Below are 225868 nucleotides of genomic sequence, written 5' to 3'. Positions count from 1 at the left end.
TCATGGACCGCGGCATCGTTCTCACGGGTGGCGGCGCCCTGCTGCGCGGGCTCGACGAGCGCCTCCGCCGCGAGACCGGAATGCCGATCCACATCGCCGAGGACCCGCTGGACTCGGTGGCCCTCGGCTCCGGCAAGTGCGTGGAGGAGTTCGAGGCCCTCCAGCAGGTCCTGGACGCCCAGCCGCGCCGCTAGCACCACCCGTACGGCCCACGCGAGCACCACCGCACGGCCGTACCACCGCACAGCCGAACAACCGAACCACGAGGAAAGGCACGGCCGCCGCACGTGAGGGACACACGAGAGAGCCGGCTGCTCCTGGTGCTGCTGATCGCCATCGCGTTCGCATTGATCACGGTGGACATCCGCGGCGGCCAGGAGTCACCCGTCGACGGTGCCCGGCAGGCCGCAGCGGCGGTCTTCGGGCCGGTCGAGAACGGTGTGGCGGCCGCCGTCGATCCCATCGGCAACGCCATAGGCGCAGTCAGGGACTCCGGCGAGCGGCACACCCGGATCGCCGCCCTGGAGAAGGAGAACGCCGAGCTCAAGGCGGAGCTCGGCAGCGACGACCGCAACCGCAACCGGCTGCGCGAGCTCGACTCCATCCTGAAGACCGCCGGCGCCGGGCAGTACGGCATCAAGGGCGCGCAGGTCATCGCCATAGGAGCGGCCCAGGGCTTCTCCTGGACCGTCACCGTCGACGTGGGCGCCCGCGACGGCATCAAGCGGGACATGACCGTCCTGAACGGCTCCGGGCTCGTCGGCCGCGTCACCACCGTCGGCCCGTCGACGTCCACGGTGCTGCTCGCCAACGACCCCGACTTCACCGTCGGTACGCGCATGGAGAAGTCGGACGAGCTCGGCTTCGCCACCGGCCAGGGCGACCGCCCGCTGCTCGTGCAGCTCCTCAACGGCAAGGCCAAGGTGAAGCCCGGCGACCGGCTCGTCACCTTCGGCTCGCGCGCCGACAAGCCGTTCGTGCCGGGCGTCCCGGTCGGCGAGGTCGTCCGTGTCGACCCCGCGGGCGGCGGCCTGACCCGCAACATCTACGTCCGCCCGTACGTCGGCTTCACCAAGCTCGACATCGTCGGCGTCGTCGTCCAGGCCCCCCGGGCCGACCCGCGCGACATGGTCCTGCCGCAGAAGCCCAAGCCCGCGCCGACCGTCACCGTCACGGTGACGCCGACGCCGGCGGACGGGCAGCAGGCCGCCGACGGACAGCGGAACCAGCAGGGCCAGAACCAGCAGAACCAGCAGGGCCGGGACCAGGGGGACGCGACACCGTGAAGTTCAACCGGATCCTCCTCTCCGCCACCCTGATCGTGGTGGCCCTGGTCGTGCAGGTCTCCGTGCTCGCCCGGCTCCAGCTCCCCGGCGCCGTGCCCGACCTGGTCCTCCTCACCGTGGTCGGCCTGGCCCTGGTGTACGGGCCGGTCAGCGGCTCGCTCATCGGCTTCAGCGCCGGCCTCCTCGCCGACCTGGCCCCGCCCGCCGACCACGCCGCCGGCCGCTACGCCCTCGTGCTCTGCGTCATCGGCTACCTCGTCGGCCTGGCCCGCCCGGAGAACGGCCGGCTGACCTCCGCGACCGGCCCGATGGCCGTCGTCGTCGCGGCCGCCGTCGGCTCCACCCTGCTGTACGCGGGGGTGGGCGCCCTCGTCGGTGACACCGCCGCCCGCCATGTCGGCCTGGGGTTCCTGCTGTTCACCGCGGCCGTGTACGACCTGCTCCTCGCGCCCTTCACGGTGCCGCTCATCATGGCGCTGGCCCGCCGCGCGGAGAACGACCCGCTCGCCGACGCCGGCGGGGGCAACGGCGCCGACGTCGCCTCCGGCTGGCTCTCCTCCGGCACCGGCCTGAGGATCGGGAACCAGCGAGGCGGCCTGCGGGTGAAGACCGCCCGGAGCCGCGCCTCACGGGCCGGACGCATCAAGGGAGTCAAGCGACTGTGACCGAGGGGGCCCCGGCCGTATGAGCAACATCCCCGAGACAGGGCGGACCCCTCGGGTCCAGATCCGGCTCGTCGTCATCCAGATCCTCGTCTTCTCGCTGCTGCTGACCCTGGGGGGCCGGCTCTGGTACCTCCAGATCCGCAACGGCAAGGAGTACACGGACGAGGCGAAGAACAACCACGTCCAGCAGGTCGTGCAGCCCGCCGTGCGCGGCTCCGTCCTCGACGCCCGCGGCGTCCCGCTGGCAGACAACGAGACCCGGCTCGTGGTCTCCGCGTCCCGCACCGAGATGATGAAGATGAAGGACCGCGGCAAGGCGGTCCTGACCCGGCTGGCCGACGTCCTCGACATGAAGCCCGACGACGTCATCAACAAGATCAGGCTCTGCGACTCCAAGACGCCGAAGCCCTGCTGGAACGGTTCGCCCTACCAGCCGATCCCGGTCACGGACGAGGCCACCACCCAGCAGGCCCTCCAGATCCGCGAGCGCGCCGAGGACTTCCCCGGCATCACCGCCGAACCCACCGCCGTACGCCGCTACCCGGCGCCCGGCAAGGCCCGCACCTCGCAGGTCCTCGGCTACCTCTCGCCCGTCACCGACAGCGAGATCGAGAAGGCCAAGGACACCGACTCGCCGTTCCTCCGCTCCGACCAGATCGGCCGCTCCGGCCTGGAGCGCACGTACGACAAGGAACTGCGCGGCAAGGCCGGCGTCACCCGCTACGAGGTCGACAACCTCGGCCGGGTCATCGGCCAGGCCAAGAACGACCCCGCGGTCCCCGGCTCCAACGTCGTCACCTCCATCGACGCCCGCGTGCAGGCGGTCGCCGAGTGGGAGCTGCACAACGCGATGGTCGAGGCCCGCAAGGTGCACGACAAGAACACCAGCGAGAACTACAAGGCCGACTCCGGCGCCGTCGTCGTCATGGAGAACAAGACCGGCCGGATCGTCGCCATGGCCTCCCAGCCCGACTACGACCCCAACGCCTGGGTCGGCGGCATCTCCGCCAAGGACTACGCGGCCCTCACCGGCAAGGACTCCAACTTCCCGCTCCTCAACCGGGCCATCCAGGGCCAGGCGGCCCCCGGCTCGATCTTCAAGGTCATCCCGACGACCGCCGCCGTGAACGCCGGATACGACTTCAACGGGCGCTACCCGTGTCCCTCCTCGTACTCCATCGGCAACCAGGTCTTCAAGAACTTCGAGTCCCAGGGCCACGGCTCCATCACCCTCGGCCAGGCTCTTGAGGTCTCCTGCGACACCGTCTACTACGCCCTCTCCCACCAGCAGTGGCAGAAGGACGGCGGGATGAAGCCGAAGAAGGACGCCAAGGACTGGTTCTACAAGACGGCCCATCAGTTCGGCCTCGGCGCCGAGACCGGCATCGACCTCCCCAACGAGGTCACCGGCCGTGTCCCCGACCGGAAGTGGAAGCAGGACTTCTGGGCGGACAACAAGGACTACTGGTGCCGCATCGGCAAGAAGGGCGGCACGTACGTCCAGCAGCTCTCGTACGAGAACTGCCTCGAAGGCAACCTGATGCGCGCCGGTGACTCCGTCAACTACTCCATCGGGCAGGGCGACACCCTCGTCACCCCCATCCAGATGGCCACCATCTACGCGGCCATCGCCAACGGCGGCACCCTCTGGAACCCCACCGTCGGCAAGGCGATCGTCAGCCCCGACGGCAAGAAGGTCACCGAGATCAAGCCCAAGGCGCACGGCAGGCTCCCCATGGACACCAAGACGCAGGCCTTGATAGAGGAAGCCCTCGCGGGAGTCGCCACCCGCGGTACGGCCGCCTGGCGATTCGGCGGCTGGCCGCAGGACAAGATCCCGATGCACGCCAAGACGGGTACCGCCGAGGTCTACGGCAAGCAGACGACCTCCTGGTTCGCCACGTACACCAAGGACTACGCGATCGTCATGACGATCGCCCAGGGTGGTACGGGCTCCGGCGCCTCCGGCCCCGCCGTCCGCAACATCTACGACGCGCTCTACGGGCTCGACGACGCCGGCAAGCAGGACCTCAGGCGGGCCCTGCTGCCGCAGCCGCAGAAGACCCTCCCGAAGATCGAGGCCGACGGCTCCATCGACGCCCCGAAGATCAAGCCGTACGACCCGGAGGTCGGGAAGATCGACCCCGACGCGCCCCTGAACACGCCGGACGGCACCCAGCAGCCCGACCCGGCCGACCCGGCCGACCCGGGCCAGGCCGACCCCGACAAGCCCGACCAGCAGGAACTCGCGGGCCCGCCCGCCGCCTGGCGGAGGGACTGAACCGATGACCGCACCCCACGGCTTCTCCATCTCCCGGTACGCCCCCGAGCGCGGCACGCTCGCCAAGCTGGCCGCCCGCGACTCGGTGGTCCGCCGGCTCGACTGGCCGATCCTGCTCTCCTCGCTCGCGCTCTCCTTCATCGGGGCGCTGCTCGTCTGGTCCGCCACCCGCGGCCGCACCGAGCTCAACAACGGCGACCCGTACTACTTCCTGTTCCGGCACCTGCTCAACACCGGCATCGGCGTCGCCCTGATGATCGGCACGATCTGGCTCGGCCACCGCACCCTGCGGGGCGCGGTCCCGGTCCTCTACGGCCTCTCGATCGTGCTGATCCTCGCCGTCCTCACCCCGCTCGGCGCCACCATCAACGGCGCCCACGCGTGGATCGTCATCGGCGGCGGCTTCTCGCTCCAGCCCAGTGAGTTCGTGAAGATCACGATCATCCTGGTGATGGCGATGCTGCTGGCCGCGAAGGTCGACGCGGGCGACCAGATCCACCCCGACCACCGCACCGTCGCCAAGGCCCTCACCCTGGCCGCGCTCCCCATGGGCATCGTCATGCTGATGCCGGACCTCGGCTCGGTCATGGTCATGGCGGTCATCGTGCTCGGCGTGCTGCTCGCCTCCGGTGCCTCCAACCGCTGGGTCCTCGGACTGATCGGCGCCGGCGTCGGCGGCGCGGTGCTCGTCACCGCGCTCGGCATGCTCGACGAGTACCAGATCAACCGCTTCGCGGCCTTCGCCAACCCCGACCTCGACCCGGCCGGCGTCGGCTACAACACCAACCAGGCCCGGATCGCGATCGGCTCCGGCGGCCTCCTCGGCTCCGGACTCTTCAAGGGCTCCCAGACCACCGGCCAGTTCGTGCCCGAGCAGCAGACCGACTTCGTCTTCACGGTGGCGGGGGAGGAGCTCGGCTTCGTCGGCGCCGGCCTGATCCTGCTGCTCCTCGGCGTCGTCCTCTGGCGGGCCTGCCGGATCGCCCGCGAGACCACCGAGCTCTACGGCACGGTCGTCGCGGCCGGGATCATCGCCTGGTTCGCCTTCCAGTCCTTCGAGAACATCGGCATGACGCTCGGCATCATGCCGGTCGCCGGCCTGCCACTGCCGTTCGTCTCGTACGGCGGCTCGTCGATGTTCGCGGTGTGGGTGGCGATCGGACTGCTCCAGTCGATCAGGGTCCAGCGGCCCATGACGGCCTAGAGGACGTCCGGCGCATCCCCCAGGGGATTTCCGGACAGGCTGACAGGCGTACTCCCGCGGAGTTCACTTCCCGTCTAGATTCGATTCATGGCGGAGACGAAGCGAGAGATCGAGCGGAAGTACGAAGCCACCTCCCGGACCGGCCTCCCGGACCTGACCCGGGCGGCCGGGGTGGCCTCGGTCACCGACGAGGGCGTCACCGAACTCGACGCCGTCTACTACGACACACCCGACCTGCGGCTCGCCGCCGACGCACTCACCCTGCGCCGTCGCACCGGCGGCGCGGACGCCGGCTGGCACCTCAAGTTCCCCGTCGCTTCCGGCATCCGCGACGAGATCAGAGCCCCGCTCTCGGACACGCTCCCGCGGTCCCTGGCGGGGCTCCTGCGCTCCCGCGTCCGGGACGCCGAGATCGTCCCCGTCGTCCGCCTCCGCTCCTCCCGTGACGTCCGCCACCTCCACGACGGCGACGGCACCCTCCTCGCCGAACTCTCCGTGGACACCGTCCACGCCGAGGGCCTCACGAGCGGGGGAGAGGCCGCCTGGACCGAGATCGAGGTCGAACTCGCCGACGACACCGACCCCGCCGTCCTCGACGCCGTCGAGAAACGCCTCAGGAAGGCCGGCATCCGGCCCTCGGACTCCCCGTCGAAACTGTCCCGCGCGCTCGCCGAGACGGGCGTCGAGCCCGAGGCGCCCGCGGCCGCGCCGGAGCCGCCCGCCGAGCCCGGCACCGCCGGAGCCGCCGTCCTCGCCTACGTACGGGACCAGGTCGAGGCGATCGTCGCGTACGACCCCGCCGTGCGGCGCGACCTGCCCGACGCCGTCCACCAGTTGCGGGTCGCCTGCCGCCGGCTGCGCAGCGCCTTCAAGACGTACAAGAAGGTCCTCGACCGGGAGGTCACCGACCCGATCGGCGAGGAACTGAAATGGCTCGCGGGAGAACTCGGCGTCGCCCGCGACCAGGAGGTCCTCGACGAACGGCTCCGCGCCCGCCTCGGTGAGCTGCCCCGCCCCCTGGTCCTCGGCCCGGTCAAGGCCCGGCTGCGGCGCCGTGACGCCGCCCACGGCAGGAACGCCCGCCGCCAAGCCCTCGCCGCCCTCGACTCCGCCCGCCACCTCACCCTCCTCGGCGCCCTCGACGCGCTCCTCGCCGACCCGCCGCTGCGGAAGGACGCCGCCGGCGACGCCCGGACGGTCCTCGCCCGCGCCGTCCGCAAGGACCACGCCCGCCTCGCCGGCCGGATCGGACACGCCCTCTCCCTCGAACCCCAGCACGAACGCGACCTCGCCCTCCACGAGGCCCGCAAGGCGGCCAAACGCGCCCGCTACGCGGCCGAGGCCGCCCGCCCCACCCTCGGGAAGCCCGCGAAGCGGCTCGCGAAACGAGTGAAAGCCGTCCAGAGCCTGCTCGGCGAGCACCAGGACGCCGTCGTCGCCAGGGGCGCCCTGCGCGAGCTCGCGATCGTGGCCCACGGGGCCGGCGAATCGGCCTTCACCTGGGGACTTCTGTACGGACACGAGGAGGCCGCCGCGGCGGACGCCGAGCGGGCGCTCCCCGGGGTCTGGGCCAGGGCCTCGGCCCCGGACCTCACGGCGTCCCTGACCCACTGAGCACCGGGGTACGCTTGAGAGTCGCCCCCCTGCCAGCTCACGAAGGTTCGAGATGTCTGCTGCCGAGTCTGTCTTCCCGCAGCTCGAAGCTCTGCTCCCGCACGTGCAGAAGCCGATTCAGTACGTCGGTGGAGAGCTGAACTCCACGGTCAAGCCGTGGGAGTCCGCCGACGTCCGCTGGGCGCTGATGTACCCGGACGCGTACGAGGTCGGTCTGCCCAACCAGGGCGTCATGATCCTTTACGAGGTGCTCAACGAGCGCGAGGGCGTCCTCGCCGAGCGCACCTACAGCGTCTGGCCGGACCTCGAAGAGCTGATGCGGGAGCACAAGGTCCCGCAGTTCACGGTCGACAGCCACCGCCCCGTCGGCGCGTTCGACGTCTTCGGCCTGAGCTTCTCCACCGAGCTCGGCTACACGAACATGCTCACCGCCCTCGACCTGGCCGGCATCCCGCTGGAGTCGAAGGACCGGACCGTCGACCACCCGATCGTGCTCGCGGGCGGCCACGCGGCCTTCAACCCCGAGCCGATCGCGGACTTCATCGACGCGGCGATCATCGGCGACGGCGAGCAGGCCGTCCTCGACATGACCGAGATCATCCGCTCCTGGAAGGCCGAGGGCCGGCCGGGCGGCCGCGAGGAGGTCCTCTTCCGCCTCGCGAGGACCGGCTCGGTGTACGTCCCGCGGTTCTACGACGTGGAGTACCTGCCGGACGGCCGCATCGGCCGTGTCGTGCCCAACAAGTCCGGTGTGCCGTGGCGCGTCTCCAAGCACACCGTCATGGACCTCGACGAGTGGCCGTACCCCAAGCAGCCCCTCGTGCCGCTCGCGGAGACCGTCCACGAGCGCATGTCCGTCGAGATCTTCCGCGGCTGCACCCGCGGCTGCCGCTTCTGCCAGGCCGGCATGATCACGCGCCCCGTGCGGGAGCGAAGCATCACCGGCATCGGCGAGATGGTCGAGAAGGGTCTCAAGGCGACGGGCTTCGAGGAGGTCGGCCTCCTCTCGCTGTCCTCCGCGGACCACTCCGAGATCGGTGAGATCGCCAAGGGCCTCGCCGACCGGTACACGGAGGACAAGGTGGGCCTGTCCCTGCCGTCCACCCGTGTCGACGCCTTCAACGTGGACCTGGCCAACGAGCTGACTAGGAACGGGCGCCGCTCCGGCCTCACCTTCGCCCCCGAGGGCGGCTCCGAGCGCATGCGCAAGGTCATCAACAAGATGGTCTCGGAGGAGGACCTCATCCGGACCGTCTCCACCGCCTACGGCAACGGCTGGCGCCAGGTGAAGCTGTACTTCATGTGCGGCCTGCCGACGGAGACCGACGAGGACGTCCTCCAGATCGCCGACATGGCGATGAACGTGATCGCCGAGGGCCGCAAGGTCTCCGGCCAGAACGACATCCGCTGCACCGTCTCCATCGGCGGGTTCGTCCCCAAGCCGCACACCCCGTTCCAGTGGGCCCCGCAGCTGTCGGCCGAGGAGACGGACGAGCGGCTGCGCAAGCTCCGCGACAAGATCCGCGGCGACAAGAAGTACGGCCGCTCGATCGGCTTCCGCTACCACGACGGCAAGCCGGGCATCGTCGAGGGCCTCCTGTCCCGCGGCGACCGCCGCATCGGCGCGGTCATCCGCGCGGTGTACGAGGACGGCGGCCGCTTCGACGGCTGGCGCGAGCACTTCTCGTACGACCGCTGGATGGCCTGCGCCGAGAAGACGCTCCCGGAGATGGGCGTCGACGTCGCCTGGTACACGACCCGCGAGCGCACCTACGAGGAGGTCCTGCCCTGGGACCACCTGGACTCCGGTCTCGACAAGGACTGGCTCTGGGAGGACTGGCAGGACTCGCTCGACGAGACCGAGGTCGAGGACTGCCGCTGGACCCCGTGCTTCGACTGCGGCGTCTGCCCGCAGATGGACACCCACATCCAGATCGGCCCCACCGGCAAGAAGCTGCTGCCGCTGTCGGTCGTGAAGTAGCTCCGACCGGAGAGAAATCCGGCGAACGGCCCGGCGTGAGGGAGAACCCTCCGCCGGGCCTTCGCGTCATCTCGGGCATGACCATGGAGAGCCCGCCGCCGCCCGCGCTGATCCGCATCCCCGTCCGGATCGTCGTGCTGGTCGCCGTCCTGCCGGTCCGCATGGTCTGGGACGCCCTCGTGGCCGCGGCCCACGTCCTCGACCGCGCGGTCCTGCGCCCGGCGGGCCGGGGACTCGCGCATGCGCTCACCGGGCTGCACCAGGGCCTCGTCCGGGTGCTCACCGGCGTGGGGAGGGGGCTCGGGTGGCTCGTCCACCACCTGGCGGCCCGTCCGGTGCGGTGGCTGGACCGGACGGTGCTCGCCCCGGTGGGCCGGGGACTCGCGGTCGGCGGCCGCGTCCTGGGGAAGCTGCTCCTCGTGTGGCCGTGGGTGGGGCTCTGGCGGTATCTGCTCGTGCCCGTCGCCCGGTACGGGATCGCCGCGCCGGCCCGATGGCTCCACCGCACGCTGCTGCGCCCGACCGGCCGCGGCCTGGCCCGGGCCCTCGCGGCGGTCGCTGCGGGACTCGGGTGGTTCCTCCCCCGGCTCGGGCGGGTCCTGGGGACCGGGGCCGGGTGGCTGGCCAGGGCCGTGTTCGTCTGGCCGTGGACCGGCCTCTGGCGGTACGTGGTCGTGCCCGTCTGCCGCCACGGGATCGCCGTACCCAGCGTCTGGCTGTACCGGCGGGTCCTCGTCCCGCTCGGCGCCGGGCTCTCCTTCCTCCTGGAGAAGGGCGTGTTCGTCCCGGTCGCCGCGCTCTTCACGCACGTCCTGGTGCCGCTGCTCCGGTACGGCGTCGTCGTGCCCGTCCTCTGGTTCGACCGGTACGTGCTGACCCCCGTCGGGAAGGGCCTCGGGTGGCTCTTCCCCCGGCTCGGCCGGGGCATCGCCGTCGCCATCGTCCTGCTGGCCAAGGCCGTGTTCGTGTGGCCCTGGGCGGGCCTCTGGCGGTGCGTCCTCGTCCCGCTCGTCCGGTACGGGATCGTCGTCCCCCTCGGGTGGCTCTGGAACCGGGTCCTGGTGCCCGTCGCGCGCGAGGTCCGGGACGCGCTCGCCCTGTGCTGGCGCGTCGCCGGGTACGTGTCGCGGGCCGTCGGGCGTGCGGTGGGGTGGATGGTACGAACCCTGGTGGGTCTGCCCCTGGTCTGGTTCTGGCGGAGCGTCTGCACCCCCGTCGGACACTGGATCCGCGACCACGTCTGGGCCCCGGCCCGCCGTGGCGCCGCAGCGGCCGGCCGCCTCGCCGCCACGGCCGGCCGCGTCGCGAAGGAGACGCTCACCGGAGCCGGACGCGCGGCCCGCGAAGCGCTCGCCTCGGCCCGCGCCGCCGTGCGGGAGGCCCGCCGGGACACCTGGCGTGCCCTGGTCGGCTCAGTCCGGTCGTCCGGGTCCGGGGAACCGGAGGCGGCCCGGGCGCGTACTCTGGGTAGTACAACGAACGTCCCCGGCGCGGCGCCCGCCCCCGAGATCTCCCCGCGAAAGCGGGGGTGAACCGGGCGGGACCCCCAGGGCGACCCGTACATCTCGTGGACGGCGCCACCCGCGCCGCCCCGCACCGAGGAGAAGAACCACTGGGCAAGCGACAGCCCGAAGGCCCGCCGCCCGCACCGGCGGTGCAGCGCATCCGACTGCGCTACACCAAGCGCGGCCGCCTCCGGTTCACCAGCCACCGTGACTTCCAGCGCGCTTTCGAGCGTGCGCTGCGCCGTGCCGAGGTGCCCATGGCGTACTCGGCCGGCTTCACCCCGCACCCCAAGGTGTCGTACGCCAACGCCGCCCCCACGGGCACGGGCTCCGAGGCCGAATACCTGGAGATCGCCCTCACCGAGGCACGCGACCCGGAGACCCTGCGGGTCCTGCTCGACGAGTCCCTCCCGGCCGGCCTCGACATCACCGACGCCGTCGAGGCCCGGACCTCGGGCCTCGCCGACCGGCTCACCGCCTCCATCTGGGAGCTGCGCCTCGAAGGCGTCACCGTCGAGGACGTGGAGAAGGCCGCCGAGGCGTTTCTCGCGGCCGAGACCGTGGAAGTACAGCGCAAGACCAAGAACGGCGTCCGCACCTTCGACGCGCGTTCCGCGGTCACCGAGCTGACGGCAGCCGCTCCCCAGGGCGATCCCCAGGGTGATAGGCCGCTGGACAGCGCCTGTGCGATACTGCGGCTGGTTGTTCGGCACGTGACACCTGCCGTACGACCCGACGACGTCCTGTCCGGTCTCCGAGCTGTGGCCGACCTGGCGCCGCCGGTCCCCGCTGCGGTGACCAGGCTGGCGCAGGGGCTCTTCGACGAGGAGTCCGGCACGGTGACCGACCCGCTCGCGCCCGACCGCGAGGCAGTCACGGCCGCATCTACCACGGCCGCCGCGACCGCCTCTGCGACGGCGCCGGGTACCGGCATCGCGTAGGGAGCGGTCGTCGTAGCGCCGCCCTGGTACTCGGGAGCCACCTGGGTCGGGCAGCGCACTGACCAGGAGACTTTCGCCAGGCCGTACGCACAGTGCGTACGGAACCGGCGAGCCAGACACAGAGCTCCCGTGCGGCGCCCGCGCCCCGGACGGCGGCACCGCGCCTCAGGCGCGACCGTGCCGCCGGACCGGACCAAGACGCGGCGCCCGGGAGCGTGACGGGAGAACCCCGCATGCTCGAGTCCAACGAAGACACCAACGCCCCCGGTGACAAGCTGCCGCCGCGCCGCAGGCGCCGCGCCGCTTCCCGCCCCGCCGGTCCGCCGGTGACGGGTGCGAACGCCGAGACCACAGCGGCCACCACGGCCCCCGAGACCGCGGCCGCGGAGGCCGCCCCGGCCGAGACCGAGGCCGCACCCGCGCCGCGTGCCCGCCGCCGGGCCACCCGCAAGGCCACCGCGCCGGCCGCGGAGAACGCGGCACCCGCCGCGGAGACCCCGGAGCCGGTCGTGGAGACCCCCGCCGCCGAGGCCGTCGCCGCCGAGGCCGTCGAGGAGGCCCCCGAGGCCGCCCCGGCCCGCACGCGCCGCCGCGCCACCCGTAAGGCCACCTCGCCGGTGACCTCCCCGGTCGTCGCCGAGGCCCCCGAGGAGACCACCGAGGTCACGCCGGCCGAGCCGGTCGCCGAGGAGGCCCCCGAGGCCGCCCCGCCGGCCCGCACCCGCCGCCGCGCCACCCGCAAGGCCACCGCCCCGGCCGGCGCGCCCGCGGCCGCCGAGGAGACCGCGGTCGTGACGCCCGCCGCCGCGCCCGCCGAGCCGGTCGTCGAGACCGCCCCGGCCGCCGAGGTCGCGGAGGAGGCCGCCGCGCCCGCCCCGCGTACCCGCCGCCGTGCCACCCGTAAGGTCACCTCGCCCGAGGTGACCGCCGAGGCCGCCGCCACCGGCGAGTCGCTGCCGACGGCCGCCGTCGCGCAGATCGCCGCCGACGAGGCCGAGGTCACCGCCGCCGAGACCGCCGCCACCCGTGGCCGCGGCCGCCGCCGCGCGACCTCCCCGCAGTTCACCTCCGAGCCCGCCCCGGCCCGCGAGTCGCGCCGTGCCGCGCGCCCCTCCGTCGCCGTCTTCCAGGCGCCGGTCTTCACCGAGCCGATGTTCCAGACCCCGGAGACCGCCGCCGCGGCCGCTGCCGCCGCGCCGGTGGAGCCGGAGGAGGACGAGACGGTCGAGGAGATCGAGCTCGTCGAGGCCGAGGTCGAGGCCGAGGTCGAGGAGACCCCCGAGCCCGTCGAGCGCCCCGAGGGCTCCCGCCGTCGCCGTCGCCGCCGTGGCGAGCCCGTCGCCGTCGAGCCCGTCCCCGCCACCGTCGCCGACGAGCCCGAGGTCGAGGCCGTCGCCGACGAGGTCGAGGAGGCCGAGGAGGCCGAGGAGAGCGACGAGTACGAGGACCGCCCGTCCCGTCGTCGCCGCCGTGGCGGCCGTCGCCGTCGTCGTGGTGAGCTCACCGAGGTCGAGGACTCCGAGGACGGCGAGGAGCCGCACGCGGAGGACGAGTCCGAGGAGTCCGAGGACGGCGAGGAGGAGCACGACGAGGCCGAGGCCTTCGGCGGCTCCAGCAGCTCCCGTCGCCGTCGTCGCCGCCGCCGTCGCAGCGGGGACGCCTCCGCCGACGTCGAGGGCACCGACGAGGAGGGCGTCCGTACGGTCGTCAAGGTCCGCGAGCCCCGCCCGGCCCGCGAGAAGGCCGAGCCTGGTACCGGCGCCGACGAGGTCCAGTCCATCAAGGGCTCGACCCGCCTGGAGGCCAAGAAGCAGCGTCGCCGCGAGGGCCGCGAGCAGGGCCGCCGCCGCGTCCCGATCATCACCGAGGCCGAGTTCCTGGCACGCCGCGAGGCCGTCGAGCGCGTCATGGTCGTCCGCCAGAGCGGCGAGCGCACCCAGATCGGCGTCCTCGAGGACAACGTGCTCGTCGAGCACTACGTCAACAAGGAGCAGGCCACCTCGTACGTCGGCAACGTCTACCTGGGCAAGGTCCAGAACGTCCTGCCGTCCATGGAGGCCGCCTTCGTCGACATCGGCAAGGGCCGCAACGCCGTCCTGTACGCCGGTGAGGTCAACTTCGAGGCGCTCGGCATGGGCAACGGCCCGCGCCGCATCGAGACCGCCCTCAAGTCCGGCCAGTCGGTCCTCGTCCAGGTGACGAAGGACCCGATCGGCCACAAGGGCGCCCGTCTCACCAGCCAGGTCTCGCTGCCCGGCCGCTACCTCGTGTACGTGCCCGAGGGCTCGATGACCGGCATCAGCCGCAAGCTCCCGGACACCGAGCGCGCCCGCCTCAAGACCATCCTCAAGAAGATCGTCCCCGAGGACGCGGGCGTCATCGTGCGCACCGCCGCCGAGGGCGCGAGCGAGGACGAGCTGCGCCGCGACGTCGAGCGACTGCAGGCGCAGTGGGAGGACATCCAGAAGAAGGCGAAGAGCGGCAACGCCCCGACGCTGCTCTACGGCGAGCCGGACATGACCGTCCGGGTCGTCCGCGACATCTTCAACGAGGACTTCTCCAAGGTCATCGTCAGCGGTGACGAGGCGTGGGAGACCATCCACGGCTACGTGCACCACGTCGCCCCGGACCTGACCGACCGCCTGTCCAAGTGGACGAGCGAGGTCGACGTCTTCGCGACGTACCGGATCGACGAGCAGCTCATGAAGGCGCTCGACCGCAAGGTCTGGCTGCCCAGCGGCGGCTCGCTGGTGATCGACAAGACCGAGGCGATGATCGTCGTCGACGTCAACACCGGCAAGTTCACCGGCCAGGGCGGCAACCTCGAAGAGACCGTCACGAGGAACAACCTCGAAGCGGCCGAGGAGATCGTGCGTCAGCTCCGGCTGCGCGACCTCGGCGGCATCGTCGTCATCGACTTCATCGACATGGTCCTGGAGTCCAACCGCGACCTGGTGCTGCGCCGCCTCCTGGAGTGCCTGGGCCGGGACCGGACCAAGCACCAGGTGGCCGAGGTCACCTCGCTCGGCCTGGTGCAGATGACCCGCAAGCGGGTCGGCCAGGGCCTCCTGGAGTCCTTCTCCGAGACCTGCGTCCACTGCAACGGCCGCGGTGTCATCGTGCACATGGAGCAGCCGACCACCGCCGGTGGCGGTGGTGGCGGCAAGCGCTCGAAGAAGCGCGGCCGCGGCGGCGCCGAGCACGCCCACGAGCACGAGCACGCCGAGGTCACCGAGGCCACCGAGACGGACGGCGAGACCGCCGAGACCGAGGCCGAGGTCGCCGCCGAGCTGGCCGCCCCGGTGGCCCTGCCCGAGCCGATCGCCGCGGACGAGGAGCTGTACGGCTCCATCGCCGAGGCGGAGGCCGCCGCGACCCGTGGCCGTGGCCGTCGTCGGGCGACCCGCCGGGTGTCGGCTCCGGCCGCCGCGCGGTCGGTCGTGGAGACCGAGGCCGTCGAGTTCGAGGCGAAGCCGAAGGCCGAGCCGAAGCCGGAGCCCGTGGCGGCGCCGGAGCCGGTCGTCGAGCCGGAGCCCGTCGTGGCCCCGGTCGCCGAGGCCGTCGCCGAGCCGGCGGTCGAGGAGACCGCCGCCCCGGCCCCCCGCGGCCGTCGCCGTGCCACCCGCCGGGTGACCTCCCCGGTCGTCTCGACCACGGAGCCGGCCGCCGCGCCGACCGTCGTCGAGCCGGTCGCCGAGACCGCCCCGGAGCCGGAGCCCGTCGTGGCGCCGGTCGCCGAGCCCGTCGCGGAGCCGGTCGCCGAGCCCGTCGTCGAGGAGGCCCCCGTGGCCGCCCCGCCGCGGGCACGCCGCCGGGTGGTCCGCAAGGCCACCGCTCCCGCCGGCTCGCCCTCGGGCGCCGAGGAGGCGGCCGTCGTCGTGGTGACCACGGCCCCGGCCGAGGCCACCGAGACGGCTCCGCAGGCCGCCGAGGCCGAGGCCGAGCCCGCCCCCGTCAAGAAGACGGCGGCGCGCAAGACCGCGGCGAAGAAGACCACGGCCAAGAAGGCCGCCACCAAGAAGACGGCGGCGACCAAGAAGACCGCGGCGAAGAAGACCACCACCAAGAAGGCCCCGGCCAAGAAGGCGGCGGAGAAGACCGCCGCCCCGGCCCAGGACTGACCGGTGGGTACGGGCCGCCCCCCTCACCGGGGGCGGCCCGTACCGAACGGGCGAATTTGACCCTCCGAGGCAGCCGCCCGTAACCTAGACCGTCGGCGTGTCTATCGATGCGCCGCGCCTCTGAGCACCTCCCTCCCGCTCGTCGGGAGAGGCCGCTCGTCCGATTCCGGAACGCCGCGGGCCCTCGGGTCCGTGTGAGTGGCTGGCTTCAGAGGTTTCGATCCCGAGTGAGAGAGAGATCCGCGTGTACGCCATCGTGCGCAGCGGTGGTCGCCAGCACAAGGTTGCTGTCGGCGACATCGTTGAGGTTGACAAGATTTCCACTGCCAAGGTTGGCGACACGGTCGAGCTCTCGACCCTGCTCGTTGTCGACGGCGACGCCGTGACCAGCGACCCGTGGGTCCTGGCCGGCATCAAGGTCACGGCCGAGGTCGTGGACCACCACAAGGGCGCCAAGATCGACATCCTGCGCTACAAGAACAAGACCGGCTACCGCCGTCGCCAGGGTCACCGTCAGCAGTACACGGCGATCAAGGTCACCGGTATCCCCGCGGCTGCGAAGTAAGAGGGACTGAGACATGGCACACAAGAAGGGCGCATCGTCCACCCGGAACGGGCGCGACTCCAATGCCCAGCGGCTCGGCGTGAAGCGCTTCGGCGGTCAGGTCGTCAACGCGGGTGAGATCCTGATCCGCCAGCGTGGCACCCACTTCCACCCGGGCTCCGGCGTCGGCCGTGGCGGCGACGACACGCTGTTCGCCCTGCAGGCCGGTTCGGTGCAGTTCGGCACCCACCGTGGCCGCAAGGTCGTGAACATCGTTCCGGTCGCCTGATCGGTTCATTTTGCGGAGGCGGACCTCACTTCCCGGTCGGGAAGCGGGTCCGCCTTTCGCGTGTTACTAGATAGACATTCCGCACGTATTCAGATGGAGGCACAACCATGACCACCTTCGTGGACCGCGTCGAGCTGCATGTCGCCGCGGGTAACGGAGGCCACGGCTGCGCCTCCGTTCACCGGGAGAAGTTCAAGCCGCTCGGCGGCCCCGACGGCGGCAACGGCGGCCGTGGCGGCGATGTGATCCTGGTCGTCGACCAGGCGATCACCACGCTCCTCGACTACCACCACTCGCCGCACCGCAAGGCGACCAACGGTCAGCCCGGCGCCGGCGACAACCGCTCCGGCAAGGACGGCCAGGACCTCGTCCTGAACGTGCCCGACGGCACCGTCGTCCTCGACAAGGAGGGCAACGTCCTCGCCGACCTCGTCGGCCAGGGCACCACCTTCGTCGCGGGCCAGGGCGGCCGCGGCGGCCTCGGCAACGCGGCGCTGTCCTCCGCGCGCCGCAAGGCCCCCGGCTTCGCGCTCCTCGGCGAGCCCGGCGAGGCCCGGGACATCGTCCTGGAGCTGAAGACCGTCGCCGACGTGGCGCTCGTCGGCTACCCGAGCGCCGGCAAGTCCTCGCTCATCTCGGTCCTCTCGGCCGCCAAGCCGAAGATCGCGGACTACCCCTTCACCACGCTCGTCCCGAACCTGGGCGTCGTCACGGCCGGCTCGACCGTCTACACGATCGCCGACGTGCCGGGTCTGATCCCGGGCGCCAGCCAGGGCCGCGGCCTGGGCCTGGAGTTCCTGCGCCACGTCGAGCGCTGCTCGGTCCTGGTGCACGTGCTGGACACCGCGACCCTCGAATCGGACCGTGACCCGGTCACCGACCTCGACATCATCGAGGAGGAGCTGCGGCAGTACGGCGGTCTTGAGGACCGGCCCCGCATCGTCGTCCTCAACAAGGTCGACATCCCCGACGGCCAGGACCTCGCGGACATGATCCGCCCGGACCTGGAGGCCCGCGGCTACCAGGTGTTCGAGGCCTCCGCCGTGGCCCGCCTCGGCCTCAAGGAGCTCTCCTTCGCCCTCGCCGGCATCGTCGCCGAGGCGCGCGCGTCGAAGCCGCAGGAGGAGGCGACCCGTATCGTCATCCGCCCGAAGGCCGTCGACGACGCGGGCTTCACGGTCACGTACGACGAGGCCGAGGACGTGTACCGGGTGCGCGGCGAGAAGCCGGAGCGCTGGGTCCGCCAGACCGACTTCAACAACGACGAGGCCGTGGGCTACCTGGCCGACCGCCTCAACCGCCTCGGCGTCGAGGACCAGCTGATGAAGGCGGGCGCCCGCGCGGGCGACGGCGTCGCGATCGGCTCCCTGGAGAACGCGGTCGTCTTCGACTGGGAGCCCACGATGATGGCGGGCGCCGAAATGCTCGGCCGCCGAGGCGAGGACCACCGTCTCGAAGCCCCGCGCCCGGCGGCCCAGCGCCGCCGTGACCGCGAGGCGGAGCGCGACGACGCGCAGCGCGCGTTCGACGAGTTCGACCCCTTCTAGCAGGACCGGGCGGGAAGCTCGCCGCAGTGGGCCCTCGTACCCCCCGGACCGGGGGGTGCGGGGGCCCTCGTACGTCCACGCCGGGGGGTGCGGGGGCCCACGTACGTCCACGCCGGGGGCACCAGGGGCTCCCGTAGGATCCTGGTGTGAGTACAGCGCCCCCGTCCGAGACCGCAGGCCGGCTCAGTGTCGTCGTCATCGCCTACAACGACGAGGAGCTGGTGGGAGAGGCGATCAGGTCCGCGCTCGACCAGGGTCCCGTCGTGGCGGAGGTCGTGGCGGTCGACGACTGCTCCCGCGACGGCACGGCCCGGGTGCTCGACGAGCTCGCCGCCCAGCACCCCCGGCTGCGCGTGGTGCACCGAACGGAGAACAGCGGCGGCTGCGGCTCCCCCCGCAACGACGGCATCAGGGCCGCCACGGCCCCGTACGTCATGTTCCTGGACAGCGACGACATCCTGCCGAGCGGCGCCGCCGAGGCCCTGGTCGCCGCCGCGGACCTGCACGGCACCCAGGTGGCCGTCGGCGTCTGCGTACGACGTGAGCTTCCCGAGGGCCGGGACGTCCGCTGGCAGCCCTCGCTCTACCGCGAGCCCGCCGTCCTGGAGACGCCCGCCGAGCTCCGCCCCCTGGTCCACGACACCCTCTGCGTCAACAAGGTCTACGACCGGGCCTTCCTCGTCGAGCACGGCATCCTCTTCCCCGAGGGACGCTTCGTCTACGAGGACTTCCTCTTCACCGCCCGGGTGTACGCCGCCGCCCCCCGCGTCGCCGTGATCCCCGAGACCGTGTACGTCTGGCACGTCCGCCGCGCCGCCGCCCAGCTGTCGATCTCGCTGGACCGGGAGGGCGTCTCCAACTGGCAGGCCCGGATCGCCGCCCACCGCGCGGCCGTCGAGACCTTCGTCCGGGCCGGTCGCGCGGAGCTCGCGGCGGCCTGCCGCACCAAGTTCCTCGAACACGACCTGCGCATGTACGCCCGGGACCTGCGGCTGCGCGACGCCACCCACCGGGCCGAGTGGTGGGAGCTCACCCGGGAGCACCTGGCCGGCTTCGCGGAGCCGGAGATCGCCGCCGCGGTCGCCCCCGCCCGCTGGATCGCCCGCTTCCTGCTGGCCGCGAAGGAGCCGCGCGATCTGCTCCGGCTCTCCCGGCTGGCCGCGAACCCGGCCCGCCTGCTCCCTCCGTACGCGGGCGGCCGCTCCGCCGCCGTCTGGGCCGACGACCTGCCGGAGGCCCGGCTGGACGGCATCGAAGGGCTGCCGCTGGACGAGCTGCCGCTCGTCGTGGACGCGCGGCTGCGCACCGGGGGCGGTGGCGAGCTGCTGTTCACGGTCCGGGACCTGTACGGACGGCTGACCGAGGCCGGCCCCCGTACCGCCGAACTCGCCTTCCTGCCGCGCGGCGACACCGAGCCCGCGCGGACGGAACACGCCGAGCTGCGCCCCGTCCCCGCGACGGACGGCGCGGACGGTCAGGACGGCGCCGTCGGGGCGGAGGGCGGCTGGTCCGCCCGCGTCCCGGTCCGGTTCACCGGGCTCGCCGGCAGCGGCCGGACGCGCGGCCGTGAGGGCGTCCAGCTGTGGGACATCGGAGTCACGGTGACGTGCGCGAACGGAGAGACGTTCACCACCTCGCTGCGCCCGCCGGACGGCTCCCAGCGTCGCTCGGTGCTTCCGAGCAGCCGGTACGGTGTACTTCTGGTGCAGCAGTACGCCACGGCGAACGGGTCGCTGGCCGTACGGATCGCACCCGGAGCCCGGGACGGTTTTCGGGCGGTCAGGGCCAGGCTCCGTCGGCTTGCCCGCAGTTCACAGTGAAAGGGTTTGGGGCACTATGACTTATCTGATCACCGGTGGCGCCGGATACATCGGCTCTCACGTGGTGCGCGCCATGACGCTGGCGGGCGAGCGGGTCGTCGTCCTGGACGACCTGTCCACGGGGTACGAGGAGCGGGTGCCGGAAGGCGTCCCCCTGGTGGTCGGCTCCACGCTCGACCGCGAGGTCCTGGACCGCACGATCACCGAGCACGGCGTGACCGGCGTCGTCCACCTCGCCGCGAAGAAGCAGGTCGGCGAGTCCGTCGAGCTGCCGCTGCACTACTACCGCGAGAACGTCATCGGTCTCACGGTCCTCCTGGAGGCCGTCGCCGCCGCCGGCGTGCGCAACTTCCTCTTCTCCTCCTCCGCCGCCGTCTACGGCATGCCGGACGTCGACCTCGTCACCGAGGAGACCCCCTGCCTGCCGCTGAGCCCGTACGGCGAGACCAAGCTGGCCGGCGAGTGGCTGGTGCGCGCCGCGGGCGCGGCGCACGGCATCTCCACGGCCTGCCTGCGCTACTTCAACGTGGCCGGAGCTGCGACCCCCGAGCTGGCCGACACCGGGGTCTTCAACCTGGTCCCGATGGTCTTCGAGCGCCTGGACGCGGGGGAGGCCCCGCGGATCTTCGGCGACGACTACGCGACGCCCGACGGCACCTGCATCCGTGACTACATCCACGTCGAGGACCTGGCCGATGCGCACCTCGTCGCCGCGCGCAAGCTCGCGGAGTGGGCCGAGGCGGGCGAGCCGCGCGACCTGACGGTCAACATCGGCCGTGGCGAGGGCGTCTCCGTCACCGAGATGGTCGAGCTGATCAACGAGATCACCGGCCACACCACCGAGCCGCTCGTCACCCCGCGCCGCGCCGGCGACCCCGCCCGGGTCGTCGCCGCCGCCGACCGCATCGCGTCGGAGCTGGGCTGGAAGGCCCGTCACGACGTGCGCGACATGATCTCCTCGGCCTGGGCCGGCTGGGTCGCGCGCCGCGGCGCGGCGGTCTGACCCCGCGATCGGGCGAACACAGCGGAAGGGCCGGGGAGTTCGACTCCCCGGCCCTTCCGCTTCTCTGCCGTTCTCCGTAGGACCGTCAGCGCTCCAGGAAGGCGAAGAGGGCCTCCCAGCGGTCGGTGATCTCGTCGGCGGCATACCGCTTCACGTTCTCGAAGGCCGCGTCGCCCATCCGGTCCCGCAGTTCCTTGTCGGTGATCAGCGTGCTGATGTGACCGCCGAGCTCCATCGTGTTGCCGAGGCGGGCGAGCAGACCGTCCTCGCCGTCACGGATGATCTCCCGGACACCCGGCGCGCAGTCGAACGCCGCACAGGGCACGCCCGCCGCCATCGCCTCGAGCAGGGTGATCGGGAAGCCCTCGGCCCGGGACGCCTGGGCGAACACCGAGGCCTGGGAGAGCGCCCCGAGGACGTCGTTGGTGCGCCCCATCCACTCCACGGACTCGTCGAGCCCGAGGAAGGCGGTCCGCTCCCGCAGCGCGTCCTCCTCGTCGCCGGCGCCGTAGATCCGCAGCTTCCAGTCGGGGTGGTGGGACGCGATCTCGGCCCAGCTGTCGAGCAGCATGTCCACCCCCTTCTCATGCGAGAGACGACCGATGCAGGCGACGACCTTCTCGGTGCGCGGCGCCGGGGTGTCGGGCATGAAGGGCAGCGCGTTGGGCATGTGCCCGACGTTGTCCATGCCTGCCCGGATCCACTGGTCCGCGTCGCCCGGGGTGAGCACGAGGAGCCGGTCGACGTCCTTGTAGTACCGCTTCACCCGGCCGAGCCGGGAGGAGCCGGCGCTGGCGGCGTACGACTCGTGGCTCATACCGATGACGACGAGGTTCTTCGTGTCGGCGAGGGCCACCCACTCCATCGCCCAGACCTGGGTCACGATCACGACGGCCCCGGGCCGGGCGGCGGCGAAGAGTGCCGTCATCCGGTCGGCGCGCTCGCGCATGCCGGCGGCACGCGCCGCGTGGCGCCGGCGCTCGGCCGCGTTGAGCTTGCCCTTGAGTCCGCGCAGCGGGCGGACCTGCGGCGGGTGCCCGTCGTACAGCGTGGTGGTGTCGTACGGCAGCGCGTCGGGGAACTCGTGCCGGCGTCCCTCGGGGGCCGGGGTGATGCCGATGACGTGGACCCGGTGGCCGCGGTCGGTGAACTCCCTGGCCATCTGGTGGGTCCAGGTCGTGACACCGCCCATCTCGTCCACGCTGTTGGAGACGATGAAGATGTCGCGGCCTGACACGGTGGTCTGGTGGGTCACTTCCCGCTCCTGGTGAAGAACTTGGCGACGATCTGACGGGCCGCGTCGCCTCGGTCGTACTCGCTGAACTCCGTGTTGAACCGCTGGCGGGCCGCCGCGTACTTGGTGTCGGCCTCGTCCTTGAAGTTGGCGATCACCCCGAAGAGTTCCTCCGCCGTGGCCACGACAGGACCGGGAGCGCGCTCCTTCAGGTCGAAGTAGGTGCCGCGGTTCTCCTTGGCGTACTCGTCGTAGTCGTACGTGAAGAAGATCATCGGGCGGTCGAGCAGCCCGTAGTCGAACATCACGGACGAGTAGTCGGTGATCAGCCCGTCCGCGAGGGCGAGCAGCGGGGTGATGTCGTGGTGGCGCGAGACGTCGATGACCCGTCCCCGGACCGACGGCGGCAGCGTCACGCTGTTCAGGTAGTGCGTCCTGATCAGCAGCTGGTGGGTGTCGCCGAACCGCTCCGCGAACTCCTCGACGTCGAAGGGAGCCTGGAAGGCACGCACCTTGCCACCGGGGGCGGCGCGGAAGGTCGGCGCGTAGAGCAGGACCTTCTTCTCCGGGTCGATGCCCAGTTCGGCCGCGAGCGGACCACGGTCCCGGTGACCCGTCTCGGTCTCCTTGCGGCGCGCCTCGGCGAGGTCGTCGTTGCGCGGGTAGCCGACGGGCAGCAGCACCTCGTCGCGGAGGCGGAAGCCCCGGGCGAGGGTGCGGCGGTCGTGCTCACCACGGATCAGGAAGTGGTCGAAGCGGTCCAGGGCCTGCTGGAAGGAGGCCGCCGCGGCCAGGCCGCGGGCCTTCGTGGTGGGCTCGTCGAAGCCCATCCGCTTGAGGGCGGTGCCGTGCCACGTCTGGATGTACGTGGTCCCCGGGCGCTTGGTGAGGCGCAGCGGGAAGCCCTGGTTGTCGATCCAGAACTCGGCCTGGGCGAGCGCGCGCAGGTACTGCCAGCTCCAGCGCTGCACCAGGGTGGCGTCCTCGGGGAAGCCCGTCGGCTTGGCCCCGGCGTACGACCAGACGGCCTCGAACGGGATGCCCTGGCGGCGCATCTCCTCGTAGATCGCCTTGGGGCTGTCGCTGTACTGCTTGCCGAGGTGGCTCTCGAAGACCACCAGGCCCTTGCGGATCGGCAGCTTGCTGTAGAACTCGTGGTAGACGCGCAGCTTGGTCTCGCCCGAGCGCAGGTCCTTCTTCGCCTTGAGCAGGCGCTTCAGACTGGTCTTCGCGAGTCCGGCGGCGCGCCCGTGCATGGCGCCCTCGATCATCGCCGAGGTGTGCACGGCCGCCTTGCCCTCGGCACCGAGGACGTAGGACAGATTGCCCTTCTTGGTGACCTCGGGCACGAAGCGGTCGGAGACCAGCTGGGTGAGCCGCGGGCGGATCCGCAGGGCGCCGGCCTCGTCGATGGGCGTCCCGCCGACGGACACCCGGGTCCTGAGCCGCTGGCCGTCGACCGTGAGGATCAGACGGACGTCCCAGACGGCGTCGATGATGCCGAGGGGGCGGACGGTGCGGGCGATGTCGGCCCGGCCCTCCCACTCGATGCGGTCGCCGGCGTGGCGGATCGTGGTGACGGGGATGTGGGCGGTCTTGCCGCCGACGCTGCGGCGGGCCGAGACCTCGAGCACCGCGCTGATCTCCGCGTCGGGGCTGATCCGGCCCAGCGGGTTGACCACGCGGCCCGCGAGGCTGACGACGCCGTCGGCGCTGGAGTACGAGGTCAGCCGGTTGCCCAGGACGATCGAGGTCAGCGGCCGGCTGTGGAAGTTGGACGCGGTGACGTCCAGGATCTGACGGCCCTGCTCGGTGTCCAGGTGCTCGGCGCACCAGTACACCTGCCCGTCCTTCTCGGCGAGCGGGGAGGTGAGGCGGCCGGGGTTGGTGAGCGCGTCGGTGGCGGGGAGGAGGTTGTTCCAGTCCTCCTTGCTCAGCAGGTAGGCGCAGATGGCGTGCATGCGCTGCACCTCGTCGTACGCCTGCGGGTCGATCTCGGCCAGGTAGCCGTTGGCGACCGCGGCGAACTCGCGCCGGTAGTCCTCGTCGAGCAGCGCCAGGTCGCGGAAGTGGAGGACCAGGTCGTGCTTGAGGAACTTGATGTCCTTGCGGTACTTGAGCTCGTCGTAGCCCTTGCTCTCCAGCAGGGCGTCCACGCGCCGGTGGATCTCCATGCGGTGCACGAAGTTGGCGATCTCGTGGCGCCTGTTGCTGATCGACTTGGCGGCGGCGCTCTCCTGCACGTTCCAGTAGTAGACCGTGTTCGGGATGAGCGTGATCCGGCGCGCGGCGACGTAGGCCTGGGCCGAGAAGAGCAGGTCCTCGTAGTGGATCCCGACCGGGAACTCCAGCCCGGACTCCAGGAGGAACTCGCGCCGGTAGCACTTGTTCGTCGACAGGGTGTCGAAGGTCAGCAGGTCCGGCAGCTCGGTGATCGACTCGATGGTCCGGGTCGTCGAGTAGAGCCACGGGTACCAGGAGGTCCGCTTCTGGTTGCGGCTGTCGAGGTGCACGCGGACGCAGAGGCCGGAGACGATGTCGGAGCCGGTGCCCTCGGCGGCCTCCAGCATGTTGCGGCAGGCGTTGCGCTCGAGCACGTCGTCGCTGTCGAGGAACATGACGTAGTCGCCGGCGCACTGCTGGATGCCGTAGTTCCGGGGCGCGCCGCAGCCGCCACTGTTCTTCGGCAGCTGGAACGCCCTGACCCGGTCAGGGTTCCTGGCGGCGAGCGCCTGGGCGACGGCGAAGGTGTCGTCCTTGCTGCAGTCGTCGACGATCACGACCTCGACGCCGTGCAGGGTCTGTTCCAGCACCGACTGTACGGCCGTCGGCAGACGCTCTGCGTCGTTGTATGCGATGACGACCACGGAGACGTCAGGCACTTCCACCTCGATCCACTTGTCTTTCCTCCAGACACACCCAAGCTACCTGGTGTTCCCCACCCGGTTTGTCGCGCCTTCCGGCGGTTACGGCATGTGCCGTGTCCTGATCGTGATGGGCGGGCCGCGTTCGCGGGGGCAACTATTCTCACGCGTCAGGAGTCGCCCGTACGGGCGTTGACTGATCAGCGGCGTCCACACGGGGCCGTGAGTCCCGGGACGGTACCTCAGGTCCTCTCGCGGGCGCTTCCCCGAAGTGACGGGGAACACACCTCTCCCCCGGGTTCCGGAAGCCGGAAGCGGGGGAGAGGGGTTCGGCGTGGCGCCGGATGTGTCCGACGCGACACGCCGGACGAGGCCGCCGCGCGGACGTCCGCCGGGCGCCAGGGCGCCGGGAGTGTCTACCGGGCGCCAGGGCGCCGGGAGTGTCCGTCGGGCGTCGAGGCGCCGGGAGTGTCCGTCGGGCGTCAGGGGCGGTTGAGGCGGTCCACCTCGTAGTAGCGGGCCGCGCACTGGGCCGCCCAGTCGCGCGCGTACACCTTGGTGAAGAAGGGTTCCGCGAGCCAGCCGATGTGCATGGGGCGGTACGTCACCTCCGTGGCGCCGTTCGCGATGTCCGCGCGGATCTGCGCGTTCTGCCGGTCCCAGGCGACGCCCCGCGCCACCGTGCCCGTGGTCGTCGAGTACACCGGCCGCACCAGGGCGATCGCGCTCGCCACGGCGAGTCCTCCCACCGCGAGCAGCGTGACCGCCCGCGCGACGCGGACGCCGGGCCGGGGGGCCAGGAGCACCCGGCCGAGCCGGTAGCCGGCCCACGTGCCGTACGCGCAGAGGATGAGCAGCATCGGGACGAGGAAGTTCGTCCAGGTGCGGGCGTACGTCCAGCCGGTGACGCCGTACCCGCTGCGCAGGCCGTACGCGACGCCCAGGCTCGCGAGGGCGAGCAGCGGCAGCGGCAGGAGCGCCGCCACGATCATCAGGCCCCGCGGGCGGCGGCGCCCGGCGGGGGCGGCGGCGCGGTCACGGGACGGGCCGGCGAAGACGAGGCCCAGACCCAGCAGGACGCCGACGGCGAGGGCTCCCGCGTACGCCCACTGGTCGGTGATCGTCTGCCACATCCGCCACCAGTCGTGGACGATCTCGCCCACCTCCGAGAGCGTCAGCGGCTCCTTCGGCACCTGGGCACGCCGCCACTTCGCACCGGGAGAGGTGTACAGAAGGGCGAGGCCGCCCGCGAGGCCGACGCAGGCCGCGGCGCACCAGCGGGAGACGTACCAGTCCTTCGCCCAGCCCAGGCGGGGCAGGCAGAGGACACCGACGGCGGCCGCGGAGATGCCGGCCACCATGGTGAACGGCTCGCTGAGCGTTCCTATCGCCATACCGATGAGGACCGCCGTCACCACGGCGGCGATCCGGGCGCGCGGGCTCCGGGCCGCGAGGACGGCGACGACCACGGCCCAGAGGCCGATGACGCTCGGCAGCGTGTGGGAGATGGTGGCCGGGGCCCACAGCAGCACCTGGTAGGCCCGCGTACCGGCGAAGAACAGCAGCGCCTCGATGAGCCCCACGGCGGCCACGAGCAGCACCGCGGGGGGCTGCGGACGGCCGAGGGCGCGCAGCGCGGCGCGGGCGAGCAGGAAGAGCGCGCCGCCGAGCGCCACCACGAGGAAGGCGGGCAGCAGCTTCGGGCCCAGCATGTCGTCGGCGTAGATCACGCCGCTGAGGAAGGCGTTGGTGACGCGGCCGTTCTGGGTGTTGTAGAAGTCGGAGACCAGCCCGAACGGGCCCATGTCCCGGGCCTTCCAGAGGGCGCACCAGTCGTCGGACGTGGGGCGCACGTAGAGGCCGAGGAAGGCGCCGACCGCGAGGAGCGCGCCCGATCCGACGGCGACGAGGAGTCCGACGCCGCTCAGGGCCCGCCGGAACCTGTTCCCGCTGAGGGTGTCGGTCTCCGCTTCGTCCCCCGGGAGCGGTGTCTCGCCGCGCTCTGAGGTGGTGGTTCTGCTCACCGGTGCTAGCTCCCCTGGCCCCTGGCCGTTCATAAAGTGGCAATTGTGTGGAAATGCCACGTATGTCAAGGTCTTCTGCGATGCTTTATTGTATGGACGGCATGCCGACCGGGGCGGCCACGGCGGGCATGCCCGTCGGCCTTCACCCGCCTTGTACCGCACCGTGCTGTCCAAGGAAGAGTCTGCTGGTCGCCACTCAGGGCGCGCCCTCGCTCATCCCGATGGAGTGAACGTTCCATGACCAAACTTTCCGTCGTCGTTCCCTGCTTCAACGAGGAGGACGTCGTCGAGCTGTTCGACGCGCGGATGCGGCAGGTGCTCGACGCCCTCCCGGTCGACTACGAGATCTGCTACGTGGACGACGGCAGCTCCGACGGGACGCTGGGCAAGCTGCGGGAAATAGCGGCTCTGCACCCGAGCCGGACCCAGTATGCCTCGTTCAGCCGAAACTTCGGCAAGGAAGCCGCCATGCTGGCCGGCCTCCGCAAGTCCACCGGCGACGCCGTCGTCATCATGGACGCCGACCTGCAGCACCCGCCGGAGCTCCTCGCACGCATGCTGGACCTGCACCACCAGGGCCACGACCAGGTCATCGCGCGCCGGACCCGCGAGGGCGACAAGAAGCTCCGCTCCGCGCTGAGCCGCATGTACTACCGGGCCGTCAACCGCTGGGTCGACGTGGAGCTCACCGACGGCGTCGGCGACTTCCGTCTCCTCTCCCGCCCCGCCGTCGACGCGCTGCTCTCGCTCCCCGAGTACAACCGCTTCTCCAAGGGCCTGTTCTCCTGGATCGGCTTCGACACCGTCACCTTCGACTACCAGAACGCCGCACGCGAGGGCGGTGAGACGAAGTGGAAGTTCAGCTCCCTGGTCAACTACGGCATGGACGGGTTGATCTCCTTCAACAACCGTCCGCTGCGCATCGCCCTCTGGCTCGGGATGATGCTGAGCGGCTTCGCGGCCCTCTACGTGGTCTGGGTGGCCGTCGCCGCCATCGCCCACGGCGTCACCGCCCCCGGTTACGTCACCCTGGTCGCGATCATCGTGGGCCTCGGCGGCGTACAGATGGTGATGCTGGGTCTGATCGGTGAGTACATCGGCCGCATCTACTACGAGACCAAGCGCCGTCCGCACTTCCTCGTGAAGGAGACCCACCGCTCCTTCGGCCGCGGCACCGCGGCGCACACCGCCGCCGAGCGCGTCCGGGTCGCGGCGTCCGACGGAGAGCACTGATGGGGGACGGCTCTCCCACGGCGAGGCGCGCACGCCTCGCCGAGATCTTCCGCTTCGGACTCGTCGGCGGCGTCAACACGGGTACCTTCTTCGGCTGTTACCTGCTGCTCCATCCGTGGATGCCGTACTTCGCCGCGTACTCCCTCGCCTTCGTCCTCAGCATGATCGGCTCCTTCTTCCTCAACACGTACTTCACCTACCGCACCCGGCCGACCTGGAAGAAGTTCGCCCTCTTCCCGCTCACCAACGTCACCAACTACCTGGTGCAGAGCGTCGGTCTGTACGCGCTCGTCACCTGGGCCGGAATGGACGACAGGATCGCGCCACTCGTCGCGGCCGTCGTCGCCATCCCGTTCACCTACCTGATCTCCCAGCGGATCCTCGTCCCCCGGAACAACGGACAGGACAGCGACGACTCCGGTCCAGGGAGCGAAACGGAAGAGCGGCAGCCCTCCCGGCTCGCGTAGATTGCCTGGCAGTCGCGGCGGGGAAACACGCGGCGCGTGGGACAGCCGAGTGAGGACGACGCAGGTGGCGGCACAGGTGACGACGCAGATGACCGGAGAGACGGGCGACGCGAGGCGGTATGTGACGGAGGCCCGCAGGATCGTCATCAAGGTCGGCTCCTCCTCCCTCACCACCGCCTCCGGAGGACTCGACGCCGATCGCGTCGACGCCCTCGTCGACGTGCTCGCCAAGGTCCGCAGCGGCGGCGAGAAGGAGATCGTCCTCGTCTCCTCCGGCGCGATCGCCGCGGGCCTCGCGCCGCTCGGCCTCACCCGCCGCCCCAAGGACCTCGCCCGGCAGCAGGCCGCCGCCAGCGTCGGCCAGGGCCTCCTCGTCGCCCGGTACACCGCCTCCTTCGCCCGCTACGGCGTCCGCGTCGGACAGGTCCTCCTCACCACCGACGACACCAGCCGGCGCGCGCACTACCGCAACGCCTACCGGACCCTCGACCAGCTCCTCGCGATGGGCGCGCTGCCGGTCGTCAACGAGAACGACACCGTCGCCACCGACGAGATCCGCTTCGGCGACAACGACCGGCTCGCCGCCCTCGTCGCCCATCTCGTCCGCGCCGACCTGCTCGTCCTGCTCTCCGACGTCGACGGCCTCTACGACGGGGACCCGTCCAAGCCCGGCACGTCGAGGATCGCCCAGGTCGCCGGCCCCGACGACATCGCCCATGTGGAGATCGGCTCCGCCGGGAAGGCGGGCGTCGGCACCGGCGGCATGGTCACCAAGGTCGAGGCGGCCCGGATCGCCGCCGCCGCCGGCATCCCCGTGGTCCTCACCTCCGCGAGCCGCGCCGCCGACGCCCTCGCCGGGCGCGACACCGGTACGTACTTCCACCGCACCGGCCGCCGCTCCGCCGACCGGCTCCTGTGGCTGGCGCACGCCTCCACCCCCCAGGGCTCCCTCACCCTGGACGACGGAGCCGTACGAGCCGTCGTCGAGGGCAAGAAGTCCCTGCTCGCGGCCGGTGTCGCGGGCATCGAGGGCGACTTCGTGGCGGGCGACCCGGTCGAACTGCGCGACACCGACGGCCGCGCCGTCGCCCGCGGCCTCGTCAACTTCGACGCCAAGGAGATGCCCCGGATGCTCGGGCGCTCCACCCCCGAGCTCGCCAAGGAGCTCGGCCCCGAGTACGAGCGCGAGGTCGTCCACCGCGACGACCTGGTCGTCATCCGCTGACCCTCGCACCCCTCCCGAAACGGCTGAAAGTGCGGCCATCCGGAAGGGACGTTTACCAAAACCGCCCCAAGTGCCGCCTCGGGCTGGTCAACTTTGTCTCGGGGGTAAGAGAGCAGGGGCGGGGTACAGCACCACACGCATCACACAGGAGGCCGCCGGTGAGACGAGCGCGCCCAGGGGCACCGCCCCGAGGGACTGCCGAACGCGCCCTGACCAGTGTCGAGGCCGGAGCCGACTTCGACGAGGCACGGGACAGGTCCACGGACACCAAGACCGAGACCACCACCGAGACACGCGAGGTTCGCGAGGCACGTGAGGCACGTGCCAAGGAACAGCCCGTGTCCAAACTCTGGCACATCACGCTCAGCGTGTCGGGTGTGGAGTCACCGCTGAAGGAGGTGCGCCGCGGGCTCGAACAGCTGGCCCACGACCACCCCTTCCTGCTGACCAGCAGGTATGCCAACGACCACGCCGAGATCCGGTACTGGGAGGAGGCCCGCGACCTGCACGACGCCGCGGCCGTCGCCCTGCGCCTGTGGGGCGAGCACCGGCAGACCGCCAAGCTGCCGCCGTGGGAGATCGTCGGCCTCGAGGTCATCGACCGCGAGACCTACCACCAGCGGATCGCGGAGGGCTACGGCCCGCCGCCGGCCGCCCCGGTCGGCGTCCACCCGTACTGAACGGGGGCGTGTTCCGGACGCCTCCCCGTGCGGGCCGTCTCGGAACGGCCGGGGCACGTCTCGGAGTGCGGGATACGTGAGGGATGTCCGCAGGGGTGCCAGTACCCTGCGGGCATGACCTCGCTCACGCCCCTCGACAACCTCTCCCCGGTCACCCGGGCCGCCTACCGGGCCCGTGGCGCCGCCGCCGAAATCGCGCCACTCCCGCGTGCGACCAAGGACGACGCCCTGCTGGCGATCGCGGACGCCCTCGAAGTGCGCACCGCCGAAATCGTCGAGGCCAACGCCGAGGACATCGCCAAGGCCCGCGAAGCCGGGACCAGCGAGGCGATCATCGACCGGCTCACCCTCACCCCCGAGCGCGTCCGCGCCATCGCCGCCGACGTCCGCGACGTGGCCGCCCTGCCCGACCCCGTCGGCGAGGTCGTCCGCGGCTCGACCCTGCCCAACGGCATCGACCTGCGCCAGGTCCGCGTCCCGCTCGGCGTCGTCGGCATCATCTACGAGGCCCGCCCCAACGTCACCGTCGACGCCGCCGCCCTCTGCCTCAAGTCCGGCAACGCCGTCCTGCTCCGCGGCTCGTCCTCCGCCTACGCCTCCAACAGCGCCCTGGTGAAGGTCCTGCGCGACGCCGTCGGCGGCGCCGGACTGCCCGCGGACGCCATCCAGCTCGTCCCCGGCGAGTCCCGCGACTCGGTCCGCGAGCTGATGCGCGCCCGCGGCCTCGTCGACGTCCTCATCCCGCGCGGCGGAGCCTCCCTGATCCGGACGGTCGTCGAGGAGTCCACCGTCCCGGTCATCGAGACCGGCACCGGCAACTGCCACGTCTACGTCGACGCCCAGACCGACCTCGACATGGCCGTCGACATCCTGATCAACTCCAAGGCCCACCGGGTCAGCGTCTGCAACGCGGCCGAGACCCTCCTCGTCCACCAGGACATCGCCGCGGCCTTCCTGCCCCGCGCCCTCGACGCCCTCGCCGAGGCCGGTGTCACCGTCCACGCCGACGAGCGCGTCATCGCCTTCGCCGAGGGCTCCAAGGCCACCGTCGTACCGGCCACGCCGGAGGACTGGGAGACCGAGTACCTCTCGTACGACATCGCCGCCGCCGTCGTCGACTCCCTCGACAGGGCCGTCGAGCACATCCGGACCTGGTCCTCCGGTCACACCGAGGCGATCGTGACCACCTCGCAGGCCGCGGCCCGCCGTTTCACCCAGCTGGTCGACTCCACCACGGTCGCCGTGAACGCCTCCACCCGGTTCACGGACGGCGGACAGTTCGGCTTCGGCGCGGAGATCGGCATCTCCACCCAGAAGCTGCACGCCCGGGGCCCCATGGGCCTCCCGGAGCTCACCTCGACCAAGTACATCGTCACCGGCGACGGTCACGTGCGGTAACCACTCCTTTCGGTACGGGCGGGGAGGCTTCGCACTCTCCCTGCCCAAAACCACCTCGCGGGTCTACTCTGAATCCGTGCCGGACGACGTGGGGGGCACGCCGTTCCAGGACGGCGGGGACCCTGAGGACTCTGTCGACCGCGGAGGCGCCGACGAGGTCTACGCCGACGTGGTGTTCGACGAGGACTTCGTGCGGGCCGCGACCGTTCACGAACCCACCGCCGTCGAGCGGCTCCTCGCCGCCGCCCAGGCCCGCGCGGAGGCCGAGTCGGCCCGCGCCCGCGCCGGAGGCGGATCGGGCGACGACGACCTCTACGAGGACTTCCACGACGCCTCCGGCCTCACCTACGAGCCGGACGACGTCGGCGACGACGCCAGCCCCTACGGCCGCCACGGCGGCGCTCTGCGCCCCTACCGGGGCAGCGCCCGCTGGCACCGGCCCGTCGCCTGGGTCCTCGCCCTCGTCATGGGGATCGGCATGGTCGCCCTGGCGTTCAGCGCCGTCTACCGGGGCGCGGCCGCCAACCGCCAGGACCAGGTCCCGCCGCCGGCCACGACCGGCGTCGACACGCCCAACCCGAACCCGGCCCCGCCCGCCGCGTACGCCCCCGCGGCACGCTCCGCCTCCCCCAAGTAGGCACGCTCCGCGCCCCCCGCGTCGCGGTCCGCCGCCCTCCCGTCGCGGTCCGCGTCTCCCGGCCGGCCGAGCCGCACGGACCCACGGCGGCGCACACACACCCTGACGGCGGAATTCTTCCGAACTTGTCCCGCACCTGGGCGTTTACCGAAGCCCCCGCGGACCTACCCTGAAGGTATGGCAGGGCGTGGCGACCCGCCTGAGGGGACACCTGAGGGTCTCCCCGGTGGTGAGGACGAGTACAGGTCCGTCGTCTTCGACGAGGCGTTCGTCCGTGCTGCCCACCTCCAGGAGTTCTCGGCCCGGGAGCGGATGGGCGAGCACACCGAGGCCGTGCGAAGTCGCCCCTCGTCCTGGGAGGGCCGGAGCGGCTCCCGCCAAGCCCTCATGCTGGTCCTGCTGATCCTCCTCGCCTTCGGTACGGCCATCTATCTGGGCGTCCGCAACCCCTACCAGCCGCCCGCCGACCAGCGGGCCGAGCCACTGCGGACCACCGTGGTCCCGCTCGCCCCGCAGGGCCCCGTCGTCGGCGGGGTGCCCGACCGGCTCTTCGAGCACAGCCCGGTCGCCGAGTACCGCACGGGAGCCGCCGGCATCAATCTCCCCGTGGCCGGCCGCACCACCCACTTCGCCGAGAGCCAGGTCGTCAGCGCCCTGAGCATCGCCAAGGACTATCTGGTGGCCTCGTCCCTGGACCCCGACGTCCTGTCCGGGGTCACCGTGCGGCCCCCGCGCCTGCTGCTCGACCCCGACCAGCTGGAACAGTTCGACCGGAGCGTGGAGACACCGTCCGACGACGGCCGGCACGCCCTCGCCGCCTGGCTGGTCCGCTTCGACCCGCGCCAGGCCGTCCTCGCGGACCCCGCGACCCGTGTCCAGGGCACTCTCCGCTTCGAGGAGACCGGCCCCGACACGCTGGACGTCACCGCGGACCACACGTACACCTACGCCCTCCGCCCGGCCGCCCAGGGCGCGGGACCGGTCGGGCAGGCCTCGCTCTTCACCGTCCACCGCGAGGTGCACTTCCGCTTCGACCGCGAGGACCTGCGCATGCACCGGGCCGAGCTGGTGACGAGCACCGCCGAGGCGGGCCCCCAGGCGTGCGGTGCGGACACCACCGGCTCCCTGAAGCCGCTCCTGGCCGGAGCGCGGGCTCCCGAGGCGGGCGGCGGACCGCCGGTCACCGACCCGTACGCCACGGGCCGGCCCGCCGCCCCCTCACTGTGCGGAGCACTGGCGCCGAGCGCTCAGCCGTCGCTCTGAGCCCCCTGAGGACCCCGAGCGCTCCGCTCTCGCTACGGGGCGTCCCCGGTGGCGCTGTCCGGGCCGCTCCTGCCGTCCCCGGCGGTCCCGGTGGTTCCGTCGGTCCCCGCGGCGCCCGGCTTCTTCGGGCCCTGAGCGCCGCCGCCGAAGGCGTTGCGCAGCTTCCCGCCCAGGTCGCCCGCCAGGTCACCGGCGCCACCGGCTATGTCACCGACCAGCTTGATCAGCGGATCCTTGCTGGTCCGCACGGTGTCGGCGTAGTGCCCCGCCGACTCGCGGAAGGAGTCCGTGACCGAGGCGTCCTTGTCCTCCGAGCGCTTCGGGTAGTGGCCGTCCATGATCCGCTGGAAGTCGCGGCTCTCCGACCACTTCCGCAGCTCCGCCGCCCGGACGGTGGTGAAGGGATGCGTGCGCGGCAGCACGTTGAGGATCTTGAGAACCGAGTCCCGCAGGTCCCCGGCCTTCTCGTACTCGTCGGCCTGGGCGAGGAACGCGTCCACGTTCATCTCGTGGAGGTGGTTGCCGCCGGCGATCTTCATCAGACCGCGCATCGAGGCCTGCACGTCCTGCCCGACGAGGAGCCCGGCCCGGTCGGCGGAGAGCTCCGACTTGCGGAACCACTCGCGCAGCGCCGTGACGATGGCCATGATCGCGACGTTCCCCAGCGGGATCCAGGCGATCTTGAGCGCCAGGCCGGTGAGGAACAGCAGCACCGTGCGGTAGACGGAGTGCCCGGACAGCGCGTGGCCGACCTCGTGGCCGACGACCGCTCGCATCTCCTCCTCGTCGAGAAGCTCCACCAGGCCGGTCGTGACGACGATGATCGGCTCGTCCAGGCCGATGCACATCGCGTTGGGCTTCGGGTCCTGCGTCACGTACATCGGCGGGACCTTCTCCAGGTCCAGGATGTAACAGGCGTCCCGCAGCATGTCGTTGAGATGGCTGAACTGCGCGTCGCTCACCCGGACGGAGTCCGAGAGGAAGAGCAGTCGCAGACTGCGCTCCGGCAGCAGTCCGCTGAGCGCCTTGAAGACCGTGTCGAAGCCGCTGAGCTTGCGCAGCGCCACCAGCGCCGAGCGGTCGGCCGGATGCTCGTAGGCCCGCGAGGAGATGCCGGGGAACCGCTTCCGCTGCCTGCTCGGCACGTTCCCCTGGTCGTTCTCGGTCATGGATGCCCCCTGTTCGTACGAGTCGGTGCTCGTCCCCCTGACGAACCCCAGCCTAGGCGCTGGGGCTACCGTGTGCCGGAGCCTGTGGATAACTCGGGCACCGAGGACGACAGAGGAGCACGACCGACATGCCGGACACCGTCGACACCGCCGCCACCCTGCTCGCGGCCGCCGCGCAGGCGGGGCCGGGTGACACGCTCCGTATCGTGCTGCTGGTCTCGATCGTGGGCGGCGCGCTGCTCGCCTGGTTCCTGCTGCGCGGCTACCGCACCGACGACTCGGGCGACGCCGGCACCGGCGACGGCACCGACGGCGGCCGGGGCGGCAACACGGACCGTGACGCGAGTGCCTGAGTCGGCGTGAGCCCTTCCGGACCGCCCGCATACGATGTGCGCGAAGTCTCCGCTCCCATCCCCGATCGATAGGTCTGCCGAAGATGAGCCTCCACAGCACCGCCGCCAACCTGGTCTCTCTCGCCGAGGGCGCCGAGCACGGCGGCAACCACGACAGCCTCAGCCCCTACCTCACCGGCTTCGGTGCCTTCGGCGCCCTCCTCCTGCTGCTGTGGATCACCACTCGCTTCAACCGCGACCGCTGAACCGGCGACCCTGATCAGGCGTCCGCTGCCGTGCCAGTAGGCTCTGCACGCATGGGAGAGCAGGAAATGCCTACTGGCGGGCGCGGGAAGCGCCGACTCGGCGTGATGGGCGGAACCTTCGACCCGATCCACCACGGACACCTGGTGGCGGCCAGCGAGGTCGCCGCCCTGTTCCACCTGGACGAGGTCGTGTTCGTACCGACCGGGCAGCCGTGGCAGAAGAGCGACAAGACCGTCTCGGCGGCCGAGGACCGCTATCTGATGACGGTCATCGCGACGGCCTCCAACCCGCAGTTCTCGGTCAGCCGGATCGACATCGACCGCGGCGGCAAGACCTACACCATCGACACCCTGCGGGACCTGCGCTCCCTCAACAGCGACGCGGACCTCTTCTTCATCACCGGGGCCGACGCGCTGTCGCAGATCCTCACCTGGCGCGACGCCGAGGAACTCTTCTCGCTCGCGCACTTCATCGGCGTCACCCGGCCGGGCCACGACCTCACCGACGACGGACTGCCCAAGGGCGGCGTCTCGCTGGTCGAGGTTCCCGCGCTCGCCATCTCCTCCACCGACTGCCGGGCGAGGGTCGCGCAGGGCGATCCCGTCTGGTACCTGGTCCCGGACGGCGTGGTGCGCTACATCGACAAGCGCCAGTTGTACCGCGGCGAGTGAGCTTCGGGGAGGGCCACCGGTGAACGATCAGCAGCATCCGTACGACCCGTACTATCCGCAGCCGCAGATCATCGGCTACGACGAGTACGGGCAGCCGGTGTACCAGCAGCCGCAGCAGGGATACGGCTACGACCCGTACGCCCAACAGTCGTATCCGGAGCAGCAGCAGTACCAGGAGCAGCAGCCCTCGCAGTATCAGGGGCAGCCTCAGCAGCACCAGCCGTCCCACGAGCCGCAGTACGACCCGTACGGACAGCAGGGCTACAGCTACCCCTCCTACGACACGGGGCAGCAGTGGGCCGCCCAGCCCGAAGCCGCCGCGCCCGTCGCCCCGGCCGCACCCCCCGTGGCGCAGGCCGCGCCCGTCGCGGCGCCCGCCGGGGTCCCCGGCCAGCGTCCCGCCTCCGAGCGTTCCGCGCCGTCCCGGCCCGCCCCCGACGACGACCGTGAGTACCGCACCGAGCAGTTCTCGTTCATCGAGGAGCCGGACGAGGACTCCGAGGACGTCATCGACTGGCTGAAGTTCACCGAGAGCCGCTCCGAGCGGCGCGAGGAGGCCAGGCGCCGGGGCCGCAACCGGATCATCGCCCTCGTCGTCGTGCTCGTCCTCGCGGCCGTGGGCGGCGTCGGCTACCTCTGGTCCGCCGGCAAGCTCCCCGGAGCCTCCGAGGAGCAGCAGAAGGGGAGCACCGCGACCGGTCCGCAGAAGCGCGACACGATCGTCGTCCACCTCCACAACACCACCGGAGGCGGTACCTCCACCGTCCTGCTGGTCAACAACACCACCACCCGCCAGGGCACCTCGGTCCTGATCCCCAACTCCGTCGTCGTCGCCGACGGCGAGGGCGCCGCGACCACCCTCGGCAAGTCGGTCGAGGACGACGGGTCCAGCGGGACCCGCGAGGCGATCGGCAACCTCCTCGGCGCCCCGATCACCGGCACCTGGCGCCTGGACACGCCGTACCTGGACACCCTCGTCGACCTCGTCAGCGGTATCGAGACGGACACCGACACCGACGTGCCCGACCCGAAGAAGGGCGCCGAGCCGTTGGTCAGGAAGGGTGAGAAGCAGTCCCTGAACGGCCGCGCGGCCGTCGCGTACGCGACCTACCGTGCCCCCGGCGAGGCCGAGACCAAGCAGCTCCAGCGCTTCGGCCAGGTCATGTTCGCGGTGCTGCGCAAGATCTCGGACAATCCCGAGTCCGCCACGATGACCGTCGAGAGCCTCACCCAGATCTTCGACCCCTCGCTCTCCGAGAAGGACCTGGGCGCCGCCCTGGCCAAGCTCGCCGAGCACGCCAAGGTCGGCGACTACAAGACGGCGCTGCTCCCGGTGGGCCAGGACGGCACGCTGACCGAGGGCGCGAGCGACAGTGTGGTGAAGGACATCCTGGGCGGAAAGGTCACCGCCCCCGCGGCGGGCGACGTGCCCCGGGTCTCGCTGCGGGACGGTTCCGGCAAGAAGGCGACCGAGGCGGCCAGGATCGTCCTGATCAACGGCGGCTACGCCTTCGTGGGCGGCGGCGACGCGGACATCCAGGAGAAGTCGCAGGTCGTCTACGGTGACGACCTCCAGAAGGCGACGGCGGCCGAGGTGGCCAAGACCCTGGGTCTGCCGACCGGCTCGGTCACCAAGGGCAAGCCCTCGGGAGCGGCCGCGGTGACCGTGATCCTGGGCCAGGACTACAAGGTGCCGGAGGCCCGGTAGAGGCGCTCCGGAAAACGTTGGCGGGGCCGTCGGCGGTCCGTGAGACCCTGGAGGGGTACTGGACCGCCGACGAAAGCCTGCTTGTGACCGCCACGGATCGTTCCATCGAGCTCGTCAACGCCGCCGCTCAGGCGGCCGCCGACCGGCTCGCGCACGACATCATCGCGTACGACGTCAGCGATGTGCTGTCGATCACCGACGCCTTCCTGCTCGCCTCCGCGCCCAACGACCGCCAGGTCAAGTCGATCGTCGACGAGATCGAGGAGCGCCTGAACAAGGACCTCGGCGCCAAGCCGGTCCGCCGTGAGGGCGACCGCGACGCGCGCTGGATCCTCCTGGACTACGTCGACATCGTCGTCCACGTCCAGCACAGCGAGGAGCGTGTCTTCTACGCGCTCGAGCGCCTGTGGAAGGACTGCCCCGAGCTCGAGCTCCCCGAGGACGCGGCGAAGACCCGCGGCAAGGGCGCCGAGCACGCCGCCCTGACCGGTGTCGACCTCTCCGAGCACGCCGCAGGGCTGCCGGACGGGCCGGACGGTGAGCTGAGCTGAGCACCACCAAGGGCGGCACTGGCCGCCGCATCGTTCTCTGGCGTCACGGCCAGACCTCCTGGAACCTGGAGCGCCGCTTCCAGGGCTCGACCGACATCGAGCTGACGGAGACCGGTGTCGCCCAGGCGCGCCGGGCCGCCCGGCTGCTCGCCGCGCTGAAGCCGGACGCCATAGTGGCCTCCGACCTGAAGCGGGCGGCGGCCACCGCCGCCGAGCTGGCCGTGCTCACCGGCCACGCCGTCGCCCACGACTCCGCGCTGCGCGAGACGTACGCGGGGGAGTGGCAGGGACTGACCCACGACGAGATCGTGGGGCGGTACGGCGAGCAGTACGCCGCGTGGAAGCGCGGCGAGCCCGTGCGCCGGGGCGGCGGCGAACTGGAGACCGAGGTGGCCGACCGGGCCGCCCCGGTGGTCCTGGAGCACGCCGACAAGCTTCCCCAGGACGGCACGCTCGTCGTGGTCAGCCACGGCGGCACGATCCGCACCACCATCGGCCGGCTCCTCGGTCTGGAGTCCCAGCACTGGGAGAGCCTCGGTGGCCTCTCGAACTGCTGCTGGTCGGTCCTCGGCGAGGGCGCGCGCGGCTGGCGCTTGATGGAGCACAACGCGGGCACGCTGCCCGAGCCGGTCCTCGGCGACGACGACTGAGCCCCACGACCGGCCTGCCGGACCCGGATTTCACTTTCCGGCAGGTCACAGGCTAAAGTTCTTCTTGTTCGCAGCGCAGAGCGCGAAGAACACGAGGGGCTATAGCTCAGTTGGTAGAGCGCCTGCATGGCATGCAGGAGGTCAGGAGTTCAATTCTCCTTAGCTCCACAATCACCGGATCCCGTCCCCAGCAGGGGGCGGGATTCGTCGTTCCCGGGGTCCGTCGCTCGACGAGCTCCGTCGGTCGGTGGGACCGGCCGTCCTACGGGGCCCGTCGTTCCGTCACCTCCCGCAGGGACGTGAGTCCGTGGCGGCTCTCCTCGTCGTTCGGCGTGTAGGCCACGATCCGGCACTCCGGCATCCCGTTCACCGAGAGGGAGACCGAGGTCAGCCGCACCTCGCCGGTCCGCGGGTTACGGAAGATCTTCACCCGCGTCCCCGGCGGGACCACGTCGCCGCTGCGCCACAGCCGGGCGAACTCCGGGCTGGCCTCCGCCAGGGCCCGTACGAACTCCTCCCAGGCCGGCTCGCCGACATGGCGGCCGTACGCGCCCCGCAGCTGGGCCACCATCAGCGGCAGCTCCCGCTTACGGTCGACCACCGGGCAGGTGGGTCCGGTGTCGCTGAACAGCGTCCACAGCACGTTGCGTATGCCGAACGGGCCGGTGTCCAGGTCGCCCCGGCCCTCCTGGAAGAAGAGCTGCTCGTACATGGCGTTGGTCGCGAGCACGTCGTACCGCGCGTTGTAGAGCACCGCCGGGTGCGGGTCCAGGGCGTCGAGGATGCCCTGGATCTCCGGGCTGACCACCGCCACGTCCGAGCCCGACCGCTCCGGCGCGTACGGCACCTCGGCCAGGTGGTAGAGGTGCTCACGTTCGGGCCGGTCGAGCCGGAGCGTCCTGGCCACCGCGTCGAGCACCTGCGCCGAGGCGTTGATCGGGCGCCCCTGTTCCAGCCACGTGTACCAGGTGACGCCGACGCCGGAGAGCTGGGCGACCTCCTCGCGGCGCAGGCCCGGCGTGCGGCGGCGGAGTCCCGGGGGCATCCCCACGTCCTCCGGTGTCACCCTGGCCCGGCGGCTGCGCAGGAACGCCGCCAGCTCCGGTCGTCGGCGTCGCTGTGTCGGTACCACTGCCACGATCGTCACACCCCCATGGTCGAGTCCCCGTGCCGCCGCTGCCAGGTGGTGTCAGTACCAGCATCAGCGGGCTCTCGTTACCCGTATCCGATCGAGGTCACGCTCGGCGTATGACCTCGACCACGACACGTCCCGTACTCAGTAAAGACGGTGGCACCGACAACCGCCCCGGACTGCTGCTCGGCGTGGTCCTCGCCGCGCAGTTCATGGCGCTCCTCGACGTCTTCATCGTCAACGTCGCCGCGCCCACGATCCGTGTCGAGCTCTCCGCCTCCGGAGCCGCGCTCCAGCTCGTCGTCGCCGGATACACCATCGCCTACGCGGTGTTGCTGATCACCGGTGCCCGCCTGGGCGCCCTCCTCGGGCACCGCCGGATGTACCTCGGCGGCCTCGCCGTCTTCACGGCGGCCTCCCTCGCCTGCGGACTCGCCGCCGGCACCGGCCAGTTGATCGCCTTCCGGATCGCGCAGGGCGCGGGCGCCGCCCTGATGATCCCTCAGGTCCTGAGTCTCATCCAGCGCGAGTTCGCCGGCGAGCGCCGCGTGAAGGCGCTCAGCGCCTACTCCGCGGTCCTGGCCACCGGCGCCGCCGCCGGGCAGGTCGTCGGCGGGGTCCTGGTGAGCGCCGACCTCTTCGGCACCGGCTGGCGGCCCGTCTTCCTCGTCAACGTCCCCCTCGGCATCGCCCTGCTCGTCCTCGGCGCCCGGCTGCTGCCCCGTGACGCCCGGACCGAGGCCACGCGTACGCGTGCCCTCGACCTTCCGGGCCTCGTCCTGCTCGCCGGCGCCGTGTCCCTGCTGACCGTCCCCCTGGTCCTCGGCCAGGGACAGGACTGGCCCCTCTGGTCCTGGCTCTCGCTCGGCGGCTCCCTGGTGCTTCTCGCCCTCTTCGGCGCGTACGAGTCGCGGCTCGCCCGGCGCGGCGGCGCCCCGCTCATCGCCCCGCGCGTGCTGCGGCTCCCGGGCATGGGACGGGCCGTCCTCTGGATCGCGGTGTCGATGGGAGTCAACGCCGGCTTCCTGTTCACCCTCACCCTGCATCTGCAGGGCGGACTCGGCCACAGCGCGCTGCGCGCCGGACTCACCTTCGGTCCCGCCGCCGTGGTCTTCGGCACCGTCGGGCTGACCTGGCGGCGCTGGCCGGCCCGGCTCCACCGTGGGCTGATCCCGGGCGGATTCCTGCTCGCCGCCGCGGGAGCCCTCGGCGTCGGCGGGCTGCTCGCGGACGGTGGTGAGGGCGGCTGGGGTCTCTACCCGGCCCTGGGCGCGCTCGGTGCCGGGATCTCGCTGGCCTTCAGCCCCGCCCTGACCGGCGCGCTGGCCGCCGTACGACCGGAGGACGCGGCCGACGCGAGCGGGCTGCTCGCCACCGTCACCCAGCTCGGCCAGCTGATCGGGGTCGCCGCGTTCGGGACCCTGTTCCTCGCCGCGGCGGATGGATCCGGAGCACAGAACTCCGCCGACGCGCTGTGGACGACCATGATCGCCCTGGCCGTCGCCGCCCTCGCCGGCGCGGTGGCCGGGCCGTGGCGTCGAGCACGCTGACCCCCTTGCGGTGCCATGGCAGAATCGGACGGCCGGAGGGGGACGAGGATCCGGACGGGAGGGTGGCCCAAGTGCTCGGCGACAACGGCGGGGTGTCCTATGGGTGCACGGCCTGCGGCCACAGCTGGAGCTGACTGATGGGTGCACACAGGCGGAAATGCGACTGGTGCGGCAGCGGCACGCCCATCGTGCGCGACATGGACCCCGTCAACCCGGGGTTCCAGTACTGGTGCGAGGAGTGCGCGCGGGCGCTGATCATAAAAGGCGACCCCATCGAGACGTACCGCGAGCTGGAGGGGGAGCCGATCTACGGCCGGCTCCTCGACGAGCACTGCACCCTCAAGCGGTTCTACTCCTTCGCCACGGCCTGACGCCGCAGCGTCAGCACGTACCCCACGAGCAGGGCCGTGGTCGTCAGCGGATAGATCGCGGACAGCACCATCTGACCCGCGTTCTGGTCCAGTTCCGGCCGGCCCGGGTCGTGCGGAACCCACCACAGCGCGAACGAGGCGAAGGCCAGGGCCACCGCCCCCGTCACCGGCCACGTGCGCGTGGCGCGGTCCGCGAGCAGGATCAGCAGGGGCACGCACCAGACCCAGTGGTGGGACCAGGAGATCGGGCTGATCATCAGCGCCGTGAACGCGCAGACGATCACCGCCACCGCCTTGTCCCCGCGCACCGCGGCCCGCACCGCGAGGACCATCGCCACGCCGCCCAGGACGGCCGCCGTCACCGCCCACCACATGCCCGGGTCGTCGGTGTGCATCATCCGGGCCAGGACCCCGCGGATCGACTGGTTGGCGGTCTCCTCGGCGAAGCCCACCCGGCCGGTCTCGAACAGCGTCTCCGTCCAGAACCGCTTCGAATCCGCCGGCAGCACGAGCGCCACGGCCAGCGTCGTTCCCAGGAACACCCCGGTCGCCGTCACGGCCGTGCGCAGCCAGGTGTTCCAGCCCCGGTCCCGGCGCCACAGCAGCACGCCCGCGACGAGCAGCAGGACCACGAAGAGCCCCGGTGTGAGCTTCACCGCGGTCGCCAGGCCGATGCCCAGGCCGGCCCAGCGGCTGCCGTGGCGCCGGGTGAGGTCCCAGAGCACCGCCACCGCTATGAGCAGGTTGATCTGGCCGTACCGCAGGGTCGTCCACACCGGCTCGCACCAGACCACCACCGCGGCGACCCACAGTGTCGTACGCCACAGATCCGTACGCGACAGCGACGGGCGGACCAGCTGGAGCGACAGCTGCACCAGCGCGACCACCAGGAGCAGGTTCCCCGCGGTGGCGAGCGTCCGCATCACGGGCACGCTCACCAGGGTCAGCGGGACGAACAGCAGGGCCGCGAAGGGCGGGTAGGTCATGCCGAGGTTCGCCGAGGTCGCGCGCATCGCGTACAGATCACCGCCCGCCCGGACCGTCTCGCCCTCGGCCCGGTAGACCATCACGTCGAGCATGTTCACGTGGGCGAGGCGTTGCGCCACCCAGAAGGCCACGAACGAGAGCAGGCAGATCGCCGCGGCGGTGGCCAGGGGCCAGGGCCGGGCGCGGGTCTTGGAGAGCACGGAGACGGACACAGTCGGCGACCCTACCCGGCAGGTCAGGAGGGCCCGGAGAATCGATTTGGAGATCTGCCGGGAAGCCGGTTAATGTTCTGTCTGTCGCCGCGAGGGAAACCGAAACGGAGACGGAAAGCAAGGGGCTATAGCTCAGTTGGTAGAGCGCCTGCATGGCATGCAGGAGGTCAGGAGTTCAATTCTCCTTAGCTCCACAGAAAAGAAGCGGGCCACCCGATCCGGGTGGCCCGCTTCTTCGTGTCGGCTTGTTCGTTGTCGGCTTCGTCGTCCAGCTTCTTGGTCCGGCTTCGTCGTCCGGCTTCTGCCTCCCGCCTCACTCGCCGCGACTCCGCTCCGTGGAACGTCGGTGCGGCCCGCTCGGGCCCTGCGGTACCCTGGCGCCATGCGTGCCGTACGCCTTCTGCTTACCGAGCCGCGCTGATCAGTCCCGGCGGATGACAGACATCCGCCGGAGTCGGCGCGGCGTCCCCTCCTGTGCGAGGGGTTTTTTCATTTCACGGCAGTCCGTGGCAGTGGGCAGAGACGATCGATGGAGCTTCAAGGACCATGACCGAGATCAATACGGCCGCCGAGACGGCGGCCCCGCATCGCTACACGGCGGCCATGGCCGCCGACATCGAGGCACGCTGGCAGGACTTCTGGGACGCCGAGGGCACGTACGAGGCCCCGAACCCCACCGGTGACCTGGCGGGCGACCCCGCGGTCGCCTCCCGGCCCAAGAAGTTCATCATGGACATGTTCCCGTACCCCTCGGGTGCGGGCCTGCACGTCGGCCACCCGCTCGGCTACATCGCCACGGACGTCTTCGCCCGCCACGCGCGCATGACCGGCCACAACGTGCTGCACACCCTGGGCTTCGACGCCTTCGGCCTGCCGGCCGAGCAGTACGCCGTGCAGACGGGCACGCACCCGCGTGTGTCCACCGAGGCCAACATGGAGAACATGAAGGTCCAGCTGCGCCGGCTGGGCCTGGGCCACGACAAGCGCCGGTCGTTCGCCACGATCGACCCCGAGTACTACAAGTGGACCCAGTGGATCTTCCTGCAGATCTTCAACTCCTGGTACGACGACGAGGCCGGCAAGGCCCGTCCGATCGCCGAGCTGATCGCGCAGTTCGAGAACGGCACGCGTGAGGTTCCCGGCACCACGCGCGCGTGGAGCGAGCTGACCGCCGCCGAGCGCTCCGACGTCCTGGGCGAGTACCGCCTGGCCTACGCCTCCGACGCGCCCGTCAACTGGTGCCCCGGCCTGGGCACGGTCCTGGCCAACGAGGAGGTCACCGCCGACGGCCGCTCCGAGCGCGGCAACTTCCCCGTCTTCAAGTCCAAACTGCGCCAGTGGAACATGCGGATCACCGCCTACGCGGACCGCCTGCTCGACGACCTGGACGCGCTGGACTGGCCCGAGGCCATCAAGCTGCAGCAGCGGAACTGGATCGGCCGCTCCGAGGGCGCCCGCGTCGACTTCCAGGTCGGCGACACCGGTGCCATCACCGTCTTCACCACCCGCCAGGACACGCTCTTCGGCGCCACCTACATGGTCCTGGCGCCCGAGCACGACCTGGTCGAGAAGATCGTCCCGGCCACCTGGCCCGAGGGCACCCACGACGTGTGGACCGGCGGACACGCCACCCCGTCCGAGGCCGTCGACGCCTACCGCAAGCAGGCCGCCTCCAAGTCCGACGTCGAGCGGCAGGCCGACGCCAAGGAGAAGACCGGCGTCTTCACCGGCGCGTACGCGACCAACCCGGTCAGCGGCGAGCAGGTCCCGGTCTTCATCGCCGACTACGTCCTGATGGGCTACGGCACCGGGGCCATCATGGCCGTCCCCGCGCACGACAGCCGCGACTTCGCCTTCGCGCGCGCCTTCGAGCTGCCGATGCGCTGCGTCGTCGAGCCGAGCGACGAGCGCGGCACCGACCCCTCGACCTGGGACGACGCCTTCTCCTCGTACGAGGCCAAGCTGGTCAACTCCTCCAACGAGGACGTGGCGCTCGACGGCCTGGGCGTCGTCGAGGCCAAGGAGAGGATCACCGCCTGGCTGGCCGACCGCGGCATCGGCGAGGGCACCGTCAACTTCCGGCTGCGCGACTGGCTGTTCAGCCGTCAGCGCTACTGGGGCGAGCCCTTCCCGATCGTCTACGACGAGGACGGCGTCGCCCACTCGCTGCCCGAGTCGATGCTGCCGCTGGAGCTGCCGGAGGTCGAGGACTACTCGCCGCGCACCTTCGACCCGAACGACGCGGACACCCAGCCGGAGACCCCGCTGTCCCGCAACGAGGACTGGGTCAACGTCACCCTGGACCTCGGTGACGGCTCCGGCCCGCGCCGGTACCGCCGCGAGACCAACACCATGCCCAACTGGGCCGGTTCCTGCTGGTACGAGCTGCGCTACCTGGACCCGCACAACTCCGAGCGGCTGGTCGACCCCACCGTCGAGCAGTACTGGATGGGCCCGCGCGACGGCATGCCCACCGGTGGCGTCGACCTGTACGTCGGCGGCGCCGAGCACGCCGTGCTGCACCTGCTGTACGCGCGCTTCTGGTCCAAGATGCTGTTCGACCTGGGCCACATCTCCTCGGCCGAGCCGTTCCACAAGCTCTACAACCAGGGCATGATCCAGGCCTTCGTCTACCGCGACGCGCGCGGCATCGCCGTGCCGGCGGCCGAGGTCGAGGAGCGCGACGGCGGCTTCTGGTACCAGGGCGAGAAGGTCAGCCGCGTCCTGGGCAAGATGGGCAAGTCCCTGAAGAACGCCGTGACGCCGGACGAGATCTGCTCCGAGTACGGCGCCGACACCCTGCGCCTGTACGAGATGGCGATGGGCCCGCTGGACGTGTCGCGTCCCTGGGACACGCGCGCGGTGATCGGCCAGTACCGGCTGCTGCAGCGGCTGTGGCGCAACATCGTCGACGAGTCGACCGGTGAGGTCACCGTCGTCGACACCGAGGCCGACGAGGACACGCTGCGCGCCCTGCACAAGGCGATCGACGGCGTCGCCCAGGACATGGTCGCGATGCGCTTCAACACCGCCATCGCCAAGATCACCGAGCTGAACAACCACCTGACGAAGTCCGGTGGCGCGCTCTCCCGGCCGGTCGCCGAGCAGCTGGTCCTGCTGGTCGCCCCGCTGGCCCCGCACATCGCGGAGGAGCTGTGGCGCAGGCTGGGCCACAGCGACTCGGTGGTCCACCAGGGCTTCCCGGTCGCCGACCCGGCGTACGTCGTCGACGAGACCGTGACCTGCGTCGTACAGATCAAGGGCAAGGTCAAGGCCCGCCTGGAGGTCCCCCCGTCGATCACCGACGCGGACCTCGAGACGCTGGCGCTGGCCGACCCGCACGTGGTCGCCGCGCTGGGCGGCGCCGAGATCCGCAAGGTGATCGTGCGGGCGCCGAAGCTGGTCAACATCGTCGCCGGCTGACCCACATAGGGATTTCCCCTACGGGCAGGTTGGGGGTTCCGATGGAACCCCTGGCCTGCCCGTTCCGTTTACCGTGGAGGAACCACATCCGTGGGGACCGGACGGACGCCGGAGGGGCACACATGGAAGCCGCGATTATCACGATCATGGCGCTGCTCTTCTTGTCCTTCGTGGCGCTGGGTGTCTATGTCACGGTGAAGGCGGTCAAGGCCGCCAAGCGCGGCGTGGACCGCACGATCGACCAGGCCCGGCGCACCGTCGAGGACACCACGCTGCGGGCCAAGAGCTTCGGCCAGGCCGGGACGGCGGGTGAGCTGGCCCGACTGCGCCTCTCGCTGCGCACCTCGATGCGGGCCACCCAGGAGGCCCTGCAGGCCGGGGTCGGCGAGGACGCCTCGCTGAAGGAGTCGCTCCAGCTGTTCCACCGGCTCAGCGCGCACGGGCTCGAACTGGACGAGGACCTCAAGCGGATCGAGCGGGAGCCCGACCGGGCCTGGGTGGCCGGGCAGCTCCCCGAACTCACCGCGCGGACCGAGCGGATCACCAGCTCGGCCGACGCACTGCGCCGCGCCGCCCGGGAGCGGGCCCTCAGGTTCGCCGAGGACGACCTGTCGTCGCTCAGCGAACAGATCGACGTCGAGGCGGGTGCGCTGCGGCACTGGACGACGGGTCCGGAGACCACCTCCGGGACGACCGGGACATCGGGGACCGCCGGTACGTCGGGGGCGGCTTCGGGGAGCTCGGTGCCGGGTGGCCAGGGCGCCGCCTCCGGGAGTTCACGGCCGGGAGCCGGGGGTGAGCCGTCCGCGATCACGGCGCCCGACCCCCGACGGACCTCCTACCCCTGGGAGAAGTCGGCCCGCCCGGAGACCACCACCTGACGGAACCGCGGACGCGGAAGCCCGCCCGGGCGCCGGGCGGGGACGGGTGCTCGGCGGAGCCGGAGCGTTCACGACGGGGGCCGGGCTGCCGCGCGCCGCTCTCGGCGGGTAACCTCCCGCTCATGTCCCGGCATGTCGCGATCGTCACCGATTCCACGGCCTACCTGCCACACCAGACCAGGGAGCGGCACGCCATCACCACGGTCCCGCTGACCGTCGTCATCGGCGACCGCGCCCTCGAGGAGGGCACCGAGGTCTCGGCCAAGGCGCTCGTCGAGGCCCTGCAGAAGAAGCGGGCCGTCACCACCTCGCGGCCAAGCCCCGAGATCTTCGCCGAGGCCTACCGCGAGGCCGCGGAGGCCGGCGCGCAGGGTGTCGTCTCCCTCCATCTCTCCGCCGAGGTCTCCGGGACCTACGACGCCGCCGTGCTCGCCGCGAAGGACGCTCCCGTGCCCGTACGGGTCGTGGACACCCGCATGATGGGCATGGCCCTGGGCTTCTGCGCCCTCGCGGCGGCCGGGGTCGCCGAGGCCGGCGGATCGCTCGACGAGGCCGTCGCGGCCGCCGAGAAGCGCGCCGCGGGCACCTCCGCCTACTTCTACGTCGACACCCTGGACTATCTGCGCCGCGGCGGGCGCATCGGGGCGGCGCAGGCGCTGCTCGGCTCCGCGCTCGCGGTGAAGCCGCTCCTCGAACTCGACGGCGGACGGATCGAGCTGCGCGAGAAGGTGCGGACGGCCTCGAAGGCCATCGCCCGGCTCGAGGAGATCGCCGTGGAGCGCGCCGGCTCCGGCCCCGTCGACATCGCCGTCCACCATCTCTCCGCGCCCGAGCGGGCTGCCGCGCTCGCCGACCGGCTCAAGGAGCGGGTGCCGGGGCTGGCGGAGCTGCACGTCAGCGAGGTGGGAGCGGTCATCGGCGCCCACACGGGGCCCGGGCTGCTCGCGGTCGTCGTCTCGCCGCGCTGAGTCCGTACGTGGGTCCATCCCCCGGGAGAGTGACGGAGTTGTCCACAGCGGGGGCCCTGTCCACGGAACGTGGGTGAGTCCCGCACAGCACGGCGGTGATTCCTACCGTCATCCGCATGACTCTTCGTACACGTATCTCATCGACGACCTCCGGCGTTCTCGGCCCGACAGGCGCTCCGACCGGCGGTCCCGGCAGGATGCCGGGCTCCGACGGGAGGAGCCGCCCGGGAGCGCGTGGCGCGCCTCCTGGGCGGGCCAGGAGGCGGACCCGGGTGAGGAGGGCCGGGGCGGTTCCCGAGGCTGTCGTACGGCGGCGGGGGGACGAGCTGTTCCCGGCGGCGTCGGGGGAGGAGGCGGCTGGGGCGGGCGGCGCGGTTGTGGACCCTGAGGCGGAGGAGCCGGGATCTTCGTCGGGGGTACGAGATCGGGGATCGCCGCCCGGGGCGGGGGCGCGCCTCGCGGCGGTGCTGCGTGACCGGACCCCGGTGTGGGTGCAGACGAGGATCGGGCTCGAACCGAGGGCGCTGGCCGCGCTGACGGTGGTGCTGGTCGTGGCCGCGGGTCTCGCGGGCGGTTACTTCTGGACGGGGCGGCCGGAGCCGGTGCGGGCTCCGGAGCTCGTTCGGGCCGCGCCGGTCGCCGCCGTACCCGCCGTACCTGCGGCGCCCGCGATGCGGGCCGGGCCGGGGCCCGGTGCGGGTGGGGCGCGGGTGATCGTGGATGTCGGGGGCAAGGTGCGCAGGCCCGGGGTGCTGACGCTGCCGGCCGGCTCGCGGGTGGCGGACGCCCTGCGGGCCGCGGGCGGGGCGAAGCCCGACGCCGATCTCACCGGTCTCAACCGGGCCCGGGTGCTGTTCGACGGCGAGCAGGTTCTCGTCGGGCTGCCGGGGACGCCGGTCGGGAGCTCAGGCTCCGGCGGCGGCTCGGGTCCCGGTGGGGGCGCCGGTGGGGGTGGGCCGGGGGTGCCGTTGAGCCTCAACACCGCCACGGTCGAGCAGCTCGACACGCTGCCGGGCGTCGGTCCGGTGCTCGCCCGGCACATCGTCGACCACCGTGCGGAGCACGGCGGCTTCCGGTCGGTCGGGGAGCTGCGGGAGGTCAACGGCATCGGCGAGCGACGGTTCGCCGAACTCGAACGGCTGGTGCGGCCGTGAAGCCGGACGAGATGACGGCGGACGAGGAGACGGCGGACGAGCGGGGCGCCCGGGGGCCCTTCTGGGAGGAGGGGCCGACCGATCTCCGGCTGGTCCCGCTCGCGGTGGCCGCGTGGGTGGCGGCGGCGATCGCGGTGGGGGTCGCCGGGTGGTGGACCGTGACGGGAGTCGTGGTCTGTCTGGTGGGAGGCGGTCTCCTCCTGATGCCTGTGGCGGCACGCTGGTTCGGCGGGACCGCCTGGCCCGGTGAGGGGATCGTGGCGGCGGACGCGCCGGCGCGGCGGGGCACCCCCGGGTGGCGGTTGCGGGCGACGGCGTTCGCCGGGGTCCTGCTCTGTGCCGCCGCCGGGGCCGCTTCGGCCGGGCTGCACACGGCGGATCTGCGGCGCGGGCCCGTACCGGCCATGGCGCTGGAGTACGCGCGGGCACAGCTGGAGGTGACGGTGACCTCGGATCCGCGGCTGACCCGGCCTCGGGTGCGGGGCAGCGAGACGGTGCCGGTCTCCGTCGTCCTGGACGGCGAGGTGACCCGCGCCGAGCGGTCGGACGGGACGGTCCACCGGACGAGGGCGCCGGTGCTGCTGATCGTGCCGCCCGGGGAGGGGCGGGCGGAGTGGCTGCGCCTGCTGCCGTCCACGCGGCTGAGGGTCGGTGCCCGGCTCGCGCCGCCCTCGCACCCCGGCGATCCCTTCGCGGCCGTGCTCAAGGTCGGCGGTGGGGGACCGCCCCGGATCGTCGGCCCGCCGAGCGCGCTGCAGCGGACGGCGGGGGATCTGCGCGCCGGGCTGCGGCGGGCGACGGACGGCCTCGACCCGGACGCGCGGGCCCTGTTGCCCGGTCTGGTCGTCGGGGACACCTCGCGGATCGGGACCGAGCTGCGTGACGCCTTCGTGGCCACCGATCTCACCCACCTGCTCGCTGTCTCCGGCAGCAATCTGTCTGTCGTCCTGCTCCTGCTGGTCGGCAGTCCCGGGCGGGCCCATCAGGTGGAGCGCGGTGGGCTCGCGCCCCGGCTGGGGATGTCGCTGCGGGTCACGGCGGTGGCCGGGGGAGCGCTGACGCTCGCCTTCGTGGTGGTCTGCCGGCCCGAGCCGAGTGTGCTGCGCGCCGCCGCCTGCGGGCTCGTGGTGCTGCTCGCGATCGGCACCGGACGGCGGAGATCGCTGATCCCCGCGCTGGCCGCCGCCGTACTGCTGCTGGTGCTCTACGACCCGTGGCTCGCGCGGAGTTACGGATTCCTGCTCTCGGTCCTCGCCACCGGGGCCCTGCTGACAGTGGCGCCACGCTGGAGCGAGGGGTTGCGGCGGCGTGGAGTGCCCGACCGGCTGGCGGAGGCGTTGGCGGCGTCGCTGGCGGCGCAGGCGGTGTGCGCTCCCGTCGTGGTGGTCTTCGCCGCCCGGGTGAGTCTGGTGGCGATCCCGGCGAACCTGTTCGCCGAGCTGGCGGTGGCGCCGGCGACGGTGTTCGGCTTCGCCACGCTCGCCGTGGCCGCGGTCTGGATGCCGGCCGCGGAGGGGCTGGCGTGGGTGGCGGGATGGCCGGCCGGGTGGATCGCGCGGGTGGCCCGCACGGGCGCGGCGCTGCCGGGGGCGGAGCTGAGCTGGCCCGGTGGGTGGTGGGGTGGGCTCGCGCTGGCCCTGGTGACCGCGGTGGTGGTCCTCGCGGCGCGCAGGCTGCCGTACCGGGGGCCGGTCGCGGGGCTGGTGGCCGTCCTGCTGCTGCTCGTGGTGGTGCGGCCGGCGCCGCTGACGCGGTGGGTTACCGGATGGCCGCCCCCGGGCTGGGTGTTCGCGATGTGTCAGGTGGGGCAGGGGGATGCGACGGTCCTCGCGGCGGGCGGGGACGCGGCCGTTGTGGTGGACGCGGGGCCCGACCCCGTACCGGTGGACCGATGTCTGCGGGAACTCGGGGTGCGCAGGGTGCCGTTGCTGGTGCTGACCCACTTCCACGCGGACCATGTGGCCGGGCTGCCGGGGGTGTTGCGGGGACGGTCGGTGGGGGCGATCCAGACGACGGGTCTTGAGGAGCCGCCGGCCCAGGCGGCGTTCGTACGGCGGACGGCGGCGGCCGCGCGGGTGCCGCTGATCCGTGCGGGGCCGGGGGAGCGGCGCAGGATCGGCGGGCTGGAGTGGACCGTGCTCTGGCCGACGACAGGTGGTGGGGCGGCCGGTGTCGGTGCGGCCGGGGGAGGGCGAGCGGCCGGGGGTTCCGGTGGGGCGAACGACGCCAGTGTCGCGCTGTTCGTCAGGGCCGCCGGTGGGCTGACGCTGCTGCTGCTCGGCGATCTGGAGCCGCCGGCCCAGCGGGGGCTGTTGCGGGCCCATCCGGGGCTCGCGCCGGTGGACGTGCTCAAGGTCGCCCACCATGGTTCCGCGCATCAGGACCCGGGGCTGATACGGGCCGTACGGCCGAGGCTCGCGTTGGTGTCGACAGGGCGCGACAACCCGTACGGGCATCCCTCGCCCCGGACGGTGGAGGCGTTGCGGGCCGGTGGGGCGCGGGTGCTGCGGACGGACCGCGACGGGGCGATCGCGGTCGTCGGGGCGGGGCCGGGGCTGGTCGCCGTACCGGGGGGAGGGTGACGTGCCGAGAGCCCTTGTAAAGAAGTCTTTCTAAAGATATCTTTTCATCATGCCGGAGGAGATCATCGACCCGCAGCCCGAGGGCGAGCAGCCCCGCAGTATCCGACTCACCGACCCGCGAGCCCTGCGCGCCTACGCCCACCCCCTGCGGATGTCGCTGGTGGGGCTGCTGCGCAGCAGCGGCCCCTTCACCGCCACCCGGGCCGCCGAACTGACCGGGGAGTCCGTCGCCAGCTGCTCCTACCACCTGCGGATACTCGCCAAGTACGGGCTCGTGGAGGAGGCGCCGGGCGGCCGGGGGCGGGAGAAGCCCTGGCAGGCCACGGCCCGGTACACGGAGTGGCCGGAGTACAGCGAGGACCCGTCGATCGCCCAGGCGGCCGACGCCCTGAGCGCCGCCGTCGCCGAGCAGTACTTCGAGCGGGTCACCCGGGCCATGGAGAACCGGCACCGGCTGCCGAGGGAGTGGCAGGAGGCCGAGCAGTTCGGCGACTCGCTGCTCCACCTCACCCACGAGGAGCTGGCCGACCTCGGAGCACGCATCGACGCGCTGCTCCGGCCCTACGAGGCGCGGGCCTCCGACCCGTCCCTCCGCCCGGAGGGCGCCAGGCCCGTCAGTGTCCTGCGGATCGCCTACCTGGATCCCGACGTCCCCGACAGCGAGAAGGAGTGAGCGGGATGGCTCTCGTCGAACGCGTACCGGCGCTGCTGCGCGAGCGGACCTTCCGCCGCTACTGGACCGGGCAGACCATCTCCCTCGCGGGGGACCAGATATCCCTCATGGCGATCCCGCTCGCGGCCGTCCTCGTCCTCGGCGCCGACGCCGCGGCGATGGGCTGGCTCAAGGCCGCCGAACTCCTGCCCGCCCTCCTGCTCAACCTCCCGTTCGGCGCCTGGGCCGACCGGCAGACCAGTCGCAGACGGGCGATGATCGCGGCCGACATCGGACGGGCGGCGCTGGTCCTGACCCTTCCCGTGGCCTATCTGCTCGACGTGCTGACGCTCACCCAGCTGTACGTGGTGGCCTTCGGGATCGGCGCGCTCACCGTGCTCTTCGAGGTCTGCAACACCACGCTCTTCGTGGCGCTCGTGCCCACCGAGCGCTATGTGCAGGCGAACTCGCTCGTGAACGGCAGCCGTTCGACGGCCTGGCTGGCGGGACCCGGGATCGGCGGACTGCTCGTGCAGTTCCTCACCGCCCCCTTCGCCCTGGTCGCGGACGCCCTGACCTATCTCGTGTCGGCCGGGTACCTGGCCCGGATCGAGCCGGTCGAGCCCCCGCCGGCCCCCGTGGCCAAGGGGCACTTCACCGAGGGGTTGCGCTGGGTGGTCCGGGAGCGCTCGATGCGGGCGCTGTTCGCCGCCTCCGGCACGGTCCAGTTCTTCAACTACATGTTCCACACCCTCTTCGTGCTCTACGTGACCACCGAACTCGGCCTCGGTGCAGGGCTGCTCGGCCTGATCCTCGGAGCGGGAGCCGTGGGCGGACTCCTCGGGGCGGTCGTCAGCGGGGCGGTCGTCCGACGGATCGGCATCGGGGGCTCGCTCGTCGCCGGCTTCCTCGGATTCACCCTGCCCCTGGTCCTGATACCCCTGGCCGACGGTCCTCTGCCGCTCGTGGTGTTCGTGCTGTTCGTGGCCGAGTTCCTCTCCTGCGTCGGCGTGATGATCGTCGACATCGCCGCGGGATCGTTCCAGATGGCGCTGATACCCGACGCCGTGCGAGCCCGGGTCATGGGCGCCTTCCGGACGCTCAACCACGGCTTCCGTCCGCTCGGCGCGCTCGTCGGCGGTTTCCTCGGCACCGCGGTCGGGCTGCGCCCGACGTTGTGGATCGCCACCGTCGGGGCCGTCTTCGCCGTGCTGTGGGTGCTGCCCTCGCCGCTGCCGCGGATGCGTGAACTGCCCTCTCCGAAAGGGGAGTCGGAGCCGGTCGGACTGCCGGGGGGAGGGAAGGGCTGACCAGGCAGACTGGCGACATGACTACGCGACCGACGGCTCCCGTCCCCTCCGAGCCCCCCGTTTCCTCCGAGCCCCCTGTTCCTTCCGGGTCTCCCGTTCCCGCCGAGCCCTTCGCTCCCACGCCGGACGACGTCCGGGCCTATCTGCGGCGTATCGGCGCGGAGCGGCCGGACCGTGCGGATGCCGAGGCGCTGCGCGATCTGCAGCTGCGTCATCTGCGCACCGTGCCGTTCGAGAACCTCTCGATCCACCTCGGCGAGGACATCGTCCTGGAGGAGAAGGCGCTGCTCGACAAGGTGGTCGGCGCGCACCGGGGAGGGTTCTGCTACGAGGTCAACACGGCGTTCGCCGTTCTGCTGCTTGGGCTCGGCTATCGGGTGGCGCTGCTCCAGGCGCGGGTCTTCGGGCCGGAGGGGAAGCCGGGCATCCCGTACGACCACATGGCGCTGCTCGTGGAGACGGCGGACGGGGAGCGGTGGATCGCCGACGTCGGCTTCGGTGACCACAGCCACTTCCCGCTCCGCTACGAGGACCGCGCCGACCAGATGGACCCGGGTGGTGTCTTCCGGCTCGTGGACACCGACGAGGGCGACGTGGACGTGCTGCGGGACGGGAAGCCGCAGTACCGCGTGGAGCTCCGGCCGCGCAGGCTCGCCGACTTCACGGCCGGCGCCTGGTACCACCGGACCTCGCCCGACTCGCACTTCCCGCGCAGTCTCATCTGCTCCCTGCTCACCGAGGAGGGTCGGGTCACCCTCAGCGACCGGAAGCTGATCACGCGGGCCAAGGGTGAGCGCGACGAGCGGATCCTCGACGGTGAGGACGAGGTGCGGAGCGCGTACCTGGATCTGTTCGGGATCGAGCTCGACGTGCTGCCGGTCGTTCGCGGTGGAATTTCCGATTCGAACCCTCGGTAACGCTTGCGCACCTCGTGACCGGTTTGCGTCGAACGCCCCGACGGTGATCGAATGCGACTTCGTTGCATAGTGAACGAGTCGCACGGGGGTGCGTGAAGAATGTTCGATCGTCTCTTCGGGAAGCGTGCGGCGGGCGCCGCGAGAGGCGGCCCGCTCGCCGGTCTCACTGTCCCCGCCTCGGCGGGGATGCTGAGCTGCCGGGTGCTCGACCCCGTGCACGAACCCGTCCGGCAGGCCGGGTTCGTCCTCAGCGACGCCGCCGGGCGCAAGGTGATCGCCGGCGAGACCGACCCGTACGGCACGGCGCTCGCGACCGTGTCGGCGGGCGAGTACCGGCTCGCGGTCACCGCCGAGGGCTACACGCCGCACCACGGCCGGGCCGTCGTCACCGAGGGCGGCCACACCGGCCTCGACGACGTGCTGCTCCAGATCGCCCCGCAGCCCCAGCTCCCCGAGCCCGGCGACTGGGAGATCGACCCGACGCACTCCCAGATCGGCTTCACCGCACGCCACATCGGGCTCGCGCGGATCCACGGACGGTTCAACAGCTTCGCCGGCGCGGTACGGATCGGTGACCGCGTGGAGCGCTCCGCGATGCACGTCGTCATCGACGCGGCCTCCATCGACACCGGGGTGCAGATGCGCGACGACCATCTGCGGTCCGGCGACTTCCTCGATGTCGGCGCGTACCCGACGCTGGAGTTCTTCAGCGAGCGCTTCACGCACAAGGGCGGCAGCCGTTGGGCCGTCACCGGGGCGCTCACCCTCCATGGGGTGAGCCGCACGGTCACCCTCGACACCCAGTACCTGGGCCTCGGGAGCGGCCTGGAGGGCGAGACCCGGTGCGCCTGCCGGGCCACGACCGAGCTGCACCGGGAGGACTTCACGCTCACCTGGCAGACGCTGCTCGCGCGGGGGATCGCGGCGGTGGGGTCGAGCATCAGCATCGATCTGGATGTGCAGATCGTGCCCAAGGCGGGGCGGGGCTGAGGGTTCGCCCCGGGGTGCGCCGTGCGGCGGGCCGGGCCTACGGGGCCTCCAGCCAGCCCTCGTACTCCGCCGCCAGGGAGTCCAGTGCCGTCGGGTCGAGCCGGCCGTCCGGGTCCTCGACGACCACCAGCCACTGGGCGTCCTCGGCGTCGTCCTCCCCGGCCAGGGAGTCCCGTACGAGCTGCGGTTCCTCGGCCACGCCGAAACGGTCGGGGAGTTCCCCTGCGACCTCCTCGGCGGCGTCGCGGTCGGGGAGTACCAGTACGTGTCGTTCACTCACCCCGTCATTCTCGGGCATCGCCGTCCTGTCAGTGGTCCGTGGGATGCTGGACCGCGATGGCCACCAGAAAGACTTCCCCCGACGACCTCCTCGGCCCCGTGACGCTCGCCGTGGGGCAGGAGGACCTGCTCCTCGACCGTGTCGTCCATGCGGTGGTGGCGGCCGCGCGTGCCGCCGACGCCGACACGGACGTGCGCGACCTCACGCCCGACCAGCTCCAGCCCGGCTCGCTGGTGGAGCTCACCAGCCCCTCGCTCTTCGCCGAGCGCAAGGTGCTGGTCGTGCGGAACGCCCAGGATCTGTCCGCCGACACGATCAAGGACGTCAAGGCGTATCTCGACGACCCGATCGAGGACATCTCGCTCGTCCTGCTCCACGCCGGCGGCGCCAAGGGCAAGGGGCTGCTCGACGCGGCGCGCAAGGCGGGGGCGCGGGAGGTGGCCTGCCCGAAGACGACGAAGCCGGCGGAACGGCTGACGTTCGTGCGGCAGGAGTTCCGGACGCTGGGGCGTTCGGCCACGCCCGAGGCCTGCCAGGCGCTCGTCGACTCCATCGGCAGCGATCTGCGGGAGCTCGCGTCCGCGGTCGCGCAGCTCACGTCCGACGTGGACGGGACGATCGACGAGGCCGTCGTCGGGCGCTACTACACCGGCCGCGCCGAGGCCTCCTCCTTCAACATCGCGGACCGCGCGGTGGAGGGGCGTGCGGCGGAGGCCCTTGAGGCCCTGCGGTGGTCGCTCTCGACCGGGGTCGCGCCGGTGCTCGTCACGAGCGCGTTGGCGCAGGGCGTACGGGCGATCGGCAAGCTGTCGTCGGCGCGGGGTGGACGGCCGGCGGATCTGGCGCGGGAGCTGGGTATGCCGCCGTGGAAGATCGACCGCGTGCGGCAGCAGATGCGGGGCTGGACCCCCGACGGGGTGTCGCTCGCGCTGCGGGCGATCGCGGAGGCGGACGCGGGGGTGAAGGGCGGCGGGGACGACCCGGAGTACGCCCTGGAGAAGGCGGTGGTCGCGGTGGCTCGGGCGGCGAGGATGCGGCGGGGCGGGTAGGGGTCGCGGCCTTGTGCCGGTGCCGGTGCCGGTGCCGGTGCCGGTGCGTGCCGTGCCGTGCCTGTGCCGGGTGCCTGCGCAGGTGCGTTGCCGTGCCTGTGCCGGGGTGGGCCGCGCTGGGCCTGGGGGCGGTTGTGCGTGTGGGTGCGGGGCGGTCGGTGGCCGGTGCCAGGGCGATTCCCCCACCCCGCCCCTTCCCGAAACCCTGCCGGGGGCTGGTGGTGGGTGAGGGAGAGAGTCCGGGGGCTGCGCCCCCGAACCCCCGCTCGGGGCTGCCGCCCCGGGCCCTGCTGGGGGCTGCGCCCCCGAATCCCCGCTCGGGGCTGCCGTCCCGGGACACTGCTGGGGCTGGGCCCCTGACCTCCTCGGGGCCTGGGCCCCTGCCCCCCCGGGGGGCTGCGCCCCCTCCTCGGGGCCTGGGCCCCTGCCCCCCCGGGGGGCTGCGCCCCTGACCCCCCCGGGGGGCTGCGCCCCTGACCCCCCCGGGGGGCTGCGCCCCTGACCCCCCCCCGGGGGCTGTGCCCCCGAATCCCGGCTCGGGGCTGCCGTCCCGGGACACTGCTGGGGCTGGGCCCCTGCCCCCCCGGGGGCTGCGCCCCCGAACCCCTCGGCGCCGCGCCGCAGACCCCCTCAGGGCTGCGCCGCGCCCCTGCCCCCCTCGGGGCTGCCCCCCTGCCCCTCAGGGCTGCGTCCCCACCTGGGTTCCCCGGGTCCCGTGCCGTGTGTACGCCAAAGGCCCCGCACCTCCTGGGGAAGGAGGGGCGGGGCCTTTGGTGTTCGAGCTGGTGGGCTCGCACCCGCGTGGCGAACGCGTCCGCGTGCGAGTCCTGGGTGGCCGTGGGAGCGGGAGAGAGGGCCCGCTGGGTCCCGTGCGGCCGGTTACATCAGAGCTCAGCCCTGGAGAGCGGCAACCTTGGTGGCCAGCGCCGACTTCTTGTTGGCGGCGGCGTTCTTGTGGATGACGCCCTTCGAGACAGCCTTGTCGAGCGCGCGGGAGGCGGCGCGGGAAGCCACGGTGGCCTTCTCGACGTCACCCGCGGCGACGGCCTCGCGGGCCTTGCGGATCGCGGTCTTGAGCGAGGACTTGACGGCCTTGTTGCGCAGGCGCGCCTTCTCGTTCGTCTTGTTCCGCTTGATCTGGGACTTGATGTTCGCCACGAAAAGAGCCTTTACAGGTTCGATGTTCCTTCTGGATGCGTCTCGCAGGCTGAGAGGGCACACGAGACACAGCTGTCCACAGTATCAGCCACTCTCGTGCCCGCCCAAACCGGGCGCAGGGCGACGGGCATGGGACCATGGAGCCTACGTATCGATCCGACATCGCCCCGAGACGAGACCCTGCGTGCCCGCGACTCCTACCAACGTGCCCGAGCCGAGCCGTACCGACCCGGCTCTGATCCGCAACTTCTGCATCATCGCGCACATCGACCACGGCAAGTCCACGCTCGCCGACCGGATGCTCCAGCTGACCGGTGTGGTCGACCAGCGGCAGATGCGTGCCCAGTACCTCGACCGCATGGACATCGAGCGGGAGCGCGGCATCACGATCAAGTCCCAGGCCGTCCGGCTGCCGTGGGCGCCGACCGAGGGGCCGGGTCAGGGCAACACGCACATCCTGAACATGATCGACACTCCTGGGCACGTCGACTTCACCTATGAGGTGTCCCGGTCGCTCGCCGCCTGTGAGGGCACGATCCTGCTGGTCGACGCGGCGCAGGGCATCGAGGCGCAGACCCTCGCCAATCTGTATCTGGCGATGGAGAACGACCTCACCATCGTTCCCGTCCTGAACAAGATCGACCTGCCGGCCGCCCAGCCGGAGAAGTTCTCCGAGGAGCTGGCCAACCTCATCGGCTGCCAGCCGGAGGACGTCCTCAAGGTCTCCGCGAAGACCGGTGTCGGTGTCGACGCGCTGCTCGACCGGGTCGTCCGGGACGTTCCGGCCCCGGTCGGTGTCGCCGACGCGCCCGCCCGCGCGATGATCTTCGACTCCGTGTACGACTCGTACCGGGGTGTCGTGACCTATGTGCGAGTGGTCGACGGGCAGCTCAACAAGCGCGAGCGCATCAAGATGATGTCGACCGGCGCCACCCACGAACTGCTGGAGATCGGTGTCTCGTCTCCGGAGATGACGCCGTCCGACGGTCTCGGCGTCGGTGAGGTGGGCTACCTCATCACCGGTGTGAAGGACGTCCGCCAGTCCAAGGTCGGTGACACGATCACCTCCCTGAACAAGGGCGCCACCGAGGCCCTCGGCGGTTACAAGGACCCGAAGCCGATGGTCTTCTCGGGCCTCTACCCGCTGGACGGCTCGGAGTACCCGGACCTCCGCGAGGCCCTCGACAAGCTGCAGCTCAACGACGCCGCGCTGGTCTACGAGCCGGAGACCTCCGCCGCGCTGGGCTTCGGCTTCCGCGTCGGCTTCCTGGGCCTGCTCCACCTCGACGTGATCCGTGAGCGGCTCGAGCGCGAGTTCGGGCTCGACCTGATCGCCACCGCGCCCAACGTGGTCTACCGCGTGGTCATGGAGGACGGCAGCGAGCACACGGTCACCAACCCGAGCGAGTTCCCCGAGGGCAAGATCGACGACGTGTACGAGCCCGTCGTACGCGCCACGATCCTCGCCCCCAGTGAGTTCATCGGCGCGATCATGGAGCTGTGCCAGACCCGTCGCGGCACGCTGATCGGCATGGACTACCTCTCCGAGGACCGGGTCGAGATCCGCTACACCCTGCCCCTCGCCGAGATCGTCTTCGACTTCTTCGACCAGCTGAAGTCCAAGACGCGCGGTTACGCCTCCCTCGACTACGAGCCCACCGGCGAGCAGGCCTCCAGCCTGGTCAAGGTCGACATCCTGCTGCACGGCGACAAGGTCGACGCCTTCTCCGCCGTCACCCACAAGGACGCCGCGTACGCCTACGGTGTGCGGCTCGTCGCCAAGCTGCGCGAGCTCATCCCGAGGCAGGCCTTCGAGGTGCCGATCCAGGCCGCGATCGGCTCCCGCGTGATCGCCCGCGAGACCATTCGCGCCATCCGCAAGGACGTCCTCGCCAAGTGCTACGGCGGTGACATCTCCCGTAAGCGGAAGCTGCTGGAGAAGCAGAAGGAAGGCAAGAAGCGCATGAAGATGGTCGGCTCGGTGGAGGTGCCGCAGGAGGCCTTCATCGCCGTTCTGTCGAGCGACGAGTCCTCCGGCAAGAAGAAGTAGGCCAGGGCGCCCCACGTAGCTGTCCTGTGCATGCAACGGGCCCACGCGCCACGCGCGCGTGGGCCCGTTCGTTATGAAGCGGCGCCCCGTAGGCCCTTACGCGCCGGACCTCGGGCCTTTACTCTGATCCCGGCTCGAAGGTTACTCGCCAGTTAGTTACGAACCACCAGAAGGCACCGCCGCCGCCCGGAGGACGTCGTGAGCGACACACAGACCCAGATCGAGAACCGGCCGCCCTCCGTGGCGACCCTCTTCCTTGAGCGCGTCGAGCGGACTCCGGATGCGGAGGCCTACCGCTACCCGGTGCCCGCCGCCTCCGGTGCCGGCCCGGACGACTGGAAGTCGCTCAGCTGGGGGCAGGCCGCCGAGCGGGTCTACGCGATCGCCGCCGGCCTCGTCGACCTCGGGGTCGAGTCCGAGGAGCGGGTCGCCCTCGCCTCCTCCACCCGGGTCGAGTGGATCCTCGCCGACCTCGGTGTGATGTGCGCGGGCGCCGCGACCACCACGGTCTACCCGCAGACCAACGCCGAGGAGTCGGCGTTCATCCTCTCCGACTCAGAGTCGCGGGTCCTCATCGCCGAGGACGCGGCCCAGCTCGCGAAGGCCGTCGAGCGCCGCGCCGACCTGCCGAACCTCCGCCATGTCGTCGTCATCGACGCCACCGGGGTGGAGAGCGACGGCGAGTTCGTCCTCACGCTCGCCGAGCTGGAGGCGCGCGGCAAGGGCTATCTGGAGAAGCACCCCGAGGCCGTCAAGGAGCGGGTCGCGGCGATCACCGCCACGCAGCTCGCCACCCTCATCTACACCTCGGGCACCACGGGCCGCCCCAAGGGCGTCCGCCTCCCGCACGACAACTGGTCGTACATGGCCAAGGCCATCGCCGCCACCGGCCTCGTCACCCAGGCCGACGTCCAGTACCTGTGGCTGCCGCTCGCCCACGTCTTCGGCAAGGTCCTCACCTCGGGCCAGATCGAGGTCGGGCACGTCACCGCCGTCGACGGACGCGTCGACAAGATCATCGAGAACCTGCCGGTCGTCCAGCCGACCTACATGGCGGCCGTGCCCCGCATCTTCGAGAAGGTCTACAACGGCGTCGCCGCCAAGGCCCGCGCCGCCGGCGGAGCCAAGTACAAGATCTTCCAGTGGGCGGCCGGCGTCTCCCGCGAGTACGCCAAGGCCAGCCAGGACAACTTCCGCCGCACCGGGACCGCCTCCGCGCCCTTCGGCCTCACCGCCAAGCACAAGGTCGCCGACGCCCTCGTCTACGCCAAGATCCGTGAGGCCTTCGGCGGCAACCTGCGCGCGTGCATCTCCGGATCCGCCGCGCTCGCCCCCGAGATCGGCTACTTCTTCTCCGGCGCCGGCATCCACATCCTGGAGGGCTACGGACTCACCGAGACGTCCGCCGCCTCCTTCGTCAACCCGGGCGAGGCCTACCGCACCGGCACCGTCGGCAAGCCGCTCCCCGGCACCGAGGTCCGGATCGCCGACGACGGCGAGATCCTGCTGCGCGGCCCCGGCGTCATGGAGGGCTACCACGGCCTGCCCGAGAAGACGAACGAGGTCCTGGAGTCCGACGGCTGGTTCCACACCGGTGACATCGGCGAGCTGTCCGCCGACGGCTACCTGCGGATCACCGACCGCAAGAAGGACCTGATCAAGACCTCCGGCGGCAAGTACATCGCGCCGGCCGAGGTCGAGGGCCAGTTCAAGGCCGTCTGCCCGTTCGTCTCGAACATCCTCGTCCACGGCGCCGACCGGAACTTCTGCACCGCGCTGATCGCCCTCGACGAGCCCACCCTCCTCGGCTGGGCCGCCGAGCACGACCTCGCGGGCAAGTCGTACGCCGAGGTCGTCGCCGCCCCGCAGACCGTCGCGATGGTCCAGGGCTACGTTGACCGCCTCAACGAGGGGCTCCAGCGCTGGCAGACGATCAAGAAGTTCCGTCTGCTGCCGCGCGACCTCGACATCGAGCACGGCGAGCTGACCCCGTCCCTGAAGCTGAAGCGGCCGGTGGTGGAGCGCGAGTACAAGGGGCTCATCGAGGAGATGTACGCGGGGTCGCGGGAGTCCTGACCCCCGCCGCTGCGGACCTGAGCCTCGCCCCTGTGGAGAGGTTGTCCACAGGCCGGGCGTTCACCTCGGGCAGTACGGGACAATGGGGCTCATGCCTTCCGTACTGCCCGATGGTGAGTCCGTTCCCGACGACGGGGCGCTGCCCCCGCACGCCCTCGAAGGGGCGGGGGAGCGGCCGCTCGGGTTCTATCTGCACGTGCCGTACTGCGCGACGCGCTGCGGCTACTGCGACTTCAACACCTACACGGCCAGTGAGCTGCGGGGCACCGGCGGCGTGCTCGCCTCCCGGGACAACTACGCCGAACAGGTCGTCGAGGAGATCCGGCTCGCCCGCAAGGTGCTCGGGGACGACCCTCGGCCGGTCCGGACCGTCTTCGTGGGCGGCGGTACGCCCACGCTGCTCGCCGCCGGTGATCTCGTACGGATGCTGGGGGCCGTCCGCGAGGAGTTCGGGCTCGCCGACGACGCCGAGGTGACGACCGAGGCCAACCCCGACTCCGTGAACCCGGCCTATCTGGCGGAGCTGCGGGCCGGGGGCTTCAACCGGATCTCCTTCGGCATGCAGAGCGCCAAGCAGCACGTCCTGAAGATCCTCGACCGGACGCACACCCCGGGCCGCCCCGAGGCCTGCGTCGGGGAGGCGCGGGCCGCCGGGTTCGAGCACGTCAACCTCGACCTGATCTACGGCACCCCCGGCGAGACCGACGACGACTGGCGGGCCTCGCTCGACGCGGCCATCGGCGCCGGACCCGACCACATCAGCGCCTACGCGCTGATCGTCGAGGAGGGCACGCAGCTGGCGCGGCGGATTCGGCGCGGCGAGGTCCCCATGACCGACGACGACGTCCACGCCGACCGGTACCTGATCGCCGAGGACGTCCTCTCCGGGGCCGGCTTCGACTGGTACGAGGTCTCCAACTGGGCCACCTCCGAGGCCGGGCGCTGCCTCCACAACGAGCTCTACTGGCGCGGTGCCGACTGGTGGGGCGCGGGCCCCGGCGCCCACAGCCACGTCGGCGGCGTCCGCTGGTGGAACGTGAAGCATCCCGGTGCGTACGCCGCCGCGCTGGCCGCCGGGACGTCTCCGGGGGCCGGACGTGAGCTGCTCTCCGAGGAGGACCGCAGGGTCGAGCGCGTACTCCTGGAGCTGCGGCTCAAGGAGGGCGTCGAGCTGTCCCTCCTCAAGCCGGCGGGCCTCGCCGCCTCCCGCAGGGCCCTCGCCGACGGACTGCTCGACGCCGGGCCGTACGCGGCGGGCCGGGCGGTCCTGACCCTGCGCGGACGGCTGCTCGCGGACGCGGTGGTGCGGGACCTCGTGGACTAGGGGGTGTCGTGCCGTTCAGGGCCGGACAGGCCCCGGTCCGGCGCGCTCGCGCCGGGCTCGCGGCAGGACATCCCCTGGGCGGCCGCGAGGACCCTGCGGGACGGCAGGGCGATGAGCAGGGCGCCCAGGACGAGGAGTCCGCTCGCCCACAGCGGGCCGAGCGTCCCCGCCCCGGCCCGCAGGGTGAGGGCGGCGACGAGCGGTCCGGTGGCGGCCCCGACGTTGAGCGCGGCGGTCGCGTAGGAGCCGGCCATGGTGGGGGCTCCCGCGGCCTCGTAGAGGACCCGTGCGATCAGCGTGCCGCCCAGCGCGAACGACCCCATGCCCTGCAGGAACACGAGGGCGAGCAGCGCGGCCGGTTCCTCGGCCAGCACGGCCAGGGCCGGCCAGCCGACGAGCAGCAGCGGACCGCCGACCGCGACGACCAGGCCCGGGTACCGGTCGGACCACCGTCCCGCGAGGGTGATCCCGGCGAAGGAGCCGACCCCGAAGAGGACCAGGGCGACCGGAACCCACAGCTCGCCCAGACCGGCGGAACCGGTCACGACGGGCGCCAGGAAGGTGAAGCTCGCGAAGGTCGCCGCGTTCACCAGGGCGCCGAGCAGCATCACCAGGAGCAGCCGCGGACGCCCGAGCCGCGCCAGCTCCGCGCGCAGTTCCGGCCCCCCGGCCGCGCCCTCCCGCGCGGGCCGCGCCGGGACTCCCCGGAGCACGCCGAGGGCCGCGGGCAGGCAGAGGGCGGCGACGGCCCAGAACGTGGCCCGCCAGTCGAGCAGCGTGCCGAGCAGCGATCCCGCGGGGACTCCGGCGATCGTGGCCAGCGTCGTGCCGGACAGCAGGACGGCCAGCGCGCGCCCCTTCCGGTCCGGCGGCACGAGCCGGGTGGCGGTGGTCAGGGCCACGGCGAGGAAGCCGGCGTTCGCGAGGGCCGCGACCACCCGGGTGGCGAACAGGACGGTGAAGCTGGTGCTGACGGCGCCCAGGACGTGCGCCGTCGAGAACACGAGGACGAACCCGAGCAGGCTCGCCCGTACCGGCCAGGAGCGGGCGAGCGCGGCCAGGAGCGGCGCGCCGACGATCATTCCGACGGCGAAGGCCGAGGTGAGCAGACCAGCGCTCCCGACCGTGACGCCGAGGTCGGAGGCGATGTCCGGCACGAGGCCGGCGAGCATGAATTCCGAGGTGCCCATGGCGAAGGCCGCCAGGGCGAGCAGAAAGAGCGGGAGGGGCATCGAGCGGCTCCGGGGTGAGGAAATGACGACAGAGGCATCTCGTCACCGCGGTCAGCACCCACGGGCCCACGCGTCCGGCCGCGGAGGGCGGCGGGAGGGAGGGTGGCAGGACTTCGAACCCGGTGCCGTACGACCGCGGGGGCCGTACGGAGCGGGCTCAGTGGTCCGTGAGAACTCGGGGGTCCAGGGGGCTGACGGCGTGACCGAAAGCCCCCGACGTGTCCGACTCGGGGCTCGACATGCCGCGCACGCTACCCGACCGCGCCCTGCCGAGGCACCCCCGATTCCACGGGGGAACAGCCCTGGAAAGCCCCCGGGGAGTGTCTTGCCGAATCAGGCCGGGCTCGTCGACAGGACGCCCCCTACGGCGCCGTCACGAAGTCGATCAGTTCCTCCACCCGGCCCAGCAGCTCCGGCTCCAGGTCCTTGTACGTCGTCACCCTCGACAGGATGTGCTGCCAGGCCGCGCCCGTGTTCGGCGGCCAGCCCAGGGCCTCGCACACGCCCGTCTTCCAGTCCTGGCCCCTGGGGACCCGCGGCCAGGCCCGGATGCCCACCGACGCCGGTTTCACCGCCTCCCAGACGTCGATGTACGGGTGGCCGACGACCAGCACGTCGGGCGAGGTCACCTGGGCGGCGATCCTCGACTCCTTCGAACCCGGGACCAGGTGGTCCACCAGGACGCCCAGCCGGGCGTCCGGCGCGGGGGCGAACTCCGCGACGATCGACGGAAGGTCGTCGACGCCCTCCAGGTACTCCACGACCACGCCCTCGATGCGGAGGTCGTCGCCCCAGACCCGCTCCACCAGCTCCGCGTCGTGGCGGCCCTCCACGTAGATCCGGCCCGCGCGCGCCACGCGGGCCCGCGCCCCCGGGACCGCCACCGAGCCCGACGCCGTACGGGTGGGGCGGGCGGGACCGGCCGACGGGCGGATCAGCGTCACCACCCGGCCCTCCAGGAGGAAGCCGCGCGGATCCAGCGGGAACACGCGGTGCTTGCCGAAGCGGTCCTCCAGGGTCACCGTGCCCGCCTCGCAGCGGATCACCGCCCCGCAGAAGCCCGTCGTGACCTCCTCGACGACCAGATCACGGTCGGCCGGAACCTCGGGAACGGGCGCCGAGCGCTTCCAAGGGGGCGTCAGGTCGGGGTTGTAGCTGCGCATTCGGGCGACGTTATGCGACGGAGAAGCGCGTTGCCAGTTCCTCCCGTTGGAGTCGTACGAACGTGGCGTCCACCACCGCCCCGTGCCCCGGCACGTACACCGCGTCCTCGCCGCCGAGCCGCAGCAGCCGGTCGAGCGCGTCCGGCCAGCGGGAGGGGATCGCGTCCGGGCCCGCCTGCGGTTCGCCCGACTCCTCGACCAGGTCGCCGCAGAAGACCACCTCGCGCTCACCCGGCACCAGGAGCACCAGGTCGTGGCCCGTGTGGCCGGGGCCGACGTTCGCCAGGAGGACCTGCCGGCCGCCCAGGTCGAGCGTCCACTCGCCGGAGACCACGTGCCGCGGGGCCACCAGGACGTCCACCGCCTCCGCCGCCGCCGTCTCGTCGAGCCCGTGCCGTACCGCGTCCGCGCGCAGCGCCTCCCGGTCCCGCACCCGGCCGAGGAGCTCGTCCGAGCCCACCGCGCCGAAGACCTCCGCGCCCGAGAACGCCGCCGTGCCGAGAACGTGGTCGAAATGGGGGTGGCTCAATGCGATGTGCGTCACTCTGCGGCCGCCCGTGAGGTCCGCGATCCGGGTCCGCAGCTCGGCGCCCTCCGCGAGCGAGGAGCCCGTGTCGTACAGCAGCACCGCCCGTTCACCCAGTACCAGTCCGACCGTGGCGTCCCACCCGGGCAGCCGTCGCCGGCCCACCCCGTCCGCGAGCCGCTCCCATCCGTACGCTTCCCAATCCACGTCCATGCGGCGACGCTAACCGGTGGAGGCGTCGCCACCTTGCCAGGAGCGACGCCCGCCGCCGTACACTGGCCGGGGGATCGCTGGCACTCGAACAGGGCGAGTGCCAAAAGCGGAGCAACCGGAACGACGACGACAGCTGGAGGTGCGCACGATGCTCAGCGAACGCAGACTCGAGGTCCTGCGCGCCATCGTCCAGGACTACGTCGGGACGGAGGAGCCCGTCGGCTCCAAGGCGCTCACCGAGCGCCACAAGCTCGGCGTATCGCCCGCCACCGTGCGCAACGACATGGCCGTCCTGGAGGAGGAGGGCTTCATCGCCCAGCCCCACACCAGCGCCGGCCGCATCCCGACCGACAAGGGCTACCGCCTCTTCGTCGACCGGCTCGCCGGCGTCAAGCCGCTGTCGACGCCCGAGCGCCGGGCCATCCACAACTTCCTCGACGGCGCGGTCGACCTGGACGACGTCGTCGGCCGTACGGTCCGGCTGCTCGCCCAGCTGACCCGTCAGGTCGCCGTCGTCCAGTACCCCTCGCTGACCCGCTCGACCGTCCGGCACGTGGAGCTGCTCTCGCTGGCCCCCGCCCGCCTGATGCTGGTGCTCATCACGGACACCGGCCGCGTCGAGCAGCGGGTCATCGACTGCCCCGCGCCGTTCGGCGAGACCTCGCTCGCCGACCTGCGGGCCCGGCTCAACAGCCGGGTCGTCGGCCGCCGGTTCGCCGACGTGCCGCAGCTGGTGCAGGACCTCCCCGAGTCGTTCGAGGAGCCCGAGGACCGCGCCACGGTCTCGACCGTGCTCGCGACCCTCCTCGAAACCCTCGTCGAGGAGCACGAGGAGCGGCTGATGATCGGCGGCACCGCCAATCTCACCCGCTTCGGACACGACTTCCCCCTGATGATCAGGCCCGTCCTCGAGGCTCTGGAGGAGCAGGTCGTGCTCCTCAAGCTGCTCGGCGAGGCCAAGGAATCGGGCATGACCGTACGCATCGGGCACGAGAACGCCCACGAGGGGCTGAGCTCCACGTCCGTCGTCTCGGTCGGCTACGGTTCGGGCGGCGAGGCAGTCGCCAAACTCGGCGTGGTCGGACCGACCCGCATGGACTACCCCGGAACGATGGGAGCGGTACGCGCAGTGGCACGTTACGTCGGACAGATCCTGGCGGAGTCGTAAGTGGCCACGGACTACTACGCCGTACTCGGCGTGCGCCGCGACGCTTCCCAGGACGAGATCAAGAAGGCCTTCCGGAGGCTCGCGCGCGAGCTGCACCCGGACGTGAATCCCGATCCGAAGACGCAGGAGCGCTTCAAGGAGATCAACGCCGCCTACGAGGTCCTCTCGGACCCGCAGAAGAAGCAGGTCTACGACCTGGGTGGCGACCCGCTCTCGGCCTCCGGCGGAGGCGGCGCGGGCGGCTTCGGGGCCGGTGGCTTCGGCAACTTCTCCGACATCATGGACGCCTTCTTCGGCACGTCCCAGCAGCGCGGCCCGCGCTCGCGGACCCGCCGCGGCCAGGACGCCATGATCCGTCTGGAGATCGACCTCAACGAGGCGGCCTTCGGCACCACCAAGGACATCCAGGTCGACACGGCCGTCGTCTGTACGACCTGCTCGGGCGAGGGCGCCGCACCCGGCACCTCCGCGCAGACCTGTGACATGTGCCGCGGCCGCGGTGAGGTCTCGCAGGTCACCCGGTCCTTCCTGGGCCAGGTCATGACCTCGCGCCCCTGCCCGCAGTGCCAGGGCTTCGGCACCGTCGTCCCGACCCCGTGCCCCGAGTGCGCGGGCGACGGCCGGGTCCGGTCCCGCCGCACCCTCACGGTGAAGATCCCGGCCGGTGTCGACAACGGCACCCGGATCCAGCTCGCGGGCGAGGGCGAGGTCGGCCCCGGCGGCGGCCCCGCCGGCGACCTGTACGTCGAGATCCACGAGACCCCGCACGAGACCTTCCAGCGGCGCGGCGACGACCTGCACTGCACGGTCACCCTCCCGATGACGGCGGCGGCCCTCGGCACCAAGGTGCAGCTGCAGACCCTCGACGGCCTGGAGGAGATCGACGTAAGGCCGGGCACCCAGTCCGGCCAGTCGATCCCGCTGCACGGCCGGGGCGTCACGCATCTGCGCGGCAACGGCCGGGGCGACCTGATCGTGCACGTCGAGGTGCAGACCCCGGGCAAGCTCGACGCGGAGCAGGAACGCCTCCTGCGCGAACTGGCCAAGCTGCGCGGCGAGGAGCGGCCCACGGGGCAGTTCCAGCCGGGACAGCAGGGGCTGTTCTCGCGGCTGAAGGACGCGTTCAACGGGCGGTAGGCAGCGCCGGTATCTGTTGTACGGAAAGGGCGGCACACGCGCATGGGCGTGTGCCGCCCTTTCCGTACCGTACGTGCGCCGTCCAGTGCCTCCTCCGTACCTGACGTACGGATTCGGCCCGGAAGCAGGGGCATGGCACGATGCCCATATGTCCACCACCGCACTGAACGATCTCTCTCGGTTTCCGATCGTGCAGGCCCCCATGGCGGGTGGCGCCTCCTCTCCCGAGCTGGTCGGAGCCGTGTGCGCGGCCGGGGCGCTCGGCTTCCTGGCCGGCGGGTACAAGACGGCCGGAGGCCTCTACCAGGAGATCAAGCAGGTACGCGGGCTCACCGCACGCCCCTTCGGCGTCAACCTCTTCCTGCCGGACTCCGGACGGCCCGCCGACCCCGCCTCCGTCGAGGTCTACCGGCATCAGCTCGCGGGCGAGGCGACCTGGTACGAGACCCCGCTCGGCGAGACCGACGACTGCCGCGACGACGCGTACGACGCCAAGCTGGCGATCCTCCTGGAGGACCCGGTCCGAGTCGTCTCCTTCACCTTCGGCTGCCCCGCGCCCGAGGTCCTCGCCTCCTTCGCGCGTGTGGGAACGTTCACGATCGTCACCGTCACCTCCGCGGAGGAGGCCCTCGCCGCCCAGCAGGCCGGGGCCAACGCCGTCTGTGTGCAGGGCGCCGAGGCGGGTGGACACCAGGGCACGTTCCGCGACGACCCCGCCGACGACGCCCCGGGCACCGGACTGCTCGCCCTGCTCGGCCTGGTCCGCGAGAGCGTCGCCCTGCCGGTCGTCGCGGCCGGCGGCATCATGCGCGGCGCGCAGATCGCCGCCGCCCTGGCCGCCGGGGCGGACGCCGCCCAGCTCGGCACGGCCTTCCTCTGCTGCCCCGAGTCGGGCGCCCACCCGCTGCACAAGCGGGCCCTGACCGACCCGCTGTACACCCGGACCGCCCTCACCCGGGCCTTCACCGGGCGTCCGGCGCGCGGCCTCGTCAACCGCTTCATGCGCGAGCACGGGCCGTACGCCCCCGCCGCGTACCCCGAGATCCACCACCTCACCGCCCCGATCCGCAAGGCCGCCGCCACCGCGGGCGACGCGCAGGGCATGGCCCTGTGGGCCGGGCAGGGCCACCGGCTCGCCCGCGAACTCCCCGCCGGGCAGCTGGTCGAGGTGCTGGCCGCCGAACTCGACACCGCTCTCTCCGAGCTGCCCCACAGGAGCGCCTCATGACCGCACCCGTCTTCGTCGTCGACGCCGTTCCCGGCCCCGGGAGCTTCCTCCTGGACGGCCCCGAGGGCCGGCACGCCGTCTCCGTGAAGCGGCTGCGGGAGGGCGAGGAGCTCGTCCTCGCCGACGGCCGGGGCCGCTGGGCCGCGTGCGTGGTGCTGGCCGCCGAGGGCAAGGACCAGCTCACCGTGCGGGTCGACGAGGTCCACGAGGATCCCGAGGAGGAGCCCCGTATCACCGTCGTCCAGGCGCTGCCCAAGGGCGACCGGGGCGAACTCGCCGTCGAGACCATGACGGAGACCGGGGTGGACGCGATCGTGCCGTGGGCCGCCTCCCGCTGCATCACGCAGTGGAAGGGCGACCGGGGCCTCAAGGCGCTCGCCAAGTGGCGGTCCACCGCGCGGGAGGCCGGGAAGCAGTCGCGCCGCTCCCGGTTCCCCGAGGTCGCGGAGCCGATGACGACCAAGCAGGTCGCCGTGCTGCTCGCCGGAGCCGACTTCGCGGCCGTGCTGCACGAGGACCGCGACCACCCGAGCGGGGCGCTCGCCACCGCCGAACTCCCGGAGAAGGGCTCGATCGTGCTGGTCGTCGGCCCCGAGGGCGGGGTCTCCCCGGAGGAGCTCGCCGCGTTCGAGGCGGCCGGGGCGAAGCCGTACCGGCTCGGCCGGAGCGTGCTGCGGACGTCGACTGCGGGCACGGCGGCGACGGCGCTCGTCCTGGGACGCACGGGCCGCTGGAGCTGACCGCCCCGGGCTCCAGACCCGTCCGGCCACAGGGCTTCCGGCCTCAGGCGTTCCGGCCTCTCGCGCTTCCGGCCTCAGGCGTTCCCCGCCTCAGGGATCCCGGCCGCGGGCGCTCCCGGGCCACAGGGCTTCCGGCCTCAGGCGCTCCGGCTTCTCGCGCTTCCGGCCTCAGGCGTTCCCCGCCTCAGGGATCCCGGGGGCCTCGGCGCTCGTCGGCCCGTCCCCTGTCGTCAGGGTGTCGTAGAGGGGCCAGCCGTCCTCGTCCTGGATGCCGTGGGCGGTCGGGAGCAGGCCGCGGGCCGCGGCCTCGTCGAGGAAGCGGCGTACGACGCCCGGTTCGTTCAGGTTGAGGATGGCGCCGGCGCCGGTCGCGGCGATGTCGCCGGCGCCGAAGGGGTAGCCGGCCACGATGCGGCCCGGACCGTCCCGGAAGACCAGACGGAGCTGGCTGTGGCGGTTCTCGGCGCGGCGCAGGGTGAGGAACGTCAGGCAGTCCGGGGTGTGGTCGTGCCCGACCGTCCACAGCCACACCGTGGACTCCACCGTCAGCCTGCGTGGTACGCGGTCCCGTCTCATCCGGCGAAGTGTACGGAGTCCGCGACGGACCGAACCCGGTGGACAGCCGCCCCCGCACGCTCCTTAGGCTGGCCGCATGGCCGACGAGTCCCCCCTGATCCGCAGTCTGCGCGCCGCCGTGGCCGCCGCCCCCGGTGACGTACCCCTGCGTCTTCACTTCGCCGAACTCCTCCTCTCCGAGGGGCGGAACGACGAGGCCGTCGCGGAGGCGGCCGTCGCGCTCCAGCACGCGCCGGGGGACGCGGACGCGCGGGCGCTGATGGTGCGGGCCATGGGGATGCCGCCGGCCCCTGCCACCGCTCCGACGGAGAACGCCCCCGGGCCGACCGGGCCGACCGGGCTGCCCACGTCGCCCACGTCGTCCGAACCGCCCGCGTCGCCCGTGGGCAAGGCCCCCGCCTTCGACTGGGACGCCGCCGAGCAGCAGGTGCAGGACGTCGTCGGGCCCCGTTTCCTGGAGGACCCGCAGGCCGCCGACGGCGACGGGCCCGCCGGGGACGCCGACGCCTGGGACGTCGACGCGCCCGGCGCCGTGCGCCTCGCGGACGTCGGCGGCATGGACGAGGTCAAGGAGCGCCTGGAGGCCGCCTTCCTCGCCCCCATGCGCAACCCCGAACTGCGCAGGCTGTACGGCAAGTCGCTGCGCGGCGGGCTGCTCCTCTACGGGCCTCCCGGCTGCGGCAAGACCTTCATCGCGCGGGCCGTCGCCGGCGAGCTGGGCGCGAACTTCCTCACCGTCTCGCTCTCCGACGTCCTCGACATGTGGATCGGGGCCTCCGAGAAGAACATCCACGACATCTTCGAGACCGCCCGCCGCCAGGCCCCCTGCGTCGTCTTCCTCGACGAGCTGGACGCCCTCGGCGCCAAGCGTTCCCGCACCCACCACAGCGGACTGCGCAACGTCGTCAACCAGCTCCTCACCGAGCTCGACGGCATCGCGAGCGGCGCCGGCAACGAGGGCGTGTTCGTGCTCGCCGCCACCAACGTGCCCTGGGACGTGGACATCGCGCTGCGCCGCCCCGGCCGCCTCGACCGCACGCTCCTCGTGCTGCCGCCGGACGCCACCGCGCGCGAGGCGATCCTCCGCTACCACCTGCGCGAGCGGCCCATCGAGGCCGTCGACCTCGGCAAGCTCGTCAAGGCCACCGAGGACTTCTCCGGCGCCGACCTCGCCCATGTCTGCGAGTCGGCCGCCGAGGCCGCGCTGCTCGACTCCGCCCGCAGCGGCTCCGTGCGGCTGATCACCACCAAGGACCTGCTGGGCGCGGCCAAGCAGATCAAGCCGTCCACCGAGCCGTGGTTCGCGGCCGCCCGGAACGTCGCCATGTTCGCCAACGAGGGCGGCCTGTACGACGACCTCCTCGCCCACCTCAAGCGGAAGCGCAAGCTGTGACCACCCCGACCACGCTCCTGCGCGCCGAGGCCCTGTACGACACCGGGCGGTTCGCGCAGGCCGGGGAACTGGTCGCCCAGCACCTGGCGAGCGAACCGGAGGACGCCGAGGCGCTCGTCCTGCTCGCCCGCTGCCACCACCGCGCCGAGAAGCACCAGGACGCCCTGGAAGCCGTGGACGGCGCGCTGCGTGCCGAACCCGAGCTGCTGATGGCCTGGCTGATGCGCGTCCAGATCCTGCTCGAACTGCGGCGGTTCCAGGAGGCCGAGACCGCCGCCCGGTACTCCGTGCGGCTCGCCCCGCAGTACTGGGGCACCCACTACGCCCTCGGCACCGCCCTCGCGCAGTTCGCGGAGCACGCGCGGACGCCCGCTCGTACCGTCGAGGCGTACGAGGCGGCCCGGGCCGCCGTCAGCCTCGCCCCCGAAGAGGACGCGGCCCACTTCCTGGTGGGGCTCACCGCCCAGCGCCGGGGCGACCACGCCACCGCGCAGCGGGCGTACGAGGCCGCCCTGCGGCTCAACCCGCAGAGCAGCGAGGCCCACAACAACCTGTCGCTGCTCCGGCTGCGCCGCCGCTGGTTCCGGCGCGGGGCCTGGACGCAGGCCGCCGAGGGTTTCGTCGCCTCCGCCGCGCTCGACCTCCAGGACCGCAAGGCCCGCTACAACCTGGAGGCCATGGCCTGGAACACCGTCGCCGGGGCGCGCTGGGTGGCCCTGCTCGGCTTCGTCGCCTCGACGTTCGGCGCCGCCCCGGTCCGGAGCGGTGACACCGGCGCGGACGCGATCGTGCCGTTCCTGATCGGCGCGGCCGTGATCGTCGGAGCCTGGGGCGGCTGGGTGCTGTGGATGAGCCGCCGGGTGCCGCCCCGGCTGCGCCGCCCGATGTTCCTGGTGGCGCGCTCCTGCCGGCCGGTGATCGCGATGGCCGCCGCCGTGGGGCTGCTCGGGCTCTACTCGGTGGTGTCGATGGCCCTCTGGTCCTTCGACGCCGGGGTGGTCGGCGGGCTGGGGACGCCGCTGTTCTGGGCCGTGATCATCACGTACTGGGTGAGCCGCTCGGCCCTCAACCGGCGCGCGCCCAAGGACTGACCTGGGACACGGCGGCGACCGTGGCGGCGGATAGCATGCGCGTGTAGTGACCGACGAGGCGAGGAGGCCCGGGCCATGGCCGGAGAGCCGCAGAGCGACTGCCTGTTCTGCAAGATCGTGGCGGGGGAGGTGCCCGCGACGATCGTGCGCGAGACGGAGACCACGCTCGCGTTCCGCGACATCAACCCGCAGGCGCCCAGCCACGTCCTCGTGATCCCGCGCCTCCACTACCCGGACGCCGCGTCCCTGGCCACCGCCGCCCCGACCGTCGCCGCCGACATACTGCGCGAGGCCGGAGAGGTCGCCGCCCAGGAGAAGGTCGAGGGCAGCGGCTTCAGGATCGTCTTCAACACCGGCGCCGGCGCGGGCCAGACCGTCTTCCACGCCCACGCGCACGTGCTCGGCGGCCGCGGCCTCAACTGGCCCCCCGGCTAGACCGGCGGCACGCGTGTCCGTACGGGAACTCGTCGTGCTCGGGACCGCAAGCCAGGTCCCGACCCGGCACCGCAACCACAACGGCTACCTGCTGCGCTGGGACGGACAGGGCATCCTCTTCGACCCCGGTGAGGGCACCCAGCGCCAGATGCTGCGGGCCGGGGTCGCCGCGCACGACATCGACCGGATCTGCGTCACGCACTTCCACGGCGACCACTCGCTCGGCCTCGCCGGGGTGATCCAGCGGATCAACCTCGACCAGGTCCCGCACCCCGTCACCGCGCACTACCCGGCGAGCGGGCAGCGCTTCTTCGAGCGGCTGCGGTACGCCACGGCCTACCGCGAGACCGTGCGGCTGGCCGAGGCACCGGTGGCCGCCGACGGGCCGCTCGCCGTCACCGACGCGTACACCCTCGACGCGCGCCTGCTCTCGCACCCGGTCGAGTCGTACGGCTACCGGCTCACCGAGCCCGACGGGCGCCGCGTCCTGCCCGAACGGCTCGCCGCGCACGGCATCAAGGGCCCCGACGTCGGCCGCCTCCAGCGCGAGGGCGTCCTCGGCGGCGTGACCCTCGACGACGTCAGCGAGGTCCGGCGCGGGCAGCGGTTCGCCTTCGTCATGGACACCCGGCTCTGCGACGGCGTGCACGCGCTCGCCGAAGGCGCCGACATGCTCGTCATCGAGTCGACCTTCCTCGACGAGGACGTCCGCCTCGCCACCGACCACGGTCATCTGACGGCCGGACAGGCCGCGGCGGTCGCCCGGGACGCGGGTGTACGGCACCTGGTCCTGACCCACTTCTCGCAGCGCTACTCCGACCCGGCCGAGTTCGAGCGGCAGGCGCGGGCGGCCGGGTTCGACGGCGAACTGAGCATTGCCCAGGACCTCATGAGGGTCCCCGTACCGAAGAGATAGAGCACCACCCATGCCCCTCCCCGCGGCTCTCCCCAAGGCCGAACTGCACCTCCACATCGAAGGCACCCTCGAACCCGAGCTGGCCTTCGCGCTCGCCGCGCGCAACGGCGTCACCCTGCCGTACGCGGACACCGAGGCCCTGCGCGAGGCGTACCGCTTCAGCGACCTCCAGTCCTTCCTGGACCTCTACTACGGCCTGATGGCCGTCCTGCGCACCGCCGAGGACTTCACCGAACTCACCGACGCCTATCTGGAGCGGGCCGCCGCCCAGGGCGTCCGGCACGCCGAGATCTTCTTCGACCCGCAGGCGCACACCGCCCGCGGCGTCCCCATCGGCACGGTCATCGAGGGCCTGAGCGCCTCGCTCGAACGCTCCGAGGAGCGGTACGGGATCTCCACCCGGCTCATCATGTGCTTCCTGCGCGACGAGTCGGCGGAGTCGGCGCTCGCGACCCTCGACGCCGCCAAGCCCTACCTGGACCGGATCACCGGTGTCGGCCTGGACTCGGCGGAGGTCGGCCACCCGCCGGCCAAGTTCCGCGAGGTGTACGCGGCCGCCGCGGCGCTCGGACTGCGCCGCGTCGCCCACGCGGGCGAGGAGGGTCCGGCGGCGTACGTCCGCGAGGCGCTCGACGTCCTCGGCGTGGAGCGGATCGACCACGGGCTGCGGTGCATGGAGGACCCCGAGCTCGTCGAACGGCTCGTGCGCGAGCGGGTGCCGCTGACGCTCTGTCCGCTGTCGAACGTACGGCTGCGGGCGATCGACGTGCTGGGTGACCATCCGCTGCCGGCGATGATGGCGGCGGGGCTGCTCGTCACCGTGAACTCCGACGACCCGGCGTACTTCGGCGGGTACGTGGGGGACAACTTCGACGGGGTGCGGGAGGCGTTGGGGCTGTCGTCGGAGCGGTTGCGGGAGTTGGCGCGGAACTCGTTCGAGGCGTCGTTCCTGGAGGATGACGAGCCTCGTCGGGCGCGGTACCTGGCCGAGGTCGAGGCGTACGAGTTCGGCGGGGAGTAGGCGGGCGGGGGCAGGTGGGTGCGGGGGGCGCCCGCGGCCGTGCCCTCAGACGCCGGGCGGGCTGGGTTCTCAGCCCCGGTCGCTCGGCCTCGCCAGGCGGAAGGTCGACTTCACGAGGCGGCGGCCCGCCGGGACACGGACCGGGGTGATCTCCTGTTCCGGTGCGCCCATCTGCGGGACCGTCGGCGGGGTCGCCGCCGCCGTGCCCGCCAGGACCGCGCCCGCCGCGCCGCCCCGCCGTCGTACCGAGCCCGGGACCAGGGGGCGGCCCGAGACGTGGCGGGCCACCGCCGTCATCGGGATCGCGACCAGGACGAGCAGGGCGCACAGGACCACGCCCATGCCCGGGTACCCGGCGCCCTCCGACAGGAGGCTTCCCGCCAGGGGGCCGCAGGCCACGCCCAGGGAGGACGCCGCGCCGACCAGGACCGCCCAGCGGCCCCGGGGGTCGAGGGAGGCGGCCAGGCCCAGGAGGTAGGAGAGGACCACCGGGTAGCAGGCGTTCCACAGGATCTCGCCGGTCGCGAAGGAGACGAGGTCCTCCGCCGCCGAGCTGAGCAGGACGCAGGCCGCGATGACGACCGTGCCCACGCCGATCGGTACCGCCCGGCCCAGACGCGAGCCGAGGGCGCCGGCCGCCGTGACCCCCAGGAGTCCCGCGCCGAGCGCCGCCGCGAAGACCGCGCCGACCGTGACCTCGGAGAGACCGGCCTGAGTGAGGCCGATGCGGCCGCTCACGCCCCACAGGGCGTTCTGGGAGAGGGACCAGAGGAGGATGCCGCCCGCCAGGACCGTGCCCGCCGTGCGGTGGGGCAGGGGGCCGGTCGGGGCGGTCTCGCGGGCCCCCCGGGCCGTGCCCGGCAGCCTGCTCGTGAGCGGCCACACCAGGGCCGCCGCGCAGGCGATCGCGAGCAGCGGCGGCGCGTGGCCGCCGGACAGGTGCGGGAGGGTGAGGTAGAGCGCGCCCGCCGTGGCCGAGACCGAGAGCAGGCCGAGCGTCGAGGCCCGGTGGGGGTCCCGCTGCCCGGCGATCCCGGCCGCCGCCACCGCCGTCGCCGTACCGGAGCCGAGGCCGCCGAGGACCGCGCCCGCGACCACCAGGGGCACGATGCCGGTCGCGGCGGCGGAGCCGTATCCCACCGCCATCGCGAGCAGGCCCGCGCGGGCCGCCCGGCGGGGGCCGATCCGGTCCCCGCGCGCGGCGAGCGTGAAGCCCGCGGTGGAGGAGCCGAGGAGCAGGACGGATCCCACGAGGCCCGCCTGTGCCGGTGTGAGGCCGAGCCCGGCGGAGAGCCGGCCGACGACGGTCGGCAGCAGGTACGGGGCCAGGTATCCGGCGGTGAAGAGGGAGACGAGGGCGACGAGGGCCCCCGGGACGCGCGGGCGCGACGACATGGGCGTTCCAGGAACTGAACAGGGAAGTGAGACGGCGCCCGGTGAGCCACGGGGTCGCGGCACCATGTGTATCAAGCATCCGAGTGGGCGGAGAAGGTGGATTCCCCCGATTCGGTCCGTGATACGGGTCACAATTGGTTTGGAGTCAAGTGGGATGGGTATCGCGCGAGCACCGTGTGGTGTCTCCCCGTCTCTCAAGCCCCATCGGGCACACTGTCCAGATCGGCACCACGGTGCCGGTCCACGCACCACGACCGGGGAGTCCGCCGTGACCACAGCAAGGGGAGACCAGCCGCAACAGGACGCCGGGGTCGACCCGTTGGTGTGCCTGCGCGAGCCCACCGACCCCGCCTGCGACGTCTTCCTGACCGGCACGGTCTTCCTCGACATCATCTTCACCGGCCTCGACTCCGCCCCCGTCCGCGGCACCGAGTCCTGGGCCCGCGGCATGGGCTCCAGCCCCGGCGGCGTCGCCAACATGGCCACCGCCCTCGCCCGGCTGGGGCTCCGCACCTCCCTCGCCGCCGCCTTCGGCGACGACCACTACGGCGAGTACTGCTGGGACGCGCTCGAACAGGGCGAGGGCATCGATCTGTCGCTCTCCCGCACCGTCCCCGGCTGGCACTCCCCGGTCACCGTCTCCATGGCCTACGAGGGCGAGCGCACGATGGTCTCCCACGGCCACGAGGCCCCGCCGCTGGACGGCGCCCTGCCCGCCTACCCGCCGCACGCGCGCGCGGCCGTCGCCTCCCTCGTCCCCGGCCGCGACGAGGACTGGGTCGCCCAGGCCGCCCGCGGCGGCGCCAAGGTCTTCGCCGACGTCGGCTGGGACGACACCGGCCGCTGGGACCTGGCCGGCCTCACCGACCTCGCGCACTGCGAGGCCTTCCTGCCGAACGCCGCCGAGGCGATGCGCTACACCCGGACCGACTGCCCCCGGGCCGCCGCCCGCGCCCTCGCCGACAAGGTCCGCTACGCCGTCGTCACCCTCGGTTCCGAAGGCGCCTACGCCGTCGACGGCGGCACCGGCGAGACCGCCGAGGTCCCCGCCATCCAGGTCTCCGCCCTCGACCCCACCGGCGCCGGGGACGTCTTCGTCGCCGGGTTCGTCACCGGCACCCTCGCCGACTGGCCGCTCGCCGACCGCCTCGCCTTCGCCGGGCTCACCGCCGCCCTCTCCGTCCAGGAGTTCGGCGGCTCCCTGTCCGCCCCCACCTGGGGCGAGATCGCCGCCTGGTGGCAGCACGTCCAGGTCCACGAGAGCCAGGACCCCGAGGCCCTGCGCGACCGCTACGCCTTCCTGGAGCGGCTCCTCCCCGCCCCCGCCCGCCCCTGGCCGCTGCGCCGGGCGGTGCCGACGATCGGCTTCCGCGCGGCCCACACCTGAGCCGCCGGCCGCCGCGGGCCCCTCCGTAAACCGCTACGGGCTTGTCCGTGCCAAGTCGTAGGCTTGGTAGCCCAGAGGTTGTCGAGCAGCGAGAACCCTGAACGGGAGGTATGCGCAGGCCTCAGTGCCGGCCCATGACTCAGACACCCACAGCCCACAACGGATCGCCCCAGGACGGGGCGCCCGGACAGGCCCGCGCCCACTTCACCGTCCCCGCCAAGCATCCGATGGTCAGTCTGCTCGGCTCCGGTGACGCGCTGCTCCGCGTGATCGAGCGGTCGTTCCCGCAGGCGGACATCCATGTCCGGGGCAACCAGGTCAGCGCGGTCGGCGACGCGGCGGAAGTCGCGCTGATCCAGCGCCTGTTCGACGAGATGATGCTGGTGCTCCGCACCGGTCAGCCGATGACGGAGGACGCAGTGGAACGCTCGATCGCCATGCTCAGGGCGAGCGAGAACGGTTCGGAGGGCGGCGAGGAGACCCCCGCCGAGGTGCTCACGCAGAACATCCTCTCCAACCGCGGTCGCACGATCCGTCCCAAGACCCTCAACCAGAAGCGGTACGTCGACGCGATCGACAAGCACACGATCGTCTTCGGCATCGGTCCCGCCGGTACGGGAAAGACCTACCTGGCCATGGCCAAGGCGGTCCAGGCCCTGCAGTCCAAGCAGGTCACCCGGATCATCCTGACCCGCCCGGCCGTCGAGGCCGGCGAGCGCCTCGGCTTCCTGCCCGGCACGCTCTACGAGAAGATCGACCCCTACCTGCGCCCGCTCTACGACGCGCTGCACGACATGCTCGACCCCGACTCCATCCCCAAGCTCATGGCGAGCGGGACGATCGAGGTCGCGCCCCTGGCGTACATGCGCGGCCGGACGCTGAACGACGCGTTCATCATCCTGGACGAGGCGCAGAACACGAACCCCGAGCAGATGAAGATGTTCCTCACCCGCCTCGGCTTCGACTCGAAGATCGTCATCACCGGTGACATCACCCAGGTCGACCTGCCGAACGGGACGAAGAGCGGTCTGCGACAGGTCCGCGACATCCTGGAAGGCGTCCAGGACGTCCACTTCTCGACGCTCACGTCGCAGGATGTCGTCCGGCACAAGCTCGTCGGCCGTATCGTCGACGCGTACGAGCAGTACGACAGCCGCAACGGCCGCAACGGGCTGTGACGACTTAACGAGAGAAGTACACGAGCACCATGTCGATCGACGTCAACAACGAGTCCGGTACCGAGGTCGACGAGCAGTCGATCCTCGACATCGCCCGCTACGCGCTCGCGCGCATGCGCATCCACCCGCTCTCCGAGCTCTCGGTGATCGTCGTGGACGCGGAGGCGATGGAGCAGCTCCACATCCAGTGGATGGATCTGCCGGGTCCGACGGACGTCATGTCCTTCCCGATGGACGAGCTCCGTCCGCCGGCGAAGGACGACCAGGAGCCCCCGCAGGGGCTCCTGGGTGACATCGTGCTCTGCCCCGAGGTCGCCACCCAGCAGGGCAAGGACGCGCCGACGGAGCACTCCATGGACGAGGAGCTCCAGCTGCTCACCGTCCACGGTGTGCTCCACCTCCTCGGGTACGACCACGAGGAGCCCGACGAGAAGGCCGAGATGTTCGGCCTCCAGGCGGCGATCGTCGACGGCTGGCGCGAGGAGAAGGGCCTCACCGGCCCGTCCCCGGCGCCGACCGTCTCCTGACCCCGATGGACGTCTCGCTGATCCTCGGCGCCGTCGCGCTGGTCGTCGTGGCCTGGCTCGCCGCCTGCGCCGAGGCCGGTCTCGCGCGCGTCTCCAGCTTCCGGGCCGCCGAGGCCGTACGGTCCGGCCGGCGCGGGGCCGAGAAGCTCGCCCAGGTCGCCTCCGACCCCACCCGCTATCTCAACGTGGCCCTGCTGGTGCGCGTCGCCTGCGAGATGGCGGCCGGCGTCCTCGTCACGTACGCCTGCCTTGAGGCCTTCCCGGAGACCTGGGAGGCGCTGCTCGTCGCCATCGCCGTGATGGTCCTCGTGTCGTACGTGGCCGTGGGCGTCTCACCGCGCACCATCGGCCGCCAGCACCCGCTGAACACGGCGACGGCCGCCGCGTACGTGCTGCTGCCGCTGGCCCGGATCATGGGGCCGATCCCGCAGCTGCTCATCCTCATCGGCAACGCGCTGACCCCGGGCAAGGGCTTCCGCAAGGGCCCCTTCGCCTCCGAGGCCGAGCTGCGGGCCATGGTGGACCTCGCCGAGCAGGAGTCGCTGATCGAGGACGAGGAGCGCCGCATGGTGCACTCCGTCTTCGAGCTGGGCGACACGCTCGTCCGGGAGGTGATGGTGCCCCGTACCGATCTGGTCTGCATCGAGCGGTACAAGACGATCCGTCAGGCCCTCACCCTCGCGCTGCGCTCCGGGTTCTCCCGTATCCCCGTCACCGGGGAGAACGAGGACGACATCGTCGGCATCGTGTATCTGAAGGACCTGGTCCGCAAGACGCACATCAACCGGGACTCCGAGGCGGACGTGGTGTCGACGGCGATGCGGCCCGCCGTCTTCGTGCCCGACACCAAGAACGCCGGTGACCTGCTGCGCGAGATGCAGCAGGAGCGCAATCACGTCGCCGTCGTCATCGACGAGTACGGCGGCACGGCCGGGATCGTCACCATCGAGGACATCCTGGAGGAGATCGTCGGCGAGATCACCGACGAGTACGACCGGGAGCTGCCGCCGGTCCAGGACCTCGGCGGGGGCAGCCACCGCGTCACCGCCCGCCTCGACATCGGGGACCTCGGCGAGCTGTACGGCCTGGGGCCCGACGAGTACGACGACGAGGACGTGGAGACCGTCGGCGGACTGCTCGCGAAGGCGCTCGGCCGGGTCCCGATCGCCGGCGCCAAGGCGTTCGTGGAGCTGCCCGACGGGCGCTCGCTGCGGCTGACGGCCGAGTCCCCGGCCGGCCGCCGGAACAAGATCGTCACCGTTCTCGTGGAACCCCTGGAACCGGAGGAGAAGCCGGGATGACCCCCGACGAGCTGCGCGCCTTCTGCCTGGACTTCAACGACGCGACGGAGGAGTTCCCCTTCGGGCCGGACGTCTCCGTCTTCAAGGTCGCCGGGAAGCTGTTCGCGCTCTCGTGGCTGGAGGCCGAGCCGCTGCGGGTCAACCTCAAGTGCGATCCGGACGACGCCGTACGGCTCCGCGAGGAGCATCCGGCGATCGCCCCGGGCTATCACATGAACAAGCGGCACTGGAACACGGTGACCGTCGGAGAGCTCCCGGACCGCATGGTCCGGGAGCTCGTCGAGGACTCGTACGACCTGGTGGTCGCGGGTCTGCCGAAGGCCGTACGGCTCCGTCTCGACCGGCCGTAGCTCTCGACGGGCCGTGGCCCCCGGCCGGCCCCCCGGCCGGCCGTAGCTCTCCCGCCGACGTTCTCAGGACGTGCGCCTCAGGCCGAGGCCGACCAGGACCGCCGTGCCGAGGACGATCGCCGCGTCCAGGACGAGGACCGTGCGGACTCCCCCGAACAGGTCACCGCCCGTGGTGGCGAGCACGCCGAGCAGCGGGATGCCGACCGTGAGGCCGACCTGCTGGGTGGTCGTCACCAGACCGGTCGCCAGGCCCTGCTCCTCGTCCGGGACACCCGAGGTGACGGTCAGTCCGTACGAGATGATCGCGCCGAGGTGGCACATCGAGGCCAGCGAGACGGCGACGGTCGCCAGGACCACGCCCGACTCCTCGCTCAGGCCGAGCAGCGCGGCCGTCAGCACGCCCTGGCCCACCAGCGAGCCGACCAGGGTGGCGCGGGCGCCGATCCGGCCGATCACCTTCGGCGCGAGCATGCCGGCCACGACCGACATCACGCCCTGCACACCGAAGATCAGGCCGGTCGCGAAGGCCGACAGGTCCAGCGTCTCCTGCAGGTACAGGGTGAGGACGAAGATGACGGTCGACATCATCGAGAAGGTGATCAGACCGCCCAGGTTGCCGAAGGCCACCGTGCGGCGGCGCAGCATCGGCAGCGACACCAGCGGGGCCGCGTGCCGGGACTCGACCCGCACGAACACCGCGAGCAGCACGAGCCCCGCGACCAGGCTGACCAGCACGTCCGTGCCGCCGAAGCCGCGCTCGGCCGCCGTCGACAGGGCGTAGATCAGGGCGAGCAGACCACCGGTGACGGTCACCGCGCCGGGCACGTCCAGGCGGGGCCGCTCGGGGGTGCGGGACTCGGGGAGCAGGCCGGGGGCCAGCGGCAGCACGATCACGGCGAAGAGGGCGAGCAGGCCCATGGTGGAGCGCCAGCCGAGGGTGTCCGTCATGACACCGCCGAGGACCATGCCGACGGTGAAGCCGAGCGAGAGCAGGGTGCCGGAGATGCCGAGCGCCTTGTCGCGCAGCGGCCCCTCGGGGAAGGTCGTGGTCAGCAGGGACATGCCGGTGGGCACGATCGCGGCGGCGCCGATGCCCTGGAGGGCGCGTCCGGTGAGGAAGGCGGCCGGGTTCCAGGCGAAGGTGGCGAGCAGCGAGGCGAGGCCGAAGAGGGCGAGTCCGGCGAGGAACAGCTTCTTGCGTCCGTAGAGGTCGCCGACGCGGCCGAAGAGGAGCAGGAAGCCGCCGGAGGGCAGCGCGAAGGCGGTGACCGCCCACTGGAGGGCGGACTGGCCGAGGCCGAGGTCGGCGCCGAGGACGGGCAGCGCCACGTTCAGCACGGAGAAGTCGAGCGCGACCATGAACTGGGCGGCGCACAGCACGAAGAGGATGAGCCGGGTGCGGCCGGTGAGGGCCGGGGGAGCGGCCGGAGGGGCGGCCTCGGTGTCGGTGCCCGCGGGGGGAGAGGTCAGGGTTGCCATGACCCCACCTTCGGCGTCGGGGAACAACGCTGGGGAGCGGGAACTTATCCTGTTGGTCGTACCACCAGGCATCCAGGGGGAGGAAGCACACGTGGCCACCGCTCTCGAGAGCACCACGGCGAAGCAGCACCGACTCGGCGAACTGCGCGAGTTCCTGATGAGCCGTCGGGCCAGGGTGAGCCCCGCGGAGGCGGGCCTCCCGGACGGTGGCGCGCGCCGCCGCACGCCGGGCCTGCGCCGGGAGGAGGTCGCGGTCCTCGCGGGCGTCGGGGTCTCCTGGTACCAGTGGCTGGAGCAGGGCCGGGACATCACGGTCTCGCCGCAGGTGCTCGACTCGGTGGCGCGGGTGCTGCGGCTGAGCCCGGCGGAGCGGCGCCATCTGTACGTCCTGGCGGCGCTGAACCCTCCGGCGCCGGAGACGGCCCCGGAGGACCGCGACATGTGCGACGGGCTGCGGCGGCTCATCGACGCGTGGATGCCGTTCCCCGCGCACATCATGGACGCGTACTGGAACACCGTCCTCTACAACGACGCGGCGGCGATCGTGCTCGGGATGGGTCCGGAGAGCGCGCAGAACTGCCTGGTCACCTTCTTCACCGATCCGCTGTACCGGACCCGCATGGGCCACTGGGAGGAGATCGCCCCCCGGGTCGTCGCCCAGTTCCGCTCGGCGTGCTCGGAGAGCCCCGACGACGAGGGGTTCCGGCAGGTCGTCGAGGAGGTCAAGGAGCTGAGCCCGGAGTTCGCGGAGCTGTGGGAGCGGCGGGACATCCTGCCCGGCGGCCAGAACCGCAAGGAGCTGGAGCATCCGTTGGTCGGTACGCTGTACGTCGAGGCGACCCAGCTCAGGGTCCCGGCCCGCCCGGACCTGGTGATCGTGCTCCACACCCCGCTGCCGGAGGCCGGTACGGCGGAGAAGCTGGAGTGGCTGGTGTCGCCCGAGGGGCGCCGCGGGGCGATGTACCCGGTCGCGGGCTGAGCTCCCGGGCGTCGGCGGCTGAGCCCGGGGTCGTCGTGGGCTGAGCCCCGGGGTCGTCGCGGGCCGCGTTCCGGAGCGGACCTATGCTCGGGTCATGACACTCAGCAGCGAGCACGGCGACCTCGGCGCCGAGGACCTCAAGATCATCACGCTGGCGCGCAGCGCCCGCGCCCGCAACGGTGTGCCCGAGGGGGCCGCCGTACGGGACGAGACCGGTCGCACGTACGTGGCGGGGACCGTGGAGCTGGAGTCGCTCAAGCTGAGCGCCCTGCGGACCGCGGTCGCGATGGCGGTGGCGAGCGGCGCCCAGTCCCTGGAGGCGGCGGCCGTCGTGTCGAGCGCCGAGTCCGCGTCGGACGAGGACCGCGCGGCGGTACGGGACCTCGGCGGCCCGGAGACCCCGGTCCTGCTGGCCGGCCCTGACGGACAGCTGCGCGCGGCGGTCACGGCGGGCTGAGCGCACGCGCCCGCCCCTCGGGCGAGCGGCGAGAACGGGACATCGAGGGCCCGGCGCACACGCGCCGGGCCCTTGCGCTGCAGCGGGTTTGTGTGTTTGTGAAGGATCACCGCATCTTCTCTTGCCTTCCCATGCGGTCTGCGTCTCAATGAACACCGGTCCGCCCGACGGACCGTCAGATCTCCACCATTCACGCAGTGTCCGCACCCCTGCGTTCGCCATCGGAAGGGGTTCGAACTCGCCATGAGAAGCAGAAGCACCTTAGGGACCGTCGCGGTCGTCGCCGGAGGACTCGCCGCCGCCTCGCTCGCCTTCGCGCCGACGGCCGCCGCCGTCTCGCCGGGCTCGGCCACGGCGACGTACGACTGCGGTTCGTGGGGCGGCGGCAGCGCCACCCTCGTCGCGACGCAGAGCGGCACCGCCGCCACCATCACCCTCACCTCGTCCGTGACGACCCCGATCCCGGTCGGCGCCGACCAGATCAACGCCACGCTGACGCTGGCCAAGGCCGGTGGCGGCACGCGGGTCTTCAGCGGCAAGAAGAACCCGGCGCTCCCCGTGGGGCCGGTGACCATCGGACCCCTCAGCGGGACCGTGGCCTCGGGCGACAGCCTCAACTCGTACTTCGCGGGTGTCGCCCTCAAGATGGTGATCTTCGGGGTCACGGTGAACTGCGACGCGCTGACCTCGCAGTCGCCAGGCCCGTTCGTCTTCAGCTGAGCCCTGTATCAACCGGACCGGTGTCGCCCTGGGCGGCACCGGTCTCCGTCGTGTTCCGGTACCCTGGACAAGGCGCCTGACCTGGGGAAACGTCTACGTTCCGAGGATCTTGACAGCATCTGATGGGTCATCAGTCAATGTCTTTCGCTTGCATTGACTTCTCTCCGCCCGCAGCCGTCAATGGCGCCCACTCATCCCTCAGGAGGGGGCATACCCATGGCACTCACCCGATCCCGGGCGGCGGCTCGAAGACGGCGCTGGACCGCCGTCCTCGGCGCCACCGCCCTCGCGGTCGCAGGAGGCGCGCTCGCGGCCCCGGCCGGCGCGACGACCACCTCCCAGCCGGTGGAATTCCAGACCCGCTGCGTCCCGCCGCCGATCGCCGGCATCCCGCCCATCACGGGCACCACCACCGCCGAGATCACCGTCGACAAGGCCAGCCCCAAGGTCGGCGAGACGGTCACGGTGACGTACACGATCACCAAGCCCGCCGCGTCCAACCCGGTCGACCTCGCGCTACCGGCCGACATCATGACGCCCAGCGGCAAGGTCGTCCTCGGCGGCGCCCAGAGCGGCGCGGTCGCCGTCAACGGACCCAAGAAGAACGCGCCGGTCCCCCCGAAGGGCTCCTTCCCGGCCTTCTCGATGACCGGCACCTTCACCGTCACCCAGGCCGGGTCGATCACCCTCTCCCCCGGCGACTACAACATCCACACCAGCTACCTCATGGAGCTGGACACCCCCTGTACGGTGCTCAACCCGCCCGCCCCGGTCTCCGAGACGGTCGTCGCGAGCCCCGTGACCAGCCCCAACACCCGCGCGCTGGCCCTCGACACCGCGTCCGGCGACCCGGGCGTCCGGGTGACCGTCAACGGTTCCAAGTTCACCCCGCTCACCGAGGTCACCGTCGTCGGCCGGGCCGGGGCGGCGGAGACCGCGGACAAGATGACCGTCACGACCGACAGCGAGGGCTCCTTCGCCGCGCGCCTGAAGGTCAACGACGCGGCGACCACCGGGATCGTGGCCTACGAGGGCGCGGCCTGGGACCCCGAGAAGGGCGCGGGACCCGCCGCGTACAAGGTCGTCGTACCGGCGCCGCCGAACAGCCAGACCATCACCGCGGCCGTCACCGCCGGTGAGCTGTCCATGACCCAGGCCGGGGACGCCGTCGAGCTGTCGTCCGTCGACTTCGGTCAGGGCGGCGCGGCGACCGGCGCCCTCAAGACGGTGACGGTGAAGGACTTCCGCGGCGGCCCCGCGGGCTGGTCACTCACCGGCAAGGTCACCGACTTCACCGGCACCGGCGGCTCCATCGGCGCCGGCAACCTCAGCTGGACCCCGGCCTGCACCGCCAAGGCCGGCAGCCCCAGCGCCTGCGCGGCCGGCTCGTCCGGTCCGGTCGGCGGCGGCGGCGCGACCCTCGCCTCCACGCCGAACGGCGCCCTCACCGGCGGCGAGTTCACGATCGACGCGGGGCTCTCCCTCGACGTCCCGGCCTTCACGGCGCCGGGCTCGTACGCGGGCGTGCTGACGCTCACCCTGTCCTGACCACCGTGCGGGCCGGGCGCGCACCCGGCCGGCCCGCTCCGCACCCCGGGGGTTCCGACTCGTGCGCACGCTGTACGTACTCCTCCTGAGCGTCCTGCTCCTCCTGCTGGGCCCCGCCCCGCACGCACAGGCCGCCGAGAACGGCGAGTGGGCCGTCTATCCGGCCGCCGCCCAGTTGGGCAGCCGCCCCTACTTCTTCCTCACCGCCGACCCGGGCTCCACGCTCACCGACCGGGTCACCGTCGCCAACAAGACGGCCGCCCCGCTGACCTTCCGGCTCTACGGCGCCGACGCCTACAACACCGACCGGGACGGCGGCTTCGCCGTCCGCACCCAGCGGGAGAAGCAGACCGGCGCCGGCGCCTGGATCAAGCCCGAGCGGACCCGGATCACCGTCCCGCCCGGCTCCGCGGTCACCGTCCGGTACACCCTGTCCGTCCCCGCCGACGCCGACCCGGGCGACCATCCCGGGGCGCTCGTCGCCCTCGACGAGCGGATCAGCCCCGGCGGGAAGGGCGCCGTCGCCGTCGGCGTCCAGCGCGCCGTCGCCGCCCGCCTCTACCTGCGGGTCAACGGGCCGACCGTGCCCGCGCTCGGCGTCGAGGACGTCACCGTCGACCAGGACCGGCCGCTGATCCCCGGCGCGGGCACGAGCAGCGCGGTCGTCTCGTACACGCTGCACAACCGGGGCAACGTCACCCTCAACCCCAAGGTCGCCCTCAGGGCGGAGGGCCTCTTCGGACGCACCCTCCTCGACCGCGACCTCGCCACGGTGCCGTCCGAGCTGCTGCCCCGGCAGAAGATCCGGCTCACCGAGCGGTGGACCGGCTCCCCGCAGCTCGACTGGGGTGACATCACCCTCACCGCGACCGCGAAGGACGTCCGGGAAACCGGCACGGTCTCCTTCCTCGCCCTGCCCTGGCTCGCCGCCGCGACCCTGCTCGTCGGGGGCGCCGCGGGCCTCCTCGGCCTGCGGATCCGGCGGCACAGGGCGGCCCGCGCCGAGCCGAGTGCGCACGTGAGTACATGAGGCGGGCGCTCATCGGGGACAATGGCCCCCATGAGCGCTCGCAACCAAGAAACCGAAGCCGTCCACCGGGCCGGCTTCGCCTGCTTCGTCGGCCGCCCCAACGCGGGCAAGTCCACCCTCACGAACGCTCTGGTCGGCCAGAAGGTGGCCATCACCTCGAACCGGCCGCAGACCACCCGGCACACCGTCCGCGGCATCGTGCACCGCCCGGAGGCGCAGCTGATCCTGGTGGACACCCCCGGCCTCCACAAGCCGCGCACCCTCCTCGGCGAGCGGCTCAACGACGTCGTGCGCACCACCTGGGCCGAGGTCGACGTGATCGGCTTCTGCCTGCCCGCCGACCAGAAGCTCGGCCCCGGCGACAAGTTCATCGCCAAGGAACTCGCCGGGATCAAGAAGACCCCCAAGGTCGCGATCATCACCAAGACCGACCTGGTCGACTCCAAGACCCTCGCCGAGCAGCTGATCGCCGTCGACCAGCTCGGCAAGGAGCTGGGCTTCGAGTGGGCGCAGATCGTGCCGGTCTCGGCCGTCGGCAACAAGCAGGTCCAGCTCGTCGCCGACCTGCTGATCCCGCTGCTCCCGGAGTCCCCGCCGCTCTACCCGGAGGGCGACCTCACGGACGAGCCGGAGCAGGTCATGGTCGCGGAGCTGATCCGCGAGGCCGCGCTCGAAGGCGTACGGGACGAGCTGCCGCACTCGATCGCGGTGGTCGTCGAGGAGATGATCCCCCGGGAGAACCGCCCGGCGGACCGGCCGCTGCTCGACATCCACGCCAACGTGTACATCGAGCGCCCCAGCCAGAAGGGCATCATCATCGGCCCGAAGGGAAGCCGCCTGAAGGAGGTCGGCATGAAGTCCCGCAAGCACATCGAGGCCCTCCTCGGCACCCCGGTCTTCCTGGACCTCCACGTCAAGGTCGCGAAGGACTGGCAGCGCGACCCGAAGCAGCTGCGGAAGCTGGGGTTCTAGGACGCTTCACGCGCCTTCCCGCCCTGCGCGCCTTCCCGGCTTACGCGCCTTCCTTGAGGACCCTCGTGATGAGGGTCCTCTGCGCTTCCGTCAGGCGTGGGTCGCCGCAGCGGACGGTGCGCTCGTCGACGGAGATCTCGTAACGGAAGCCGTCCGGCACGCCCTGGACCGCGCCCTCGCCGTCGGCGACGCCGTCGGCGAGGACCGTGATCGCCAGGGTGTGCCACTCGGCGGCGTCCGGCCGGCCGGAGGTGTCCACCTCCGCCGACCGCTCGATGCCCGCGAAACCGCCCGTGCGCCGCACTCGAATCCGCATGGGACCTGTGTACCAGCCGGATCAGTCGGTCGGTACGCCCACGGCCGACCAGGCCTTCAGGACGGCCTGGATCTCCTCCCCGTCGCCGTACCGCGCCCGCGCCGCCGCCACCGTGGCCGCCGCGAACTCGGAGAACCGGGCCTCCGGGGTGAGCGTCCCGCCGGTCATCACGTCGTACCAGATCTGCCCGGCCCGCTCCCAGGAGTTGCCGCCCAGCTCGGTCGCCGCCAGATAGAAGGCGTGGTTGGGGATGCCGGAGTTGATGTGGACGCCGCCGTTGTCGCGGCCGGTGCGGACGTAGTCGTCCATGTGGCCGGGCTGCGGGTCCTTGCCGAGGATGTCGTCGTCGTACGCGGTGCCCGGGGCCTTCATGGAGCGCAGCGCCGTCCCCTCCACGCTCGGGTGGAAGAGGCCCTCGCCGATGAGCCAGTCGGCGGTGTCGGCGGACTGGCCGAGCGCGTACTGCTTCACGAGGGAGCCGAAGACGTCGGAGACCGACTCGTTGAGGGCGCCGGACTGGCTGAAGTACTCCAGGTTCGCCGAGTACTGGGTGAAGCCGTGGGCGAGCTCGTGGCCGATGACGTCCACGGGGAGGGTGAAGTCGAGGAAGATCTCGTCGTCGCCGTCGCCGAACACCATCTGCTCGCCGTTCCAGAAGGCGTTGCCGTACTTCTCGTCGTAGTGGACGGAGGCGAGCAGGGGCAGCCCGGCGCCGTCGATGGAGTCGTGCCCGAAGGCGTCGAGGAAGAGGTCGAAGGTGGCGCCCAGGCCGGCGTACGCCCGGTTGACGGTGGCGTCCCCGGTCGCCGCGTCGCTCTCGCCGCGGACCTTCACCCCGGGCAGCTCGGTGCCGCGCTCGCAGTCGTAGATCGTGCGGTGCGGCTTGCCGGCCTCGGCGGGGGCGAGCGTGGGCGCGGTGCCGGGCAGCGGCAGGATCCGGAACGTACGGGCCGATGCGTCCGCGATGAGCGTGCGGCGCGCGGCCGCGGCGACGGCGGGGTTCGAGGAGTGCGCCAGGTGCTCCAGGAGGTGCGGGGGGACGATCGAGCAGAAGACAGGCGTCTGGGGAGTCATGCTCGCAATGTGGCACTGCGTGAGCTCACTGTCACGGGCTGAGACGAGGATTGGTGAAATGGAGTGATGCGTCACTGTTCGGCCTTGACGCGGACGCCGTCCCGCATACTGATACGGGACGTCCGCCTCCGGTGTCCCTGGGCTAGGCTGCGGCACATCATGCGTTTCGGGCTGCTTCTCCTTAGCTGCCGCGGCGAGGGCCTGTAGTCGTAGGCCGACCCCCTCCCCGCGGGACCTGGTGTTGCGTTCGACAGTCGGCCGTCCCTCCCGTAGGACCCCGAGGAGCCCAACGCAATGTCCCAGTCCCCGTTCGTCAGCCGCCCCACGCCGATCACCAACGCGACGCAGCTGCAGAAGCCGTCCGGGATGCCGATCCACAAGTACGGCCAGTACGAGCAGGTACGGATCCCCGACCGCACCTGGCCCGAGCAGCGGATCACCAAGGCCCCGCGCTGGCTGTCCACCGACCTGCGCGACGGCAACCAGGCCCTGATCGACCCGATGTCCCCGGCCCGCAAGCGCGAGATGTTCGACCTGCTCGTGCGCATGGGCTACAAGGAGATCGAGGTCGGCTTCCCGTCCTCCGGCGAGACCGACTTCGCGTTCGTGCGCTCCATCATCGAGGAGGGCGCGATCCCGGACGACGTCACCATCTCCGTACTGACCCAGGCCCGCGAGGACCTGATCGAGCGGACCGTGGAGTCCCTGGTCGGCGCGAAGCGCGCCACCGTCCACCTGTACAACGCCACCGCGCCCACCTTCCGCCGGGTCGTCTTCCGCGGCTCGAAGGAGCAGATCAAGCAGATCGCCGTGGACGGCACCCGCCTGGTCATGGAGTACGCGGAGAAGCTGCTCGACGAGCGCACGATCTTCGGTTACCAGTACAGCCCCGAGATCTTCACCGACACCGAGCTGGACTTCGCCCTGGAGGTCTGCGAGGCGGTCTGTGACGTCTGGCAGCCGGGCCCGGGCCGCGAGATCATCCTGAACCTGCCTGCCACCGTGGAGCGTTCGACGCCGTCCACGCACGCGGACCGCTTCGAGTGGATGTCCCGGAACCTGACCCGCCGCGAGCACATCTGCGTCTCGGTCCACCCGCACAACGACCGCGGTACGGCCGTGGCGGCCGCGGAGCTGGCGATCATGGCCGGCGCCGACCGCATCGAGGGCTGCCTGTTCGGGCAGGGCGAGCGCACCGGCAACGTCGACCTGGTGACCCTGGGCATGAACCTGTTCAGCCAGGGCGTCGACCCGCAGATCGACTTCTCGCAGATCGACGAGATCCGTCGCACCTCCGAGTACTGCAACCAGATGGAGGTCCACCCGCGCCACCCCTACGCGGGCGACCTGGTCTACACCGCCTTCTCCGGCTCCCACCAGGACGCCATCAAGAAGGGCTTCGACGCCATGGAGGCCGACGCGGCCGCCCAGGGCAAGACCGTCGACGACATCGAGTGGGCGGTGCCGTACCTGCCGATCGACCCGAAGGACGTCGGTCGCTCCTACGAGGCCGTCATCCGGGTCAACTCGCAGTCCGGCAAGGGCGGCATCGCGTACGTCCTGAAGAACGACCACAAGCTGGACCTGCCCCGCCGGATGCAGATCGAGTTCTCGAAGATCATCCAGCAGAAGACGGACACCGAGGGCGGCGAGGTCACGCCGGCCGCGATCTGGTCCGTCTTCCAGGACGAGTACCTGCCCAACCCGGACAACGCCTGGGGCCGCATCCAGCTGCGCTCCGGCCAGACCACCTCCGACACGGACGGCACGGACACGCTGACCGTCGAGGCGGTCGTCGACGGCGCCGAGACCGTCCTGTCCGGCTCCGGCAACGGCCCGATCTCCGCCTTCTTCGCCGCCCTGCAGGCGATCGGCGTGGACGCCCGCCTGCTGGACTACCAGGAGCACACCATGAGCGAGGGCGCCTCCGCGCAGGCCGCCTCGTACATCGAGTGCGCCATCGACGGCCAGGTCCTGTGGGGCATCGGCATCGACGCCAACACGACCCGCGCGTCCCTGAAGGCGGTCATCTCGGCGGTCAACCGCTCCGCCCGCTGACCCGGCCCTCAGGAGACGGCCCCCGCACCCTTCCGAGGGGGCGGGGGCCGTCCCGTTTCCGGCCCGGGTCATGTTTCCGCGGCCCGGTGCCACCCCGGAGGGTGATCTCGCGACGACCGCTTCGGCCATCGAATCCGGGGCGATCGGCCCGGGGGAGGCGGCAGGCCGGGCCGGCGGAGGCTTTCTGGCCTTCACAAAGCGCCGTCGCCGCGTTCCGCGGCCGATGACGTGTCTCGGCCAACTCCGCGGTGAAGTCCTGACGGGGTGCTGACGCCACATCAAGGATGTGGCTAACATCACGCCAACGCCGGCAGTGCAGCCGGGCCGTTGAGGAGGTGCGTGTGCGGTCTGCCCGGAATTCACGTGGTGGGAAAGTGGGCGTCTGCGGAATCCGCACCTCCTGGAACACGGTCGGGGACGGTGAGTTCTTCTGCGAGGAGTGCGGCGGCGACCGCAACTACCGGCGCCGCACCGGCCGCCGCAGGTTCGCCGTCCTGGGGGTCCCGGTCCTGCCCCGGGGCTGTACGGGTCCCGTCGTCGAGTGCGCGGCCTGTCACACGCACTTCGGCACGGAGGTGCTCGACCACCCCACGACCAGCCGTTTCTCCGCGATGCTGCGGGACGCCGTGCACACCGTCGCGCTCGCCGTGCTCGCGGCCGGCGGCACCGACTCCCGCGCGGTCCTCGACCGGGCCGTGAGCGCCGTCAGGTCCGCCGGGTTCGCCGAGTGCACCGCCGTCCAGCTCGTCGACCTCGTCGAGGCCCTGGAGGCGGACACGGGGCGGTTCATGCCCGAGGTGAACCCCGAGGGCGCGCTCCTCGCGATCGAGCTGCACGAGGCCCTGGAGCCGCTCACCCCGCACCTGGCTCCCTCCGGCCGGGAGTCGATCCTGCTCCAGGCTGCCGGGATCGCCCTCGCCGACGGCGTCTACAGCCCGGCCGAGCGGGAGGTCCTGGGGACGGTCGGCAACGCGCTCGCGCTGGCCCCGGACGACGTCGCACGACTCCTCGCCTCGGCCCGGACGGTCTCCTAGCAGCGGACGCCCGTCGAGCGAGGCGGAGGCGAGGTTGCCGATCGCGGCGTTGAAGCGGGTGGTGATCTGCTGGTCCTCGATGATCCGCAGCTCCTTGCCCGACTGGCTGACCTGGAGCCAGGTGAAGAGCAGCGCGGCGACGGCCGCCAGTCCCGGCAGGCTGAGCAGGATCAGCGAGAGCCGCGAGGAGGGGGCCGTGGCGCCGCCGCCCGCCCCGGTCGCCCGGCGGCGTGCCGCCAGACGGCGCCGGGCCGCCCGCCGTCGCCGACTCCGGCGGATCCGTTCGGGGAACGTGGACCGGTTCACCCGGCCATTGCCTCACGCCGGAGCGTGTGGGCCCGCGGTGCCACACCGCCTTTCCCCATTTCGAGGGTGCTACGGCGCGATGTTCTGGTTCAGCCGGAACACGTTGTCGGGGTCGTACCGGCGCTTGACCGTGCGCAGCCGGTCGTAGTTCTGGCGGTAGTTGACCCGGACTCGGTCCTGGTCGTCGGTGTCCATGAAGTTGACGTAGCCGCCCTCCTGGGTGTGCGGGCGCAGGGCCGTGTCGTAGGCGCGGGTCCAGGCGATGTTGCGGTCCGAGTCCGCCGGGTCGGTCCAGGTGCCGCCGAAGGAGTGCGAGAAGACGGCGTCCCGGTACGCGAACGCGGTCTCCTCCGGGCCCACCCGGTGGCAGGCGCCGTCGATCGGGAAGATCGCCGTGTCCGATTCGAGGGACGGCATCGTCGCGCCGTACTCCGTGTGGACCGCGATCGCCCCGTCCGACAGCTCACGGCTGAAGTTGCCCTTCCAGTAGTGGTGGAGCCCGGCCGGCAGCTGCTCGTCGAACAGGGTGTTGATCACCGGGTACGGCATCCGCTCCATGAACCGGCCGATCACCGGGCCGAGTCCGTCCAGGCGGGCGAGGACCTTCTCGTCCTCCGCCTCCGGGCCGCTGAAGCAGGTGAACGCGGCGCAGATCGGGCGCCCGTGCCAGCGCTCGGGGAGGAACGGTTCCTCGGGGCCGAGCGCGAGGACCAGGATCGAGTTCAGCTCCTCCGGGGAGTCCGCGATCAGCTCGCGCCAGGCGCGTGCCACGTCCCCGTCGAGCGGGTAGCAGCTCAGACCGCCGAAGACGTCCGCGACCGGGTGCAGCCGGTACGCGAGGGAGACGGCGACGCCGAAGTTGCCGCCGCCGCCCCGCAGCGCCCAGAACAGGTCCGGGTTCCGCTCGGCGTCGCAGGACACCAGGGTGCCCTCGGCGGTCACCACGTCCGCCGCGATCAGGTTGTCGCAGCTCAGGCCGTAGCGGCGGGCCAGGTGGCCCATGCCGCCGCCGAGCGTGAGCCCGCCGACGCCGGTCGAGGAGACCACCCCGCCGGTGGTGGCGAGCCCGAAGGCGTGGGTGGCGTGGTTGAAGTCGCCCCAGGTGGCGCCGCCCTCGGCCCGTGCCGTACGGGCCTCCGGGTCGACCCGGACGCCCCGCATCCGGGACAGGTCGACGACGAGGCCGTCGTCCACGGTGCCGAAGCCGGCGACCGAGTGGGAGCCGCCGCGCACGGCCAGCGGGAGCCCGTGCTCCCGGGCGTGGAGCACCGCCGCGATCACGTCGCCGGCGTCCACGGCGTGGACGACGACGGCCGGGCGGCGGTCGTGCTGGGCGTTGTAGACCCGGCGGGCCTCGTCGTACGACGGGTCGCCGCGGGTCACGACGGTGCCGCGTACGGCACCGCGGAGCGTGTCGACAGGGGGCTGGGGGTCGGTCGTGGTGGTCATGCCTCCGGTGTAGCCCGGTGGGCTTCCGGCGCGCATCGCCCGAACCGCCCATGCGCGGGCACCGGTCGGCATGGGCCGTTCAGACCAGGCCGTGCGCGTACGCGTAGGCCGTGGCGGAGGCGCGGGAGCCGACGCCCAGCTTGGTGAAGATGTTGTTCAGGTGCCGGGCGACGGTGTGCTCGCTGATCACCAGCGCGCGGGCGATGTCCTTGTTCGTGCCGCCGGAGGCGACCAGCCGCAGGACCTCCGCCTCCCGTGCGGTGAGCCCACCCGGGAGCCGCCGCCGCGACCCGCCGCTGAGCAGGGCGGCCGCGCGCCGGGCGTCCGGTACGGCTCCGAGCCGCTCGAAGACCGCCCGCGCGGTGCCCAGCTCCAGACGGGCCGCCTCCTCGTCGCCCGCGGCCCGGCAGGCCGCCGCGAGCAGCATCCGTACCTGCGCGGCCTCGTACGGCACCCGCAGCTCCAGCCAGCCGGCGAGCGCCCGGCGCAGCGGGAGCAGCGCGCCGGGGCGCTTCTCGGCCAGGGCCACCGAGCCGAGGGCCGTGTCGGCCAGGGCGCGCAGCAGGGGTACGTCTCCGTCGGCGGCGCCCGCGAGGGCGTCGAGGTCCGCCGCGGCCTTCGCAGCCCCGGGGACGTCACGGACGGCGAGCGCCACCTCCGTGCGGGCGGCGAGCAGCCGGGACCGGCCCAGGACGTCGTGGTCGGGGTCGCTCCGGCAGGCGAGGGCCAGGTCGACGCCCGCCACGGCCGCGTCGGCCCGGCCCTGCGCGAGGCGCAGCAGCGCGAGGCCCGGCTGCGGGATCCGGCCCAGCTCGTGGGCGTGCCCGTACGAGACGGCCGCCGCTTCGAGGCGGCCCTGGCGCCGCTGGACGTCCCCGGCGGCGTAGTACGCGGCGGCGGCCGACTCCAGGCAGTCCACCGGCACCTCACGGCAGGCCTGCCGGGCCTCGGCCTCGGCGAGCGCCCAGGCCCCGAGGAGGTCGAGGACCTCGACGCGGTGGGCCCGGCAGACGCCCCGGAAGGGGTTCTCGCCGGAGGGGACGGTCATGGGGAGCGGGGCCGCGGGCGTGGGGAAGTCCTCCCGGGCCGCACCCGCGAGGGCGCCCTCCGCGGCCGTGGCCCCGGCACCGTCCTCGTCCGGCGGGCGGCCCGTCCACGGCGGGGCGCACCACTCCATCGCCGCGTTCGTCCACTCCACCGCCCGCGCGAAGTCCGCGGCCTCCATGCACTGGGTCAGGGCCAGGCAGTACAGCCAGCCCGTGACCATGCCGCTCAGTTCGCCGGCCGACACCGCGCACATCGCGTCGTCGAGGAGGGCGAGGCCCTCGGTCCTGCGGCCGGCCGCGAGGAGCACGCGGGACTCGGCATGGCGGCTGAGGGCGAGCAGGTCGGGGCTGCCGCAGGCGAGGGCCAGGGCGGTCATGCGGCGGGTCGCGGCGAGGGCGGTCTCGTGGTCGCCGTGGGCCGAGGCCTCCTCGGCGGCCGTCATCTCCAGGAAGCACTGTTCCGGGCAGTCCGGCAGGTCCTCCAGGTGGTGCCGGGCCCGGTGGAGCCAGCCGGAGGCCGCCGCGGGCCGTCCGAGACCGGCGTACTCGTAGTACAGCCACCAGGAGGCGAGCCCGGCGCCCCGGTGGTCGTCGGCCGCGAGATACGCGGCGTGCGCCCGGAGCCGGGCGGTCACGGACTCGTCGACGTGCCCGGACCACCAGGCGGCGTCGGCGAGCACGGAGAGGTCGTCGGCGGTCAGGCCGCGCGAGGGGTGCCGGTCGTGGGCGTGGAGCAGCTCGTACGCCTCGGCCCAGGACTCACGGGCGGCGGCGTCCCTGGCACGCTCGACCGGGTCGGTCGTGGTGGGTACGGACATGGCTCTCGCCCCTTCCCGGTCCTTTCAGGGTAGGCCGGGGAAGGGGCGAGAGCCCGCGCGGTCCTGCGCGACGTGCTAGGCGATCGCGCCGCTCGCGCGCAGCATGTCCTCGCGCTCGACGATCTTGATGCGCTCGCGGCCCTGCGGCTCGCCGAGCGCCTTCTCGGCGGCGTCCAGCGCGTACCAGCCCTCCCACGTGGTGTACGTGAGGCCCTTGCCCTCCAGGAAGGTCACGACGGCGTCGGCCTCCGGGGTGTCGGGGGTGAGCAGGCGGCCGTTCGCGAAGTCGTCCAGGAGGTTCGCCACGGTCTCGTTGGCGTCGCCCTTGGTGTGGCCGATGAGGCCGACGGGGCCGCGGCGGATCCAGCCGGTGCAGTACGTGGAGGCCATGTGCTCGCCGGTCTCCTCGACGACCCGGCCGCCCTCGTCCGGGACGGTGCCGCTGACGGCGTCCCAGGGGAGCTTGGGCAGCTCGTCGGAGAGGTAGCCGACTGCGCGGTAGACGGCCTGGACGTCCCAGTCCGTGGTCTGCCCGGTGCCCTTCACGTTGCCCGTGCCGTCCAGCTCGGTGCGCTCGGTGCGCAGGCCGACGACCTGGCCGTCCTCGCCGAGGATCTCGACGGGCGACTCGAAGAAGTGCAGGAAGAGCTTGTGCGGGCGGTCGCCGACGTCGCGGATCGCCCAGTTCTCCAGGGTCTTGGCGACCATGTCGGTCTGCTTGTTCTTGCGCCGCTCGGCGATCGAGCCGTCGTCGTAGTCGATGTCCTCGGGGTTGACGATGACCTCGATGGTGGGGGAGTGGTCCAGCTCGCGCAGCTCCATGGGGCTGAACTTGGCCTGGGCCGGGCCACGGCGGCCGAAGACGTGGATCTCGACGGCCTTGTTGGCCTTGAGCCCGTCGTAGACGTTGGCCGGGATCTCGGTCGGCAGCAGCTCGTCGCCGGTCTTGGCGAGGATGCGCGCGATGTCGAGGGCCACGTTGCCGACGCCGAGGACGGCGACCTTCTCCGCGTCGAGCGGCCAGGTGCGCGGGACGTCCGGGTGGCCGTCGTACCAGGAGGCGAAGTCGGCGGCGCCGTACGAGCCGTCGAGCTCGACGCCCGGGATGCTCAGGGGGCGGTCGGCCATGGCGCCGGTCGAGAAGATCACGGCGTCGTAGAAGGCGCGCAGGTCGTCGAGGTGGATGTCGGTGCCGTAGTCGATGTTGCCGAAGAGGCGGACCTGCGGCTTGTCGAGGACCTGGTGGAGGGCGTTGACGATGCCCTTGATGCGCGGGTGGTCGGGGGCGACGCCGTAGCGGATGAGGCCGAAGGGGGCGGGCATCCGCTCGAAGAGGTCGATGGACACACCCGGCTCGGCGGCGGCCTCGGACTTCAGCAGCGCATCGGCGGCGTAGATTCCGGCGGGGCCGGCGCCGACGATCGCGACCCGGAGGGGGCGGGGCATGACTGGGTTCCCTTCGCAAGCGACGTGGCGGCGAAGCCGCCGACACTTAGGTCACCCTAAATAATGCGTCACGCGAACCGGTACCCGCCCCCGGTCTATGGGCTCATAAGCCGGACTTATGAGTTCCATAAGAAAGGCTAGGCGGGCTCGGAAAGGCCGAGCGTGCCCTGGAAGGCCGAGACGGTCATCGCGATCATGCCGCCGTAGGACACGAGCCCGCCGAGGGCGAAGAACAGCCCGAGGGCGAGTTCCCCGCGCCGCAGCAGCGCCGTCCTGGGCAGGATCACGTTCCCCGCGTCGCGCGGGTCGTAGCAGACCTTCACGGCCATGCCCCCCGCCCAGGTGGACACCTGCCGGATCAGGCCCGCCGGGTCCGTGTACAGGTACGTCCCCGGCCTGTCCGGCACCTCCGCGGCGAACGTCGTGACGCCGTGCCGCATCAGCCGCCACTCGCGGTACCAGCTGGACAGGGCGACGACGGCGACGACGGTGGACCCCGCCGCGGCGAAGCCCATGGGCAGGAAGAGAACGACCCCGACCGGCTCGCCGGCGACGGCGATGAGCACGCACAGGAGCGCGACCAGCACGGTGGTGCCGGCCGACCACCGCTTGACGAGCCGCGCCTTCCGTTCCCGCCGGTCGAGGGTCCGGGTCCGCGCCTCCACGAGCGCGGAACCGTCGGCCGTCGTGTCCCGGCCGGGCGCCCCGTCCAGGGCGGCGTTCACGGCCGCCGCGAACATCGTCGTCCCCGCCTCGCTCGCCCCGTCGATCCGGTGCACCACCGGCACGCCCCCGGCCGGAGCCGTCAGCTCGACGACGACGGCCCGCCCCTCGGCGCGCACGCGCCCGACCGCGGCCAGCGGGATCCGTACGTCCTCGTGGGGGCGGCGGAGGTACAGCGCGTCGCCCTCGAACTCGAGCGACGTCTTCCTGCTGCCCTGGACGACGGGTACGGACGGACTGATCGACATGGGCGTGATCGTAGAGGCGGTGCCGTGCCCCTGCCAGCCCTTCAGCTCTTGAGGCCGGCGACGAACGCGGTCCAGGCGGCGGTGGAGAGGAGGAGGGCGGGGCCGGTGGGGTTCTTGCTGTCCCGGACGGGGACGACGCCGGTGACACCGTCGAGGACTTCGAGGCAGTTGCCGCCGTCGCCGTCGCTGTAGGAGCTCTTGCGCCAACGGGTGTTGCTCAAGTCGTACTCGCGCATCGTCTGAAATCCTCCGCCGCCGATTCGATCAGGGGCAGGGACGCCTCCGGCGACAGCGCGGCGGCCCTGAGCAGATCGTAGGTGTGCTGTGCCCGCTTCACCACTGCCGGATCGTCGAGCAGGTTGCCCGAATACACGGCCTCTGTATACGCCGTTGGCGGCGCGTCCTCGAACTCCATCAGCTTGAGGGGCTTGCCCATCTGCGGGTAGGCGCCTTCCGAGTAGGGCAGTACTTGGATGAGTGCCACGCGCCCGCGTGCGCACGTTGCGAGGTGGTCCAGCTGTGCGGCCATCGGCCCGGGGCCTCCTACCGGGATGCGCAGGGCTGTTTCGTGGAGGATCACCCAGTAGACGGGTCTCGTGGGGCCGCTGAGGATCGCGGATCGGTCCATGCGGCCCTTGACCGTCTCCTCGACATACTCGTCCGTGGCGAGCGGGTTGCTGGCGCGGACGAGCGCCCGCGCGTACGCCGGTGTCTGGAGGAGGCCGGGGACCGCAGCGGCCTCGAACTCGCAGATCTTCGTGGCGATGTCCTCCAGGTCGGCAGCGGCCTGGAAATAGGACGCGTAGGGCGACTTGTTGATGAGTTTGCGCCACGTCCGTTCGAAAATACCGCCGGTTTGTAGGACCGCGTCGATTCGCATCGCCACATCCAGCTGCGGTTTTCGGATTCCCTGCTCGAACAGGCCGATGTATCCACCGGATACGAACACGCGTCTGCCCAGTTCGCCCTGCGTGAGGCCCGCCGCCTCCCGGCGCTCCTTCAGCAGCTCGCCGAAGAACTCCCAGACATCCTGCTGCTTGCCTCTGGCCATGGATTAACTCCCCAACCCTACGCCGCAGTTGTACGACCTGCGCATCTGCCAATTCTACGGATCCGGCCCCACCCTGGTGAGGCGAAGCAGGAAATGGATTCAGAAAGGCATACGTTGGTGAAGGAAGACATCATGAAGACGACCACGGGGGCCATCGAAGCCGCACAAGAGGCAGTGACGGAATTGCGCGAGGCACTCGCGAGGGCCGGAATCCGGCTTCCCTCGCTCGGGCTCGACGTCGTCACCCTCGCCGCCGATCCTCCGAGGCCGCTCGTCGAATTGGGATGCTGCACGGTGGAAACGGCACGGCTCCTCGCCGCCGCCGTCCTGCCGGGGGAGGAGAACCGGTCATGACACTGCCCATCGGGTCGTACGTCGTCGAGATCCGCACCGGGCGGGTCGGGAGGGTCATGGGGCACGAGGGGCCCTATGTCCAGATCCGGCCGCTCGGTGGCGGCCGGGAATGGGACGTGGAGCCCGACGGGGTACGGGAGGCCACCTCGGCCGAGCGGCTGAGCGCGGCCACGGCGCACGTGAACGCGCGGAGCCGCGGCGAGGTGCCCTGACTCCGCTCGCGGGCCGGGCGGGGGCGAAGGAGACGGTGACGGCCCGCGATCGCCGTCGAGGTCAGTCGGCCCGCCGGCGGATCTGCTGCACCTCGCGCGTGATGGCCCAGGCGTCGGCGACCGGCCCGAGGTGGCCGAGCTTGTCGGGGTTGAGAACGGCGCGGATGGTCTGGATCTGTCCGTCGAGGACGTCGAGAACGATGGCCTGGAGGATCTTGCCGTCGCGGTCGCGGTAGATCGCGCCGGGCTGACCGTTGACCTCCCGCGGCTCGCACGTGACGTCGATCTCGTACAGCGTGGGGAAGGCGGAGCAGAGGAGCCGGGCCACGTTGTCCGCGCCCACGATGGTCCTGGCGAAGTTGGGGGCCTTGCCGCCACCGTCGCCGACGAGCTGGACGTCGGCGGCCAGGAGGTTCTGGAGTCCGCCCAGGTCGCCGTCCTTGAGCGCGTCGAAGAAGCGGTTCGCCAGTTCCAGTCGTTCCTCGCGGTCGGCCGCGAACCGGGGCCGTCCGGCGTGCATGTGCCGCCGGGCCCGTACGAGCAGCTGCCGGCAGGCCGCCTCCGAGCGCCCCACGGCCTCGGCGATGTCCTGGAAGTCGAAGGCGAAGACCTCCCGCAGCAGGAAGACCGCGCGCTCCAGGGGGCTGAGCCGTTCGAGGAGCAGCAGCGCCGCCATGGAGACCGAGTCGGCCAGTTCCGCCGAGCGCGCCGGGTCCTGGTACGGATCGCTGAGGAGGGGCTCGGGGAACCAGGGTCCGACGTACTCCTCCCTCCGGACCCGCGCGGAGCGCAGGACGTCGATGGAGAGGCGGGTGACAGTGGTCGACAGGAAGGCCTTGGCCGACGTGGGGAGGGTCGACGAGCCGTCGTATCGCAGCCATGTCTCCTGGACCGCGTCCTCGGCCTCGCTGACGCTGCCCAGGATCCGGTAGGCGATCGAGAACAGCAGCGGTCGCAGCTCCTCGAACTCCTCGACCTTGCTCATGCCGACTTCCTTTCCCCGTTCCCCGTCCGCCCGTGCGGTGCACGGCCTCGTGATCATCCAGGCGGGTGGCGGGCCGGGCAACCGATCACCCGGCCCGGGCCCTTGCCCCCGCCCCGCGCCCTCCGTCAGTGGAACCGGCCGGGGACGTAGTCGCCCGCCGGCTGCCGGGTGATGGCGTTCAGGCGGTTCGCCAGGTTCATGAACGCGATGTGGAGCACGAGAGCGGTGAGCTGTTCCTCGTCGTAGTGCAGGGCGGCGCGCTCCCAGACCTCGTCGCTGACCCCGCCGGCCGCGTCGGCGGTCCGGGTGCCCTCCTCGGCCAGTTCCAGCGCGGCGCGCTCGGCCTCGGTGTAGACCGTGGCCTCCCGCCACGCCGCCACCAGGTTGAGCCGCACCGGGGTCTCGCCGGCGTGCGCCGCCTCCTTGGTGTGCATGTCGATGCAGACGGCGCAGCCGTTGATCTGGCTCACGCGAAGCGCGACCAGCTCCTGGGTCGCGGCCGGGACCGTCGACTCCTTGACCGACCTGCCCGCCGCCATGAGGTGCTTGAAGGCCTTGCCGGCGGTCGGGCTGGTGAAGAGGTTCAGTCGTGCGTCCATGGGGTACTCCTCGGTGGTCGTGGTCGTCCGTCGCCGGCTACAACCCCTGAGACGAGGTAGCCCGCCCCCCTGTGACACGGGCGAACGTGACCTGCGTCTCCCTGGCGGACGCGTCGTGCGAGTCTGCCTGCCCCGGGTCCGGGCGCCCCCGCCGTACGCGAGAATGGGCGCATGAGTCTGTTCCGCGACGACGGCATCGTGCTGCGCACCCAGAAGCTGGGTGAAGCGGACCGCATCATCACCCTCCTCACACGCGGTCACGGGCGCGTGCGCGCCGTGGCGCGCGGGGTGCGGCGGACGAAGTCGAAGTTCGGCGCGCGGCTCGAACCGTTCTCGCACGTGGACGTGCAGTTCTTCGCCCGGGGGAGTGAGCTGATCGGACGCGGCCTGCCGCTCTGCACCCAGAGCGAGACCATCGCCGCGTACGGCAGCGGCATCGTCACCGACTACGCCCGCTACACCGCCGGCACCGCCATGCTGGAGACGGCGGAACGGTTCACCGACCACGAGGGCGAGCCCGCCGTGCAGCAGTACCTGCTGCTCGTCGGCGGACTGCGGACCCTCTCCCGGGGCGAGCACGCCCCCCACCTCATCCTCGACGCCTTCCTCCTCCGCTCGCTCGCCGTGAACGGCTACGCGCCGAGCTTCGAGGACTGCGCCAAATGCGGCATTCACGGGCCCAACCGGTTCTTTTCGGTCGCGGCGGGTGGTGTCATATGCGGCGACTGCCGGGTGCCCGGAAGCGTCGTACCCTCTCCGGAGGCCGTCGGCCTGCTCAGCGCGCTGCTCACCGGCGACTGGGCGACGGCGGACGCGTGCGAGCCGCGTCACGTCAGGGAGGGCAGCGGACTCGTGTCCGCCTATCTGCACTGGCACCTCGAGCGCGGCCTGCGCTCCCTGCGATACGTAGAGAAAAGCTAGGTAGGAGAGACCACGTCATGGCCATCGCACGACTGCTCGGTCGCCAGCGCCGGGAGTACAGCACCCCCGAACCGCACCCGTCCGGCGCCCGCCCGCCGAAGCTCCAGTCCGAGCTGATCCCCGAGCACGTCGCGATCGTCATGGACGGCAACGGCCGCTGGGCCAAGGAGCGCGGCCTGCCCCGTACCGAGGGCCACAAGGTCGGCGCCGAGCAGGTCCTCGACGTGCTCCAGGGCGCGATCGAGATGGGCGTGGGCTCGATCTCGCTCTACGCCTTCTCCACCGAGAACTGGAAGCGCTCCCCCGAGGAGGTGCGCTTCCTGATGAACTTCAACCGCGACTTCATCCGCAAGTCCCGTGACCAGCTCGACTCCCTCGGCGTCCGCGTGCGCTGGGTCGGCCGGATGCCCAAGCTGTGGAAGTCGGTCGCCAAGGAGCTCCAGGTCGCGCAGGAGCAGACCAAGGACAACACCAGGCTCACGCTGTACTTCTGCATGAACTACGGCGGCCGCGCGGAGCTCACGGACGCGGCGCAGGCGCTGGCCGAGGACGTGAAGGCCGGCCGCCTCGACCCGGCGAAGATCACCGAGAAGACCATCCAGAAGTACCTCTACTACCCGGACATGCCGGACGTGGACCTCTTCCTGCGGCCCAGCGGCGAGCAGCGCACCTCCAACTACCTGATCTGGCAGAGCGCGTACGCCGAGATGGTCTTCCAGGACGTGCTGTGGCCCGACTTCGACCGCCGCGACCTGTGGCGGGCCTGCGTCGAGTACGCCCAGCGCGACCGCCGCTTCGGCGGCGTCGACCCGGCCGACATGGCCGTCCTCGACAAGGCCTGAGCCGCTCGTGGACGAGGCGACGGAGCACACCGCCCGGGACGGCCTCGCACTCGCCTACCCGCCGGTGTTCGCGGACGTGAGCGAGGCCGTACGGGTCCGGCTGCGGGCCACTCGCTGGTGGCCCGCGCTGCGCTGGGCGGCCCGCGGCGCCTGCGTTCTCGCCCTCGCTGTCGCGGCCCTCGCGCTCCTCGTGGCGTGGGAGCCGGACCCGGGGACGGCGGTCGAGATGACCCTGCTCGGCCTCGTGGCCGTGACCGCCGCGGAGCTCGTGCCGTGGGCGACCGCGCGCAGCCTCTTTCTGATGATCCGGTCCCAGGGCGAGGCCAAGGCCGTCGTCGACGAGGACGGCGGGCGGTGGACCACCCGGGACACCGACGTCACGATCCGGTGGGCCATGCTGCCCCGGTACGTCGAGACGCCCCGGCTCTTCGTGCTGCTCACCGCCCGGCGGACCGGCACCGGCTTCGCGTACCTGCCCAAGAGCGGACTCGCCGACCCGGCCGCCATCGACCGGCTGCGGGCGGTCCTGGACCGGAACTCCGCCCGGACCTGACACGCCCCGGGGTGTGATCCGCACGCGAGAGGGCCCGTACCCCGGGGGTACGGGCCCTCTCGTATGTCAGGTCACTGCTCGTGCGTCACTTCCCGGCGCAGTCCGCGCACGTGCCGAAGATCTCCACGGTGTGCGCCACGTTCACGAAGCCGTGCTCCGAGGCGATCGTCTCGGCCCACTGCTCCACCATCGGGCCCTCCACCTCCACGGCCTTGCCGCAGACGCGGCACACCAGATGGTGGTGGTGGTCGCCGGTCGAACAGCGGCGGTACACCGTCTCGCCCTCGCTCGTGCGCAGCGCGTCGACCTCGCCCGCGTCCGCCAGGGACTGGAGCGTGCGGTAGACGGTGGTGAGGCCGACCGAGTCGCCGCGGTGCTTGAGCATGTCGTGCAGCTCCTGCGCGCTGCGGAACTCGTCCACCTCGTTCAGCGCCGCGGAGACGGCGGCACGCTGTTTGGTCGAGCGGCCTCGTACGGGGGGTCCTGCCGTCACCACGGGGGCCTCCTTGAATGCTTGTCTGCCCCCGCCATTCTGCCAGCCCCCCACGGCCCTGAGTCCGGGCCGGATCAGACCTTCACGTCGTCCGAGGGACGCCGGGTCGCCGGAACCGGTGCGTCACAGCTCTCCGCGCCCGCCTCCGCCGCCCGCGCCCGCCGTTTGGCGAGCGGCGTGGCGAGCAGGGTGAGCAGGACGAAGACGCCGATCGCGTACAGGACGATCGTCGCGCCGGGCGGCACGTCCTGGTAGTACGAGGTGACCGTGCCGGCCAGGGTGACCGTGATGCCCGTCACCACCGCGAGGACGAACGTCGCGCGGAAGGACTTCGACAGCTGCTGGGCCGCCGCGACCGGCACCACCATGAGCGCGCTGACCAGCAGCAGGCCGACGACCCGCATGGCGACCGTGACGGTCACCGCGGCCGTGACCGCGATCAGCAGGTTCAGGGCGCGGACCGGGAGGCCGGTGACCCGGGCGAACTCCTCGTCCTGGCTGACCGCGAAGAGCTGCCGGCGCAGACCGACCGTGACCAGGACGACGAAGGCGGCCAGGATGCCGATCGCGGTGATGTCCTCCTCGGAGACCGTGGAGAGCGAGCCGAAGAGATAGGAGCTGAGGTTGGCGTTGGAGCCGGTCGGGGAGAGGTTGATCAGCAGGACACCGCCGGCCATGCCGCCGTAGAAGAGCAGCGCGAGCGCGAGGTCGCCGCGGGTCTTGCCGTACGCCCGGATCAGCTCCATGCCGACCGAGCCGACGACGGCGACCAGGGTCGCCATCCAGACCGGGCTGGAGTTCAGGAGGAAGCCGAGGCCGACGCCGGTCATGGCGACATGGCCGATGCCGTCGCCCATCAGCGCCTGACGGCGCTGGACCAGGTAGATGCCCACGGCGGGCGCGGTGATGCCGACGAGCACGGCCGCGAGGAGCGCGCGCTGCATGAAGGCGAGATCGAGCATTTCCATGATCAGGTCAGCTTCCTCAGGTCAGCAGACCCGTACGGAGCGGCTCCCCGGCCGCGTGCGGATGGACGTGGTCGTGGCCCGGCAGCGCGTGCTGGCCGAGGGCCTCCGGCGGCGGGCCGTCGTGGACGACACAGCCGTCGCGGAGCACGACCGCGCGGTCGATCAGCGGTTCCAGGGGGCCCAGCTCGTGCAGCACGAGGAGGACGGAGGTGCCGCCGGCGACCTGCTCGCGCAGGGTCGAGGCGAGGATCTCCTGGCTCGCGAGGTCGACGCCCGCCATCGGCTCGTCCATGATCAGGAGTTCGGGCTCGGAGGCGAGCGCGCGGGCGATCAGGACCCGCTGGTGCTGGCCGCCGGAGAGCGCGGAGACGGAGTCCTTGGCGCGGTCGGAGAGTCCGACGAGGTCGATGGCCCGCTCGACGGCGGCCTTGTCGGCCTTGGTCAGCCAGCCGAACCTGCGGCGGGAGAGCCGGCCGGAGGCGACGACCTCGCGGATGGTGGCGGGGACGCCGCTCGCGGCGGTGGTCCGCTGCGGTACGTAGCCGACGCGCGCCCAGTCGCGGAACCGCTTCCGGTCCGTGCCGAACAGCTCGATCGTGCCGCCGGTCAGCGGCACCTGGCCGATGACGGAGCGGACCGCGGTGGACTTGCCGGAGCCGTTGGCACCGAGCAGCGCGACGACCTCACCGCGGCGGACGGTGAGGTCGACACCGCGGAGGACGGGCCGGGCGCCGAGAGCCGCGGTGGCTCCGCGGACGGAGATGACGGGTTCCCGTTCCGGTGTCGGGGCTGCCATGGCTCGTACCTCCTGCTGTGCGGTGCTCACTTCGCGCCGAGGGCCTTCTGCAGCGCGGCGAGGTTGGAACGCATGACCTCGATGTAGTCATCGCCCTTGGACGTGTCCGTGATTCCCTCCAGCGGGTCGAGCACGTCGGTCTTCAGACCGGTGTCGCCGGCGAGGGTCTTGGCGGTCTTGTCGCTGGCGAGGGTCTCGAAGAAGACGGTGGTGACCTTGTCCTTCCTCGCGACGTCCTGGAGTTCCTTGATCCGGGCGGGGCTCGGCTCGGACTCGGGGTCGATGCCGGAGATGCCCTCCTGGTCCAGGCCGTAGCGCTCGGCGAGGTAGCCGAAGGCGGAGTGGGTGGTGATGAAGGTCTTCGTCGTGGTGTTCTTCAGACCGTTCGCGAAGTCGGTGTTCAGGTCGCCGAGCTTCTTGACGAGCGCGTCGGTGTTCTTCTCGTAGTCGGCGGCGTTCGCCGGGTCGGCCTTCTCCAGGGCGGTGCCGACACCCTTCGCGACCTCGGCGTACTTCACGGGGTCGAGCCAGATGTGCGGGTCGTTGCCGGCCTCGGAGCCGTGGTCGTGACCGGCCTCCTCCTCCGCCTGCTCGCCCTCGGCGTGGTCGTGGCCGGCGTGGCCGACCTCGGTGCCGTGGGCCTCCAGCTTCGTGAGGGTGGAGGCGTCGACGGTGTTCTTGACGCCGGCCTGGGCGATCGCGTCGTCGACGGCGGGCTGGATGCCCTTGAGGTAGAGGACGACGTCGGCCTCGCCGAGCTCGCCGATCTGCTTCGGCTTGAGCTCCAGGTCGTGGGGTTCGACGCCGGGCTTGGTGAGCGTGTTGACGGCGACGTGGCCGCGGCCTATCTGCTCGGCCAGGTACTGCATGGGGTAGAACGACGCCACCACGTCCAGCTTGCCGTCGCTGCCCTTGTCGGCCGCGTCCGAGCTTCCGCCGCAGGCGGAGAGGGTGACGATGCCGAGCGTGACGGCTGCGGTGGCGGCGGTGGTGGATATGAGGCGGCGACGTACGTTCATGACACTCATTTTCAACAAAACTGGAAACGATTGTCAATTGTCGTACGTGTGGCCCCGCCCACGCGGCCCCTCGCGCGGTCCCCTCGCCGAACCGATTTGATACGGGGGGCGTGCGCGCCGGTAACCTGAGGCATTCGCACTTCGTCGTCGTAATGAAGAGAGCACCGTGGCCGCCGACAAGATCGACACCATCGTCAGCCTGAGCAAGCGCCGTGGCTTCGTCTACCCGTGCAGTGAGATCTACGGCGGCCAGCGCGCCGCCTGGGACTACGGACCGCTGGGCGTCGAACTCAAGGAGAACCTGAAGCGTCAGTGGTGGCGTTACATGGTGACCGCGCGCGAGGACGTCGTCGGCATCGACTCGTCGGTCATCCTGGCCACCGAGGTCTGGGAGGCCTCCGGTCACGTCGCCACCTTCACCGACCCGCTGACCGAGTGCACCTCCTGCCACAAGCGCTTCCGCGCGGACCACCTGGAGGAGGCGTACGAGGAGAAGCACGGCCGCCTCCCCGAGAACGGCTTCGCCGACCTCAACTGCCCCAACTGTGGCAACAAGGGCACCTTCACCGAGCCCAAGCAGTTCTCCGGCCTGCTCTCCACGCACCTCGGCCCGACCCAGGACACCGGCTCCGTCGCGTACCTGCGTCCCGAGACCGCGCAGGGCATCTTCACCAACTTCGGCCAGGTGCTGCAGACCTCGCGCAAGAAGCCGCCGTTCGGCATCGGCCAGATGGGCAAGTCCTTCCGGAACGAGATCACTCCGGGCAACTTCATCTTCCGCACCCGCGAGTTCGAGCAGATGGAGATGGAGTTCTTCGTCAAGCCGGGCGAGGACGAGCAGTGGCAGGAATACTGGATGGAGCAGCGCTGGAACTGGTACACGGGCCTGGGTCTCCGTGAGGAGAACATGCGCTGGTACGAGCACCCGAAGGAGAAGCTCTCCCACTACTCGAAGCGCACCGCCGACATCGAGTACCGCTTCCAGTTCGGCGGCAGCGAGTGGGGCGAGCTCGAGGGCGTCGCCAACCGCACCGACTACGACCTGAACGCGCACTCCAAGGCCTCCGGCGCCAACCTCACCTACCTGGACCAGGAGTCCGGCGAGCGTTACACGCCGTACGTCATCGAGCCCGCCGCCGGTGTCGGCCGCGCGATGCTGGCCTTCCTGCTCGACGCGTACAACGAGGACGAGGCCCCCAACGCCAAGGGCGTCATGGAGAAGCGCGTCGTGATGCGCCTCGACCCGCGCCTGGCCCCGGTCAAGGTCGCCGTCCTGCCGCTGTCCCGCAACCCGCAGCTCTCCCCGAAGGCCAAGGGCCTGGCGGCGGACCTGCGCCAGAACTGGAACATCGAGTTCGACGACGCCGGCGCCATCGGCCGCCGCTACCGTCGCCAGGACGAGATCGGCACCCCGTTCTGCGTGACCGTCGACTTCGACACCCTTGAGGACAACGCGGTGACCGTGCGCGAGCGCGACACCATGAAGCAGGAGCGCGTCTCCCTCGACCAGATCCAGGGCTACCTGGGCAGCCGCCTGCTCGGCTGCTGATCCCCCCGCTCCACGGCAAAGCCCCCGGTTCCGCTGCGGAACCGGGGGCTTTCCCGTGGCCGGGTCAGGCCGCCTGGGCGGCCGTCGCGTCGGCCTCCGCCTGGCGTCTCGCTCCCTCGGCGGCGCGGCGCTTGCCGAACCAGGCCGTCCACACCCCGAGGACGCCGAGCACGCCGTAGATCATGAGCGGGCTGAGCGTGACCATGGTCGAGGTGTCCAGGGTGAACGCGAGCCCGACCCGGACCAGCGCCTCGGTCACATAGGCCACGCCCCACACCAGCGTCATCGTGCGCATGGTGGAGCGGAAGCCCTCGTACTGCCACATGCCGTTCCACCAGGCGGTGCTCGCCGGGGTGCCGTCGGTGGCGAACTTGCGCCCGAAGTAGAACATCAGCGGGCGCGGCGCGAGCAGGGTGGCCAGGCAGAGCAGCCCGAACAGGCCCGTCACCCCCGAGTCCTTGACCAGCAGCGCGCGGGCGGTGTGTGCGCCGATCAGCGAGACCAGGGCCGTGATCACCAGGAACACCAGGGTGACGACGGCGAACTCGTCGATCTTGCGGCGCCAGGCGACCATGATCGCGCTGTCCAGGACCGGCCAGGCACTGCCTGCGAGCAGCGCGGCGAACTCGGACCAACCGTGGTCCTCGGTCAGGATGTTGTACGTGAGGATCGGCGCGACGACATTGAGCCCGATGGTCAGGACCCAGCCGATCGCCGAAGCGGCCCCGGAACGGGCCGGCGGCCCAGCTGGTGCGGACATGGTTCCCCCTGGAAGCGTTCGAGTTCGTGGTGCGGGGGAACGCTAGCCAGGTTCCGGACAGGGAACGGGAAAGTCCAGGCCAAATGATCTTCATGATCTTGGCAGGGTTGGGTGAGCGGGCGGGGTGGGGCGAGGCTGAGCGGTGCGGGGCGGTCGGGTCCGCGCCCCGCCGTGAGGGCTCAGGCGCGGAGGCCGCGCAGCAGCAGACTCACCACGGACTCGAACTCGGTCTCGATCGTGGGGCGCTGCCACTCCGGAGCGTAACCCGGGTCGTGGAAGCGGGCGGTGGCGTAGAACAGGGCGCGGGCCGTCGAGTCCGGGTCGGCGGCGGTGAACTCCGCGTCCCGGGCCCCCTCTTCGACGATCGACCGGACCTGGTCGATCAGGACGTCGATGTGCTGGTCGACCACTCCGCTGTTCTCGTCGATCAGCACGCTGTACGTGGCGAACAGCTCGGGATCGTCACCCGCCTTGTGCCGCTTGGCCTCGAAGAGGCGGGCGAACCACGCGTGGAGCTTGGCCCGCGCCGCCAGGTCCGGCGCCGCCGTCAGCTCGGCGAGGGCGGTCTCGGTCCGGGAGAGCCACCGCTGGGTCACCGCCTCGCGCAGCGCCGCCTTCGTACGGAAGTGGCGGTAGACGCTGCCGTGGCTGACGCCGAGGACCCGGGCCACGTCCACGACGGTCGCCTTCGCCGGTCCGTAGCGGCGCAGCACCTCCTCGGTGGCTTCGAGGATGCGCTCGGCGGTCAGAGTCTCGGTGGCGGCCATGGAATGACAGTACCCGTCAGTCGTCGGGGTCCCGGGGCGCCGGTCAGTGCTCGCTGTCCAGGTGCGCCATCTGCGCCGCCGGGTACCGGTCGCCGGCCGCCGCGCCCGCCGGGACGGCCTCCTCGATCGCCGCCAGATCGGCGGCGTCGAGCGTGACGTCCAGGGCGCCGAGCGCCTCCGTGAGCCGGTCCCGGCGCCGGGCGCCGACCAGCGGGACGATGTCCGCGCCCTGCCGCTCGGCCTGCGCGAGGACCCAGGCGATCGCGGTCTGCGCGACGGTCACGCCCTTGGCCTCGGCGAGCACCCGCAACCGCTCCACGAGGTCCAGGTTCCGCTGGAGGTTGTCGCCCTGGAAGCGCGGGCTCATGCCCCGGAAGTCGTTCGCCGCGAGTTCCCGGTCGCGGGTGAAGTGGCCGCTGATCAGGCCGCGCGACAGCACCCCGTACGCCGTGATGCCTATGCCCAGCTCCCGGGCGGTCGGCAGGATCTTCTCCTCGATCGACCGGGAGATCAGCGAGTACTCGATCTGGAGGTCCGCGATCGGGGCCACGGCCGCGGCGCGGCGCAGGGTGTCCGCGCCGACCTCGGAGAGTCCGATGTGGCGCACGTGCCCCGCCTCGACCAGCTCGGCGATGGCGCCGACCGTCTCCTCGATCGGCACGTCCGGGTCGACGCGGGCGATCCGGTAGATGTCGATGTGGTCGGTGCCGAGGCGCTGGAGCGAGTAGGCCGCGAAGTTCTTCACGGCGGCCGGCCGGCCGTCGTACCCGGTGAAGCCGCCCTCGACCGTGCGCAGGGCGCCGAACTTCACGCTGGTCAGCGCCTGCTCGCGGGCGGCCGCGGAGGCCGTGCGCAGCCCCTCCTCGATCAACAGCTCGTTGTGCCCCATCCCGTAGAAGTCGCCGGTGTCGAGCAGGGTCACCCCCGCGTCCAGGGCGGCGTGGATCGTCGCGATCGACTCGGCGCGGTCGCTCTCGCCGTACAGCGCGGACATGCCCATGCAGCCGAGGCCGAGAGCGGAGACCTCGGGCCCGGTGGTGCCGAGCCGGCGGGTGGGGACGGGGTGCCTGGTGGTGGTCATGGCTGTCTCCTCGGGTTCGGGGAAGCGGTCGATCGTCCTCGGTCGGTCGATCGGTGGAACACAACAACCATGACATGACCGATGACAGATTTCAATATCTGTCATTCCTTCGAGTGGTGCGAGGAAAACCGGGTGCTCTCGCCCGGGGGCCCGGGTAGCGTCACCGGCATGTCCTCGTTCTTCCAGATCTACGAGTGAGCGCCGTCTCCGGCAGCCCGAGTCAGACCACCGCCCACCTCACTGACGGGAGAACACCGTGGCGAAGAGCCGCAACAACCTCCTCGGCGTCGGAGGACAGCGCAAGAAGCTGTCCCGCGCCGACCAGCACGGCAACGGCCAGAGCCGCACGGCGGCCCAGCGCTCCGCCGACGACCGCAAGCAGGACCTCCTGAAGAAGATGCGCGAGCGCACCCAGGGAGCCGACGCCGCCCAGACCGCGACCGACGCCGCCGGCGCCGACACGGCCGGCACCACGGCCGACTCGGCCACCGGCCAGGAGTAGCCACCACCGCAGGACGAAGGGCCCGAGGCGCCTCCACGCCCCGGGCCCTCTCGCCGTCCCGGCTAGCCCACCTTCCTCGGCAGGCGTACGGACAGCGCCACCGTCAAGGCGACCATGACCAGTTGGACCAGCAGCGTCGTCGTCAGGGCCGTACCCGCGTCCGGGGCCGAGGTCGCGAGGCCCAGGTAGAGCGAGCCCAGGGTCGCGACGCCCAGGGCGAGGGCCGACTGCTGGGTCGTCACCATCACACCGCTGCCCACGCCCGCGCGTTCCCCCGGGACCTCCGAGAGGATCACCCGGAAGAGCACCGGGAGCTGGAGGCCCTGGCCAAGGCCCGCGATCGCCATGCCCGGGAGCAGGATCCCCACCGACAGGTCCGGCCAGGCGCGCCGGACCGTCACCGCGAGCAGGCCGATGCCGACGCCCTGGATCAGGCCGCCGGCCGTCACCACGCGCGTGCCCCAGCGCCGCACCAGCCGGGGACCCGCGAGCGAGGCACCGAAGAAGGCCACCGCCATCGGGACCAGGGCCAGGCCGGAGGCGATCGCGCCCAGGCCCAGGCCCTGCTGGAGGGCGACCGCGATCACGAACATGAAGCCGCCGAAGCCCATGCAGAGCGGCAGCAGCAGCACGAGCCCGCGCCGCAGCGACACCAGGCCGAGCAGGCTCGGCGGGACCAGCGGCGTGCCGCCCCGGCGGTCCATCCGCCGCTCCACCCGCCAGAACGCCACCGCCGCGAACGGGAACACCGCCAGCGACACCCATGTCCACACCGGCCAGCCCGCCGCGCGGCCCTCCGTCAGCGGCGCGAGCAGGGTGGTCAGCGCGAGGGCGAGCAGCAGCGTGCCCGGCACGTCCACCGGCGCCGGGCGGTCCGAGCGGGTCTCCGGGACCGCGCGGAAGGCCAGGACGAGCCCGACCACCGCCACCGGCACGTTCACCAGGAAGACCGCACGCCAGCCCGAGCCCGCGAGGTCGGCGGCCACCAGGACCCCGCCCAGGATCTGCCCGGCCACCATGGAGAGTCCCGCGGTCGCCCCGTACAGGCTCAGCGCCCCGGCCCGCCGCGCGCCCTCCGTCGAGGAGTGGATGGTCGCGAGGACCTGCGGCAGCATCAGCGCCGCCGCCGCGCCCTGCGCCACCCGCGCCCCGACCAGCGTCCAGGCGTCCGGGGCGAGACCGCAGGCGAGCGAGGTCAGCCCGAAGGCCGCCATGCCCGCGAGGAAGAGCCGGCGGCGCCCGAAGAGGTCCCCGAGCCGTCCGCCGAGGACGAGCAGGACGGCGTACGAGAGGCCGTACCCGGCGACGACCAGTTCCAGGAGCGCCGGGCCCGCCGCCAGGTCGTGGTCGATCGACGGCAGGGCGACGTTGACGATGAAGAAGTCGATCAGGGGCAGGGCCGCGCCGAGCAGGACGGTGAACAGACCGAGCGAACCGAGCGCCGGTCGGTCGCGGACGACGGGAGCGGCCCCGGGCGGGGTGCCGCCCGGGGGAGAGGCCGCGGAGCGGGGAGAGGCGGAGGTCGTAGTCACGGCATCGACGATCCGCCGCCGCTCAGCCTGGTACCAGAGTGTCTTTATCCTGGTAGAAGGAGTACCTGGCACGGGTCTCACGGACCCGGCACCCTGGGAGCGTGACGACCATGACGACGGCCGAACCCGGCACGCGGCGACACGAGCTCGCCGCCTTCCTGCGCAGCCGGCGCGAGCGCATCACCCCCGAGCAGGTCGGCCTGCCCCGGGGGCGCCGCCGCCGCACCCCCGGCCTGCGCCGCGAGGAGGTCGCCCACCTCTCCGCCGTCGGCGTCACCTGGTACACCTGGCTGGAGCAGGCCCGCGACATCCAGGTCTCCCCGCAGGTCCTGGACGCCCTCGCCGGAGCCCTGCTGCTCGACCCGACCGAGCGCAGCCACCTCTTCGCCCTCGCCGCCCGGAGCGACCCGCACCCCGAGACGGCCTGCCCGGCCGTCACCCCGGCGCTGCGCGAGCTGCTCCACCAGCTGGAGCCCGTGCCTGCCTGCGTGCAGAACAGCCGGTACGACTTCCTCGCCTACAACCGCACCTTCGGGCGGCTCTACTGCGACCTGGACGCGCTGCCCCGCGAGGACCGCAACACCCTCTGGCTCGCGTTCACCAACGACGACTTCCGTGCCGCCTTCGGCGACCTCCCGGAGGTCCTGCGCGCGATGGTCGGCAAGCTCCGTGCCTCCATGGCCGAGCACCTGGCCGAACCCGCCTGGAAGGCGCTGGTCCAGCGGCTCCAGGACGCCTCCCCGGAGTTCCGCGAGCTCTGGGAGCGCCGCGACGTCGCCGACCTCGCCGGCCGCGCCAAGGTCATCCGGAACGCCCAGGTGGGCGTCCTCCACCTGGAACACACCAACCTCTGGCTCGGGCCGGCCGCCGGACCGCGCCTCGGCACGTACGTACCCCTCGACGACGAGTCCCGGGCGCGGCTCGAACGGCTCCTGGAACTGGCCGTACGGGAGGAGGCGCAGGCGACCGGGGAGGCGCGGGCACCCCAGGCGGGCCGTGAGTCCCACGCCGCCGGCGACGCGCGGCCGGTCCGGAAGGCGCAGGCCCTCACCGCCGCCTGAGCGGCAGGTCCGTCCCGTCCGCCGCCCGCGGCTCCTCGTCCGTCTCCAGGCACCGCGCCGTCCGCTCCGCCGTGCGACGCGCCCACTTTCCGCTGGTCAGCGCGCCGACCGCGAGGACGGCGAGGCCGCAGGCCGTCACCACCCAGTAGCCCGGCCGCGCCGCCGTCACGAAGTCCTCCGGGGACGTCCCCGTGCCCACCCCCGTCGCGAGCACCGTCCCGACGACCGCCACCCCGAGCGTCTGCCCCACCTGGCGGCTCGTCGAGGCCACCGCCGCCGCCACCCCGGCCTGCGCGCGGGGCATCCCGGAGACGGCCGTGTTGGTGATCGGCGCGTTCACCAGGCCGAAGCCGATGCCGAAGGCCACGTACCCGGTGAAGAGCAGCGGGTCGTGGGTCTCCGCCTCGAAGGCCGCGAAGAGCAGCGCCCCCGCCGCCATCGCCGTGCCCGCGAGCAGCAGCGGGAGGCGGGGTCCACGCGCGCCCGTGAGTCGGCCCGACAGCGGGGCGAAGACGAAGGTCATGCCCGCCATCGGCAGCACGTACAGACCGGCGTCCAGCGGGGAGAGCCCGCGCACCTCCTGGAGGTACAGGGTGTTCAGGAACAGGAAGCCGGCGAAGCCCGAGAAGGCGCAGATGGCGACGACGGTGGCGCCGCTGAACGGCGCGCTGCGGAAGAACCGCAGGTCGATCAGGGGCTCGCGGCGCCTCGGCTCGTACACGAGGACCCCGCCGAGCGCCACGGCCGCGACGCCGGCGAAGAGCGGGTCGGTCTCGATGATCGCGTACGTCAGGGAGCCCAGGAGCGTCGCCACCAGGAGCTGTCCGACCGGGTCGGGACGCCGGGGCCGGGGCGCGCGGGACTCGGGGACGTACCGCAGGGTGAGGAGCAGGGCGACGAGGGCGACCGGCAGGTTGACCCAGAAGATCGCCCGCCAGCCGACCGACTCGACGAGCACGCCGCCCACCAGCGGACCCAGGGCCAGGGAGATGCCGACGACGGCGCCCCAGACGCCGATGGCACGCGCGCGTGCGGCGGGTTCGGTGAAGGTGTTGGTGATGATCGACATGGCGACCGGATTGAGCATCGAGCCGCCCACCGCCTGCACCGCCCGGAAGGCGATCAGCGCCTCCAGGTTGGGGGCGAGGGAGCAGAGCAGCGAGCCGAGCGCGAAGACGACCAGGCCGGTCACGAAGACCTTGCGGCGGCCGATCCGGTCGGCGGTGGAGCCCGCCAGCATCAGCAGCGAGGCCAGGACCAGGGTGTACGCGTCGATGACCCACTGCAGGCCGGAGACGGAGGCGTCGAGGTCGTGCCGCAGGGAGGGCAGGGCGACGTTGAGCGCGGTGTTGTCCAGACTGACGATCAGCAGACTCATGCAGCAGATCGCCAGGACGACGAGCTGCCGGCGCCGGGGGAGCTGCGCGCGTGTGAGCTCTGGCATGTTCGGATAGTACGGCTAACTAATGACCGGCGCAGTGCGCGACAATGGGCCAATGACCGCGTTCTCCCCCCTCGCCATCGGGCCGCACATCGTGCAGCCGCCGGTGGTGCTCGCCCCGATGGCCGGCATCACCAACGCCCCCTTCCGCACCCTCTGCCGCGAGTACAGCGGCGGCAAGGGTCTGTTCGTGAGCGAGATGATCACGACGCGCGCCCTGGTCGAGCGCAACGAGAAGACGATGCAGCTCATCCGCTTCGACGCGACCGAGCAGCCGCGCTCGATCCAGCTGTACGGCGTGGACCCGGTGACGGTCGGCAAGGCCGTCCGGATGATCGTCGACGAGGACCTCGCCGACCACATCGACCTGAACTTCGGCTGCCCCGTCCCCAAGGTGACCCGGAAGGGCGGCGGCTCGGCCCTGCCCTACAAGCGGCCGCTGCTGCGCGCGATCCTCAACGAGGCCGTGACCAACGCGGGCGACCTGCCGGTCACGATGAAGATGCGCAAGGGCATCGACGACGACCACATCACGTATCTGGACGCGGGCCGGATCGCGGTGGAGGAGGGCGTCACGGCGATCGCCCTGCACGGGCGGACGGCGGCGCAGCACTACGGCGGTACGGCGGACTGGGACGCGATCGCGCGCCTCAAGGAGCACGTGCCGGAGATCCCGGTCCTCGGCAACGGCGACATCTGGTCCGCCGACGACGCCCTGCGGATGGTGCGGGAGACGGGCTGCGACGGCGTGGTCGTCGGCCGTGGCTGCCTGGGGCGGCCGTGGCTCTTCGCGGACCTGGTGGCCGGCTTCGAGGGCACGGGCGCCTACGCGGCGCCGGGGCTGCGGGTGGTCGCGGACGCGATGGTGCGGCACGCGCGGCTGCTCGGGGAGTGGCTCGGCGACGAGGCACGCGGTGTCATCGACTTCCGCAAGCACGTGGCCTGGTATCTGAAGGGCTTCTCGGTGGGCTCCGAGATGCGCAAGAAGCTGGCGATCACCTCGTCCCTCGACGAACTGAGCGCTCAGTTGAGCGAGCTGGACCTTGATCAGCCGTGGCCGGTGGGCGCCGACGGTCCTCGGGGTCGTACGTCCGGAAACAACCGAGTTGTCCTGCCGGACGGCTGGTTGAAGGACCCGTACGACTGCTCCGGCGTGAGCGAGGACGCCGAGCTGGACACGTCCGGCGGCTGAGATTCGGCCTCGATTCGGCCTTTCCGGGGGAGTGATCCTCGCCACCCTTGAGGGGGGTGGTGCTCAGATGAGCAGGTTACAAACGGCTGCATCGCCTGAAGGGTGGCACGGGGTGCCACCCTTTTTGCGTTCAAGTCTTGAACGCAAGTGCTCGAATGCGCGCTCGTCTGAGCGGCTTCTCTCTGGTTTGGGTCATGGAGTCTTCGGGGCCTGAAAGCGGAAGCTACTTCTCGGTTACTTTCGAAGTGCTGGCGGACGGGTGGTTAAGGCCACGTGACCGCTAGGCGTACCTCCCCAGAAGCCTTCGATCTGGGTATGTTCCTCGCCGTCAGGGCAGCCAACCGAGTCATCGAGGAGTCGGGACCCGTGTCGGAAAACAATGATCAGAAGTTCGTGTACGACTTCACCGAGGGCAACAGGGACCTGAAGGACCTGCTCGGTGGCAAGGGCGCGAACCTGGCCGAGATGACCAACCTCGGTCTGCCGGTCCCTCCCGGGTTCACGATCACCACCGAGGCGTGCAAGGTCTACCTCGAGAGTGGCTCGGAGCCGGTCGAGCTCCGCGACGAGGTGAGCGCCCACCTCGACGCCCTTGAGCAGCAGATGGGCAAGAAGCTCGGCCAGGCCGACGACCCGCTGCTGGTCTCCGTGCGCTCCGGGGCGAAGTTCTCCATGCCGGGCATGATGGACACCGTCCTCAACATCGGCCTCTCCGACGCGTCCGTCGTCGGTCTCGCCCGCCAGGCCGACAACGAGCGCTTCGCGTGGGACTCGTACCGCCGGCTCATCCAGATGTTCGGCAAGACCGTCCTCGGCGTCGAGGGCGAGCTCTTCGAGGACGCGCTGGACGAGGCGAAGGCCGCGAAGAAGGTCGCCAGCGACACCGACCTCGACGCCGCCGACCTGAAGAAGGTCGTCGAGCACTTCAAGAAGATCGTGAAGGCCGAGACCGGCCGCGACTTCCCCCAGGACCCGCGTGAGCAGATGGACCTCGCGATCGAGGCCGTCTTCAACTCCTGGAACACCGACCGCGCGAAGCTGTACCGCCGCCAGGAGCGCATCCCGGGCGACCTCGGCACCGCCGTCAACGTCTGCTCGATGGTCTTCGGCAACCTCGGCCCGGACTCCGGCACCGGCGTCGCCTTCACCCGCGACCCCGCCTCCGGCCACGCCGGCGTCTACGGCGACTACCTGCAGAACGCGCAGGGCGAGGACGTCGTCGCCGGTATCCGCAACACCGTGCCGCTGGCCGACCTCGAGTCGATCGACAAGACGTCGTACGACCAGCTCATGCACATCATGAACACGCTGGAGACCCACTACAAGGATCTCTGCGACATCGAGTTCACGATCGAGCGCGGCCAGCTCTGGATGCTCCAGACCCGCGTCGGCAAGCGCACCGCCGGTGCCGCCTTCCGCATCGCCACGCAGCTCGTGGACCAGGGCCTGATCGACGAGGCCGAGGCGCTCCAGCGCGTCACCGGCGCGCAGCTCGCCCAGCTGATGTTCCCCAAGTTCGACGAGGGCGCGAAGGTCGACCAGATCGGGCGCGGCATCGCCGCCTCCCCGGGCGCGGCCGTCGGCAAGGCCGTCTTCGACTCGTACACCGCCGTCAAGTGGTCCCGCTCGGGCGAGAAGGTCATCCTGATCCGCCGCGAGACCAACCCGGACGACCTGGACGGCATGATCGCCGCCGAGGGCATCCTCACCTCCCGCGGCGGCAAGACCTCGCACGCCGCCGTCGTCGCCCGCGGCATGGGCAAGACCTGTGTCTGCGGCGCCGAGGAGCTGGAGGTCGACACCAAGCGCCGCCGGATGACCACGGCCGACGGCCAGGTCGTCGAGGAGGGCGACGTCGTCTCCATCGACGGCTCCACCGGCAAGGTCTACCTCGGTGAGGTACCCGTCGTACCGTCGCCGGTCGTCGAGTACTTCGAGGGCCGCATGCACGCCGGCGCCGACGACGCCGACGAGCTGGTCCAGGCCGTCCACCGGATCATGGCCTACGCCGACCGCGTCCGCCGGCTGCGCGTCCGCGCCAACGCCGACAACGCCGAGGACGCCAACCGCGCCCGCCGCTTCGGCGCCCAGGGCATCGGCCTGTGCCGCACCGAGCACATGTTCCTCGGCGAGCGCCGCCAGTTCGTCGAGCGGCTGATCCTGGCCGACACCGACACCGAGCGCGACGACGCCCTGGAAGCCCTCCTGCCGCTGCAGAAGACCGACTTCGTCGAGCTCTTCGAGGCCATGGACGGGCTGCCCGTCACGGTCCGGCTGCTCGACCCGCCGCTGCACGAGTTCCTGCCCGACATCACCGAGCTGTCGGTGCGCGTCGCCCTCGCCGAGTCCCGCAAGGAGCCGCACGAGAACGACCTGCGCCTCCTCCAGGCCGTGCACCGGCTGCACGAGCAGAACCCGATGCTGGGTCTGCGCGGTGTCCGCCTCGGCCTGGTCATCCCCGGTCTGTTCACCATGCAGGTCCGTGCGATCGCCGAGGCCGCGGCCCAGCGCATCGATGCCAAGGGCGACCCGCGCGTCGAGATCATGATCCCGCTCGTCGGCACCGTCCAGGAGCTGGAGATCGTCCGCGAGGAGGCCGAGCAGGTCATCGCCGAGGTCCAGGCCCGCACCGGCGTCGAGCTGAAGCTCGCGCTCGGCACCATGATCGAGCTGCCGCGCGCCGCCGTGACCGCCGGTCAGATCGCCGAGGCCGCGGAGTTCTTCTCCTTCGGCACCAACGACCTGACGCAGACGGTCTGGGGCTTCTCCCGCGACGACGTGGAGGCCTCGTTCTTCACCGCGTACCTGGAGAAGGGCATCTTCGGCGTCAGCCCCTTCGAGACCATCGACAAGGACGGTGTCGGCGCGCTCGTGCGCAGCGCCGTCCAGGCCGGCCGCGCCACCCGCCCCGACATCAAGCTCGGTGTCTGCGGCGAGCACGGCGGCGACCCGGAGTCGGTGCACTTCTTCCACGAGGTCGGTCTGGACTACGTGTCCTGCTCGCCCTTCCGGATCCCGGTGGCGCGTCTGGAGGCCGGCCGCGCGGCGGCCGAGTCGAAGGGCAGCGACAGCCGCTGAGTCCTGCTGAACGGGGGGTCAGGAGCGGCGGTCGGGCCCTCCTGAACCCCCGTTCAGCAGCGGGAATCGGCCTTCCTGAACCACGGTTCAGGAGCGGGAATCACCGAACCACTCCGGTACGACCGGGGGCGCCGCCGGTCACCTCATCACCCTCACCGGCGGGCGGCGGCCCCGGAATCACGGCGACGGGACGGACACCTTTGTGCGGAGGTGTCCGTCCCGTCGTTTGTTTGTTGAGCGGATGTGAGTAGTTGTTCAATTGCGCCTGATTGAATTATTGGCCATTGAACTTCCTCGTTCCTCCGCAAAGGATCCACCGCAAAGAATGGGGCGGGCGCGACCCCCGGATCCCCACCCGGAGGCCGCGCCCTTTACCGATGCCGGGCAGGTGAGCCGCAACCTCGCCGACCGCCGCCGGACGGGCAAAGCCCCCCACGGTCTTCACCACGTCACCTCGGTCCTGAAGGTTTCCTGCCCGACCCGTACAGCTTTTCGGTTCCGCCCCCATTGCCGCGATGCTTTTCAACTGTGGCTGAAACACCCTGGTAACGTGCAGTGATGCTGTGCATACTCGTCGTCGGGGGTGGTTGCGAGTGCACAGGTGGGGACGTCATGCTGCGGATTCATTTCACCGGAAACGACCTGGCGGGGGTGCGGACCGCCGCCCGGCCCGATGTTCTGTGGGAAACGATTCTCAGTTTTCACCGTTTAAGGGACCGGCGCGGCCCCGTCGTCTTCGGAGAATGGCGCTCCGAAACCCGGATGCGGCTCGGTGGTGAGACCCGGCTCCTCGCCGCGCTCGTTCCCAGCCGCGGCTATTTTCCCGACTTCCTGACGCCCGCCGAGGGCGTCCACGGGCTCGACGAGGGCCTGGAGGCGATCCGCGCGACCGACTCCGGCCGGCTGCGCGGGGAACTCTCGCTGCTCGCCGCGCACCGCTCCGGCGGACGGACCGTGCCCCATTCGCTGCGCGCCCTCGCCGACGGCGGCGCGGAGCCCTTCGACCGGCTCATCGGGGTCCTGCGGAGCTACCACCGGGCCGCCGTGGAGCCGTACTGGCCGCACATCAGGGCCCGCGTCGAGGCCGACCGGGCCCGGCGCGGCCGCGCGCTCCTGGACGGCGGCGCCGACGAACTCCTCGCCTCGCTGCCGCCGATGCTGCGCTGGCGCGCGCCCGTCCTGGAGGCCGACTACCCGGTGGACCGGGACGTCCACCTCGACGGGCGGGGGCTGCTGCTCCAGCCCTCGTACTTCTGCCGGGGGACCCCCGTGGTGCTGCGCGACCCCGCGCTGCCGCCGGTCCTCGTCTACCCCGTCACCCACGGCGAGGCGCCGACGGTGCGCGCGCCGGGCGGCTCCTCGCTCGCCAAGCTGGTCGGCCAGACCCGCTCGGCGGTCCTGCACGCCATCGGCGACGGCGGTACGACGAGCGAGCTCGCCCGCCGGGCCGGGGTGTCGCTGGCCTCGGCGAGCCAGCACGCGGGCGTGCTGCGCGAGGCGGGGCTCATCGCGACCCTGCGGCACGGGAACGCGGTCCTGCACACGCTGACGCCGTTGGGCGCCGCCCTGCTCGGCGGCGCCCAACGGACGGTGGATCTGCGGTGCTACGCGCGGAACGGGTCCCGCGTCACCTCGTAGGGACGGTCGGGCGGGAGGGGCCCGTCACCGCGCGGTGACGGGCACCGGGTCGGGCGCGGTGACGGGCCCGAGGCGGGCGTCAGGCGCGGAACGGGCCCGTCACCTCGTACGTGATGCCGGCCGAGGAGCTGCCGCTCGTGCCGCGCTGGCTGGAGAAGTACAGCCGCCTGCCGTCGGGGGAGAAGGCGGGACCGGTGATCTCCGAGGAGGACTGGCCGCTGATCCGCAGGAACGGGGCGACGACGTCGTCCGGGGTGATGACGCAGATCTCCATGTTGCCGCCGTCCTCGGCGATGAACAGGTCGCCGGAGGAGGAGCCGGTGACGTTGTCGACGCCGGTGAGCGGGGCGGCGCCGCTCGGGACGAGCGAGTCGTCGTACGCCAGCTCGTAGGTGCTCGTGGCGAGGTTGAGCTGCCAGAGGCGGTTGTCGCCCTTGGTGGTGAACCAGACGGTGTCGTTGGCGTAGTGGCAGCCCTCGCCGCCGTTGAACTTCTTCGCGCCCGAGACCTGGCTGCGGGTCGCGGTCGGGGAGCCGTCCGGGTCCGGCACGTTCTGCCAGGTGAAGGAGCCGGAGGTGGCGGAGCCCGCGACCAGCACCTGGAGGGTGCCGGCGGAGAGGTTGCCCCAGGTGGTGGGGATGAAGCGGTAGAAGCAGCCGCTCGTCTCGTCCTCGGTCAGGTAGACGACCTTGCGGACCGGGTCGGCCGCGGCGGCCTCGTGCTTGAACCGGCCCATGGCGGCGCGGCGGACGGCGGCGTTCACCCCGTACGGGTCGGTCTCGTAGACGTACCCGAGGCTGACCTCCTCGCAGGAGAGCCAGGTGTTCCACGGGGTCTTGCCGCCCGCGCAGTTCTGCCGGGTGTCGGACAGGATGCGGTACGCGCCGGTGATCGAGCCGGCGGAGTTGAACTTCACCGCGCTCGCGCCGCCGCTCGGGTTGATCTCCGAGTTGGACACGTAGATCCAGCCGGTGCCGTCGGCGAAGCAGGCACCGCCGTCGGGGGCGCTGTGCCAGGTGTACGAGGTGCCGGGCACGGTCTGGCCCGACCGTGCGATGACCCGGCTGGTGAAACCGGCGGGCAGCAGGATGCCGTTGGCGTCCGCCGCGCCGAGGGCGCCGTAGGGGCCGGCGCCGGGCTGCGCGGGGGCCGCGTAGGCCGCACCGTGCATCAGGGTGCCGCCGAAGGCGGCCGCCGAGGTGCCGATGACCGCTCCGCGCAGAAAACTGCGTCGCTCCACGTCTCACTCCTGAGAAGGGTGGTGAACCGCCCCGTCAGCCCGGTCGGCGACGGGGTCGCGCGCTTCCGGAAACTAGGAGTACGGAATTGACTGTGCATCAACAAGCGGTGAAGGGGAAGAGGCGGGTACGGGGCGGAGTCCCGTCGGGCGGGGCGGGCGGGGGACGGGACGTTCGGCTCTACGGGAGGTCCCGCGCAGGGAGGACACTGGAGGCATGCGCGCCCCCCGGGACATCAACGGCCGAGACGACCTCGACGTCGTGCTGCGGCGCTTCTATCGCGCCGCCTTCGCCGATCCGCTCATCGGGCCGTTCTTCACCGAGGTCGCCGGGACCGACCTCGAGGTCCATCTGCCGCGCATCGCCGACTTCTGGGAGCGCGCCCTCTTCCGTACCGCCGACTACGGGCGGGACGCCTTCGCCCCGCACGCCGCGCTCCACTCCGCCCGGCCCCTCACCGCCGCCCACTTCGGGCGCTGGGTGCAGCTCTGGCACGCCACCGTCGACGGCCTCCACACCGGGCCGCTGGCCGAGCGGGCCAAGGCGCAGGGCGAGCGGATCGCCCTCGCGATGCTGCGGCGGCTCGCCGGGCCGGGGGCCGGTACGGAGGGCACGGGCGGCGGGTTCGTACCGCTGGCGGTCCTTGAGCTGCGCTCCGCCGCCTGAGCGCAAAAAATCCTCGGGAGAGCGATGAGTTACGGGCGGGACGTCCGTCCTACCTCTTGAAGGCGCCGGAGCGACTGGAGCGACCGGAGCGACCGCAAGGGAAGAGAGCGCATCATGGCCCCGCAGATGATCTTCGTGAACCTGCCCGTCAAGAGTGTCGACGCCAGCAGGGCCTTCTTCGAGAAGCTCGGCTTCTCCCACAACCCGCAGTTCAGCGACGAGACGACCGCCTGTGTGGTCTTCAGCGACACGATCTTCGCGATGCTCCTCGAAGAGGAGAAGTTCAAGTCCTTCATGGCCCCCGGCAAGGAGATCTCCGACGCCACCAAGGCCACCGAGGTCCTGGTCACCCTGAGCGCCGAGAGCCGTGAGAGGTGCGACGAGCTCGCCGACGCCGCCCTCGCCGCCGGCGGCGGCCCCGCGAAGGAGCCGATGGACATGGGCTTCATGTACGGCCGCTCCTTCACGGACCTGGACGGCCACCACTGGGAGGTCTTCTGGATGGACCCGGCGGCCGCCCAGGGCTGAGCCCCGCGCGCGTCAGGCGGAGACGCCGCCGTCGATCACCAGGTCCGTGCCGACGGCGGAGCCGGCCGCGTCCGACGCGAGGTAGAGCACGGCCGCCGCCACCTCCGCGGCGGAGGAGATCCGGCCCAGCGGGGACTCCTGCTTCATCCGGACCTCCCGGTCGGCCTCCGTCTCGCCGGGCCGCAGCGACATCGTGGACTCCGAGGCGCCGGGGCTGACGGCGTTGATCCGGACCCCGTCGGCGATGTGGTCCAGGGCCGCGGCCCTGGTCAGCGCCGACACGGCGGCCTTCGAGACCTGGTAGCCGAAGACTCCGGGGATCCGGACGTGCGGGCCCAGGTTCGACGCGATGTTCACGATCGCCCCGCCGCCGTGCGCCCGCATGTGCGCCACCTCGGCCTGGAGGGCGTGCAGCACCCCGGTGACGTTGATGTCGAGCAGCGTCCGCCAGTCGTCGAGGGGGAAGTCGGCGGCGCTGTGGCCGCCCCGGAAGACCCCCGCGTTGTTCACGGCCACGTCGAGACCGCCGTAGACCTCGACCGTACGCCGGACCAGCTCCCGTACGGATCCGGCGTCGGCCACATCGGCCGTGACGGCGGCGGCGGTGCCCCCGGCGGCCTCGATCAGGCCGACCGTCCCCTCCAGGGGCTCGGCGGTACGGCCGGCGACGACGACCTTCGCGCCCTCGGCGGCGAAGGCGAGCGCGATGGCCCGGCCGAGACCGGAACCGGCCCCGGTGACGAGGACGACGCGGTCGGTGAAGCGTGCGTTCATATGAGTCGACTCCCGTGTGAGTGCTTGCTACTTGACGCGGATCGTGAGGACGGCGAGCGCGGTGAAGAGGGCGGCGGCGGCCGCCAGGGACACCGCGTCCCCGCCGAGGGTGAGCAGGGCGGCGAAGACCACGGTCGGGCCGAGTTCCATCGCCGTGTTCAGGACGCCGCCCGCGAGGCCCGCCCGGTGCGCCGGGACGCCCTCGGTGGTCAGGACGGCGGCGGCGGAGAAGGACAGGGCGCCGCCGGCCGGCAGCAGGAGCAGGCCGGGGAGCAGCCCGTACGCGTACGGCACCGAGGCGTCGAAACCGGTCGCGGCGAGCAGTCCGAGTCCGGCCGCCGCCGTGCCGAGCCCGGCCGCGGTCACGCGCCCGGGGCCGTACCGCCCGATCAGCGGGGACGCCAGCCGTCCCGAGCCCAGCAGGGCGACCGCGAAGGGCACGAAGGCGGCGGAGGCCCGCAGTTCGTCCCAGCCGCGCTGCTGCTGGAAGGAGAGGGAGAGCAGGATGAAGACGGTGGCCATGCCGGTCGCCGTGAGGCCGATGGCCGCCAGGCCCAGGGCCCGGCGCCCGTCGCGCAGGAAGTCCGGGGGCAGCAGCGGGTCGGCGGTGCGCCGCTCGACCGCCCCGAAGGCGGTCAGGAGGGCCAGTCCGGCCAGGAGGGGAACGAGGACCGGGGCGGAGCCCCACGGGTGGGCGTCGGTGAGGACGAGCCCGAGGCTGACGAGGGTGATCCCGGTGGTGGCGAGCAGGGCGCCGGGGAGGTCGAGGGACCGGCTCTTCGGTCCGTGGCCGCCTTGGGGCGCGGTCCCCGGCAAGGCGCGCGGCGCCAGGAGCAGGGTCACGACGGTCACCGCCACCGGGACCGCGAACGTGCCGCGCCAGGACGTGGCCGCCGCGATCACCCCCGAGAGAAGGTTCCCCGCGGTCGCGCCCAGCACGGAGAGGCCGCCCCAGGTGGCCATCGCCCTGCCGTACGCGGCCGGTCCGGGGAACAGGGACCGGAGCACCGCCATCGCCGCCGGGGCGACGAGCGCGGCGCCGACGCCCTGCCCGAACCGGGCGGCGAGCAGCGCCTCGTACCCGGAGGTGAGCGGAGCGAGGGCGGAGGCGGCGCCGAAGACCAGCAGTCCCGCGGTGAGGATCCGGCGTCCGCCGAAGCGGTCGACGAGCCGGCCGCCGAAGAGGAGCAGCCCGGCGAAGGTCAGACCGTAGGCGGCGCTCAGCAGGATCAACTGGGCGCGTTCGAGAGCGAATTCGGTGCCGATGCGGGGGAGGGGCACGGCGAGGGAGGCGAGCGTGAAGATGAGGGTCATCTGCACGGCCGCGAGGAGGGCGAAGCCTCCGCGGGTGCGGAGCTCGCGGGCGCGGCTTCCGGGTGTGTGCTCTCCGGGGGTGGGGGCTCCTCCGCCTGTACGGCCTTCGGGTGTGCGGGGCCCCGGTGTGCCGGTCCCCGCTGTGCGGCGCCCGCCACCGGTGCCTCCGGCGGGTTCCCGCGCCGTCGTCGATGACATTCCCATCCCCCTGTACTTGACCGTACGTTCCAAAATAAGGGCCTGAGAAGGGGCGCCCCCCCGTGGGCGCCCCTTCTCGGTCTCGCGCTGTCTCAGTCCAGCAGGCCCAACGCCTGTTCCGCCGCGTCCCGGACCCTGGCCGGGTCGCTCGACGCCTTGCCGACCACCCGGATCCCCTGGAGCAGTACCAGGAGCATGCGCGCCAGGGCGCGCGGGTCCCGGTCGGCCGGGAGCTCGCCCCCGGCGCGGGCCCGGGTGAGCGCCCCGTACAGGAGCGTCTCGATCTGCTCCCAGCTGAGCTCGACCCGGCGGGCCACCGCCGTGTCGTGCGGCCCCAGTTCCGCGGCCGAGTTGGTGACGAAACAGCCGTTCAGCCGCTCGTCGTCGGCCGACGCCTCGGCGGCGAAGCGGCGGACCAGCGTGCGGACGGCCGGCAGGGCCGGGCCCGGCTCGGACAGCTCCTCGACGATCCGCGGGTCGCGGGTCTCCAGGTAGCGGTCCATCGCCTTCAGATACAGCGCGTGCTTGTTCCCGAAGGTCGCGTAGATGCTGGCCCGGCCGACGCCGAGGTGCTCCACGAGGTCCGACATCGTCGTCGCCTCGTAGCCGCGCGCCCAGAACAGGTCGAGGGCGGCCTGGAGCGCGGCGTCGGGATCGAATTCCTTGGTCCTGGCCACAAGAAGACCCTACGGCTATCTGGAACGATCGGTCAAGTTACTTCGCTCGCACCGGATACACCGCCACCGCGATGTCCCCGTCGTCCAGGCACCGGCCCGTCTCCAGGTCGAAGCGCTGCTTCAGGAGTGGCGAGGCCACGAACGGCCGCCCCTCCGCCGAACCGACGAGCCCGCGGGAGAGCACCTGCGCCCCCGTGAAAGGGTCGCGGTTGTCGATCGCGTACGTCCGGCCCGACCGGTCCCGGAAGACCGCGGCCTGCCGGCCGTCCGGCAGCAGCGCGGCCACGCCCCGGCCCGGGGTCAGCCGGGCCTCCTCGCAGACCGTCACCCAGGAGCCGGGGTCGGGGGAGATCTCGAGCGTCGTCGTGGTGGGAGTCGTGAGCGTCGTGAGGGTCGTCATCGGGAGGAAGCCCCTTCCAGCGTGCTGTTCGTCCTGCCGAGGGTCAGGATCGTGAGGTCCGGCTTGATCTGGTCGCGCTCCGGAACGAAGCGGACCGAGGGGTCCGGTGCCTCCGGGGCGTTCACGAAGGAGACGAAGCGCCGCAGCCGCTCCGGGTCGTCCAGGGTCTGCGCCCACTCGTCCTGGTAGTCGGCGACGTGCGCCGCCATCAGCGCCTCCAGCTCGTCGCAGAGCCCGAGCGAGTCGTGCACCACCACGTCCTTGAGGTGGTCGAGCCCGCCCTCCAGGCGCTCCAGCCAGGTCGACGTCCGCTCCAGGCGGTCCGCCGTCCGGATGTAGAACATCAGGAACCGGTCGATCAGGCGCACCAGTTCGGCGTCGGAGAGGTCCTGGGCGAGCAGGTCCGCGTGGCGCGGGGTCGCGCCGCCGTTCCCGCCGACGTACAGGTTCCAGCCGTTGGCCGTGGCGATGATCCCGAAGTCCTTCGACTGCGCCTCGGCGCACTCGCGGGCGCAGCCGGAGACCGCCGACTTGAGCTTGTGCGGGGCGCGCAGGCCCCGGTAGCGCAGCTCCAGCTGGATCGCCATCCGTACCGAGTCCTGGACGCCGTACCGGCACCAGGTCTGCCCCACGCAGGACTTGATCGTGCGCAGCGCCTTGCCGTACGCGTGCCCCGACTCGAAGCCCGCGTCCACCAGCCGGGTCCAGATCGACGGGAGCTGGTCCACCCGGGCGCCGAAGAGGTCGATCCGCTGACCGCCGGTGATCTTCGTGTAGAGGCCGAAGTCGCGGGCCACCTCGCCGATCACGATCAGCTTGTCCGGGGTGATCTCACCGCCGGGGATGCGCGGCACGACCGAATACGAGCCGTTGCGCTGCATGTTGGCGAGGAAGTGGTCGTTAGTGTCCTGGAGGGAGGCCTGCTCGCCGTCCAGGATGTAGCCGTTGTTGAGCGAGGCGAGGATCGAGCCGACGGTCGGCTTGCAGACCTCGCAGCCCTCCCCGCCGCGCGCCTCCGCCCGCCCGTGCGAGTCGAGCAGCGCGGCGAAGGAGGTAACCCGCAGGGTACGGGCGATCTCGTACAGCTCGCTCCGGGTGTACGAGAAGCAGCCGCACAGGCCGTGGTCCGTCGGCGCCGGCAGCAGCTTCTCGATGATCTTCACGCAACTGCCGCAGCCGGTACCGGCCTTGGTGCACTTCTTCACCTCGGCGAGCGAGGAGCACGCGCCGATCGCGTGCTTCGTCACGTTGTGGCAGGAGCAGATCACCGCGTCGTCCGGCAGCGCCGAGGGCCCCAGCGCCACCGGAGCGCCCGCGCCCGCCGGAAGGACCAGCTGCTCGGGGGAGACCGGCGGCACGGTGCCGGTGAGCGGGCGGAGCAGGCCGTACTGCTCGGCGTCGCCGACCAGGACACCGCCGAGGAGGACGCCGTCGCCGCTCACGACCAGCTTCTTGTAGACGCCCGAGCGGGAGTCGGAGTACACGACGTCGAGGCAGCCCTCGGCCGTGCCGTGCGCGTCGCCGAAGGACGCGACGTCCACGCCGAGCAGCTTCAGCTTCGTCGACATGTCGGCGCCGGTGAAGCCGTCGTCCTCGCCCGCCTCCTCCGCCAGGGTCGCGGCCACCGTCTGCGCCATCTCGTAGCCCGGCGCCACCAGGCCGTACACCCGGCCGTCCGAGGCGAGCGCGCACTCGCCGATCGCGAAGACCGCCGGGTCGGAGGTACGGCACCGCTCGTCGACCGCGATGCCGCCGCGCTCCCCGACGGTCAGGCCGCAGTCCCGGGCCAGCTGGTCCCGGGGCCGGACACCCGCCGAGAACACGACCATGTCCGTGGCCAGTTCGGAGCCGTCCGACAGCTTCATGCCCGTGACCGAGCCGTCCGCCGTCACGACCTCCTGCGTGCCCGTTCCCGTGTGGACGGTCAGACCCATCCGCTCGATCGTGCGCAGCAGCGCGGCGCCGCCGCCGTCGTCGACCTGCATCGGCATCAGCCGGGGCGCGAACTCCACGACGTGGGTGTCGAGTCCGAGCCCCTTGAGCGCGCCGGCCGCCTCCAGACCGAGCAGACCGCCGCCGACGACCGCGCCGGTCGTCGCCGTCTTCGCGTACTCCTCGATGGCCAGGAGGTCCTCGATCGTCCGGTAGACGAAACAGCCGCGCGCGTCCTTGCCGGGGACGGGGGGCACGAAGGGGTACGAGCCGGTGGCGAGGACGAGCGCGTCGTACGCGAAGACCCGGCCGGAGCGGGCGGTGACCGTACGGGCCTCCCGGTCCACCGACTCCGCCGCGTCGCCCACGTACAGCTCGATGCCGTGCCTCTCCATGAAGCCCGCCTCGACCATCGACAGGTCGTCCGGGGTCTTGCCGGAGAAGTACGAGGTCAGCTGGACGCGGTCGTAGGCGGGGCGCGGCTCCTCGCAGAGGACGACGATCCTGGCCCGCTCGGTCACACCGCGGTCGGCGAGCGACTCCAGGAACCGCTGGCCGACCATTCCGTGGCCGACCAGGACGATGGTGGGGGTGGTCATGAGGAGCCTCCGTCGTGGGTGAGCAGGTGCAGCAGGGGGGCCTCGTCGGGCAGGGCCTCGTCGCCCTCCCAGGCCCGGGCGAGCGTGCCGACGGCGGCCAGATCGCCGAGGAGGACGCCACCGACCAGGCGGTCTCCGCGGACGACGACCTTGCGGTAGGCGCGGCGGGTGGCGTCGGTGAGCTGGACGACGTCGTCGCCGGGGCGGGGGGTGGTCTCGCCGAATGCGGCGAGGTCGAGGGGGTGGGGGCCGGGGAGGGTGAGGCGGGTGAGGGAACGGGTGCCGGTGTACGCGGCGGGCTCGGCGGCGCCTCCGCCCGTTGTGGGCGCCCCGGCGGGGGCGTCGCCCTCGCCCCCGCCCGTTGTGGGCATTCGTTCCGCTGGGGCGGTGGGGGACCCCCAGACTCCGTTCGGGGGGACCCCCACCGCCCCGCGGGACGATTGCCCACACGGAGCCAGGGTGGGGGTTTCCGACAGGAGGACGGTCGTCAGGGCGTCCGCCTGGTCCAGGGCCGGCGCCGCCAGGCCGTAGACCCGGCCCCCGTGTTCCGCGCAGTCGCCGATCGCGTGGATGTGCGGGTCCGACGTCCGGAGTTCGTCGTCGACCACGATCCCCGTCGCCACCGCGAGCCCCGCCTCCCGTGCCAGGGCCACCCGGGGGCGGACCCCGCACGCCAGGACCACGACCTGCGCGTCGAGGACGAAGCCGTCGGCCAGTTCGACCGCCGTCACCTCGCCGTCCCGCTGCCGCAGACCGCTCACCCGGCACTCGGTGTGCACCTCGACCCCGAGGGACTCGACGTGCTCGTGCAGCAAGTCCGACGCGGACGCGTCCAGTTGGCGTTCCATCAGGCGCTCGCCCTGCTGGGCGAGCACCACCTCCGCGCCCAGCGCGGCCAGCGCCCGTGCCGCCGAGACCCCGAGGAGGCCGCCGCCGATGACCACCGCCCGCGCCCCGGGGCGTACCCGGTCGCGCAGCGCCAGGCAGTCGTCGAGGGTACGGAAGGCGTGGACGCCCTCCGGCAGTTCCGCCCCGTCCGGGCCGCGCAGTCCGCGCAGCGGAGGGAGCACCGGGTTGGAGCCGGTGGCCAGGACCAGGCGGTCGTAGCCGACGAGCGAACCGTCCGCGCACTCCACCGTCCGCGCCGCCCGGTCGATCCGCACCGCCCGCACCCCGAGCCGTACCGGCTCGCGGGTCCCGGGCAGGGCGATCACCTCGGGGGCGTACCGCCCGGCGAGGACCTCGGCGAGCAGCACCCTGTTGTACGGGGCGTGCGGCTCCTCGCCGAGGAGGGTGACGGGCAGGCGCCGGGCGAGCCGGGCGCCCGCCGTTCCGCCGCCGACCACCACGATCCGTGTACTCATACCGGGAAGCGTGCGGGGCCGGTGTTACCCGTCGGCATCCCGACTGTTTCCCGTACGGAACGCTGATCTCCGTCCCCGGCCCCGTCCGCTGTGAGGCCGGGCGGGGCGGCCGTCAGGGTTAACCCGTGGTCAGGCTCGGCTCAAGCCAGGCTTAAGGATCGGGGGGAGCGGGCTGAGCTGCGGGTTCCCGTATACGGGCGGACCTACTGTGCCGGATGTGACCACCGAGGCCAGCCATCCTCTCTACGTACCCCTCCAACCCCTGCGCGCCGAACCGGCCCCCGCGCCGCCGGCCCCCGCCCCGCCCCTTCCCGCCCTGCGGCTCGCCCCCGCGCGCCTGCGGACCGCGATCCTCGGCGGCGCCGGGGCCGTCGCCCTGCTCTGGGGCGTCCAGGCCCGGCCGTCCGCCCGCCTCGACGCCTTCTTCGCGTCCGGCGCGCACCTCACCGGTCTGCTCGCCGGGTACGGCGTCCTCGTCCTGCTGCTGCTCATGGCCCGCGTCCCGGCCGTCGAGCACGGCGTGGGCGCCGACCGGCTCGCCCGCTGGCACGCCCTCGGCGGCCGGTACGTCCTCGGTCTGATCGGCGCGCACGCGCTCCTCGCGCTCTGCGGTTACGCCGTGCACACCCGTACCGACCTCGTCACCGCGACCGGGGGCCTCCTGGCGTACGGGGCGATCGCCGCCGCCACCGCCGGTACCGCCCTCTTCGTCGCCGTCGGTGTCACCTCCGCCCGGGCCGTACGGCGCCGGGTCCGGCACGAGATCTGGCGGGCCGTCCACCTCGGCGGGCTGCTCGCCGCCGCCCTCGGCTTCGTCCACCAGCTCGCCGGACCCGACATCGCCGACAGCCTCCTCGTCCGCTGGCTCTGGTCGATGGCCCACGGCACCGTCGCCGTCCTCCTCCTCTGGTACCGGCTCGTCGTCCCGGTCCGCGCCGCCCTCCGCCACGAACTGCGGGTCGTCGAGGTCCGCGACGAGGGCCCGGGTGTCGTCTCGGTGCTCGTCCGGGGCAAAGGAGTGGCCCGACTCCACGCCGAACCCGGCCAGTTCTTCCGCTGGCGTTTCCTGCGGCGCGGGCTCTGGGCGACCGCCCTGCCCTTCTCCCTCTCCGCGCCCGTCCGTGACGACACCCTGCGGATCACCGTGAAGGCGCTCGGCGACCACACCCGCCGCGTCCGCCGGCTCCGCCCCGGCGTCCGGGTCCTCGCCTCCGGCCCCTTCGGCGCGCTCACCGCCCACCGCCGCACCCGCCGCAAGGTACTGCTGCTCGCCGGAGGCGTCGGCATCACCCCGCTGCGCGCCCTGTTCGAGACGCTGCCCGGCGGGCCCGGCGACGTGACCCTCCTCTACCGGGCCTCGGACGCTGCCGGGCTCGTCCTGCGCGAGGAACTGGAGGCCATCGCCCGCGAACGCCGGGCCGCCCTCCACTTCCTCCTCGGCCGCTCCGACGACTCCTTCGACCCCCTCGCGCCGCGCGCCCTGCGCCATCTGGTGCCGGACCTCGCCGCCCACGACGTCTACCTCTGCGGGCCGCCCGCCATGGCCCGCGCCGCCACCGCCAACCTGATCCGGGCCGGGGTGCCGGCCTCCCGCATCCACAGCGAGGACTTCGACCATGCCTAGACACGGTGCTCCCCGCGCTCCCCGCGCCCTGCCGGTCGAGCAGGCCCGGCGCCGGCTCGCCGCCGCCCTCCTGGGCGCCGGCGCGCTCGCCGCGACCCTCCTCACGGCCTCCGTCTCCCCGGCCGCGCCGCCGGCCCCCGACCGCGGCCCGGGCGCCGCAAGCTCAGACGTAGCTCAACTCTCCAGAGACTGATGGACGGGGCAACGATCGGCTCCCTACGCTCACGGGCATGCCCGAGATCTCACTGACCACCCTTGTCCTGCTGTGCCTCGCCGCGCTCGTGGCGGGCTGGATCGACGCGGTGGTCGGCGGCGGCGGGCTGCTCCTGCTGCCCGCGCTGCTGCTCGGGCTGCCGAACGTCCAGGCCGCGCACATCCTCGGCACCAACAAGGCCGTCGCGATCGTCGGCACCACCGGGGCCGCGATCACCTACGTCCGCAAGGCACCCGTGCGGGTCTGGACGGCGGTCCGCATCGGGCTCGCCGCCCTCACTGGCTCCATGGCCGGCGCCTTCTTCGCGGCGGGCATCAGCAGCGACGTCCTGCGCCCGGTGATCATGGTCGTCCTGCTCGCGGTGGCGGCCTTCGTGATGCTGCGGCCGTCGTTCGGCGCGAAGGCCGAGGGGGAGGAGCGGGCGCCGCTGACCCGGGCCCGGATCGTCACCGCGATCGTCGTGGTCGGCGGCGGGATCGGCTTCTACGACGGTCTGTTCGGCCCCGGCACCGGCACCTTCCTGGTCCTCGCGCTGACCGCCGTCCTCCATCTCGACCTGGTGACCGCCTCGGCGACCGCGAAGATCGTCAACGTCTGCACCAACGCGGGCGCGCTCGCGATGTTCGCGTACCAGGGCAGCGTGTACTGGCAGCTCGCCGCCGTCATGGCGGTCTTCAACCTGATCGGCGGGACGGTCGGGGCGCGGATGGCGCTCAGCAAGGGCGCCGAGTTCGTGCGCGGGGTGCTGCTCGTGGTGGTGCTCTCGCTGGTCGCGAAGCTCGCCTTCGACCAGTGGGCCTGACGTTCACCGGACGTCCCCGGGCGCGGTCGGTCACCGCCCCCGCTACCGCACCCCGATGAGGTGGCCGAAGGCGACCACGTTCCCCTGGTAGCCGTTCTTCTTCGAGAAGCCGCCGCCGCAGGTGATCACCCGGATCTCCGCGCGGTTCGCCTCGTCGTACACCTTCCGGTCCGGGAACTCCTTGTTCCCGTAGACCTCGACCGCGTCGACCGTGAACACCGCGGTCCGCCCGTCCTGCCGGTCCACCTCGATCCGATCGCCCTTCTTCAGGGCGCCGAGGGTGTAGAAGACGGCGGGGCCTTCGGCGTTGTCGACATGGCCCGCGACGATCGCCGTGCCCTTGGCGCCGGGCGCGGTGCCGTCCTCGTACCAGCCGGCCATGTTCCGGTTCTCGGCCGGCGGTACGTCGAGCGAACCGTTCGGGGCCAGGCCGAGCCGCATCATCGGGGTGTCCACATCGGTCTCGGGGATGCGCAGCCGGACCGGCGCGGAGGGCGGCAGCGGGTCGGCCGCGGCGTCGGTGTGCACGCTGGGCCCGGCGGCGAAGGCCTGGGCGGCCGACGGTACGGGCGGGGTGACCTGCTCAGAGCCGTTCTGGACGAGCCAGAGGCCGACGCAGGCGGCCACGGCTATGCCCCAGCCCTTGCTCCTGTTGCCCACCTGGGCTCCCTCGGGTGTGGCCCTGCCCCCGCCGGGCCGTGATCGGGCGCTCCGGCGGGGGCAGGACAGGCGGATGGTCTCAGTGGCCCTGCGCGCCGCTCGCCCGGCGACGCAGGAGCCAGACCCCGCCCACGGCAGCTGCGGCCAGCACCGCCGCGCCTGCCGTGACCTGGGCGGTGTCGGGGCCGACGCTGCCCCCGACACCGGTCTGGACGTGGCCGCTGGGACGCCGGTGCTTGACGGTCAGGTCGCCCCGGGCCGTCTTGCCGTTGTCGCAGGCCACGCTGATGCCGTACGTGCCGGCCTTGGCGTGCTCCGGTACGTGGAACTGGCCGACCACGACCTCCTTGTGGGTGCTCGGGCTCAGCTGGAACTCGCCCGCGCCGAGCGAGTTCGCGTCCCCGACGCCGCGGCCGTGCTTGCCGCAGGCGAGCGTGTTCACCGTGACGGTGGCGCCGGGTTCGGCATCGGAGGGGAAGATCTCGAGCCACTCGGAGTCGCCGGCGAATGCCGAGGGGACGGCGAGGGCTCCGATCGCGGCGACCGTCAGCGCGGTACCGGTGAACAGGCGGACAATGGTGCGCATAGGGGGGCCTCCGGGGCGCGCGAGCGGTCGAGCGGGGCGGTCCTCCCGGGAGGGACTTCCCGGAACGGCCTTCTGTGACCGAGATAAGAGCCGCCGCGCGCGCCGCGCCTCCTGATGGGGCATCAGGATTGGGCCGTCCGATACGGTGTGTCGCCTGGATTTTCTGCGTTTACGCAGGTCAGAGCGGGTTACGTAGGGTCAGCTGACGCCCCGTGCCGAACGGGTGACCAGGTGCCGTCCGGCAGGCGTCCGCCAGAGGTCCGTCAGAGGCCCGTCAGAGGCCCGTCAGACCGGTGATCGCCGCCAGGGCCCACTCCTGGGCGCCCACCGTCGCGCCGGCCGCGATGCCTGTGGCCACCGGGGCGAGCGCGCCCCGGAGCGTGGTGAGCGCCCGGCGCACCCTGCCCTCCTCGACCGGCTCCTCCTGGCTGATCACCGCCAGGACCTCCTCGGCCGCCTCCTGGGTGTCGCGCCGGTCCTGCTCCCCGAAGCCGGCCTCGGGGAGCCGCCGGAGGAGTTCGTTCACCCGCTCGGCGAGTGCCTCGTACCCCGGGGCGACGGGGCCTGTCTCGCCGTTGTTCTGCTGGTTCTGGGTGACGGTCTCGTTGTCCCAGGCGAACTGGCCATGCGAGACGGTGCCGTTGAACACCGGTCCGTTGTAGTGGTTCACCTGAGGTGCGCCGATCTCCGGTGCGGCCTTCCCGGGTGTGCCGTTCTCCGGTGTGCCGTTCTCGTCCGGTCGGTCGTTCATGAGCGGGAATCGTCCCCTTCCGTCCTCTGCTGGTCCTGGCTGACGTTCTCGTTGCCCCAGGCCACCTGGATGTCCCGGACGGGTCCGTTGAAGACCGGCCCGTTGAAGATGTTGATGATCTGCTGCGGCGGCCCGGCCGGCTTCTCCGTGTGCCGGACGACCTTGAGCGAGGTCCGAAGCCCGACCGTCTCGACCCGGCCGTTGCCGATGACGGCCACCCCGCGGGTGCCGTTCACCGCGCAGTCCACCAGCTGCCCGCCGGCCTCCCCGTCGAAACTCGCGCCGGCGTTCGCGCAGTCGGTGAACTCGCTCCGCGTGATGTCGAGGTACGCGGAGCCCGTCCCGTAGACGCCGAGCGCCCCCGAGCCGTTCACGGTGAGGTTCCGTGCGATGAGCCGTCCGCCGCCGAGGGCTCCGGCTCCGGCGACGCCCACCGCCGTGACGACGCTGTCGGTCACGCGCAGCTGGGCCTCGTCGGAGACGCCGAAGCCGAGGATGCCGTGCTCCGCCGTCACGCTCCTGAGGGTGACGCGGGACTGGCCGCCGATGGCCACGGCGGCCGTCTCGCAGTCGCGGAACACCGTGTCCGTGACCTCGGCCGTGGTGCCGCCGTTGCCCCGGGCCTCCAGGCCGGACTGGCAGCGGTCCACCCGTACGTGCTCGAACGTGGCGCCGGAGTCGTCGAAGACCCGCAGCGCGGTGTTCGTCAGGTCCTCGACCGTGATGCCGGCGAATCGGCCCCGGGCGCTGTCGGTGACCGCGATCCCGACGTTGCCCCCGGAGATGCGGCCGCCGTGCACCTCCGGCGCGCCGCCCTTGGTCGAGAACACCGCGATATTGCCGGAGCCGAGCACCTGGCAGTCCTCGAACCGGCCCCGGGCGTCCGTCTGCACGTTGATGCCGGTGTCGTGGCAGTCGTCGAGGACGCAGCCCCGTACCACCGGGTCGGCGCCGCTCGCCGCGCCGATCCCGTGCCGGGCGCCGGCGACCCTGGTGCGGTCGACGGTGCCCCGGGACTGCTCGGTGAACATGATGCCCTCGCCGTGCACGGCGGTGATCACGCAGTCCGCCACGACGAGCCGCGCGCGGGCGTCCGCCGTGAGGGCGGCCCGCCCGGTGCCGGTCAGCTCGCAGCCGACGACCTCGGCGTGCGCGTCGCTGACCCGCAGCCCGTGGATCCTGCTGCCCTCGATCCGGCTGCCCCGGACCGAGACGCGCGCGCCCTCGATCACGGCGATCGCGTTGTCGGCGGCGTCGGTGAACCGGCAGCGTTCGACCAGCCCCGTGCCGCCGGCGAAGAGCGTCCGGCCGTGGGCGACCAGGCTGTCCCGCAGGGTGACGGTGGAGTGCGGCCGCGCGTGCACGGCGACGCCGCTGTGCGCCCAGATCTCGGTGTGTTCCACGGTGAGCGTGCCCGCGTGGCAGGCGACGACGTCCGCCTCGCGGCCGACCAGTGTGAGGCCGTGCACCCGGACCGATCCGGAGGCGTCCAGGACGGTGCCGCGGGGCCGGCCGACCACGACGGAGCCGGGGCCCTCGGCCGCGACCAGCTGCACGTCGCCCCGGACGGTGAGCGTCTCCTCGTACCGGCCGGGCGCGATCTCGATCAGGGCCGCCCGGCCCCGTGCGGCCGCCGCCCGGAGCGCCGACGTGATGTCGGGGTGGGCGCGACGCCCGCCGCGCGGCGAGACGACGTATCTCGCGACCATTCCGATGGCTCCCCCCGCGTCGATCCCGAGTCGTTCTACAACTCGTCCCACTCCACCGAGTCGTACGCCGAGTACACCCGCTCCATCAGCTCCCCGTCCACCGTGAATGTCACCTCGTCGATCGCCGTCACGGCCGCGATGGAACGGGAGTTGGTGACGAGCGCGGCCCGGTAGCCGGAGAGGTCGGCCAGGGTGACCGGGCGCCGGACCGAGGGCAGTCGGGGCTCAAGGAGGGCCATGGTGATGCCTTCGAGGCAGGGCGCCGACGGCCAGACCAGGGAAGTCCCGTCCCAGAAGGCGATGTTGGTGACGGCTCCTTCGGCGATCTCGCCGTACGGGGAGGTCAGCACGGCCTCGTCGTAGCCGGCGCGCTGGGCCGCCTCGCGGTGGTAGCTCTGGCCGAAGCCGCCCAGGTGCTTGATGTGCGGCGCGGGGCGCCAGTACTCGGCGGTCGTCAGGCGCTGCGGGGCGCCGAGCCCGTCCGGGGCGGGTGCGGCGACGGTCACCAGGACGCGGACGTCCGGGTACACGTACACCCGTACCGAGGCGTTCCGCCGCCCGGACGCCTCCAGGGCGCCGGTGATCAGGGTGCGGACCCGCTTGCCGTCCAGCTCCTGGCCGAAGAGCTCGCGGGTCGCGCGGTCGAGACGGGCGAGATGCAGGTCGAGGCCCTTCACGCGCCCGTCCCGTACCTGCATGGCCGTGAAGTGGCCGAAGCCGGACATGAGGGTGGCGAGCAGTCCGGGGTCGGCCGCGGGGGCGCCGTCGATCTCGATGTAGGGGGGCGGAGTCGTCATGCGCTCACCGTACGTCGGGGGAAACGGCCTGGGGAAAGAGCCGCCGAACGCCGCTTGACCTCAACCAAACTTGAGGTACCACGATCATTCGCATGGACCTCACGAACGCCACCACGGCCACCGTCTTCCCCGACTCCTCCGCGGCTCCCGCCACCGCGCAGGACGCCTCCGCCCCCGCCCCCCTCACCCTCGCCCTCGTCGTCGCCAGCGACCGCGAAGGCCGCTTCGCCCCCGTCGTCACCGACTGGTTCCGCTCCCGTCTCGCCGAGCGCGAGGACTTCACCGTCACCGTCGTCGACCTCGCCGAGATCGACCTCCCGACCTCCCTCTCGTACGACCCCTCCCCGGCCGTGCGGACCGAACTCGCCAAGGTCACACCGGTGTTGGAGGCCGCCGACGCGTTCGTCGTCGTCACCCCCGAGTACAACCACTCCTTCCCCGCCGCCCTCAAGAACCTGATCGACCGGCACTACACCGAATGGCAGGTCAAGCCCGTCGGCTTCGTCTCCTACGGCGGCATGTCCGGCGGCCTGCGCGCCGTCGAGCAGCTCCGGCAGGTGTACGCCGAGATGCACGCGGTCACCGTCCGCGACACCGTCTCCTTCCACCACGCCCACGGGCTGTTCGACGAGGACGGACGGCACAAGGACCCCGCTGCCGCGGAGGGCGCCGCCAAGGCGCTCCTCGACCAGCTCGGCTGGTGGGGACGCGCCCTCAAGGACGCCAAGTCCGTCCGCCCGTACGGCGTGTGAGGGGCCGTCATCATGCTGCTGCGCCTTCTCGCGCCCCGCCTCAGGCCGTACCGGGCCCTCCTCGTCCTCCTCGTCGCCCTCCAGCTCGTCCAGTCCCTCGCCTCCCTCACCCTGCCCGCCCTCAACGCCGGCGTCATCGACCAGGGCGTCCTGCGCGGCGACACCGACCGTGTCCTCGGCGGCGGCGGCGCGATGGTCGCCGTCACCCTCCTCCAGGCGGCGGCCGCGGCTGCCGCCACCTACACCGGCGCCCGGGTCGCCATGGGCGTCGCCCGCGACCTGCGCTCCGAAGTCTTCCGCCGCGTCCAGGAGTTCTCCGCGCGGGAGCGGGGCCGCTTCGGCGCCGCCTCCCTGATCACCCGGACGACCAACGACATCCAGCAGGTCCAGACGTTCACCGTCCTCGTCCTGACCATGCTGGTCGCCGCGCCGCTCCTCTGCTTCGGCGGCATCGCCATGGCCCTGCGCCAGGACGTGCCGCTCGCCCTGGTGCTGCTGCTCTTCGTGCCGGTGATGACCGGGGCCGTCGGCGCCGTCGTGCTGCGGATGCGCCCGCTCTTCAAGGGCATGCAGGAGCGCGTCGACCGCGCGGGCCGGGTGCTGCGCGAGCAGATCACCGGCGTCCGGGTGGTCCGTGCCTTCGTCCGTGACCGGCACGAGCGGGAACGGTTCGCCGCCGCCAACGACGAACTCCGCTCCGTCGGCCTCAGGGCCGGCCGGCTGCAGGCCCTGATGTTCCCGACGGTCCTCATCATCTGGGAACTGACGACCGTCGCCCTCGTGTACGTCGGCGCCCACCGCATCGAGTCGGGCGCCCTCCAGCCCGGTGGGCTCGTCGCCTTCCTCGGCTATCTGCTCCAGATCTCGATGTCCGTGATGATGGTCCTCTTCCTCCTCATGCACATGCCCCGGGCCGAGGCGGGTGCCGTCCGTGTCCGCGAGGTGCTCGACACCCGCTCGTCCGTCGTCCCGCCGGTCTTCCCGGTCCGTACCTCGGACGACCGGGGTCATCTGGAGGTCCGGAGCGCGGACTTCCGGTACCCGGGTGCGGAGGAGTCCGTCCTCAAGGACGTCGGGCTCGAAGCCCGGCCGGGCGAGACGACCGCGATCATCGGCTCCACCGGCAGCGGCAAGTCGACCCTCCTCGGACTCGTGCCCCGGCTCTTCGACGCCACCGGCGGCGAGGTCCTCGTCGACGGCGTCGACGTCCGGAACCTCGACCCCCAACTGATGGCGAGGACCGTGGGACTCGTCCCCCAGAAGCCCTACCTCTTCTCCGGGACCGTCGCCACCAACCTCCGCTACGGCAAACCCGACGCCACCGACGAAGAGCTCTGGCACGCCCTCGAAGTCGCCCAGGCCGCCGACTTCGTCCGCGGGCTCGACGAGGGGCTCGACGCGCCCGTCTCCCAGGGCGGCACCAACTTCTCCGGCGGCCAGCGGCAGCGGCTCGCCATCGCCCGGGTCCTCGTCGCCCGCCCCCGCCTCTATCTCTTCGACGACTCCTTCTCCGCCCTCGACCCCCGGACCGACGCCCGGCTCCGCGCCGCCCTGAAGGAGGAGACGGCGGACGCCACCGTCGTCATCGTCGCCCAGCGGGTCTCCACCATCCGGCAGGCCGACCGGATCGTCGTCCTCGACCGGGGCCGGAACGTCGGCACCGGCACCCACACGTCCCTGATGCGGGACAACCCGACCTACCGGGAGATCGTCCTCTCCCAGCTCACCGAGGAGGAAGCCGCATGAGTACGGCCACGGAGAGCCGCACCACGAAGGACACACCCGCCGGACCCGGGGGAGGACCCCGCACCGTCCCCGCCCGCTCCGGCCCCTCCTCGACGCAGCGCGGCCCCGGCCTCCCCGCCACGCCCGCCCTCGAACGCTCCCTCTCCTTCCGCGCCTCCGGCCTCCGCCTGCTCCGCACCCTCGCCCCCGACCGGGCCCCGCTCCTCGGCCTCCTCGCCGCCGGTGCCACGGGCATCGCCCTCACCGTCCTCAACCCCCTCCTCCTCGGCCGCGCCACCGACCTCGTCATCACCGGCGCCACCGGCCCGGCCGGGGTGGACTTCCGGGCCGTCGGCCGGCTCCTCGCCCTCTCCGCCCTGGTCGTCGCCGGGTCCTCCCTCTTCACCTGGGCGCAGTTGAGGATCGCCACCACCGTCGTCCAGCGGGCCGGTCACCGGCTCCGCGAGGAGGCCCAGCACAAGCTGGCGAAGCTGCCCCTCGGCTACTTCGACCGGCAGGAGCGCGGCGAGGTCCTCTCCCGCACCACCAACGACATCGACAACATCACCCAGACCCTCCAGCAGGCCTTCAGCCAGATGGTCCGCGCCCTGCTGACCCTGGCCGGCGTCCTCGCGATGATGTTCTGGGTCTCCCCGGTGCTCGCCCTCGTCGCCCTCGCCACCGTGCCCGTCTCGATCGCCGTCGCCGCCTTCGTCGGCCGCCGAGCCCAGCCGCAGTTCGTGAAGCAGTGGGCGGTCACCGGCCGGCTCGGCAGCCACGTCGAGGAGATGATCACCGGCCACACCGAGGTCGTCGTGTTCGGCCGCCGAGAGGAGGCCGTGCGCCGCTTCGACGAGCTGGGCGAGGAGCTGTACCGGGCGAGCTTCCGGGCCCAGTTCGTGTCCGGGTTCATCCAGCCCGCCCTGACCTTCGTCGGCAATCTGAACTACGTGGTCATCGCGGTCGTCGGCGGACTGCGGGTGGCGAGCGGCACGCTGTCCGTCGGCGACGTCCAGGCCTTCATCCAGTACTCGTACGACTTCAACGGCCCGATCACCCAGGTCGCCGCCATGGCCAACCTGCTCCAGTCCGGAGTGGCCTCCGCCGAGCGGGTCTTCGACCTCCTCGACGCCGAGGAGGAGGACCCGGACCCGGCGGAGCCCGAGAAGCCGGCAGCGCTCCGCGGCCGGGTCTCCTTCGAGAAGGTCGCCTTCCGCTACGAGCCGGGCAAGCCGCTCATCGAGGACCTGTCCCTCACCGTGGAGCCGGGCCGGACCGTTGCCATCGTCGGCCCCACCGGGGCGGGCAAGACGACCCTGGTCAACCTGCTCCTCCGCTTCCACGAGGTGACCGGCGGCCGGATCACCCTGGACGGCGTCGACACGGCGGCGATGACCCGGGAGGAGCTGCGCTCCGGCATCGGCATGGTCCTCCAGGACACCTGGCTCTTCGGCGGCACCATCGCCGACAACATCGCGTACGGGGTGCCCGGCGAGGTCTCGCGTGAGCGGATCGTCGAAGCGGCCAGGGCCGCGCACGCCGACCGGTTCGTCCGCACCCTGCCCGCCGGGTACGACACCGTCCTCGACGAGGACGGCGGCGGCCTCAGCGCCGGCGAGAAGCAGCTGATCACCCTCGCCCGCGCCTTCCTCTCCGACCCGGTCATCCTCGTCCTCGACGAGGCCACCAGCTCCGTCGACACCCGCACCGAACTCCTCGTCCAGGAGGCGATGGCCTCTCTCCGGGCCGGCCGCACCAGCTTCGTCGTCGCCCACCGGCTCTCCACGATCCGGGACGCGGACACCATCCTGGTGATGGACGGCGGCTCGATCGCCGAGCAGGGCAGCCACGAGGAACTCCTCGCCGCCGGGGGTGCGTACGCCCGGCTGCACGCGGCCCAGTTCGACCGTACGGTGGAGACGTGATCGTCACCGTCCGCACCACCACCGACGCGCGCGCCAAGGCCGACGCCCTGGCGCGCGGCGCCGTCGAGGCCCGGCTCGTCGCCTGCGCGCAGATCTCCGGCCCCGTCACCTCCGTCTATCACTGGCGGGGCGCGATCGAGACCACCGAGGAGTGGGAGGTGGTCTTCAAGACCACCGAGGCCCGCTACCCGGCCCTGGAGGCCCACCTCCTCGCCGCCCACGACTACGAGACGCCCGAGATCCTCGCCACCCGGGTGACCCGGGTGAGCGAGGAGTACGCCCGCTGGGTCGAGCGCGAGACCTCCGCCGTCCAGGAGACCGAGGCCCCCGCCCACGACGAGCGGCCGTTCTTCGTGTACGGGACGCTGCGCCCGGGCGCGTACAACCACGATCGGTTCCTCGCCGGCCGGATCGGCGCCGAGGCGGACGCCGTGCTGCACGGGGCGGTCCTGTACGACGGGCCCGGCTACCCGTACGTCGTCCCGGCGGACGGGGGCCGGGTGGTCGGCACCCTGCTCACGCCCGCGGCCGGCGCCTACGGCGAGCTGTTCGGCCTGCTCGACCGCCTGGAGCTGCCCGTCGGGTACGAGCGGGTGGCGATGGACGTCGTCCGGGCACGGGACGGCGCGCGGGTGTCCGCGTGGGTGTTCCTCGCGGCGCCGGACGCGCCGCTCGGCGAGGTCATCGAGAGCGGCGACTGGTTCGACCGGCCGTAAGGGTGTACCGCCGGGCAGGCCGGATCAGCGGCCGTCCGGCGGACGGGGAGCTCCGGCGGCTCAGCGGCCCGGGCTCACCAGGCCCGACTCGTAGGCGATGATGACCAGCTGGGCCCGGTCCCGGGCGGACAGCTTTCCCATGATCCGGCTGACATGGGTCTTCGCCGTGAGCGGCGAGAGCCCCAGTGACTCGGCGATCTCGGCGTTGTTCAGGCCCCGGCCCGTCAGCGTCAGCACCTGGCGCTCCCGGTCCGAGAGCCCCTCCGGGCCGACCGTCGCCAGGGGTTCCGGCGCGGCCAGCGCCCGGGCGATCAGCCGGGACGTCGGGCCCGGCGACAGCAGGGCCTCGCCCGCCGCGACCGTACGGATCGCGGCGAGGAGCTCCGCCGGGAGGATGTCCTTGACGACGAAGCCCGACGCGCCCGCCCGCAGCGCCTCCATCACGTGCTCGTCGGTGTCGTACGTGGTGAGGACCAGCACCTTGACCCCGGCCAGGTCCTCGTCGGCGGCGATCAGCCGGGTCGCGCCGATCCCGTCGAGCTCGGGCATCCGGACGTCCATGACCACCAGGTCGGCCCGCGACGAACGGGCCAGCTCGACCGCCTCCCGGCCGTTGGCCGCCTGCCCCACGACCTCCATGTCCGGCGCCGAGTCGACCAGCATCGCGAACGACGCCCGGACGAGCGTCTGATCGTCCGCGAGCAGCACCCGGATCACACCGTCACCTCACTCATCTCACCGAGAGCGGCAGCGCCGCCTCGACCTCGAAGCCCCCGCCGTCGCGCGGGCCCGCGATCAGTGTGCCGCCCACGCTCCTCGCCCGCTCCCGCATCCCCAGGATCCCGTAGCCGGAGCCACCCGTTCCTCCGGGAGCCGCGCCGCCGTTGGTCACCCGTACCGTCAACACCTCCTGGTCGAGGCCGACATCGACGCGCACGTCCGCGCCAGGAGCCCCGTGCCGTACGGCGTTGGTCAGGGATTCCTGCACGATCCGGTACGCCGCCGCTCCCACGGCCGCCGGGATCCTGGCCGCCGCCGTCCGCACCGACAGGGCCGCGCCCGAGGACCGTACGAGATCGGGCAGCGAGGCCAGGTCGGGCAGCGGGCCCTCCGGCGCGGCCCGCAGCACGTCCAGCGTGGTGCGTACCTCGGCGCGGGCCTCCCGGCAGGTCTCGGCGATGCCGTCGAGCGCCTGGACGAGTGCCTCCCGGTCGAGCCGGTCCGGGTCGGCGACCAGGACATGCGCGGCGACCGACGTCTGCACGCCGATGAGGGTGATCGAGTGGGCGAGGAGGTCGTGCAGGTCCCTGGCGATACGCAGCCGCTCCTCGGTGACCTTCCGCTCTGCCTCGTGCTCCGCCCGCTCCACCACACCCGCCACCAGCTGGCGGTAGAGCCGGATGCTTGCGCCGAAGACCAGCATCGCGATCACCCAGCCGGAGACCCGCAGCAGTTCCACCACCTCGTGCGGGTTGACGAAGAGCTGCATGGTGAGGGTGACGGAGGTGACCGAGAGCCCCACGACCAGCGTGCGCGTCGGCCGGCCGGTGGAGGCGACGGTGTAGAGCGCCGTCATCGAGGCCGGGATCGGCGCCAGATGCATGTAGTCGAGCCCGTGGTACGGGGCGACGACGGCCACCACGGCGAGCAGCACCGGCAGGGGCGCCCTGCGCCGCCAGGCCAGCGGAACGTGCGCGGCGAGCAGCAGGGCCCAGCCGAGGGCGTCCGGGCGGCGGCCGTCGTCGACGGTGAGCGCGAGCACCGCGGCGAGCACCGCGAAGACGGCGGCGGCCGCGGCGTCGCGCCGCACCGGGTCCGGCGCCGCCTGGGGGTCCCGGGTGAAGGCCGCTGCGAAGTCCATGGTGTCCATCCTCCCTGCGGGAGGGGGCTCCTGACAGCGCGTGGAGCCCCCTCGGCCGCTCCTGATCAGACCCGTACGGGCTCCCGCTCGGACTCCGGACCCGCCGTCGGCACGGGCTTCCTGGCCAGCGGCCCCGGCCACCACACCGCCCGGCCGAGCAGCACGCTCGCGCTCGTGACGAGGTAGGTGCGGACGAGGAAGGTGTCGAGCAGGACACCGACCGCGATCACGAAGCCCAGCTCGGCCAGCTGCACCATCGGCATGTTGACGAGCACCGCGAAGGTCGCGGCGAGGACGAGTCCCGCCGAGGCGATCACCCCGCCGGTCGTCCGCAGGGCCGTGAGGGCCGCGGCCCCCGGCTCCGCACCGTTCAGGCACTCCTCACGCATCCGGTGCATCAGGAAGATGCCGTAGTCGACGCCGAGGGCGACGAGGAAGACGAAGGAGAGCAGGGCGAGGCCCGGGTCGGTGCCCCCGAAGCCGAACAGGCCCTCGAACAGGAGGCCGCCGATGCCGAGGGACGCGCCCCAGACGGCGACCACGGCGGCGATCAGGATCAACGGTGCGACGAGGCTGCGCAGCAGCACGATCAGCACGATCAGGACGACGACGATGACGAGCGGGACGACGATGTTCCGGTCGCGTGCGCTGGTGTCGGCCATGTCGAGCTGTTCCGCGCTGGGCCCGCCGACGTACACCCCGTCGCCGAGCGCGGTCCGCAGCGCCTCGATGGTCGCGGTCTCGGCCGCGGACTGCGGCGGGTGCGCGGCGATGACGGAGATCTCCGTCCAGCCGTCGGCGCTGCGGCCGGGTTCGGCCTTCGCGACGCCGTCGGTCGCGAGCGCGGTCCGCAGCGCCCCGGGGACCTCGTCCGTCGGGGCGACCACGGTGAGGGGCTGGGTTCCCGTCTCCGGGTAGGCGGCGGCCAGCGTCCTCATCGCGGCGACCGCCTCCGGGGTGGAGCTGAAGGTGTCCTCCTGCTTGAGGGCTCCGGGCAGGTTCAGCGCACCGAGCGCCAGCGCGGCCAGGGCGGCGGCGCCCGCGAGGAGGACGGCGAGGGGGCGCCGCCCGGCGGAGGAGCCCATGGCGGCGAAGAGCGAACGGCGCGGGGCCTTCGGCTCGCTTCCGTACGCCGGGATCAGGGGCCAGAACACCCGGCGCCCGAGGACGACGAGCAGAGCGGGGAGCAGCGTCATCATCGCGATCAGCGCGCACAGGACACCGACGGCGGCCGTCGGCCCCATGCCCCGGCTGCTGTTCATGTCGGCGGCGAGCAGGCAGAGCATGCCGAGGGCGACGGTCCCGGAGGACGCGAGGACGGCGGGGCCGCAGCCGCGCAGCGCGGCGGCCATGGCGTCGTACGGGCGGGGGACACGGCGCAGTTCCTCGCGGTAGCGGGAGACGAGGAGCAGCGCGTAGTCGGTGCCCGCGCCGAAGACGAGGATCGTCATGACACCGGTGCTCTGGCCGGAGACGCTGATGTCGAAGCCCTGGTGCAGGGCGTAGGTGACAGCCATGGAGAGGTAGTCGGCGACGCCGGCGACGGCCAGCGGGACGAGCCAGAGGAAGGGGCTGCGGTAGATGACGATCAGGAGGATCGCGACGACGGCGACGGTCGTGTAGAGGAGCGGGCCGTCGAGGGAGTTGTAGACCTCGCCCGCGTCCGTGGCGAGCGCGCCGGGGCCGCCGACCTCGCCGCTCACGGTCGCGCGGACGTCGTGGACGAAGGCGTCCCTGGCCGCCTCGTCCTGGCCGGGCTCCGTGCTCGACACGGCGTACAGGAGGGTGGTGCCGTCCTCGGAGGGGACGGCACGCGGCGGCGAGGAGAGCGGGTGCTCGGCGGCGACCTGCCGCACCTCCCGGGCGGCGGTTGCCTTGTCGCTGGCGGTCAGTCCGCCGTCACGGTGGTAGACGAGCACGAGGTCGGTGGAGCCCCCGCCGGGCATCTGCTCCATGATGGTCGCGACCTGGGTCGAGTCGGCGCTCGCGGGCAGGTAGTCGACGGCGCGGTCGCGCTGTACGTCGCCGAGCTTTCCGGCGAGCGGTGCGGCGAGGGCGATCACGATCACCCACAGGGCCAGCACCCCCCAGCCGACGATCCTCTTGCGGCCCTCCATCGGGCCCCCCTTCATCGGTCCTCTTCGGGTCGATCCCAGAGTCCCGCCGCGCGGAGGGCGTTTCGTCGCGCTGACGGCCGAGTCGGGGGGTACTGCCGGGGGCGGTGCGCCGCGGCGATCACTCCCGGGGGAGTACGGGCGCGTACACCCCCTGGCGTGGTTCTCCGGCCTCGTTCCCGGCGTGCTCCAGACGGACCGCGCACACCTTGAACTCGGGCATCCGGGAGACCGGGTCGAGCGCCGGGTTCACCAGGGTGTTGGCCCGGCCCTCGCCCGCCCAGTGGAAGGGCATGAAGACGGTGTCCGGCCGGATGGCCGTGGTGATCCGGGCCGGTGCGACGGCCCGGCCGCGCCGCGAGACCACCGCGACCCGCTGGCCCTCGGCCACCCCGAGGCGCTCGGCGAGCCGGGGATGGAGCTCGACGAAGGGGCCGGGGGCCGCCGCGTTCAGCTCGTCGACCCGCCGGGTCTGCGCGCCCGACTGGTACTGGGACACGACCCGGCCGGTGGTGAGGACGACGGGGTACTCGGCGTCCGTCTCCTCTGCCGCGGCCCGGTGCACCACCGGCACGAACCGGGCCCGCCCGTCGGGCGTCGCGAACCGGTCGAGGAAGAGCCGCGGGGTTCCCGCGTGGCCGGACTCGCCCTCGCCGGTCTCCGGGCAGGGCCAGAACACACCCTGCTCCTCCTCGATCCGGCGGTAGCTGATGCCCGAGTAGTCGGCCGGACCACCGGCCGAGGCCCGGCGCAGTTCGTCGAAGACCTCCTCGGGTTCGGCGGGGAACCCCTTCTCCCAGCCGAGGAGCCCGGCGAGCGCGTGCAGCACCTCCAGGTCGCTCCGTACCCCGGCGGGCGGGGTGAGGGCGCGCCGGCGGAGCAGCACCCGCCCCTCCAGGTTGGTCATGGTGCCGGTCTCCTCCGCCCACTGGGTGACGGGCAGCACGACATCGGCGAGCGCGGCGGTCTCGGAGAGCACCACGTCGGCGACGGCGAGGAAGCCGAGCGAGCGCAGCCGGCCCTCGACGTGGGCGGCGCGGGGCGCGGAGACGACCGGGTTGGAGCCCATGAGGAGCAGGGCCTTCACGTCGCCGCCGAGGGCGTCGAGGAGCTCGTACGCGCTCCGGCCCGGCCCCGGCAGCGACTCGGGGGGCACACCCCAGACCCCGGCCACGTGCGCGCGTGCGGCCGGGTCGTCGAGCTTGCGGTAGCCGGGGAGCTGGTCGGCCTTCTGGCCGTGCTCGCGGCCGCCCTGGCCGTTGCCCTGGCCGGTGAGGCAGCCGTAGCCGCTGAGGGGGCGGCCCGCCTTCCCGGTGGCCAGGCAGAGGTTGATCCAGGCGCCGACGGTGTCGGTGCCCTTGGACTGCTGCTCGGGGCCGCGCGCGGTGAGGACCATTCCGGTGGCGGCGTCGCCGAACAGCGCGACGGCCTGCCGGAGCAGCGGCACCGGCACGCCCGTGATGCGCTCGACCTGCTCGGGCCAGTGGGACATGGCCCCGGCGCGCGCGGCCTCCCAGCCGGAGGTGCGCGTGGCGACGAACTCCTGGTCGACGCGTCCTTCGGCCACCACGAGGTGGAGCATGCCGAGGGCGAGCGCGAGGTCGGTGCCGGGGCGGGGCGCGAGGTGGAGGTCGGCCTGCTCGGCGGTGCGGGTGCGGCGCGGATCGACGACGATCAGCTTTCCGCCGTTCTCCCTCAGCTCGGTGAGGTAGCGGAGGGCGGGCGGCATGGTCTCGGCCAGGTTGGAGCCGACGAGGATCACGCAGCCGGTCCTCGGGATGTCCTCCAGGGGGAACGGCAGCCCCCGGTCGAGCCCGAAGGCCCTGCCGTGCGCGGCGGCCGCCGACGACATGCAGAAGCGCCCGTTGTAGTCGATCTGCGAGGTGCCGAGCACCAGCCGGGCGAACTTCCCCAGCGTGTACGCCTTCTCGTTGGTGAGGCCGCCGCCGCCGAAGACCCCCACGGCATCGGGACCGTGGTCGGCGCGGGTCCGGCGCAGCCCGTCGGCGACGGCGGCGAGGGCCTCCTCCCAGGACGCGGGCACCAGGGTCCCCGTGTCAGGGCACCGGACCAGGGGCTCGGTGAGCCGGACCCGGGAGGAGAGCACGGCGGGGGCGGTGCGGCCCTTGCCGCACAGCGCGCCCCGGTTGACGGGGAAGTCGGTCCGGTCGACCACCTCGGCGGGCAGCTCCGGGACGCCGGTGGGGCGGAGCGACATGCCGCACTGCAGGGCGCAGTAGGGGCAGTGGGTGGGTACGGCGATGGCCTCGGACATGCGGCCAGCGTGGGTCAGGCGTGTTACGCGGGGCGGCACCGCTGATTACGGGCGCGGGGCCATGCTCTCCGTCCGCTACGGCTCGCGAGGTGAGGCCAGCGCCTCGGTGACGCCCTTCTCCTCCGGGCCGAGGAAGTGCGGGTCGGGCCGGAGCGCGGCGTCGAGGGAGGCCTTGCCGGCGGCGAAGAGCTCCCGGGTGGTGCCGTAGTACCAGGTGCGGTCGTGGGGTTCGGGGACCCCGACGCCGTACGCGTCGACGCCGGCCCGCCCGCACAGCGCGACGGCCCGCTTGATGTGGAAGTCCTGGGTGACGAGCACGGCCCGGTCGACACCGAAGACCTTCCGGGCGCGGACGCAGGAGTCCCAGGTGTCGAAGCCCGCGTAGTCGCTGACGATCCGGCCGTCGGGCACCCCGCGCGCGGTGAGGTACGCGCGCATGGCGCTGGGTTCGTCGTACGCGGTCCTGCTGTTGTCGCCGGTGACGAGCAGGACCCGGACCTTCCCCGCCCGGTACAGCTCGGCGGCCGCGTCGAGCCGGTGCGCGAGGTACGGGGTGGGGCGCCCCTTCCACAGCCCGGCGCCGAAGACGACGGCGACGTCCCGGTCGGGCACGTCGGCGGTGGTACGGAGCTTCCCGGCGGCGGCGGTGTGCATCCAGGTGACCGGGGTGAGCGCGAGGACGGCGCCCAGCATCACGGCCTGCACGGTACGGCGGCGGGCCCGGGTGGTGCGCGGGATCAACCGGGTGAGCCGTGCCGGCATGCGGGAACCTCCGTGGCGGGTGGTCTCGGTGTCGCTCTGTCACCCCGTCCGACGCGCTTCGGCGGGATTCGGTTCGGCGGCGGCGTCACGTGTTCCGTACAACACACCGGCCAGCACCATCCCGAGCAGCATGCCGAGCAGCTGGGCGGCGGCGAAGGCGGGCACCGAGCCGGGGGCGATCCCGGTGAAGGAGTCGGAGAACGCGCGGCCGACGGTGGCGGCCGGATTGGCGAAGGACCCGGAGGAGGTGAACCAGATCGCCGCGCCGATGTAGCCGGCGACCGCGACCGGGGCGAGCCCGGGGCGGCCGATGTGGCTCAGGCCCCGGACGACGAGGACGAGCCCGGCGGTGGCGACGGCCTCGCCGAGCAGCAGATGGAGCGCGGAGCGCGACTCGGTGGCCCAGGCGCCGGGCATCCGCCCGAACATCGCCTCGGCGAGCAGCGCGCCCGTCACGGCCCCGGCGAGCTGGGCGGCGATGTAGGCGAGGACCTCGCGCGAGCCGCCCGTACCGCGTCGGGACCACCACTCGGAGAGGGTGACGACGGGGTTGAGGTGGGCGCCGGAGAGCGGCCCGATGAGGGCGATGAGCAGCCCGAGTCCGATGGCGGAGGCGGCGGCGTTGGCGAGCAGCCGGACGCCGATGTCCTGGCTCAGGGTGTCGGCGCGGATGCCGGAGCCGACGATGACGGCGACGAGGGCGCCGGTTCCGATGAACTCGGCGGCGACGCGCCGGGGGAGAGCGGGCGGGGACATTCTCATGGTGGAAAAGATATTCCGTGATTCGGAATCGGAAAAGGGGGCAGGGGAGGTGCGGGGCCTGCCCCACGAGCGCCTGACATCCATCGGGGCACGCGCGTGAGGTCACGGAAAACAGTCGTGACCCCGGTGCAACGGGCAGGCAACCTGCGCCCCGCAGGATCGGTGCATGACGGAGCCGGACAGTACGTACGCCACCGCCGCCGAGCTGCTCGGCAGGATCACCGAGCGGCTCGGCGAGCAGCTCGGCCACCTGCATCCGTACGGCCCCCGGCCGCGGAAGGACGAGCAGGAGGTATCCCCGCCCATGAACACCCCAGGCCGTGCCACTCCCGTCCTCGCCGAGCCCGCCCTCCCGGGAACCCGCCGGCTCCGCCCCGCCCTCGTGGGAACGGCCCCGCCCGCACCCGTCCTCGTCGCCGTCGGCCACGGCAGCCGGGACCCCCGCGCCCGCGCCACCCTCGGACGCCTCCTCGAACGGGTCGGGGAACTGCGCCCCGGCCTCGACGTGCGGCTCGCGCACATCGAGCTGAACGCCCCGCTCCTCGACGCCACCCTCACGGAGCTCGCCGCCGAGGGCCGCGACGCCGTCCTCGTCCCCCTGCTCCTCGCCCCCGGCCACCACGTCACCCACGACCTGCCCGCCGCCCTCGCCGCCGTGCCCGGACTCAGCGCCCGCGTGGCCGCGCCGCTCGGTGCGCACCCGCTGCTCGTCGAGGCCCTCGCCGACCGGCTCGCGCACGCCGGCTGGACCCCCGAGACCGGCACCTCACGGGCCGCCGGGGTCGTCCTCGCCTCCGCCGGATCCCGCGACCCCCGCTCCGGCGCCGAGCTCCGCCGGATCGCCGCCCTGCTCGGCGAGCGGCTCGGCGGCGTCCCCGTCGTCCCCGCGTACGCGTCCGCCGCCGCGCCCACCGTGCCCGAGGCCGTCCGCGCCCTCGTCGCCCGGGGCCGCCACCTGGTCGCCGTCGCCTCCTGCTTCACCGCCCCCGGCCTCTTCGCCACCCGCGCCGCCGCACACGCCCCCTGGATCGCCTCCGCGCCCCTCGGCGCCCACCCGGCCCTCGCCCGCCTGGTCCTGCACCGCTACGACGGCGCTCTCCGCGCGACCACCCGGGAGCGGGAACTCGCCACCGTCTGAGCGCTTCTGTCGGTCCCTCCGGTTACCTTCGATGCATGGAAGGCATCACAGACGGCACAGACAGCGCAGACATCAAGGGCAGCCCGGACCTCACCGACACCGCCGACCTCGCCGGCGCCACCGACACCCCCGGCTACGACGCCGACGCGACCGATCGCTGGGCCGCCGAGCCCGACAAACGTCCCGGGCGCACCGCCTTCCAGCGCGACCGCGCCCGCGTGCTGCACTCCGCCGCGCTCCGCAGGCTCGCCGGCAAGACCCAGGTCGTCACCCCCGGCACCCGGGGCCACGCCTGGGACGCCAGCCCCCGCACCCGGCTCACCCACTCCCTTGAGTGCGCCCAGGTCGGCCGGGAGCTCGGCGCCGCCCTCGGCTGCGACCCCGACCTCGTCGAGGCCGCCTGCCTCTCCCACGACATGGGCCACCCGCCCTTCGGGCACAACGGCGAGCAGGCGCTCAACGACGTCGCCAAGGACTGCGGCGGCTTCGAGGGGAACGCCCAGTCGCTCCGCCTCCTCACCCGGATCGAGCCCAAGCGCTTCGTGAAGGACGCCGAAGGGGAGCTGGTCAGCGTCGGGCTCAACCTCACCCGCGCCGCCCTCGACGCCGCCACCAAGTACCCGTGGCCGCGCGGCGGCCACCCCGACGACCCCGGCTCGTCCAAGTTCGGCGTGTACGAGGACGACCTGCCGGTCTTCGCCTGGATCCGGCAGGGCGCCCCCGGCCACCGCAAGTGCTTCGAGGCCCAGGTCATGGACTGGTCCGACGACGTGGCCTACTCGGTCCACGACTTCGAGGACGGTCTGCACGCCGGGCACATCGACCCCAACCTGCTCCTCGCCGAGCCCGAGCGCGCCGACATCGCCGCCGTCGCCATCGGCCGCTACGTCCCCGAGGACACCGACCCGCAGGAGCTCGCCGAGGCCCTCGACCGGCTCGTCGACCAGGAGTGGTGGCCGCACGGCTACGACGGCTCGGCCGTCGCCCAGGCCCGTCTCAAGGACGCCACCAGCCAGCTCATCGGCCGGTTCGCCCTCGCCGCGGAGGGCGCCACCCGGCAGGCGTACGGCTCGGGCCGCCTCACCCGCTACGGCGCCGAACTGGTCGTCCCCCGGGAGGCCCGTAACGAGTGCGCCGTCCTCAAGGCCGTCGCCGACCGGTACGTGATGCAGCGCCCCCAGCAGGAGGCCCTCCGCGCCGACCAGCGCATCGTCGTCGCCGAACTCGCCGAGGCCCTCGTCGCCCGCGCCCCCGACGGCCTCGAACCCCAGTTCCGTTCGCTGTTCGACCAGGCGCGCGACGACCGGGCCCGCAAGCGCGTCATCGTCGACCAGATCGCCTCCCTCACCGACGCCTCCGCCCGCGCCCTGCACACCCGTCTCCGTCCGCACCACGGCTGACCCCCCGCCGGGCCACCGCCGGGCCGGGCCGCCTCGGAGTCGGCCCTCTTCCGTCACCACCCTCCGTGCGGGACGCTCGCATGCACGGCCCGAGGCGGTACGGCCCGACGAACGCCCGGGGGCGTAGGTTGGAAGCGGTCGCAAAGAGGAGGAAACGACGTGGTCGACGCAGATCAGACCTTTGTCATCGTCGGCGGGGGCCTGGCAGGGGCCAAAGCGGCGGAGACCCTGCGTGCCGAGGGGTTCAACGGCCGGGTGATCCTCATCGGCGACGAACGCGACCACCCCTACGAGCGCCCACCCCTGTCCAAGGGGTACCTGACCGGCGCGAAGGAACGCGACAGCGTCTTCGTCCACGAGGCCGCCTGGTACGCGGGCCACGACATCGAGCTGCACCTCGGGCAGTCCGTCACCGCCGTCGACCGCGAGGCCCGCACCGTGCGCCTCGGCGACGGCACCGTCATCCGCTACGACAAGCTGCTCCTCGCCACCGGCGCCGAGCCCCGCCGCCTCGACGTCCCCGGCACCGAGCTGGCCGGCGTCCACCATCTGCGCCGGCTCGCCCACGCCGACCGCCTCCGCCAGGTCCTCGCCTCCCTCGGCCGCGACAACGGCCACCTGGTGATCGCCGGCGCCGGCTGGATCGGCCTGGAGGTCGCCGCCGCCGCCCGCGGCTACGGCGCCGAGGTCACCGTCGTCGAGTCCGACCCCACCCCGCTGCACCGGGTCCTCGGCCCCGAGCTCGGCCAGCTCTTCGCCGACCTGCACACCGACCACGGCGTCCGCTTCCACTTCGGCGCCCGGCTCACCGAGATCGTCGGCCAGGACGGCATGGTCCTCGCCGTCCGCACTGACGACGGCGAGGAGCACCCGGCGCACGCCGTGCTCGCCGCGATCGGCGCCGCCCCCCGCACCGCCCTCGCCGAGAACTCCGGGCTCGCCCTCGTCGACCGCGCCGACGGCGGCGGCATCGCCGTCGACGAGTCGCTGCGCACCTCCGACCCCGACGTCTTCGCAGCCGGTGACGTGGCCGCCGCCCACCACCCGCTGCTCCACACCCGGCTCCGCGTCGAGCACTGGGCCAACGCCCTCAACGGCGGCCCGGCCGCCGCCCGCGCCATGCTCGGGCAGCGCGTCTCCTACGACCGCGTCCCCTACTTCTTCTCCGACCAGTACGACCTGGGCATGGAGTACTCCGGCTGGGCGCCCCCCGGCACGTACGACCAGGTCGTGGTCCGCGGCGACACCGGCAAGCGCGAGTTCATCGCCTTCTGGCTCAAGGAGGGCCGGGTCCTCGCCGGGATGAACGTGAATGTGTGGGACGTCACAGACCCCATCCAGCAGCTCATCCGCGCCCGTACGGCCGTGGACCCCGACGCCCTCGCCGACGCCTCCGTACCCCTGGAGAGCCTGATCTGATCACCTCCGCCCGCACGTAGACTTCATGCGTGGCAGGCAGGATCAACGATGACGACGTGAAGGCGGTCCGGGACGCGGTCCCGATCGACGCCGTCGTGTCCGAGTACCTCCAGCTCCGCAACGCGGGCGGCGGAAACCTCAAAGGTCTCTGCCCCTTCCACGACGAGAAGTCGCCCTCCTTCCAGGTCAGCCCCAGCAAGGGACTGTTCCACTGCTTCGGCTGCCAGGAGGGCGGCGACACCATCGCCTTCGTGATGAAGATCGACCACCTCTCCTTCTCGGAGACGGTCGAGCGCCTCGCCGCCAAGGCGGGCATCACCCTGCGGTACGAGGAGGGCGGCTACAACCCCGGCCACCAGCGCGGGGAGCGCATCCGTCTGGTCGAGGCGCACAAGGTCGCCGCCCAGTTCTACATCGATCAACTCGACTCGCCCGAGGCCGAGATCGGCCGCAAGTTCCTCGCCGAGCGCGGTTTCGACCAGGCCGCCGCCGCCCACTTCGGCGTCGGCTACTCCCCGGCCGGCTGGGACCACCTCACCCGCTTCCTGCGCGGAAAGGGCTTCTCCGACAAGGAGCTGATCCTCTCCGGGCTCTCCCAGGACGGCCGCCGCGGCCCCATCGACCGCTTCCGCGGCCGCCTCATGTGGCCGATCAAGGACGTCGGCGGCGAGATCGTCGGCTTCGGCGCGCGCAAGCTCCGCGACGACGACAACGGGCCCAAGTACCTCAACACGCCCGAGACCCCGATCTACAAGAAGTCCCAGGTGCTCTACGGCATCGACCTGGCCAAGAAGGACATCGCCAAGGTCAGCCGGGCCGTCGTCGTCGAGGGCTACACCGACGTCATGGCCTGCCACCTCGCCGGCGTCACCACCGCCATCGCCACCTGCGGCACCGCCTTCGGCGGCGACCACATCAAGATCCTCCGCCGGCTCCTCATGGACAACGGCTCGGCCCGCGTCATCTTCACCTTCGACGGCGACGCCGCCGGCCAGAAGGCCGCCCTGCGCGCCTTCGAGGACGACCAGAAGTTCGCCGCCGAGACCTACATCGCCATCGCCCCCGACGGCATGGACCCCTGCGACCTGCGCCTCGCGAAGGGCGACGAGGCGGTCGCCGACCTCGTCCAGCCCCGCACCCCGCTCTTCGAGTTCGCGCTCCGCCAGATCGTGAAGCGGTACGACCTGGAGACCCCGGCCGGCCGCGCCGCCGCCCTCGACGAGGCCGCGCCCGTCGTCGCCCGGATCAAGAACATCGGCGCCCAGCACGAGGTCGCCGTCCAGCTCGCGGGCATGCTCGGCATCCTCGACACCCAGTTCGTCGTCAAGCGGGTCGCCCAGCTCGCCCGCTGGGCCCGCGACCGCGGCGGCAAGGGCCCCGCGCAGCAGCAGAGCCCGCAGCGCGGCTACGACACCGCCGCACCGGCCGCGGCCGCCGCCTCCTCCGGCCCCGCGCTCAACCTGCGCAGCCCGGCCCACCGCACCGAGCGCGAACTCCTCAAGCTCGCCCTCCAGCGCCCCGAGCTCGTCTCCCCGGCCTTCGACGCCTACGGGGCCGACGAGTTCACCGCCCCGCCCTACGCGGCCGTCCGCCAGTGCGTCCAGGACGCCGGAGGCGCCACCGGAGCGCCTTCCGACTACCTCGACACCGTCCGCGAGGCCGCGCCCAACGACACGGTGCGCGCCCTCGTCACCGAACTCGCCGTCGAGACGATCTTCGCCAAGACCGTCGACGAGGCCTACGCCGGCGACCAGCTCGTCACCGTCCGGCTCCGCGCCGTCGACCGCCGCATCCGCGAGGTCCAGGGCACCCTGGCCCGCCTCGGCCCCCAGGGCGACCCCGAGCGGCTCTCCGCCGTCCAGAACGAGCTCTGGGTCCTCACCCAGTACGGCCAGTCCCTGCGGAACAACGGCGCCGCCGCCCTCTGACGCACGGTCAGTCACGTTCCGGTCTCAAAAAGTCACCGCACGCCCCTCGTGGGCTCACTGTGTCGTACCCCACACTGGGTAACGGTGTCGTCCCGCTGCCCTACGCCCCCGGACCGGCAGCGATCACCCCCCTGGAGGTCGCCCGCCGTGCAGACCCGGACCATGTCCCAGGAACCGCCCGCCGCCGCACCGGACGAGCAGCCGGAGATACCACCCCAACGCCGCCGCCCCGACCCCGGCGGCAACGGGCCCTCCTCCGACCTCTTCCGCCAGTACCTCCGTGAGATCGGCCGCATCCCGCTGCTCACCGCCGAGGAGGAGGTCGACCTCGCCCGCCGCGTCGAGGCGGGTCTGTTCGCGGAGGAGAAACTCGCCAACACCCCCGACCTGGACTCCCGTTCGGCGAGCGACCTGGACCAGCTCGTCGTCCTCGGCAGGATCGCCAAGCGCAAGCTCATCGAGGCCAACCTCCGCCTCGTCGTCTCCGTCGCCAAACGGTACGTGGGCCGCGGCCTGACCATGCTGGACCTCGTCCAGGAGGGCAACCTCGGCCTCATCAGGGCCGTCGAGAAGTTCGACTACGCGCGCGGCTACAAGTTCTCCACGTACGCCACCTGGTGGATCCGCCAGGCGATGTCCCGGGCCCTCGCCGACCAGGCCCGGACCATCCGCGTCCCCGTGCACGTCGTCGAACTCATCAACCGCGTCATCCGCGTCCAGCGCCGCATGCTCCAGGAACGCGGCTACGAACCCACCGCCGAGGAGGTCGCCGCCCAGCTGGACGTGCCCCCGGAGCGGGTAGGCGAGGTGCTCCGCCTCGCCCAGGAACCCGTCTCCCTGCACGCCCCCGTCGGCGAGGAGGACGACGTCGCCCTCGGCGACCTCATCGAGGACGGCGACGCCGCCTCACCCGTCGAGTCCGCCGCCTTCCTGCTGCTCCGCCGCCACCTGGAGGACGTGCTCTCCACCCTGGGCGAGCGCGAGCGGAAGGTCGTGCAGCTCCGCTACGGCCTCGACGACGGCAGGCCCCGCACCCTGGAGGAGATCGGCCGGATCTTCGGCGTGACCCGCGAACGCATCCGCCAGATCGAGTCCAAGACCCTCAGCAAACTGCGGGACCACGCCTACGCGGACCAGTTGCGCGGCTATCTGGACTAGGGGGTGTCCGGCGGATCCAGCCCAGCTCCTTCACCGTCAGCGTCCACGGGCCGTCGGCCTTGTACAGCAGCAGCAGCGGACCCGCCGGGAGCGGGACGGTGCGCCGCAGCGGGTCGGTGCGGTTGAGGAGCAGCGTGGGCCGGTCCGTGAGACCCGTGTGCCCGGCGACCTCGTGGCACCAGATGCCGACGTAGCCGCCGCCGTCCTCGTCGCCCTCGAAGTGCACCTGGAGGTCGGCCACCCCGCCCGTGTACAGCAGGGCCTCGGGGCCGTACCCCCGCAGCGTCCCTTCGAGCCGGCGCGCCGCGGCGACGGGCTTCACCCGCATCGCCCAGCGGCGGTCCGCCCGTACGCGCTGCCGCAGGGCACGGCCCTCGGGGGCCGGAACGACCGAGCTTCCGGTGAAGTCCGGGAGCGTGGTGTTGAAGAGGTAGTCCTCGTCCTTGTTCCTGCTGTCGAGGGGGAAGTTGCCGAAGTAGCCCCGGTCCTCGTGCGCGGCCTCCACCAGGACGGGCCCCGGCGGGACACGGCGGTCCACGGTGACCACCTGGTCGTCGTCGCCCGTGATCGTGAAGGGCTCGAACACCGGGCCGAACTCCCAGCCCTCGACGAGCTGGTACGGCCGGTGGTTATGTGACCCGTGCCGCACATCATGCGGCACGGGTCACATGCCCGTTCAGTCGACCTCGGCGACCGCCTGCGCGAACTGCGCCGCGTACAACCGGGCGTACGCCCCGCCGGACGACAACAGCTCCTCGTGCGTGCCCTGTTCGACGATCGAGCCGTTCTCCATCACCAGGATCACGTCCGCGTCCCGGATCGTGGAGAGCCGGTGCGCGATCACGAACGACGTGCGCCCGTGGGCCAGTCGCGCCATCGCCTTCTGGATGAGGACCTCGGTCCGGGTGTCGACCGAGCTGGTGGCCTCGTCGAGGACGAGGATCACCGGGTCGGACAGGAACGCCCGCGCGATGGTGATCAGCTGCTTCTCGCCCGCGCTGACCCCCGCCCCGTCGTCGTCGATGACCGTGTCGTACCCCTCGGGCAGGGTGCGGACGAACCGGTCGGCGTGCGCGGCCCGCGCCGCCTCCTCGATCTCCGCCCGGGTCACCGCGCGCGTGGCGCCGTACGCGATGTTGTCCGCGATGGTGCCGCCGAACAGCCAGGTGTCCTGGAGGACCATGCCGATCCCGGCCCGCAGCCGCTCCCGGGACATCGTGGCGATGTCCACCCCGTCGAGGGTGATCCGGCCGCCGGTGACCTCGTAGAACCGCATGAGCAGGTTCACCAGGGTCGTCTTGCCGGCGCCGGTCGGGCCGACGATCGCGACCGTCTGGCCCGGCTCCACCGTGAGCGACAGGTCCTCGATGAGCGGCTTGTCGGCCTCGTAGCGGAAGGAGACGCCCTCCAGGGCGACCTTCCCCTTGAGGTCGGCCGTCTCCCAGCCCTCGGCCGGGGACGCCCCCAGCTCACCGGCCGGCGCGTCCGGCTGCTGCTCCTCCGCGTCGAGCAGCTCGAAGATCCGCTCGGCCGAGGCCACACCCGACTGCACCAGGTTCGCCATCGACGCGACCTGCGTCAGCGGCATCGAGAACTGGCGCGAGTACTGGATGAAGGCCTGCACGTCGCCGATGGAGAGCGTGCCGCTCGCCACCCGCAGACCGCCGACCACGGCCACCAGGACGTAGTTGATGTTCGAGATGAAGAACATCACCGGCTGCATCACGCCGCTGTTGAACTGCGCCTTGAACCCGGCCTCGTACAGCGCCTCGTTCTGCTCGCGGAAGTCCTTCGCGGACTCCGCCTGTCGGCCGAACACCTTCACCAGGGTGTGCCCGCTGTACATCTCCTCCACGTGCGCGTTGAGCGCGCCCGTGGACTTCCACTGCTGCACGAAGTGCGGCTGCGAGCGCTTCCCGATCTTCGCCGCGACGAAGACCGAGACCGGCACCGTGATCAGCGCCACGAGCGCGAGCAGCGGCGAGATCCAGAACATCATCGCGAGCACGCCGACGATCGTGAGCAGCGAGTTGATCAGCTGGCCCATCGACTGCTGGAGGGTCTGCGAGATGTTGTCGATGTCGTTGGTCGCCCGCGACAGCACCTCGCCGCGCTTGGCCTTGTCGAAGTACGACAGGGGGAGCCGGGCCAGCTTCGTCTGGACGTCCTCCCGCATCCGGTAGACCGTCCGGTTGATCACCTTGATCGACATCCGGGTGGAGACCAGCATCAGCAGGCCCGCCGCCACGTACACGCCGAGGACCACGAGGAGCACCTCGCCGACGGCGGAGAAGTCGATCCCCTGCCCCGGCGTGAAGTCGACCCCGCTCAGCATGTCCGCCATGCCGGAGTCGCCCGAGGCGCGCAGCCTCTCGATCGCCTCCGCCTTCGTGCCGCCCTCGATCTGCCGCCCGATGACACCGGCGAAGACGAGGTCGGTCGCCTTGCCGAGGATCTTCGGGCCGACCACGGAGGCCGCCACCGACAGCACACCGGCGATCAGCATCACCCAGAGCGTGCCGCGCTCGGGCGCCAGCTGCTTGAGCAGCCGCTTGCCCGAGCCCTTGAAGTCCATCGACCGCTGGTCGGGGCCGCCACCGGCCATCATGCGTCCGCCAGGACCGGCCATCAGGCTGCCTCCGCCTCGGTGAGCTGGGAGAGCACGATCTCCCGGTACGTCTCGTTGTCCGCCATCAGCTCCTGGTGCCGTCCGGTGCCGACGACCCGGCCCTCGTCGAGGACGACGATCCGGTCGGCGTCCCGGATGGTGGAGACCCGCTGGGCGACGATGACGACGGTCGAGTCGGCCGTCTCCCGGGCGAGCGCGGCCCGGAGCAGGGCGTCCGTCTCGTAGTCGAGCGCGGAGAACGAGTCGTCGAAGAGATAGATCTCCGGCCGCTGCACCAGCGTCCGCGCGATGGCGAGCCGCTGCCGCTGCCCGCCGGAGACGTTGGTGCCGCCCTGCGCGATCGGCGCGTTGAGGCCGGCCTCCAGGTTCCGGACGAAGTCGGCGGCCTGGGCGACTTCGAGGGCGTGCCAGAGCTCTTCGTCGGTGGCGTCGGGTTTGCCGTAGCGGAGGTTGGTGGCGACGGTCCCGGAGAAGAGGTAGGGCTTCTGGGGGACGAGTCCCACGGTCCTCGCCATCAGTTGGGGGTCGAGGTTCCGGACGTCGACGCCGTCGACGAGGACCTCGCCGCCGGTGGCGTCGAAGAGCCGGGGCACGAGTCCGAGGAGGGTCGACTTGCCGCTGCCGGTGGACCCGATGATCGCGGTCGTCTCGCCCGGCCGGGCTTCGAGCCCGACGTCCTTGAGGACGGACTCCTCCGCACCCGGGTACCGGAAGTCCGCGCTCCGGACCTCCAGATGACCCCGCCGGTCGAGCTCGGTCACCGGCTTCACCGGCGGCACCACGCTGGACTCGGTCGCGAGGACCTCCTCGATGCGTTCGGCACAGACCTCGGCCCGCGGCACCATCATGAACATGAAGGTGGCCATCATGACCGCCATCACGATCTGCATCAGATAGGCGAGGAACGCGGTCAGCGCGCCGATCTGCATCCCGCCGCTGTCGATCCGGTGCGCGCCGAACCAGACGACCGCCACGCTGGAGATGTTCACGACGGTCATGACCACCGGGAACATCAGCGCCATCAGCCGGCCGGTCGCCATCGAGACATCGGTCAGCTCCGCGTTGGCACCGCGGAACCGCTCCTCCTCGTAGCCGTCCTTCACGAACGCCCGGATCACGCGGTTGCCGGTGATCTGCTCGCGCAGCACCCGGTTCACCGTGTCGAGACGCTCCTGCATCGTCCGGAAGAGCGGCCGCATCCTCCGCACGATCAGGGAGACCGAGACGGCGAGGATCGGCACCACGGCGAGCAGCACGGCCGAGAGCGGCACGTCCTGGCCGAGGGCCATCACGATGCCGCCGACACACATGATGGGAGCCGAGACCATCAGGGTGAACGCCATCAGGACCAGCATCTGGATCTGCTGGACGTCATTGGTCGTACGGGTGATCAGCGAGGGCGCGCCGAACTGCCCCAGCTCCCGCGCGGAGAAGGACTGCACCCGGTCGAAGACCGCGGCACGCACGTCCCGGCCCAGCGCGGACGCGGTGCGGGCGCCGTAGAACACGGCCCCGATGTTGCAGACGACCTGCACGACGGAGACGCCGACCATCAGGGCGCCGAAGCGCAGGATGTATCCGGTGTCCCCGTCGACGACACCGTTGTCGATGATGTCCGCGTTCAGGGTCGGCAGATAGAGGCTCGCGCAGGTCTGCAGGAACTGCAGCAGCACGAGCAGTGCGATGGGTTTTCGATAGGGCCCGAGGTGGGTTCGGAGAAGTCTTATGAGCACGGCTCCACTATCGCCCGCACGCCCGAGGCGTTACGACTCGGTTTCAGGGTGCGGGGCGAGCCCTGGGGAAGACTTTACGAACGGGGATTCGGGCCCCGGTGAGGTGAGGCACGGGGCGCGATCCCCCCGTCACGCTACGAACCGAAGGCGCCCGGGTGGAGCTGGTCCCGTGTCGCCACGTACTGCTGTCGCACCGCCCGGCCCGCGGGCAGGTCCTCGCCCGGCTCCAGGATCTGCGCGGCCGCGCCCTGCCAGGCCGGGGGAGTGGACGGCGGCAGCGTGCCCCGCGCCACCCCGAGGGCCCAGGCGGCCTGCCGGGCCGCGCCGAGCGCCGCGTAGTCGGCGGGCTGCGGGACGACGACCTGCGCGCCGAACAGCGCGGGCGCGAGCGCCTGCACCGCCGGAAGCGCCGCCGCGGCGCCGAGCAGGAACACCCGGCGCACCTCGACCCCGCGCCCGCGCAGCACGTCCATGGCGTCGGTGAGCGCGCAGAGCATGCCCTCGAACGCCGCCCGCGCCAGGTGTTCGGGCTTCATCGACTCGCGCCGCAGCCCGCTGAGCGTGCCCGCGGTGTGCGGCAGGTTCGGGGTCCGCTCGCCCTCCAGATAGGGCAGCAGGACGAGCCCGGAGGCGCCCGGCGTCGACTTCAGGGCCAGCGCGGACAGCTCTTCGAGGGAGTCGACGCCCAGCATCTCGGCGGTGCCGCGCAGCGCCCGGACCGCGTTGGAGGTGTGGACGACGGGCAGGTGCATGCCGGTGGCGTCGGCGAAGGAGGTGATCATGCCGCTCGGGTCGGCGAGGGCCTCGTGGTGGACGGCCATCACGGAGCCGGAGGCACCGAGCGAGACCACCGCGTCCCCGGGGCCGAGCCCCAGACCCAGTGCGGCGGCCATCGTCTCGCCGGTGCCGGCGGAGATGAGGAGCCCCTCGGGCGTGGTGCCGGCCGCGTCCGCCGGGCCGAGGACCTCGGGCAGCACCGCCTGGTGGCCGAGGGCCAGCTCGACGAGGTCGGGACGGTACGTGCCGGTGCGGGCCGACCAGTAGCCGGTGCCGGAGGCGGCGCCGCGGTCGGTGGTGCGCCGGGCGGGCCGGCCGAGGAGCTGCCAGACCAGCCAGTCGTGCGGCTGGAGGACCATCGCGACCCGCCGGGCGTGCTCGGGCTCGGTGCGGGCCAGCCAGCGCAGCTTGGCCACCGGCTGCCCGGCGCCGGGCACGGAGCCCACGGCCTCGGCCCAGGCCTGTCGGCCGCCGAGCGACTCGACCAGGTCGGCGGCGGCGACCTGGGCCCGCTTGTCGTTGCGGACGAGCGCGGGCCGCACCAGGCCGCCCTGCGCGTCGAGCGGTACGAGTCCGTGCTGCTGCGCGGACACGCCGATGGCCTGCACGCCCTCCAGGAGCCCGCCGGTGGCGGCCTCCCCGAGCGAGAGCAGCCAGGTCTGCGGGTCGACGTCGACGGCCTTGGGTTCGCCCGGGTGAGGGGCGTATCCCTGCCGCAGTACGGCACCCGTGTCCGTGTCACAGACGACGATGCGTGTGAACTCCGCTGAGCTGTCGAGTCCGGCGACTATCCCCATGACACTTGATTCTGCCGCACGCGGGGCGGTTCAGGTGTTGCTGGTGCCCCAGTCGTCGTCCTCGACCTTCCCATTGGCCCCGCCGCGCCCGGACAGCGCGTGGAACCGGTCGGTCACCGAGGACGGCAGCCGGTCGCCCACCTTGTCGCCCACGACGTGCGCGGCCTTGCCCGCGACCTGCCGCCCGGTCTGGGCGGCGGTCTCGGCGGCGTTGCGCACGGCCGGGTTCTGCGCGAACTCCTTCGCGGACTTCTTCATCTGCTCGTACCGCTCGCGTCCGGCCCGCGTGCCGACCACGTAACCGAGGGCGAGTCCTACGACGAACGTCAGCTTGTATCGCATGGCCACCACCTTCCCTGGAGAGCTTCCTTGATGCCTGCCCGACGCGTCTCCGACGCATCGCCGGTGCCCAGGCGGTGCCCCCGGCGATACCGATTGGCGGAGCACCCCCCTGCTTGCGCTAATGTATGTGTCGCAGCGAGCAACCGCCCGCCCGGAGCATCCGGAGTGGGTACGTTCGGTGCAACGCAGCAATCCCCTGTAGCTCAATTGGCAGAGCAGCCGGCTGTTAACCGGCAGGTTACTGGTTCGAGTCCAGTCGGGGGAGCGCGATCCCCTGTAGCTCAATTGGCAGAGCATTCGGCTGTTAACCGGAGGGTTACTGGTTCGAGTCCAGTCGGGGGAGCGGAACGGAAAAGGACCCTTCGGGGTCCTTTTTCGCGTCTCGGGGAACCATGCGGAGCGCGGTGCGGTCTTCATGGTCGAGCAGAGCCGATCTTCCGGAGCAGGAGATCGTATGAGCGGCTATGCTGCGGCAGACGGCGCGCACACATGTACGCGCCTCACCGTTCGGGGCGGTAGCTCAGCCGGTTAGAGCAGCGGACTCATAATCCGTCGGCCGTGGGTTCGAGTCCCACCCGCCCCACCACTTCGTGGTGCCCGCAGAATCGTTCCGACCCGTGATCCGACCGGGCGGACGGTTCGGCGGCGCGAGCCCGCCGCGTACGGCCGGCAGCTCTTCCCCAGTCTGCGACCTCCCGAGGGCGGACCCGGGACATCGGCTCCGCGACACGCCCGGTGAATCACCCGGATGGCGCGGAACGGCCCCTTCCGGCCAGATCGTGAGCCGCCTCACACCACACCACCGAACGCCCTGTCCGGGCCCGAGGGCCCGTACGCGCCGCATGGACGCGTACGGGCCCTCGGGGCGTCCCGCCGGGGTGGTCAGTACGTGAGGAGGGCCGGGTCCGAGAAGCTGGCCGCGCCCGTCTCCACGTGGCCCGCGAGGCGGCGGACGTAGTCCGTGCTCGCGGAGGACGTGACGGTGACGTCGTACCAGTGGTGGGCCGCCGAGACGTCGACGCTGTGGGTGACCGTGGCGCCCTTCGCGACGGAGAGCGTCTTCTGGGCGCCGCCGTAGGCGTTGATGAGGGTCACCGTCGCGGTCGTGCCCGCGTTGGTGAAGGTCAGGTCCAGCGTGCGCGTGGTGGGATTGTGGCGGGCCGTGACCTCGGGGACGGCCGTCTTGCCGGGGGAGCGGAAGCGGCGGACGAAGCCGTTGGGGCCGTGGACCGTGAGGTCGGTGACGCCCTTCGAGTACGTCGTGTTCCAGGTGTCCGCGATCGACTTGCCGGCCTCGGTCGTGTACGTCCACGGCGCGTCCGTGCGGTTGGCCGAGGTCACGTAGAACTGCGCGCCCGCCGAGGGCCCGCCGCCGAAGGTGAGGCGGAACTTGCCGGCCGCGGTGTCGGCGGCGCCGTCCACGAACGGGGCGTACTTCAGCGGGCGGGTGGGCTTGGCGCCGCGCTCCTGGCGGGGCATGGTGCCGGTCGCCGGGGCGGTGGCGAGGAAGTCGGGGTGGCGGTTCCTGTCCGGCGGGAAGTAGCCGGACGTCGGCGGCAGGGCGGCCGCCGAGGTGTCCGTACGGGAGAAGTCGAAGGCGGAGGTCAGGTCGCCGCAGACGGCCCGGCGCCAGGGCGAGATCTGGGGTTCCTGCACCCCGAAGCGCTGCTCCATGAAGCGGATGACCGAGGTGTGGTCGAAGGTCTCGGAGCAGGTGTAGCCGCCCTTGGACCAGGGCGAGACGACGAGCATGGGGACGCGCGGGCCGAGGCCGTAGGGGCCGGCCACGTAGCCGGTCTTGCCGGGGAAGTGGTCGAGCCCGGTCGCGACGGTGGAGAGACCCTGCGCGGCGGAGCCGGGGACGTACGGCGGGACGACGTGGTCGAAGAAGCCGTCGTTCTCGTCGTACGTGATGAACAGGGCCGTACGGGCCCAGACGTCCGGGTTCGAGGTCAGCGCGTCGAGGACCTGCGAGATGTACCAGGCGCCGTAGTTCGCGGGCCAGTTGGAGTGCTCGGAGAAGGCCTCCGGGGCGGCGATCCAGGAGATCTTCGGCAGCCGGCCGCCTTGCACGTCGGAGCGCAGCCGGTCGAAGAAGCCCTCGCCGGCCTTGGCGTTCGTGCCCGTGCGGGCCTTCTCGAACAGCGGGTCGCCGGCCTGGGCGTTGCGGTACGTGTTGAAGTACAGGAGCGAGTTGTCGCCGTAGTTGCCGCGGTAGGCGTCGTTGATCCAGCCCCAGGAGCCGGCCGCGTTCAGCCCGTCGCCGATGTCCTGGTAGATCTTCCAGGACACCCCGGCCGCCTCCAGGCGCTCCGGGTAGGTCTTCCAGCCGTAGCCCGCCTCGGCGTTGTTGAGGACCGGGCCGCCGCCGGTGCCGTCGTTGCCGGTGTGGCCGGTCCACAGGTAGTAGCGGTTCGGGTCGGTCGAGCCGATGAACGAGCAGTGGTACGCGTCGCAGATCGTGAACGCGTCGGCGAGCGCGTAGTGGAACGGGATGTCCTCGCGGGTGAGGTACGCCATGGTGGCCTTGGTCTTGGCCGGTATCCAGTTGTCGTACCTGCCCTTGTTGAAGGCGCTCTGGCCGCCCGCCCAGTCGTGGTTGAGGCCCTGGAGGAACTCCATGCCGAGCTTCGCGCTCTCCGGCCGGAAGGGCAGCGTGACCTTGCTGCCGTCCGACTGGTTCCAGACCGACTTGCCACTGGGCAGGGTGACCGGGCGGGGGTCGCCGAAGCCGCGTACGCCCTTCATCGACCCGAAATAGTGGTCGAACGAACGATTCTCCTGCATCAGGACGACAATGTGCTCGATGTCCTGGATCGTGCCGGTGGAGCCTTGAGCCGGGATGGCGGCGGCGCGCGCGATGCTCTCCGAGAGCATGGTCAGCGCGGCGGTGCCGCCGGCGAGTTGAAGGAACCGGCGACGGTCGAGGTCGGCCATGGGGGAGTTCTCCTCCGGGTCGAGAGGGGCACGGGTGGGGGTGCGCGTGCGGTGGCCGGGTGGACCGGCTCGTGGGCGCCCCAAGGAGAGCGCCCGTGAACCACCGGCCGGGGGCCGTTCCATGACTGCCCGTCGTACGGCAGACGAATCCCCCGTGCCCGAACGGAAGAACTCACGAACGAACGCCCCCGGTGGTCGATGACCATCGGGGGCGTACGTGAACCGACAGAAAACTACTCGACGACGAGGTCGACCTTGATGTTGCCGCGGGTCGCCTTGGAGTACGGGCAGAACGCGTGGGTCTTCTCCAGGAGGGACTTGCCGGCCTCGCCCTGGAGGTGGTCCGGGAACTCGGCGCGCATCACGACCGCGAGGCCGAAGCCGCCGTCCGCGGCGTCCTTGCCGATGGAGACCTCGGCGGTGATCGAGGCGTCGGAGATGTCGATCTTCTCCTGGCGGGCGACCAGGTTCATGGCGCTGGCGAAGCAGGCCGCGTACCCGGCGGCGAAGAGCTGCTCGGGGTTGGTGCCCTGACCGTTGCCGCCGAGGGCCTGCGGGTGGGCGAGGGGGAGGTCGATGTGGCCGTCGGAGCTGACGGCGCGGCCCTCGCGGCCGTTGGCGGTGGCGACAGCGGTGTAGATCGCGTCCATGGTGTCCGTTCCTGTCCTCGGGGGGTGTGCTGCGGTGGCTCTCTATTAATAGCGCACGATTCAATTGTGTACAACTCAATCGCGTGTGAGGTGTCCTCGCGTATCCTGGAGCCATGGAGACGCTCGACACCGTCCCGGACGAGGACTTCCTCCGGCTCGACCACCAGATCTGCTTCTCGCTGCACGCGGCGACCCGCGCGTTCAACGGCGTCTACCGCGAGGCGCTCAAGGAGCTGGGGCTCACCTACCCCCAGTACCTCGCCATGCTGGTGCTCTGGGAGCACGGCGAGCTGCCCGTGAAGGGGATCGGGGAGCGCCTCCGGCTCGACTCCGGGACCCTGTCCCCGCTGCTCAAGCGCCTGGAGACGGCCGGATACGTCGAGCGGCGCCGCAGCCCCGAGGACGAGCGGTCCGTCACCGTGCGGCCCACCGCCGAGGGGGCCGCGCTGAAGGAGAAGGCCCGCGACGTGCCGCGCCGGATCGCCGCGGCGACGGGACTCGACCTCGCCGACATCCGCGACCTGCGGGAACGCCTCGACGCCCTGGCCGTCCGGCTCGACAGCATCGACCCGGACGACCTGAACGTCTGCCGCTAGACGGCTCTCGCAGCCGGACGGCGGCCACGGCCGGGCGTAGGCGGCTCCGACCGCCGGGCGCCTCTCACCGGCCGCACGACTCCGACCGCCGGGCGCCCCTCACGGCGCCGTGATCACCAGGGCCGCGTTGTGGCCGCCGAAGCCCACCGACGTGGACACCGCGAGCCGCAGCCGGGCCGTGCGCGCCGTCGTCGGGACGTCGAGGTCGATGCCCTCGCCCGGCTCCGCGAAATTGGCCGTCGGGGGCACCGTGCCCTCCTCGACCGACAGCACCGTGAGCACCGCCTCCACCGCACCCGCCGCACCCAGCAGGTGCCCGGTCACGCCCTTCGTCGACGTCACCGGCGGCCGGTGCGGCAGCAGCGCCGCCAGGACCGCCGCCTCCACGGCGTCCCCGCGCGGCGTCCCCGTCCCGTGCGCGTTGACCAGGTCGACGTCCCCGGGCGACGCCCCCGCCTCGGCGAGCGCGCCCCGCACCGCGGCCGTCAGACCCGAACCGTCCGGCCGGGGCGCCACCACATGGTGCGCGTCGGACGTCGCCCCGTAACCGCTGACCAGTGCCCGAGTCCTGGCCCCCCGCGCCGCCGCGTCCGCCGGCCGCTCCAGGACCAGGAACCCCGCGCCCTCCGCCATCACGAAGCCCGACCGGTCCACGTCGAACGGCCGGAGCCCGCCCGCCGGGTCGTCGAAGCGGCGCGACAGCGCCCGGAGCCGGTCGAAGCCCGCGATGTAGAACGGGCTCAAGGACGCCTCCGCCCCGCCCACCAGGACGAGGTCGCAGCGCTCCAGGGCCAGCAGATCGAGCGCCACACCGATCGCCGACGCCCCCGCCGCACACGCGGTGGTCACCGCCAGCGACGGACCCCGGACACCGAACTCCACCGCGAGCTGCGCCGCCACCGCGTTCGGCAGCGCGCCCGGCACCGCGAACGGCGACATGTCCCCGGGGCCGTCCGTCCGGAGCACCTCCCGCTGCGCCTCGTACGTGAGGACCCCGCCGGCCCCGATCCCGGTGACCACCCCGACCCGCGCCCCGTCCCAGCAGCCCGGGTCGAGATCCGCGTCGGCGAGCGCCTCCCGCGCCGCGCACAGCGCGAGCGCCGCACTCCGGTCGGGCCGCCGCGCCGCCGCAGCCCGCCCGGGACCCCCGGGAGGCTCGGGCGCCCGGCAGGCCAGGTAGGTGAGACCGTCCCGCTCCTCCCGTACCGAGGTCGACTTTCCCACGCGTACGGTCTCCCAGGTCGTCGCCCGGTCCGCGCCCGCCGGTGTGAACAGCCCGACCCCCGTGACGGCCGCCCCGCGGCCGGGGCCCGGTCCGCCGCCGCGCATCAGACCGTCCCCGCGTGGACGGCGACCAGGCGCTCGATCGCGGCGACGGTGGTCGCCGCGTACAGCTCCTCCTCCGGCACCGGGACGCCCCGCTCCTTGCGCAGGACCAGCGCGAGCTCGGTCAGCAGGAGCGAGTCGAGGCCGGCCTCCTCGCGGGTCGCCTCCGGGGTGACGCCCTCCGGGTCGAGACCCAGCGAGACCAGCAGGTTCTTCAGTTCGTCGAAGGTCATCGGGCTTCCTTGCCGGTCGGAGTGGGGGTGGGGCGGGGGAGGTGCGAGGCGGCCGCCCGCGCGTGGTTCAGGCCGAGCAGCACGCACACGTCCGTCAGGAGCGGTACGTGATAGGCGAGCGGTCTCGGCCCCGCCTGGTCCGGGCGGGAGACGAAGCCCCCGTCGGCGCGCTGCCGTTCGAGCAGATGCCGCACCGCGCGCTCTGTCGCGCCCACGGCGCACGGCACGGCCGGAGTCCGGGCCACGGCGATCAGCGCGTACGCCGTGCTGATCGGGTCGCTCGGATCGGACGGCACATGACCCCAGCCGCCGTCCTGGTTCTGGGTGTCGACCAGCCGGGCCACCGCCCGCGCCCGGGCCCGCGCGACCACGGTCCCCGCCGGGTGGCCGGGAGCCACGGCGTGGAACGCGTCGTACGCGAGGACCGTACGGAACAGGGCGTTGCTCTCGTTGAGGCTCCAGCTGCGCTCGAAGGGCCCCGCGCTCTCCTGCCGGGCCGCCATGAACCGGACGGCGGCCGCCACGACGGGCCGGTGGGCCGGGTTCGGGGCGAGCGCGTTCACCGCCGCCGCCGTTATCGCCACCTCGGAGGCCGTGCCGGGCTCGAAGGTCGGGAAGCCGTCGTCCCCGCCCCGCCGGGCCAGCAGATACTCCTCGCCGGCCGCCACCTCGGCGCCGCGCTCCGGGGCCGTCGCACGCAGGAACTCCACGCAGTACGCGGTGTCGTCGACGTCGCTCTGGGCGACGTCGCGGTCGAACCCCCAGCCCCCGTCGGGATTCTGGCGCTCCGTCAGGGCCGCCGCGAGGGCCCGCAGGGTGTGCGTGGGGGCTCCCGCCCCGGCCAGGGCGAGGCCGCCGGTCGCCGTCGCGAACACGTCCATGCCGGTGATGAACGGCAGCCCGCCGTCCGCGCGGAGCAGCCCGCGCAGCTCCGCCGCCCGCGCGCCCACGGCCGCCGCGTACCGGGGCCGGTGCCGGAGCGCGAGCAGGGCGAGGATCCGGGCGAGATGGTTGCCGTACGGGGGCGGGCCGGGCAGCGAGCAGGGCGCGAGCGTGCGCCAGTCGTCCTCGGTGACGAGCCGCGGCGAGCCGGTGCCGAAGGCGTACAGAACCTTCAGGGCGGCCATCTCCGTGACCAGCCACAGCTGTTGGCCGCGCGCCTCGAAGACGCGGCCGGGGGAGGCGAGGACGGGGAACGGATGGGCGCCGAGCTCTGCGAGCACCGTCTGGAACATCAGTCGCTTGCGTCCGGCGGTGAAGTGGTCGAAGCCGCCGAGCAGCCTGGTCAGCGCGGCCGGCCCGTCCACGTACTCGCCGAGCGCCGCGCGGGCCGCGGCCTCCTGCACGGGGTCGGGGGCGCCCTCGTCCACGGCGGTCTTCAGCCGCCGCATGAGCCGCTCCTGGGCGTCCGGATCGACCCCGGTCACCGTGAGCAGCCGCAGGGCCAGCGCGGTCTCCAGGATCCGGCTGTCGCAGGGCGCGCGGAGCAGCCCGTCCGCCCCGGCGGCCGCCACCAGGCGGGTGGCGAGCCGGGCCCGGGCCCGGTCGAGCCGGCCGGTGACGGACGCAACGCCCGGCGCGGGGCCGGGCGCGGGGCCCGGGACGGCGAGCGAGGCACCGGTCAGGGGCAGCGCGCAGTACGTCATGGTGGGGGTGTCCTTCGTCGGGGTCGGTGAGAGGGCGGGGCGGACGTCGGGCCGGGCTCCCGCCCGGGTGGCGAAAAGGACGGCGGTCAGAGGGGGAAGAGCCGCCGTACGGCCTCCGCGCCCGCCGGGACCAGCGGGGTGTAGCCGCCCGTCATGACCGCGAGCGGTGCGACGAAGCCGCACCAGGCGATCTCCCGGGAATCGGGCCGGGGCGCGCGGTCCGCCACCCAGCGGTGGACGGCGAGGAAACAGTCGCCGTGGGGATCGTCGACGCGGATCCGGTACGCCTCGGCGAGGCCGGTCACCGTCGACCAGCCCAGCTCCTCCCGGAGCTCCCGGAGGGCCGCCGCGCGGTAGTCCTCGCCGGTCCGCACCGCGCCGCCCACCAGGACGTCGTAGTGGTCCGGGTAGACCGGGGCCGTGGCGGTCCGCCGGTAGAGGAGGACCCGGCCGGCGTGGTCGGTGCAGACGGTGGCCGCGTACCGGCGGAGGAGCCCGGCCGGCTGGCCCTCCGCCCGGCCGCCCTGGGCGACGACCCGGTCGCCGGGGTCGACGTAGTCGACCCGCTCGGACGGCCGCGCGTTCACGAACGCTCGCGGACGCGCGCGTGCAGCGGGCCCGCCGGGCGCAGGTTGATGCCGAAAACGGGCTCCCCGGCCGGAGCGGTCGTCTCGACCGTGAACCGTGCGAGCAGCGCGCCGAGCAGCGACTCCATCTCCCGCATCGCGAACCGGGTGCCCAGGCAGGCGCGCGGGCCGATGCCGAACGGGAGGTACGCGCCCGGCGGCAGGGGCGCCCGGGCGGGGAAGCGGTCCGGGACGAACGCCTCGGGCTCCGGCCAGACGTCCGGGTCGCGGTGGGTGAGGTACGGGCAGACGAGGAGGTCCGTACCGGCGGGGATCCGCCAGCCGTCGACCAACTCGTCGGCCGGGCTGTGGCGGGGCAGCAGCCAGCCCGTCGGGTAGAGCCGCAGAGTCTCGGCGAGCACCGCCTCGACGGCCGCCGTTCCCCCGGCGGCCGCGTCGCCCGCCGCCCGCCCCATGACCGCCGGATGCTGATCCAGCAGAACGAATGCCCAGGTCAGCGTGCGCGCACTGCTCTCGTACCCGGCGACGAGCAGCGTCACGAGCTCGTCCCGGATCAGCCGGTCCGTGTACGCCGGGTCCGTCTCGGCCGCGTCGAGCAGCCGGTGCAGCACGCTCGGCCCTCCGGCGCCCACGCGGTGCGGGGTCCGCGCCTCGGCGAGGGCCCGCAGCACCCGGTCGTCCAGGGCGGCGAGCGCCGCCTCCACGTCCGGCGGGAGGGCGGTGGCGCCGCCCACGTCGGCGGGGAGCGCGGCCACGATGTCCTGCACGGCCGCCAGGTCGACGTACGTCTCGTGGTCGAGGGGGCGGTCGGTCAGCGCCCGCCAGATCGTGTCCACGGTGAAGAACTGCACGTCCTCGGCGATGTCCGTCGGCTCGCCCCGACGGGCCAGGTCGGCCCAGCGGTCGACGACGGAGGCCGTCGCACCGGTGATGTGGTGCTCCCAGCGCTGGATCCCGCGGCCGGTGAACATCGCCTGGAGCAGACGCCGTTGGGACCGCCAGGCCTCGCCCGTGGCGGACAGCATCCCCTCGCCGAGCAGGGGTTTCGCCCGGTGCGAGCGCTTGACGAACCGGTCGCCGCCGACGCCGAGGACCTGGTGCACATGCCTCGGCTCGGTGATCAGCACGGCCGCGCGGCCGCCCCGGCGGAACCCGGTGAGCCGGCCCGGGGTGTGCGCCCGGTGCAGCAGGTCGACGAGCGGGGCGCCGGAGGCGGTCCAGGCCGTCACGGTGTCGTCGTCGAGGAGGTCGGGGAGCATGCCGTCCGTCACGCATTGCGATTGCATGATGACGTATCGTAGCGCCCTGTGCGATCTTCAGATCCCGTTCGATCTTCCGCTTCCGTGCCCCTCGCGGTGCTCGACCGGCTCTCCCTCGACGTGGCGGCGCTGCACGCGACGGACTCCGCGCTGCATCTCGGCGGCCTGGTCGTCCTCGACGGCGAACCACCCTCCCGCGCCCGGCTGTCGGACCATCTGAGGCGCCGCCTCGACCTGCTCCCGGAGCTCCGCCACCGGCTGGCGGGGAGCGCCGGCCGCCCGCGCTGGGAGCCGGACCGCCGGTTCGATCCCGACCGTCACCTGTACGAGCTAACCGGCTCCACGGACCTGTCGGCGGTCGCCGCCGAGCTGCTGCGCCAACCCCTGCCGCGGGACCGCCCCTTGTGGGGTCTCTGGCTCGTCCACCGGGCGGGTGGCGGATACGGGATCTGCTACCGGGCTCATCACGCCTTCCAGGACGGGGCCGCCGCCGTCGCCACCCTGGAACTCCTCCTCGGTCCCGAGGAGTTGCCGCGCCCCCGGGCCCTCGCCTTCCGGTCGCCCCGGCCCGTGGCCTGGGCGGCCGTACTGCCCGAACTCCGGCCGCCGGGCCGGAACACCTGGTGGTCCGCGCTCGGCACCCCGCCCTCCCAGGCGTACGCCGCCGGGTTCGCCGACGTCGACACGGCCCGGCTCCACGCGCTCGGGCGGCGGACCGGGGCCACCGTCCCGCAGCTGTGCCTGGCCCTGACGACCGAGGCCCTGCGCGCCTGGCACCCGCGCGACTGGGGTCCCGGCGGCCCGGGGCACGGCCGGGGGCTCCGTACCAACCTCGGCATCGGCGTCCGCGACGCCGGGGACCCCCGCCCCCTCCTCGGCAACCGGGTGGCCGTCGCCGGGATCGACCTCCCCTGCGGCGAGCCCGACCCGGCCCGGCGGCTCGACCTCATCGGCCGGGCCCTCGACCCCGCGCGGCTCGGCCGCCTCGCGGACGCGCACCGGGTGATCCTGCGGAAACTCCCTTACCGGCTCGGGAGGTTGGCGCTCGCGCGGAGCGTCGACGCCCGCAGCACGCCGCTGAGCGTCGCCGACCTGCGGGTACGGCGCCCCCTCGGCTTCGACGGCTCCCCCGCCGGCGCGGTGTACGCGCTGCCGGTCATGGTCCCGGGCCAGCCGCTGTTCGTCGCCTGGACCGTCCACCGGCGCCGCCTCCACGTCACCTTCCTCACCGACGGCGCGCTCGCCGGGGCCGAGCGGCTCCCGGGGGCGTGGCTGGCGGCGCTCGAGGGATACGAGGCGGCACCGGGACCGGCTCGCGAGCCGCTCGCCGCGCGGTAGGCGCGGCGAGCGGCTCGTGGTGGGGCCCGGGGGGAGCGGTCAGGCGCGGGGGACCTCGCGGAGCAGGGTCAGGACCACGGCCGCCGTCACCAGGGCGAAGACCGCGCTCAGGGCCGAGGCCGAGTGGAGGGCCGCCCCCCGACGGCCCGCACGATCCTGGGCCCGGAGACCTGTGCGAAGACCTTCACCCACGGCACGACCCTGACCCGCGAACAGGCGGTGACGGAGGCGGGGCCGCCCGCGTGGGCACCGGAGCCGACGCTTGAACCCTTGACCAAAACGTAAGGATCAACTGCCCCACCCGCCCCTATACTCACCCCATGTCCGAGTTCACTGTCCGGCGTGCGACCGCCGACGATTCCAAGCGGCTCACCCGGCTGGTCAGGAGCTCCCGGGCCTATCGGGGGGACTACGCCACGATGGTCGAGGGGTACCAGGTCGGGGGGGCGTACATCGAGCACCATCCCGTGTACGTCGCCGTCGACGCGAGCGACCGGGTGCTCGGGTTCTACGCGCTGCTCGTCGACGACGCCGAACTCGACCTCGCCTTCGTCGCCGACAGCGCCCAGGGGCTCGGCATCGGGCGGCTGCTCATGGAGCACATGACCGGGCGGGCCAGGGCCGCCGGGCTCAGGGCCGTGCGGGTCGTCGCGCATCCGCCCGCCGAGGAGTTCTACCTGCGCACCGGCGCCGTCCGCAGCGGAACCGTTCCGGCCGCCGGGCGCATCCACTGGGACCGCCCCGAGCTCCGGTACGACATCGCGTGACCGCCACGGAGCCCCAGCCCCAGTCACAACATCAGCCCCCTGAGCCCCAGCGCGCCGAGCGCCGCCGGCTCTTCGCCGATCTCACCCCGCTGCGGACCTCCGCCCACTACCGCCGCCTCTGGTTCGGCAGCACCGTCTCCTGGGTCGGGCAGGGCATGACGTCGCTCGCCGTCTCCCTCCAGGTGTACGACATCACCCGGTCGCCCTTCTCCGTCGGGCTCGTCGGGCTGTTCTCGCTCGTCCCGCTCGTCTGCTTCGGGCTGTACGGCGGCGCCATCGCCGACACCGTCGACCGCCGCAAGCTCGGGCTCTACAGCGCCTGCGGTTCCGCCGTGCTCTCGGTCGCGCTCGCCACCGCCGCGTTCGCCGGGTTCCACCGGGTCTGGTTCCTCTACGGGATCGTCGCCCTGCAGGCCGTCTGCGCCGCGCTCAACGCGCCCGCCCGCTCCTCGATGATCCCCCGGCTCCTGCCGCCCGAGCAGCTGCGCGCCGCCAACGCGCTGAACTCGATGGTCACGACCTTCGGCATGCTCGTCGGGCCGAGCCTCGGCGGGCTGATCGTCGGGTTCGCCGGGTACCAGACCGCGTACCTCGTCGACGCCGTCGCCTTCGCCGCGAGCCTGTACGCGATGTGGCGGCTGCCGTCGATGCTCCCGGACCGGAAGGAAGGCGGCAGGCGAGCCTCCGTCCTCGACGGGCTGCGGTTCCTCGCGACCCGCCCCAACCTCCGTATGACGTTCTTCTCGGACTTCTGCGCGATGATCCTCGCCCACCCCCGCGCCCTGTTCCCCGCCGTCGCCGTGCTCTGGTTCGGCGGCGACGCGAAGACCGCCGGACTCCTCGTCGCCGCGCCCGCGTTCGGGGCGCTGCTCGGCGGGGTGCTCTCCGGCTGGCAGGGACGCATCCGGCACCACGGGCAGGCGATCCTGGTCGCCGTCGCCTGCTGGGGGACCGCCATCGCCGTCTTCGGGCTCACCCGGAACCTCTGGCTGGGGCTGCTCCTGCTCGCCCTCGCCGGGTACTCCGACACCGTCTCGATGATCTTCCGCAACACGATGATGCAGGTCGCGGCGCCCGACGAGATGCGCGGCAGGCTCCAGGGCGTGTTCATCGTGGTGGTCGCCGGCGGGCCCCGGCTCGGGGACTTCCTCGCGGGCTCCGTGGCCGATCTGACCTCGCCCGCGGTCGCCGTCACGGGCGGCGGAACCGCCTGTGTCGTCGCCGTCGGTCTCCTCGCCCTGTACGGGCGCGGTTTCCGCCGGTACGACGCGCTCGACCCGACTCCGTGAGCAATTCTCCCCGAACGGCACGTCCTGTTCTGGCGGTTGGCCGCCACGGCGCATAACCGCCAGGACGGAACGGAGTCAACTCCCGTCCACCTGGCCAAGACTCCTCGCGGCACCCGGAAACACCCCCGACCCCGGGTCCACGAGGAGTTCGAACGATGACGTCGAGGACCACACCCTTCGACAGAGGGAGGGTCGCGCTGATCGCCGCGGGCATCTCTCTCGTGATGCTCTCGGCGGGGCAGACCGCCGCCGCCGGGACCACCGCCTCCGCCGTACCGGACACCTTCAAGGGGGCGGCGGCGAGCACCACCGTCACCCTCGTCACCGGCGACCGCGTCACCCTCACCGACCTCGGCGGCGGGCAGCGGACCGTCACCGTCGACCGGGCCGAGGGCGCCACCGGCGCGATACGCAGCCAGATCTCGGACGGCAGGGTCACGGTCGTCCCCGACGAGGCCCGCCCCTACCTGGCCTCCGGCGCGCTCGACCCGCGCCTCTTCGACGTCACCGGACTCGTCGCGCAGGGCATCACCGGAGACCTGCCGCTGATCGTCACCTACGGCGGCAAGGGCGCCCGTACCGCCGCGGCGACCCCGCGCGGTGCCGAGACCGTCCGCCCGCTGCCCAGCATCGGCGGCGCCGCCGTCACCGCCACCGACCCCGCCGCCTTCTGGCAGGGCTTCACCGCCGCCCCGACCGCGCGGACCGCCGCCCCCGCCAAGGTGTGGCTCGACGGCCGGGTCAAGGCCGCCATGGCCGAGTCCAACGCGCAGATCGGCACCCCGAAGGCCTGGGAGGCCGGGCTCACCGGCAAGGGCGTGAAGGTCGCCGTCCTCGACACCGGCGCCGACCTCGCCCACCCCGACCTCGCGGGCCGGGTCACCGAGTCCAAGTCGTTCATCGCCGGCCAGGAGGTCGCCGACCGCAACGGCCACGGCACCCACGTCGCCTCCACCGTCGGCGGCAGCGGCGCCGGCTCCGACGGCAAGGAGAAGGGCGTCGCCCCCGGCGCCACCCTCGCCGTCGGCAAGGTCCTCAGCGACGAGGGCTCCGGCTCCGAGTCGGAGATCATCGCCGGCATGGAGTGGGCCGCCAAGGACATCGACGCGAAGATCGTCTCGATGAGCCTCGGCTCCCGCGAACCCAGCGACGGCACCGACCCGATGGCCCAGGCCGTCAACACCCTCACCGCCGAGACCGGCGCCCTCTTCGTCATCGCCGCCGGCAACTCCGGCTACCCGGGCTCCATCGGCTCGCCCGGCGCCGCCGACTCCGCGCTCACCATCGGCGCCGTCGACTCCGCCGACGAGGCCGCCTACTTCACGAGCCAGGGCCCCCGCTACGGCGACCAGGCACTCAAGCCCGACCTGTCGGCGCCCGGTGTGGACATCCTCGCCGCCCGCTCCCAGCTCGTCTCCGGCAGCGGCCTCTACACCTCCATGAGCGGTACGTCGATGGCGACCCCGCACGTCGCCGGCGTCGCCGCCCTGCTCGCCGAGCGCCACCCCGACTGGACCGGCGCCCAGCTCAAGAGCGCGCTGATGTCCTCCTCGAAGACGCTCGACGCCTCCTCGTACGCACTCGGCTCCGGCCGGGTCGACGTGGCCGCCGCGATCGCCGCGAACGTCACCGCGACCGGCTCCGCCGACCTCGGCTACGTCGCCTGGCCCTACGAGTCGAGCAAGCCGGTCACGAAGACCGTCACCTACACCAACTCCTCCGACACCCCGGTCGAGCTGAACCTGGCCGTCGAGGGCATGCCGGCCGGTGTCGCCGCCCTCGCCGACACCACCCTCACCGTCCCCGCCCACGGGACCGCGAGCACCACCGTCACCGGCGACGGCACCAAGGCTCCCGTAGGCCAGTCCTCCGGCCGGGTCACGGCCACCGCCGCCGGCACCGTCGTCGCGCACACCGCGCTCGGCCTGGTGAAGGAGGAGGAGCGCTACACCCTCACCGTCCACGTCAAGGACCGTGACGGCGCCCCCACCCCCGCCTACCTCGGCGTGCAGCAGCTCACCCAGGGGGTCGACCCCTTCCCGGCCACGGTCGGCGAGTCCGGCACCCTCGAACTCCGCCTGAAGCCCGGCACGTACACCGTCGACACCTTCCTCGACGTCCGCGGCTCCCACGGCAAGGACTCCCTCGGCCTCGGCCTCCTCACCGCGCCGGAGATCACCCTCGACCGCGACCGCGAGATCACCCTCGACGGGCGGCAGCTCCGCGAGATCCGCGCCGAGGTCGAGAAGCGCACCGAGACCCGGCAGCTCCTGATGGAGTTCGACCGTAAGGCGAACGGCGCCTCCTACGGCGCGGCCGTCCAGGTCCCGCCGAGGTACGACTCGATCTTCGCGGCGCCCACCACCAAGCCCGCCACCGGCACCTTCGAGTACCGGACGGTCTGGCGCCTCGGCAAGCCCATGCTGGAGGCGAGCGTCGACGGCACCCGGCTCTCCGAGGCCACCCCGCAGTCCGGCGGCGGCCTCCTGGAGGGCGGCCACCGTCTCGGCCTCGTCGACGCGGGCACCGGAACCCCCGCCGAGTACACCGGCAAGAACGCCACCGGCAAGGCCGTCCTCGTCCGGCTGACCGAGGGCGCCGACCCGAAGCAGATCGCCCAGAACGCCCAGGACGCGGGCGCCAAGGCCCTGTTCGTCACCGACGACCAGCCCGGCCGCCTGATGACGTTCTTCGGCACCGCCGACTACGAGGACCGGCCCCTCGCCGTCGCCACGGTCAACACCGCCGACGCCCAGCGGCTCGCGGCCGCCGCGGCCCGCGGAAAGCGCGTCGACCTGACCGGAACCCGCTTCACCCCGTTCACGTACGACCTCTCCGAGGGCCACCCCGGCGCCATCGGCAAGGACCTGGTCTTCCGTCCCGACCGGGACGAACTGGCCACGATCAGCTCCACCTTCTACGCGCCCACCAAGCGCAAGGAACTGGGCGGCGAGTTCCGCTACTCGATCACCGACACGTTCCCGATCGGCTTCGGCTTCAAGGAGTGGATCTCCTTCCCGACCGAGCGCACCGAGTACGTCTCCACCGGCACCGGCCAGCGCTGGCACGAGTCCGTCGACCTCGGCGACTCCCTCGAGGAGCGCGGTGGCACCCCCTCCTACAAGGGCGGCAGCCGGGTCGACCTCGACTGGTTCGGCCCCGTCTGGCACCCGTGGCTGGGCACCGGCCTCGGCTGGGGCCAGCAGCGCTCCGGCAACGACCTGCGCTTCAACACCCCCGGCTGGGGCGACTCCGGCACTGACCACACCGGCTTCGGCAACGTCTGGAACGACGACTCGATGACCCAGTACACCGAGGTGTACGTCAACGGCACCCGCGTCGACCGCAAGATGAGCTCCGGCGCCTACGCCTGGGACGCCCCGGCCGAGGAGGCGACCTACAAGGTCGTCACCGACACCACGCTCGACCCGGCGCGCTGGCGGCTCGCCGGCAAGGGCCACAGCGAGTGGACCTTCCGCTCCGCCGAGACCCCGGCCGACCGGACCACGTACCTGCCGATGCTCAACCTCGGCTTCGACGTGGACACCGACATCGACGGCGACGTCCGCGCCGGACGCAAGCTGCCCGTCGGGATCTCCGCCGAGTACGTGAAGGGCGCCACCGGCACCGGCAGCATCACCGGCGGCACCCTGGAGGTCTCCTACGACGAGGGCAGGACCTGGACGAAGGTCGCCCTCAAGAAGGCGCGGCACGGCGCCGCCTGGGACGGCGAGCTGCGCGTCCCGTCCGGCGCGGCCTCCGTCTCGCTGCGGGCCGGGGCGAGCGACGACCGGGGCGGCTCGGTCACCCAGGAACTGATCCGCGCGGTGGGCGTGAAGTAGCCACGCGGCCACCTGTCCCTGTGCCGACGGCCTGGCCCCCTCCCGCTCACGGCGGGAGGGGGCCAGGCTCCGTCCGCTCAACCACCTGCGGTCAACGCCTTCTTGAGGACCTTGCCCATGTCGTTGCGGGGGAGGGCGTCGAGAAGGCGCACCACCCGGGGCCGCTTGTGCGGGGCGAGCAGGCGCGCGACGTGGCCGGCCAGCTCCTCCGCCGTCGGGGGCTTCTCCGTGTCCTCCGGCACCACCCAGGCCACGATCCGCTCGCCCAGGTCCGGGTCGGGCTCGCCGGTGACGGCCGCCTCGCGCACCCCGGGGTGGTCGAGGAGCGCGTTCTCGATCTCGCCCGCCCCGATCTTGTAGCCGCCGCTCTTGATCAGGTCGGTCGCCCTGCGGCCGACGAGCCGCACCGCGCCGTCCGCCTCCCGGACCGCCATGTCGCCGGTGCGGAACCAGTCGCCGTCGAAGGCGGCGGCCGTCGCGTCGGGCCGGCCGAGGTAGCCGGAGAACAGGTTCGGGCCCCGCACCTGCACCTCGCCCACCGTCTCCCCGTCGAACTCCTTCAGCACCGAGCCGTCCTCCTCGACGAGCCGCAGGTCCACACCCGCGAGCGGGAGGCCGACGGTCCCCGGGCGCGGTTCGCCGCCCGGCAGGACGCTGGTGTTCATGAGCGTCTCCGTCATCCCGTACCGCTCCACGACCGTCCGGCCCGTCGCCGCCGCGATCCGCTCGTGGTCGTGGACCGGGAGCGCCGCGGACCCGGAGACGAGGAGCCGCGCCCCGGCCAGCGCCCGGACCAGTCCGGTGTCCCCGGCGAGCGCGTCCGCGAGCCGGTGGTACATGGTCGGTACGCCGAACAGCATCGTGCCGCCGCCGCCGAGCTCCCGCGTCACGCCCTCCACCGAGAACGCGCCCAGGTGCCGGACCTCCCCGCCCCGGCGCAGCGGCCCCAGGATCCCGAGGATCAGCCCGTGCACATGGAACAGCGGCAGCGCGTGCACGAGGGCGTCGTCGGCCGTCCACGACCAGGCCTCGGCGAGCGCGTCGAGCGAGGCGGCGATCGCCCGCCGGGACAGCAGGACGCCCTTCGGCGGGCCGGTGGTGCCCGAGGTGTAGACGATCAGGGCGGGGGACTCGGCGTCGGCCGCCTCCGCGACCGGCGCGCCGCTCGCCGTCAGGTCCACGACGATCCGGGGCAGCCCGGCGAGGCCGGCGGGCAGCACGTCCTCGGCGCCGGTGAGCACGGCCGAGGGCTTGCTGTCGTCGAGGATGTGCGCCAGCTCGCGCTCGCCCGTCCGCGGATTGAGCGGTACGGCGGGCACGCCCGCGAGCAGGGACCCGACGACCGCGACGGCCGTGTGCGCGGTCGGCGTGGCCCAGACGGCGACCCGCCCGCCCCCTTCGATCCGAGCGGCCAGGGCCCCGGCGGCCCGCGCCAACTCCTCGTACGTCAGGGTGTCCGGACCGCAGCGCAGCGCGGGCCGGTCGGAAGGGGCCGCAAGGGCAGGGAAGAGCGCACTCACCGGTCGTACTCCTCGGGTCGTGGTCGAGATCGAGGGTTCCGGGAGGCATTCTGCCGTCCGTCAGGGACGGCCCGCCGTGACCTTCGTCGCCTCCGGCGCCGGGTCCTCGCCCTCCGGGCGGATCCCGCGCATGCGCCCCCACGCGTACACACACCCCGCCAGCGCCAGATCCGACAGCAGCATGAAGCCGATCGAGTACGACCCCTTCGCGCTGTAGATCGCGCCCATCACCAACGGCGGCAGGAACCCGCCCAGCCCGCCCATCGCACCGACGATGCCCGTTACACTGCCGACCTTCGCCTGCGGGGTCACCTGCGAGACCAGCGCGAACACCGAACCGCTCGCCGTGCCCAGACCCGCCGCCATGATCAGCAGGGCGATCGTGCCGCCCGGGTTCAGCGGCGGGTCGAAGGCCTGGACGATCGCGAGGAGCGCCACCACACCGAGCGCTGCGGCCGTGACGAGCGCCGGATGGATCCGGTCCGAGAGCCAGCCGCCGATCGGCCGGAAGACGACGGTCACCAGCGCGAATCCGGCCGCCTTGGTCCCCGCGTCCGTCGGGTCCAGCTCGTACCAGGTCTTCAGGTACGTCGGCAGATAGACGCCGAACGCCACGATGCCGCCGAAGCCGATCGCGTACAGCGCCGACAGCTCCCACGTCACCCGCAGCCGCCCCGCCGCGCCGAGCCGGGTCGCCAGGGAGGCGGTGGGCACGGGCCGGTCGGGCCGGTCGGTGATGAGGAACGTGGCGAGCACCGCGTACGCCGCGAGCGCGACCGCCACCACGATGAACGGCAGGTTCTCGCCGTGCTTCGCGATGCGCGGCGTGAAGTAGCCGGAGAGCGCCACACCGCCCATGCCCATGCCGAAGACGCCGAGCGCCAGACCGCGCTTCTCGGGCGGGAACCAGGAGTTGACCAGCGGGATGCCGATCGCGAACGTCGTCCCGCCGAGGCCGAGGAGGAACCCGACGACGAGCAGCAGGCCGTAGGTGTCCTTGACCACGACGAGCAGCAGGACGGGGATGATCGTCAGCGCCGAGACCAGCGGGAACATCAGCCTCGCGCCGTACCGGTCGGTCAGCGCGCCGGCCGGGATGCGGCCGAGCGAGCCGACGAGGACGGGCACCGCGACGAGCAGCGACTGCTCGAAGGAGCTGAGTTCGAGCCGGTCGCCGTACCAGCTGGCGAGGGGCGCGATCAGGTCCCACGCCCAGAAGGTGAGCGTGAAGCCGATGGTGGCCGTCACCAGGTTGCGGTAGGCCGCCGCGGTCGGGGGCTTGGTCTCGGTGTCCACGCCTCCAGTCAAGATCGGGGAGGGGCGGGGGGCGCGCGGGACTGCTCCGTACGAGTGCCCCCGTGCACGGGGTTTCGTACGGGCGTCCCCGTGCCTGACCTACGGCCAGGTCACCGTCGTCGGCGGAGTGCCGTCGTCCGTGACCCGCAGCCGGGCCCCCTCGTCCCCGACCGACACCTCCACGGTCATCGCGCCGATCCCCGACCGCCGGTGCGCCGCCGCGAGCGCCCCGCGCAGGGCGGCCAGGAGCCGGCCGGCCGTCTCCTCGTCGATGAGGGTGTCGACGGCTCCGGAGAAGTGCACGGACGGCTGGAACCCGAGCAGGACCGCCGCCCCGCCGGTCTCCCTCAGCACCTTCCCCCGGAAGGACGTGGGGGCGTCCGCCGGGGGCTGCTGGAGCGCGAAGATGGTCGTACGGACCTCCTGGATCGTGGAGTCCAGCTCGTCCACCGCCCGCCCGAGCAGCGTGTTGTCCTCGGAGGAGTCGACCGCCCGCCGCCGGGTGGACTCCAGCATCATCTCGGTGGCGAACAGGCGCTGGACGACCAGGTCGTGCAGATCGCGGGCGATCCGGTCCCGGTCCTCGTACACCGCGAGCCGTTCCCTGTCGTGCCGCGCGTCGGCGAGGACGAGCGCGAGCGCCGCCTGCGAGGCGAACTGCGAGGCGAGGAGCCGGTCGACGGCCGTGTACGGCCGGTCGCCGCGCCGCCGGGGGAGGGCGAGCGTGCCGATGAGCTTCCCGCCGCTCTGCAGCGGCAGCATCATCGACGGCCCGAAGCGGGACCGGACGGGGGTGGTCATCCGGGGGTCCGTCGCCGAGTCCTCGATGAACACGGGCTCCCCGCCGAGGAGCTGGACGAGCACGGGGGAGCCGGGGGCGATCGCCGTCCCGACCAGATCACCCGGGTCGTCCGTCGTCGAGGCGGCGACGATCTCCATCCCGCCCTCGGGGGTGGGCTGGAGGACGACCCCGGCCGAGGCGCCGGCGAGGATACGGGCCCGCTCGGCGACGGTCATCAGCGCGTTCTCGGCGGACGCGCCGGTCAGCAGGGCCGTGGTCACCGCCGCCGCGCCCTCGATCCAGCGCTCCCGCTGCCGGGCGGTCTCGTACAGCCGGGCGTTGCCGATCGCGATGCCGGCCTGCGAGGCGAGGACCCGGAGCAGGGAGAGGTCCTCCTCGGTGAAGCCGCCGGCGCGCTTCTCGGTGAGGTACAGATTGCCGAAGACCTCGGTGTGGACCCGGATGGGGACGCCGAGGAAGGAGTGCATCTCCGGGTGCCCCTCGGGCACGCCGGAGGAGCGCGGGTCGGCCGTCAGGTCGTCGACCCGCAGCGGCCGCTGGTCCTGGACGAGGACGCCGAGCAGCCCGGTGTGGCCGTCGGGCAGGCCCCCGACGCGCCGCCGTTCCTCGTCCGTCATACCGGCGGTGAAGAGCTCGGTGACGCGGCCGCGCTCGGGGTCGACGACCCCGAGCGCGCCGTAGCGGGCCCCGGTGAGCTCGGTGGCGGAGTCCACGATGTGCTGGAGGGTGGCGCGGAGTTCGAGGTCCGTGCCGACACTGAGGACGGCTTCGAGCAGCATGGGCAGGCGGGGCGCGTCCTCGTCCGTGGCCCCGCCCCTGTCCTCGTCCATGATCGCCATGGTCTCATTGTCGTACGAATCGTTCGGTTTCGCGGGATTGTGTCCGCTCGGCACTCATTCCTCGTCGGTCAGCGGGTTCCGCTCCGCCAGCGGGTCGAGGACCATCGGCTGGACCTTGCCCTCCAGCATCGCGCCGAGGCCCAGGACCGCGCAGACGTCGGGCCGTTCGGCGATGTGGACCGGCATGCCGGTCGCCTCGCGCAGCATCTGGTCGAGACCCGGCAGCAGGGCGCTGCCGCCGACCATCATGATTCCGCGGTCCGCGAGGTCGGCCACCAGGTCCGGCGGGCAGTCCCGCAGCACCTTCCCGATGCCGTCGAGGACCGCCGTCAGCGGCGTGTGGATGGCCTCCCGCACGGCGGCGGTGTCGACGGTCACCGACCGGGCCAGGCCCGTGGCGACGTCACGGCCGTGGATCTCGGTCCAGGCCGGACCGTGGGGCGTCAGGCCGTTGCCGCTGAGTGCGAGTTGGAGCGGACGGACCGACTGGCTGGGCAGCATCAGTTCGTGGTGGTGGCGCAGGTGCTGGATGACGGCGTGGTCGATGGCGTCGCCGCCCACCGGCATCCGCTCCGCCGTGACGATCGAACCGAGCGAGAGCACCGCGACCTGTGTGGTCGCCGCCCCGCACACCAGGATCATGGTGGCGGTCGGCTGCTCGACCGGCAGGCCGCAGCCGACGGCCGCCGCGATCAGCGTGTCGACCAGCTCCACGCGGCGGGCCCCGAGACCGACGAGGGTCTCCACGGCGGCGCGCTGGGCGAGCGGGTCGCTGTCGTGCGGGGTGCAGGCGGCGGCGCGCAGCCGGGGCTTGCGGCGGAGCTGACGGCGCAGCTTCTCGCCGAGGAGGTGACGGAGCATGCGCTGCGCCATCTCGATGTCGACGACCGTGCCGCCCGAGACCGGGCGGACGACCCGGATGTAGTCGGGGGTGCGGCCGGTCATCTTCTCGGCCAGCGCGCCGACGGCGATCAGCGCTCCGGTGCGGGTGTTGACGGCGGCGACGCTCGGCTCGTCGACGACGAGTCCGGCGCCCTTGACGAAGACCCGGGTGCGGGCGGCACCCAGGTCGACGGCGACATGGCAACGACGCAGCTGCTCAAGGCTGACGGTCACGGCGGATCCTCCGGAGTGCGGTGCTGGCACGGGCGAGGTGGGCTCGCGTTACGCGGTCCTCCTGGCATCGTCCGGCCGTTGGGGGCGCGGCGCGCGCTGGGCTGAGCCGCCCGGGGCCCGCTCCGGCGCGCCCGGCAGGACGTACCGAAGCGGGAGAATCACGACGCACCGCCGACGACCTGCGGATTCCTCACAGAATCCTCACTTCCGCGCCTACCTGCGGCCGTACCCGGCCGCATAGCCTGCGGGCCCCATGGACTACTGCCACGCGTGCCGGCGGCATCTCAACGGGGCCCTCGCCTGTGCCGGGTGCGGGACTCCCGTCGAGGAACTGCGGTACGAGACCCCCCACATACCCGGCCGGCCGGCCGAGCCCGTCCAGGCGTTCCCGTCGGCCCGGCCGGTGGAGCCTGCCGGGCCCGAGCACGGCGCCGGGACCGGCGCCGGGGAGGCGTACGCGCCCGCGCCCGAGCACGTCTACGAACTCGACGTCCTCGAACCGCCCCGCCCGGCCCCCGGCGGCCGCCGCGCCGCCCGCGGTGCCGCGCAGGGCAGGTCCGCCGACCGCGGCCGCGCCGCCTCGCGCAAGGGCCGCCGCGGGCGGAGCCGACGGGGCCGTACGGTCCTGGTGGGAACCCTCGGTCTGGTGCTCGCTGCCGCCTCGCTGAGCATGGCCCGGCTCGCCATGGAGGATCCGGACCAGGCGGGCGCCGCCACGGCGGTGGAGGAACTCGACGTCACCGAGTCCCCGCTGGCCCCGGAGCCGGTCGAGACGACCGCCGCCCCGGACGGCGGCGGCCCGTCGCCGGTCACGTCCGCGCCGAACCGCCCCCGCCAGGTGAGCGCGGACACCAGCACGGGCCCGGGCTCGGGATCGGGCACAGGATCGGGTACGGGCTCCGGTACGGGGACGGGGACGGGTACGGGCCCCGGCACGGGGAGCGGGAACGGGGGCGCCCCGCAGCACCCGTCGACGCCCACCGACCCGGTGACCCGGCCCGGGGCGACACCCAGCGCGACCCCGTCGGCCACGAAGGCCGAGACGCCTCCGTCCGGCACGCCCACCGCCACCGGCCCGACCCCGTCGAGCACGGCCACGTCGGCCACGCCCACCCCCACGCCGACCCCGAGTCCGACCAAGACGTGCACCCCGTTCCTCTGGTGGTGCGTCTGAGCCGCAGGGCCCGTCGGAGGCCCGTCGGCCGGTGTGAGCCGGTGCCGGTCGGCGTCAGCCGGCCTCGGGCCTGCCGAACTCCTCGATCAGGACCGGGTACTGCTCGCCGCCGTGGCCGGCGGCGATCGCACGGTCCGCCATGGACTTGAACAGCTTCGGGAGTTCGGCGTTGACTCCCAGCGCCTCGCTCTCCCCGATCAGATGCTCCATCGCCCGCGCGTCGGTCTCCAGGGCGGACACCTCGGCCGGGAAGGAGCCGGCGTCGATCTGCTCGGCGTACCCCGGGAGCCAGTCGGCGACTCCGGCGGCGATCTGCCGGGCGAACGGCGCGTAGGTGGCCGCGTCGACGCCCGCCTTCCTCAGCATGGCCGTGCCCTGGAGCCAGGCGTTCAGGACGCTCCACATCATGGCCAGGCCGGCCACGTCGTACAGGGACGCGAGCCCGTGGTCCTCGCCGAGGTGGGTGAGGGTGCCGAGCGCTTCGAGGGTGGGGCCGTGGGCGTCGAAGTCCGCCTTCGGGCCGCTGTGCAGGATGACCGCCTCGGCGGTGCCGATCACCGGCGGGACGGCCATGACGGCGCCGTCCAGGTAGCGGGCGCCGCGGCGTTCGGCCCAGCGGGCGGTTTCGCGGGCCTGCGCCGAGTCGCCCGAGGTCAGGTTGATCAGGGTCGTGCCGTCGAGCTTCACGTCGTCCGCGTCGAGCAGCTCGTGGACGGCTTCGTAGTCGGTGAGGCAGACGATCGCCAGGGGGCTCGCGTCGAGCGCTGCACCGATCGAGGGCGCCAGGTGCGCGCCCTCGGTCACCAGCGCGGCGGCCTTGGAGCTCGTACGGTTCCACACGGTGGTGGGGTGTCCGGCCCTGAGGAAGGCACCGGCGAGTGCCCGGCCCATCAGGCCGAGTCCGATGACGGTCACGGGGGCGGCGGCGGATGCGTTCACAGGTGCGGCTGTTCTGTCGGTCATGACAGCATCGTCAACGTTGATACCGGTGTGAAGGTCAAGCGCGCGCGTGAGCGGGTGCACGAGGGCGAGGTTGCTGTGCGGATCGGGGAGTTGGGCCGCCGGACGGGTGTCCACACCCATCAGCTGCGTTACTACGAGGCCCAGGGCCTCCTGGAGGCCGACCGCGGCTCCAACGGATACCGGGAGTACGACGAGAGCGCCGTGCTGCGGGTGAGGCAGATCCGGCATCTGCTCGGCGCGGGGCTGTCATCGGAGGACATCGCGTATCTGCTGCCGTGCGCGGTCGGCGAGGTCCCCGAGCTGGCCGGCTGCCCCGAGCTGGTGGCGGCCATGCGGTCGCGGATGGGGCGGATCGAGGACCAGATGGAGCGGCTCGCCCGGTCCCGCGACGCGCTCGCCGTCTACATCGAGGCGGCCGAGCGCATGGGTGCCGAGAACTATCCGCCCTTCGACGGCTCCGACCGGGAGTCGGTCCCGGCCTGAGCTCCGTCCCGGACCCGGAGTCCGTCCCCGCCTGAGCGGCGCGGGTCCCCGCGCCGCTCTAGACGTCCGGCTGGACGCCGAGCATCCGCTTCAGCAGGTCCCGCAGCAGCGTCCGCTCGGCCTCGGTGAGCTCACCGAGCGGCTCGCGCGCGAAGTCCAGGGACTCGCGCAGCCGGTGGGCCGTCGCGCGCCCCTCCTCCGTGGGGACGGCCAGCTTGACGCGGCGGTCCGCCGGGTCGGGCCGCCGCTCCACCAGGCCACGGGCCTCCAGGCGGTCCACGATCCCGGTGATGTTGGACGGCTCGCACTTCAGCTTCTGCGCGATGCGGCGCATCGGCAGCGGATCCAGCGAGAGCAGGCCGAGGACACGGGCCTGCGCGCCGGTCAGCGCGTGCTGCGCGGCGGCCTGCTCGTACTCCTCGTAGTAGCGCGCGACGACCGTGCCGATCAGCTCGACGACTTCGAGGGTCAGGGGGTCCGTGCGTGGAGTGGCCATGCCCTCCATCCTACCCAGATACTTGACAACATAAAATATCTAGGTGCATGGTTGTTTCAGGTAGTGAAACTTTTGTGATCTGAAGCTTTTCGTACGTTCTCTGGAGGCCGTGCTCATGTCCGTACTTCCCGCGTCCAGCCGTGAGTGGCACCTCGTCGCCCGTCCGCACGGCTGGCCGACCCCCGCCGACTTCGCGCTCCGTGAGACCCCCGTCACCGAGCCCGCCGAGGGCCGGATCCTGGTCAGGAACCTGCACTTCTCGGTCGACCCGTACATGCGCGGCCGGATGAACGACGTGAAGTCGTACATCCCGCCGTTCACGCTCGACCACCCCATGGACGGCGGCGCGGTCGGCGAGGTCATCGCCTCGAACGCCGAGGGCTTCGCCGTCGGCGACCACGTCCTGCACGGCCTCGGCTGGCGCGAGTACGCCGACGTCCCGGCCCAGCACGCCACCAAGGTCGACCCGGCGCTCGCCCCCCTCTCCGCCTACCTCGGCGTCCTCGGCATGACCGGCCTCACCGCCTACGCCGGCCTCTTCGAGGTCGCCTCCTTCAAGGAGGGCGACGCGGTCTTCGTCTCCGGCGCCGCCGGTGCCGTCGGCAGCCAGGTCGGCCAGATGGCGCGCCTCAAGGGCGCCTCCCGTGTGATCGGCTCGGCCGGCTCCGACGAGAAGGTGAAGTTCCTCGTCGAGGAGCTCGGCTTCGACGCCGCCTTCAACTACAAGAACGGCCCGGTCAAGGATCAGCTCCGTGAGGCCGCCCCGGACGGCATCGACGTCTACTTCGACAACGTCGGCGGCGACCACCTCGAAGCCGCGATCTCCTCGCTGAACGTGCACGGCCGCGCCACCATCTGCGGCATGATCGCCCAGTACAACGACACCGAGCCGGTCCCGGGCCCGCGCAACATGGCGATGATCATCGGCAAGCGGCTCCGCCTCCAGGGCGTCCTCGTCGGCGACCACTACGACCTCCAGCAGCAGTTCGTCCAGGAGGTCGGCGGCTGGCTCGCGGCCGGCGAGCTCAAGCACCGCGAGACCTTCGTCGAGGGCATCGAGAACGGCGTGGACGCCTTCCTCGGACTGCTCCGCGGCGACAACACCGGAAAGATGATCGTCTCGGTGACCGGTTAGTCTTCCCTCAGCCGCCGCGATCGTGGGCGCGAGTCGCGGCGAACCCATGAAGGAAGTACCTCGCATGCCGATCCAGCACTCCGACGTCCTCTACACCGCCGTCGCCACCGCCGAGGGCGGGCGTGACGGCCGTGTCGCCACCGACGACGGCAAGCTCGACTTCGTCGTGAACCCGCCCAAGACCATGGGCGGCTCCGGCGCGGGCACCAACCCCGAGCAGCTCTTCGCGGCGGGCTACAGCGCCTGCTTCCAGGGCGCGCTCGGCGTCGTCGCCCGCAACGAGAAGGCCGACATCTCCGGCTCGACGGTCACCGCCGAGGTCGGCATCGGCAAGAACGACGACGGCTTCGGCATCATCGTCAAGATCTCGGCGTCCATCCCGAACGTGGACGCCGAGACGGCGAAGAGCCTGATCGAGAAGGCGCACCAGGTCTGCCCGTACTCCAAGGCGACCCGCGGCAACATCACGGTCGAGCTCGCCGTCTGAGCCCACCGGTCGACGACGCGCTCGACGACCTGATCGCCCGCTGACCGAGGACCGCCCCCGACCGCCGTCGGGGCGCGGTCCTCGCCGCGTACGGGCCGCCGCGGGGGCCCCGATAGGGTGACCCCCATGCGCGATCTCGGGGTGGGTTTCGGTTACCTGGTAAAGGGCCAGAAGTGGGTGGGCACGCACGGACGGTGGTTCGGTTTCGGGCTGCTGCCCGGACTCGTGACCCTCGTCCTCTACGCGGGCGCGCTCGTCGGCCTCGGCTACGGCGCCGACGACCTGGCCACCTGGGTGACCCCGTTCGCCGACGACTGGAGCTCCCCCTGGCTCGGGATCTTCCGCGGCACCCTGACCGCCCTCGTCGTCGCCTTCGGCCTCTTCCTCGCGGTCATCACCTTCACCGCCGTGACGCTGCTCGTCGGCCAGCCGTTCTACGAGTCGCTCTCCGAGGAGGTCGACCGCAGCGAGGGCGGCGAGGTGCCCGAGTCCGGGCTTCCGCTCTGGCGCGAGCTGTGGATCTCCGCCCGTGACAGCCTGCGGGTCCTGCTGCGGGTCGCGTTCTACGGCGTCCTGCTCTTCGCCTGCGGCTTCATCCCGGTGATCGGCCAGACCGTCGTCCCCGTCATCGGCTTCTGCGTCTCCGGCTTCTTCCTCGCCGAGGAGCTGACGTCCGTCGCGTTCCAGCGCCGCGGCGTCGAGCTCAAGGAGCGGCTCCAGCTGCTGCGCGGGCGCCGGATGGCCGTCCTCGGCTTCGGCGTCCCGCTGACCCTCGCCTTCCTCGTGCCCTTCGTCGCCGTCTTCCTGATGCCGGGAGCGGTCGCCGGGGCCACCCTGATGGCCCGCGAGCTGGGCGGCGAGACCGTCGGCGACGACCGGGACGAGAACGTCCGGGAAAACGATCACCCGGGCGGCAACCTTCCTTCCTCCGGTGGCGACCAAGGGGTGCACCACCTCCCCCACTGAAGGAAGAAGCATCATGACCTCAGCGTCACACAAGCGGAAGACGGGCCGTCGGCGGGCGATCATCGGCGGCCTGAGCGCCCTCGGAGTCACCGGGGCGGCGATCGTCACCACGAGCCTGCTCGCCCCGGCGGGCGCCGCGAGCGCCCTGCCCGCCTGGCCGCAGGCCAAGGGCGGCAAGCCGGTCCCCGCGTCCATCGAGGTCTCCGGCACCTACGACGGCAGGCTCCAGCGCTTCCACGGCACCGGTGAGCTGGGCTCGGACGGCCAGGACGAGAACCAGCAGCCGCTCTTCGTCCTCAAGGACGGCGCGGTCCTCAAGAACGTGATCATCGGCTCTCCGGCCGCCGACGGGGTCCACTGCCTCGGCAGCTGCACCCTGCAGAACGTCTGGTGGGAGAACGTCGGCGAGGACGCCGCCACCTTCAAGGGCACCTCGGCGTCCTCGGTCTACACGGTGTACGGCGGAGGCGCGAGGAGCGCGTCCGACAAGGTCTTCCAGTTCAACGGCGCGGGCAAGCTGGTCGTGACCAGGTTCCAGGTCTCCGACTTCGGCAAGCTCGTCCGGTCCTGCGGCAACTGCAAGAAGCAGTACAAGCGGACGATCCTGGTCAACGACGTCGACATCACCGCGCCCGGCACGTCGGTCGTGGGGGTCAACGCCAACTACGGCGACACGGCCTCCCTGCGGAACGTCCGGATCCACGGCGACACCAAGAAGAAGATCAAGCCGTGCACCCGCTTCACAGGCAACAACACCGGCAAGGAGCCCAAGGAGACCGGCACCGGCCCGGACGGCACCACGTGCCGCTACTCCGCCGGCGACCTCTCGTACGACTAGGCGTACGCACCCGGTCCCCGGCGTCGTCTCAGACGTCGAGGACCGGGTGCAGTTCCGGCCGGGCGTCCCACCACTCCCGGTAGAAGGCGTTGTTGCCGACGTTCGCCAGATAGGCGTGGACCGCCGCCCGGTACAGCAGCTCCGCCTGCCGGGCGGGGACCGCCGCCCTGTTCCAGGCCAGCCGGATCCGGCCCAGGACCGGATCGCCCTCCAGGGGGCGCAGGACCGTGCCCTCCGCGTACGGGGCGGTCGGCTGGCTCATGGAGATCGCCCGGCCCGAGGCGATCAGGGCGTAGTGCATCTTCCGGTCGGCGACCCGGTGCCGCAGTGAGGGCGTGAACCCGGCCTTCGCGCAGGCGGCGACCAGCGCCTCGGGCCCGCCGTCGTCGTCCTCCACCAGCGTCATCCAGGACTCGCCGGCCAGCTCGGCCAGCGCGATCCGCTCCTTCCCCGCCAGCGGGTGCGCGGCCGAGAGGCGCACGCAGAACGGCTCCCTGGGGACCAGGGTCCTGGCCGTGGTGCCCTCGGGCAGGGCGACCTCGTGCTCGTTGACCTCCCCGTACAGCACGGCGTCGTACCGGCCCGCGCCGAGCTGCCGGGTCAGGGTCGTCGCCGAGTGCTCCACGGTCACCGAGATGTCCTGACCGGCCATCACCCGCTCCAGCTGCCCGAGCAGCCCGTCGACCAGAACGAGCAGGATGCAGCCGAGCCGCAGCGGCGTGCCCGGGGCGACGGCCCGCGCCCCGGCGGCGAGCGCGTCCATCTCGCCGAGCACGAGCCGCGCCTTGGAGAGGACGAACTCGCCCAGCGGGGTGGGCTCCACGCCGTTGCGGCCGCGCAGGAAGAGCTCCCCGCCCGCGACCCGCTCGATGCGCCGGAGCTGCGCGGAGAGCGCCGGCTGGGAGACCCCGAGCCGCCCGGCCGCGCGTCCCAGACTGCCCGCTTCCGCTATCCGGCAGACGGCCTCGAGATGCCTCAACTCCAGCTGCATTTCAGCAGCGTACGCAGCACCGCGCGGCCGCACCATAACCCGCGTCTTATGCCGGATGAGATGTCCCGAACCAGTCATGTCCACGCCCATACTCGGCGCGACGATCCGTCTCCCCCACCACGATCCCACCCCGATCGGAGCAGACGTTGCACCCCAGCAGAATCACGGCGGCCGTGGCCGCCCTGGCACTCTCGGCGAGCCTCGCGACCGCCCTCGCCGGCACCGCCACCGCCACCGCGGCCCCCCAGGCGCAGCCGGTACCCCCGGGCCACGGCAAGTCCCTCGCGCTCGCCGCCGCCGACGGCGCCGCGGCCAGCGGCCTCGACGAGCTCCGCCACGGCGCCGACGAGGACCTCGTCCGGACGTCCGTCACCCCCTGGTCGAACGGCCTGTACTACGCCTCGTACGAGCGCACCTACCGCGGCCTCCCGGTCGTCGGCGGCGACGCGGTCGTCCTCTCCGACAGCTCCGGCAAGGTCCGCGAGGTCACCGGCGCCCCGGCGCCCGCCATCAAGGTCTCCACCAAGGCGAAGGTGACCGCCGCCGCGGCCCTCGCCACCGCCCGCGGGCAGCTGGCCTCGGTGGAGAGCGCGAGCGCCCCCGAGCTGACCGTGCTCCTCAAGGGCGGCAAGGCCGTGCTGACCTGGCACACCCTGGTCGTCGGCCGGACCGCGCAGGACGCCCCGAGTTCGCTCGACACCTACGTGGACGCCCGTACCGGCTCCGTCGCCCGGGCCACCGACAAGATCCTGCACGCCGACGGCCGCGGCTATCACAACGGCAACGTCACCATCGACACGGCCGCGAGCTCCATGACCGACACCAGCCGCGGCGGCTTCAAGTGCGGCGGGCAGAACGGCAGCGCGTACACGGGCTCCTCGCCCTGGGGCAACAACGGCGCCAACGACCTGGTGACCGCCTGCGTCGACATCATGTACGCGGCGCAGAAGGAACACTCCATGCTCAAGGAGTGGTTCGGCTACAACGGGCAGAACGGTCAGGGCGGCATGGTCCCGGCCCGCGCCGGACTCTCCGAGGTCAACGCCTACTACGACGGCACGAAGACGACCTACGGGCGAGCCCAGACCGGCTCGAACCAGCTCACCGGCATCGACGTCGTGGCGCACGAGTACGGCCACGAGATCTTCGACCGGACCCCGGGCAGCGCCGGCTCCTCCAACGAGAACGGCGGGCTCAACGAGTCCACCGGCGACATCTTCGGCGCGCTCACCGAGCACTACGCCAACAACCCGAACGACACCCCGGACTACACGGTCGGCGAGAAGGTCAACTTCTTCGGCGACGGCAAGCCGATCCGGAACATGTACAACCCCTCGCTCGTCGGCAACGACCCCAACTGCTACCCCCAGTTGACCTCGGGCACCGAGGTGCACGCGGCGGCCGGCCCGCAGAACCACTGGTTCTACCTCCTCGCCGAGGGCTCCAACCCGGGCGGCGGCAAGCCCAGCAGCCCCATATGTTCCGGCGGTCCGTCCTCCGTGACCGGCATCGGCATCCAGAAGGCCGGCAAGGTCTTCATGGGCGCCCTGCTCATGAAGACCTCCTCCTGGAACCACCTGGCCGCCCGCAGGGCGACCCTGACCAGCGCCAAGAACACCTACGGCAGCGTCGAGTGCAACGCGGTGAAGGCGGCCTGGAACGCGATCGGCGTCCCCGCACAGTCCGGTGAGACCGACTGCGGCGGCACCACCACCCCGGACTTCTCGCTCGCCCTGAACCCGTCCTCGGGCTCGGTCCAGGCCGGTGCCTCCGTCACCTCCACGGTGAACACCAGCACCACCGGCGGCAGCGCGCAGACCGTCCAGCTCTCCGCGAGCGGCGCCCCGAGCGGTGTCACGGTCTCCTTCAGCCCGGCGTCGGTGACCTCCGGCAACGCCTCGACGATGACCGTCCAGGTCGCGGCGGGCACGGCCAACGGCACCTACCCGATCACCGTCACCGGTACGGGTTCCGCCACCCACACCGTCACCTACCAGCTGTCGGTCGGCACCACGACCCCGCCCACCGGCTGCGCGAACTCCGAGTACACCTACCAGGGCAGCCTGACCTCAGGCCAGACCGCGGTCCAGCCCGACGGCTCGTACTACTACTCGGCGGCCTCCGGCACCCACGTGGGCTGCCTGCGCGGCCCGGCCGGCAAGGACTACGACCTCTACCTGCAGAAGTGGAACGGCGCGGGCTGGGTGGACGTCGCCGTCGGCGGCACCGCGACGGCCGACGAGGACACCAGCTACTACGGCACCGCGGGCTACTACCGGTACATCGTCCACGCGTACAGCGGCTCCGGCGCGTACACGCTGGGCCTGAGCGCCCCGTAACGGGGGGCGGGGCGCCGTCACGGACCAGGGGGTTCCGTGACGGCGGTCCGGGGCCGGGCGGCCGATGTCCCACGGCCGCCCGGCCCTTTCCTGTGAGCCTGCCGCCCGGCTCCTTCTGGGCCGGTTCCGCGGGTCAGCCGACCTCGGCGAGCACGAACCCCGGCTTGTCCGGCCCCGCGTCGGCGATCCGCTCGCCGTCCGGGCCCCAGGCCCCGGCCGCGCCGCCGCCCACGCCGTCCTCGTTGGCCCCGAGGACATTGCCGAGCACCACGTACAGGCCGAAGTCCCGGGCCCGTACCGGATACACCGTCTCGAAGGAGTCGTTGTCCGCGGCGAGCACCGAACTCGCCAGGTACACCGCGCACGCGTCGGCGGCGGCGCGCTCGGCCAGCTCGGGGAAGCGGTTGTCGTAGCAGGTGGCGGTCGCGAAGCGGACCCCGTCGAGCGCGAACCGCCCGTCGGCCGTGCCCGGCGCGAAGACCTCCTGCTCGATCCCGTACAGGTGCTGCTTGTCGTACCGGGCGAGGAGCTCGCCCGCCGGGCCGATGACCAGCGTCGTGACCGCGGTCCGGCCGTCCGCCGTCCGCACCGGACCGTTGACGACGGCCGCCGCCGACACGACGCGGCAGGCCTCCCGTACGGGTTCCAGGCGGGGGTCGTCCTCGGTGAGGACCAGTCCGGGGGTGTCCCGGATCAGGGTCGGCTCGTACCCGCTGAGGCAGAGCTCGGCGAAGACGACCACGCGGGCGCCCTCGGCCCCGGCGGCCCGGACCAGGTCGGCGACGGTCCGGACGTTGGCGGCGATGTCCCCGGCGACCGGGGCGAACTGGGTGGCTGCGACGATCACGATCGATGGTCCGTTCCGTGGAGAAGGTGCAGGAAATCGCGGAAGGCGCCCGGCATGTCCACCGCCGTCGGGTCCAGGAGCCACTGGTACTGGAGCCCGTCCATCACCGCCGTCAGGAGCGGCGCCGCGCGCTCCGGGCTCAGCCCGCTCGGCAGCCGGTCGCCGAACTCCAGGCGCAGCACCTGCGCCATGTTCGTCCGCACCAGTGCGTACCGCTCGGTGAAGAACTCCCGTGCCGGGTGCCCGTCCGTCACGCTCTCGCCGAGCAGCGCGGAGAAGGTCTGCACGATGCCGGGCCGCATCGCGTTGTACTCGACGAGCGATTCGAGCAGGTCGAGCCGCCAGCCCTCGCGGTCCCGGCCGCCGCTCGTGTCCCAGCGGTCGCGCTCCTCCAGGACGGCGACGAGCAGCGCCTCCTTCGTCGGGAAGTAGTGCAGGAGCCCTTGCTGGGTGAGCCCGACGCGCTCGGCGACGGAGCCGAGGGTGGCGCCCCGGTAGCCGCGCTCGGCGATCACTTCGAGGGCTGCGCGCAGGATGTCCGCCCGCCGCTCCTCGCTCCTGGCCCGCACCATCGCCGTGGCCCCTCTCCGCTCGTCGTTCCGAACAGGACGGTACCTCGTCCCTAAGATAACGAAGAAGTAACATCACCTACCGATCTACAGGGAAGTGGGTGCACGATGACGTCATCGGGGTCATCGGTACGTCAACGAGGAGGTACGGCCATGACGGAGACCAGCGCGGACACGGCACGGGCAGCGGCGAACACCGCACGGGAAGAGGCCGTCGAGGCGGCGCTCGCCAAGCTCGACCTGGACACCAAGACCCGGCTGCTCGGCGGCCAGGACATGTGGTCCCTGCACGCCCTGCCGGAGATCGGCCTGGAGTCCCTGGTCATGTCCGACGGCCCCATCGGTGTCCGCGGCGTCCGCTGGACCGCCGACGACCCGTCCGTCGCCCTGCCGTCCCCGACCGCGCTCGCCGCCGCCTGGGACCCCGCCCTCGCCCGCCTCGCCGGCCGCCTCCTCGCCCAGGAGGCCCGCCGCAAGGGCGTCCACGTCCTGCTCGCCCCCACGGTCAACCTGCACCGCACCCCGCTCGGCGGCCGCCACTTCGAGGCCTACAGCGAGGACCCCTTCCTCACCGGCGCCGTCGGCACCGGCTACGTCCGGGGCGTCCAGGACGGCGGCGTCGGCACCACCGTCAAGCACTTCGTCGCCAACGACGCCGAGACCGACCGCTTCACCGTCGACAACAGGATCGCCCCGCGCCCCCTCCGCGAGCTCTACCTCGCCCCCTTCGAGGCCATCGTCAGGAACGCCCACCCCTGGGGCATCATGACCGCCTACAACCGGGTCAACGGCGTGACCATGACCGAGCACCGCCACCTCGTGAACGCGGTTCTGCGCGGCGAGTGGGGCTTCGACGGCTTCAACGTCTCCGACTGGATGGCCGCCCGCTCCACCACCGGCGACATCGAGGGCGGCCTCGACGTCGCCATGCCCGGCCCGCGCACCGTCTACGGCGAGGCGCTCGCCGCCGCCGTCCGCGCCGGCGAGGTCGAGGAGTCCACGGTCGACGCGGCCGTACGCAACGTCCTGCGGCTCGCCGCCCGCGTCGGCGCCCTCGAAGGCGCCCCGCCGGTCGTCACCGAACCCCCGGCCGCCCTCGACGGCGACGCGCTCGCCCGCGAGATCGCCCGCCGCGGCTTCGTCCTCGTCCGCAACGAGAACGGCGCGCTGCCCCTCGCCGCCGGAACGACCGTCGCCCTCTCCGGCGCCGCCGCCCGCGACGCCCGCGTCCTCGGCGGCGGCTCCGCCCAGGTCTTCCCCGAGCACGTCGTCTCCCCGCTGGCCGGCCTCACCGCCGTCCTCCCCGACGGCGCTCTCTCCTTCGCGGTCGGAGCCGACCCCAGCGACGAACTCACCCCCGCCGATCAGGGGTTCACCCTCCGCGCCCGCTGCCGCGACGCCTCCGGCGTCGTGCTCGGGGAGGGCTCCCTGCCCAACGGTCAGGTGCAGTGGATCGGCGACGACCTCCCGGCCGGCGTCACCCACGAGGCCCTCGCCTCCATCGAGGTCGTCGGCACCTTCACCCCGCGCGAGTCCGGCGAGCACTCCTTCGGCACCCGCGGCCTCGGTGCGTACACCCTCACCGTCGGCGGCGAGACCGTCTACGAGGGCGTGCAGGCCATGGGCCCCGAGACCGACCCCTTCGAGGCCTTCTTCGGCTCCCCGGTCGAGCGCGCCAAGGTCACGCTCACCGCGGGCGAGACCGTCGAGGTGTCCCTGCTCCACACCCTCGACAAGGAGTTCGCGGCCCCGCTGCCGGCCGTCATGTTCTCCTTCGTCCACCTCGGTCCGCGCCGTGACCCCGACGAACTGATCGCCGAGGCCGTCGAGGCGGCCCGCGCCGCCGACACCGCCGTCGTGGTCGTCGCCACCACCGAGCGCGTCGAGTCCGAGGGCTTCGACCGCAAGGACCTCGCCCTCCCCGGCCGCCAGGACGACCTCGTACGGGCCGTCGCCGCCGCCAACCCGAACACCGTCGTCGTGGTCAACGCCGGCTCCCCGGTCGAGCTGCCCTGGCGCGAGGAGGTGGCCGCGGTCCTGCTCAGCTGGTTCCCCGGCCAGGAGGGCGGCGCCGCCCTCGCCGACGTCCTCACCGGAGCCGAGGAGCCCGGCGGCCGCCTCCCCACCACGTGGCCCGTCGCCCTCGCCGACGTCCCCGTCACCGAGACCACCCCCACCGACGGCGAACTCGACTACGCGGAGGGCGTGTTCATCGGATACCGCGCCTGGGACAAGGCCGGCGCCGTCCCCGCGTACGCCTTCGGCCACGGCCTCGGCTACACGACCTGGTCGTACGACTCCCTGACGGCCGGCCCCGACACCGTCACCGTCCGGCTCACCAACACCGGCGACCGGGCCGGCCGCGAGGTCGTCCAGGTCTACCTGGCGCCCGTGGACGACACCGCGGAGCGCCCCGCCCGCTGGCTGGCCGGCTTCGCGAACGTCGAGGCGGGCCCCGGCGAGACCGCCGAGGCCCGGATCGAGCTGCCCCGCCGCGCCTTCGAGATCTGGGACGAGGAGAAGAACGACTGGACCCTCGTCGCCGGGACATACGAGGTCCTGGCGGCGCACTCCCACACGGACGCCCGCCTGACCACCACCGTCGAGATCTGACGGCGGGGGCCCCCACGAACGGCCCCGGGGCGGCACCTGACAACCGCCCCGGGGTCCTCACTCCTTCGTGATCCGCCGGTACGCGAGCTCCGCGAGCCGCGCCTGTCCGTCCCGGCTCGGGTGGAAGAAGTCCCAGGGACTCAACTGCCCGCTGTCGAACCGGAATCCGAAGACCGCCCCGCCGTCGTACCGGCAGCGCTCGTCCTTCGCGCACACCTCCGAGAGCACCCGGTTGTACGCCACCACCCGGTCCTGCACCTCGGTGCGCCGCCGCTCCGCCGCGGCGCTCAGGTCCTCCGCGTCCGACAGCATCGCGCCGCAGATCCCCAGCTTCCACACCTCCAGCCCTCTCGGGCTGACCCGTCCCGTGGACCACAGATGCATCAGGGACGGCACGCTCGCCACGTACACCTGCGCCTTCGGCGCGCCCTTCCGCAGCCGGGCGAGCGCCGTCTCGAAGTGCGCCCGGAAGTCGGCGACCGGGGTCATCAGGTCAGGGGTGGCCCGGCAGGCGTCGTTCGCGCCCATCATCACCGTGACCAGCTCGGGACGTTCGGCGGCCGCCACGGCCATCTGCTCGGGAAGCTCCGCCATCCGTGCCCCGGTCCTCGCCAGGTTCCAGCTGCGGGTGGCGACCTTCTCCGGGCCGAGCAGGCGCAGCGCGAGGCTGTTCACGGAGGTGTCCGTGCCCGTCGCCCAGGACGACTCGGGGCAGTCCGCGAGGACCGCGCAGGCATCGAAGGCGCGGGTGACGGAGTCGCCGACGGCGGCGACGGAGGAGGGGGAGACGTCCCACAGGGAGGCCGGCTTCGGTGCCGCTTTCGGGGCCGTCCTCGGTGCCGCCTTCGGGGTGGCTCCGGCCTCCGGGGCCTTGGCCGCGGGCTCCCCGGCGGTGCAGCCGGACAGGGCCCCCGCGCACAGCAGCGCCGCCGTCGCGGTGGCGACAGCGGTTCGGATTCTGCGTCGGCCGCGCATCCCCGGCCCCTCCTTCGGCGTCCTGGCGGGTGAAAGCTTCGTGTTCACCCGCCCCCGGACCGACCGTACGTCACACCGATGACGGTGCGGCACGGTAGCTTTTCCCCCGTCGAACCAGAGGCACCTTTGCCGACCGGCTCCGGTAAATTACATCACGTCACATCCTGTCCCCTTTTTTAGGGTTTGTGACCTTTTGCTCCTGATGCTGTTTACTGAGGCCGCTGGGAAAGGCGAACCTCGTCCCACACTGGAGGTCCCGGTGACGACACGTGGAGTCCTGTACGTTCACTCCGCACCGCGCGCGCTGTGCCCGCACGTCGAATGGGCGGTCGCGGGTGTCCTCGGTGCGAGGGTCCAGCTCGACTGGATCCGCCAGCCGGCTTCCCCCGGCACCTGGAGAGCCGAGTTCTCCTGGCAGGGCCGTACCGGCACCGCCTCCGAACTCGCCTCCGCGCTGCGCGGCTGGCAGATGCTCCGCTTCGAGGTCACCGCGGAGCCCTGTCCCACCGCCGAGGGCGAGCGCTACAGCGCCACCCCCGACCTGGGCATCTTCCACGCCGTCACCGGCATGCACGGGGACATCCTGATCCCCGAGGACCGGCTGCGGGCGGCACTCGCGCGCTCCGCGCAGGGCGAGACCAAGCTGGAGGCCGAGATCGCCCGGCTCCTCGGCAAGCCCTGGGACGACGAACTGGAGCCCTTCCGGTACGCGGGCGAGGGAGCCCCCGTCCGCTGGCTGCACCAAGTCGTCTGACCGGCCGTCACCGGCGAGCGGTGGATTCCGCCCGGGTGCGCAGGGGGTGCGCCGGGCGGGAGAGAAGTGACGCGAGAACGTACGGCGCCGGTCACGGCCGCCGTTCTGCTGTCGGGCGCCGCGTTCGGCGCCGCGGCGACGTTCCTGGGGGCCGGGGTCGTCGTCGGCTCCTGCCCGAAGGGCTGGACGGCGCTGGGGTGCGCGCTGGCCCTGGCGGCGGGGGTGACGGGGCTGGTCGCGAGCCGACGGAGCCGTACGGCCGACGGAGCCGCGGGACGGGGCGCCGGGACCGCGTCCCGCCAAGACCGACGGGGTGAGGATCGTCGTCCGCGACGGCCGACGGATCACGACGGCCGAGCGGGACGGCATCGTGCCCGACCGGGTCGTCGCGTACTCCCTCACGGACGGCCGGAAGGCCTGGGAGTACGCCTCCGAGCATCGGACGGCGGCACTGGCGACCGAGCGGGACGGCCGGGTCGCGGTCCTGGAGAACGCCGTCGGAGCGAGGATCGTGCTCCTCGACCCCGCTACGGGCAAGGCGGGCACGGTGATCGCCCCGGAGAACCCGGAGGCGCAACTCTCCATCGAACCGGAACTCCTCGCCGCCCCCGACGGCGGGCACGTCGTCGTCAACCACCTCCTGACGCAGGCGGAACCCTCGGCCTTCGCGCTGCGCTGAGCGCCGACACACGAAGGAGGCCCACCCCCCAAGCGGGGGGCGGGCCTCCTTCGTGTGTCGGACGCGAGGTCAGACCGTGCGGAACGCCAGGACCACGTTGTGGCCGCCGAAGCCGAACGAGTTGTTGATCGCGGCGATCGTGCCCTGCGGGAGCTCGCGGGGCTCGTCGCGGACGATGTCCGCGTCGACCGCCGGGTCCAGCTCGTCGACGTTGATCGTCGGCGGGGCCAGGCGGTGGTGGAGGGCCAGGACCGTCGCGACGGTCTCGATGCCGCCCGCGCCGCCGAGGAGGTGGCCGGTCATCGACTTCGTCGCGGAGATCGCGACGTGGTCCAGGTCGTCGCCCAGGACCTTCCGCAGCGCCTTGATCTCGGCGACGTCACCCTGCGGCGTCGACGTGGCGTGCGCGTTGAGGTGGACGACCTCGGACGGCTTGAGGTCCGTCGCGTCGAGCAGGTTCTGCATCGCGGCGGCGATGCCCCGGCCGGTCGGCTCGGGCTGCGCGATGTGGTGGCTGTCGGCCGACAGGCCCTGGCCGAGGACCTCGCAGTAGACGCGGGCGCCACGGGCCTTCGCGTGCTCCTCGGACTCCAGGATCACGACGCCCGCGCCCTCGCCGAGCACGAAGCCGTCACGGCCGGTGTCGTAGGGACGCGAGGCCTTCGTCGGCTCGTCGTTGTTCTTGGACATCGCCATCATGTTGGCGAAGGCGGCGATCGGCAGCGGGTGGATCGCGGCCTCGGTACCGCCGGCGACGACCACGTCGGCGCGGCCGGTACGGATCATCTCGACGGCGTAGCCGATCGCCTCGGCACCCGACGCGCACGCGGAGACCGGGGTGTGGACGCCCGCCCGGGCGTTCACCTCGAGGCCGACGTTCGCGGAGGGGCTGTTCGGCATGAGCATGGGCACGGTGTGCGGGGAGACGCGGCGGACGCCCTTCTCCTTGAGCACGTCGTACTGGTCGAGCAGAGTCGTTACGCCACCGATGCCGGAGGCGATGACCGACCCGAGCCGCTCGGGCGCGATGGACGCGTCCTCGCCCGCGGGGGCGGTGTAGCCCGCGTCGGCCCAGGCCTCGCGGGCCGCGATCAGCGCGAACTGCGCCGAGCGGTCCAGCTTGCGGGCGAGCGGGCGGGGCAGGACGTCACCGGGGTCGACGGCGGCGGTCGCGGCGATCTGCACAGGCAGTTCGGCGAAGCGCTCGCCCTCCAGGGGCTTGACGCCGGAGCGCCCCGCGAGAAGACCTTCCCAGGTCGACGCGGAGTCGCCACCCAGCGGTGTGGTTGCGCCGATACCGGTGACGACCACGGTGCGATTGGTCGAGCTCACAGGAATTCGTTCTCCATGTGTGTGATGGTCGGAATACGGCGCCACCGCCGGGTGGCGGACCGAGTCAGCGAGGGCCGAATCAGGCCTGGTGCTTCAGGATGTAGTCGGCAGCGTCGCCAACCGTCTTGAGGTTCTTGACGTCCTCGTCCGGGATCTTGACGTCGAAGCGCTCTTCGGCGGCGACGACGACCTCGACCATGGAGAGCGAGTCGACGTCCAGGTCGTCGGTGAAGGACTTGTCCAGCTGGACGTCCTCGACCGGGATGCCGGCGATCTCGTTGACGATCTCGGCGAGGCCTTCGACGATCTGGTCCTGGGTGGCGGCCATGGTGGCGCTCCTTCTTGTGATTACTTGTGAAAAGGCTTCCGGGAGAACCGGAGTGCCTAGGGGAGGGTAACGACCGTCGCGGCGAAGACGAGACCCGCCCCGAAGCCGATGATGAGCGCCGTGTCGCCGCTCTTCGCCTTGCCGGTCGCCAGGAGTCGTTCCATGGCGAGCGGAATCGAGGCCGCGGACGTGTTGCCGGTGGTCTCGACGTCACGGGCGACCGTGACGTGCTCCGGGAGCTTCAGCGTCTTCACCATCGAGTCGATGATCCGCATGTTCGCCTGGTGCGGGATGAAGACGTCCAGATCGTCCGCCGAGATGCCGGCGGCGTCCAGGGCCTGCTGGGCGACCTTCGCCATCTCGAAGACGGCCCAGCGGAAGACCGCCTGACCCTCCTGCGTGATGGCGGGGAACTTGATCTCGCCCTGCTCGTTGAGCGGCAGCTTCGAGACATCGCCCCCGTGGAACTCGTTCCACGGCACGGTCTGCTTGATCGTCTCGGACTTGTCGCCCTCGGAACCCCAGACGGTGGGGCCGATGTGCGGCTCGTCCGAGGGACCGACGACCACGGCACCGGCGCCGTCGCCGAACAGGAAGGCCGTCGCGCGGTCCTCCAGATCCGTCAGGTCGCTGAGCCGCTCGACACCGATGACGAGCACGTACTCCGCGGAACCCTCGACGATCATGCCCTTGGCGAGCGTCAGGCCGTAGCCGAAGCCCGCGCAGCCGGCGGAGATGTCGAACGCGGCCGGCTTGCCGGCGCCGATCTTGTCGGCGATCTCGGTGGCGACGGCCGGGGTCTGCTTGAAGTGCGAGACCGTGGAGACGATCACGGCGCCGATCTGCTCGGGGTTGATCCCGGCGTCGGCGATGGCCTTGCCCGAGGCCTCCACCGACATGGCGGCGACGGTCTCCTCCGGAGAGGCCCAGTGGCGGGTGGCGATACCGGAGCGCGAGCGGATCCACTCGTCGGACGAGTCGATCTTCTCGAGGATCACCTCGTTCGGCACGACCCGGGTGGGGCGGTAGCCGCCGACACCGAGGATCCGTGCGTACGGGGCGCCCTTGCTGGGCTTGATCTTCGACATGCTTCTCGACACTCCTTGTCAGACGGCCGCGTGCTCAGCGATGAGCGTACGGGCCGCGTCGAGGTCGTCGGGAGTCTTGAGGGCGACCGTGGACACGCCCGGCAGGGCGCGCTTGGCGATGCCGGTCAGGGTGCCGCCGGGGCACACCTCGATCAGCGCGGTCGCGCCGAGCGTCTGGAAGGTCTCCATGCACAGGTCCCAGCGGACCGGGTTCGCGACCTGGCCGACCAGGCGGGCCACGACCTCGGCGCCGTCGGTGACGACCTGCCCGTCCTTGTTCGAGACGTAGCGGGTGGCCGGGGCGGCCGGGGACAGCTCACTCGCCGCCGCCTCCAGCTTCGCCACGGCCGGGGCCATGTGGTGCGTGTGGAAGGCACCGGCGACCTTGAGCGGGACGACCCGCCGGACGCCCTCGGGCTTGTCCGCCTCCAGGGCGGCCAGCTGCTCCATGGTGCCGGCGGCCACGATCTGGCCCGCGCCGTTCACGTTGGCCGCGGTCAGGCCGAGCTTCTCCAGGTGCGGGACGGTCACCTCGGGGTCGCCGCCGAGCAGCGCGGACATACCGGTCTCGGTGATCGCGGCGGCCTCGGCCATCGCGAGCCCACGGGTCCGTACGAGACGCAGTGCGGCGGTGTCGTCGAGGACGCCCGCGAGCGCGGCGGCGGTGAACTCGCCGACGCTGTGACCGGCGACGACGCCGGGAACGACGTCACCGAGGGCGGCGGCGGACAGCAGGCCGGCGGCGACGAGGAGCGGTTGCGCCACGGCGGTGTCACGGATCTCGTCCGCGTCCGCCTTCGTGCCGTAGTGGGCGAGGTCGAGCCCGATGGCGTCCGACCAGGCCGCGATGCGGTCGGCGGCGCCGGGGAGTTCGAGCCAGGGAGTCAGGAAGCCGGGCGTCTGGGCGCCTTGGCCGGGAGCGACGAGTACGAGCACCCTCACACTCTCTCTTGCGGACGGCTTCGAGCGCCCGTGGGGACAGGGACGAAGAACCGTCGGGGGAATTGTTGGTGTTCGACAAAAGTCTAGGACTGCGGATCTCCGTCGGCCAAGCGCCCGAGAATGAGCGCGATCCGCAGCGTGAACGCGGAACGGACATCAGAGGGTGACCAGCCGGTGACGTCGGTCACACGTCGAAGCCGGTAGCGCACGGTGTTGGGGTGCACGAACAGCATCCGTGCCGCGCCTTCCAGGCTGCTGGCCTGCTCCAGATAGACACTGAGAGTTTCGAGCAGCGCCGAGCCCGCTTCTTCCAGCGGTCTGTAGATCTCCTCCACCAGCTGCTCGCGCGCCGAAGGGTCGGAGGCGATGGCGCGCTCCGGCAGGAGATCGTCCGCGAGGACCGGGCGGGGAGCGTCCTGCCAGGCCGAGCAGGCCTTCAGACCCGCCGCGGCGGCCTGCGCGGAGCGCGTGGCGGCCAGCAGGTCGGGGACGACGGGGCCGGCGACGACCGGGCCCGCCGCGTACGGGCCGATCAGGGCCTTCGCCACGGCCAGCGGATTATCGTTGCCGCCGGCGATGACGACCAGCCGGTTGCCGAGAACGCCGGTGAGGACCTGGAGCTTGGCGTGCCGGGCCGCGCGGCGGATCGCCTCCACGGTCAGCTCGCTGTCGCCGTCGGGGGCCGTCCCGAGGATCACGCACACATGGTCCGGGGAGTTCCAGCCGAGCGCGGCGGCACGCGACACCGCGCCCTCGTCGGCCTCGCCGGACAGGACCGCGTTCACCACGAGCGATTCCAGGCGCGCGTCCCAGGCGCCCCGGGCCTCGGCGGCCTGCGCGTACACCTGGGCGGTCGCGAAGGCGATCTCCCGGGCGTAGACGAGGAGCGCCTCGCGGAGGATCGACTCGTCGCCGGGGGCGGCGACCTCCTCGATCGCCGTCTCCATGACCTCGATGGTGGTCCGCACCATCTCGACGGTCTGGCGCAGGGTGATCGCGCGGGTCAGCTCGCGGGGCGCGGTGCCGAAGACGTCCGTCGAGATGGCCTGCGGGGTCTCGGGGTGCCGGAACCACTCGGTGAACGCGGCGATACCGGCCTGGGCGACCAGACCGATCCACGACCGGTTCTCGGGCGGCATCGCCCGGTACCACGGCAGCGTCTCGTCCATGCGGGCAATGGCGTTGGCGGCGAGCCGCCCGGAGGACTGTTCGAGGCGCTTCAGGGTCGCGGCGTGCGGGTGAGGGGCGTTCGTGGGTTCTGGCACGGGGACAAGACTGCCTTATCGGGACGGCAGTGTGCGGGGTCGGGGCGGGTTCGCCTCCGGAGGGGTCGGCGGCCGGCCCCCGCCGCGACCCCCGGGAGCGCCTCGCGACGGGACCCGGGCGGGGCCCCGGGCGGCGGCACTACCGTGGGACCCGTGATACGCATCCAGCGCGCGGGGGAGCGGTACCCCGGGGGCGACCCGGCCGCCGGGATCGAGACCCGGCACGCCCTGTCCTTCGGGTCGCACTACGACCCCGACAACCTCCGCTTCGGCGCCCTGCTCGCCTGCAACGAGGAGCGGCTGGCGCCCGGCGCGGGCTTCGACGAGCATCCGCACAGCCACACCGAGATCGTCACCTGGGTCGTCGAGGGGGAGCTGACCCACCACGACACGGCCGGCCACACCACGGTCGTCCGCCCCGGCGACCTTCAGCGGCTGAGCTCCGCCGGCGGAGTCCGGCACGTCGAACGCAACGACGCCGACGTGCCGCTCGTCTTCGTGCAGATGTGGCTCGCACCGCTGTCGCCGGGCGGGGAGCCCTCGTACGAGGTGGTGCGCGGCCTCGGGGAGCCGTACGACCTCCCGGAGGCGGACGCCCGGTTGCACGTCCGCCGGCCCGCGGCGGGCGAGCGGGTCCCCGTGCCGGCCGCCGACTTCGTGTACGTCCATGTCGTACGCGGCACGGTCGGGCTGGCCGAGGAGCAGCCCGGCGGGGAGGCCGGCGAGCCACCCGACGGCGAGCCGCTGCACCCCGGCGACGCCGCCCGCCTCACCGACGCCCGGGGTCACACCCTCGTCGCCACGACCGACGCGGAGGTCCTGGTCTGGGAGATGCGGGACTGGCGCAAGGCCCTCGGCTGAACGACCGGGGGCCGGTCCTTCAGGCGAGCGCGCTCTTCTTCCTCCACTGCTCCCAGCTCAGGTTCCACGCCCCGTAGCCGTTGCCCTCGGCGACCGTGCCCTTGGTGTCCTTGCCGGTGATCTCGAAGGGGTCGCCGACGTTCACCGCGCCGTAGAAGGACGCGGCGTTCGCGTCGCTCATGCCGATGCAGCCCGAGCTCTTGTTGGCGTTGCCGAAGTACGCCGCGTTCCACGGGGCCGCGTGCGCGTACATGCCCGACCAGGTCAGCCGCATCGAGTAGTCGACCATCTTGTCGTAGGCGTCCCCGAGCCCGACCGTCTCCGAGTTCATGTTGATCGTGCCCTCCTTCGCCATCAGCACGGCCGTGCCCCGCCAGGACCGCTTGTCGCCGCCCGGGGTGCCGCCGGAGACCGGGATCGTGCGGACCGTGCGCCCCTCCTTGTCCAGGGTCAGCCTGTGGCGGTCCAGGTCGACCTTCACGATCTGCGCCGCACCGATCGTGAAGCCGGTCCGGTAGTCCCGTACGAACCAACCGCCGCCCGAGTCCGTGCCGTTCAGATCCGCCTCCAGGGTGACCTTCGTACCGGGCTTCCAGTACGTACGGGGGCGCCAGTCCGCCCTGTCACGGCCCGAGTAGTCCTTGACCCAGCCCCAGGAACCCTCGGTCGCGTTCGAGGTGGTCACCTTCAGCTGCTTCTCCACGTCCGCCTTCTTCGTCACCGGCAGGTCGAAGACGATCGAGACGGGGTGGGCGATGCCGACGGTGGTGTTCTTGCCGGGGGCCAGGGTCACCTTGTTGACCTTGTCCGCCGCGGCCGTCCTGAACGAGGACCGGGTGGTCGACTCGGTGCCGTCGGCCGTGCGCGAGACGACCTCCACCGTGTACGCGGTGCCCGGCGCCGCCTTGCGGTCCGATACCCAGCGGGTGCCGCCCGCGGCCGCCCGCCCGGCGAGCGAACCGCCGTCCGCGTCCACGACCTTCACCTCGGAGATCGTGCCGCCCGTCGCGGTCACCGTCACCGGGACGCCGGCCGCCGGGTCCACGACCGTCACCTTCGCCGGCGGGGCCTTCGACCCTTCCGCCGCGGCGGCCCCGGTCCCCCCGGGACCGCTCGCCGCCTGAGCCGAACAGGCCGTCAGGGAGACGGTCAGCGCGACTGCCGCGAGAACGGGACGGGGTGTGCGTATTCGCAGCACGGGAGACCTCCGCAGTGATGAGGAGTGAGTGGGATGTTTCGGACTGTAGGTCGCTCCCCGCGCCGCACGGGGGCCCGGGGCCCGTATGACAAGGGCTGCGGCAAAACGGTCATCGTCCGGTCACATACGCCGCGCGACTCCGTCGAATTCGGCTGTGAGCCTGCTGTGCGCCCCACCACCGAGGGGCGGAACAAGGAGGCTCCCGTTGTGTCAGCCCTGCTCGTGACGGCCGCACCCACCGAGCGCCGCGCCCTGCGGCTCGGCCCCGTGACCCCCGAGGTCTACCGCGCCTTCCTCGCGTCCCGCTCCGGTGCGGACGGGCCCAGCTTCCTCCAGGTCCCTGCCTGGGCCCAGGTGAAGGACGGCTGGCAGCACCAACTGATCGGCTGGGGCCCGGAGTCCGGCGGCCTGACCGGTGTCGCCCTCGTCCTCCTGCGGCCCTTCCCCGGCACCCGCAAGTACTTCGCCTACCTGCCCGAAGGCCCCGTCGCCGACTGGGCCGACGCCGACATCGACGGCTGGCTCGGCCCGCTCCTCGGCCACCTCCGCTCCTGCGGCGCCTTCGCCGTACGCATCGGCCCCGGGCCCGCCTACCGGCGGTGGAACGCCGCCACCGTCAAGTCCGCCACCGGGCCCGGCCGCCGGCTCTCCGACGTCCTCGCCGACGAGGTCGACCCGCTGGGGACCGCCGTCGCCGAACGGCTCCGCGCCCGCGGCTGGCGCAAGTGCGGCGGGGAGTCGGAGGACGGCGCCGACGCCCAGCCCCGGCACGTCTTCCAGGTGCCGCTCACCGGGCGCACCCCCGACGACCTGTGGACCGGTCTCAACCAGGAATGGCGGCGCAACGTCCGCAAGGCCCGCAAGTCCGGGGTCGAGATCACCGTCGGATCCGCCGCCGACCTCCCCGAGTTCTACCGGCTGCTCCGCGTCACCGAGGAGCGCGACGGTTTCCGGCTCGGCCGCTCCCTCGCCTACTACGAGCGCCAGTACGCCGTCCTCAACGCCGAACACCCCGGCCGGATGAAGCTCTACCTGGCCCGCCACGAGGGCGAGATCCTCGCCGCCCACACCATGGTCACCGTCGGCGGACGCGTCTGGTACCAGACCGGCGCCTCCGCCGACCACCGCCGCGAGGTCCGGCCCTCCAACGCCCTCCAGTGGCGCATGATGCTCGACGCCCACGCCCTCGGCGCCGCCGTCTACGACCTGCGCGGGGTACCCTCCACCCTCGACCCGGGCGACCGTGCCCACGGGCTGCTCCGCTGGAAGCTCGGTACGGGCGGAGAGGTCGTCGAGACGCTGGGGGAGTGGGAGACACCGATGCAGGGCACGACCAACCACGCGCTGTTCCGCGCCTTCCAGGCGTATCTGGCCCGCCGATGACGGCCACGCTCGCCGCCGAGAGGCCCGGCAGGGGCCGGGCGAAGGCCAAGCCGTCCGCGCTGCGCAGCGGCGCGCTCATGGCCGCGGGCTCGCTCGTCTCCCGTGCCACCGGCTTCGTCCGCGCCTCCGTCGTCGCCGCGGCGCTCGGCGCGGCCGCCGTCGCCGACGGCTACGCGGTCGGCAACACCGTCCCCACCATCATCTACACGCTCCTCCTCGGCGGCGCCCTCAACGCCGTCTTCGTCCCCGAGCTGGTCAAGGCCGCCAAGGAGCACGAGGACGGCGGAGTCGCCTACACCGACCGGCTGCTCACCCTCTGCGTGCTCGCCCTCCTCGCCCTCACGGCCGGCGCGGTGTTCGCCGCGCCGCTCATCGTCGACACGTACACCGACTACGTCGGCGAGCAGCGGGAGATGACCCTCGCCTTCGCGCGCGCGTGCCTGCCGCAGATCTTCTTCCTCGGCCTCTTCACCCTCCTCGGGCAGGTCCTCAACGCGCGGGGCCGCTTCGGCGCCATGATGTGGACCCCCGTCCTCAACAACGTGGTCGTCGTCTCCGTCTTCGCCCTGTTCCTCGTGGTCAGCGACGGCGGCGCCCTCACCCCCGGGGAGACCGCCCTGCTCGGCTGGGGCACCACCGCCGGCATCGTGCTCCAGGCCCTCGCCCTCCTGCCCTCGCTGCGCGCCGCCCGCTTCCGCTGGCGGCCCCGCTTCGACTGGCGCGGCAGCGGCCTCGCCACACCGCTGCGCTCGGCCGGCTGGCTGGTCCTGCTCGTCCTCACCAACCAGGCCGCGTACTGGGTGACGACGCTGCTCGCCACCTCGGCGGGCGGCACCGTCAGCGGCGGCGGCCTCGCCGCGTACAACAACGCCTATCTGCTGTGGTCCGTCCCGCACGGCATCATCACGGTCTCCCTCGTCACCGCGCTGCTGCCCCGGATGAGCGCCGCGGCCGCCGACGGCGACCTCACGGGGGTCCGCCGGGACGTCTCGTACGCCCTGCGGACCAGCCAGGCCGCCGTCGTCCCGGCGGCCTGCGCCCTCCTCGCGCTGGCCGTCCCGCTGATGACGGTCGTCTTCCGGTACGGGGCGACCAGCGGCGACGACATCCGCGCGATGTCCTGGATCCTGATGGCCTTCGCGCCCGGCCTCGTCGCCCTCTCCGGGCAGTACGTCTGCAACCGCGCCTTCTACGCGCTGCGGGACACCCGTACCCCGTTCCTGCTCAACCTGGTGATCGCCGGGCTCAACGCGGGGCTGTCGTTCGCCGCCCACCACTACCTGCCCACGAAGTGGGCCGTCGCCGGCATGGCCGCCGGGTACACGCTCGCGCTCTGGGCGGGCTGGGGCCTCACGGCGTACGTGCTGAGGAAGCGGCTCAAGGGGAGCGGCCCGGCGTCCGGGACCGGGCCGGCACCCGGCGGCGCGGGCGGTCCGGCCTCCCGAGGCGCGGGCGGTGCGGCCTCCGGCGGTTCCGTCTCCGCGCTCGCGCGGCTGCTGTTCGCCGCCGTGCCCGCCGCCGGCTACGGGCTCCTCGTCACCGACCTCACCGGTCCCGCAGGGGCCGTGCCCTCCGGGATCGCCGGCGCGCTGACCGTCCTCACCGTCTTCGCCGTCCTCGCCCAGCCCCTCCGGCTCACCGAGGTCCAGGCCCTCATCGGGGCCGGCACCGGCCGACTGCGCGGCCTCGCCCACCGCACCTGAGCCACCCCCTCCGGCAGGAGGGGCCCTTCGACCTTGGATACTTCACAGATGCCCCGCGTGCTCCTGATAGAAGACGACCCCTCCGTCCGCGAAGGCGTCGAGCTCGGCCTCCGGCGCCGCGGGCACGAGGTGCGCACCGCCGCCACCGGGGAGGCCGGCCTCGAAGCGCTCGCGGAGTTCCGGCCGGATCTGCTGCTGCTCGACCTCATGCTGCCCGGCATCAACGGCGTCCAGGTCTGCCGCCGGGTCCGCGAGAGCAGCCAGCTGCCGATCATCATGCTGACCGCCCGCGGGGACGACTTCGACGTCGTCATCGGTCTGGAGGCCGGCGCCGACGACTACATCGTCAAGCCCGCCCGTACCGAGGTCATCGAGGCGCGGATACGGGCCGTGCTGCGCCGCATCGAGGAGCCGGCCGGCGGCCGGGCCGCCGTCGAGTTCCACGGGGAGCTGGCCATCGACCGGGCCGGTCTCACCGTCGCCAAGGCGGGCGAGCGGATCGCCCTCGCCCCCTCCGAGCTGAAACTGCTGCTCCATCTCACGGCCGCGCCCGAGCAGGTCTTCAGCCGGCAGCAGCTCCTCGAACACGTCTGGGAGCACAGCTACCACGGGGACGCCCGGCTGGTCGACGCCTGCGTCCGCCGGCTGCGGAACAAGATCGAGGACACCCCGGGCGAGCCCCGCTACATCCAGACCCTGCGCGGCTTCGGCTACCGCTTCGGCCCGCTGGGACCGCAGTGAAGGCCTGCGTCACCCCGGACGAGGACACCGGGCACGAGGGGCACGAGGGGCACGGAGGCCGCGCCGGCCAAGACGGTCACGGGACGACGGCGCGCGGGCGCGCCGCCCGGCGCGGTGGCCGCAGCCCGCGCCTGCGGCCGCACCCCTTCGGGCTCCGCACCCGGCTCGTCCTCGCCTTCCTGCTCGTCGCCGCCGTCGGCTGCGGCACCACCGCCGCGCTCACCTACCGGGCCGCCCGCAACGCCATCCTGGAGCAGACCCAGGACACCGCCGTCTCCGCCTTCCGCGAGCAGATCGACGCCCTCGGCACCGAACTGCCCGTCGACGCGGATTCCCTGCGGAGCTCGCTCATGCTCGTCGCCCGCCAGGGCAAGCCCCGCGCCTGGCGCGTCTACGCCGAGTACGGCACCCTCCGCGTCTCCTCCACCGACCGGCCCACCTCCTCCGTCATCACACCCGAGCTGCGGGCCCGCGCCGCCGACGACAAGGGCGTCCCGCACGGCAGTTTCCAGCGAGTGGTCAAGAACGGCACCCCGTACCTCACGATCGCCGTGCCGGCCGTCTTCCTCGCCCGCTCGGCCCAGGGTCCGCCGCAGCGCACCGGTCTCGTGTTCTACGCCGTCATGGAACTCGCCGAGGAGGAGGCGAACATCGAGGCGATGGTCACGGCCGCCCGCGACGGCGCGCTGCCCGCGCTCGCCGTCGCCCTGATCCCCGCCCTGATCGCCGCGCGCGGCGTGCTCCGGCCGGTGCGGGAGCTGCGCCACGCGGCGCACAGCATGGGCCGCGGCCGGCTCGACACCCGCATCCACGCCAAAGGCAGCGACGAACTCGCCGATCTCGCCCGGACGTTCAACGAGTCCGCCGCCGAGCTGGAACGTTCCGTCGCGGAACTGCGCAACGCCGAGGCCCGCGCCCGACGCTTCGCCTCCGACGTCTCGCACGAACTCCGCACCCCGCTCGCCGGGATGCTCGCCGTCACGGAGGTCCTCGACGAGGACGCCGGGAGCCTCGACAGCGACACCGCCCGCGCCGTCCGCCTGATCAGCGCCGAAACCGGGAAGCTCGCCGTGCTCGTCGAAGACCTCATGGAGATCTCCCGCTTCGACGCCCGCGCCGCCGAGCTGCACACCGACGAGGTCGACGCCGCCGACTGCGTCCGCAAGACCCTCCAGCACCGGTACTGGACCGACCCGGCGCAGGTCGTCCCGTACCTCACGGAGGGGATCAGGGCCCGGCTCGACCCGCGTCGCTTCGACGTCGTCGTCGCCAACCTCGTCGGGAACGCGCTGCGGCACGGCGGGGCGCCCGTGACGGTCCGGCTGTGGGCGGAGGGGGACCAGCTGGTGACGGAGGTCGCCGACCGGGGCCCCGGCATCCACCCGGACGTCCTGCCGCATGTGTTCGACCGCTTCTACAAGGCCGACCGGGCCCGTACCCGCTCGGCGGGCAGCGGCCTCGGCCTCGCGATCACCCTGGAGAACGTACGGCTCCACGGAGGCACGGTCACGGCCGCCAACGCCCCCGAGGGCGGGGCGGTCTTCACGGTACGGATGCCGCTGTGAACACCCGGAGCACCACCGCCGGACGCCGCCGCCGGGCGGGTGGGGCCGCGAAGCGCCGCAGAGCGGCCGCCGTCGCCCTGCTCGCCCTGCTGACGCCGCCCGCGCTGGCCGGCTGCGGCATACAGAAGAGCGACGTCGTCGAGGCGGGCGGGGCGGCGACGCTCCACGTCGGGCCGCAGATACTCGAGGAACGGATCGTGCTCTACTTCGTCGGCCCCGACGGCCGGTCGATGCCGGTGACCCGTGACATCGGCCGTCCCTACCCGGAGACCAGCTCCCCTTCGGGGGGCTCGGGAGAGCACGTACCGACCGACGTGTTCGGCCCTGGCTACGAGATATCCCGCGACGACCTGCGCCGGGGTGGGATCGTCACCGACAAGATCCTCGCCATGCTCCTCGCCGGTCCCAGGGAGAACGAGCGGGCGGCGGGCATCGCCACCGCCCTGCCCGAGGCGAAGGGGGACACCCCGACCATGCTGCAGGCCTCGGAGGGGAACGGCTCGACCGGGACCCCGGCACGCCGGCTGATCTGGGTCCGGACGCCCTTCCCCGTCAAGAAGCTCTCGGAGGCGGGCGTCCGCCAACTGGTCTGCACGACCGCCTACGCGGAACACCCGGCCGGCCTCGTCGAGGTGTCCCTCAGCGGCCCGGACGGCATCCTGCCCACCGCCCGCTGCGACGATTAGGGTCTAGGCGGCCCGCAGGTCGGCGAGGACCGCGTCGGTGAACGGCGGCCAGGCCTCGACCGCCCACGGCCCGAAGGGCCGGTCGGTCAGCGCCACGCACGCGGCGCGGGCGTCCGGGTCGATCCACAGGAACGTGCCGGACTGCCCGAAGTGCCCGAAGGCGCGCGGCGAGGACGTGGCGCCCGTCCAGTGCGGGGACTTGCCGTCGCGGATCTCGAAGCCGAGGCCCCAGTCGTTGGGCCGCTGGTGCCCGTAACCGGGCAGGATGCCGGTCAGGCCGGGGTACGCGACGCTCATCGCGTCCAGGACCGTGCGCGGGTCGAGCAGCCGCGGCGCCTGCACCTCGGCGGCGAACCGCACCAGGTCGTCGACGGTCGAGACGGCGTCCTTGGCGGGCGAGCCCTCCAGCGTCGTCGACGTCATGCCCAGCGGCTCCAGGACCGCCTGGCGCAGGTACTCGGCGAAGGGGATGTCGGTCGCCTTGGCGAGATGGTCGCCGAGGGCCTCGAAACCGGTGTTGGAGTAGATCCGGCGGGTGCCCGGCGCGGCCATGACCCGGTTCTCGTCGAACGCGAGCCCCGAGGTGTGGGCGAGGAGATGGCGTACGGTCGCGCCCTCGGGCCCGGCCGGCTCGTCGAGGTCGATCGCCCCCTCCTCGTACGCGACGAGGACGGCGTACGCCGCGAGCGGCTTGGTGACGGAGGCGAGCGGGAAGCGCTGCCCGGTGGGGCCGTACGACCCGGCCAGGGTGCCGTCCGCGCGGACCACGGCGGCCGCCGCGGTGGGGACGGGCCAGTTCTCGATCGACGCCAGGCTCGGCACGCTGCTCTGCATGGAGCCGAGCCTACTTGCTTGGAGTGCACTCCAACCTTTTAGCGTGGGGGTCATGAGCGTGATGGCGAGCACGAGCACGACGACAGGCACGAGTACGAGCAGCGGCACGAGCGGTACCCGGATCCCCCGGGCGTACTACACGATCAGCGAGGTCGCGGCCCTGACCGGCCTCACGGCCCACACGCTGCGCTGGTACGAGCGGATCGGCCTCATGTCGCACGTCGACCGCTCGCACACCGGCCAGCGCCGTTTCACCGAGCGGGACCTGGGCTGGCTCGCCTTCGTCGGCAAGCTGCGGCTGACCGGGATGCCGGTCGCCGACATGGTCCGGTACGCGGAGCTCGTCCGCGAGGGGGACCACACCCGCGACGAACGACGGGAACTCCTGGAGACCACCAGGCGTGACGTGCTCTCCCGGATCACCGAACTCCAGGACACGCTCGCCGTGCTCGACATCAAGATCAGTCATTACGGGACCGCATGCGGAGGCACATCTTCATGACCAGCGTGACCAGGATCGACACCGTACGGCTCGGCGGCCAGGACGGACCCGAGATCGGCGTCCAGGGCTTCGGCGCCATGGGCATCAGCGAGTTCTACGGCGACACCGACGAGACCGCCGCCCGCGACACCCTCGACGCGGCCCTGGAGGCCGGCGTCACCCTGATCGACACCGCCGACGCCTACGGCAACGGCGCCAACGAGCGGTTCCTCGCCCCGTTCCTCGCCGCCCACCGCGACGAGGTCACCCTCGCCACCAAGTTCGCCCTGGAGCGGCGCGCCGACGACCCCGCCTACCGGGGCATCCGCAACGACCCCGCCTACATCAGGACCGCCGTCGAGGGCAGCCTGAGCCGCCTCGGCATCGAGACCATCGACCTCTACTACATGCACCGCCGCGACCCGGAGGTCCCGCTCGCCGAGTCCGTCGGCGCGATGGCCGAACTCGTCCGTGAGGGCAAGGTCAAGCACCTCGGCCTCAGCGAGGTCACCGGGCCCGAACTGCGCGAGGCCCACGCCGTCCACCCGATCGCCGCCCTCCAGTCGGAGTGGTCGCTCTTCTCCCGGGACGTGGAGCGCAGCGCCGTCGGCGCCGCCGCCGAGCTCGGCGTCACCGTCGTGCCGTACTCGCCGCTCGGCCGCGGCTTCCTCACCGGATCCTTCGCCGACGCGGCCAAGGAGCTGACAGGCGGCGACTACCGCCGGCACCAGCCCCGGTTCACCGGCGAGAACGCGGAGCGGAACGCCGCCCTGCTCGACCCCGTCCGCAAGATCGCCGCCGCGCACGGCGCGACCCCGGCGCAGATCGCCCTCGCCTGGGTGCAGCAGCGGGCCTCCGTGCACGGCCTGACGGTCGTCCCGATCCCCGGCACCCGCAAGCGCTCCCGCCTGGAGGAGAACGCCGCCGCCACCCGGATCACCCTCACCGGGGCCGAACTCGCCGAACTGGAGCCGATCGCCGGTCTGGTGGCGGGCGACCGCTACCCGGACATGCGCTTCACGGCGCTGTCGCGCGAGGCCTGAGGAACCGCGCGTCACGCGAGCCCCAGGGCGAAGGCCGCGAATCCCGCCGCCAGCAGCCCCGCGAGGGTGCGCCGGCCCGGGCCGGTCCTCGCCCACGGCGACTCGAACCCGCGCGCGTACCGCCCGATCAGGACGAGCAGTCCGGCGAAGACCGGCATCCAGGCCAGCCGTGCCAGGATCCAGCCGGCCGAGTCCGGTGCGCCGACCAGCCCCGGGACCTCCCCGAGGTACGAGGCGGGGATCGCCGCGGTGAGCATCGCCGTCTGGTGCCAGCACAGGATCGTCATCGCCGAGAGGTTGACCACCACGACCGGCGCCCACAGCGCGGGCCGCTTCAGGAGCCTGCCGAGCCGGTCCCTGAGCAGGATCGCGGCCCCGCTCTGCGTGGCGGCCAGGGCGAGGACGAGCAACGACGGCGGGTGGGAGTTGGTGCGGGCCTCACCGGGGACGCCGACCATCGAGGCCGGGTAATCGAAGGCGAGCAGCAGGGCGGCGAAGAGCGCGGCCCCGCCGATCAGCAGCCACCGGGCGTGCCGCCCGGTGAGCCGGCCCTCGCCCCAGGAGACGCCGAGCTGATAGGCGAAGAGCCAGCCGGGCAGGATGTTGAGGAGGCTGAGCCAGGACGGTACGGCGTCGGCGTACGGGCCGTACCGCAGGAAGTCGACGACGGCCACCGAGCCGAGCAGCGGGGCCGCGGACCACACCCCGAGACGGCGGGCCGCCCGGACGCACAGCGGGGTGAGCGCGGTGACCACCGTGTACACCCCGACGAACCACAGCGGCTGGATCACCAGCGTGGAGGCGGTCCGCAGGGTGTCCACGGGCACGTCGAACCCGAAGTGCAGCACGGGCAGCAGCGCCGCCCAGACGGCGGTGACACCGAGGACCGGGCGGCCGAGCCGCGCGAGCCGTCCACCGAGCCACGCGCGCGTGGAGCCCTTCCTGCGCCGGTACGAGAGGACGGAGGCGTAGCCGCCGACCAGGAAGAAGATCCCCAGCATCTGGAGGACCCAGCTGACCGGCGCGAGCCCCGCGAACGTGCCCAGCGGGCTGGCGTTGTGGATGGCCCCGTCGGAGGAGAGAGTGAAGCCGCCGAGCAGCCAGTGCCCGGTGGGCACGGCCAGCAGGGCCAGGGCGCGCAGCCCGTCGATCGCCCGGTCGCGGTGGGCGGGGGTGCCCGACTCGATCTTCCGGGCCGTGCGGCGGGCCATGGTCGCGAGGGCGCTCATCGGACGTCTCCCTCGGCACGGGCGCCGGCGGCGATGCGGGCGTCGGCGGTGGTGCGGATGTCGTCGGCCGTGCGGACGGAGCCGTCGGCGATCGCGGCGAACGCGCGGAGGGAGGAGGTGCCCGGCGCGAGGTAGCCGCCGTGGCCGGCCGCGTCGTCGGCCGCGATCCGGCGGGCCCCGAACGCCGGGTCGGCGGGGTCGGCGCCGTGCCCGAGGTCGCCGACCTCGACGTTCGGGATCCGGTCGATCCAGTCGGTGGGATCCTTCGCCGCCCAGACGCGGGCGGAGGTGCCGAGCTCGTCCACGTTCCCGGCGCGCATCCCGGGGGAGCCGAAGACCACCAGGTCCTTGGCCTTCAGATCGCGGGCGGCGAGGCCGCAGACCACGGAGCCGTAGCTGTGGCAGAACAGGGAGGGCTCGGGCGCCCCGACGGCCGCGAGTCCGTCCGTGAAGCGGGTGAGCCGCTCCGCTCCGGCCTGGGCGAGCCGGCCGGAGGCCGCGTCCAGACCGACGCCGACCGGGGTGGTGTACCCGGCCCAGGCGACGACCGCCGTGTCCCCGCCGGCGGCCTGCCGCAGCGAGGCCGCCATGTCGGTGAGCGGCCGCACGTGGCCCGCGTCGATGTCCGAGCCGGGCACGATCACCGCGATGTGCTCGGCCCGCACCAGATCCCCGTACACCAGGGCCACCTGGCCCCGGCCGCGCGTGTCGTGGGCGAGGACCCGCGCCCCGCCGAACGCCCCCTGCGTCGTGCGGGCGTTGGCCTCGTACCGCAGCTCAAGGGGTGCCCCGTCGAGGTTCCCGACGACCGTCGGGTGCGTCCGGGCCAGCTCCCGCTGCCGTACGGGGCTGAGGCCGGCGAAGAACCGCGCCACCCCGGCCGGGTCCATCCGCTCCGGGTCCGGCAGCCCGGCGGCCCGCCACTCCGCCGTCCCGACCGGCGCCCCGGTGACGGCCTCCTGACTGTCACCGGACGCCCAGCCGGCCGTCCCGCCGATCACGGCGGTCACCAGGGCCGCGGTGATCAGGGTCCTCGAAATACGGCGCATGGGGTCGCCCTCCCTCTCCGGTACTCGCTCGTTCGCTGGCGAGAGGAAGGTAGGAAGACGACGGGTGACGGCACGTCACACCGGGGTGCCAACTCCCCTTTGATACCGGGGTAGGGGGTGGAGGAGCAGGCAACACCAGGCGCGGGGTGGGGTTTTCCCCCGGGGGACAGCTACCGGGGCGTCAGGACGTGCCGGGGTCCCTGGCCATCGCGTCAGGGCGTGCCCGGGGTCACGAGCCCCGACTCGTACGCGAAGACCACCGCCTGCGCCCGGTCGCGCAGGTCCAGCTTGGCGAGGACCCGGCCGATGTGGGTCTTCACCGTCTGCTCGGCGAGGACGAGGTGGTCCGCGATCTCCTGGTTGGACAGGCCCCGGGCGATGAGTTCGAGGACCTCGGTCTCGCGCGGGGTGAGCCCGTTCAGACGCAGCGCCGTGGTGTCCTTGCGCGGCGCGGGCCGGGAGGCGGCGAAGTCGGCGATCAGCCGCCGGGTCACGGACGGGGCGAGCAGGGCCTCGCCCGCCGCCACCACCCGTACCGCCGCGATCAGGTCCCCCGGCGGCGCGTCCTTCAGGAGGAAGCCGGACGCGCCGGCGCGCAGCGCCTCGTACACGTAGTCGTCCACGTCGAAGGTGGTCAGCATGAGGACCTTCGGCCGGTGGGTGACCCCGGTCGGCGGATGGAGGATCTCCCGGGCGGCGGCGAGCCCGTCCAGCTCCGGCATCCGGACGTCCATGAGGACGACGTCCGGGTGCGTCGAGCGGGCCACGTCGACGCCCTGCCGCCCGTCGGGGGCCTCGCCCACGACGTCGATGTCGGGCTGGGCGGCGAGCAGCGCGGCGAATCCGGCCCGCACCATGGCCTGGTCGTCGACGATGATCACGCGGATGGTCACTCGGAGTCCTCGGCGGTCGGGGGCGGGGTCTGGGGCAGGGTCGGAGACGTGGCCGGCGCCGGGTCCCGGGCCGGGGGCGTCGCCGCGGCGGGGACCGGGTCCGGGGTCAGCGGCAGCCGCGCGGCGACCCGGAAGCCGCCGTCCGGCAGCGGCCCGGTGTCGAGCGAGCCGCCGGTCAACCGTACGCGTTCCCGCATGCCGACGAGTCCGTGACCGGTGCCGGACGCGCCGCGCTCCACCCCGGAACCCGCCTCCGCGGAGGGCCCGTTGACGACGAGGACCGTCAGCCATCCGCCGTCCGCCCGGACCGACACCCGGGTCGACGCCCCCGGCGCGTGCCGGACGATGTTCGCGAGGGCCTCCTGCACGATCCGGTACGCGGACAGGTCCACCGCCTGCGGTACGTCGCCGAGGTCGGCGGCGAGCCGCAGCTCGGCCGGCACCCCGGCCCGTACGGTCGCCTCGACGAGCTGCTGGACCCGGTCGAGGCCCGGCTGCGGGGCCCGCTCGCCCTCGCTGCCGTCGCTGCGCAGCACGGACAGCAACCGTCGCATCTCGGCCAGCGACTCGCGCGCGCTCGACGCGATCGAGGTGAACTCCTCGCGCGCCGCGTCCGGGAGGTCCGGGATGCGGTACGGGGCGGAGTCGGCCTGCACGGTGATCACCGACATGTGGTGGGCCACCACGTCGTGCAGCTCGCGCGCGATCCTGGCCCGCTCCTCCAGGAGCGTGCGGCGGGCCCGCTCGGCCTCGCTGATGGTCTCCTGCTCGACGAGCCGCCGCTGGGCGTCGCCCCGCGCGCGTACCGCCGAGGTGAGCAGGAGCAGCACCCCGCTGAGGACGACGAGCAGGGTGTGGACGCTGGTGTGACCGGCGGGCCGGAAGACCTCCAGGACGTACCCGGCGACGCCGGTCGCCAGCCACACCCCGAACAGCGCCCGGCGGGACTCACGAAGACCCAGCGCGATCATCAGCGCGCAGTAGCCGACGACGATCGGCGGGGTCCAGGGCCAGAGCTCGGCGCGCGGCCCGTCGGCGGCGAGCAGCACGACCGCGCCGAGCACATCGGCGGCGAAGATGATCCACCAGGCCTGGAGCGGACGGGCGACGGCGAGCAGCAGCGGCGCGGTCTGGGCGGTGCCGATGGCCCCGGCGAGCGCGCCGTTGACGCCGTAGTCCCCGGCGAGGAGGTGGACCGTGGTGGGGAGCAGCGAGGCGACGAACGCGAGGGCGACGGCGTACGGCAGCAGGCGCACCCACCGCGAGGAGGCGTCGGCGAGGAGCGGCGCCCCCGGGGTGGTGGGCGTGGTGAGCGCGGTCCCGAGCCCCTGGAACATCTCGCGTGTCCGGGTGCTGAGCTGCCGCAGGGTGGGGGTGGGCGGCTCGTGCCGCGGTTCGGTAGCCATGACCAGCTCAGGGTAGGCAGGGGGCCCGGTCCCCGACGTCATACCGGGGACCGGGCTCTGTCCTGATACCGGGGTATGACGTCGGGGTCCGCGGGGTCCGCCGTGCGCGTGTGGTGCGCGTCCCGCGGT

Annotated in this window: 197 protein-coding genes, 5 tRNA genes and 1 pseudogene (1 of these 203 running past the window's edge); 118 read left to right on the top strand and 85 right to left on the bottom strand. The window is 72.4% G+C overall.

Annotation, left to right across the window (positions count from 1 at the left end):
• From ACIP8Z_RS14860 to galE, 15 genes are all read left to right on the top strand, one after another.
• Positions 1 to 194 carry the 3' portion of a rod shape-determining protein gene (locus ACIP8Z_RS14860; protein WP_030317599.1) on the top strand. 826 nt of this gene lie to the left of the window's left edge, so 194 of the gene's 1020 nt are visible here — the last part of the coding sequence; its start codon lies beyond the left edge, outside the window; its stop codon occupies positions 192 to 194.
• 93 nt (positions 195 to 287) lie between these two features.
• The gene (gene mreC / locus ACIP8Z_RS14855) at positions 288 to 1286 is read left to right on the top strand and encodes a rod shape-determining protein MreC (protein ID WP_402083110.1); all 999 of its coding nucleotides are present in this window, start codon (positions 288 to 290) and stop codon (positions 1284 to 1286) included.
• Complete coding sequence (mreD, locus tag ACIP8Z_RS14850; RefSeq protein WP_209494857.1) at positions 1283 to 1951, top strand: rod shape-determining protein MreD; 669 nt, start codon at positions 1283 to 1285, stop codon at positions 1949 to 1951. Before mreC ends, mreD begins: the two co-directional genes overlap by 4 nt.
• A 19-nt stretch (positions 1952 to 1970) precedes the next feature.
• Complete coding sequence (gene mrdA / locus ACIP8Z_RS14845; protein WP_402083108.1) at positions 1971 to 4232, top strand: penicillin-binding protein 2; 2262 nt, start codon at positions 1971 to 1973, stop codon at positions 4230 to 4232.
• A 4-nt stretch (positions 4233 to 4236) separates the two neighbouring features.
• On the top strand, positions 4237 to 5436 hold the full coding sequence (gene rodA, locus ACIP8Z_RS14840) for a rod shape-determining protein RodA (RefSeq protein ID WP_402083106.1): 1200 nt from the start codon (positions 4237 to 4239) through the stop codon (positions 5434 to 5436).
• Between the two features lie 87 nt (positions 5437 to 5523).
• Positions 5524 to 7050: a CHAD domain-containing protein gene (locus tag ACIP8Z_RS14835; RefSeq protein ID WP_402083104.1), complete on the top strand. Its 1527-nt coding sequence runs from the start codon at positions 5524 to 5526 to the stop codon at positions 7048 to 7050.
• A gap of 52 nt (positions 7051 to 7102) precedes the next feature.
• Positions 7103 to 9031 carry a TIGR03960 family B12-binding radical SAM protein gene (locus ACIP8Z_RS14830; RefSeq protein WP_402083101.1) on the top strand — a complete coding sequence of 643 codons (1929 nt, stop codon included), beginning with the start codon at positions 7103 to 7105 and terminating at the stop codon, positions 9029 to 9031.
• Between the two features lie 77 nt (positions 9032 to 9108).
• Positions 9109 to 10563, top strand: a complete 1455-nt coding sequence (locus ACIP8Z_RS14825; RefSeq protein ID WP_402083098.1) for a hypothetical protein — start codon at positions 9109 to 9111, stop codon at positions 10561 to 10563.
• 122 nt (positions 10564 to 10685) lie between these two features.
• Entirely contained in the window at positions 10686 to 11477 is a 792-nt protein-coding gene (locus ACIP8Z_RS14820; protein WP_402083841.1) for a TIGR03936 family radical SAM-associated protein, read from the top strand.
• Between the two features lie 233 nt (positions 11478 to 11710).
• Positions 11711 to 15598 (top strand): Rne/Rng family ribonuclease, encoded by a 3888-nt coding sequence (locus ACIP8Z_RS14815; protein ID WP_402083096.1) that lies wholly within the window; start codon positions 11711 to 11713, stop codon positions 15596 to 15598.
• A 244-nt stretch (positions 15599 to 15842) separates the two neighbouring features.
• On the top strand, positions 15843 to 16163 hold the full coding sequence (gene rplU / locus ACIP8Z_RS14810) for a 50S ribosomal protein L21 (RefSeq protein WP_015033583.1): 321 nt from the start codon (positions 15843 to 15845) through the stop codon (positions 16161 to 16163).
• Positions 16164 to 16176: 13 nt separating this feature from the next.
• A complete protein-coding gene (gene rpmA, locus ACIP8Z_RS14805; RefSeq protein WP_030317577.1) occupies positions 16177 to 16431 on the top strand; it encodes a 50S ribosomal protein L27 in 255 nt (84 codons plus the stop codon).
• A gap of 107 nt (positions 16432 to 16538) precedes the next feature.
• Positions 16539 to 17978, top strand: a complete 1440-nt coding sequence (obgE, locus tag ACIP8Z_RS14800; RefSeq protein WP_318211181.1) for a GTPase ObgE — start codon at positions 16539 to 16541, stop codon at positions 17976 to 17978.
• A gap of 146 nt (positions 17979 to 18124) precedes the next feature.
• On the top strand, positions 18125 to 19798 hold the full coding sequence (locus tag ACIP8Z_RS14795) for a glycosyltransferase family 2 protein (RefSeq protein WP_402083094.1): 1674 nt from the start codon (positions 18125 to 18127) through the stop codon (positions 19796 to 19798).
• 16 nt (positions 19799 to 19814) lie between these two features.
• Complete coding sequence (gene galE / locus ACIP8Z_RS14790) at positions 19815 to 20801, top strand: UDP-glucose 4-epimerase GalE (protein WP_402083091.1); 987 nt, start codon at positions 19815 to 19817, stop codon at positions 20799 to 20801.
• Between the two features lie 85 nt (positions 20802 to 20886).
• Here galE and ACIP8Z_RS14785 read toward each other — a convergent pair whose 3' ends face one another.
• The 3 genes from ACIP8Z_RS14785 to ACIP8Z_RS14775 form a co-directional block, all read right to left on the bottom strand.
• A complete protein-coding gene (locus ACIP8Z_RS14785) occupies positions 20887 to 21993 on the bottom strand; it encodes a glycosyltransferase (protein WP_402083838.1) in 1107 nt (368 codons plus the stop codon).
• Positions 21994 to 22052: 59 nt separating this feature from the next.
• On the bottom strand, positions 22053 to 24923 hold the full coding sequence (locus tag ACIP8Z_RS14780) for a CDP-glycerol glycerophosphotransferase family protein (RefSeq protein ID WP_402083089.1): 2871 nt from the start codon (positions 24921 to 24923) through the stop codon (positions 22053 to 22055).
• Positions 24924 to 25381: 458 nt separating this feature from the next.
• The gene (locus ACIP8Z_RS14775; protein ID WP_402083086.1) at positions 25382 to 26923 is read right to left on the bottom strand and encodes a DUF6056 family protein; all 1542 of its coding nucleotides are present in this window, start codon (positions 26921 to 26923) and stop codon (positions 25382 to 25384) included.
• 237 nt (positions 26924 to 27160) lie between these two features.
• Here ACIP8Z_RS14775 and ACIP8Z_RS14770 point away from each other — a divergent pair, with 237 nt between their 5' ends.
• From ACIP8Z_RS14770 to ACIP8Z_RS14740, 7 genes are all read left to right on the top strand, one after another.
• Positions 27161 to 28156 carry a glycosyltransferase family 2 protein gene (locus ACIP8Z_RS14770; protein WP_402083084.1) on the top strand — a complete coding sequence of 332 codons (996 nt, stop codon included), beginning with the start codon at positions 27161 to 27163 and terminating at the stop codon, positions 28154 to 28156.
• A complete protein-coding gene (locus tag ACIP8Z_RS14765) occupies positions 28156 to 28623 on the top strand; it encodes a GtrA family protein (protein ID WP_402083081.1) in 468 nt (155 codons plus the stop codon). The genes ACIP8Z_RS14770 and ACIP8Z_RS14765 overlap by 1 nt, the downstream gene beginning before the upstream one ends.
• 88 nt (positions 28624 to 28711) lie before the next feature.
• Entirely contained in the window at positions 28712 to 29848 is a 1137-nt protein-coding gene (gene proB / locus ACIP8Z_RS14760) for a glutamate 5-kinase (protein WP_402083079.1), read from the top strand.
• Positions 29849 to 30006: 158 nt separating this feature from the next.
• Positions 30007 to 30528 carry a hypothetical protein gene (locus tag ACIP8Z_RS14755; RefSeq protein ID WP_187624528.1) on the top strand — a complete coding sequence of 174 codons (522 nt, stop codon included), beginning with the start codon at positions 30007 to 30009 and terminating at the stop codon, positions 30526 to 30528.
• 114 nt (positions 30529 to 30642) lie between these two features.
• Positions 30643 to 31926, top strand: a complete 1284-nt coding sequence (locus ACIP8Z_RS14750; RefSeq protein ID WP_319309325.1) for a glutamate-5-semialdehyde dehydrogenase — start codon at positions 30643 to 30645, stop codon at positions 31924 to 31926.
• Between the two features lie 76 nt (positions 31927 to 32002).
• Positions 32003 to 32563 carry a hypothetical protein gene (locus ACIP8Z_RS14745; RefSeq protein WP_402083075.1) on the top strand — a complete coding sequence of 187 codons (561 nt, stop codon included), beginning with the start codon at positions 32003 to 32005 and terminating at the stop codon, positions 32561 to 32563.
• Between the two features lie 177 nt (positions 32564 to 32740).
• Entirely contained in the window at positions 32741 to 33826 is a 1086-nt protein-coding gene (locus ACIP8Z_RS14740; RefSeq protein ID WP_402083073.1) for a hypothetical protein, read from the top strand.
• Between the two features lie 32 nt (positions 33827 to 33858).
• Here the strand turns inward: ACIP8Z_RS14740 and ACIP8Z_RS14735 are convergent, their stop codons facing one another.
• The gene (locus ACIP8Z_RS14735; protein WP_402083070.1) at positions 33859 to 34995 is read right to left on the bottom strand and encodes a M48 family metallopeptidase; all 1137 of its coding nucleotides are present in this window, start codon (positions 34993 to 34995) and stop codon (positions 33859 to 33861) included.
• 128 nt (positions 34996 to 35123) lie between these two features.
• Between ACIP8Z_RS14735 and ACIP8Z_RS14730 the strand changes: the two genes are divergently transcribed.
• The 7 genes from ACIP8Z_RS14730 to ACIP8Z_RS14700 all read left to right on the top strand — a co-directional run bounded on the left by ACIP8Z_RS14730 (position 35124) and on the right by ACIP8Z_RS14700 (position 39342).
• A complete protein-coding gene (locus ACIP8Z_RS14730; protein WP_402083882.1) occupies positions 35124 to 35348 on the top strand; it encodes a hypothetical protein in 225 nt (74 codons plus the stop codon).
• Between the two features lie 83 nt (positions 35349 to 35431).
• Positions 35432 to 35593, top strand: coding sequence for a hypothetical protein (locus tag ACIP8Z_RS14725; protein ID WP_017239290.1), 162 nt, complete (start codon positions 35432 to 35434; stop codon positions 35591 to 35593).
• A gap of 51 nt (positions 35594 to 35644) precedes the next feature.
• Positions 35645 to 36265, top strand: coding sequence for a nicotinate-nucleotide adenylyltransferase (gene nadD, locus ACIP8Z_RS14720; protein ID WP_389026424.1), 621 nt, complete (start codon positions 35645 to 35647; stop codon positions 36263 to 36265).
• Between the two features lie 19 nt (positions 36266 to 36284).
• Positions 36285 to 37973 carry an LCP family protein gene (locus ACIP8Z_RS14715; protein ID WP_402083066.1) on the top strand — a complete coding sequence of 563 codons (1689 nt, stop codon included), beginning with the start codon at positions 36285 to 36287 and terminating at the stop codon, positions 37971 to 37973.
• Between the two features lie 83 nt (positions 37974 to 38056).
• A complete protein-coding gene (rsfS, locus tag ACIP8Z_RS14710) occupies positions 38057 to 38524 on the top strand; it encodes a ribosome silencing factor (RefSeq protein ID WP_037638129.1) in 468 nt (155 codons plus the stop codon).
• Positions 38521 to 39174 carry a histidine phosphatase family protein gene (locus tag ACIP8Z_RS14705; RefSeq protein ID WP_402083835.1) on the top strand — a complete coding sequence of 218 codons (654 nt, stop codon included), beginning with the start codon at positions 38521 to 38523 and terminating at the stop codon, positions 39172 to 39174. Before rsfS ends, ACIP8Z_RS14705 begins: the two co-directional genes overlap by 4 nt.
• 95 nt (positions 39175 to 39269) lie before the next feature.
• Positions 39270 to 39342, top strand: a tRNA-Ala gene (locus ACIP8Z_RS14700).
• A gap of 94 nt (positions 39343 to 39436) precedes the next feature.
• Here ACIP8Z_RS14700 and ACIP8Z_RS14695 read toward each other — a convergent pair.
• Complete coding sequence (locus ACIP8Z_RS14695) at positions 39437 to 40321, bottom strand: helix-turn-helix transcriptional regulator (RefSeq protein ID WP_402083063.1); 885 nt, start codon at positions 40319 to 40321, stop codon at positions 39437 to 39439.
• Positions 40322 to 40422: 101 nt separating this feature from the next.
• On the opposite strand from ACIP8Z_RS14695, the gene ACIP8Z_RS14690 reads away from it, so the two are divergent.
• Both ACIP8Z_RS14690 and ACIP8Z_RS14685 read left to right on the top strand, forming a co-directional pair.
• Positions 40423 to 41856, top strand: coding sequence for an MFS transporter (locus ACIP8Z_RS14690; protein WP_402083061.1), 1434 nt, complete (start codon positions 40423 to 40425; stop codon positions 41854 to 41856).
• 137 nt (positions 41857 to 41993) lie between these two features.
• Positions 41994 to 42227 carry a hypothetical protein gene (locus ACIP8Z_RS14685; RefSeq protein WP_015033559.1) on the top strand — a complete coding sequence of 78 codons (234 nt, stop codon included), beginning with the start codon at positions 41994 to 41996 and terminating at the stop codon, positions 42225 to 42227.
• On the opposite strand, the gene ACIP8Z_RS14680 is transcribed toward ACIP8Z_RS14685, so the two are convergent.
• Positions 42206 to 43426 (bottom strand): glycosyltransferase 87 family protein, encoded by a 1221-nt coding sequence (locus ACIP8Z_RS14680; protein WP_402083059.1) that lies wholly within the window; start codon positions 43424 to 43426, stop codon positions 42206 to 42208. The genes ACIP8Z_RS14685 and ACIP8Z_RS14680 overlap by 22 nt on opposite strands.
• A gap of 121 nt (positions 43427 to 43547) precedes the next feature.
• On the opposite strand from ACIP8Z_RS14680, the gene ACIP8Z_RS14675 reads away from it, so the two are divergent.
• The 10 genes from ACIP8Z_RS14675 (at position 43548) to ACIP8Z_RS14630 (ending at position 56303) form a co-directional block, all read left to right on the top strand.
• Positions 43548 to 43620 (top strand) — tRNA-Ala (locus ACIP8Z_RS14675).
• A 352-nt stretch (positions 43621 to 43972) separates the two neighbouring features.
• Positions 43973 to 46849: a leucine--tRNA ligase gene (gene leuS / locus ACIP8Z_RS14670; RefSeq protein ID WP_402083056.1), complete on the top strand. Its 2877-nt coding sequence runs from the start codon at positions 43973 to 43975 to the stop codon at positions 46847 to 46849.
• 122 nt (positions 46850 to 46971) lie between these two features.
• Positions 46972 to 47730: a hypothetical protein gene (locus ACIP8Z_RS14665; protein ID WP_402083053.1), complete on the top strand. Its 759-nt coding sequence runs from the start codon at positions 46972 to 46974 to the stop codon at positions 47728 to 47730.
• A gap of 122 nt (positions 47731 to 47852) precedes the next feature.
• Entirely contained in the window at positions 47853 to 48698 is an 846-nt protein-coding gene (locus ACIP8Z_RS14660) for a DegV family protein (protein ID WP_402083050.1), read from the top strand.
• Between the two features lie 116 nt (positions 48699 to 48814).
• Complete coding sequence (locus ACIP8Z_RS14655; RefSeq protein WP_402083047.1) at positions 48815 to 49852, top strand: helix-hairpin-helix domain-containing protein; 1038 nt, start codon at positions 48815 to 48817, stop codon at positions 49850 to 49852.
• A gap of 11 nt (positions 49853 to 49863) precedes the next feature.
• Positions 49864 to 52434 carry a ComEC/Rec2 family competence protein gene (locus tag ACIP8Z_RS14650; RefSeq protein WP_402083833.1) on the top strand — a complete coding sequence of 857 codons (2571 nt, stop codon included), beginning with the start codon at positions 49864 to 49866 and terminating at the stop codon, positions 52432 to 52434.
• A gap of 49 nt (positions 52435 to 52483) precedes the next feature.
• On the top strand, positions 52484 to 53107 hold the full coding sequence (locus ACIP8Z_RS14645) for a winged helix-turn-helix domain-containing protein (RefSeq protein WP_402083044.1): 624 nt from the start codon (positions 52484 to 52486) through the stop codon (positions 53105 to 53107).
• 5 nt (positions 53108 to 53112) lie between these two features.
• Entirely contained in the window at positions 53113 to 54396 is a 1284-nt protein-coding gene (locus ACIP8Z_RS14640; protein WP_402083041.1) for an MFS transporter, read from the top strand.
• Between the two features lie 17 nt (positions 54397 to 54413).
• The gene (locus ACIP8Z_RS14635) at positions 54414 to 55313 is read left to right on the top strand and encodes an arylamine N-acetyltransferase (protein WP_402083038.1); all 900 of its coding nucleotides are present in this window, start codon (positions 54414 to 54416) and stop codon (positions 55311 to 55313) included.
• 99 nt (positions 55314 to 55412) lie between these two features.
• Positions 55413 to 56303, top strand: a complete 891-nt coding sequence (locus tag ACIP8Z_RS14630) for a YceI family protein (protein WP_402083035.1) — start codon at positions 55413 to 55415, stop codon at positions 56301 to 56303.
• A gap of 37 nt (positions 56304 to 56340) precedes the next feature.
• Here ACIP8Z_RS14630 and ACIP8Z_RS14625 read toward each other — a convergent pair whose 3' ends face one another.
• The gene (locus ACIP8Z_RS14625) at positions 56341 to 56601 is read right to left on the bottom strand and encodes a hypothetical protein (protein ID WP_194481545.1); all 261 of its coding nucleotides are present in this window, start codon (positions 56599 to 56601) and stop codon (positions 56341 to 56343) included.
• Between the two features lie 38 nt (positions 56602 to 56639).
• Here ACIP8Z_RS14625 and holA point away from each other — a divergent pair, with 38 nt between their 5' ends.
• Positions 56640 to 57632 (top strand): DNA polymerase III subunit delta, encoded by a 993-nt coding sequence (gene holA, locus ACIP8Z_RS14620; RefSeq protein ID WP_402083032.1) that lies wholly within the window; start codon positions 56640 to 56642, stop codon positions 57630 to 57632.
• Positions 57633 to 58523: 891 nt separating this feature from the next.
• Here the strand turns inward: holA and rpsT are convergent.
• Positions 58524 to 58790 carry a 30S ribosomal protein S20 gene (rpsT, locus tag ACIP8Z_RS14615; protein WP_030317512.1) on the bottom strand — a complete coding sequence of 89 codons (267 nt, stop codon included), beginning with the start codon at positions 58788 to 58790 and terminating at the stop codon, positions 58524 to 58526.
• Positions 58791 to 58974: 184 nt separating this feature from the next.
• Here rpsT and lepA point away from each other — a divergent pair, with 184 nt between their 5' ends.
• The 3 genes from lepA to hemW all read left to right on the top strand — a co-directional run bounded on the left by lepA (position 58975) and on the right by hemW (position 64240).
• Positions 58975 to 60840: a translation elongation factor 4 gene (gene lepA, locus ACIP8Z_RS14610; protein ID WP_402083026.1), complete on the top strand. Its 1866-nt coding sequence runs from the start codon at positions 58975 to 58977 to the stop codon at positions 60838 to 60840.
• Positions 60841 to 61038: 198 nt separating this feature from the next.
• Positions 61039 to 62916: an AMP-dependent synthetase/ligase gene (locus tag ACIP8Z_RS14605; RefSeq protein ID WP_402083023.1), complete on the top strand. Its 1878-nt coding sequence runs from the start codon at positions 61039 to 61041 to the stop codon at positions 62914 to 62916.
• Between the two features lie 82 nt (positions 62917 to 62998).
• Positions 62999 to 64240 (top strand): radical SAM family heme chaperone HemW, encoded by a 1242-nt coding sequence (gene hemW / locus ACIP8Z_RS14600; RefSeq protein WP_402083021.1) that lies wholly within the window; start codon positions 62999 to 63001, stop codon positions 64238 to 64240.
• On the opposite strand, the gene ACIP8Z_RS14595 is transcribed toward hemW, so the two are convergent.
• The 3 genes from ACIP8Z_RS14595 to ACIP8Z_RS14585 all read right to left on the bottom strand — a co-directional run bounded on the left by ACIP8Z_RS14595 (position 64237) and on the right by ACIP8Z_RS14585 (position 67374).
• A complete protein-coding gene (locus ACIP8Z_RS14595; RefSeq protein WP_402083019.1) occupies positions 64237 to 65472 on the bottom strand; it encodes a Cmx/CmrA family chloramphenicol efflux MFS transporter in 1236 nt (411 codons plus the stop codon). The two genes, hemW and ACIP8Z_RS14595, sit on opposite strands and share 4 nt — an antisense overlap.
• 362 nt (positions 65473 to 65834) lie before the next feature.
• Positions 65835 to 66635 carry a DUF3097 domain-containing protein gene (locus ACIP8Z_RS14590; protein WP_402083016.1) on the bottom strand — a complete coding sequence of 267 codons (801 nt, stop codon included), beginning with the start codon at positions 66633 to 66635 and terminating at the stop codon, positions 65835 to 65837.
• A 10-nt stretch (positions 66636 to 66645) separates the two neighbouring features.
• Entirely contained in the window at positions 66646 to 67374 is a 729-nt protein-coding gene (locus tag ACIP8Z_RS14585; RefSeq protein ID WP_402083013.1) for an MBL fold metallo-hydrolase, read from the bottom strand.
• Positions 67375 to 67522: 148 nt separating this feature from the next.
• Between ACIP8Z_RS14585 and hrcA the strand changes: the two genes are divergently transcribed.
• From hrcA to ACIP8Z_RS14565, 4 genes are all read left to right on the top strand, one after another.
• Positions 67523 to 68542 carry a heat-inducible transcriptional repressor HrcA gene (gene hrcA, locus ACIP8Z_RS14580; protein WP_187624554.1) on the top strand — a complete coding sequence of 340 codons (1020 nt, stop codon included), beginning with the start codon at positions 67523 to 67525 and terminating at the stop codon, positions 68540 to 68542.
• Positions 68543 to 69679 (top strand): molecular chaperone DnaJ, encoded by a 1137-nt coding sequence (gene dnaJ, locus ACIP8Z_RS14575; protein WP_030317496.1) that lies wholly within the window; start codon positions 68543 to 68545, stop codon positions 69677 to 69679.
• Positions 69680 to 69827: 148 nt separating this feature from the next.
• Positions 69828 to 70907: a nitronate monooxygenase gene (locus ACIP8Z_RS14570; protein WP_402083010.1), complete on the top strand. Its 1080-nt coding sequence runs from the start codon at positions 69828 to 69830 to the stop codon at positions 70905 to 70907.
• Entirely contained in the window at positions 70904 to 71647 is a 744-nt protein-coding gene (locus ACIP8Z_RS14565; RefSeq protein WP_402083007.1) for a 16S rRNA (uracil(1498)-N(3))-methyltransferase, read from the top strand. The genes ACIP8Z_RS14570 and ACIP8Z_RS14565 overlap by 4 nt, the downstream gene beginning before the upstream one ends.
• 168 nt (positions 71648 to 71815) lie before the next feature.
• Here ACIP8Z_RS14565 and ACIP8Z_RS14560 read toward each other — a convergent pair whose 3' ends face one another.
• Entirely contained in the window at positions 71816 to 72223 is a 408-nt protein-coding gene (locus ACIP8Z_RS14560) for a hypothetical protein (RefSeq protein WP_402083004.1), read from the bottom strand.
• Positions 72224 to 72299: 76 nt separating this feature from the next.
• On the opposite strand from ACIP8Z_RS14560, the gene ACIP8Z_RS14555 reads away from it, so the two are divergent.
• The 5 genes from ACIP8Z_RS14555 (at position 72300) to ACIP8Z_RS14535 (ending at position 77079) form a co-directional block, all read left to right on the top strand.
• Positions 72300 to 73616 (top strand): ATP-binding protein, encoded by a 1317-nt coding sequence (locus ACIP8Z_RS14555; protein ID WP_402083001.1) that lies wholly within the window; start codon positions 72300 to 72302, stop codon positions 73614 to 73616.
• Positions 73613 to 74707 (top strand): tetratricopeptide repeat protein, encoded by a 1095-nt coding sequence (locus ACIP8Z_RS14550; protein ID WP_402082999.1) that lies wholly within the window; start codon positions 73613 to 73615, stop codon positions 74705 to 74707. Before ACIP8Z_RS14555 ends, ACIP8Z_RS14550 begins: the two co-directional genes overlap by 4 nt.
• 75 nt (positions 74708 to 74782) lie before the next feature.
• Positions 74783 to 75142 (top strand): histidine triad nucleotide-binding protein, encoded by a 360-nt coding sequence (locus tag ACIP8Z_RS14545; protein WP_187624561.1) that lies wholly within the window; start codon positions 74783 to 74785, stop codon positions 75140 to 75142.
• Between the two features lie 13 nt (positions 75143 to 75155).
• Positions 75156 to 76058, top strand: coding sequence for a ribonuclease Z (locus tag ACIP8Z_RS14540; RefSeq protein WP_402082996.1), 903 nt, complete (start codon positions 75156 to 75158; stop codon positions 76056 to 76058).
• 10 nt (positions 76059 to 76068) lie between these two features.
• The gene (locus tag ACIP8Z_RS14535; RefSeq protein WP_402082993.1) at positions 76069 to 77079 is read left to right on the top strand and encodes an adenosine deaminase; all 1011 of its coding nucleotides are present in this window, start codon (positions 76069 to 76071) and stop codon (positions 77077 to 77079) included.
• Positions 77080 to 77148: 69 nt separating this feature from the next.
• Here ACIP8Z_RS14535 and ACIP8Z_RS14530 read toward each other — a convergent pair whose 3' ends face one another.
• Positions 77149 to 78474: an MFS transporter gene (locus ACIP8Z_RS14530; RefSeq protein WP_402082990.1), complete on the bottom strand. Its 1326-nt coding sequence runs from the start codon at positions 78472 to 78474 to the stop codon at positions 77149 to 77151.
• Positions 78475 to 78742: 268 nt separating this feature from the next.
• Here ACIP8Z_RS14530 and ACIP8Z_RS14525 point away from each other — a divergent pair, with 268 nt between their 5' ends.
• The 5 genes from ACIP8Z_RS14525 to ACIP8Z_RS14505 all read left to right on the top strand — a co-directional run bounded on the left by ACIP8Z_RS14525 (position 78743) and on the right by ACIP8Z_RS14505 (position 83217).
• Positions 78743 to 79861, top strand: a complete 1119-nt coding sequence (locus ACIP8Z_RS14525) for a carbohydrate kinase family protein (RefSeq protein WP_402082987.1) — start codon at positions 78743 to 78745, stop codon at positions 79859 to 79861.
• A 134-nt stretch (positions 79862 to 79995) separates the two neighbouring features.
• A complete protein-coding gene (locus tag ACIP8Z_RS14520; RefSeq protein WP_376314148.1) occupies positions 79996 to 81039 on the top strand; it encodes a PhoH family protein in 1044 nt (347 codons plus the stop codon).
• Between the two features lie 29 nt (positions 81040 to 81068).
• Positions 81069 to 81566 carry an rRNA maturation RNase YbeY gene (ybeY, locus tag ACIP8Z_RS14515; protein WP_402082985.1) on the top strand — a complete coding sequence of 166 codons (498 nt, stop codon included), beginning with the start codon at positions 81069 to 81071 and terminating at the stop codon, positions 81564 to 81566.
• Between the two features lie 5 nt (positions 81567 to 81571).
• Entirely contained in the window at positions 81572 to 82867 is a 1296-nt protein-coding gene (locus ACIP8Z_RS14510; RefSeq protein ID WP_402082982.1) for a hemolysin family protein, read from the top strand.
• Entirely contained in the window at positions 82864 to 83217 is a 354-nt protein-coding gene (locus ACIP8Z_RS14505; RefSeq protein WP_055598774.1) for an MmcQ/YjbR family DNA-binding protein, read from the top strand. Before ACIP8Z_RS14510 ends, ACIP8Z_RS14505 begins: the two co-directional genes overlap by 4 nt.
• A 63-nt stretch (positions 83218 to 83280) precedes the next feature.
• Here the strand turns inward: ACIP8Z_RS14505 and ACIP8Z_RS14500 are convergent, their stop codons facing one another.
• A complete protein-coding gene (locus tag ACIP8Z_RS14500; protein WP_402082980.1) occupies positions 83281 to 84696 on the bottom strand; it encodes an MFS transporter in 1416 nt (471 codons plus the stop codon).
• Positions 84697 to 84853: 157 nt separating this feature from the next.
• On the opposite strand from ACIP8Z_RS14500, the gene ACIP8Z_RS14495 reads away from it, so the two are divergent.
• From ACIP8Z_RS14495 to era, 6 genes are all read left to right on the top strand, one after another.
• Positions 84854 to 85675: a helix-turn-helix transcriptional regulator gene (locus tag ACIP8Z_RS14495; RefSeq protein WP_402083831.1), complete on the top strand. Its 822-nt coding sequence runs from the start codon at positions 84854 to 84856 to the stop codon at positions 85673 to 85675.
• A 94-nt stretch (positions 85676 to 85769) separates the two neighbouring features.
• Positions 85770 to 86132, top strand: coding sequence for a cytidine deaminase (locus tag ACIP8Z_RS14490; protein WP_402082977.1), 363 nt, complete (start codon positions 85770 to 85772; stop codon positions 86130 to 86132).
• A gap of 243 nt (positions 86133 to 86375) precedes the next feature.
• Complete coding sequence (locus ACIP8Z_RS14485) at positions 86376 to 86852, top strand: hypothetical protein (RefSeq protein WP_055598771.1); 477 nt, start codon at positions 86376 to 86378, stop codon at positions 86850 to 86852.
• A 216-nt stretch (positions 86853 to 87068) separates the two neighbouring features.
• Positions 87069 to 88400, top strand: a complete 1332-nt coding sequence (locus ACIP8Z_RS14480) for a beta-xylosidase (protein WP_402082975.1) — start codon at positions 87069 to 87071, stop codon at positions 88398 to 88400.
• A gap of 61 nt (positions 88401 to 88461) precedes the next feature.
• Positions 88462 to 89430, top strand: coding sequence for a WxL protein peptidoglycan domain-containing protein (locus ACIP8Z_RS14475; protein WP_402082973.1), 969 nt, complete (start codon positions 88462 to 88464; stop codon positions 89428 to 89430).
• Positions 89431 to 89451: 21 nt separating this feature from the next.
• The gene (era, locus tag ACIP8Z_RS14470) at positions 89452 to 90402 is read left to right on the top strand and encodes a GTPase Era (RefSeq protein WP_374115426.1); all 951 of its coding nucleotides are present in this window, start codon (positions 89452 to 89454) and stop codon (positions 90400 to 90402) included.
• Between the two features lie 40 nt (positions 90403 to 90442).
• On the opposite strand, the gene ACIP8Z_RS14465 is transcribed toward era, so the two are convergent.
• Complete coding sequence (locus ACIP8Z_RS14465) at positions 90443 to 90718, bottom strand: protealysin inhibitor emfourin (RefSeq protein WP_402082970.1); 276 nt, start codon at positions 90716 to 90718, stop codon at positions 90443 to 90445.
• Between the two features lie 21 nt (positions 90719 to 90739).
• Positions 90740 to 91792: a M4 family metallopeptidase gene (locus ACIP8Z_RS14460; RefSeq protein ID WP_402082968.1), complete on the bottom strand. Its 1053-nt coding sequence runs from the start codon at positions 91790 to 91792 to the stop codon at positions 90740 to 90742.
• A 294-nt stretch (positions 91793 to 92086) separates the two neighbouring features.
• Between ACIP8Z_RS14460 and leuA the strand changes: the two genes are divergently transcribed.
• Positions 92087 to 93850, top strand: coding sequence for a 2-isopropylmalate synthase (leuA, locus tag ACIP8Z_RS14455; protein ID WP_402082965.1), 1764 nt, complete (start codon positions 92087 to 92089; stop codon positions 93848 to 93850).
• Between the two features lie 341 nt (positions 93851 to 94191).
• On the top strand, positions 94192 to 94884 hold the full coding sequence (locus ACIP8Z_RS14450) for a TerB family tellurite resistance protein (RefSeq protein WP_383579877.1): 693 nt from the start codon (positions 94192 to 94194) through the stop codon (positions 94882 to 94884).
• Between the two features lie 375 nt (positions 94885 to 95259).
• Here the strand turns inward: ACIP8Z_RS14450 and ACIP8Z_RS14445 are convergent, their stop codons facing one another.
• From ACIP8Z_RS14445 to ACIP8Z_RS14420, 6 genes are all read right to left on the bottom strand, one after another.
• Positions 95260 to 96639: an FAD-binding oxidoreductase gene (locus tag ACIP8Z_RS14445; RefSeq protein ID WP_402082963.1), complete on the bottom strand. Its 1380-nt coding sequence runs from the start codon at positions 96637 to 96639 to the stop codon at positions 95260 to 95262.
• Between the two features lie 79 nt (positions 96640 to 96718).
• A complete protein-coding gene (locus ACIP8Z_RS14440; protein ID WP_402082960.1) occupies positions 96719 to 98503 on the bottom strand; it encodes a LuxR C-terminal-related transcriptional regulator in 1785 nt (594 codons plus the stop codon).
• Between the two features lie 75 nt (positions 98504 to 98578).
• Complete coding sequence (locus tag ACIP8Z_RS14435; protein ID WP_402082958.1) at positions 98579 to 99949, bottom strand: FAD-dependent oxidoreductase; 1371 nt, start codon at positions 99947 to 99949, stop codon at positions 98579 to 98581.
• A gap of 137 nt (positions 99950 to 100086) precedes the next feature.
• The gene (locus ACIP8Z_RS14430) at positions 100087 to 100920 is read right to left on the bottom strand and encodes a hypothetical protein (RefSeq protein ID WP_402082955.1); all 834 of its coding nucleotides are present in this window, start codon (positions 100918 to 100920) and stop codon (positions 100087 to 100089) included.
• A 41-nt stretch (positions 100921 to 100961) separates the two neighbouring features.
• A complete protein-coding gene (locus ACIP8Z_RS14425) occupies positions 100962 to 101156 on the bottom strand; it encodes a DUF397 domain-containing protein (RefSeq protein WP_402082953.1) in 195 nt (64 codons plus the stop codon).
• Positions 101138 to 101971, bottom strand: coding sequence for a Scr1 family TA system antitoxin-like transcriptional regulator (locus ACIP8Z_RS14420; protein WP_402082951.1), 834 nt, complete (start codon positions 101969 to 101971; stop codon positions 101138 to 101140). Before ACIP8Z_RS14420 ends, ACIP8Z_RS14425 begins: the two co-directional genes overlap by 19 nt.
• 132 nt (positions 101972 to 102103) lie before the next feature.
• Here ACIP8Z_RS14420 and ACIP8Z_RS14415 point away from each other — a divergent pair, with 132 nt between their 5' ends.
• Both ACIP8Z_RS14415 and ACIP8Z_RS14410 read left to right on the top strand, forming a co-directional pair.
• Positions 102104 to 102325 (top strand): hypothetical protein, encoded by a 222-nt coding sequence (locus ACIP8Z_RS14415; RefSeq protein WP_402082948.1) that lies wholly within the window; start codon positions 102104 to 102106, stop codon positions 102323 to 102325.
• On the top strand, positions 102322 to 102537 hold the full coding sequence (locus ACIP8Z_RS14410) for a hypothetical protein (protein WP_015033506.1): 216 nt from the start codon (positions 102322 to 102324) through the stop codon (positions 102535 to 102537). Before ACIP8Z_RS14415 ends, ACIP8Z_RS14410 begins: the two co-directional genes overlap by 4 nt.
• Positions 102538 to 102598: 61 nt before the next feature.
• On the opposite strand, the gene ACIP8Z_RS14405 is transcribed toward ACIP8Z_RS14410, so the two are convergent.
• Together ACIP8Z_RS14405 and ACIP8Z_RS14400 are read right to left on the bottom strand one after the other, a co-directional pair.
• On the bottom strand, positions 102599 to 103522 hold the full coding sequence (locus ACIP8Z_RS14405; RefSeq protein ID WP_402082945.1) for an RNA polymerase sigma-70 factor: 924 nt from the start codon (positions 103520 to 103522) through the stop codon (positions 102599 to 102601).
• Between the two features lie 125 nt (positions 103523 to 103647).
• A complete protein-coding gene (locus tag ACIP8Z_RS14400; RefSeq protein ID WP_402082943.1) occupies positions 103648 to 104121 on the bottom strand; it encodes a carboxymuconolactone decarboxylase family protein in 474 nt (157 codons plus the stop codon).
• 171 nt (positions 104122 to 104292) lie between these two features.
• On the opposite strand from ACIP8Z_RS14400, the gene recO reads away from it, so the two are divergent.
• Genes recO through ACIP8Z_RS14385 form a run of 3 tightly spaced genes read left to right on the top strand, consistent with a single transcriptional unit; the run spans position 104293 to position 106437 of the window.
• Positions 104293 to 105042 carry a DNA repair protein RecO gene (gene recO, locus ACIP8Z_RS14395; RefSeq protein ID WP_402082941.1) on the top strand — a complete coding sequence of 250 codons (750 nt, stop codon included), beginning with the start codon at positions 104293 to 104295 and terminating at the stop codon, positions 105040 to 105042.
• Positions 105043 to 105059: 17 nt separating this feature from the next.
• Positions 105060 to 105884, top strand: coding sequence for an isoprenyl transferase (locus ACIP8Z_RS14390; RefSeq protein WP_402082938.1), 825 nt, complete (start codon positions 105060 to 105062; stop codon positions 105882 to 105884).
• A 7-nt stretch (positions 105885 to 105891) separates the two neighbouring features.
• On the top strand, positions 105892 to 106437 hold the full coding sequence (locus ACIP8Z_RS14385; RefSeq protein ID WP_402082936.1) for a YcxB family protein: 546 nt from the start codon (positions 105892 to 105894) through the stop codon (positions 106435 to 106437).
• Between the two features lie 85 nt (positions 106438 to 106522).
• Here ACIP8Z_RS14385 and ACIP8Z_RS14380 read toward each other — a convergent pair whose 3' ends face one another.
• The 4 genes from ACIP8Z_RS14380 to ACIP8Z_RS14365 form a co-directional block, all read right to left on the bottom strand.
• Positions 106523 to 106933 (bottom strand): Fur family transcriptional regulator, encoded by a 411-nt coding sequence (locus tag ACIP8Z_RS14380; protein ID WP_030317431.1) that lies wholly within the window; start codon positions 106931 to 106933, stop codon positions 106523 to 106525.
• 71 nt (positions 106934 to 107004) lie between these two features.
• Positions 107005 to 107898: a metal ABC transporter permease gene (locus tag ACIP8Z_RS14375; protein ID WP_073917850.1), complete on the bottom strand. Its 894-nt coding sequence runs from the start codon at positions 107896 to 107898 to the stop codon at positions 107005 to 107007.
• 16 nt (positions 107899 to 107914) lie between these two features.
• Entirely contained in the window at positions 107915 to 108694 is a 780-nt protein-coding gene (locus ACIP8Z_RS14370; RefSeq protein ID WP_402082933.1) for a metal ABC transporter ATP-binding protein, read from the bottom strand.
• 26 nt (positions 108695 to 108720) lie between these two features.
• A complete protein-coding gene (locus ACIP8Z_RS14365) occupies positions 108721 to 109713 on the bottom strand; it encodes a metal ABC transporter solute-binding protein, Zn/Mn family (RefSeq protein ID WP_402082930.1) in 993 nt (330 codons plus the stop codon).
• A 166-nt stretch (positions 109714 to 109879) separates the two neighbouring features.
• Here ACIP8Z_RS14365 and ACIP8Z_RS14360 point away from each other — a divergent pair, with 166 nt between their 5' ends.
• Entirely contained in the window at positions 109880 to 111262 is a 1383-nt protein-coding gene (locus tag ACIP8Z_RS14360; protein WP_030317425.1) for a glycine--tRNA ligase, read from the top strand.
• Between the two features lie 64 nt (positions 111263 to 111326).
• Here the strand turns inward: ACIP8Z_RS14360 and ACIP8Z_RS14355 are convergent, their stop codons facing one another.
• The 3 genes from ACIP8Z_RS14355 to ACIP8Z_RS14345 all read right to left on the bottom strand — a co-directional run bounded on the left by ACIP8Z_RS14355 (position 111327) and on the right by ACIP8Z_RS14345 (position 113870).
• Complete coding sequence (locus ACIP8Z_RS14355; RefSeq protein WP_402082927.1) at positions 111327 to 112022, bottom strand: VC0807 family protein; 696 nt, start codon at positions 112020 to 112022, stop codon at positions 111327 to 111329.
• Positions 112023 to 112201: 179 nt separating this feature from the next.
• Positions 112202 to 112789, bottom strand: coding sequence for a TetR family transcriptional regulator (locus ACIP8Z_RS14350; RefSeq protein WP_402082925.1), 588 nt, complete (start codon positions 112787 to 112789; stop codon positions 112202 to 112204).
• Positions 112790 to 112832: 43 nt separating this feature from the next.
• Positions 112833 to 113870 carry an aldo/keto reductase gene (locus ACIP8Z_RS14345; protein ID WP_402082923.1) on the bottom strand — a complete coding sequence of 346 codons (1038 nt, stop codon included), beginning with the start codon at positions 113868 to 113870 and terminating at the stop codon, positions 112833 to 112835.
• A gap of 256 nt (positions 113871 to 114126) precedes the next feature.
• On the opposite strand from ACIP8Z_RS14345, the gene ACIP8Z_RS14340 reads away from it, so the two are divergent.
• On the top strand, positions 114127 to 114372 hold the full coding sequence (locus ACIP8Z_RS14340) for a DUF6243 family protein (RefSeq protein ID WP_402082921.1): 246 nt from the start codon (positions 114127 to 114129) through the stop codon (positions 114370 to 114372).
• Between the two features lie 62 nt (positions 114373 to 114434).
• On the opposite strand, the gene ACIP8Z_RS14335 is transcribed toward ACIP8Z_RS14340, so the two are convergent.
• Positions 114435 to 115904, bottom strand: a complete 1470-nt coding sequence (locus ACIP8Z_RS14335) for an MFS transporter (protein WP_402082919.1) — start codon at positions 115902 to 115904, stop codon at positions 114435 to 114437.
• Positions 115905 to 116014: 110 nt separating this feature from the next.
• On the opposite strand from ACIP8Z_RS14335, the gene ACIP8Z_RS14330 reads away from it, so the two are divergent.
• Positions 116015 to 116965 carry a helix-turn-helix domain-containing protein gene (locus tag ACIP8Z_RS14330; RefSeq protein ID WP_402083828.1) on the top strand — a complete coding sequence of 317 codons (951 nt, stop codon included), beginning with the start codon at positions 116015 to 116017 and terminating at the stop codon, positions 116963 to 116965.
• Here the strand turns inward: ACIP8Z_RS14330 and ACIP8Z_RS14325 are convergent.
• Positions 116952 to 118409: an MFS transporter gene (locus ACIP8Z_RS14325; protein ID WP_402082917.1), complete on the bottom strand. Its 1458-nt coding sequence runs from the start codon at positions 118407 to 118409 to the stop codon at positions 116952 to 116954. The two genes, ACIP8Z_RS14330 and ACIP8Z_RS14325, sit on opposite strands and share 14 nt — an antisense overlap.
• Positions 118410 to 118461: 52 nt before the next feature.
• On the opposite strand from ACIP8Z_RS14325, the gene dusB reads away from it, so the two are divergent.
• From dusB to ACIP8Z_RS14310, 3 genes are all read left to right on the top strand, one after another.
• Positions 118462 to 119598: a tRNA dihydrouridine synthase DusB gene (gene dusB, locus ACIP8Z_RS14320; protein ID WP_402082915.1), complete on the top strand. Its 1137-nt coding sequence runs from the start codon at positions 118462 to 118464 to the stop codon at positions 119596 to 119598.
• A 366-nt stretch (positions 119599 to 119964) separates the two neighbouring features.
• The gene (ppdK, locus tag ACIP8Z_RS14315; RefSeq protein ID WP_402082912.1) at positions 119965 to 122676 is read left to right on the top strand and encodes a pyruvate, phosphate dikinase; all 2712 of its coding nucleotides are present in this window, start codon (positions 119965 to 119967) and stop codon (positions 122674 to 122676) included.
• A gap of 612 nt (positions 122677 to 123288) precedes the next feature.
• Positions 123289 to 124314, top strand: coding sequence for a helix-turn-helix domain-containing protein (locus ACIP8Z_RS14310; RefSeq protein ID WP_402082909.1), 1026 nt, complete (start codon positions 123289 to 123291; stop codon positions 124312 to 124314).
• Between the two features lie 79 nt (positions 124315 to 124393).
• Here the strand turns inward: ACIP8Z_RS14310 and ACIP8Z_RS14305 are convergent, their stop codons facing one another.
• Entirely contained in the window at positions 124394 to 125554 is a 1161-nt protein-coding gene (locus ACIP8Z_RS14305; protein ID WP_402082907.1) for an alkaline phosphatase PhoX, read from the bottom strand.
• A 214-nt stretch (positions 125555 to 125768) separates the two neighbouring features.
• Between ACIP8Z_RS14305 and ACIP8Z_RS14300 the strand changes: the two genes are divergently transcribed.
• Positions 125769 to 126218: a group III truncated hemoglobin gene (locus tag ACIP8Z_RS14300; RefSeq protein WP_402082904.1), complete on the top strand. Its 450-nt coding sequence runs from the start codon at positions 125769 to 125771 to the stop codon at positions 126216 to 126218.
• Positions 126219 to 126332: 114 nt separating this feature from the next.
• Positions 126333 to 126746 (top strand): VOC family protein, encoded by a 414-nt coding sequence (locus ACIP8Z_RS14295; protein ID WP_402082902.1) that lies wholly within the window; start codon positions 126333 to 126335, stop codon positions 126744 to 126746.
• Between the two features lie 12 nt (positions 126747 to 126758).
• Here the strand turns inward: ACIP8Z_RS14295 and ACIP8Z_RS14290 are convergent, their stop codons facing one another.
• The 6 genes and pseudogenes from ACIP8Z_RS14290 to ACIP8Z_RS14265 all read right to left on the bottom strand — a co-directional run bounded on the left by ACIP8Z_RS14290 (position 126759) and on the right by ACIP8Z_RS14265 (position 134004).
• Positions 126759 to 127520 carry an SDR family oxidoreductase gene (locus tag ACIP8Z_RS14290; protein ID WP_319309241.1) on the bottom strand — a complete coding sequence of 254 codons (762 nt, stop codon included), beginning with the start codon at positions 127518 to 127520 and terminating at the stop codon, positions 126759 to 126761.
• Positions 127521 to 127547: 27 nt separating this feature from the next.
• A pseudogene (locus ACIP8Z_RS14285) lies at positions 127548 to 128867 on the bottom strand (MFS transporter); the annotation flags it as partial.
• Positions 128868 to 129124: 257 nt separating this feature from the next.
• A complete protein-coding gene (locus ACIP8Z_RS14280; protein WP_402082898.1) occupies positions 129125 to 129709 on the bottom strand; it encodes a TetR/AcrR family transcriptional regulator in 585 nt (194 codons plus the stop codon).
• Positions 129710 to 129746: 37 nt separating this feature from the next.
• The gene (gene nirD / locus ACIP8Z_RS14275) at positions 129747 to 130109 is read right to left on the bottom strand and encodes a nitrite reductase small subunit NirD (protein WP_402082895.1); all 363 of its coding nucleotides are present in this window, start codon (positions 130107 to 130109) and stop codon (positions 129747 to 129749) included.
• The gene (gene nirB / locus ACIP8Z_RS14270) at positions 130106 to 132640 is read right to left on the bottom strand and encodes a nitrite reductase large subunit NirB (protein WP_402082892.1); all 2535 of its coding nucleotides are present in this window, start codon (positions 132638 to 132640) and stop codon (positions 130106 to 130108) included. Before nirB ends, nirD begins: the two co-directional genes overlap by 4 nt.
• Positions 132637 to 134004, bottom strand: a complete 1368-nt coding sequence (locus ACIP8Z_RS14265) for an NAD(P)/FAD-dependent oxidoreductase (RefSeq protein WP_402082890.1) — start codon at positions 134002 to 134004, stop codon at positions 132637 to 132639. Before ACIP8Z_RS14265 ends, nirB begins: the two co-directional genes overlap by 4 nt.
• Positions 134005 to 134212: 208 nt before the next feature.
• On the opposite strand from ACIP8Z_RS14265, the gene ACIP8Z_RS14260 reads away from it, so the two are divergent.
• From ACIP8Z_RS14260 to ACIP8Z_RS14250, 3 genes are read left to right on the top strand one after another with little or no spacing between them, the layout of a single operon-like run.
• Positions 134213 to 135628 carry a ferric reductase-like transmembrane domain-containing protein gene (locus ACIP8Z_RS14260; protein ID WP_402082888.1) on the top strand — a complete coding sequence of 472 codons (1416 nt, stop codon included), beginning with the start codon at positions 134213 to 134215 and terminating at the stop codon, positions 135626 to 135628.
• A complete protein-coding gene (locus ACIP8Z_RS14255; protein ID WP_402082885.1) occupies positions 135621 to 135821 on the top strand; it encodes a hypothetical protein in 201 nt (66 codons plus the stop codon). Before ACIP8Z_RS14260 ends, ACIP8Z_RS14255 begins: the two co-directional genes overlap by 8 nt.
• A gap of 37 nt (positions 135822 to 135858) precedes the next feature.
• Positions 135859 to 136644, top strand: coding sequence for a sulfite exporter TauE/SafE family protein (locus ACIP8Z_RS14250; RefSeq protein WP_402082882.1), 786 nt, complete (start codon positions 135859 to 135861; stop codon positions 136642 to 136644).
• Positions 136645 to 136686: 42 nt separating this feature from the next.
• On the opposite strand, the gene ACIP8Z_RS14245 is transcribed toward ACIP8Z_RS14250, so the two are convergent.
• The 5 genes from ACIP8Z_RS14245 to ACIP8Z_RS14225 form a co-directional block, all read right to left on the bottom strand.
• Positions 136687 to 137304 (bottom strand): class F sortase, encoded by a 618-nt coding sequence (locus ACIP8Z_RS14245; RefSeq protein WP_402082880.1) that lies wholly within the window; start codon positions 137302 to 137304, stop codon positions 136687 to 136689.
• Positions 137305 to 137383: 79 nt separating this feature from the next.
• A complete protein-coding gene (locus tag ACIP8Z_RS14240; RefSeq protein ID WP_383591633.1) occupies positions 137384 to 137890 on the bottom strand; it encodes a hypothetical protein in 507 nt (168 codons plus the stop codon).
• 274 nt (positions 137891 to 138164) lie between these two features.
• A complete protein-coding gene (locus ACIP8Z_RS14235) occupies positions 138165 to 138641 on the bottom strand; it encodes a hypothetical protein (protein ID WP_402082878.1) in 477 nt (158 codons plus the stop codon).
• A complete protein-coding gene (locus ACIP8Z_RS14230) occupies positions 138638 to 140350 on the bottom strand; it encodes a right-handed parallel beta-helix repeat-containing protein (protein ID WP_402082875.1) in 1713 nt (570 codons plus the stop codon). Before ACIP8Z_RS14230 ends, ACIP8Z_RS14235 begins: the two co-directional genes overlap by 4 nt.
• Before the next feature lie 35 nt (positions 140351 to 140385).
• Positions 140386 to 141147 carry an aminotransferase class IV gene (locus tag ACIP8Z_RS14225; RefSeq protein ID WP_402082873.1) on the bottom strand — a complete coding sequence of 254 codons (762 nt, stop codon included), beginning with the start codon at positions 141145 to 141147 and terminating at the stop codon, positions 140386 to 140388.
• Positions 141148 to 141239: 92 nt separating this feature from the next.
• Here ACIP8Z_RS14225 and ACIP8Z_RS14220 point away from each other — a divergent pair, with 92 nt between their 5' ends.
• From ACIP8Z_RS14220 to cutA, 4 genes are read left to right on the top strand one after another with little or no spacing between them, the layout of a single operon-like run.
• Entirely contained in the window at positions 141240 to 141899 is a 660-nt protein-coding gene (locus ACIP8Z_RS14220) for an NADPH-dependent FMN reductase (RefSeq protein WP_402082870.1), read from the top strand.
• 12 nt (positions 141900 to 141911) lie between these two features.
• Complete coding sequence (locus ACIP8Z_RS14215) at positions 141912 to 143645, top strand: ABC transporter ATP-binding protein (protein WP_402082867.1); 1734 nt, start codon at positions 141912 to 141914, stop codon at positions 143643 to 143645.
• The gene (locus tag ACIP8Z_RS14210; RefSeq protein WP_402082865.1) at positions 143642 to 145549 is read left to right on the top strand and encodes an ABC transporter ATP-binding protein; all 1908 of its coding nucleotides are present in this window, start codon (positions 143642 to 143644) and stop codon (positions 145547 to 145549) included. The genes ACIP8Z_RS14215 and ACIP8Z_RS14210 overlap by 4 nt, the downstream gene beginning before the upstream one ends.
• Positions 145546 to 146265, top strand: a complete 720-nt coding sequence (gene cutA / locus ACIP8Z_RS14205; protein ID WP_402082862.1) for a divalent cation tolerance protein CutA — start codon at positions 145546 to 145548, stop codon at positions 146263 to 146265. The genes ACIP8Z_RS14210 and cutA overlap by 4 nt, the downstream gene beginning before the upstream one ends.
• Before the next feature lie 60 nt (positions 146266 to 146325).
• Here the strand turns inward: cutA and ACIP8Z_RS14200 are convergent, their stop codons facing one another.
• From ACIP8Z_RS14200 to ACIP8Z_RS14175, 6 genes are all read right to left on the bottom strand, one after another.
• Positions 146326 to 146982 (bottom strand): response regulator, encoded by a 657-nt coding sequence (locus tag ACIP8Z_RS14200; RefSeq protein WP_402082859.1) that lies wholly within the window; start codon positions 146980 to 146982, stop codon positions 146326 to 146328.
• Between the two features lie 13 nt (positions 146983 to 146995).
• Entirely contained in the window at positions 146996 to 148126 is a 1131-nt protein-coding gene (locus ACIP8Z_RS14195; RefSeq protein ID WP_402082857.1) for a sensor histidine kinase, read from the bottom strand.
• 65 nt (positions 148127 to 148191) lie between these two features.
• Positions 148192 to 150243 carry an MMPL family transporter gene (locus tag ACIP8Z_RS14190; protein ID WP_402082855.1) on the bottom strand — a complete coding sequence of 684 codons (2052 nt, stop codon included), beginning with the start codon at positions 150241 to 150243 and terminating at the stop codon, positions 148192 to 148194.
• Between the two features lie 118 nt (positions 150244 to 150361).
• Positions 150362 to 152515: a molybdopterin oxidoreductase family protein gene (locus tag ACIP8Z_RS14185; RefSeq protein WP_402082853.1), complete on the bottom strand. Its 2154-nt coding sequence runs from the start codon at positions 152513 to 152515 to the stop codon at positions 150362 to 150364.
• Positions 152516 to 152590: 75 nt separating this feature from the next.
• Positions 152591 to 153277: a vancomycin high temperature exclusion protein gene (locus tag ACIP8Z_RS14180; RefSeq protein WP_402082851.1), complete on the bottom strand. Its 687-nt coding sequence runs from the start codon at positions 153275 to 153277 to the stop codon at positions 152591 to 152593.
• A gap of 39 nt (positions 153278 to 153316) precedes the next feature.
• Positions 153317 to 154039 (bottom strand): aquaporin, encoded by a 723-nt coding sequence (locus ACIP8Z_RS14175; protein ID WP_402082849.1) that lies wholly within the window; start codon positions 154037 to 154039, stop codon positions 153317 to 153319.
• 166 nt (positions 154040 to 154205) lie between these two features.
• On the opposite strand from ACIP8Z_RS14175, the gene ACIP8Z_RS14170 reads away from it, so the two are divergent.
• The 5 genes from ACIP8Z_RS14170 to ACIP8Z_RS14150 all read left to right on the top strand — a co-directional run bounded on the left by ACIP8Z_RS14170 (position 154206) and on the right by ACIP8Z_RS14150 (position 161082).
• Positions 154206 to 155177, top strand: a complete 972-nt coding sequence (locus ACIP8Z_RS14170; RefSeq protein ID WP_402082847.1) for a sirohydrochlorin chelatase — start codon at positions 154206 to 154208, stop codon at positions 155175 to 155177.
• 35 nt (positions 155178 to 155212) lie between these two features.
• Positions 155213 to 156577, top strand: coding sequence for a deoxyguanosinetriphosphate triphosphohydrolase (locus ACIP8Z_RS14165; protein ID WP_402082845.1), 1365 nt, complete (start codon positions 155213 to 155215; stop codon positions 156575 to 156577).
• Positions 156578 to 156736: 159 nt separating this feature from the next.
• Entirely contained in the window at positions 156737 to 157996 is a 1260-nt protein-coding gene (locus ACIP8Z_RS14160) for an NAD(P)/FAD-dependent oxidoreductase (RefSeq protein ID WP_402082843.1), read from the top strand.
• A gap of 29 nt (positions 157997 to 158025) precedes the next feature.
• On the top strand, positions 158026 to 159924 hold the full coding sequence (gene dnaG, locus ACIP8Z_RS14155; protein WP_402082841.1) for a DNA primase: 1899 nt from the start codon (positions 158026 to 158028) through the stop codon (positions 159922 to 159924).
• 48 nt (positions 159925 to 159972) lie between these two features.
• On the top strand, positions 159973 to 161082 hold the full coding sequence (locus ACIP8Z_RS14150; protein ID WP_402082838.1) for an RNA polymerase sigma factor: 1110 nt from the start codon (positions 159973 to 159975) through the stop codon (positions 161080 to 161082).
• Here ACIP8Z_RS14150 and ACIP8Z_RS14145 read toward each other — a convergent pair.
• From ACIP8Z_RS14145 to ACIP8Z_RS14125, 5 genes are all read right to left on the bottom strand, one after another.
• Positions 161027 to 161743, bottom strand: a complete 717-nt coding sequence (locus ACIP8Z_RS14145) for a hypothetical protein (protein ID WP_402082835.1) — start codon at positions 161741 to 161743, stop codon at positions 161027 to 161029. The genes ACIP8Z_RS14150 and ACIP8Z_RS14145 overlap by 56 nt on opposite strands.
• 15 nt (positions 161744 to 161758) lie before the next feature.
• Positions 161759 to 163711 carry an ABC transporter ATP-binding protein gene (locus ACIP8Z_RS14140; protein ID WP_402082832.1) on the bottom strand — a complete coding sequence of 651 codons (1953 nt, stop codon included), beginning with the start codon at positions 163709 to 163711 and terminating at the stop codon, positions 161759 to 161761.
• On the bottom strand, positions 163711 to 165444 hold the full coding sequence (locus ACIP8Z_RS14135) for an ABC transporter ATP-binding protein (protein ID WP_402082830.1): 1734 nt from the start codon (positions 165442 to 165444) through the stop codon (positions 163711 to 163713). Before ACIP8Z_RS14135 ends, ACIP8Z_RS14140 begins: the two co-directional genes overlap by 1 nt.
• A gap of 134 nt (positions 165445 to 165578) precedes the next feature.
• Positions 165579 to 167018 (bottom strand): FGGY family carbohydrate kinase, encoded by a 1440-nt coding sequence (locus ACIP8Z_RS14130; protein ID WP_402082827.1) that lies wholly within the window; start codon positions 167016 to 167018, stop codon positions 165579 to 165581.
• 30 nt (positions 167019 to 167048) lie between these two features.
• Positions 167049 to 167360, bottom strand: coding sequence for a YtxH domain-containing protein (locus ACIP8Z_RS14125; protein ID WP_402082824.1), 312 nt, complete (start codon positions 167358 to 167360; stop codon positions 167049 to 167051).
• A gap of 192 nt (positions 167361 to 167552) precedes the next feature.
• Here ACIP8Z_RS14125 and ACIP8Z_RS14120 point away from each other — a divergent pair.
• From ACIP8Z_RS14120 to ACIP8Z_RS14110, 3 genes are all read left to right on the top strand, one after another.
• A tRNA-Asn gene (locus tag ACIP8Z_RS14120) sits at positions 167553 to 167625 on the top strand.
• Positions 167626 to 167630: 5 nt separating this feature from the next.
• Positions 167631 to 167703: transfer RNA gene (locus ACIP8Z_RS14115), tRNA-Asn, on the top strand.
• A gap of 166 nt (positions 167704 to 167869) precedes the next feature.
• Positions 167870 to 167946 (top strand) — tRNA-Ile (locus ACIP8Z_RS14110).
• A gap of 296 nt (positions 167947 to 168242) precedes the next feature.
• Here the strand turns inward: ACIP8Z_RS14110 and ACIP8Z_RS14105 are convergent.
• Together ACIP8Z_RS14105 and ACIP8Z_RS14100 are read right to left on the bottom strand one after the other, a co-directional pair.
• The gene (locus ACIP8Z_RS14105) at positions 168243 to 170297 is read right to left on the bottom strand and encodes a phosphocholine-specific phospholipase C (protein ID WP_402082821.1); all 2055 of its coding nucleotides are present in this window, start codon (positions 170295 to 170297) and stop codon (positions 168243 to 168245) included.
• 233 nt (positions 170298 to 170530) lie between these two features.
• Positions 170531 to 170947, bottom strand: coding sequence for an organic hydroperoxide resistance protein (locus tag ACIP8Z_RS14100; protein WP_229314291.1), 417 nt, complete (start codon positions 170945 to 170947; stop codon positions 170531 to 170533).
• Positions 170948 to 171060: 113 nt separating this feature from the next.
• Between ACIP8Z_RS14100 and ACIP8Z_RS14095 the strand changes: the two genes are divergently transcribed.
• Entirely contained in the window at positions 171061 to 171543 is a 483-nt protein-coding gene (locus ACIP8Z_RS14095) for a MarR family winged helix-turn-helix transcriptional regulator (protein WP_402082817.1), read from the top strand.
• Positions 171544 to 171642: 99 nt separating this feature from the next.
• On the opposite strand, the gene ACIP8Z_RS14090 is transcribed toward ACIP8Z_RS14095, so the two are convergent.
• The 5 genes from ACIP8Z_RS14090 to ACIP8Z_RS14070 form a co-directional block, all read right to left on the bottom strand.
• Entirely contained in the window at positions 171643 to 172872 is a 1230-nt protein-coding gene (locus ACIP8Z_RS14090) for a beta-ketoacyl-[acyl-carrier-protein] synthase family protein (protein ID WP_402082814.1), read from the bottom strand.
• Positions 172872 to 173102 (bottom strand): acyl carrier protein, encoded by a 231-nt coding sequence (locus ACIP8Z_RS14085; RefSeq protein ID WP_402082813.1) that lies wholly within the window; start codon positions 173100 to 173102, stop codon positions 172872 to 172874. The genes ACIP8Z_RS14090 and ACIP8Z_RS14085 overlap by 1 nt, the downstream gene beginning before the upstream one ends.
• Entirely contained in the window at positions 173099 to 174748 is a 1650-nt protein-coding gene (locus ACIP8Z_RS14080; protein ID WP_402082811.1) for a prenyltransferase/squalene oxidase repeat-containing protein, read from the bottom strand. Before ACIP8Z_RS14080 ends, ACIP8Z_RS14085 begins: the two co-directional genes overlap by 4 nt.
• Before the next feature lie 86 nt (positions 174749 to 174834).
• Positions 174835 to 175335, bottom strand: coding sequence for an NUDIX domain-containing protein (locus ACIP8Z_RS14075; RefSeq protein WP_402082808.1), 501 nt, complete (start codon positions 175333 to 175335; stop codon positions 174835 to 174837).
• The gene (locus ACIP8Z_RS14070) at positions 175332 to 176621 is read right to left on the bottom strand and encodes a cytochrome P450 (protein WP_402082806.1); all 1290 of its coding nucleotides are present in this window, start codon (positions 176619 to 176621) and stop codon (positions 175332 to 175334) included. The genes ACIP8Z_RS14075 and ACIP8Z_RS14070 overlap by 4 nt, the downstream gene beginning before the upstream one ends.
• Positions 176622 to 176678: 57 nt before the next feature.
• On the opposite strand from ACIP8Z_RS14070, the gene ACIP8Z_RS14065 reads away from it, so the two are divergent.
• Positions 176679 to 177932 (top strand): wax ester/triacylglycerol synthase domain-containing protein, encoded by a 1254-nt coding sequence (locus ACIP8Z_RS14065; protein WP_402082803.1) that lies wholly within the window; start codon positions 176679 to 176681, stop codon positions 177930 to 177932.
• A 39-nt stretch (positions 177933 to 177971) separates the two neighbouring features.
• On the opposite strand, the gene ACIP8Z_RS14060 is transcribed toward ACIP8Z_RS14065, so the two are convergent.
• Positions 177972 to 178124, bottom strand: coding sequence for a hypothetical protein (locus ACIP8Z_RS14060; RefSeq protein ID WP_402082800.1), 153 nt, complete (start codon positions 178122 to 178124; stop codon positions 177972 to 177974).
• Positions 178125 to 178252: 128 nt separating this feature from the next.
• Between ACIP8Z_RS14060 and ACIP8Z_RS14055 the strand changes: the two genes are divergently transcribed.
• The 3 genes from ACIP8Z_RS14055 (at position 178253) to ACIP8Z_RS14045 (ending at position 183830) form a co-directional block, all read left to right on the top strand.
• Positions 178253 to 178699, top strand: a complete 447-nt coding sequence (locus tag ACIP8Z_RS14055; RefSeq protein WP_402082797.1) for a GNAT family N-acetyltransferase — start codon at positions 178253 to 178255, stop codon at positions 178697 to 178699.
• Entirely contained in the window at positions 178696 to 179988 is a 1293-nt protein-coding gene (locus tag ACIP8Z_RS14050; RefSeq protein WP_402082794.1) for an MFS transporter, read from the top strand. The genes ACIP8Z_RS14055 and ACIP8Z_RS14050 overlap by 4 nt, the downstream gene beginning before the upstream one ends.
• Positions 179989 to 180143: 155 nt before the next feature.
• A complete protein-coding gene (locus ACIP8Z_RS14045) occupies positions 180144 to 183830 on the top strand; it encodes a S8 family serine peptidase (RefSeq protein WP_402082792.1) in 3687 nt (1228 codons plus the stop codon).
• Positions 183831 to 183907: 77 nt separating this feature from the next.
• On the opposite strand, the gene ACIP8Z_RS14040 is transcribed toward ACIP8Z_RS14045, so the two are convergent.
• The 4 genes from ACIP8Z_RS14040 to ACIP8Z_RS14025 all read right to left on the bottom strand — a co-directional run bounded on the left by ACIP8Z_RS14040 (position 183908) and on the right by ACIP8Z_RS14025 (position 189403).
• A complete protein-coding gene (locus tag ACIP8Z_RS14040) occupies positions 183908 to 185350 on the bottom strand; it encodes an acyl-CoA synthetase (RefSeq protein WP_402082790.1) in 1443 nt (480 codons plus the stop codon).
• A 60-nt stretch (positions 185351 to 185410) separates the two neighbouring features.
• Entirely contained in the window at positions 185411 to 186646 is a 1236-nt protein-coding gene (locus ACIP8Z_RS14035; RefSeq protein ID WP_402082788.1) for a nitrate/nitrite transporter, read from the bottom strand.
• A 99-nt stretch (positions 186647 to 186745) separates the two neighbouring features.
• Positions 186746 to 188287: a GAF domain-containing protein gene (locus tag ACIP8Z_RS14030; RefSeq protein ID WP_402082786.1), complete on the bottom strand. Its 1542-nt coding sequence runs from the start codon at positions 188285 to 188287 to the stop codon at positions 186746 to 186748.
• Between the two features lie 54 nt (positions 188288 to 188341).
• Positions 188342 to 189403: a rod shape-determining protein gene (locus ACIP8Z_RS14025; RefSeq protein WP_402082784.1), complete on the bottom strand. Its 1062-nt coding sequence runs from the start codon at positions 189401 to 189403 to the stop codon at positions 188342 to 188344.
• A gap of 253 nt (positions 189404 to 189656) precedes the next feature.
• On the opposite strand from ACIP8Z_RS14025, the gene ACIP8Z_RS14020 reads away from it, so the two are divergent.
• Entirely contained in the window at positions 189657 to 190577 is a 921-nt protein-coding gene (locus ACIP8Z_RS14020) for a hypothetical protein (protein WP_402082781.1), read from the top strand.
• Positions 190578 to 190631: 54 nt separating this feature from the next.
• Here ACIP8Z_RS14020 and ACIP8Z_RS14015 read toward each other — a convergent pair whose 3' ends face one another.
• Positions 190632 to 191540, bottom strand: a complete 909-nt coding sequence (locus tag ACIP8Z_RS14015) for an NAD(P)-dependent oxidoreductase (protein WP_402082778.1) — start codon at positions 191538 to 191540, stop codon at positions 190632 to 190634.
• 75 nt (positions 191541 to 191615) lie between these two features.
• Between ACIP8Z_RS14015 and ACIP8Z_RS14010 the strand changes: the two genes are divergently transcribed.
• Entirely contained in the window at positions 191616 to 192023 is a 408-nt protein-coding gene (locus tag ACIP8Z_RS14010; protein ID WP_402083825.1) for a MerR family transcriptional regulator, read from the top strand.
• Between the two features lie 58 nt (positions 192024 to 192081).
• Here ACIP8Z_RS14010 and ACIP8Z_RS14005 read toward each other — a convergent pair whose 3' ends face one another.
• Entirely contained in the window at positions 192082 to 192519 is a 438-nt protein-coding gene (locus ACIP8Z_RS14005; protein WP_030321890.1) for a MarR family winged helix-turn-helix transcriptional regulator, read from the bottom strand.
• Positions 192520 to 192634: 115 nt separating this feature from the next.
• Between ACIP8Z_RS14005 and ACIP8Z_RS14000 the strand changes: the two genes are divergently transcribed.
• From ACIP8Z_RS14000 to ACIP8Z_RS13985, 4 genes are all read left to right on the top strand, one after another.
• Positions 192635 to 193654, top strand: a complete 1020-nt coding sequence (locus tag ACIP8Z_RS14000; protein WP_402082776.1) for an NADP-dependent oxidoreductase — start codon at positions 192635 to 192637, stop codon at positions 193652 to 193654.
• A 64-nt stretch (positions 193655 to 193718) separates the two neighbouring features.
• Positions 193719 to 194141 (top strand): organic hydroperoxide resistance protein, encoded by a 423-nt coding sequence (locus tag ACIP8Z_RS13995; RefSeq protein WP_402082773.1) that lies wholly within the window; start codon positions 193719 to 193721, stop codon positions 194139 to 194141.
• 126 nt (positions 194142 to 194267) lie between these two features.
• On the top strand, positions 194268 to 195107 hold the full coding sequence (locus ACIP8Z_RS13990) for an EI24 domain-containing protein (protein ID WP_402082771.1): 840 nt from the start codon (positions 194268 to 194270) through the stop codon (positions 195105 to 195107).
• A gap of 13 nt (positions 195108 to 195120) precedes the next feature.
• Positions 195121 to 195945, top strand: a complete 825-nt coding sequence (locus ACIP8Z_RS13985; protein ID WP_402082768.1) for a pectate lyase — start codon at positions 195121 to 195123, stop codon at positions 195943 to 195945.
• Positions 195946 to 195973: 28 nt separating this feature from the next.
• Here ACIP8Z_RS13985 and ACIP8Z_RS13980 read toward each other — a convergent pair whose 3' ends face one another.
• Positions 195974 to 196936 (bottom strand): LysR family transcriptional regulator, encoded by a 963-nt coding sequence (locus tag ACIP8Z_RS13980; RefSeq protein ID WP_402082765.1) that lies wholly within the window; start codon positions 196934 to 196936, stop codon positions 195974 to 195976.
• 173 nt (positions 196937 to 197109) lie between these two features.
• Here ACIP8Z_RS13980 and ACIP8Z_RS13975 point away from each other — a divergent pair, with 173 nt between their 5' ends.
• Positions 197110 to 199275, top strand: coding sequence for a M4 family metallopeptidase (locus ACIP8Z_RS13975; protein WP_402082763.1), 2166 nt, complete (start codon positions 197110 to 197112; stop codon positions 199273 to 199275).
• 133 nt (positions 199276 to 199408) lie between these two features.
• Here ACIP8Z_RS13975 and ACIP8Z_RS13970 read toward each other — a convergent pair whose 3' ends face one another.
• Together ACIP8Z_RS13970 and ACIP8Z_RS13965 are read right to left on the bottom strand one after the other, a co-directional pair.
• Complete coding sequence (locus tag ACIP8Z_RS13970) at positions 199409 to 200122, bottom strand: carbon-nitrogen hydrolase family protein (RefSeq protein WP_402082761.1); 714 nt, start codon at positions 200120 to 200122, stop codon at positions 199409 to 199411.
• Positions 200119 to 200694, bottom strand: coding sequence for a TetR/AcrR family transcriptional regulator (locus tag ACIP8Z_RS13965; protein WP_402082758.1), 576 nt, complete (start codon positions 200692 to 200694; stop codon positions 200119 to 200121). The genes ACIP8Z_RS13970 and ACIP8Z_RS13965 overlap by 4 nt, the downstream gene beginning before the upstream one ends.
• A gap of 150 nt (positions 200695 to 200844) precedes the next feature.
• Here ACIP8Z_RS13965 and ACIP8Z_RS13960 point away from each other — a divergent pair, with 150 nt between their 5' ends.
• Complete coding sequence (locus tag ACIP8Z_RS13960; protein ID WP_402082755.1) at positions 200845 to 203304, top strand: beta-glucosidase; 2460 nt, start codon at positions 200845 to 200847, stop codon at positions 203302 to 203304.
• A 57-nt stretch (positions 203305 to 203361) separates the two neighbouring features.
• On the opposite strand, the gene ACIP8Z_RS13955 is transcribed toward ACIP8Z_RS13960, so the two are convergent.
• Positions 203362 to 204279: an SGNH/GDSL hydrolase family protein gene (locus tag ACIP8Z_RS13955; protein WP_402082752.1), complete on the bottom strand. Its 918-nt coding sequence runs from the start codon at positions 204277 to 204279 to the stop codon at positions 203362 to 203364.
• A gap of 259 nt (positions 204280 to 204538) precedes the next feature.
• Here ACIP8Z_RS13955 and ACIP8Z_RS13950 point away from each other — a divergent pair, with 259 nt between their 5' ends.
• On the top strand, positions 204539 to 205033 hold the full coding sequence (locus tag ACIP8Z_RS13950) for a DUF3145 domain-containing protein (protein ID WP_319309177.1): 495 nt from the start codon (positions 204539 to 204541) through the stop codon (positions 205031 to 205033).
• A 313-nt stretch (positions 205034 to 205346) separates the two neighbouring features.
• On the top strand, positions 205347 to 205712 hold the full coding sequence (locus ACIP8Z_RS13945) for a hypothetical protein (protein WP_402082750.1): 366 nt from the start codon (positions 205347 to 205349) through the stop codon (positions 205710 to 205712).
• A 69-nt stretch (positions 205713 to 205781) separates the two neighbouring features.
• On the opposite strand, the gene fabF is transcribed toward ACIP8Z_RS13945, so the two are convergent.
• From fabF to ACIP8Z_RS13920, 5 genes are all read right to left on the bottom strand, one after another.
• A complete protein-coding gene (fabF, locus tag ACIP8Z_RS13940) occupies positions 205782 to 207044 on the bottom strand; it encodes a beta-ketoacyl-ACP synthase II (RefSeq protein ID WP_402082747.1) in 1263 nt (420 codons plus the stop codon).
• A 79-nt stretch (positions 207045 to 207123) separates the two neighbouring features.
• Positions 207124 to 207372, bottom strand: coding sequence for an acyl carrier protein (locus ACIP8Z_RS13935; protein ID WP_015033413.1), 249 nt, complete (start codon positions 207370 to 207372; stop codon positions 207124 to 207126).
• Positions 207373 to 207428: 56 nt separating this feature from the next.
• Complete coding sequence (locus ACIP8Z_RS13930) at positions 207429 to 208460, bottom strand: ketoacyl-ACP synthase III (protein ID WP_402082744.1); 1032 nt, start codon at positions 208458 to 208460, stop codon at positions 207429 to 207431.
• An 18-nt stretch (positions 208461 to 208478) separates the two neighbouring features.
• Positions 208479 to 209396, bottom strand: coding sequence for an ACP S-malonyltransferase (locus ACIP8Z_RS13925; RefSeq protein WP_402082741.1), 918 nt, complete (start codon positions 209394 to 209396; stop codon positions 208479 to 208481).
• 89 nt (positions 209397 to 209485) lie between these two features.
• On the bottom strand, positions 209486 to 210667 hold the full coding sequence (locus ACIP8Z_RS13920; RefSeq protein ID WP_073917732.1) for a CdaR family transcriptional regulator: 1182 nt from the start codon (positions 210665 to 210667) through the stop codon (positions 209486 to 209488).
• A 153-nt stretch (positions 210668 to 210820) separates the two neighbouring features.
• Here ACIP8Z_RS13920 and ACIP8Z_RS13915 point away from each other — a divergent pair, with 153 nt between their 5' ends.
• On the top strand, positions 210821 to 211528 hold the full coding sequence (locus tag ACIP8Z_RS13915) for a pirin family protein (protein WP_402082739.1): 708 nt from the start codon (positions 210821 to 210823) through the stop codon (positions 211526 to 211528).
• Between the two features lie 19 nt (positions 211529 to 211547).
• On the opposite strand, the gene ACIP8Z_RS13910 is transcribed toward ACIP8Z_RS13915, so the two are convergent.
• Complete coding sequence (locus ACIP8Z_RS13910) at positions 211548 to 212726, bottom strand: Ig-like domain-containing protein (protein ID WP_402082736.1); 1179 nt, start codon at positions 212724 to 212726, stop codon at positions 211548 to 211550.
• Between the two features lie 207 nt (positions 212727 to 212933).
• On the opposite strand from ACIP8Z_RS13910, the gene ACIP8Z_RS13905 reads away from it, so the two are divergent.
• From ACIP8Z_RS13905 to ACIP8Z_RS13885, 5 genes are read left to right on the top strand one after another with little or no spacing between them, the layout of a single operon-like run.
• A complete protein-coding gene (locus tag ACIP8Z_RS13905) occupies positions 212934 to 214109 on the top strand; it encodes a lipid II:glycine glycyltransferase FemX (RefSeq protein WP_402082734.1) in 1176 nt (391 codons plus the stop codon).
• Positions 214106 to 215812 carry a murein biosynthesis integral membrane protein MurJ gene (gene murJ, locus ACIP8Z_RS13900; protein WP_402082731.1) on the top strand — a complete coding sequence of 569 codons (1707 nt, stop codon included), beginning with the start codon at positions 214106 to 214108 and terminating at the stop codon, positions 215810 to 215812. The genes ACIP8Z_RS13905 and murJ overlap by 4 nt, the downstream gene beginning before the upstream one ends.
• Positions 215813 to 215860: 48 nt before the next feature.
• A complete protein-coding gene (locus ACIP8Z_RS13895) occupies positions 215861 to 216553 on the top strand; it encodes a response regulator transcription factor (RefSeq protein WP_319309159.1) in 693 nt (230 codons plus the stop codon).
• Entirely contained in the window at positions 216550 to 218118 is a 1569-nt protein-coding gene (locus ACIP8Z_RS13890; RefSeq protein ID WP_402082728.1) for an ATP-binding protein, read from the top strand. Before ACIP8Z_RS13895 ends, ACIP8Z_RS13890 begins: the two co-directional genes overlap by 4 nt.
• Positions 218115 to 218804, top strand: coding sequence for a hypothetical protein (locus tag ACIP8Z_RS13885; protein ID WP_402082726.1), 690 nt, complete (start codon positions 218115 to 218117; stop codon positions 218802 to 218804). The genes ACIP8Z_RS13890 and ACIP8Z_RS13885 overlap by 4 nt, the downstream gene beginning before the upstream one ends.
• Before the next feature lie 3 nt (positions 218805 to 218807).
• On the opposite strand, the gene ACIP8Z_RS13880 is transcribed toward ACIP8Z_RS13885, so the two are convergent.
• Positions 218808 to 219638: a serine hydrolase domain-containing protein gene (locus ACIP8Z_RS13880; RefSeq protein WP_402082724.1), complete on the bottom strand. Its 831-nt coding sequence runs from the start codon at positions 219636 to 219638 to the stop codon at positions 218808 to 218810.
• Positions 219639 to 219699: 61 nt separating this feature from the next.
• On the opposite strand from ACIP8Z_RS13880, the gene ACIP8Z_RS13875 reads away from it, so the two are divergent.
• Both ACIP8Z_RS13875 and ACIP8Z_RS13870 read left to right on the top strand, forming a co-directional pair.
• A complete protein-coding gene (locus ACIP8Z_RS13875) occupies positions 219700 to 220140 on the top strand; it encodes a MerR family transcriptional regulator (RefSeq protein ID WP_402083823.1) in 441 nt (146 codons plus the stop codon).
• On the top strand, positions 220137 to 221162 hold the full coding sequence (locus ACIP8Z_RS13870; RefSeq protein WP_402082721.1) for an aldo/keto reductase: 1026 nt from the start codon (positions 220137 to 220139) through the stop codon (positions 221160 to 221162). The genes ACIP8Z_RS13875 and ACIP8Z_RS13870 overlap by 4 nt, the downstream gene beginning before the upstream one ends.
• Positions 221163 to 221173: 11 nt before the next feature.
• Here the strand turns inward: ACIP8Z_RS13870 and ACIP8Z_RS13865 are convergent, their stop codons facing one another.
• The 4 genes from ACIP8Z_RS13865 to ACIP8Z_RS13850 form a co-directional block, all read right to left on the bottom strand.
• On the bottom strand, positions 221174 to 222391 hold the full coding sequence (locus tag ACIP8Z_RS13865) for an acyltransferase (RefSeq protein ID WP_402082719.1): 1218 nt from the start codon (positions 222389 to 222391) through the stop codon (positions 221174 to 221176).
• The gene (locus ACIP8Z_RS13860) at positions 222388 to 223440 is read right to left on the bottom strand and encodes an alpha/beta hydrolase (protein WP_402082717.1); all 1053 of its coding nucleotides are present in this window, start codon (positions 223438 to 223440) and stop codon (positions 222388 to 222390) included. Before ACIP8Z_RS13860 ends, ACIP8Z_RS13865 begins: the two co-directional genes overlap by 4 nt.
• A gap of 212 nt (positions 223441 to 223652) precedes the next feature.
• Positions 223653 to 224333, bottom strand: a complete 681-nt coding sequence (locus ACIP8Z_RS13855) for a response regulator (protein ID WP_402082714.1) — start codon at positions 224331 to 224333, stop codon at positions 223653 to 223655.
• Complete coding sequence (locus tag ACIP8Z_RS13850; RefSeq protein WP_402082712.1) at positions 224330 to 225739, bottom strand: sensor histidine kinase; 1410 nt, start codon at positions 225737 to 225739, stop codon at positions 224330 to 224332. Before ACIP8Z_RS13850 ends, ACIP8Z_RS13855 begins: the two co-directional genes overlap by 4 nt.
• Between the last annotated feature and the right edge of the window lie 129 nt (positions 225740 to 225868).

Origin of the sequence: Streptomyces sp. NPDC088553, assembly GCF_044752965.1 — a bacterium.
In the GTDB taxonomy this organism is placed as follows: Bacteria; Actinomycetota; Actinomycetes; order Streptomycetales; family Streptomycetaceae; genus Streptomyces.
Note: the sequence above shows the minus strand (reverse complement) of the source record. Positions and strands in the feature narration are given on the sequence as shown.

Excerpts from the sequence above, each read along its gene's own strand:
- ACIP8Z_RS14020 (WP_402082781.1), top strand. The coding sequence starts at position 189,657 with ATGGACTACTGCCACGCGTGCCGGCGGCATCTCAACGGGGCCCTCGCC.
- ACIP8Z_RS14535 (WP_402082993.1), top strand. The coding sequence starts at position 76,069 with ATGCCCCTCCCCGCGGCTCTCCCCAAGGCCGAACTGCACCTCCACATC.
- ACIP8Z_RS14055 (WP_402082797.1), top strand. The coding sequence starts at position 178,253 with ATGTCCGAGTTCACTGTCCGGCGTGCGACCGCCGACGATTCCAAGCGG.
- ACIP8Z_RS14660 (WP_402083050.1), top strand. The coding sequence starts at position 47,853 with ATGTCCCGGCATGTCGCGATCGTCACCGATTCCACGGCCTACCTGCCA.
- ACIP8Z_RS14445 (WP_402082963.1), bottom strand. The coding sequence starts at position 96,639 with ATGACCACCACGACCGACCCCCAGCCCCCTGTCGACACGCTCCGCGGT.
- ACIP8Z_RS14645 (WP_402083044.1), top strand. The coding sequence starts at position 52,484 with ATGCCGGAGGAGATCATCGACCCGCAGCCCGAGGGCGAGCAGCCCCGC.
- ACIP8Z_RS14195 (WP_402082857.1), bottom strand. The coding sequence starts at position 148,126 with ATGGACTTCGCAGCGGCCTTCACCCGGGACCCCCAGGCGGCGCCGGAC.
- ACIP8Z_RS14220 (WP_402082870.1), top strand. The coding sequence starts at position 141,240 with ATGGACCTCACGAACGCCACCACGGCCACCGTCTTCCCCGACTCCTCC.
- proB (WP_402083079.1), top strand. The coding sequence starts at position 28,712 with ATGACCGGAGAGACGGGCGACGCGAGGCGGTATGTGACGGAGGCCCGC.
- hemW (WP_402083021.1), top strand. The coding sequence starts at position 62,999 with ATGGGGCTCATGCCTTCCGTACTGCCCGATGGTGAGTCCGTTCCCGAC.
- ACIP8Z_RS14015 (WP_402082778.1), bottom strand. The coding sequence starts at position 191,540 with ATGACCGACAGAACAGCCGCACCTGTGAACGCATCCGCCGCCGCCCCC.
- ACIP8Z_RS14750 (WP_319309325.1), top strand. The coding sequence starts at position 30,643 with ATGACCTCGCTCACGCCCCTCGACAACCTCTCCCCGGTCACCCGGGCC.
- ACIP8Z_RS14175 (WP_402082849.1), bottom strand. The coding sequence starts at position 154,039 with ATGAGAATGTCCCCGCCCGCTCTCCCCCGGCGCGTCGCCGCCGAGTTC.
- ACIP8Z_RS14295 (WP_402082902.1), top strand. The coding sequence starts at position 126,333 with ATGGCCCCGCAGATGATCTTCGTGAACCTGCCCGTCAAGAGTGTCGAC.
- ACIP8Z_RS14215 (WP_402082867.1), top strand. The coding sequence starts at position 141,912 with ATGCTGCTGCGCCTTCTCGCGCCCCGCCTCAGGCCGTACCGGGCCCTC.
- ACIP8Z_RS14590 (WP_402083016.1), bottom strand. The coding sequence starts at position 66,635 with ATGCGCAGCTACAACCCCGACCTGACGCCCCCTTGGAAGCGCTCGGCG.
- ACIP8Z_RS13990 (WP_402082771.1), top strand. The coding sequence starts at position 194,268 with ATGCGCGATCTCGGGGTGGGTTTCGGTTACCTGGTAAAGGGCCAGAAG.
- ACIP8Z_RS14365 (WP_402082930.1), bottom strand. The coding sequence starts at position 109,713 with ATGAACGTACGTCGCCGCCTCATATCCACCACCGCCGCCACCGCAGCC.
- ACIP8Z_RS14170 (WP_402082847.1), top strand. The coding sequence starts at position 154,206 with ATGACGGAGCCGGACAGTACGTACGCCACCGCCGCCGAGCTGCTCGGC.
- ACIP8Z_RS14565 (WP_402083007.1), top strand. The coding sequence starts at position 70,904 with ATGACCGCACCCGTCTTCGTCGTCGACGCCGTTCCCGGCCCCGGGAGC.
- ACIP8Z_RS14345 (WP_402082923.1), bottom strand. The coding sequence starts at position 113,870 with ATGACCACCACCAGGCACCCCGTCCCCACCCGCCGGCTCGGCACCACC.
- nadD (WP_389026424.1), top strand. The coding sequence starts at position 35,645 with ATGGGAGAGCAGGAAATGCCTACTGGCGGGCGCGGGAAGCGCCGACTC.
- ACIP8Z_RS14530 (WP_402082990.1), bottom strand. The coding sequence starts at position 78,474 with ATGTCGTCGCGCCCGCGCGTCCCGGGGGCCCTCGTCGCCCTCGTCTCC.
- ACIP8Z_RS14835 (WP_402083104.1), top strand. The coding sequence starts at position 5,524 with ATGGCGGAGACGAAGCGAGAGATCGAGCGGAAGTACGAAGCCACCTCC.
- ACIP8Z_RS14415 (WP_402082948.1), top strand. The coding sequence starts at position 102,104 with ATGAAGACGACCACGGGGGCCATCGAAGCCGCACAAGAGGCAGTGACG.
- ACIP8Z_RS14325 (WP_402082917.1), bottom strand. The coding sequence starts at position 118,409 with ATGCCAGAGCTCACACGCGCGCAGCTCCCCCGGCGCCGGCAGCTCGTC.
- ACIP8Z_RS14080 (WP_402082811.1), bottom strand. The coding sequence starts at position 174,748 with ATGACGTACTGCGCGCTGCCCCTGACCGGTGCCTCGCTCGCCGTCCCG.
- ACIP8Z_RS14685 (WP_015033559.1), top strand. The coding sequence starts at position 41,994 with ATGGGTGCACACAGGCGGAAATGCGACTGGTGCGGCAGCGGCACGCCC.
- ACIP8Z_RS13955 (WP_402082752.1), bottom strand. The coding sequence starts at position 204,279 with ATGCGCGGCCGACGCAGAATCCGAACCGCTGTCGCCACCGCGACGGCG.
- ACIP8Z_RS14440 (WP_402082960.1), bottom strand. The coding sequence starts at position 98,503 with ATGTCCGTACCCACCACGACCGACCCGGTCGAGCGTGCCAGGGACGCC.
- ACIP8Z_RS14500 (WP_402082980.1), bottom strand. The coding sequence starts at position 84,696 with ATGGCAACCCTGACCTCTCCCCCCGCGGGCACCGACACCGAGGCCGCC.
- ACIP8Z_RS14310 (WP_402082909.1), top strand. The coding sequence starts at position 123,289 with ATGCTGCGGATTCATTTCACCGGAAACGACCTGGCGGGGGTGCGGACC.
- ACIP8Z_RS14815 (WP_402083096.1), top strand. The coding sequence starts at position 11,711 with ATGCTCGAGTCCAACGAAGACACCAACGCCCCCGGTGACAAGCTGCCG.
- ACIP8Z_RS13860 (WP_402082717.1), bottom strand. The coding sequence starts at position 223,440 with ATGCGCCGTATTTCGAGGACCCTGATCACCGCGGCCCTGGTGACCGCC.
- ybeY (WP_402082985.1), top strand. The coding sequence starts at position 81,069 with ATGTCGATCGACGTCAACAACGAGTCCGGTACCGAGGTCGACGAGCAG.
- ACIP8Z_RS14770 (WP_402083084.1), top strand. The coding sequence starts at position 27,161 with ATGACCAAACTTTCCGTCGTCGTTCCCTGCTTCAACGAGGAGGACGTC.
- ACIP8Z_RS13865 (WP_402082719.1), bottom strand. The coding sequence starts at position 222,391 with ATGAGCGCCCTCGCGACCATGGCCCGCCGCACGGCCCGGAAGATCGAG.
- ACIP8Z_RS14290 (WP_319309241.1), bottom strand. The coding sequence starts at position 127,520 with ATGAACGCACGCTTCACCGACCGCGTCGTCCTCGTCACCGGGGCCGGT.
- ACIP8Z_RS14420 (WP_402082951.1), bottom strand. The coding sequence starts at position 101,971 with ATGGCCAGAGGCAAGCAGCAGGATGTCTGGGAGTTCTTCGGCGAGCTG.
- ACIP8Z_RS14650 (WP_402083833.1), top strand. The coding sequence starts at position 49,864 with ATGACGGCGGACGAGGAGACGGCGGACGAGCGGGGCGCCCGGGGGCCC.
- ACIP8Z_RS14370 (WP_402082933.1), bottom strand. The coding sequence starts at position 108,694 with ATGGCAGCCCCGACACCGGAACGGGAACCCGTCATCTCCGTCCGCGGA.
- ACIP8Z_RS14100 (WP_229314291.1), bottom strand. The coding sequence starts at position 170,947 with ATGGACGCGATCTACACCGCTGTCGCCACCGCCAACGGCCGCGAGGGC.
- ACIP8Z_RS14510 (WP_402082982.1), top strand. The coding sequence starts at position 81,572 with ATGGACGTCTCGCTGATCCTCGGCGCCGTCGCGCTGGTCGTCGTGGCC.
- ACIP8Z_RS14655 (WP_402083047.1), top strand. The coding sequence starts at position 48,815 with ATGACTCTTCGTACACGTATCTCATCGACGACCTCCGGCGTTCTCGGC.
- ACIP8Z_RS14210 (WP_402082865.1), top strand. The coding sequence starts at position 143,642 with ATGAGTACGGCCACGGAGAGCCGCACCACGAAGGACACACCCGCCGGA.
- ACIP8Z_RS13935 (WP_015033413.1), bottom strand. The coding sequence starts at position 207,372 with ATGGCCGCCACCCAGGACCAGATCGTCGAAGGCCTCGCCGAGATCGTC.
- ACIP8Z_RS14570 (WP_402083010.1), top strand. The coding sequence starts at position 69,828 with ATGTCCACCACCGCACTGAACGATCTCTCTCGGTTTCCGATCGTGCAG.
- ACIP8Z_RS14095 (WP_402082817.1), top strand. The coding sequence starts at position 171,061 with ATGGAGACGCTCGACACCGTCCCGGACGAGGACTTCCTCCGGCTCGAC.
- nirB (WP_402082892.1), bottom strand. The coding sequence starts at position 132,640 with ATGACCACCCCCACCATCGTCCTGGTCGGCCACGGAATGGTCGGCCAG.
- ACIP8Z_RS13880 (WP_402082724.1), bottom strand. The coding sequence starts at position 219,638 with ATGCAGAGCAGCGTGCCGAGCCTGGCGTCGATCGAGAACTGGCCCGTC.
- ACIP8Z_RS14495 (WP_402083831.1), top strand. The coding sequence starts at position 84,854 with ATGAGCCGTCGGGCCAGGGTGAGCCCCGCGGAGGCGGGCCTCCCGGAC.
- ACIP8Z_RS14070 (WP_402082806.1), bottom strand. The coding sequence starts at position 176,621 with ATGCAATCGCAATGCGTGACGGACGGCATGCTCCCCGACCTCCTCGAC.
- ACIP8Z_RS14460 (WP_402082968.1), bottom strand. The coding sequence starts at position 91,792 with ATGACTCCCCAGACGCCTGTCTTCTGCTCGATCGTCCCCCCGCACCTC.
- ACIP8Z_RS13875 (WP_402083823.1), top strand. The coding sequence starts at position 219,700 with ATGGCGAGCACGAGCACGACGACAGGCACGAGTACGAGCAGCGGCACG.
- ACIP8Z_RS13985 (WP_402082768.1), top strand. The coding sequence starts at position 195,121 with ATGACCTCAGCGTCACACAAGCGGAAGACGGGCCGTCGGCGGGCGATC.
- ACIP8Z_RS14045 (WP_402082792.1), top strand. The coding sequence starts at position 180,144 with ATGACGTCGAGGACCACACCCTTCGACAGAGGGAGGGTCGCGCTGATC.
- ACIP8Z_RS14690 (WP_402083061.1), top strand. The coding sequence starts at position 40,423 with ATGACCTCGACCACGACACGTCCCGTACTCAGTAAAGACGGTGGCACC.
- ACIP8Z_RS14425 (WP_402082953.1), bottom strand. The coding sequence starts at position 101,156 with ATGCGCGAGTACGACTTGAGCAACACCCGTTGGCGCAAGAGCTCCTAC.
- ACIP8Z_RS14235 (WP_402082878.1), bottom strand. The coding sequence starts at position 138,641 with ATGAACGACCGACCGGACGAGAACGGCACACCGGAGAACGGCACACCC.
- ACIP8Z_RS14520 (WP_376314148.1), top strand. The coding sequence starts at position 79,996 with ATGACTCAGACACCCACAGCCCACAACGGATCGCCCCAGGACGGGGCG.
- ACIP8Z_RS14185 (WP_402082853.1), bottom strand. The coding sequence starts at position 152,515 with ATGTCCGAGGCCATCGCCGTACCCACCCACTGCCCCTACTGCGCCCTG.
- ACIP8Z_RS14545 (WP_187624561.1), top strand. The coding sequence starts at position 74,783 with ATGGCCGGAGAGCCGCAGAGCGACTGCCTGTTCTGCAAGATCGTGGCG.
- era (WP_374115426.1), top strand. The coding sequence starts at position 89,452 with ATGGCCCCCATGAGCGCTCGCAACCAAGAAACCGAAGCCGTCCACCGG.
- mrdA (WP_402083108.1), top strand. The coding sequence starts at position 1,971 with ATGAGCAACATCCCCGAGACAGGGCGGACCCCTCGGGTCCAGATCCGG.
- ACIP8Z_RS14585 (WP_402083013.1), bottom strand. The coding sequence starts at position 67,374 with ATGGACGTGGATTGGGAAGCGTACGGATGGGAGCGGCTCGCGGACGGG.
- ACIP8Z_RS14105 (WP_402082821.1), bottom strand. The coding sequence starts at position 170,297 with ATGGCCGACCTCGACCGTCGCCGGTTCCTTCAACTCGCCGGCGGCACC.
- ACIP8Z_RS14130 (WP_402082827.1), bottom strand. The coding sequence starts at position 167,018 with ATGGGGATAGTCGCCGGACTCGACAGCTCAGCGGAGTTCACACGCATC.
- ACIP8Z_RS14430 (WP_402082955.1), bottom strand. The coding sequence starts at position 100,920 with ATGTCGATCAGTCCGTCCGTACCCGTCGTCCAGGGCAGCAGGAAGACG.
- ACIP8Z_RS14005 (WP_030321890.1), bottom strand. The coding sequence starts at position 192,519 with ATGGCCACTCCACGCACGGACCCCCTGACCCTCGAAGTCGTCGAGCTG.
- ACIP8Z_RS14485 (WP_055598771.1), top strand. The coding sequence starts at position 86,376 with ATGAGAAGCAGAAGCACCTTAGGGACCGTCGCGGTCGTCGCCGGAGGA.
- ACIP8Z_RS13995 (WP_402082773.1), top strand. The coding sequence starts at position 193,719 with ATGCCGATCCAGCACTCCGACGTCCTCTACACCGCCGTCGCCACCGCC.
- obgE (WP_318211181.1), top strand. The coding sequence starts at position 16,539 with ATGACCACCTTCGTGGACCGCGTCGAGCTGCATGTCGCCGCGGGTAAC.
- ACIP8Z_RS14625 (WP_194481545.1), bottom strand. The coding sequence starts at position 56,601 with ATGCCCGAGAATGACGGGGTGAGTGAACGACACGTACTGGTACTCCCC.
- ACIP8Z_RS14830 (WP_402083101.1), top strand. The coding sequence starts at position 7,103 with ATGTCTGCTGCCGAGTCTGTCTTCCCGCAGCTCGAAGCTCTGCTCCCG.
- ACIP8Z_RS14465 (WP_402082970.1), bottom strand. The coding sequence starts at position 90,718 with ATGCGGATTCGAGTGCGGCGCACGGGCGGTTTCGCGGGCATCGAGCGG.
- ACIP8Z_RS14405 (WP_402082945.1), bottom strand. The coding sequence starts at position 103,522 with ATGAGCAAGGTCGAGGAGTTCGAGGAGCTGCGACCGCTGCTGTTCTCG.
- ACIP8Z_RS14735 (WP_402083070.1), bottom strand. The coding sequence starts at position 34,995 with ATGACCGAGAACGACCAGGGGAACGTGCCGAGCAGGCAGCGGAAGCGG.
- ACIP8Z_RS14640 (WP_402083041.1), top strand. The coding sequence starts at position 53,113 with ATGGCTCTCGTCGAACGCGTACCGGCGCTGCTGCGCGAGCGGACCTTC.
- ACIP8Z_RS14490 (WP_402082977.1), top strand. The coding sequence starts at position 85,770 with ATGACACTCAGCAGCGAGCACGGCGACCTCGGCGCCGAGGACCTCAAG.
- ACIP8Z_RS14255 (WP_402082885.1), top strand. The coding sequence starts at position 135,621 with ATGCCTAGACACGGTGCTCCCCGCGCTCCCCGCGCCCTGCCGGTCGAG.
- ACIP8Z_RS13980 (WP_402082765.1), bottom strand. The coding sequence starts at position 196,936 with ATGCAGCTGGAGTTGAGGCATCTCGAGGCCGTCTGCCGGATAGCGGAA.
- ACIP8Z_RS14350 (WP_402082925.1), bottom strand. The coding sequence starts at position 112,789 with ATGGCCGCCACCGAGACTCTGACCGCCGAGCGCATCCTCGAAGCCACC.
- ACIP8Z_RS14355 (WP_402082927.1), bottom strand. The coding sequence starts at position 112,022 with ATGTCCGCACCAGCTGGGCCGCCGGCCCGTTCCGGGGCCGCTTCGGCG.
- ACIP8Z_RS14330 (WP_402083828.1), top strand. The coding sequence starts at position 116,015 with ATGACGACGGCCGAACCCGGCACGCGGCGACACGAGCTCGCCGCCTTC.
- ACIP8Z_RS14125 (WP_402082824.1), bottom strand. The coding sequence starts at position 167,360 with ATGCGATACAAGCTGACGTTCGTCGTAGGACTCGCCCTCGGTTACGTG.
- holA (WP_402083032.1), top strand. The coding sequence starts at position 56,640 with ATGGCCACCAGAAAGACTTCCCCCGACGACCTCCTCGGCCCCGTGACG.
- hrcA (WP_187624554.1), top strand. The coding sequence starts at position 67,523 with ATGCTCAGCGAACGCAGACTCGAGGTCCTGCGCGCCATCGTCCAGGAC.
- dusB (WP_402082915.1), top strand. The coding sequence starts at position 118,462 with ATGACCGCGTTCTCCCCCCTCGCCATCGGGCCGCACATCGTGCAGCCG.
- ACIP8Z_RS14630 (WP_402083035.1), top strand. The coding sequence starts at position 55,413 with ATGTTCGATCGTCTCTTCGGGAAGCGTGCGGCGGGCGCCGCGAGAGGC.
- ACIP8Z_RS14480 (WP_402082975.1), top strand. The coding sequence starts at position 87,069 with ATGGCACTCACCCGATCCCGGGCGGCGGCTCGAAGACGGCGCTGGACC.
- ACIP8Z_RS13895 (WP_319309159.1), top strand. The coding sequence starts at position 215,861 with ATGCCCCGCGTGCTCCTGATAGAAGACGACCCCTCCGTCCGCGAAGGC.
- ACIP8Z_RS14140 (WP_402082832.1), bottom strand. The coding sequence starts at position 163,711 with ATGGCCGGTCCTGGCGGACGCATGATGGCCGGTGGCGGCCCCGACCAG.
- ACIP8Z_RS14555 (WP_402083001.1), top strand. The coding sequence starts at position 72,300 with ATGGCCGACGAGTCCCCCCTGATCCGCAGTCTGCGCGCCGCCGTGGCC.
- nirD (WP_402082895.1), bottom strand. The coding sequence starts at position 130,109 with ATGACGACCCTCACGACGCTCACGACTCCCACCACGACGACGCTCGAG.
- ACIP8Z_RS14725 (WP_017239290.1), top strand. The coding sequence starts at position 35,432 with ATGAGCCTCCACAGCACCGCCGCCAACCTGGTCTCTCTCGCCGAGGGC.
- ACIP8Z_RS14090 (WP_402082814.1), bottom strand. The coding sequence starts at position 172,872 with ATGCGCGGCGGCGGACCGGGCCCCGGCCGCGGGGCGGCCGTCACGGGG.
- ACIP8Z_RS14740 (WP_402083073.1), top strand. The coding sequence starts at position 32,741 with ATGGCAGGGCGTGGCGACCCGCCTGAGGGGACACCTGAGGGTCTCCCC.
- ACIP8Z_RS14085 (WP_402082813.1), bottom strand. The coding sequence starts at position 173,102 with ATGACCTTCGACGAACTGAAGAACCTGCTGGTCTCGCTGGGTCTCGAC.
- ACIP8Z_RS14825 (WP_402083098.1), top strand. The coding sequence starts at position 9,109 with ATGACCATGGAGAGCCCGCCGCCGCCCGCGCTGATCCGCATCCCCGTC.
- ACIP8Z_RS13960 (WP_402082755.1), top strand. The coding sequence starts at position 200,845 with ATGACGGAGACCAGCGCGGACACGGCACGGGCAGCGGCGAACACCGCA.
- ACIP8Z_RS14190 (WP_402082855.1), bottom strand. The coding sequence starts at position 150,243 with ATGGAGGGCCGCAAGAGGATCGTCGGCTGGGGGGTGCTGGCCCTGTGG.
- ACIP8Z_RS14635 (WP_402083038.1), top strand. The coding sequence starts at position 54,414 with ATGACTACGCGACCGACGGCTCCCGTCCCCTCCGAGCCCCCCGTTTCC.
- ACIP8Z_RS14765 (WP_402083081.1), top strand. The coding sequence starts at position 28,156 with ATGGGGGACGGCTCTCCCACGGCGAGGCGCGCACGCCTCGCCGAGATC.
- ACIP8Z_RS14505 (WP_055598774.1), top strand. The coding sequence starts at position 82,864 with ATGACCCCCGACGAGCTGCGCGCCTTCTGCCTGGACTTCAACGACGCG.
- ACIP8Z_RS14400 (WP_402082943.1), bottom strand. The coding sequence starts at position 104,121 with ATGGACGCACGACTGAACCTCTTCACCAGCCCGACCGCCGGCAAGGCC.
- ACIP8Z_RS14595 (WP_402083019.1), bottom strand. The coding sequence starts at position 65,472 with ATGCCCCTCCCGCTCTTTCTGCTCGCCCTGGCGGCCTTCGCCATGGGC.
- ACIP8Z_RS14560 (WP_402083004.1), bottom strand. The coding sequence starts at position 72,223 with ATGAGACGGGACCGCGTACCACGCAGGCTGACGGTGGAGTCCACGGTG.
- ACIP8Z_RS14375 (WP_073917850.1), bottom strand. The coding sequence starts at position 107,898 with ATGGAAATGCTCGATCTCGCCTTCATGCAGCGCGCGCTCCTCGCGGCC.
- rodA (WP_402083106.1), top strand. The coding sequence starts at position 4,237 with ATGACCGCACCCCACGGCTTCTCCATCTCCCGGTACGCCCCCGAGCGC.
- ACIP8Z_RS14180 (WP_402082851.1), bottom strand. The coding sequence starts at position 153,277 with ATGCCGGCACGGCTCACCCGGTTGATCCCGCGCACCACCCGGGCCCGC.
- ACIP8Z_RS14435 (WP_402082958.1), bottom strand. The coding sequence starts at position 99,949 with ATGCCCCGCCCCCTCCGGGTCGCGATCGTCGGCGCCGGCCCCGCCGGA.
- ACIP8Z_RS13930 (WP_402082744.1), bottom strand. The coding sequence starts at position 208,460 with ATGTCGAAGATCAAGCCCAGCAAGGGCGCCCCGTACGCACGGATCCTC.
- ACIP8Z_RS14230 (WP_402082875.1), bottom strand. The coding sequence starts at position 140,350 with ATGGTCGCGAGATACGTCGTCTCGCCGCGCGGCGGGCGTCGCGCCCAC.
- ACIP8Z_RS14250 (WP_402082882.1), top strand. The coding sequence starts at position 135,859 with ATGCCCGAGATCTCACTGACCACCCTTGTCCTGCTGTGCCTCGCCGCG.
- ACIP8Z_RS14225 (WP_402082873.1), bottom strand. The coding sequence starts at position 141,147 with ATGACGACTCCGCCCCCCTACATCGAGATCGACGGCGCCCCCGCGGCC.
- ACIP8Z_RS14785 (WP_402083838.1), bottom strand. The coding sequence starts at position 21,993 with ATGGGCGGTGTCACGACCTGGACCCACCAGATGGCCAGGGAGTTCACC.
- ACIP8Z_RS14410 (WP_015033506.1), top strand. The coding sequence starts at position 102,322 with ATGACACTGCCCATCGGGTCGTACGTCGTCGAGATCCGCACCGGGCGG.
- leuS (WP_402083056.1), top strand. The coding sequence starts at position 43,973 with ATGACCGAGATCAATACGGCCGCCGAGACGGCGGCCCCGCATCGCTAC.
- ACIP8Z_RS14265 (WP_402082890.1), bottom strand. The coding sequence starts at position 134,004 with ATGAGTACACGGATCGTGGTGGTCGGCGGCGGAACGGCGGGCGCCCGG.
- ACIP8Z_RS14240 (WP_383591633.1), bottom strand. The coding sequence starts at position 137,890 with ATGCGCACCATTGTCCGCCTGTTCACCGGTACCGCGCTGACGGTCGCC.
- recO (WP_402082941.1), top strand. The coding sequence starts at position 104,293 with ATGAGTCTGTTCCGCGACGACGGCATCGTGCTGCGCACCCAGAAGCTG.
- ACIP8Z_RS14390 (WP_402082938.1), top strand. The coding sequence starts at position 105,060 with ATGGCCATCGCACGACTGCTCGGTCGCCAGCGCCGGGAGTACAGCACC.
- galE (WP_402083091.1), top strand. The coding sequence starts at position 19,815 with ATGACTTATCTGATCACCGGTGGCGCCGGATACATCGGCTCTCACGTG.
- leuA (WP_402082965.1), top strand. The coding sequence starts at position 92,087 with ATGTCCCAGTCCCCGTTCGTCAGCCGCCCCACGCCGATCACCAACGCG.
- ACIP8Z_RS13965 (WP_402082758.1), bottom strand. The coding sequence starts at position 200,694 with ATGGTGCGGGCCAGGAGCGAGGAGCGGCGGGCGGACATCCTGCGCGCA.
- murJ (WP_402082731.1), top strand. The coding sequence starts at position 214,106 with ATGACGGCCACGCTCGCCGCCGAGAGGCCCGGCAGGGGCCGGGCGAAG.
- ACIP8Z_RS14730 (WP_402083882.1), top strand. The coding sequence starts at position 35,124 with ATGCCGGACACCGTCGACACCGCCGCCACCCTGCTCGCGGCCGCCGCG.
- rpmA (WP_030317577.1), top strand. The coding sequence starts at position 16,177 with ATGGCACACAAGAAGGGCGCATCGTCCACCCGGAACGGGCGCGACTCC.
- ACIP8Z_RS14665 (WP_402083053.1), top strand. The coding sequence starts at position 46,972 with ATGGAAGCCGCGATTATCACGATCATGGCGCTGCTCTTCTTGTCCTTC.
- ACIP8Z_RS13870 (WP_402082721.1), top strand. The coding sequence starts at position 220,137 with ATGACCAGCGTGACCAGGATCGACACCGTACGGCTCGGCGGCCAGGAC.
- ACIP8Z_RS14300 (WP_402082904.1), top strand. The coding sequence starts at position 125,769 with ATGCGCGCCCCCCGGGACATCAACGGCCGAGACGACCTCGACGTCGTG.
- ACIP8Z_RS13850 (WP_402082712.1), bottom strand. The coding sequence starts at position 225,739 with ATGGCTACCGAACCGCGGCACGAGCCGCCCACCCCCACCCTGCGGCAG.
- ACIP8Z_RS14165 (WP_402082845.1), top strand. The coding sequence starts at position 155,213 with ATGGAAGGCATCACAGACGGCACAGACAGCGCAGACATCAAGGGCAGC.
- ACIP8Z_RS14000 (WP_402082776.1), top strand. The coding sequence starts at position 192,635 with ATGTCCGTACTTCCCGCGTCCAGCCGTGAGTGGCACCTCGTCGCCCGT.
- ACIP8Z_RS14030 (WP_402082786.1), bottom strand. The coding sequence starts at position 188,287 with ATGGCGATCATGGACGAGGACAGGGGCGGGGCCACGGACGAGGACGCG.